This is a genomic window from Amycolatopsis sp. QT-25 (genome assembly GCF_029369745.1).
Classification (GTDB): domain Bacteria; phylum Actinomycetota; class Actinomycetes; order Mycobacteriales; family Pseudonocardiaceae; genus Amycolatopsis.
Genome location: NZ_CP120210.1, coordinates 1 through 230686 on the forward strand (window position 1 = coordinate 1; position 230686 = coordinate 230686).

Annotated in this window: 211 protein-coding genes, 4 tRNA genes and 3 pseudogenes (1 of these 218 cut by a window edge); 143 read left to right on the forward strand and 75 right to left on the reverse strand. The window is 68.4% G+C overall.

The features are described 5' to 3' along the window. The first annotated feature begins 100 nt into the window (after positions 1–100). The 14 genes from dnaA to P3102_RS00070 all read left to right on the forward strand — a co-directional run bounded on the left by dnaA (position 101) and on the right by P3102_RS00070 (position 15043). The gene (gene dnaA, locus P3102_RS00005; protein ID WP_276365482.1) at positions 101–1744 is read left to right on the forward strand and encodes a chromosomal replication initiator protein DnaA; all 1644 of its coding nucleotides are present in this window, start codon (positions 101–103) and stop codon (positions 1742–1744) included. Positions 1745–2876: 1132 nt separating this feature from the next. Beyond that, positions 2877–4010 carry a DNA polymerase III subunit beta gene (gene dnaN / locus P3102_RS00010; RefSeq protein ID WP_007032237.1) on the forward strand — a complete coding sequence of 378 codons (1134 nt, stop codon included), beginning with the start codon at positions 2877–2879 and terminating at the stop codon, positions 4008–4010. A 37-nt stretch (positions 4011–4047) separates the two neighbouring features. Continuing rightward, the gene (gene gnd / locus P3102_RS00015; RefSeq protein ID WP_276365484.1) at positions 4048–4938 is read left to right on the forward strand and encodes a phosphogluconate dehydrogenase (NAD(+)-dependent, decarboxylating); all 891 of its coding nucleotides are present in this window, start codon (positions 4048–4050) and stop codon (positions 4936–4938) included. 5 nt (positions 4939–4943) lie between these two features. Next, positions 4944–6098 carry a DNA replication/repair protein RecF gene (gene recF, locus P3102_RS00020; protein WP_276365485.1) on the forward strand — a complete coding sequence of 385 codons (1155 nt, stop codon included), beginning with the start codon at positions 4944–4946 and terminating at the stop codon, positions 6096–6098. 221 nt (positions 6099–6319) lie between these two features. Then, a complete protein-coding gene (locus P3102_RS00025) occupies positions 6320–6865 on the forward strand; it encodes a DciA family protein (RefSeq protein WP_276365487.1) in 546 nt (181 codons plus the stop codon). A 205-nt stretch (positions 6866–7070) separates the two neighbouring features. After that, positions 7071–9038, forward strand: a complete 1968-nt coding sequence (gyrB, locus tag P3102_RS00030) for a DNA topoisomerase (ATP-hydrolyzing) subunit B (protein ID WP_276365489.1) — start codon at positions 7071–7073, stop codon at positions 9036–9038. Between the two features lie 49 nt (positions 9039–9087). Continuing rightward, on the forward strand, positions 9088–11613 hold the full coding sequence (gyrA, locus tag P3102_RS00035; RefSeq protein WP_276365490.1) for a DNA gyrase subunit A: 2526 nt from the start codon (positions 9088–9090) through the stop codon (positions 11611–11613). Positions 11614–11649: 36 nt separating this feature from the next. Further along, positions 11650–12336 carry a DUF3566 domain-containing protein gene (locus tag P3102_RS00040; protein ID WP_276365492.1) on the forward strand — a complete coding sequence of 229 codons (687 nt, stop codon included), beginning with the start codon at positions 11650–11652 and terminating at the stop codon, positions 12334–12336. 47 nt (positions 12337–12383) lie between these two features. Further along, a tRNA-Ile gene (locus P3102_RS00045) sits at positions 12384–12457 on the forward strand. A gap of 152 nt (positions 12458–12609) precedes the next feature. Continuing rightward, a complete protein-coding gene (locus tag P3102_RS00050; RefSeq protein ID WP_276365493.1) occupies positions 12610–12798 on the forward strand; it encodes a DLW-39 family protein in 189 nt (62 codons plus the stop codon). Between the two features lie 37 nt (positions 12799–12835). Then, positions 12836–12908 (forward strand) — tRNA-Ala (locus P3102_RS00055). Positions 12909–13078: 170 nt separating this feature from the next. Next, entirely contained in the window at positions 13079–13450 is a 372-nt protein-coding gene (locus P3102_RS00060; RefSeq protein WP_276365495.1) for a hypothetical protein, read from the forward strand. A gap of 4 nt (positions 13451–13454) precedes the next feature. Continuing rightward, positions 13455–14483 (forward strand): hypothetical protein, encoded by a 1029-nt coding sequence (locus P3102_RS00065; protein WP_276365496.1) that lies wholly within the window; start codon positions 13455–13457, stop codon positions 14481–14483. 50 nt (positions 14484–14533) lie between these two features. Beyond that, positions 14534–15043, forward strand: coding sequence for a YbaB/EbfC family nucleoid-associated protein (locus P3102_RS00070; RefSeq protein ID WP_276365498.1), 510 nt, complete (start codon positions 14534–14536; stop codon positions 15041–15043). Positions 15044–15114: 71 nt separating this feature from the next. Here P3102_RS00070 and P3102_RS00075 read toward each other — a convergent pair whose 3' ends face one another. The 6 genes from P3102_RS00075 to P3102_RS00100 form a co-directional block, all read right to left on the reverse strand. Next, complete coding sequence (locus P3102_RS00075; RefSeq protein ID WP_276365499.1) at positions 15115–17337, reverse strand: MBL fold metallo-hydrolase; 2223 nt, start codon at positions 17335–17337, stop codon at positions 15115–15117. Next, a complete protein-coding gene (locus P3102_RS00080) occupies positions 17334–23624 on the reverse strand; it encodes a hypothetical protein (RefSeq protein WP_276365501.1) in 6291 nt (2096 codons plus the stop codon). The genes P3102_RS00075 and P3102_RS00080 overlap by 4 nt, the downstream gene beginning before the upstream one ends. 452 nt (positions 23625–24076) lie before the next feature. Beyond that, positions 24077–24928: an ADP-ribosylglycohydrolase family protein gene (locus P3102_RS00085; RefSeq protein WP_276365503.1), complete on the reverse strand. Its 852-nt coding sequence runs from the start codon at positions 24926–24928 to the stop codon at positions 24077–24079. Between the two features lie 297 nt (positions 24929–25225). Continuing rightward, on the reverse strand, positions 25226–26551 hold the full coding sequence (locus P3102_RS00090; RefSeq protein ID WP_276365504.1) for a M14 family metallopeptidase: 1326 nt from the start codon (positions 26549–26551) through the stop codon (positions 25226–25228). 93 nt (positions 26552–26644) lie between these two features. Next, on the reverse strand, positions 26645–27286 hold the full coding sequence (locus P3102_RS00095) for a pyridoxal 5'-phosphate synthase (RefSeq protein ID WP_276365506.1): 642 nt from the start codon (positions 27284–27286) through the stop codon (positions 26645–26647). After that, positions 27286–28017, reverse strand: coding sequence for a hypothetical protein (locus tag P3102_RS00100; protein ID WP_346660211.1), 732 nt, complete (start codon positions 28015–28017; stop codon positions 27286–27288). Before P3102_RS00100 ends, P3102_RS00095 begins: the two co-directional genes overlap by 1 nt. 100 nt (positions 28018–28117) lie before the next feature. Between P3102_RS00100 and P3102_RS00105 the strand changes: the two genes are divergently transcribed. Both P3102_RS00105 and P3102_RS00110 read left to right on the forward strand, forming a co-directional pair. Then, on the forward strand, positions 28118–28642 hold the full coding sequence (locus P3102_RS00105) for a DUF2020 domain-containing protein (RefSeq protein ID WP_276365509.1): 525 nt from the start codon (positions 28118–28120) through the stop codon (positions 28640–28642). 168 nt (positions 28643–28810) lie between these two features. Beyond that, a complete protein-coding gene (locus P3102_RS00110) occupies positions 28811–29263 on the forward strand; it encodes a hypothetical protein (RefSeq protein ID WP_276365510.1) in 453 nt (150 codons plus the stop codon). Between the two features lie 333 nt (positions 29264–29596). Here the strand turns inward: P3102_RS00110 and P3102_RS00115 are convergent, their stop codons facing one another. Continuing rightward, positions 29597–30370: a hypothetical protein gene (locus tag P3102_RS00115; RefSeq protein ID WP_276365512.1), complete on the reverse strand. Its 774-nt coding sequence runs from the start codon at positions 30368–30370 to the stop codon at positions 29597–29599. A gap of 89 nt (positions 30371–30459) precedes the next feature. On the opposite strand from P3102_RS00115, the gene P3102_RS00120 reads away from it, so the two are divergent. Genes P3102_RS00120 through P3102_RS00130 form a run of 3 tightly spaced genes read left to right on the forward strand, consistent with a single transcriptional unit; the run spans position 30460 to position 32240 of the window. Further along, complete coding sequence (locus tag P3102_RS00120) at positions 30460–31020, forward strand: peptidylprolyl isomerase (protein ID WP_276365513.1); 561 nt, start codon at positions 30460–30462, stop codon at positions 31018–31020. A 43-nt stretch (positions 31021–31063) separates the two neighbouring features. Then, positions 31064–32026: a rhomboid family intramembrane serine protease gene (locus P3102_RS00125; RefSeq protein WP_276365515.1), complete on the forward strand. Its 963-nt coding sequence runs from the start codon at positions 31064–31066 to the stop codon at positions 32024–32026. 52 nt (positions 32027–32078) lie between these two features. Then, on the forward strand, positions 32079–32240 hold the full coding sequence (locus tag P3102_RS00130; RefSeq protein ID WP_276365516.1) for a hypothetical protein: 162 nt from the start codon (positions 32079–32081) through the stop codon (positions 32238–32240). A 30-nt stretch (positions 32241–32270) separates the two neighbouring features. Here the strand turns inward: P3102_RS00130 and P3102_RS00135 are convergent, their stop codons facing one another. Next, positions 32271–32648 (reverse strand): PH domain-containing protein, encoded by a 378-nt coding sequence (locus P3102_RS00135; RefSeq protein ID WP_276365518.1) that lies wholly within the window; start codon positions 32646–32648, stop codon positions 32271–32273. A gap of 118 nt (positions 32649–32766) precedes the next feature. Beyond that, positions 32767–33033, reverse strand: a complete 267-nt coding sequence (gene crgA, locus P3102_RS00140) for a cell division protein CrgA (RefSeq protein WP_101613637.1) — start codon at positions 33031–33033, stop codon at positions 32767–32769. Between the two features lie 403 nt (positions 33034–33436). Here crgA and P3102_RS00145 point away from each other — a divergent pair, with 403 nt between their 5' ends. Genes P3102_RS00145 through P3102_RS00155 form a run of 3 tightly spaced genes read left to right on the forward strand, consistent with a single transcriptional unit; the run spans position 33437 to position 35498 of the window. After that, positions 33437–34363 (forward strand): class E sortase, encoded by a 927-nt coding sequence (locus P3102_RS00145; protein WP_276365519.1) that lies wholly within the window; start codon positions 33437–33439, stop codon positions 34361–34363. Continuing rightward, positions 34363–34518 (forward strand): hypothetical protein, encoded by a 156-nt coding sequence (locus tag P3102_RS00150; protein WP_005161850.1) that lies wholly within the window; start codon positions 34363–34365, stop codon positions 34516–34518. Before P3102_RS00145 ends, P3102_RS00150 begins: the two co-directional genes overlap by 1 nt. Beyond that, a complete protein-coding gene (locus P3102_RS00155; protein WP_276365523.1) occupies positions 34491–35498 on the forward strand; it encodes an LLM class flavin-dependent oxidoreductase in 1008 nt (335 codons plus the stop codon). Before P3102_RS00150 ends, P3102_RS00155 begins: the two co-directional genes overlap by 28 nt. Here the strand turns inward: P3102_RS00155 and P3102_RS00160 are convergent. Together P3102_RS00160 and P3102_RS00165 are read right to left on the reverse strand one after the other, a co-directional pair. Further along, the gene (locus tag P3102_RS00160; RefSeq protein WP_063276715.1) at positions 35495–35887 is read right to left on the reverse strand and encodes an SCO5389 family protein; all 393 of its coding nucleotides are present in this window, start codon (positions 35885–35887) and stop codon (positions 35495–35497) included. The two genes, P3102_RS00155 and P3102_RS00160, sit on opposite strands and share 4 nt — an antisense overlap. A 341-nt stretch (positions 35888–36228) precedes the next feature. Further along, positions 36229–37548, reverse strand: coding sequence for an FAD-dependent oxidoreductase (locus tag P3102_RS00165; protein ID WP_276371553.1), 1320 nt, complete (start codon positions 37546–37548; stop codon positions 36229–36231). A 111-nt stretch (positions 37549–37659) separates the two neighbouring features. Between P3102_RS00165 and P3102_RS00170 the strand changes: the two genes are divergently transcribed. Genes P3102_RS00170 through P3102_RS00180 form a run of 3 tightly spaced genes read left to right on the forward strand, consistent with a single transcriptional unit; the run spans position 37660 to position 39745 of the window. Continuing rightward, positions 37660–38304: an aminodeoxychorismate/anthranilate synthase component II gene (locus P3102_RS00170; protein WP_276365526.1), complete on the forward strand. Its 645-nt coding sequence runs from the start codon at positions 37660–37662 to the stop codon at positions 38302–38304. Continuing rightward, the gene (locus tag P3102_RS00175; RefSeq protein ID WP_276365527.1) at positions 38301–39113 is read left to right on the forward strand and encodes an ABC transporter ATP-binding protein; all 813 of its coding nucleotides are present in this window, start codon (positions 38301–38303) and stop codon (positions 39111–39113) included. Before P3102_RS00170 ends, P3102_RS00175 begins: the two co-directional genes overlap by 4 nt. After that, positions 39101–39745: a hypothetical protein gene (locus P3102_RS00180; protein WP_276365529.1), complete on the forward strand. Its 645-nt coding sequence runs from the start codon at positions 39101–39103 to the stop codon at positions 39743–39745. Before P3102_RS00175 ends, P3102_RS00180 begins: the two co-directional genes overlap by 13 nt. 232 nt (positions 39746–39977) lie before the next feature. Here P3102_RS00180 and pknB read toward each other — a convergent pair whose 3' ends face one another. From pknB to P3102_RS00215, 7 genes are all read right to left on the reverse strand, one after another. Continuing rightward, positions 39978–41951 carry a Stk1 family PASTA domain-containing Ser/Thr kinase gene (pknB, locus tag P3102_RS00185; protein WP_276371555.1) on the reverse strand — a complete coding sequence of 658 codons (1974 nt, stop codon included), beginning with the start codon at positions 41949–41951 and terminating at the stop codon, positions 39978–39980. Next, positions 41948–43255 (reverse strand): protein kinase, encoded by a 1308-nt coding sequence (locus tag P3102_RS00190; protein WP_276365530.1) that lies wholly within the window; start codon positions 43253–43255, stop codon positions 41948–41950. Before P3102_RS00190 ends, pknB begins: the two co-directional genes overlap by 4 nt. Positions 43256–43258: 3 nt before the next feature. Further along, positions 43259–44722, reverse strand: coding sequence for a penicillin-binding protein 2 (locus P3102_RS00195; RefSeq protein WP_276365532.1), 1464 nt, complete (start codon positions 44720–44722; stop codon positions 43259–43261). Then, complete coding sequence (locus P3102_RS00200; RefSeq protein ID WP_276365533.1) at positions 44719–46197, reverse strand: FtsW/RodA/SpoVE family cell cycle protein; 1479 nt, start codon at positions 46195–46197, stop codon at positions 44719–44721. The genes P3102_RS00195 and P3102_RS00200 overlap by 4 nt, the downstream gene beginning before the upstream one ends. After that, positions 46197–47591 carry a PP2C family serine/threonine-protein phosphatase gene (locus P3102_RS00205; RefSeq protein ID WP_276365535.1) on the reverse strand — a complete coding sequence of 465 codons (1395 nt, stop codon included), beginning with the start codon at positions 47589–47591 and terminating at the stop codon, positions 46197–46199. Before P3102_RS00205 ends, P3102_RS00200 begins: the two co-directional genes overlap by 1 nt. Next, positions 47588–48055: an FHA domain-containing protein gene (locus P3102_RS00210; RefSeq protein ID WP_276365536.1), complete on the reverse strand. Its 468-nt coding sequence runs from the start codon at positions 48053–48055 to the stop codon at positions 47588–47590. Before P3102_RS00210 ends, P3102_RS00205 begins: the two co-directional genes overlap by 4 nt. Positions 48056–48216: 161 nt before the next feature. Next, positions 48217–49473 (reverse strand): DUF3662 and FHA domain-containing protein, encoded by a 1257-nt coding sequence (locus tag P3102_RS00215; protein ID WP_276365538.1) that lies wholly within the window; start codon positions 49471–49473, stop codon positions 48217–48219. 129 nt (positions 49474–49602) lie between these two features. Between P3102_RS00215 and P3102_RS00220 the strand changes: the two genes are divergently transcribed. The 3 genes from P3102_RS00220 (at position 49603) to P3102_RS00230 (ending at position 51546) form a co-directional block, all read left to right on the forward strand. Further along, positions 49603–49685: transfer RNA gene (locus tag P3102_RS00220), tRNA-Leu, on the forward strand. Between the two features lie 224 nt (positions 49686–49909). Continuing rightward, positions 49910–50455: a hypothetical protein gene (locus P3102_RS00225; RefSeq protein ID WP_276365540.1), complete on the forward strand. Its 546-nt coding sequence runs from the start codon at positions 49910–49912 to the stop codon at positions 50453–50455. 47 nt (positions 50456–50502) lie between these two features. Further along, a complete protein-coding gene (locus P3102_RS00230) occupies positions 50503–51546 on the forward strand; it encodes an XRE family transcriptional regulator (protein ID WP_276365542.1) in 1044 nt (347 codons plus the stop codon). Positions 51547–51611: 65 nt separating this feature from the next. Here the strand turns inward: P3102_RS00230 and P3102_RS00235 are convergent, their stop codons facing one another. Continuing rightward, on the reverse strand, positions 51612–51986 hold the full coding sequence (locus tag P3102_RS00235) for an FKBP-type peptidyl-prolyl cis-trans isomerase (RefSeq protein ID WP_276365543.1): 375 nt from the start codon (positions 51984–51986) through the stop codon (positions 51612–51614). Positions 51987–52129: 143 nt separating this feature from the next. Here P3102_RS00235 and P3102_RS00240 point away from each other — a divergent pair, with 143 nt between their 5' ends. From P3102_RS00240 to P3102_RS00260, 5 genes are all read left to right on the forward strand, one after another. Next, positions 52130–55363, forward strand: coding sequence for a penicillin acylase family protein (locus P3102_RS00240; protein WP_276365545.1), 3234 nt, complete (start codon positions 52130–52132; stop codon positions 55361–55363). Between the two features lie 24 nt (positions 55364–55387). Continuing rightward, on the forward strand, positions 55388–56428 hold the full coding sequence (locus P3102_RS00245; protein WP_276365546.1) for a PLP-dependent transferase: 1041 nt from the start codon (positions 55388–55390) through the stop codon (positions 56426–56428). Positions 56429–56446: 18 nt separating this feature from the next. Next, positions 56447–56779, forward strand: coding sequence for a hypothetical protein (locus P3102_RS00250; RefSeq protein WP_276365548.1), 333 nt, complete (start codon positions 56447–56449; stop codon positions 56777–56779). Positions 56780–57196: 417 nt separating this feature from the next. Continuing rightward, entirely contained in the window at positions 57197–57886 is a 690-nt protein-coding gene (locus tag P3102_RS00255) for a hypothetical protein (RefSeq protein ID WP_276365550.1), read from the forward strand. A gap of 3 nt (positions 57887–57889) precedes the next feature. Then, positions 57890–58492, forward strand: coding sequence for a class F sortase (locus P3102_RS00260; RefSeq protein ID WP_276365551.1), 603 nt, complete (start codon positions 57890–57892; stop codon positions 58490–58492). Between the two features lie 73 nt (positions 58493–58565). On the opposite strand, the gene P3102_RS00265 is transcribed toward P3102_RS00260, so the two are convergent. Beyond that, positions 58566–59621, reverse strand: a complete 1056-nt coding sequence (locus tag P3102_RS00265; RefSeq protein WP_276365553.1) for a patatin-like phospholipase family protein — start codon at positions 59619–59621, stop codon at positions 58566–58568. Between the two features lie 20 nt (positions 59622–59641). Next, on the reverse strand, positions 59642–60385 hold the full coding sequence (locus P3102_RS00270) for a FadR/GntR family transcriptional regulator (protein ID WP_276365555.1): 744 nt from the start codon (positions 60383–60385) through the stop codon (positions 59642–59644). Between the two features lie 60 nt (positions 60386–60445). Here P3102_RS00270 and P3102_RS00275 point away from each other — a divergent pair, with 60 nt between their 5' ends. From P3102_RS00275 to P3102_RS00310, 8 genes and pseudogenes are all read left to right on the forward strand, one after another. Further along, positions 60446–61945 carry an ABC transporter substrate-binding protein gene (locus tag P3102_RS00275; RefSeq protein WP_276365556.1) on the forward strand — a complete coding sequence of 500 codons (1500 nt, stop codon included), beginning with the start codon at positions 60446–60448 and terminating at the stop codon, positions 61943–61945. Then, a complete protein-coding gene (locus P3102_RS00280) occupies positions 61942–62886 on the forward strand; it encodes an ABC transporter permease (protein ID WP_276365558.1) in 945 nt (314 codons plus the stop codon). The genes P3102_RS00275 and P3102_RS00280 overlap by 4 nt, the downstream gene beginning before the upstream one ends. Beyond that, complete coding sequence (locus P3102_RS00285; protein WP_276365559.1) at positions 62886–63698, forward strand: ABC transporter permease; 813 nt, start codon at positions 62886–62888, stop codon at positions 63696–63698. The genes P3102_RS00280 and P3102_RS00285 overlap by 1 nt, the downstream gene beginning before the upstream one ends. Positions 63699–63712: 14 nt before the next feature. Beyond that, positions 63713–64450: an ABC transporter ATP-binding protein gene (locus tag P3102_RS00290; RefSeq protein WP_276371556.1), complete on the forward strand. Its 738-nt coding sequence runs from the start codon at positions 63713–63715 to the stop codon at positions 64448–64450. Then, positions 64447–65217: an ATP-binding cassette domain-containing protein gene (locus P3102_RS00295; protein WP_276365561.1), complete on the forward strand. Its 771-nt coding sequence runs from the start codon at positions 64447–64449 to the stop codon at positions 65215–65217. The genes P3102_RS00290 and P3102_RS00295 overlap by 4 nt, the downstream gene beginning before the upstream one ends. Then, positions 65210–66631, forward strand: a complete 1422-nt coding sequence (locus tag P3102_RS00300) for an aldehyde dehydrogenase family protein (protein WP_276365562.1) — start codon at positions 65210–65212, stop codon at positions 66629–66631. The genes P3102_RS00295 and P3102_RS00300 overlap by 8 nt, the downstream gene beginning before the upstream one ends. Then, positions 66628–67383, forward strand: a pseudogene (locus P3102_RS00305) (SDR family oxidoreductase); the annotation flags it as partial. The gene P3102_RS00300 and the pseudogene P3102_RS00305, both read left to right, overlap by 4 nt. 15 nt (positions 67384–67398) lie before the next feature. Next, the gene (locus P3102_RS00310; RefSeq protein ID WP_276371558.1) at positions 67399–68778 is read left to right on the forward strand and encodes an amidase; all 1380 of its coding nucleotides are present in this window, start codon (positions 67399–67401) and stop codon (positions 68776–68778) included. A gap of 78 nt (positions 68779–68856) precedes the next feature. Here the strand turns inward: P3102_RS00310 and P3102_RS00315 are convergent, their stop codons facing one another. The 4 genes from P3102_RS00315 to P3102_RS00330 all read right to left on the reverse strand — a co-directional run bounded on the left by P3102_RS00315 (position 68857) and on the right by P3102_RS00330 (position 72623). After that, complete coding sequence (locus P3102_RS00315; protein ID WP_276365564.1) at positions 68857–69528, reverse strand: DUF4276 family protein; 672 nt, start codon at positions 69526–69528, stop codon at positions 68857–68859. Continuing rightward, complete coding sequence (locus tag P3102_RS00320) at positions 69525–70640, reverse strand: AAA family ATPase (protein ID WP_276365565.1); 1116 nt, start codon at positions 70638–70640, stop codon at positions 69525–69527. Before P3102_RS00320 ends, P3102_RS00315 begins: the two co-directional genes overlap by 4 nt. A gap of 61 nt (positions 70641–70701) precedes the next feature. Next, positions 70702–71556, reverse strand: coding sequence for a CoA ester lyase (locus tag P3102_RS00325; RefSeq protein WP_276365567.1), 855 nt, complete (start codon positions 71554–71556; stop codon positions 70702–70704). Beyond that, positions 71553–72623, reverse strand: a complete 1071-nt coding sequence (locus P3102_RS00330; protein WP_276365568.1) for a CoA ester lyase — start codon at positions 72621–72623, stop codon at positions 71553–71555. The genes P3102_RS00325 and P3102_RS00330 overlap by 4 nt, the downstream gene beginning before the upstream one ends. A gap of 118 nt (positions 72624–72741) precedes the next feature. Here P3102_RS00330 and P3102_RS00335 point away from each other — a divergent pair, with 118 nt between their 5' ends. The 5 genes from P3102_RS00335 to P3102_RS00355 all read left to right on the forward strand — a co-directional run bounded on the left by P3102_RS00335 (position 72742) and on the right by P3102_RS00355 (position 79928). Then, a complete protein-coding gene (locus P3102_RS00335; protein ID WP_276365570.1) occupies positions 72742–74985 on the forward strand; it encodes a protein kinase in 2244 nt (747 codons plus the stop codon). Then, positions 74976–77258, forward strand: coding sequence for a serine/threonine-protein kinase (locus P3102_RS00340; RefSeq protein WP_276365572.1), 2283 nt, complete (start codon positions 74976–74978; stop codon positions 77256–77258). The genes P3102_RS00335 and P3102_RS00340 overlap by 10 nt, the downstream gene beginning before the upstream one ends. A gap of 351 nt (positions 77259–77609) precedes the next feature. Beyond that, complete coding sequence (locus P3102_RS00345) at positions 77610–78260, forward strand: hypothetical protein (RefSeq protein ID WP_276365573.1); 651 nt, start codon at positions 77610–77612, stop codon at positions 78258–78260. 19 nt (positions 78261–78279) lie between these two features. Continuing rightward, on the forward strand, positions 78280–78930 hold the full coding sequence (locus P3102_RS00350; protein ID WP_276365575.1) for an NAD(P)H-binding protein: 651 nt from the start codon (positions 78280–78282) through the stop codon (positions 78928–78930). Positions 78931–78980: 50 nt separating this feature from the next. Then, positions 78981–79928 carry a ribose-phosphate diphosphokinase gene (locus P3102_RS00355; RefSeq protein WP_125781671.1) on the forward strand — a complete coding sequence of 316 codons (948 nt, stop codon included), beginning with the start codon at positions 78981–78983 and terminating at the stop codon, positions 79926–79928. On the opposite strand, the gene P3102_RS00360 is transcribed toward P3102_RS00355, so the two are convergent. After that, positions 79925–81229, reverse strand: coding sequence for a D-arabinono-1,4-lactone oxidase (locus tag P3102_RS00360; RefSeq protein ID WP_276365577.1), 1305 nt, complete (start codon positions 81227–81229; stop codon positions 79925–79927). The genes P3102_RS00355 and P3102_RS00360 overlap by 4 nt on opposite strands. Positions 81230–81319: 90 nt before the next feature. On the opposite strand from P3102_RS00360, the gene P3102_RS00365 reads away from it, so the two are divergent. Next, entirely contained in the window at positions 81320–82504 is a 1185-nt protein-coding gene (locus P3102_RS00365) for an amino acid deaminase/aldolase (protein ID WP_276365579.1), read from the forward strand. Between the two features lie 136 nt (positions 82505–82640). Then, positions 82641–83921: pseudogene (locus P3102_RS00370) on the forward strand (IS256 family transposase). 868 nt (positions 83922–84789) lie between these two features. Here P3102_RS00370 and P3102_RS00375 read toward each other — a convergent pair. Beyond that, positions 84790–85434 carry a TetR family transcriptional regulator gene (locus P3102_RS00375; protein WP_276365581.1) on the reverse strand — a complete coding sequence of 215 codons (645 nt, stop codon included), beginning with the start codon at positions 85432–85434 and terminating at the stop codon, positions 84790–84792. 126 nt (positions 85435–85560) lie between these two features. Here P3102_RS00375 and P3102_RS00380 point away from each other — a divergent pair, with 126 nt between their 5' ends. Both P3102_RS00380 and P3102_RS00385 read left to right on the forward strand, forming a co-directional pair. Next, positions 85561–86898: a GH1 family beta-glucosidase gene (locus P3102_RS00380; RefSeq protein ID WP_276365582.1), complete on the forward strand. Its 1338-nt coding sequence runs from the start codon at positions 85561–85563 to the stop codon at positions 86896–86898. Then, positions 86891–88147 (forward strand): MFS transporter, encoded by a 1257-nt coding sequence (locus P3102_RS00385; RefSeq protein ID WP_276365584.1) that lies wholly within the window; start codon positions 86891–86893, stop codon positions 88145–88147. Before P3102_RS00380 ends, P3102_RS00385 begins: the two co-directional genes overlap by 8 nt. 354 nt (positions 88148–88501) lie before the next feature. Here P3102_RS00385 and P3102_RS00390 read toward each other — a convergent pair whose 3' ends face one another. Continuing rightward, positions 88502–88924: a hypothetical protein gene (locus P3102_RS00390; protein WP_276365586.1), complete on the reverse strand. Its 423-nt coding sequence runs from the start codon at positions 88922–88924 to the stop codon at positions 88502–88504. Positions 88925–88937: 13 nt separating this feature from the next. After that, positions 88938–89312 (reverse strand): hypothetical protein, encoded by a 375-nt coding sequence (locus tag P3102_RS00395; protein WP_276365587.1) that lies wholly within the window; start codon positions 89310–89312, stop codon positions 88938–88940. A 421-nt stretch (positions 89313–89733) separates the two neighbouring features. Between P3102_RS00395 and P3102_RS00400 the strand changes: the two genes are divergently transcribed. Continuing rightward, the gene (locus tag P3102_RS00400; protein ID WP_276371559.1) at positions 89734–91041 is read left to right on the forward strand and encodes a helix-turn-helix transcriptional regulator; all 1308 of its coding nucleotides are present in this window, start codon (positions 89734–89736) and stop codon (positions 91039–91041) included. Between the two features lie 34 nt (positions 91042–91075). After that, entirely contained in the window at positions 91076–91939 is an 864-nt protein-coding gene (locus P3102_RS00405; RefSeq protein WP_276371561.1) for an aminoglycoside phosphotransferase family protein, read from the forward strand. A 298-nt stretch (positions 91940–92237) separates the two neighbouring features. Here the strand turns inward: P3102_RS00405 and P3102_RS00410 are convergent, their stop codons facing one another. The 4 genes from P3102_RS00410 to P3102_RS00425 form a co-directional block, all read right to left on the reverse strand. Next, entirely contained in the window at positions 92238–93269 is a 1032-nt protein-coding gene (locus tag P3102_RS00410; RefSeq protein WP_276365589.1) for a CopD family protein, read from the reverse strand. Then, the gene (locus tag P3102_RS00415; RefSeq protein ID WP_276365590.1) at positions 93266–93829 is read right to left on the reverse strand and encodes a copper resistance CopC family protein; all 564 of its coding nucleotides are present in this window, start codon (positions 93827–93829) and stop codon (positions 93266–93268) included. Before P3102_RS00415 ends, P3102_RS00410 begins: the two co-directional genes overlap by 4 nt. Beyond that, the gene (locus P3102_RS00420; RefSeq protein WP_276365592.1) at positions 93830–94588 is read right to left on the reverse strand and encodes a YcnI family protein; all 759 of its coding nucleotides are present in this window, start codon (positions 94586–94588) and stop codon (positions 93830–93832) included. Positions 94589–94658: 70 nt separating this feature from the next. After that, entirely contained in the window at positions 94659–95147 is a 489-nt protein-coding gene (locus P3102_RS00425) for a hypothetical protein (RefSeq protein WP_276371562.1), read from the reverse strand. Between the two features lie 301 nt (positions 95148–95448). Between P3102_RS00425 and P3102_RS00430 the strand changes: the two genes are divergently transcribed. The 4 genes from P3102_RS00430 to P3102_RS00445 are packed head-to-tail and all read left to right on the forward strand — an operon-like array spanning position 95449 to position 99001. Then, complete coding sequence (locus tag P3102_RS00430) at positions 95449–96096, forward strand: ABC transporter permease (RefSeq protein ID WP_037308875.1); 648 nt, start codon at positions 95449–95451, stop codon at positions 96094–96096. Further along, on the forward strand, positions 96089–97267 hold the full coding sequence (locus P3102_RS00435) for an ABC transporter ATP-binding protein (protein WP_276365594.1): 1179 nt from the start codon (positions 96089–96091) through the stop codon (positions 97265–97267). The genes P3102_RS00430 and P3102_RS00435 overlap by 8 nt, the downstream gene beginning before the upstream one ends. Then, positions 97264–98040, forward strand: a complete 777-nt coding sequence (locus P3102_RS00440; RefSeq protein ID WP_276365595.1) for an ABC transporter permease — start codon at positions 97264–97266, stop codon at positions 98038–98040. Before P3102_RS00435 ends, P3102_RS00440 begins: the two co-directional genes overlap by 4 nt. Before the next feature lies 1 nt (position 98041). Beyond that, positions 98042–99001, forward strand: coding sequence for a glycine betaine ABC transporter substrate-binding protein (locus P3102_RS00445; protein ID WP_276365597.1), 960 nt, complete (start codon positions 98042–98044; stop codon positions 98999–99001). Between the two features lie 290 nt (positions 99002–99291). On the opposite strand, the gene P3102_RS00450 is transcribed toward P3102_RS00445, so the two are convergent. Further along, positions 99292–99756: a DUF6474 family protein gene (locus tag P3102_RS00450; RefSeq protein ID WP_276365599.1), complete on the reverse strand. Its 465-nt coding sequence runs from the start codon at positions 99754–99756 to the stop codon at positions 99292–99294. 81 nt (positions 99757–99837) lie between these two features. Between P3102_RS00450 and P3102_RS00455 the strand changes: the two genes are divergently transcribed. The 3 genes from P3102_RS00455 to P3102_RS00465 all read left to right on the forward strand — a co-directional run bounded on the left by P3102_RS00455 (position 99838) and on the right by P3102_RS00465 (position 102976). After that, on the forward strand, positions 99838–101493 hold the full coding sequence (locus P3102_RS00455) for a TM0106 family RecB-like putative nuclease (protein ID WP_276365601.1): 1656 nt from the start codon (positions 99838–99840) through the stop codon (positions 101491–101493). Between the two features lie 81 nt (positions 101494–101574). Beyond that, entirely contained in the window at positions 101575–102183 is a 609-nt protein-coding gene (locus tag P3102_RS00460; protein WP_276365602.1) for a PadR family transcriptional regulator, read from the forward strand. A 118-nt stretch (positions 102184–102301) separates the two neighbouring features. Next, entirely contained in the window at positions 102302–102976 is a 675-nt protein-coding gene (locus tag P3102_RS00465; RefSeq protein WP_276365604.1) for a class I SAM-dependent methyltransferase, read from the forward strand. A gap of 69 nt (positions 102977–103045) precedes the next feature. Here the strand turns inward: P3102_RS00465 and P3102_RS00470 are convergent, their stop codons facing one another. Continuing rightward, complete coding sequence (locus P3102_RS00470) at positions 103046–103804, reverse strand: SDR family NAD(P)-dependent oxidoreductase (protein ID WP_276365605.1); 759 nt, start codon at positions 103802–103804, stop codon at positions 103046–103048. 160 nt (positions 103805–103964) lie between these two features. Here P3102_RS00470 and P3102_RS00475 point away from each other — a divergent pair, with 160 nt between their 5' ends. Together P3102_RS00475 and P3102_RS00480 are read left to right on the forward strand one after the other, a co-directional pair. Beyond that, positions 103965–105275 carry a UDP-glucose/GDP-mannose dehydrogenase family protein gene (locus P3102_RS00475; RefSeq protein ID WP_276365607.1) on the forward strand — a complete coding sequence of 437 codons (1311 nt, stop codon included), beginning with the start codon at positions 103965–103967 and terminating at the stop codon, positions 105273–105275. A gap of 139 nt (positions 105276–105414) precedes the next feature. Continuing rightward, positions 105415–106200, forward strand: a complete 786-nt coding sequence (locus P3102_RS00480) for a transposase family protein (RefSeq protein WP_276364141.1) — start codon at positions 105415–105417, stop codon at positions 106198–106200. Positions 106201–106262: 62 nt separating this feature from the next. Here P3102_RS00480 and P3102_RS00485 read toward each other — a convergent pair whose 3' ends face one another. After that, positions 106263–106841: a TetR/AcrR family transcriptional regulator gene (locus P3102_RS00485; protein WP_276365608.1), complete on the reverse strand. Its 579-nt coding sequence runs from the start codon at positions 106839–106841 to the stop codon at positions 106263–106265. Positions 106842–106955: 114 nt separating this feature from the next. On the opposite strand from P3102_RS00485, the gene P3102_RS00490 reads away from it, so the two are divergent. Both P3102_RS00490 and P3102_RS00495 read left to right on the forward strand, forming a co-directional pair. Beyond that, positions 106956–108149: an FAD-dependent monooxygenase gene (locus P3102_RS00490; RefSeq protein WP_276365610.1), complete on the forward strand. Its 1194-nt coding sequence runs from the start codon at positions 106956–106958 to the stop codon at positions 108147–108149. Positions 108150–108371: 222 nt separating this feature from the next. Continuing rightward, positions 108372–110135: a gamma-glutamyltransferase gene (locus P3102_RS00495; RefSeq protein ID WP_276365611.1), complete on the forward strand. Its 1764-nt coding sequence runs from the start codon at positions 108372–108374 to the stop codon at positions 110133–110135. 7 nt (positions 110136–110142) lie between these two features. Here P3102_RS00495 and P3102_RS00500 read toward each other — a convergent pair whose 3' ends face one another. After that, a complete protein-coding gene (locus tag P3102_RS00500; RefSeq protein ID WP_276365613.1) occupies positions 110143–111573 on the reverse strand; it encodes an MFS transporter in 1431 nt (476 codons plus the stop codon). A 108-nt stretch (positions 111574–111681) separates the two neighbouring features. Here P3102_RS00500 and P3102_RS00505 point away from each other — a divergent pair, with 108 nt between their 5' ends. The 6 genes from P3102_RS00505 (at position 111682) to P3102_RS00530 (ending at position 116788) form a co-directional block, all read left to right on the forward strand. Further along, positions 111682–112515: a helix-turn-helix transcriptional regulator gene (locus P3102_RS00505; RefSeq protein ID WP_276365614.1), complete on the forward strand. Its 834-nt coding sequence runs from the start codon at positions 111682–111684 to the stop codon at positions 112513–112515. A gap of 63 nt (positions 112516–112578) precedes the next feature. Next, a complete protein-coding gene (locus P3102_RS00510; RefSeq protein ID WP_276365615.1) occupies positions 112579–113427 on the forward strand; it encodes a hypothetical protein in 849 nt (282 codons plus the stop codon). Between the two features lie 58 nt (positions 113428–113485). Beyond that, a complete protein-coding gene (locus tag P3102_RS00515; RefSeq protein WP_276365617.1) occupies positions 113486–114628 on the forward strand; it encodes a sensor histidine kinase in 1143 nt (380 codons plus the stop codon). 19 nt (positions 114629–114647) lie between these two features. Then, positions 114648–115316, forward strand: coding sequence for a response regulator transcription factor (locus P3102_RS00520; RefSeq protein WP_276365618.1), 669 nt, complete (start codon positions 114648–114650; stop codon positions 115314–115316). A 576-nt stretch (positions 115317–115892) separates the two neighbouring features. After that, entirely contained in the window at positions 115893–116063 is a 171-nt protein-coding gene (locus tag P3102_RS00525; RefSeq protein ID WP_276365620.1) for a hypothetical protein, read from the forward strand. Beyond that, complete coding sequence (locus tag P3102_RS00530) at positions 116063–116788, forward strand: Crp/Fnr family transcriptional regulator (protein WP_276365622.1); 726 nt, start codon at positions 116063–116065, stop codon at positions 116786–116788. The genes P3102_RS00525 and P3102_RS00530 overlap by 1 nt, the downstream gene beginning before the upstream one ends. A gap of 10 nt (positions 116789–116798) precedes the next feature. On the opposite strand, the gene P3102_RS00535 is transcribed toward P3102_RS00530, so the two are convergent. From P3102_RS00535 to P3102_RS00565, 7 genes are all read right to left on the reverse strand, one after another. Beyond that, a complete protein-coding gene (locus tag P3102_RS00535; RefSeq protein WP_276365623.1) occupies positions 116799–116969 on the reverse strand; it encodes a hypothetical protein in 171 nt (56 codons plus the stop codon). Between the two features lie 100 nt (positions 116970–117069). Beyond that, on the reverse strand, positions 117070–118839 hold the full coding sequence (locus P3102_RS00540) for a glycosyltransferase (protein ID WP_276365625.1): 1770 nt from the start codon (positions 118837–118839) through the stop codon (positions 117070–117072). Beyond that, the gene (locus P3102_RS00545) at positions 118836–119375 is read right to left on the reverse strand and encodes a hypothetical protein (protein WP_276365626.1); all 540 of its coding nucleotides are present in this window, start codon (positions 119373–119375) and stop codon (positions 118836–118838) included. The genes P3102_RS00540 and P3102_RS00545 overlap by 4 nt, the downstream gene beginning before the upstream one ends. Beyond that, on the reverse strand, positions 119368–121269 hold the full coding sequence (locus P3102_RS00550) for a glycosyltransferase family 4 protein (protein WP_276365628.1): 1902 nt from the start codon (positions 121267–121269) through the stop codon (positions 119368–119370). The genes P3102_RS00545 and P3102_RS00550 overlap by 8 nt, the downstream gene beginning before the upstream one ends. Then, the gene (locus P3102_RS00555) at positions 121266–122609 is read right to left on the reverse strand and encodes a methyltransferase (protein ID WP_276365629.1); all 1344 of its coding nucleotides are present in this window, start codon (positions 122607–122609) and stop codon (positions 121266–121268) included. The genes P3102_RS00550 and P3102_RS00555 overlap by 4 nt, the downstream gene beginning before the upstream one ends. Before the next feature lie 2 nt (positions 122610–122611). Continuing rightward, positions 122612–123949, reverse strand: coding sequence for a flagellar basal body-associated protein FliL (locus P3102_RS00560; protein ID WP_276365631.1), 1338 nt, complete (start codon positions 123947–123949; stop codon positions 122612–122614). 142 nt (positions 123950–124091) lie between these two features. Continuing rightward, positions 124092–125231 carry a hypothetical protein gene (locus P3102_RS00565; RefSeq protein ID WP_276365633.1) on the reverse strand — a complete coding sequence of 380 codons (1140 nt, stop codon included), beginning with the start codon at positions 125229–125231 and terminating at the stop codon, positions 124092–124094. Between the two features lie 142 nt (positions 125232–125373). Between P3102_RS00565 and P3102_RS00570 the strand changes: the two genes are divergently transcribed. The 7 genes from P3102_RS00570 (at position 125374) to P3102_RS00600 (ending at position 130291) form a co-directional block, all read left to right on the forward strand. Beyond that, positions 125374–125523, forward strand: a complete 150-nt coding sequence (locus P3102_RS00570; protein ID WP_276365634.1) for a type II toxin-antitoxin system RelE/ParE family toxin — start codon at positions 125374–125376, stop codon at positions 125521–125523. Next, entirely contained in the window at positions 125523–125768 is a 246-nt protein-coding gene (locus tag P3102_RS00575) for a helix-turn-helix transcriptional regulator (RefSeq protein WP_276365636.1), read from the forward strand. Before P3102_RS00570 ends, P3102_RS00575 begins: the two co-directional genes overlap by 1 nt. A 60-nt stretch (positions 125769–125828) precedes the next feature. Next, a complete protein-coding gene (locus tag P3102_RS00580; protein WP_276365637.1) occupies positions 125829–126344 on the forward strand; it encodes a hypothetical protein in 516 nt (171 codons plus the stop codon). A 75-nt stretch (positions 126345–126419) separates the two neighbouring features. Next, positions 126420–127028 (forward strand): hypothetical protein, encoded by a 609-nt coding sequence (locus P3102_RS00585; protein ID WP_276365638.1) that lies wholly within the window; start codon positions 126420–126422, stop codon positions 127026–127028. 187 nt (positions 127029–127215) lie between these two features. After that, on the forward strand, positions 127216–127755 hold the full coding sequence (locus tag P3102_RS00590) for a DUF2716 domain-containing protein (RefSeq protein ID WP_276365640.1): 540 nt from the start codon (positions 127216–127218) through the stop codon (positions 127753–127755). Between the two features lie 38 nt (positions 127756–127793). Beyond that, positions 127794–128195: an immunity 7 family protein gene (locus tag P3102_RS00595; RefSeq protein ID WP_276365641.1), complete on the forward strand. Its 402-nt coding sequence runs from the start codon at positions 127794–127796 to the stop codon at positions 128193–128195. A gap of 386 nt (positions 128196–128581) precedes the next feature. Next, positions 128582–130291: a glycosyltransferase family 39 protein gene (locus P3102_RS00600; RefSeq protein WP_276365643.1), complete on the forward strand. Its 1710-nt coding sequence runs from the start codon at positions 128582–128584 to the stop codon at positions 130289–130291. Positions 130292–130569: 278 nt separating this feature from the next. Here P3102_RS00600 and P3102_RS00605 read toward each other — a convergent pair. Next, a tRNA-Gly gene (locus P3102_RS00605) sits at positions 130570–130642 on the reverse strand. Positions 130643–130839: 197 nt separating this feature from the next. On the opposite strand from P3102_RS00605, the gene P3102_RS00610 reads away from it, so the two are divergent. The 3 genes from P3102_RS00610 to P3102_RS00620 all read left to right on the forward strand — a co-directional run bounded on the left by P3102_RS00610 (position 130840) and on the right by P3102_RS00620 (position 133877). Continuing rightward, on the forward strand, positions 130840–132435 hold the full coding sequence (locus P3102_RS00610; protein ID WP_276365644.1) for a sigma-70 family RNA polymerase sigma factor: 1596 nt from the start codon (positions 130840–130842) through the stop codon (positions 132433–132435). A 105-nt stretch (positions 132436–132540) separates the two neighbouring features. Next, complete coding sequence (locus P3102_RS00615; RefSeq protein WP_034309559.1) at positions 132541–132981, forward strand: hypothetical protein; 441 nt, start codon at positions 132541–132543, stop codon at positions 132979–132981. 32 nt (positions 132982–133013) lie between these two features. Further along, complete coding sequence (locus P3102_RS00620) at positions 133014–133877, forward strand: DNA-formamidopyrimidine glycosylase family protein (protein WP_276365646.1); 864 nt, start codon at positions 133014–133016, stop codon at positions 133875–133877. On the opposite strand, the gene P3102_RS00625 is transcribed toward P3102_RS00620, so the two are convergent. Beyond that, complete coding sequence (locus P3102_RS00625) at positions 133878–134993, reverse strand: serine hydrolase domain-containing protein (RefSeq protein WP_276365647.1); 1116 nt, start codon at positions 134991–134993, stop codon at positions 133878–133880. A 169-nt stretch (positions 134994–135162) separates the two neighbouring features. On the opposite strand from P3102_RS00625, the gene P3102_RS00630 reads away from it, so the two are divergent. The 11 genes from P3102_RS00630 to P3102_RS00680 all read left to right on the forward strand — a co-directional run bounded on the left by P3102_RS00630 (position 135163) and on the right by P3102_RS00680 (position 145383). Continuing rightward, positions 135163–136458, forward strand: a complete 1296-nt coding sequence (locus P3102_RS00630; protein ID WP_276365649.1) for a histidine kinase — start codon at positions 135163–135165, stop codon at positions 136456–136458. 19 nt (positions 136459–136477) lie between these two features. Continuing rightward, complete coding sequence (locus P3102_RS00635; protein WP_276365650.1) at positions 136478–137323, forward strand: S49 family peptidase; 846 nt, start codon at positions 136478–136480, stop codon at positions 137321–137323. Between the two features lie 285 nt (positions 137324–137608). Further along, entirely contained in the window at positions 137609–137740 is a 132-nt protein-coding gene (locus P3102_RS00640) for a hypothetical protein (protein ID WP_276365652.1), read from the forward strand. A 145-nt stretch (positions 137741–137885) separates the two neighbouring features. After that, entirely contained in the window at positions 137886–138722 is an 837-nt protein-coding gene (locus P3102_RS00645; protein ID WP_276371564.1) for a LytTR family DNA-binding domain-containing protein, read from the forward strand. Next, a complete protein-coding gene (locus P3102_RS00650; protein WP_276365653.1) occupies positions 138719–139237 on the forward strand; it encodes a hypothetical protein in 519 nt (172 codons plus the stop codon). Before P3102_RS00645 ends, P3102_RS00650 begins: the two co-directional genes overlap by 4 nt. 104 nt (positions 139238–139341) lie before the next feature. Continuing rightward, positions 139342–141132, forward strand: a complete 1791-nt coding sequence (locus P3102_RS00655) for a cation acetate symporter (protein WP_276365655.1) — start codon at positions 139342–139344, stop codon at positions 141130–141132. 112 nt (positions 141133–141244) lie between these two features. Then, the gene (locus tag P3102_RS00660; RefSeq protein ID WP_276365656.1) at positions 141245–141616 is read left to right on the forward strand and encodes a DUF485 domain-containing protein; all 372 of its coding nucleotides are present in this window, start codon (positions 141245–141247) and stop codon (positions 141614–141616) included. Next, a complete protein-coding gene (locus P3102_RS00665; protein ID WP_276365658.1) occupies positions 141613–143244 on the forward strand; it encodes a cation acetate symporter in 1632 nt (543 codons plus the stop codon). The genes P3102_RS00660 and P3102_RS00665 overlap by 4 nt, the downstream gene beginning before the upstream one ends. Positions 143245–143291: 47 nt before the next feature. Continuing rightward, a complete protein-coding gene (locus P3102_RS00670; protein WP_276365659.1) occupies positions 143292–143642 on the forward strand; it encodes a rhodanese-like domain-containing protein in 351 nt (116 codons plus the stop codon). A 35-nt stretch (positions 143643–143677) separates the two neighbouring features. Continuing rightward, on the forward strand, positions 143678–144604 hold the full coding sequence (locus P3102_RS00675; RefSeq protein ID WP_276371565.1) for a DUF4328 domain-containing protein: 927 nt from the start codon (positions 143678–143680) through the stop codon (positions 144602–144604). 470 nt (positions 144605–145074) lie between these two features. Further along, positions 145075–145383, forward strand: a complete 309-nt coding sequence (locus P3102_RS00680; RefSeq protein WP_276365660.1) for an antibiotic biosynthesis monooxygenase family protein — start codon at positions 145075–145077, stop codon at positions 145381–145383. Here P3102_RS00680 and P3102_RS00685 read toward each other — a convergent pair. Both P3102_RS00685 and P3102_RS00690 read right to left on the reverse strand, forming a co-directional pair. Further along, positions 145380–146549, reverse strand: a complete 1170-nt coding sequence (locus tag P3102_RS00685; protein WP_276365662.1) for a cytochrome P450 — start codon at positions 146547–146549, stop codon at positions 145380–145382. The two genes, P3102_RS00680 and P3102_RS00685, sit on opposite strands and share 4 nt — an antisense overlap. Before the next feature lie 72 nt (positions 146550–146621). After that, entirely contained in the window at positions 146622–146915 is a 294-nt protein-coding gene (locus P3102_RS00690) for a hypothetical protein (RefSeq protein WP_276365663.1), read from the reverse strand. 215 nt (positions 146916–147130) lie between these two features. Here P3102_RS00690 and P3102_RS00695 point away from each other — a divergent pair, with 215 nt between their 5' ends. From P3102_RS00695 to P3102_RS00710, 4 genes are all read left to right on the forward strand, one after another. Next, positions 147131–148015, forward strand: a complete 885-nt coding sequence (locus P3102_RS00695) for a DUF5926 family protein (protein ID WP_276365665.1) — start codon at positions 147131–147133, stop codon at positions 148013–148015. Positions 148016–148103: 88 nt separating this feature from the next. Then, the gene (locus tag P3102_RS00700; protein ID WP_276365666.1) at positions 148104–148457 is read left to right on the forward strand and encodes a DUF952 domain-containing protein; all 354 of its coding nucleotides are present in this window, start codon (positions 148104–148106) and stop codon (positions 148455–148457) included. A 205-nt stretch (positions 148458–148662) separates the two neighbouring features. After that, positions 148663–149175 (forward strand): SigE family RNA polymerase sigma factor, encoded by a 513-nt coding sequence (locus P3102_RS00705; protein ID WP_276371567.1) that lies wholly within the window; start codon positions 148663–148665, stop codon positions 149173–149175. Beyond that, entirely contained in the window at positions 149172–150017 is an 846-nt protein-coding gene (locus P3102_RS00710; protein WP_276365668.1) for a hypothetical protein, read from the forward strand. The genes P3102_RS00705 and P3102_RS00710 overlap by 4 nt, the downstream gene beginning before the upstream one ends. 80 nt (positions 150018–150097) lie before the next feature. Here P3102_RS00710 and P3102_RS00715 read toward each other — a convergent pair whose 3' ends face one another. From P3102_RS00715 to P3102_RS00725, 3 genes are all read right to left on the reverse strand, one after another. After that, entirely contained in the window at positions 150098–150649 is a 552-nt protein-coding gene (locus P3102_RS00715) for a ferritin (protein ID WP_276365669.1), read from the reverse strand. A gap of 156 nt (positions 150650–150805) precedes the next feature. After that, the gene (locus tag P3102_RS00720; protein WP_276365671.1) at positions 150806–152017 is read right to left on the reverse strand and encodes an arginine deiminase; all 1212 of its coding nucleotides are present in this window, start codon (positions 152015–152017) and stop codon (positions 150806–150808) included. 13 nt (positions 152018–152030) lie between these two features. Next, entirely contained in the window at positions 152031–152831 is an 801-nt protein-coding gene (locus P3102_RS00725; RefSeq protein ID WP_276365672.1) for a CPBP family intramembrane glutamic endopeptidase, read from the reverse strand. Between the two features lie 135 nt (positions 152832–152966). Between P3102_RS00725 and P3102_RS00730 the strand changes: the two genes are divergently transcribed. Next, positions 152967–153428: a PPOX class F420-dependent oxidoreductase gene (locus tag P3102_RS00730; protein ID WP_276365674.1), complete on the forward strand. Its 462-nt coding sequence runs from the start codon at positions 152967–152969 to the stop codon at positions 153426–153428. Here the strand turns inward: P3102_RS00730 and P3102_RS00735 are convergent. Then, on the reverse strand, positions 153425–154216 hold the full coding sequence (locus P3102_RS00735; RefSeq protein WP_276365675.1) for a DUF2470 domain-containing protein: 792 nt from the start codon (positions 154214–154216) through the stop codon (positions 153425–153427). The genes P3102_RS00730 and P3102_RS00735 overlap by 4 nt on opposite strands. Positions 154217–154309: 93 nt before the next feature. Here P3102_RS00735 and P3102_RS00740 point away from each other — a divergent pair, with 93 nt between their 5' ends. Then, positions 154310–155317, forward strand: coding sequence for a hypothetical protein (locus tag P3102_RS00740; RefSeq protein ID WP_276365677.1), 1008 nt, complete (start codon positions 154310–154312; stop codon positions 155315–155317). Positions 155318–155393: 76 nt separating this feature from the next. Continuing rightward, positions 155394–156425: a hypothetical protein gene (locus tag P3102_RS00745; protein ID WP_276365678.1), complete on the forward strand. Its 1032-nt coding sequence runs from the start codon at positions 155394–155396 to the stop codon at positions 156423–156425. 269 nt (positions 156426–156694) lie between these two features. Here P3102_RS00745 and P3102_RS00750 read toward each other — a convergent pair whose 3' ends face one another. Next, a complete protein-coding gene (locus tag P3102_RS00750) occupies positions 156695–157870 on the reverse strand; it encodes a homogentisate 1,2-dioxygenase domain-containing protein (RefSeq protein WP_276365680.1) in 1176 nt (391 codons plus the stop codon). 85 nt (positions 157871–157955) lie between these two features. Between P3102_RS00750 and P3102_RS00755 the strand changes: the two genes are divergently transcribed. Further along, on the forward strand, positions 157956–158810 hold the full coding sequence (locus P3102_RS00755) for a hypothetical protein (RefSeq protein ID WP_276371568.1): 855 nt from the start codon (positions 157956–157958) through the stop codon (positions 158808–158810). 178 nt (positions 158811–158988) lie between these two features. Next, positions 158989–159630, forward strand: a complete 642-nt coding sequence (locus P3102_RS00760; protein WP_276365681.1) for a helix-turn-helix domain-containing protein — start codon at positions 158989–158991, stop codon at positions 159628–159630. Between the two features lie 4 nt (positions 159631–159634). On the opposite strand, the gene P3102_RS00765 is transcribed toward P3102_RS00760, so the two are convergent. Together P3102_RS00765 and P3102_RS00770 are read right to left on the reverse strand one after the other, a co-directional pair. Beyond that, the gene (locus P3102_RS00765; RefSeq protein ID WP_276365683.1) at positions 159635–160306 is read right to left on the reverse strand and encodes a DUF998 domain-containing protein; all 672 of its coding nucleotides are present in this window, start codon (positions 160304–160306) and stop codon (positions 159635–159637) included. An 88-nt stretch (positions 160307–160394) separates the two neighbouring features. Next, positions 160395–160982: a TMEM165/GDT1 family protein gene (locus tag P3102_RS00770; RefSeq protein ID WP_276371570.1), complete on the reverse strand. Its 588-nt coding sequence runs from the start codon at positions 160980–160982 to the stop codon at positions 160395–160397. A 187-nt stretch (positions 160983–161169) separates the two neighbouring features. Here P3102_RS00770 and P3102_RS00775 point away from each other — a divergent pair, with 187 nt between their 5' ends. From P3102_RS00775 to P3102_RS00805, 7 genes are all read left to right on the forward strand, one after another. Continuing rightward, a complete protein-coding gene (locus tag P3102_RS00775; RefSeq protein WP_276365684.1) occupies positions 161170–162123 on the forward strand; it encodes a S41 family peptidase in 954 nt (317 codons plus the stop codon). 81 nt (positions 162124–162204) lie between these two features. Continuing rightward, a complete protein-coding gene (locus tag P3102_RS00780; protein WP_276365686.1) occupies positions 162205–163716 on the forward strand; it encodes a cytochrome ubiquinol oxidase subunit I in 1512 nt (503 codons plus the stop codon). A gap of 315 nt (positions 163717–164031) precedes the next feature. Then, positions 164032–165039: a cytochrome d ubiquinol oxidase subunit II gene (cydB, locus tag P3102_RS00785; RefSeq protein WP_276365688.1), complete on the forward strand. Its 1008-nt coding sequence runs from the start codon at positions 164032–164034 to the stop codon at positions 165037–165039. After that, on the forward strand, positions 165036–168287 hold the full coding sequence (cydD, locus tag P3102_RS00790; RefSeq protein WP_276365690.1) for a thiol reductant ABC exporter subunit CydD: 3252 nt from the start codon (positions 165036–165038) through the stop codon (positions 168285–168287). The genes cydB and cydD overlap by 4 nt, the downstream gene beginning before the upstream one ends. Positions 168288–168301: 14 nt before the next feature. Then, positions 168302–169447 (forward strand): GAF domain-containing protein, encoded by a 1146-nt coding sequence (locus tag P3102_RS00795; protein WP_276365691.1) that lies wholly within the window; start codon positions 168302–168304, stop codon positions 169445–169447. Between the two features lie 58 nt (positions 169448–169505). Continuing rightward, positions 169506–170117: a histidine phosphatase family protein gene (locus P3102_RS00800; protein WP_276365693.1), complete on the forward strand. Its 612-nt coding sequence runs from the start codon at positions 169506–169508 to the stop codon at positions 170115–170117. A 33-nt stretch (positions 170118–170150) separates the two neighbouring features. Further along, positions 170151–172292 carry an ATP-binding protein gene (locus P3102_RS00805; protein WP_276365694.1) on the forward strand — a complete coding sequence of 714 codons (2142 nt, stop codon included), beginning with the start codon at positions 170151–170153 and terminating at the stop codon, positions 172290–172292. On the opposite strand, the gene P3102_RS00810 is transcribed toward P3102_RS00805, so the two are convergent. The 4 genes from P3102_RS00810 to P3102_RS00825 form a co-directional block, all read right to left on the reverse strand. Then, positions 172279–173811, reverse strand: a complete 1533-nt coding sequence (locus P3102_RS00810; protein ID WP_276365696.1) for a hypothetical protein — start codon at positions 173809–173811, stop codon at positions 172279–172281. The two genes, P3102_RS00805 and P3102_RS00810, sit on opposite strands and share 14 nt — an antisense overlap. A gap of 70 nt (positions 173812–173881) precedes the next feature. Continuing rightward, positions 173882–174508: a response regulator transcription factor gene (locus tag P3102_RS00815; RefSeq protein WP_016330621.1), complete on the reverse strand. Its 627-nt coding sequence runs from the start codon at positions 174506–174508 to the stop codon at positions 173882–173884. 9 nt (positions 174509–174517) lie between these two features. Further along, positions 174518–175000, reverse strand: coding sequence for a hypothetical protein (locus tag P3102_RS00820; RefSeq protein ID WP_276365701.1), 483 nt, complete (start codon positions 174998–175000; stop codon positions 174518–174520). A 16-nt stretch (positions 175001–175016) separates the two neighbouring features. After that, on the reverse strand, positions 175017–175334 hold the full coding sequence (locus P3102_RS00825; protein ID WP_276365703.1) for a nucleotide pyrophosphohydrolase: 318 nt from the start codon (positions 175332–175334) through the stop codon (positions 175017–175019). Between the two features lie 5 nt (positions 175335–175339). Between P3102_RS00825 and P3102_RS00830 the strand changes: the two genes are divergently transcribed. The 3 genes from P3102_RS00830 to P3102_RS00840 all read left to right on the forward strand — a co-directional run bounded on the left by P3102_RS00830 (position 175340) and on the right by P3102_RS00840 (position 179066). Next, positions 175340–175576, forward strand: a complete 237-nt coding sequence (locus tag P3102_RS00830) for a hypothetical protein (RefSeq protein ID WP_276365704.1) — start codon at positions 175340–175342, stop codon at positions 175574–175576. Positions 175577–176008: 432 nt separating this feature from the next. Then, positions 176009–177322 (forward strand): hypothetical protein, encoded by a 1314-nt coding sequence (locus P3102_RS00835; RefSeq protein WP_276365706.1) that lies wholly within the window; start codon positions 176009–176011, stop codon positions 177320–177322. A 187-nt stretch (positions 177323–177509) separates the two neighbouring features. Then, positions 177510–179066 carry a DUF1841 family protein gene (locus tag P3102_RS00840; RefSeq protein WP_276365707.1) on the forward strand — a complete coding sequence of 519 codons (1557 nt, stop codon included), beginning with the start codon at positions 177510–177512 and terminating at the stop codon, positions 179064–179066. A 215-nt stretch (positions 179067–179281) separates the two neighbouring features. On the opposite strand, the gene P3102_RS00845 is transcribed toward P3102_RS00840, so the two are convergent. The 3 genes and pseudogenes from P3102_RS00845 to P3102_RS00855 all read right to left on the reverse strand — a co-directional run bounded on the left by P3102_RS00845 (position 179282) and on the right by P3102_RS00855 (position 181826). Next, positions 179282–179452 carry a hypothetical protein gene (locus P3102_RS00845; RefSeq protein ID WP_276365709.1) on the reverse strand — a complete coding sequence of 57 codons (171 nt, stop codon included), beginning with the start codon at positions 179450–179452 and terminating at the stop codon, positions 179282–179284. A 641-nt stretch (positions 179453–180093) separates the two neighbouring features. Then, the gene (gene coaA, locus P3102_RS00850) at positions 180094–181026 is read right to left on the reverse strand and encodes a type I pantothenate kinase (RefSeq protein ID WP_276365712.1); all 933 of its coding nucleotides are present in this window, start codon (positions 181024–181026) and stop codon (positions 180094–180096) included. A 156-nt stretch (positions 181027–181182) separates the two neighbouring features. Beyond that, positions 181183–181826, reverse strand: a pseudogene (locus tag P3102_RS00855) (macro domain-containing protein). A gap of 97 nt (positions 181827–181923) precedes the next feature. Here P3102_RS00855 and pheA point away from each other — a divergent pair. The 3 genes from pheA (at position 181924) to P3102_RS00870 (ending at position 184285) form a co-directional block, all read left to right on the forward strand. Next, on the forward strand, positions 181924–182832 hold the full coding sequence (gene pheA, locus P3102_RS00860; RefSeq protein WP_276365713.1) for a prephenate dehydratase: 909 nt from the start codon (positions 181924–181926) through the stop codon (positions 182830–182832). Continuing rightward, positions 182829–183449 carry a histidine phosphatase family protein gene (locus P3102_RS00865; protein ID WP_276365715.1) on the forward strand — a complete coding sequence of 207 codons (621 nt, stop codon included), beginning with the start codon at positions 182829–182831 and terminating at the stop codon, positions 183447–183449. Before pheA ends, P3102_RS00865 begins: the two co-directional genes overlap by 4 nt. Positions 183450–183640: 191 nt before the next feature. Continuing rightward, a complete protein-coding gene (locus P3102_RS00870) occupies positions 183641–184285 on the forward strand; it encodes a DUF4232 domain-containing protein (protein WP_276365716.1) in 645 nt (214 codons plus the stop codon). Positions 184286–184312: 27 nt separating this feature from the next. On the opposite strand, the gene P3102_RS00875 is transcribed toward P3102_RS00870, so the two are convergent. The 4 genes from P3102_RS00875 to P3102_RS00890 all read right to left on the reverse strand — a co-directional run bounded on the left by P3102_RS00875 (position 184313) and on the right by P3102_RS00890 (position 187660). Then, on the reverse strand, positions 184313–184750 hold the full coding sequence (locus P3102_RS00875) for a hypothetical protein (RefSeq protein WP_276365718.1): 438 nt from the start codon (positions 184748–184750) through the stop codon (positions 184313–184315). A 60-nt stretch (positions 184751–184810) separates the two neighbouring features. Further along, complete coding sequence (locus tag P3102_RS00880) at positions 184811–186070, reverse strand: MFS transporter (RefSeq protein WP_276365719.1); 1260 nt, start codon at positions 186068–186070, stop codon at positions 184811–184813. 230 nt (positions 186071–186300) lie between these two features. Beyond that, a complete protein-coding gene (locus P3102_RS00885) occupies positions 186301–186651 on the reverse strand; it encodes a metallopeptidase family protein (RefSeq protein ID WP_034309691.1) in 351 nt (116 codons plus the stop codon). 4 nt (positions 186652–186655) lie between these two features. Further along, the gene (locus tag P3102_RS00890; RefSeq protein ID WP_276365721.1) at positions 186656–187660 is read right to left on the reverse strand and encodes a septum formation family protein; all 1005 of its coding nucleotides are present in this window, start codon (positions 187658–187660) and stop codon (positions 186656–186658) included. 94 nt (positions 187661–187754) lie between these two features. Between P3102_RS00890 and P3102_RS00895 the strand changes: the two genes are divergently transcribed. From P3102_RS00895 to P3102_RS00910, 4 genes are all read left to right on the forward strand, one after another. Further along, on the forward strand, positions 187755–188363 hold the full coding sequence (locus P3102_RS00895; protein ID WP_276365723.1) for a hypothetical protein: 609 nt from the start codon (positions 187755–187757) through the stop codon (positions 188361–188363). Next, the gene (locus tag P3102_RS00900) at positions 188364–189530 is read left to right on the forward strand and encodes a glutathionylspermidine synthase family protein (protein ID WP_276365724.1); all 1167 of its coding nucleotides are present in this window, start codon (positions 188364–188366) and stop codon (positions 189528–189530) included. It begins immediately after the preceding gene. A gap of 48 nt (positions 189531–189578) precedes the next feature. Beyond that, the gene (locus P3102_RS00905; RefSeq protein ID WP_034309700.1) at positions 189579–190031 is read left to right on the forward strand and encodes a DUF350 domain-containing protein; all 453 of its coding nucleotides are present in this window, start codon (positions 189579–189581) and stop codon (positions 190029–190031) included. A gap of 70 nt (positions 190032–190101) precedes the next feature. Beyond that, a complete protein-coding gene (locus P3102_RS00910) occupies positions 190102–191007 on the forward strand; it encodes a haloalkane dehalogenase (protein ID WP_276365726.1) in 906 nt (301 codons plus the stop codon). 9 nt (positions 191008–191016) lie between these two features. On the opposite strand, the gene P3102_RS00915 is transcribed toward P3102_RS00910, so the two are convergent. Next, the gene (locus P3102_RS00915) at positions 191017–192300 is read right to left on the reverse strand and encodes an aspartate aminotransferase family protein (protein WP_276365728.1); all 1284 of its coding nucleotides are present in this window, start codon (positions 192298–192300) and stop codon (positions 191017–191019) included. A gap of 133 nt (positions 192301–192433) precedes the next feature. Between P3102_RS00915 and serS the strand changes: the two genes are divergently transcribed. Both serS and P3102_RS00925 read left to right on the forward strand, forming a co-directional pair. Beyond that, positions 192434–193702, forward strand: coding sequence for a serine--tRNA ligase (gene serS, locus P3102_RS00920; protein ID WP_276365729.1), 1269 nt, complete (start codon positions 192434–192436; stop codon positions 193700–193702). Between the two features lie 26 nt (positions 193703–193728). Beyond that, positions 193729–194742 (forward strand): DUF3558 family protein, encoded by a 1014-nt coding sequence (locus P3102_RS00925; protein WP_276365731.1) that lies wholly within the window; start codon positions 193729–193731, stop codon positions 194740–194742. Between the two features lie 75 nt (positions 194743–194817). Here the strand turns inward: P3102_RS00925 and lhgO are convergent, their stop codons facing one another. Beyond that, positions 194818–196026: an L-2-hydroxyglutarate oxidase gene (gene lhgO / locus P3102_RS00930; protein ID WP_346660154.1), complete on the reverse strand. Its 1209-nt coding sequence runs from the start codon at positions 196024–196026 to the stop codon at positions 194818–194820. A gap of 56 nt (positions 196027–196082) precedes the next feature. Here lhgO and P3102_RS00935 point away from each other — a divergent pair, with 56 nt between their 5' ends. Both P3102_RS00935 and P3102_RS00940 read left to right on the forward strand, forming a co-directional pair. Then, a complete protein-coding gene (locus tag P3102_RS00935; protein WP_276365734.1) occupies positions 196083–196679 on the forward strand; it encodes a TetR/AcrR family transcriptional regulator in 597 nt (198 codons plus the stop codon). Next, on the forward strand, positions 196676–197179 hold the full coding sequence (locus tag P3102_RS00940) for a nuclear transport factor 2 family protein (RefSeq protein WP_276365735.1): 504 nt from the start codon (positions 196676–196678) through the stop codon (positions 197177–197179). The genes P3102_RS00935 and P3102_RS00940 overlap by 4 nt, the downstream gene beginning before the upstream one ends. Positions 197180–197307: 128 nt before the next feature. Here P3102_RS00940 and P3102_RS00945 read toward each other — a convergent pair whose 3' ends face one another. Together P3102_RS00945 and P3102_RS00950 are read right to left on the reverse strand one after the other, a co-directional pair. Then, the gene (locus P3102_RS00945) at positions 197308–198843 is read right to left on the reverse strand and encodes an MFS transporter (protein ID WP_276365737.1); all 1536 of its coding nucleotides are present in this window, start codon (positions 198841–198843) and stop codon (positions 197308–197310) included. An 8-nt stretch (positions 198844–198851) separates the two neighbouring features. Beyond that, positions 198852–199943 (reverse strand): C45 family peptidase, encoded by a 1092-nt coding sequence (locus P3102_RS00950; protein ID WP_276365739.1) that lies wholly within the window; start codon positions 199941–199943, stop codon positions 198852–198854. 173 nt (positions 199944–200116) lie between these two features. Between P3102_RS00950 and P3102_RS00955 the strand changes: the two genes are divergently transcribed. After that, positions 200117–200350, forward strand: a complete 234-nt coding sequence (locus P3102_RS00955; RefSeq protein WP_276365741.1) for a hypothetical protein — start codon at positions 200117–200119, stop codon at positions 200348–200350. Beyond that, the gene (locus P3102_RS00960) at positions 200347–201036 is read left to right on the forward strand and encodes a hypothetical protein (protein ID WP_276365742.1); all 690 of its coding nucleotides are present in this window, start codon (positions 200347–200349) and stop codon (positions 201034–201036) included. Before P3102_RS00955 ends, P3102_RS00960 begins: the two co-directional genes overlap by 4 nt. Here P3102_RS00960 and P3102_RS00965 read toward each other — a convergent pair. Further along, positions 201006–204146 (reverse strand): BTAD domain-containing putative transcriptional regulator, encoded by a 3141-nt coding sequence (locus P3102_RS00965; protein WP_276365744.1) that lies wholly within the window; start codon positions 204144–204146, stop codon positions 201006–201008. The genes P3102_RS00960 and P3102_RS00965 overlap by 31 nt on opposite strands. A 131-nt stretch (positions 204147–204277) precedes the next feature. On the opposite strand from P3102_RS00965, the gene P3102_RS00970 reads away from it, so the two are divergent. The 9 genes from P3102_RS00970 (at position 204278) to P3102_RS01010 (ending at position 213311) form a co-directional block, all read left to right on the forward strand. Then, positions 204278–205408: a DegT/DnrJ/EryC1/StrS family aminotransferase gene (locus P3102_RS00970; RefSeq protein ID WP_276365746.1), complete on the forward strand. Its 1131-nt coding sequence runs from the start codon at positions 204278–204280 to the stop codon at positions 205406–205408. 7 nt (positions 205409–205415) lie between these two features. Further along, on the forward strand, positions 205416–206348 hold the full coding sequence (locus P3102_RS00975; RefSeq protein WP_276365748.1) for an NAD-dependent epimerase/dehydratase family protein: 933 nt from the start codon (positions 205416–205418) through the stop codon (positions 206346–206348). Between the two features lie 26 nt (positions 206349–206374). Beyond that, entirely contained in the window at positions 206375–207571 is a 1197-nt protein-coding gene (locus P3102_RS00980; protein ID WP_276365749.1) for a glycosyltransferase family 4 protein, read from the forward strand. Continuing rightward, a complete protein-coding gene (locus P3102_RS00985; protein WP_276365751.1) occupies positions 207558–208184 on the forward strand; it encodes an acyltransferase in 627 nt (208 codons plus the stop codon). The genes P3102_RS00980 and P3102_RS00985 overlap by 14 nt, the downstream gene beginning before the upstream one ends. Positions 208185–208785: 601 nt before the next feature. Further along, entirely contained in the window at positions 208786–209361 is a 576-nt protein-coding gene (locus P3102_RS00990; protein WP_276365753.1) for a Uma2 family endonuclease, read from the forward strand. 106 nt (positions 209362–209467) lie between these two features. Further along, on the forward strand, positions 209468–211186 hold the full coding sequence (locus P3102_RS00995; RefSeq protein WP_276365754.1) for a hypothetical protein: 1719 nt from the start codon (positions 209468–209470) through the stop codon (positions 211184–211186). Between the two features lie 207 nt (positions 211187–211393). Then, the gene (locus tag P3102_RS01000; RefSeq protein WP_276365756.1) at positions 211394–211969 is read left to right on the forward strand and encodes a copper resistance CopC family protein; all 576 of its coding nucleotides are present in this window, start codon (positions 211394–211396) and stop codon (positions 211967–211969) included. Between the two features lie 71 nt (positions 211970–212040). Beyond that, positions 212041–212550 carry a SigE family RNA polymerase sigma factor gene (locus P3102_RS01005; protein WP_276365757.1) on the forward strand — a complete coding sequence of 170 codons (510 nt, stop codon included), beginning with the start codon at positions 212041–212043 and terminating at the stop codon, positions 212548–212550. Further along, positions 212547–213311, forward strand: a complete 765-nt coding sequence (locus tag P3102_RS01010; RefSeq protein WP_276365759.1) for a hypothetical protein — start codon at positions 212547–212549, stop codon at positions 213309–213311. The genes P3102_RS01005 and P3102_RS01010 overlap by 4 nt, the downstream gene beginning before the upstream one ends. Before the next feature lie 72 nt (positions 213312–213383). On the opposite strand, the gene P3102_RS01015 is transcribed toward P3102_RS01010, so the two are convergent. Further along, the gene (locus P3102_RS01015) at positions 213384–214343 is read right to left on the reverse strand and encodes a Gfo/Idh/MocA family oxidoreductase (RefSeq protein WP_276365760.1); all 960 of its coding nucleotides are present in this window, start codon (positions 214341–214343) and stop codon (positions 213384–213386) included. Then, positions 214340–215446 carry a DegT/DnrJ/EryC1/StrS family aminotransferase gene (locus P3102_RS01020; protein WP_276365762.1) on the reverse strand — a complete coding sequence of 369 codons (1107 nt, stop codon included), beginning with the start codon at positions 215444–215446 and terminating at the stop codon, positions 214340–214342. The genes P3102_RS01015 and P3102_RS01020 overlap by 4 nt, the downstream gene beginning before the upstream one ends. Positions 215447–215603: 157 nt before the next feature. On the opposite strand from P3102_RS01020, the gene P3102_RS01025 reads away from it, so the two are divergent. The 10 genes from P3102_RS01025 (at position 215604) to P3102_RS01070 (ending at position 226196) form a co-directional block, all read left to right on the forward strand. Continuing rightward, on the forward strand, positions 215604–216329 hold the full coding sequence (locus tag P3102_RS01025; protein ID WP_276365763.1) for a UDP-N-acetylglucosamine acyltransferase: 726 nt from the start codon (positions 215604–215606) through the stop codon (positions 216327–216329). Between the two features lie 56 nt (positions 216330–216385). After that, complete coding sequence (locus P3102_RS01030; RefSeq protein WP_276365765.1) at positions 216386–216628, forward strand: acyl carrier protein; 243 nt, start codon at positions 216386–216388, stop codon at positions 216626–216628. After that, positions 216628–217353: a glucose 1-dehydrogenase gene (locus P3102_RS01035; protein ID WP_276365766.1), complete on the forward strand. Its 726-nt coding sequence runs from the start codon at positions 216628–216630 to the stop codon at positions 217351–217353. Before P3102_RS01030 ends, P3102_RS01035 begins: the two co-directional genes overlap by 1 nt. Then, positions 217353–218759 carry an AMP-binding protein gene (locus P3102_RS01040; protein ID WP_276365768.1) on the forward strand — a complete coding sequence of 469 codons (1407 nt, stop codon included), beginning with the start codon at positions 217353–217355 and terminating at the stop codon, positions 218757–218759. Before P3102_RS01035 ends, P3102_RS01040 begins: the two co-directional genes overlap by 1 nt. After that, entirely contained in the window at positions 218756–219808 is a 1053-nt protein-coding gene (locus tag P3102_RS01045; RefSeq protein ID WP_276365770.1) for an acyl-protein synthetase, read from the forward strand. The genes P3102_RS01040 and P3102_RS01045 overlap by 4 nt, the downstream gene beginning before the upstream one ends. Then, on the forward strand, positions 219805–221046 hold the full coding sequence (locus P3102_RS01050; protein WP_276365771.1) for an acyl-CoA reductase: 1242 nt from the start codon (positions 219805–219807) through the stop codon (positions 221044–221046). Before P3102_RS01045 ends, P3102_RS01050 begins: the two co-directional genes overlap by 4 nt. A 35-nt stretch (positions 221047–221081) precedes the next feature. Next, positions 221082–222053 (forward strand): lysylphosphatidylglycerol synthase transmembrane domain-containing protein, encoded by a 972-nt coding sequence (locus P3102_RS01055; RefSeq protein ID WP_276365773.1) that lies wholly within the window; start codon positions 221082–221084, stop codon positions 222051–222053. 293 nt (positions 222054–222346) lie between these two features. After that, positions 222347–223951 carry a hypothetical protein gene (locus tag P3102_RS01060; RefSeq protein WP_276365775.1) on the forward strand — a complete coding sequence of 535 codons (1605 nt, stop codon included), beginning with the start codon at positions 222347–222349 and terminating at the stop codon, positions 223949–223951. A 53-nt stretch (positions 223952–224004) separates the two neighbouring features. Further along, on the forward strand, positions 224005–225408 hold the full coding sequence (locus P3102_RS01065) for a hypothetical protein (RefSeq protein WP_276371572.1): 1404 nt from the start codon (positions 224005–224007) through the stop codon (positions 225406–225408). 53 nt (positions 225409–225461) lie between these two features. After that, a complete protein-coding gene (locus P3102_RS01070; protein WP_276365776.1) occupies positions 225462–226196 on the forward strand; it encodes a lysophospholipid acyltransferase family protein in 735 nt (244 codons plus the stop codon). A gap of 157 nt (positions 226197–226353) precedes the next feature. On the opposite strand, the gene P3102_RS01075 is transcribed toward P3102_RS01070, so the two are convergent. Then, complete coding sequence (locus tag P3102_RS01075) at positions 226354–227154, reverse strand: HAD family hydrolase (RefSeq protein WP_276371574.1); 801 nt, start codon at positions 227152–227154, stop codon at positions 226354–226356. Between the two features lie 136 nt (positions 227155–227290). Here P3102_RS01075 and P3102_RS01080 point away from each other — a divergent pair, with 136 nt between their 5' ends. Then, positions 227291–228184 carry an LLM class flavin-dependent oxidoreductase gene (locus tag P3102_RS01080; RefSeq protein ID WP_276365778.1) on the forward strand — a complete coding sequence of 298 codons (894 nt, stop codon included), beginning with the start codon at positions 227291–227293 and terminating at the stop codon, positions 228182–228184. A 220-nt stretch (positions 228185–228404) separates the two neighbouring features. Here the strand turns inward: P3102_RS01080 and P3102_RS01085 are convergent, their stop codons facing one another. Continuing rightward, a complete protein-coding gene (locus P3102_RS01085) occupies positions 228405–230414 on the reverse strand; it encodes a DUF6541 family protein (RefSeq protein ID WP_276365780.1) in 2010 nt (669 codons plus the stop codon). 81 nt (positions 230415–230495) lie between these two features. On the opposite strand from P3102_RS01085, the gene glf reads away from it, so the two are divergent. Continuing rightward, positions 230496–230686: the 5' portion of a UDP-galactopyranose mutase gene (gene glf / locus P3102_RS01090; protein WP_276365781.1), read on the forward strand. The gene runs 1036 nt beyond the window's last position; the window shows 191 of its 1227 coding nt (coding positions 1–191); its start codon is at positions 230496–230498; its stop codon lies off the right edge, out of view.

Here is a 230686-nt window from a genome sequence, read left to right on the forward strand (position 1 = left end):
TGCGCATGTGCCGATCGGGCCATGATGACGCTCGACCCGGCGTTTCGGGCCGCTGAGTGATCTCGCCGCACGCACCGATGAGGGGAGGGGAGTCAGGCAGGTGTCCGATCACCAGCACAATCTTGGCGTCATCTGGGGACAGGTCGTGCGTGAACTGTCGGATGGCACCCTCTCCCCGCAGCAGGGCGCCTGGATGCGGGTGACCCGGCCGATCGGCCTGCTCGACGGCACCGCACTGCTCGCCGCCCCCAGCGATTTCGCCAAAGAGGCCATCGAACGCGCCCTTCGCGGAGCGATCACCGAAGCTCTCTCGCGTCGGCTCGGTCGCGCGGTCTCCCTCGCGGTCAAGGTGGACAGCACCGAGCCCTCGATGCCTCCACCGCCGCCCTCGCCTGGCCCCCGCTATGAAGCGACGTCACCCGACCGGGTGGAAAACGGTGCCGGACCGGTGCCGGGTCCACCTCCGCTGCCCGTCAGTGACGGCATGCTGTCTCCGACCAGGCCCCGGCCCGAACCGCCGAAACCGAGGCCGCCGAGGCAGCCGCGCCAGCAGCCGGTGGACAACAGCCTGAACGACGGCGACGACAGCGATGAAGAAGTCGACGAAGAGGGCGAGGCCCTCGCCGCCGTGACCGAGATCTGGCCGACGTTCTCCGGCCAGCCGATCGCGGGCCAGCCCTACACCGCGCCGGCGCAGCCGCAGACGTCGAAGACGAAGCTCAACGAGAAGTACACGTTCGACACGTTCGTCATCGGAGCGTCGAACCGCTTCGCGCACGCGGCCGCGGTCGCGGTCGCCGAAGCACCGGCACGCGCGTACAACCCGCTGTTCATCTGGGGAGAGTCCGGACTCGGGAAGACCCACCTGCTGCACGCCGTCGGGCACTACGCGCAGCGGCTGTTCCCCGGCATGCGCGTGCGGTACGTGTCGACCGAAGAGTTCACCAACGACTTCATCAACTCGCTGCGTGACGACCGCAAGGTCGCGTTCCAGCGCCGCTACCGCGACGTGGACATCCTGCTCGTCGACGACATCCAGTTCCTGGAAGGCAAAGAAGGTACGCAGGAGGAGTTCTTCCACACCTTCAACACCCTCCACAACACGAACAAGCAGATCGTCGTCTCCTCCGACCGCCCGCCGAAGCGCCTCGAAACGCTGGAAGACCGGCTGCGCACGCGGTTCGAGTGGGGCCTCATCACCGACATCCAGCCGCCCGAGCTCGAGACCCGGATCGCGATCCTTCGCAAGAAGGCCGCGCAGGACCGGCTCGCGGTCCCCAACGAGGTCCTGGAGTTCATCGCGTCGCGCGTCGAAGCGAACATCCGTGAACTCGAAGGCGCGCTCATCCGCGTCACCGCCTTCGCGTCGCTGAACCAGCAGCCTGTCGACGTCGCGCTCGCCGAGATCGTGCTCCGCGACCTCATCCCGGATTCGCACGCTCCGGAGATCACCGCGCCCACCATCATGGGCGTCACGTCCGAGTTCTTCGACGTGACCCTCGACGACCTCTGCGGTCCCGGCAAGACGAAGGCCCTCGCGACCGCACGCCAGATCGCGATGTACCTCTGCCGCGAACTGACCGACATGTCCCTGCCGAAGATCGGGCAGACCTTCGGCGGCCGCGACCACACGACCGTCATGCACGCGGACAAGAAGATCCGCAAGGAAATGGCCGAACGACGGCGCATCTACGACCAGGTCCAGGAACTGACGTCGAGGATCAAGCAACGCGCCAGGCAGTAGTTTTTTATCTTGCGCTGACTGTGTTCTCTGTCGAGCGCTGACGTAAACGTGCCGAAGGGGCGTCGTTCCGCTTCCACCTGAAGGTGGGCGGGAAGGCGCCCCTTCAGCACGTTTACGTGGACCTTCGGCCCGAGAGAGAGCGCTCGACGGGTGAAGTCTCCGTCTGGCGCGGGGCGCCCTTGGGGAGACCCGGGAGTCACTAGGCCGGCGTCACCGATGTCTTGTCTGCTCGATTCTTTGGTGCGCAACGGTTTTCGGGCCTTTCGCGCGGTCGGGACGGGGGCCGTTCCGTGTCCAAAGTGGTCTGGAGGGGGTGTAGGGACGCGAAGGGCGGGTACTTGAGGAGAAGAGGCGAAGGACGCGAAAGAAGCGAAGCGGGTGTACGCGAGCTTCGCGATTTCCCTTGTGTACAACAGGAATCCACAGGCTGTGGGTATCTTGTGCACAACTCCGCCGGACGTCGGACCAGCGGTGATCGAATTTCCGTCCACATCGCACTCACAGGAAATCCACAGCATTTCCACACCGTGATCCACAAGCTGTCCCCAGGTTGCCCACATCTTGTGCACAAGGGTGAACGGTGCTGCTCGGATCACTCTGCCGAGCGATTCCGGTCACGAACCACGTCCACAAGCCTGGGTACAAACCGGCCCACAACTGTGGATGACTGTGGGGACAACTGTGGATGACTGTGGACAGTTCGTGCGCCGCTCGAAACCATCCACCGACGGCCCGAGCTGTCCACAGTCCGTACACACCCGGCGTCCACAGCCTCAGAGGCATCCGGACCTGCGCGAACGAGGCTTGTCCACACAATCCACAACCCCTATTACTACTGCTGTCTTTTCTTCTTCTCTAGAAGAGAACAAAACAAAAACAGGCGAAGGACGAATCTGGGGACAGCCGTCGAGTCATGTCGTCTTGTCGACAAAAGCAAGGGGAGGCCGAGGTGACGCGGACCCCGGGGACGGCCTAACGTGGGTCACTGCACCTGGTCTGCGTGTCGACGTGCGTTCGCGTCCTCGCTCGGACCGAACACACCTGCGAGGCACCTGGCCATCGCGCTCTCCGGCCGAGGTGACCCGTTGAGCTTTCGAGCCGTCAGGGGCTCGGCTGTCGAAAGGAAGCGCGCATGAAGATCCGCGTCGAGCGTGACGGGCTGGCCGACGCCGTCGCGTGGGTGGCGAGAAGCCTCCCGTCGCGGCCTCCGGTCCCGGTGCTGGGCGGTGTCCTGCTCGATGCGGGATCCGACGGGACGAGTGACGCACTCACCGTCTCCGGATTCGACTACGAGGTCTCCGCCACGGTCGGCGTCCCGGCCACCATCGCCGACGGCGGCCGCCTGCTGGTCTCCGGCCGTCTGCTGGCCGACATCACCAAGTCGCTGCCCGCGCAGCCGGTCGAGATCTCCGTCGACGGCGCCCGCGCGACCATCACCTGCGGCTCCGCGCGCTTCTCCCTGCCGACCATGCCGGTCGAGGACTACCCGCAGCTCCCGTCCCAGCCCGCCTTCGCCGGCGAACTCACCGGCGACGCCTTCGGCCAGGCCGTCACCCAGGTCGTCGTCGCGGCGGGCAAGGACGACACCCTCCCGATGCTGACCGGGATGCGGCTGGAGATCTCGGGCTCCTCGCTGACCCTGGTCGCCACCGACCGCTTCCGTCTCGCGATGCGCGAGTTCACCTGGGAACCCGCCGAGGGCCTGTCCGACGCCGCCGTGCTCGTCCCGGCGCGCACGCTCGCCGAAGCCGCGAAGACGCTCGGCGCCAGCGGCGCCAAGATCCGGCTCGCCCTCGCCAGCGGTGAAGGTCTCCTCGGTCTCTCCGGCTCGGGGCGCTACACCACCACCCGCCTCCTCGACGCGGAGTTCCCGCCGTACCGGCAGCTGCTGCCGGCTCAGCACTCATCGCGCGCGGTCATCGAGGTCTCGGCGCTCGCCGAGTCGATCAAGCGTGTTTCGCTGGTCGCCGAACGTGGCACCCAGGTGCGGCTGGAGTTCAACGACGGTTCGCTGCGGCTCTCCGCCGGCGGTGACGACGAGGGTTCGGCCGAAGAAGAGCTTCAAGTCGACTACGAGGGTGAGCCGGTGACCATCGCGTTCAACCCGGGTTACCTCGTCGACGGGCTCGGCGCGCTGAACGCGAACCGGGCGGAACTGACGTTCACCACCCCGAACCGGCCGGCGCTGATCAAGCCTGCCGACGAGGAGGGCAACGTCGTCCCCGGCTATCTGTACCTCCTGATGCCGGTTCGCCTCCCGGGCTGACCGGCCGCCACTTCTGTTCGTACCAAAGGGGATCTTCATGGCTCAGCTGGGACTCATCGGCCTCGGCAAAATGGGGTTCAACATGCGTGAGCGGCTGCGCGCGGCCGGTCACGAGGTGGTCGGCTACGACCGCAACCCCGACGTCACCGACTCCACGTCACTCGAGGACATGGTGTCCAAACTGGACGGTCCCCGGATCGTCTGGATCATGGTGCCCGCCGGTGAACCCACCCGGCAGACCGTCGCGGAACTCGGCAACCTGCTGTCCGAGGGCGACCTCGTGATCGACGGCGGCAACTCGAAGTACACCGACGACCGGATCAACGCGGACCTGCTCGCCGCGAAGAAGATCGGTTACCTCGACTGCGGGGTTTCCGGTGGTGTGTGGGGCAAGGACAACGGCTACGGCCTGATGGTCGGCGGCGCGGCTTCGGACGTCGAGAAGGCCATGCCGATCTTCGACGCGCTTCGTCCCGAGGGCCCGCGTGACGAAGGCTTCTCGCACGCCGGCGCCGTCGGCTCCGGTCATTACGCGAAGATGATCCACAACGGCATCGAGTACGGCATGATGCAGGCCTTCGCCGAAGGCTTCGAGCTGCTCGAAGCCGCGAAGGTCGTCGAGAACGTGCCCGCGGTGATCAAGGGCTGGCAGCGGGGGACCGTCGTCCGCTCTTGGCTGCTCGACCTACTCGTCCGCGCGCTCGACGAGGACCCGGAGCTGGACGACCTCGAGGGCTACGTCGAGGATTCCGGCGAAGGCCGGTGGACCCTGGAAGAGGCGATCAACAACGCGGTCCCGGCGCCGGTCATTTCCGCCGCGCTGTTCGCGCGGTTCGCCTCGCGCCAGGAGGACTCCGCCGCCATGCGGGCCGTCGCCGCGCTGCGCAACCAGTTCGGCGGGCACTCCGTGAAGAAGGTCGGCGGCTAGGCGGGTTGTACCTCAGACATCTGCAGGTCACCGACTTCCGGTCCTGGCCACAAGCCGATCTCGCGCTCGAACCCGGCCCGACCGTCCTCGTCGGACAGAACGGCCGCGGCAAGACGAACCTCCTCGAGGCGATCGGCTACGTCGCGACCCTGGGCTCGCATCGCGTCGCGACCGACGCGCCGTTGGTGCGGCACGGGTGCGAACGCGCGCTGATCAGGGTCGCGGTGGTCAACGAGGATCGCGAACTGACGGTCGAGCTGGAGATCACGCCCGGCAAGGCGAACCGAGCGCGGGTCAACCGCGGCGCGGTCGGCAAGCCCCGTGACGTGCTCGGGATCCTGCGCACGGTGCTCTTCTCCCCGGAGGACCTGGCACTCGTGCGCGGGGATCCCGGGGAGCGCCGCCGGTTCATGGACGAACTCCTCGTGCTGCGCGCGCCGCGGTACGCCGGGGTCCGCGCCGACTACGAGAAGGTGCTCAAGCAGCGGAACGCCCTGCTCAAGACGGCGGGCAAGCGTCGGACGGGACGTGAAGACCCGTACGCGTTGTCGACGCTCGACGTCTGGGACGACCACCTGGCGGAGGCGGGGGCCGCGTTGCTGGGCGCCCGGCTCAACCTGATCGCGGATCTCGCGCCGTACGCGGCCGCCGCGTACATGGGGGTCGCGCCCGACTCGAGACCGGCGAAGATCGCGTACAAATCGAGCCTGGGCGAAGCGATGCCAGCGGGCTACGGCGTTCCGGACGGTGCTCGCGCCGACGAGGCAGTCCTCAAGGATGTGCTGGTCGAGGCGCTGAAACGGTCGCGGAACCTGGAGCTGGAGCGCGGGGTGAGCATGGTCGGCCCGCATCGCGACGAGCTCGACCTCGTCCTCGGTGAAGCGCCGGCGAAGGGCTACGCGAGCCACGGGGAGTCCTGGTCGTTCGCCCTCGCCTTGCGTCTGGGAAGCTACGAGCTCCTGCGTGGCGAGGCCGGGGAACCGGTGCTTCTCCTGGATGATGTGTTCGCCGAGCTGGACCGGCGTCGCCGGGCCCGGCTGGCGGAGGTGGCGGCGGGCGCCGAACAGGTGCTGGTGACCGCCGCCGTGGACGAGGACGTGCCCGCCGAACTGGCCGGACATCGGTTCCTCGTGGCGGATGGTGAGATCAACCGAGGGTGATCGGTGTGAAGCGGATACCCCGGGTGATCGGCGCCCCAGCAGTTGCCCACCGATCTGGGGACAAACCTGTGGACAGTGTGGATAACACCAGGAACGCGTCATCGCCCCGCGTGACCAAGGGGCCGGAAAAGCGGCTTGACACCCTCCGCTCGGGTGGTAACCCGAGTGAGGGAGCCTTGTTCGACACGCAGAGTGAGCGGCAACCGGTATCGAACGGCGCAATGGATACCGAAAGCAAGGAACTGGCTACGGGTCGTGATCTCGCTCGTGCCGCGCTAGACGCCGCGAAGGCCAAAGCGAAGGCCCGCGGCGTTGAACCAGGCGTGCGCCGCGGCCGTGTCACCGGCGGGGGAGCCGGGTCGAACGGGCAGAGCTCACGACGTCGTCGCTGGTCAGGGCCGGGTGCCGACGCCCGCGATCCGCAACCGCTCGGCAGGCTCGCCTCCCGGATCGCGGTCGACCGCGGCTGGAACACGCGGCTGGCCAACGGTCAGGTCTTCGGTAGCTGGGCACGGCTCGTGGGTGAAGAGGTCGCCGAACACGCCCAGCCGGTCGCCTTGAAGGACGGCGAGTTGACCGTCCGCGCGAGTTCGACGGCGTGGGCGACTCAGCTGCGCCTCCTGCAGGGGCAGCTGCTGGCGAAGATCGCGAAAGGCGTCGGGCACGGCGTGGTGAAGAAGATGCGGATCCAGGGGCCGACGGCGCCGAGCTGGCGCAAAGGGCCGCGGCACGTCCCGGGACGCGGTCCGCGTGACACGTACGGCTGATCCGAGTTGCGCTTCGCCGCGACTGTGTCACCAGCGCGCCGAGAAGGCGCTTAGGGCGCTTCGCGAACGTCAAGACTCTTCTTTGAGCGAATTAGCGCGCCTGTGAGCAAATCAGGGGTGTCCTTGCCGCATGTCAGCGGGCGTGGCCAAGTACACTGGAGCTGAGCGAGTGTCCGCTCGGGCGAGACGAGGAGAATCAACACCTGTGACCGAGAACAAGAGCGAATACAACGCGTCGTCGATCACGGTGCTCGAAGGCCTCGAAGCCGTCCGCAAGCGCCCCGGTATGTACATCGGTTCCACCGGTGAACGCGGCCTCCACCACCTCGTTCAAGAGGTGGTCGACAACTCCGTCGACGAGGCGATGGCAGGCCACGCCACCAAGGTCGAGGTCACGCTGCTTGCCGACGGCGGGGTGCGGGTCGTCGACGACGGCCGCGGTATCCCGGTCGAGGAACACCCGGTCCACAAGAAGTCCACTCTAGAGATCGTGCATACCGTGCTCCACGCGGGCGGCAAGTTCGACAGCGATTCCTACGCGGTCTCCGGTGGTCTGCACGGCGTCGGTGTCTCCGTGGTGAACGCGCTCTCCACGGCACTGGACGTGGAGGTCTGCCGCGACGGCAGGATCTGGCGTCAGCACTATGAACGTTCCAAGCCCGGTGAGCTGATCGAGGTTGGTGCCACAGGCCGAACAGGCACCAGTACCATTTTTTGGGCCGACGAGGACATCTTCGAGACCACGACGTACAACTTCGAGACGATTTCCCGGCGTCTCCAGGAGATGGCCTTCCTCAACAAGGGCCTGACCCTCTCGCTGCGCGACGAGCGCGTCGCCGACGAAGAGGCCGAAGAGGACGCGTCCGGCCAAGCGGCACGGGTCAAGGAAAAGACCTACTGCTACCCCGGCGGGCTCGAAGACTTCGTCAAGCACATCAACGGCAGCAAGGACCCGATCCACACCAGCGTGATCTCCTTCGAGGGCAAGGGCACCGGCCTCGAAGTCGAGGTCGCCATGCAGTGGAACAACGGCTTCACGCCGTCGGTGTACACCTTCGCCAACACGATCAACACGCACGAGGGCGGCACGCACGAAGAGGGCTTCCGCGCCGCGCTCACCCGCGTCGTAAACGCGTACGCGCGCGAGAAGAAGCTGCTCAAGGAGAAGGACGCCAACCTGACCGGTGACGACGTGCGCGAGGGGCTCGCCGCGATCGTCTCGATCAAGCTGTCCGAGCCGCAGTTCGAGGGCCAGACCAAGACCAAGCTGGGCAACAGCGAGGCCAAGACGTTCGTGCAGCAGACGTCGAACGAATGGCTGGCCGACTGGTTCGAGCGCAACCCCACCGAGGCGAAGACGATCATCAACAAGTCGATCTCCTCGTCGCAGGCGCGGATGGCCGCCCGCAAGGCGCGCGACCTGGTCCGCCGCAAGGGCGCGCTGGAGATCGGCGGGCTGCCCGGCAAGCTCAAGGACTGCCGGTCGACCAATCCGTCGGAATGCGAGCTCTACATCGTCGAGGGTGACTCGGCCGGTGGTTCGGCCAAGGAAGGCCGCGACTCGATGTACCAGGCGATCCTGCCGATCCGGGGCAAGATCATCAACGTCGAGAAGGCCCGTATCGACCGTGTCCTCAAGAACACCGAGGTCCAGTCGCTGATCACCGCGCTCGGCACCGGTATCCACGAAGAGTTCGACATCGAGAAGCTGCGCTACCACAAGGTCGTGCTGATGGCCGACGCCGACGTCGACGGCCAGCACATCACCACGCTGCTGCTCACCCTGCTCTTCCGGTTCATGACCCCGCTGATCGAACACGGCCACGTGTTCCTCTCGCGGCCGCCGTTGTACAAGATCAAGTGGCCGCGGGCCGAGCCGGAGTACGCCTACTCCGACCGGGAACGCGACGCCGTCATCCAGGCCGGTGTCGAGGCGGGCAAGCGCCTCCCCAAGGACGACGCGATCCAGCGCTACAAGGGTCTCGGCGAGATGAACGCCGAAGAGCTGTGGGAGACCACGATGGACCCGGCGAACCGGCTGCTCGGCCAGGTCACCCTGGACGACGCCGCGCAGGCCGACGACCTGTTCTCCGTCCTGATGGGCGAAGACGTCGAAGCGCGCCGTTCCTTCATCACGCGTAACGCCAAGGACGTGCGCTTCCTCGACGTCTAGGCGTCCCCGTTCTTTGTCCCCTTAGGACTGCTCTCACGAGAAGGACCTCATGACGGAAACCTTGCCGCCCGCTCCGGACCACGACCGGATCGAACCGGTCGACATCCAGCAGGAGATGCAGCGCTCCTACATCGACTACGCGATGAGCGTCATCGTGTCGCGGGCGCTGCCGGACGTGCGGGACGGCCTCAAGCCGGTGCACCGCCGCGTGCTGTACTCGATGTTCGACTCCGGCTTCCGCCCGGACCGGCAGCACAACAAGTGCTCCCGCGTGGTCGGCGACGTGCTCGGCAATTACCACCCGCACAACGACACCGCCGTCTACGACGCACTGGTGCGGCTGGCGCAGCCGTGGGCGCTGCGGTATCCGTTGATCGACGGCCAGGGCAACTTCGGTTCGCCTGGCAACGACCCGGCGGCCGCCATGCGGTACACGGAATGCCGCCTGTCGCATATCGCCATGCACATGCTGCAGGACATCGACGAAGACACCGTCGATTTCTCCGACAACTACGACGGCCGTACCCAGGAGCCGGACGTCCTGCCATCGCGGTTCCCGAACCTGCTGGTCAACGGCGGCTCCGGGATCGCGGTCGGAATGGCGACCAACATCCCGCCGCACAACCTGCGCGAGGTGGCCGACGGCGTCAAATGGGCGCTGGAGAACTTCGAGGCCGACGACGACGAGCTGCTCGCCGCGCTGCTGGTCCGGATCAAGGGCCCCGACTTCCCGACCAAGGCGATGATCCTCGGCAACTCCGGCATCGAGGACGCGTACCGCACCGGCCGCGGCTCCGTGCGCATGCGCGCGGTCGTCGAGGTGGAAGAGGACGCCAAGGGCCGCACGATCCTGGTCGTGTCCGAGCTGCCGTACCAGGTCAACCCGGACAACCTGGTCGAGAACATCGCGAACCTGGTCCGAGACGGCAAGCTCACCGGCATCTCCGACATCGCCGACGAGTCCAACAGCCGCAGCGGGATGCGGATCGTCGTCACGGTCAAACGTGACGCGGTCGCCAAGGTCGTGCTGAACAACCTGTACAAGCACACCCAGTTGCAGCAGAACTTCGGGGTCAACATGCTGGCCCTGGTCGACGGCGTGCCGCGCACGCTGCGCCTCGACCAGATGATCCGGCACTACGTGAAGCACCAGATCGAGGTCATCGTCCGCCGGACCCGCTTCCGGCTGCGCAAGGCCGAAGAGCGCGCCCACATCCTGCGCGGTCTGGTCAAGGCGCTGGACATGCTCGACGAGGTCATCGCCCTGATCCGGCGCTCGCCTTCGGCCGAAGAGGCCCGGCCCGCGCTGATGAGGCTGCTCGACGTCGACGAGATCCAGGCGGCCGCGATCCTCGACATGCAGCTCCGCCGCCTCGCGGCACTGGAGCGGCAGCGGATCGTCGACACCCTGGCCGAGATCGAACTCGAGATCGCCGACCTCAAGGACATCCTCGAGAAGCCCGAGCGGCAGCGCTCGATCATCGCCGAGGAACTGCAGGAGATCGTCGACAAGTACGGCGACGACCGGCGCACCAAGATCATCCCGTTCGACGGCGAGGTCTCGGTCGAAGACCTCATCGCGGTCGAGGACGTCGTCGTCACCATCACCCGCACGGGTTACGCAAAGCGGACGAAAACCGATCTGTACCGCTCGCAGAAACGCGGCGGCAAGGGCGTCCAGGGCGCGACCCTCAAACAGGACGACATCGTCCAGCACTTCTTCGTCTGCTCGACGCACGACTGGATCCTGTTCTTCACGAACAAGGGCCGCGTCTACCGCGCCAAGGCCTACGACCTGCCCGAGGCCAACCGCAACGCGCGCGGCCAGCACGTCGCGAACCTGCTCGCGTTCCAGCCGGACGAGAAGATCGCCCAGGTCATCGAGATCCCGAACTACGAGGTCGCCCCGTACCTGGTGCTCGCGACCCGTCGCGGTCTGGTGAAGAAGACCAAGCTCACCGACTTCGACTCCAACCGCGCCGGCGGCCTCATCGCCGTCAACCTGCGCGAAGGGGACGAGCTGGTCGGCGCGGTCCTCGCGGCCGCCGAGGACGACCTGCTCCTCGTGTCCGCGGAAGGCCAGTCGATCCGCTTCCACGCCACCGACGAAGCCCTGCGCCCGATGGGCCGTGCGACGTCCGGTGTGCTGGGCATGCGGTTCAACGACGGTGACGAACTGCTCGGCCTCAACGTCGTCCAGCCGGACAGGTTCCTCCTCGTCGCCACCGCGGGCGGCTACGCCAAGCGCACCCCGACCGAGGACTATCCGGTGCAGGGCCGCGGTGGCAAGGGTGTGCTCACCATTCAGTACGACCAGAAACGTGGCAGGCTGGTGGGCGCGGTCATCGTCGACGCCGAAGACGAGCTCTACGCGATCACCTCCAGCGGCGGGGTGATCCGGACTTCGGCCGGGCAGGTGCGCAAGGCAGGCAGGCAGACGAAGGGGGTGCGGCTGATGAATCTCGGCGAAGGAACCACTCTTCTCGCGGTCGCACGCAACGCGGACGAGCCCTCAGACGTCGCCACTGCAGGTAGTGCTGAAGGAGAAGAAACCCCGGCGTCGGAGCAGGAATAGACGACGCCCCACGTACTGGGTAAGGACTGACACCTCGTGACACCATCCGAGAAGCCCGAAGCAGGCGGCGCGCCGGCGGGATCGTCGAGCCCGCCCTGGCAGCGCGACAGCGGCGCCGGGGAACCCGAAGGCTCCAGTGAGCAGACGGTCTCGGTGTCTTCGGTCGCCACCGAAGACGTGGCCCACTCGGACCCGAACCGGGACGCGCCCACCGTGACCGATTACCACGGGGTAAGCGGCACCGCCGCGAAGAAGCTCTTCGGCGACAGCGGAGAGGGCGACCCCGCCCCCTCCGTCATCCCGTCGGCCTCCCGCGGCCGCGCCACGCCCACCGCGCTCCGCCGTCCCGGCCGCGGACCGCGTCGCGCCAGCCTGCAGATCAAACGCTTCGACCCTTGGTCGGTGCTGAAACTGTCCCTCGTCCTCGGTGTCGCGCTGTTCTTCGTGTGGCTCGTCGCCGTCGGCGTCCTGTACACCGTGCTCGACGGCATGGGTGTCTGGGACAAACTCAACGGAACCTATTCGTCGCTCGTCGGCGGCGAAGGGGCCGACGCGCCGGCCGACCCGTTGATCAGCGCCGGCCGCGTCTTCGGGATCGCGGCCATCCTGGGCGCCATCAACATCGTGCTGATCTCGGCGCTGGCCACCGTCAGCGCCTTCATCTACAACGTCTCCGCCGACCTCGCCGGAGGCCTGGAAGTGACCCTTTCCGAACGAGAGTGACCCGGTTGCAGGACGCCGAAAGGCGTCCTGTAATCTTCTTCTCGTTCGGGCCCATAGCTCAGGCGGTTAGAGCGCTTCGCTGATAACGAAGAGGTCCCAGGTTCAAGTCCTGGTGGGCCCACTCCGAAAGCCGGTTCGCGAGCATCGCGAGTCGGCTTTTCTGGCGAGGGCCTTCGCCGCGTCTTCGCGGCAGGGTCTTTGGTTCCACGTGGAACGTGGTGCAGTAGCATCGGTGGGGAAGCGGAGCAACTCGGCGGAAAGAGGGGGCTTCTGATGAAGAAGCTGTTGGCACTCGCGACCATCGCGGGCGGCGTGCTGTTCGTGATCAAGCGCAACAAGGCAGCCAAGGCCGAGGCAGACCTCTGGCGTGAGGCCACCGCGCCGACCGAGCGTCCGCTGGGCGCCGCTTCCACGAACGGAAGCACCCCGGCCAAGGCGGCGGACGCGTCCCGCAACAACTGATTTCGGCGCGGGTGGTTGTCATGATCACCCGCGGTCCGGGGCTGTAGCTCAATTGGTAGAGCACTGCCTTTGCAAGGCAGGGGTCAGGGGTTCGATTCCCCTCAGCTCCACACTTTCCGGAAGAGTCCTGTTCGCCGACAAGGCGAACAGGACTCTTTTCGTTGTCCAGAGACTTCGCCCAGCGGCGGTGACGTTCGTCACCGTATGCGGATGACAAAGGTCGGCTCCCAGCCAAGTCAACGCTGCTTACATGGGATGAAATTCGGACAGCGAGGTGAACATGGTCAGTTTCGAAACCGACCTCGACGATCTCAGGTCGTCGAGCAAGGAACTGCAGAAGGCCGCCGACATCGTCAGTACCGCCCATACCGGGGTGAGAGGGCAGGACGTGCCCGTTTCCGACCCCGCCACGGGTGGCCTTCTGCCCGGTTTGTTCGCGCCGGACACCGTGTTCGGGAAGTCCCTGGGCATGCGTGAGGTTTCGGCGGCGTACGAGGAACACCGCCAGGCCGTGGAGAAGATGCTCGCGCGGCTGCACGGCAGCACGCAAGACGCCGCACGGGCACTGGCGAAGGTCGCCGAACTGTACGAATCCGTCGACGAGGACAACAAGCAGCGAATGAACCGCGCGGCGTACGGGGAACAGGGGTAGCGGCGTGGACGGGTACTTCACCGCACTGGACGCGGAGACCACCGCCGGAGGTGGCGACAAGAACACCGAGCTTCTCGAGGGAATCACCCACGACCTCAGAGCGGGCGCCGAAAAGGCCTACATCGCGTTGGACCTCCTCTTCATGGACTGGCTCATCGGCAGCGACGTGGATCTCAGTGGCGGGCGAAAGGAACAGGTCCGTGACTTCTTCCTCGAGTTCTCCGAGGCGGAGCTCGTCGGCGAGAACAGCCTGCAGACCATGATCGAGGCCTACGAGAGTTTCTGGAACGCCTTCCAGGACACGAAAGCGCCGCTCGACCGGTCCCTGGTCCTGCTTCTCAAGTGGCGCGGCGAAGGCGCCGAGAGTTACATCCAGGGTCTCGTGAACACCTATTCCCGCGTGGGCACCAAACTCACCGTGCTGGAAGCGGACATCGTGGCCGCGCGGGACGCCATCGCGACCGCGCGGGCCGACTTGAGCGCTCTCGCCTCGTCCTTCCTGACCGCCGCGGAAAAGTACCGGGAAGACCAGGAACGTCAGGACGAATCCGCCCTGATGAAGGCGGTGGCGGCGGGGTTCGCCGGCGCTGTCGCCGCCTTGCTCGTGGCGGCCGTGCCGCCCGTCGGCGCCACTTTGACCGCGGCGACCTTCTTCACCACCGCGAACGGGGTCCAGGTCGCCGGTGCCGCGGCTGGTGCCGGGCTCTCCACGCTGGTCTCCGAGAACGCCTCGATCATCGGGGACAGTCCCGAAACCATTTACAACAGCTTCCACGACGGCGTGGTCAACATCAGGGAAGGCATGTTCCGCGCCACGGAGTCGCTGATCTCGAAGATCAACGTCGAGATCAACAACCTGCCGATCGTTCCCGACCCGCCGGACGTCAGCCCTGGCGCGAGCTTCGACCCCGGCAACTTCGAAACCGAGAACACCGACAAGGGAACGGAAAAGCGGGTCCGGGACCAGAACGTCGACATCTCGAACGACGGCAGGATCCAGGAACCGCCGCGGGAACTGGCACCACTCGAATAACGGATGGTGGGGTCTCCCGGCTCAGGGGCCCCACCGCTCAAGGAGCAAACGTGGCCGACAAACCGGCGCCCAGGAAACCGGCCGACGACCGGCAAGCGATGCTCGAGTCCTTGGCCACCTTGTCGGTGGACGCGTCCTCACCGGACGGCGCCGTCTCCGTTTCGGTCAACACCGACGGCGTGATGACCCGGCTCAGAGTGAGCGAAGCCGTGTCGCGGATGTCGCCCGCCGAAATCGCGGACGCCGTCATGCGGACCTATCAGGAAGCGCAGCAAGGATCCGCGAAGCGCAGTGCGAAGCTGATGGCGCCGATCGGCAACGCCGGGTACATCACGGACAGGCTCCGGTGGCGGCTCGGCTTCACCCCGGCGTTCCAGCAGACCGAGGAAACCGGCACGCCGGATTCCCCGGTCTCGCGCCGGACCTCGGCGGTCATCGAGAACGTGGTGCTCAAAAATCGTTCGGAAGAACCGGCCGGGCCCGCCAAGGACGAGCCCGAACCGGCGGAATCCGACGACCAGTACTACGAGCAAGGTCTGCGGTACCGGCCTTCCTGGTAGTACTGCCACCACCGGCTTGAGGCTGTGACCAGTAGCGGTAACTCATCGACCGTGAGCCTTCGGGCTCCGATTCACGAGTTGGTGAGCTGCCAGCGCATGGTGGGCGCGACGGAGAATCCTCGACGTGTCAGGTTGTCCGCGAAGTCCCTTTGCTTGGACGCGATCCCGTGGACCAGCATCACGTCACGGGCGCCGACCTCGGTGACGATCGACGACAGGCCGCGCCGGTCGGCGTGTGCCGACAGCCCGAACTTCGCGACCCGTGCGTTGACCTTGAGCTCTTCGCGGTCGAGCACGAACGTGGCCTGCCTGCTGGCATCGGCTAGCTCGAGCAGCTCGAACCCGGGGGAGTCCTCATCCTGATAGCCGGCGATCAACAGGGCGGCGTCCGAGTCCGGCAGAATCGAGCGTGCCCAGGTGACCGCAGGGCCCGCAGTCAACATCCCGGACGTAGTCACGATGACTCCGCGCCGGAACGTGCGCAAGAGCTGCTGTCGTTCCCATGGCCGCACCGCCGATACCTGCTCACCATAGATCTTCAGCGGTCGCGCTGTCCCGGCGGTCTGCTCCTCATAGATTCTCGCGATGTCCTTGGCCATCCCGTCGATGAGAACCGGCACGTCCGGCAGCCGATTACGCAGAGTCAGTGCGACCTCCTGCGCGCGCCCGAGCGCGAACGCCGGTACGAGGACCCGCCCGCCGGTCGCCGCCGAGTCGCCGACTGTCTCCGCCACCATCCGTACGAACTTCTCGACCTCGGCGTCCCGGTTCGAGCGTTGGTGCCCGCAGTACGTCGACTCGATGACCAGTAGGTCCGATCCGCGGGCCGCGTCCGGCACGACCAGACCGGGCACGCTCGCCTGCTCCAGGTCGGACACGTCCCCGGTGACCGTGATCCGATTCGGACCGGCCGACACGACCACACCGGCCGCACCGAGAATGTGCCCGGCAGGGAACAGCATGATCGTGACTCCAGCCGCGATCTCAATGGTCCGGCCGCACTGAACCTCACGGATACGACGCTGTGCGTCATGAACCTGTGCTTGCCCGTACGGCGGCTCCGTCAATGGTTCGTCGCTCTCGACATGATCACCACGGGCCCGGTCGAACACGCGAACCGAGTCATTCCACATCGTCGGCAGGATCGCCGCGGTCTCCGGAGTGCAGATCACCGGCATGTTCGGGTACTTGTGGGTCAGCGCCGGTACGTACCCGGCGTGATCGTTGTGGGCGTGCGTGATCACGATCGCGTCGATCGGCCCTTTCAAGGCCACATCGATGTGTTCTGGCCCGGCCCGGTCGACGGGCTTCTTGGGACGCATACCGGCATCGACGAGGATCCTGACATCGCCGACGCTGACCAACATGCAAGAGCCTCCGATGTCGGTGCCGCCGCCCAAGGGCGTCAGCGCGATCTCGCGCGGTTCGCCGACCCAGACGTGCTCGATCGGTGCGGGCGGCGCGAGCAGCGCATCGAGGGCCGAGAGCAGCGAGTCCGGTGCCACATCGACCTGAGCGAGTACGGCGGCAACCCGCGGGGCGACCAAGCCCGCTGGTGCCTGGGAATCGGCTGCGGCTTCACGTTCGCGCGGATCGACATCGACGTCGTTGACCACAGAAGTCTCGGCCGGTGCCGGAAGGATCGCAGCCTTCAACAGGGCCGCCGCGGCAGGCACGTCCTTGGCCAGCCCTGCAACATGGGCTCGCTCGGCAGCCAGTTCGGCTCGCAAAGCCTCGATGACGGCCAGCGACTCATCCCGATCGTCTTCGGCAGCTTCAAGATCGCGACGTAACCGATCAGCTTCCGTGCGGGCGTAGTCTCGTTGTGCCTTCGCCCGGTCACGAGCCGCACGCGTCTCGGCCAGGCGTCGGTCGAACCGTTCCCGCAGCCGCTGCGTGGCGATCGGATCTCCCGGTATCCGTCCACGCCCGCTGCTGGTTGCGGACTGCCCGTTTTCGACTGCCGGCTTCGTGACGGCCTTGGCACGGCCCCGGGGTGTCCGCAACGCACGAGGATCCCGTAGAGCTTGTGCCGCGTCGGCGCTCTCGGCCGAGTTCTCGCCAAGCAGGGCCAACAAGCGCGGATGCGTGTCAGCCAACTTGTCGCGATAGTTCAGCGCGAGCTCGGCCCGCAGAGAGGGCACTCTCGCGATGAGGTCCAGCAACTCGGATCGGTTGACACGCGCGAATTCACGAAAGTCGATTTGCCGATCGAGGTATGCAGACGATTTCAGGGCAGCCTGGGCCGCGTCGAGGACCAGCGCATCGAGCAGCTGCACCGCAGCTTGGCTCATCCGTTCACCCGCCTGGTGGCGTTGACCATGACCCGCTCGAGCCGGAACTGCCCGTCATCAGGCGATCCGACTACGACACCCAGGACACGCAGCACCTCGACAACATCTGCCATGTCGGAGTACCCGGCGGTGGCCAGCGCGGTCGGGGTGAGCGCAGCCGAGGCGTCCTCACCGCTTTCACCGTGAAGTGTGAGGTAGTCCGCGAGCGTGTCGAGGTCGGACGGCTCGTCCGCGTTCCACACCAGGAAGTCCCATGCCTGGCTCAGCGTGGCACTGCTGCGGACTCCGGCGGCCTCGACGAGCTCACGGGAGCGCTCGACGTCCTCCAATTGGAGTTTGACCTTACTCAACGGGTCGGACGCCCAGCTCGAACCGTGCTCGGTCAAGTTCTCGGCGATTTTGTTCAGCACGATCGGCCAGCCACCTGTCTCGGCGAGCAAATCGTCGCGAGCGGCGTTGTCCTGAAACGGCAAAGTCGTCTCGGTCATCCACAGTCGCAGGTCGGTCCGGTCGTAGCGGTGCAACTCGGTAAGCCCGGAGGACATGTCCGTCTCTCGAGCCAGCACCGGCCACGTGGGCGCTTGAGCGGGACCGGACACCAGCACGATTCCGAGAGTGCCGCCAGAGTGGGTGGCAATCAGCTCTCGCGCCTGTGTCCACGTCGCATACGCGACCTCCGGCGTGGCCGTCTTGAGATCCACGATCACGATCACGTGTCGACCCGCGGCCTTGAAGGTCACCTGCTTGCACACTTTGGCCAGTGTGGCCGGAGTGGCGTCCCGCATGGCACTTTTCCTGTACCCCGACACCGCATGCTCGTTCTCGTCTTGCAGAGCCCTCAGACACCGTTCGATGGTCAGGGCGTGTGAGCCGATGACCTGACGGACTTGATTGCGGGCGGTGAGCAGATCCGCGATCTGCTGCGACGTCAACGGCCCGCGGGTCGGGCCTTCGCCGAACACCGGCCGCATCAGGCTGCCGTCGAAACTCTCCGGCAGTTCGATCGACTCCGCCTGGTCGAGGACTGCCTCGACCTCTTCCTTGGCCCCGAGCAAGTCGAGCACGTTCGGGGTGCGCAGCCGGTACCCGCGATTCGTGTACGACAGCACACCGAGGTCGACGCACTCATCGAGCAGGGCCCGGAACTCACCGGTGCGGACATCTTCGGCTGAGAAGCCGGCCGGCCACCACGTTTCGCACTCGGCTCGCAACTCACTCGGCGTCATTGTCGCCTCGATGCCACGAGCGTGGGCGTGGAGCGCGACGCTGTAGGCGATGATCTTGTATCGAGGGTCGAGCTCGAGAGTCCAATCGAACCGCTTGCGGAACGACGTTCGAAGCCCCGAATCGGCCCACACGCGTTCGATGTCATCGGCGTGCAAGGTTTGCGGCGGTGCTTCGTCGGGCATCGCCGCGGCTTGCAGATTGCGCAGCAACTGCGCGGCGAACAGCTGGATGAGGGCCGGCTGATTGTTCGCCAACGCAAGAACTCGCGCAGCGTGATCGTGTTCGGCGAAGACGTACCCGAGCGCGTGCAGGGGACGGGTCAGCAGGTCGTACGCGGCCTGTGGAGCGAGAGGACCGACGCAGACGGGTTCCCCGAAATGTGCCAGCGGGTGATTCGCGAGACGGTCGAACCGGGCTGTCTGGTGCAGTCCGGCGAACACCACCTTCACCGCGCGTTCCGTCCGCTCCATCAGCTCCTTGAAATGGGTGACGTGGGTGAACATCCCATTGACCGCCTCGGCGTCACCGTCGAGGAACTTGTCGGACTCATCCAAGAGAAGAAGCAGTTGCCGGCCGGGGCGGTCCGAAATCCACTTCGTGACGTGCCGGGTCAGCGCCCCGGCGACGTCGCCCGCTGGAATGTCCTGGGGCACGATGTCCCGTGCGGCGAGCAACTGCCACAAGGTCGTCCACACCGCGTCGACCGGTACTGCGCGGCCGATCTTGAAGATCGATTCGTAAATCGCGTGCCGGTTGTGCTTGTCGTCGAACTTGCGAGCCGCTTCCAGCAGGAGCGCCGACTTGCCGAGCTGCCGGCCGCCATACACGATGCACGGCCCCATCATGTCGATGATCTTGGCGCGTTCGTCACTGCGGCCGTAGAACATCTCCTGTCGGATACTGGCGCCGGGCACGTCCGGGGTGAACGGTGAGGACGCCGTGAACGGCATCAGCGTCGACATGGTGATCTCACGGCTGGGTTCCGGCTGGCACGACAGGTAGGCGAACGCGGCGTCGTCGAGCACGATTGTGGCGGGCAGTCGCCGATCATTGCGGAACAGGCGCGCCAGTTCACGGCGTGCTCCGGAATCGAGCGTTCCGAAATACAACACGACGATGGAACTGTCGTTCGGCTCCTCGCGCAGCATCTCCACGAGCTCGCGTGGTGTCGGCCCGCGCCAGATGCCCAACAGCCGCAGCGAATCGCCTGACGGGCTCATGCCCGAACCGAACGCCGGCACCAGTGCTTTGCCGGACGTGGCCCGGACACCGTGCAGGTCGAGCCACAAGCCGCGGCCACCGGAATGCCCACGCCGCGTGGGCGGAGTTGTCGCTTTGTCGAACGCGAAACCGGTTTGCTCGAGAATCGACTTGACGTTGCTGATCCGGGAGTTGAACGACCGCCCGTTCGCCAGCAGCGTCCATTGCTCGATCCGGGACCCGGCCGTCGTTCCGCGGCCGACATTTTCGAGCTCGATGTCAGCGGCGGCCAGCGTGTCGGCAAGCGCGCCGGCAGGGATGTCACTGGTCGGCGTTCCCGCCTCAAGCGCGCTCCGCAGCTGGGTGAGCATCGGATGGACACCAGCGCCGATTCGAGAGCTGGCAGCGGCGAACGCGTCCGGGAACGCCTGGTAGAAAAGGGACAGGTGGTCAATGTCTTCACGCGGTCCAGGCAACTGGCCGCCGGAGCGAATCGTGACCTCGTACTCAGCCGCCGTGGTCAGGTCGCCACTGTCGATACACCGCTGAATCCGTTCGAGAGCACCGTCCGGTATTCCGTCGATGTCGAGCGTGGTCCGGGCGGCGGTGATCGTCGCCTTCACGGCCTCGGTTCGTTCCGCCTCGATCGCGCCGAGATCGTCGAGCATGAGGTCGAAGTCGTTGCGGGTGCCTCGGTGCCGAGGCTGATATGCACCTGCCCGGGTTGTGAGGTCGGTCCACTCATCGATGCTCAAACGCCCGAACAGCCGATCGGAGTCGATACGAGTCATGAGTTCGGCGGCTTGGCTGTCGACCTGAGCGATCGAGTCGTCGATGGCCTCATCGCGAGCCGCCGACAGCTGCTGGGCCAGCTGCGCATTCCGCGGACGTAAGGTCTCGATGAGCAGCTGGGTGCCTACCTGGTCGTGTCTGTTGGCGCGCACATCGAACGCCGCGGTCCAACCGCTGTCCCCAGTGCGGAGTGCATCGAATGCGGTGACGATGTCCGCCACCTTGACCGCGCGGCGTGGTGCGAGCGCCGGGGTGAGATCGACATCCGGCGCCAGCGTCAGCAGGCCACCGAGGGCCCGTTCGGACGGGATCTCCTGCCCAGCGGCCAACGCGGTACCCATGAGCAGGTCGAGCGCATTGTTCAACAGCACCAGGCCCGCGTCGGTCGCGGCGTCGCGTTCCTCGTCCCCGCTGTCACGCAGCTGCTCGAGTTCGGCCAGTGCCTGTTCGCGAACCGTGGCGACTTTCGTCCGCAGGTCCGCGATCGGGTCGGTCATCCATGTTCCGTCGCTGGACGGCGAGAGGTTCTCCGTGGCAGTGACCCAGCCGGCGAGCAATTCGGTGACGTCACCGGTCCATTCGAGCAACTTGGTCCGTGCACGGGCTTCGATCCGCTTAGCGGTCCGCTTACTGCCACGGGTGCGCAAGGTGGTCTTGTCCAGAACCTGTTCGAGACTGCGGGGCGTGCGCAGCTCCGCCACCCGGGTCCGGATGAACGTGAGGTCGGTCGGCGACAGCGAGCCTGACGCGACAATGCTCAGCGGTTCGCCAAGGTAGCCGTCCTCCGCCATCCAGGTCTGCCACAGATCGGTCGCCGGGCCGTACCTGATCGTTCGATTCGGCGCGTTCTTCAGTTTGGTCGCCGCTTCCTGGGCGAGCGCATCGTGCTCGGAAGCGGCTTCGGCGGCTTCGACCACCGCGTTGGCGTTGCGAGGAGTCAGGTACACCCCTGCGTAGATGGCGTTCTGCAAGAATTCGGTCAGCTCACCGACGGCGCTGCCGGACCGCACGATGCTCGTGGTCGCATCACGCAGCGGATCGGACGCACCCGCGATGGGAGACAGCAAACCGGCGCGCACCGAAGCGCCGTATACGAGCATCTGCATCCCGAGATGATCTTTGAGGTCGCCCGGTTCGAGGTCGGCGATGGTGGCCGCGAACGCGGTGGCATTGGACCCGATTGAGGTTTTCATCGCGTCGGACAGCGCAGCGAGCCGGTGCGCGGCTTGTATCGAGGGGCCGGATTTCTCCGCGACTTTGAGCCAGTATGCCAGTGAAAGCTCACCGGAACGCAGGAGTTTGCCGTAGAGCGCGACCGAGCCGAGCTCATCTGGAGTGTCCAGGCCGGTCGATGCGACAACCGGGACCGGGACGGCTCGGGCCTGCTGTGTGTGGTGCACCGGGCGCTGCACCGGGACGGTGAAGTTCAACTGAGCGAGAACATCCTCAAGCCCCGGCTCGGGCTCCTGGGTTACAAACTGCTCTTCGGCGGGCTCGTCCATCGCGACGCTTTGAGCTTCGGGGTTCACCTCGGCGTCGGCGAGGGGCTGTGCCGTGCCGACATGGGCCGTGGCGACGGCACCATCTGCGGACTTGGCCAGGTGGTCCTCGGCCTCCTGGAGATCGAGGGGGGCAGGCAAAACTCCGGCAGAACCTGACACCGCCGTGTCGCTGACCATCAGTGCACCAGGGGACCCGATGAACATGAGCAGCGGAATCGCCGCCGGCACTCTGGTGCTCACCGTCCTGCTGAGGTCTATTGCTCGGTGGGGGTCCTCGCCGGCGAGTTCGATCAGCTCAAGCAGCGCCAGGAGAGCAGCGACCGTCTCCGCGTCGGTGTCGCCGGTTATGCCGTCGGCAAGGGCCCGTACCTGCGCGATGTCATCAGCGAGACCTTCCGGCCCGGTCAGTGTCGTCAGGCGCCGCACCTGCTGGATTCGGTCGACCGCCGCATCCATTTCGGCAGCGGCATCTTGCGCACGCCACACTGCTGCAGTCGCCGCGTCCAGGCTGGTGATCGGATCACCGTCGTCGACAGCCGCCGCGGCAGCCAGCAGACCAGACAACCTCACGGAATATCCGGCGACACGGGCGATGTCGATCGTATCGGCGGGGACGCCATCCGCGACCGCGCGAACCAGAGCAGGCAGAACACCGGAGGCGATGGCCTGCCGCTCCTGCTCTATTTGCTCTGCCTGAGTGATGAGCTCCGCCAACGCGGGCGGTTCGTTCCCGGCACGAAGTTCGCGGGTCACATCAGCTGCCAGGCGCTCGGCCAGTCCGGTCACTGTGGCTTCGAACGTGTTTGGCGTAGCAACCCCGAGAATGGCGGTGTGCTCCGGAGTGGCCGGCTCGTCGGCGGCGAAGTCGAGCGGATCCTGGTCGTCCAAGGTCGCGGCGAGTTCGACAAGAGTGTCCAGCGGCTTCGGCGCTTCCGGCAACAACGGATGCCTTTCGCGAACCGTTTGCCATACCTGTCGGGCCGCGTCGGTTTGTGCCTCGCCCCAGAACGTGGGCGGATCGGCGAGCAACCACGCTAGGGCGGCCATCGCTCCGGCGTGCCCGGTCACGACCATGGATGACCAAGCGGTAGCCCGCACTGCTTGTGTCGACCCGAAGTCCTCGATGTCAAGCAGGTGTTCGTGCAGCTCGGTCCCGTATAGCGCTTCGAGAGTGTGCGCGAGTTCGTCAGAATCGGCGCAGAGGATCGCGGCCAGCTGGTCCTCGGTCAGGCTGCTGGTTGTCGTCACCGCAAGGATCGGCCCGTGGAAGCAGTCGTGGAGGATCTGTGCCGCGAACTCCTCCTCAGCGCGAGCGAGTGCGGACCGGACGGCCCGAGCGACGGCGGCCAGTGGCGCTCCCGCGCGGAGCTTGAGCTTCCGACGGAGGTGATTCGCCTCGCGAGGAGTGAGCTTCGGGATTTCGTTGAGGAGGTCGGCTTGGGTGACCGAGCTGGCAGCCGTTTTCGCGATCCGGGCTCGTCGTAGGGTTTGACGCTCCTCTTCGGTGAGCCCGACACCGCCTCCGGCAAAGTGCTCGTCGGTGCCGGAATTGGTGTTATCAATCAAGATGGTCCGCCTTCGATGCTATGGCAGTGGAGACCTGTCAAGTCAGGTCGCAAGCTGTGTTGATCGACAGTTCAACCGGTAGTCGTGGCCCGACCCTTGGACGTTTCAGATTTCAAAGAATTCGAAGAATTAGGTTGGCGGTTGTTCTGCCGACGGCCGTAGCCGGGACCCCCGGGTGTCCACCTGATCAACAATCTGAGCCACCTTGAACTGGTAACTGCTGTAGACGCACTGATTCGCGCGTCGATGCGAGGCAGCCAGGTTAGTACGGCCTTCGCTCTTGGCGCGTGCTATAGACAAAATCGACGTGATCGCGAGTCTCATCGCGTCGATCGGCACTCTTCTGCTCGATGACGCCGCGCCAGGTCGAGATCAACCGATCGAAATGGTCGACGGTCTCACAAACCGGGCCGGCAAGGAATTCATATGATCATCCCGCCGACCCGCCTACGTCAGATGTGCAGCAGCCGTTCGTCGAGCTTCACCAGATAGTCGCGGCCGTACTCGCCGTTCTCCAGATCGCGCCACAACACCGGCGGCAGATCCCGCGCCACTTCGGGCGAACGTGACGCGGCGGCCAGCGCGATGGTCGCGACGGTGTCGACGTCGCCGGTGAACGCGACCGAGCGCTGGAGCATTTCGCTCAGGCTCCGGCTTTCCGTGAGCACGGTCAGCGCGGCTCGGACGCTCATCCAGCCCTGCGGTCCGACCTTGCCCGACCACGGTCGCGCCCAGCCGCCGTGGCCGACGTCGGCGGGCAGGACGTTCTCGATCCACCGCGCGACCTCCGCCGGCGGGCCCAGCCCATGGTGGCAGTAGTGCACCGCCAGTGCGGCGGCCTGCGCCGCGGCGATCCCGGCCGGGGTGTCGTGCGTGATCCTGGCCTGTAGTTTCGCGTGGTAGAGGACGTCGTCGACGGTCGGCAGGACCCCGATCGGCCCGGCGCGCATGGCCGCCCCGCTCTTGTCGCTCTGCGGCTTCAGCCGTCGCAGCAGCTCCTCGCCGTCCCGGACCTCGCTGAGCAGTTGATGGAAGCGCGGCGCGTAACCGTCGTGCGGATCGCGGTGATAGGCGTGCACGAAGTGCTCGGCCAGCAGCGACGGTGTCCATCGCCGTCCGGAGACGAGCAGTTCCGCGATCGCGATCGTCATCTGCGTGTCGTCGGTGTAGCGACCCGCCGGGACCCCGGGCTGGCCGGGATGCGGCACGTAACCGGCCAGCGTGTTGTGCTCGGCGACGAAACTCGGGTACGCGTGCTCGAAGGAACCTCCGTACGCGTCGCCAATGGCCAGTTCGACCAGCATCCGTACTCCTTCGGGGCGCGATCGTGCCGGGCCGCGGGGTGTCGCCCGATACCCATACCGTGGAGTCATGGCGACCGACAAGCTGCGCGCGTGGTGGGCACATCGGCAAGGTCTCGACGGGTCGCTGCGCGGGGCGTCGGCGGCTGAGGTGCTGGAGCGGACCGGCTGGATGCGCTCGGTCGGCGGTTCGGCGCCTTATCTGGGGCTGTTCGTCAGGGCCCGCCTCGATCGCGAGACGGTCGACGCGGGCGTCGCGCGGCTCACCATCCACGAACTGCCGTCGGCGCGCGGTTGCACCTACGTCCTGCCGTCGGCGGATTTCGAACTCGGGCTGGCCGTCGGCGCCGGGGCGCCCGCCTCGGTGATCAGGATGTCGACGGCCTTGTCGTTGCGGGCCGTCTGCTCCGGTATCACCGAAGCGGGTGGGTAGAAGCCGTCGATGCCGCCGTCCTTCGGGTACATCTCGAAGGTGTAGCTGAGGATCTTGTGCTTGCCCCACGCCCAGTCGTTGACGTCGCCGTCGGTGACGTACAGATCGCTGGACTGCTCCGGCGTGTAACCGTTGGTGGCGGCCATCTTCTTGCCGACGTCGGCGAAGCGTTTCGCTTCTTCCGCGCTCAGGCCCGTGTCGGTCTCGGCCTGGGTGTAGCCGTACGGCCAGAGCACCAGTTCCGAGAAGGTGTGGAAGTCGATGTGCGTCTTGATCTGCTGCGCGCCACCGACCACACGGGAGTCCACGAACTCCGCGACGGCCTTGGTCTCGGGCTCGGAGAACGCCGACGGACCGTGGTAGTCCGCGGCGGACGGGTCGTCGCTCGACCCGCCGCAGCAGCTCCACTTGTAGTCCCAGTTGCGGTTCGGGTCGGTGCCGATCGCGCCGCTGCCCGGCACGGGTTTGCGCGTTTTGCGCCAGCCTTGGTACTCGCCGCCGGCGATGTCGTATTCGGAACCGTCCGGGTTGACGTTCGGGAGCACGAAGATTTCGTGCTCGTCGACCAGCTTCTTGAGGGCAGGGTCGGACGCGTAGCCGCTGGTGAACCGCTGCACGATCCGCAAGCACATCTCGGTGGTGAGGTGTTCGCGCGCGTGCTGGTTGCAGGTGAACAGCACCTCGGGCTCGGTTTCGTCCGTGCCCGCGTTGTCGCTGATCTTCAGCAGGTTCAGCTCGCGGCCTTCGTAGGACTTGCCGACGCTGGACAGCGTCGCGATGTCTCCGTGATCCTTCGCGGCTTTTCGCAGCTCCGCGGTCGTTTCGGCGTAGGTGTGATACGCCTCGTCACCCGGCGGGAAGTCACCCGCGACCGCCGCGGTGCCTGCCCGATCACTCCGTTGTTTCAGCATGCTGTCGAAGTCGCCGAGCGGCTTGAGGCCGAATCCGTTCGCGCGCAGGCTCGCGGCCTGAGCGGGCGTGGCGACGACGGTCAGCGCGCCACCGCGCGAGCCCGCGACGTCGACACCGGCGCGGGCCACCTCGGTGCGCTTCTCGGCGGTGGACGCACCCTCCACCGAGTACAGCCCTCTCGCCGGGTCACCGGTCCGGGCGTTCGCGACGGGCGTCGTGACGGCCAGCAGGGCGAGCCCTGTGGCGGCCAAGGCGCCCCCGATGCGACGGCGTGTGGACATTTCGCCTCCGAACGAGCTGGGCCGAGGTGGCGTTCACCGTCACCGAAGTGGATCATTCACGACAACCCGACGGTTGTCGTCCCCACTCACCGTTCACGGCCAGAGGCGGTCTTTGCGCCAGGTGCTGTGCTCGCGCCGGTAGCGCAGCCGCCGGTGCCGCCGGTCGTGGCTCGCCTGCCAGAACTCCACTTCGGACGGCGTCACCAGATACCGAGTCCAGGTTTCCGGTGCCACGCCGGGGTTCTCTTCGACCCACCGCTCCGCTTCCGCGGCCGCGCGGTCGAGATCGGCCGGATCCTCGAGCACCTGGGACTGCCTGCCGACGAACGCCTCCACCCGGGACGCCGGCGGCCGGGCGGTGAAATCGGCCGCGGACACCTCGGGCTCGGCGAGCGAGACCGGACCGCGCAGGCGGACCTGACGGCCTCGTCCCGGCCAGAAGAAGGTCAGCGCGGCGAACGGATTCTTCGCCAGCTGAACACCTTTCGGGCTTTCGGAGCTCGTCGCGACCGCCCAGGTGTCCTCGTCGACGTCCTTGAGGATCACGACCCGCGCGTCCGGTACCCCGTCGGCGTCCACTGTGGACAGAGTGACGGCGTGCGGCGCCAGGACGTGCTCACCCGCTTCGTCGAGCCATGCCAGGAAGAGCTCGCGCGGAGTCGACGGTGTGGCCTCGGTGTCGAACTCCGGAAGTTGCTCGGGAAACGACGGCCAGCCGCGCAACGTGCGGTTCATCAGTACCCCGGCGGACGCTGCGGCGGATAGCCGGGCCCGGGCGGCGGATAGTGCGGCGGATGCTGACCCGGCGGCGGGCCCTGCGCGGGCGGCGGGCCGACCGGGTACGGCGGTGGCTGCTGGGGCTGCCAGCCGGGCGGCGGCTGCTGACCGGGCGGCGGCTGCTGACCGGACGGCGGCATCGGCGGGCCCGGCGGCATCGGCGGTTGCCGGCCCTGCGACTGCGCCCACTGCACCTGCTGATAGACCTCGCCGGGCTGCGGGAAACAGAACGTCAGCTTCGCGTTCACCGAACCCTGGACCGCCGCGCCCCACAGCTTCCCGCCGACGAACGCGTACATCTGCGCCGCCGAGACATCGACGGCCACCATGCGCGTCTCGCCGCCGAACTGGTTTCCGGACTTCGCCGACGCGGCCTGCGCGGCGTCCGGGTACACGCGGTCACCGATCAGACCGGCGATCACCACCGAAGCGGCCGTCCAGCCGACAGTGCCCATCACGTTCGCGCGCGCGTGTTGCGTCGCCAGCCCGGTGAAGTCGTACAACGCGGGCGCGGTGACCTCCGGGATCGCCGCGGCGACCACGCAGTAGTTCATCGTGGACATCATCACGGATTCGGTGAACAGGCCCACGACGGCCGCGCTCGGACCGATCTGGACGGTGTTCAGCCTGCCCCCGCTGCGCTGGATACGCTCTGCCACCGCACCCAGGTACTGCTCCTTGGTGAGCACCGATGCCTCCCGAAGATTCCTCACGCAGCGCCATCGTCGCACGAACAGGGCGGATGGTCGCACCGGCGCGGCGATCCGATCTGCTTCACTGGGCGCCACTATGCGACGTCTTCTGATCTTGCCGCTCGCCGTGCCGCTGCTGGCGGCCTGCGGGCCGACGGAACAGCCGCCGTCCGCGGCGAGTTCGCCCGCGCCGTCGACCACCGCGGCGCCCAGCATCCCGCCCGCCCCGGAGCCCACCGGCAAAGGCCCGTGCCCGTACCTGAGCACCGACTTCGTTTCGGACGCCAACGGGCAGAAGGTCTCCAAGGTCAAAACCTCGGCCGACCAGCCGCATCCGACTTGTTTCTTCTACGCGCTCAGCGGGAAACTGCAGCTCACCGTGCGCGTGTACGTCGGAGAACCCGCGGTGGCCAAGGCGCTGGTGGATCAGGCGGCGCCGATCGACACCTCCAATCCGGCCGACGAACCGGCGGGCTGGAAGGGCGGCTACCAGCCGACCGGAGAAGGCGCCGTCTACGCCGTTTCGAAGGCCGGGAACGCGGTAGTCGTAACCACCAATCAGAAGCAGAGCATCAAGGCACGTACGGTGGCGAAGGAGGCTATCGGTGAGCTGAAGCTCTAGGTAGTGGTATCCACACGTCAGAGTGAAGTTGATCTTGTACTACCCTGTGCCGCACGCGCGACGGTTCGCGGGACCAGCGCAACGCCGGGATCCGGCGGAGGCCGCCTTGCGGTGTGGCTCGGCGGCACAAAAGATCATTTCTCCCCATAGGACAAAAGGACAGGTTTCGTGGCTGACACCCTCAAGGAAATCTTGCTCGACTCCAGCCGTCGCCCGGCTGTCGTGAGCGACTTCGAAAACCTCGTCGACGCCGAGGTCTCGGACAAGGGCGGCGTTTCGGGTGCCGTCGTGAAGACCGGCTTCGCCGCCGTCAAGAAGATCAAGCCGGGCATCATCCCCGCCGCCGTCGACACCCTGCTCGACGACTTCACCGGTGCCCTCGAGCCCTTCTACAGCGACTACAAGGCCAAGGGCGGCAACGACTTCGGTGCCTACCTGGTCAGCCGCAGCGACGAGGCCTCCGACGCGCTCCTGTCGGTCACCGACTCGCGCGCCGAGAAGAGCAGCCGCGACAGCATCAAGAAGGTCTACTCGAAGCTGCGCCCGAACGGCAAGAAGAACGTCGAGGAGGCCCTTCCCCGCCTCGGCCAGCTGATCGACAAGCACGCTGCGCTTGCCTGATCGCGCGCTGCGCGATTGAATCGCGCGCTGACGTGAACGCGCCGAAGGGGCGTCGACCCGCTTCCCACTCACGTGGGCGGGGAGGCGCCCCTTCATCGCGTCACGTGGCCTTCGGCCCGAAAGAGGGCGCGCGACCGGTGAAGTCTCGCCATCGCGCCGGCGCACTGAGGCGAGACGAGTCCGCCGGTGCTGTCGTTGGGTGCGTTGATCGTCGGCACCAAGACGACCCTTGGGTGCGCGTTGATCTTCGGTGCGAGGACGTGAGAGGGCCGTCCAGTGACCTGGGGTCGCTGGACGGCCCTTTCGTGACAAGCAGAAGACGTGTGTGAAGCGTCAGTTCTTCTTGTCGGCGGAGCTGGTGCTCGGAGCCTGGTGCCCGTTCTTCGGGACGCCGGGCTTCGGAGCGCCGGGGTTCACCGGAGCCGGTCCGGAAGCGGCGGGCTTCGCGGGAGTGGCCTGTGCCGGCTTCGGAGCAGCCGTGGCCGGAGTGGCCGGAGTGGCCGGAGTGGCCGCGGCCGGAGTTGCCGGCTTCGCGGGAGTGGCCGAAGTGGCCGGCTTCGCGGGAGGAGCAGGCGGAGCCTTCGGCGGCGCGGGAGCGACCGGCGGCTCCTGCTTGGAACGCAGGGCGTAGGCGGCACCGGCACCGACGACCGCGATACCGATCACCCACGGCCAGCGGCGACGCTTGCGCGTCCCCTTGGCTGCGGACTTCGCCTCGACGAGCGCGGCCCTGAAGTCCTTCTTCGCCGCCTTGAAGTCCTTCTTGCCCCGACGCTTGGACTCGCCGGCGGACTTCGCGGCCAGGATGGCGGCCTTGCGCGCCTTGCGGCCCGGCTTCCGCATCTCGGAAATCCTGGCCAGCGCCTCCTTACGAGCCGCCTTCGAGCTGCGCTTGAGCTCCTTACGGGTCAGTTCCGTCTTCTTCGCGAGCTTCTTGCGCGCGCGACGGCTGGTCTTGGCGATCTCACCGGCGCTCTCCGAGAGCTTCTGCTCGGCTACCTCGACGGCGTGGGCGGTGGCTTCCTTACCCGCCTCGACGGCACGTTTGCGCAGGCCGAGCGCGCCGGCCTTCGCCGACTCGCTCACCGAATCTGCGGCCCGGGTCATGGCTCTCACCTCTTCAATCGTTTTGATTCCGCTTCGTTGCTTGTAACCTATCGTGCCCCTTCTCCCCGGATCCTGCCGCAGATGGCACGATGAAGCTCGTGACTGAAAGCAAGGGACCCCTCAGTGGTGGCGCGTTGAAAGCCACTCTGCACACCAACCAGGGTGACATCAACCTGAACCTGTTCCCCGACCACGCGCCGAAAACGGTCGCGAACTTCGTCGGGCTCGCCGAGGGCAGCAAGGAGTACACCCAGCCCAACGCGCAGGGTGCGAACTCGGGCCCGTTCTACGACGGGTCGATCTTCCACCGCGTCATCGACGGCTTCATGCTCCAGGGCGGCGACCCGACCGGCACCGGCCGCGGCGGCCCCGGCTACAAGTTCGGTGACGAGTTCCACCCGGAACTCCAGTTCTCCAAGCCGTATCTGCTGGCCATGGCCAACGCCGGACCCGGCACCAACGGTTCGCAGTTCTTCATCACCGTCGCGCCGACGACGCACCTCAACTTCAAGCACACCATCTTCGGCGAGGTCGCGGACCAGGCCTCCCGCGAGGTCGTCGACGCGATCGGCCGCACGGCGACCGGTCCCGCCGACCGTCCGCTCCAGGACATCGTCATCGAGAGGGTCAGCGTCAGCCGCGAGGGCTGATCGTAGAGCCGGTTACGGGGGATTTCGGTAGGTTGGTGGCATCGTGAGCCAACCACCGAATCCCCAGTACCAGCAGGCCGCCATGCCCGGCTGCTGGTGGCACCCGAACCGGCCGACCGGGCTGAGCTGTTCGCGCTGCGAGCGTCCGGCCTGCCCGGACTGCCTGCGCGAAGCGGCCGTGGGCTTCCACTGCACCGACTGCGTCCAGGCGGGCCGCCAGCAGGATCGCGTCCAGCAGAAGCAGTACCGCGACGCCGGTTACGGCGCGACCACCATCGCCGGCGCCCGGCCGCCTCGGACGGCCGTCGTGACGCCGGTCCTCCTGGCGATCAACGTCGTCGTCTTCTTCGTCACCGTCGCACTGGCCGGCAGCCTTTCGAGCAACAACATCTCGGAGTTCTTCCAGCTCGGCAATCTGGACAACGTGCCGACCCTCGCGGGCAACGAATGGTGGCGGATCTTCACCTCGGGGTTCCTGCACTTCGGCCTGCTGCACATCGCGAGCAACGCCTTCTCGCTGTGGTTCGTGGGCCGTCCGCTGGAGGTCGCGCTCGGTCGCGTCCCGTTCGCGGTGCTCTATCTCGTGTCGATGCTCGGCGGCTCGGCGGCGTGCCTGGTGTTCTCGGACCTCGGCGCCTACCCGGTGGTCGGTGCCTCCGGTGCCATCTTCGGGCTCATCGGCGCGTACACGGTCATCGTCATCAAACTCAGGCTGAACCCGACCTGGTTGCTGATCATCCTCGGCCTGAACGTCTTCATCACCTTCCAGGTACCGAACATCTCGATCCTCGCGCACGCGGGTGGGTTCGTAGCCGGCCTTTTGGTGACCTTCGCGCTGCTCTACGCGCCGGAGAAAGACCGGCTCAAGTGGCAGATCGGCGGGATCGCGATCGTCGTCGTCGCGATCGTCGGGCTCATCGTCTGGAAGGACACTCAGACGATCTCCGCCGCGTTCTGCGATATCACGTCGATCCAGGGTCAGCGGGTCTACGGCTGCTACCGGTAAGTCGATCATCGACATCGACTGCGTTCGACGGGAGTTCACCGCCGGTCCGGCCGTGGCGGGAGACCAGCGGGCGTGTCGGCACGGCGAAGCGAAGTTCAGCGGCTCGCTGCGGACCTGCGTGGTCGAGATCGACCCGATCTGCTCGCCGGCCTCGCCGTACGAAATCTGCGGGGAGTACGCGCCACCCGCGGCGGGACCGGCCGTTCCGGGCTGATCACACGGCCCTGACGGCAACCGTCCTTTGCTACGACAACGCCTGACCCTTGAAGGCGGTGAGGACGTCCAGGACGTCCCTGGGGTCCTCGCCGAGGTCGATCCGGCCGAACACCAGCAAGTGGTCGCCGGATTCGACCTCGAGGGTCACACTGTCCCGGCCGAGTCGTCGCGTCGTGCGCAGCCGGAACCGGGCTTCGGTCCAGGAATAGCGGTGCGCGCCACCGACGGTCCTGGCGAGGATTCCGCCGGGCCCGGCCGCCAGCCGGGGACGGAGCAGGGTGCCGTGCAGGGCGAGCGCTCCCGTGGAGAGCATCGCGACCCCGGTCAGGATCGTGCCGCCGACGTCGCCGCCGATGGCCAGCCACAGCACACCTGCCAGCAACGCCAGGGTGATCCCCCACGCCACTACCACAACGTTCCGCTGCGGCGCCCACGAGGTGGGGTAGTTATCCACAGGGGTTATCCACACTGGGGATGAGTCACACCGGTGTGATCAGGCGTCGAGCCGCCGTCCGGGGTGAGGCTCACCGCCACCGCATCGTCATGAGCAAACCGGCGATCATCAGCACGAAACCGATGGCGAAGTTCGTGTTGCCCAGATCCGCCATGAAGGGGATCTTGTCGCCCGCGATGTAGTTGACGACCAGCCACATCAGGCCGACCAGCATGAGGCCGAACATCACGATCTTGTAGAACAGGTTCGACGGGCCCGCCGCCTTGACCTTCACCGGCGTGCGGCGATCGGTCGGCGGGGTGTACGCCGTCTTCTTGCGGACCTTGGACTTCGGCATCGTGTTCCTCGCGTACTGTTCGGCTTCCCTGGTGGCGATGACCCGCTTTCGGGTGCGCAACCAGCGCCACGTGCACACGTTAACGTAAACGAGCGCCGCTGGGCACCGTCCGGGACCGGTCGATTTCCCGCACTGTGACAATGGTGTCACACACGGTTCGACATGGTGACGGTTCGACACTGTGCTGGTTCGACACTGCGGCTTGGTTCGAGACTGAGGAGCTTGCGTGGCTGAGCGGGAAGAGCCGGGCGGGGACCGACGGCGGTACCCCGAACGACCCCCTGGCGGAGGCCGTCCGGCCCCCCGGCCCAGGCCGGACGCCGCACTGTCGCCGCGTCGCGCCCCTGGAGAGGCGCCCACGCCGCGCCGGAGGCCGCCGGAAGGACCGCCACCACGGCGCCCGATGGCCGGGCCGCCACCGCGTCGCCGTCCCGCGCCGCCGCCGGGGTCGACCGAGGAGACCGTCGTCTTCGAACCGGTCGGCGGAGGCACCACGACCGAGGAACGCCCGCCGCCGCGCGAGCTGGGCAAGGGCGGCGCCGCCATCCGGACCGTGGGCGAACTGCTCATCACCGCCGGCCTGGTGGTGCTGCTGTTCATGGTCTACGAGGTCTACGTGACCGACCTCTTCTCCGCGGGCAAGCAGTCCGAGGCGAGTTCGGAACTCGACGGCGACTGGTCGAAGGACCGGCAGCTGCACCCCGACCTGGTCGACGGGAAGGCGTTCGCCAGGATCCACATCCCGGTGTTCGGCGCCGACTTCAACTTCACCATCCAGGAAGGCACCACCGAGGCCGCGCTCGAAGTGGGCCCCGGCCACTACAAGGGCACGGCGCTGCCGGGCGAGCCGGGCAACTTCGCCATCGCCGGCCACCGCGTCGGCAAGGGCGCGCCGTTCAACGATCTGGACAACCTCGCTTCGTGCGATCAGATCATCATCGAGACGCAGACGGACTTCTACATCTACAAGGTGCTGCCCTACAAGGACGAGGTCGAGGGCTGGGCCGCGGGCAAGGGCGCCGACCCGAAGTGCAGGAACGTCGGGACGCTGCGTGATCCGAACGCCGTGGACGGCGGCGCCTACGGCGAGACCAACGGCCGCCGCATCGTGTTCCCCACCAAGGGCGAGACGGTGAACCCGGTGCCGTACAAGGACCCGGAGATCCTGCCGAAGGCCGAGCAGGTCTCGCTGCTCACGCTGACGACGTGTCACCCGAAGTTCTCGGCGAAGGAACGGCTCATCATCCACGCGGTGCTGGCTCAGCAGGTGCCGAAGAACCAGGTCGGCTCCTACGCCGAACTCCTGCCCAAGATCTCGGAGGCGCGCTGATGTACGGCTGGATCTGGCGCAAGCTGCCGGGCCCCTTCGCGGTGAAGCTCGCGACGGCGGTCGTGCTGGCGCTCGGGATCGTGGCGCTGCTGATGTTCGTCGTCTTCCCGTGGCTGGAGCCACGGCTTTGGTTCAACGAAGTGAGTGTCCAGTAGCCGCGCGATTCGGCGTCTTCCTCGTTTCCGGACGGTTTCCCGGGCAGGAGGACGCCGATGTCCTGCGCCGGTCGGTCGACGCCGCCGTCGCCGCCGAGCGGGCCGGGTTCGACGACGTGTGGTTCGCGGAGCACCACTTCATGCCGTACGGCGTCTGTCCGTCCGCGATCACCCTCGCCGCGCACGTACTGGGCCGCACCGAGCGGATCGTGGTCGGTACCGCGGTGAGCGTGCTGTCGGTCGCGCATCCGGTGGCGCTCGCCGAACAGTGGTCGCTGCTCGACGCGGTTTCCGGTGGACGGCTGCGGATCGGCGTCGGCCGGGGCGGGCCCTGGCAGGACCTCGAGGTCTTCGGCACCGGAGCTCCCCGATATGAAACGGGATTCGAAGAGAGCCTCGACCTGGTGCTCGCGGCGATGACGGCGGAGACGGTTTCGGCAGGCGGCGACCACTTCCGGTTCCGTGAGGTGCCGATGGTGCCGCGACCGGAACGCGCTCCGCGCCTGGTCGTGGCCTGCGGGGACGCCGGCTCGCGTGCGGTCCGGCTCGCCGCCGATCGCGGGCTGCCGATGTTGCTCGGCCTGCACACCGACGACGACGGCAAGATCGAAACCCTCGCCGCGTACGGCGATTCCGCCGCCGAACATGTCTCGACGGTGCTGTGCCAGGTCGGGGACGACGCGGTGGACGTCGTGCGGTCCGCGCTGCCGGGCTCCCTGAAGGAGGGGTTCGCCGGGCACGTGTATCTCGACGGCAGGCGGGGGCTGGACAAGGATCCGGTGTCCTACACCGACAAGCTGTGCGAGATGCACCCGATCGGCGGCGTGGAGTACTGCGTCGACAGGCTGGGAACGAGCATCCGGCGTACCGGGGTCTCCCACGTGATCATGATGGTGGAAGCGTCCGGTACGCCGGAGGGAACGCTCGAGAACATCGCGCGGATCGGGAAAGAGGTCCTGCCCGCGCTGCGGAACTGCTAGCAGTCGCGGAGTTCCGGGCTCTGGTTCAGCAGCTGCCCGCGCACCGAGACGAACGCGCGGTAGCGGTCACTGTCCACTTGGGACGGTTTGAACGCGGCGACCCGGTGGCAGTTCTGGAACGCCAGCTTGACGCCGAAGTGCCGTTCCAGCCCGCCGCGGATGGAGTCCGAGGCCAGCGCCCGCAGCAGCTGACCGCGTTCGGCCTCGCTCGGCGGCGGTGTCTCGTTGTCGGCGAACCCGTCGGCCGCGCCCTCGGCCTCCGCGATGACACCGGTGATCACGGTCCAGGCGTACGGCAGGGATTCCCGGACACAGGCGACGAATTCGGCGTCGGAGACCTCCCCGCGCTCGGCCTTCTCCAGCAGCGCGGGCGATACATCCAGAGACATCGGACCTCCGAGAGAGACGCGGTGAACGTGGGCCGTCTTCCTGACTACTCACCCGCGGGCCAAGCCACAAGAGAAAACGATCATCATCACCACTTTGGCGGAAGCGGTCGTCACTTCCAGTGGAAGAGCTTCGTCGCCACGACACAACTGCCCGCCGCGAAAGCCGCCGGAACGGCGAGCTGCAGCGGCGGTGGACCGGTGCAGGTTCAGGCGTCGTCGAGGGCTTTGACGCCCGGTGGACACACCGCGAACATCGCGGTCTTGGCCTATCTGGGTTCCTGACCTCTTGTGCCGTGAAGGCCTCCCTCCCTGCCTAGGAAGGAGGCCTTCACGGCACAGGTTCAGTCCCTGGAGATCCGAGTCATCTCTTCGCGCTCCACGACCTTCACGCGTTCCCGGCCGTGCGGGACGCCGAGGGACTTCTCGTGGGCGTCGAGTTTGCCCCAGCCTTCCCAGGTGGTGAAGGGAATGCCGCGTTCGGTCAGGAAACCGAGGATCGCGTCGGGGTCGTCGACGGCCGGGGCCGTCAGCTTCTCGGCGTCGGCCAGCAGGCTCGCGATCGTTTCGGCCGCGTCGCCCTTGGTGTGCCCGATGAGGCCGACCGGGCCGCGTTTGATCCAGCCGGTCACGTAGACGCCCGGCACCTGGTCCTCGTCGATGTCCAGCACCCGGCCCGCCTGGTTCGGCACGGTCCCGGTGGTGTGGTCGAACGGGATCTCCGGCAGATGCGACGAGAGGTAACCCACCGCGCGATAGACGGCCTGGACGTCCCAGTCGTGGAACTCGCCGGTGCCGCGCACGGTGCCGTCACCGGTCAGTTCGGTGCGCTCGGTCCGCAGCCCGACCACGCGACCGTCCTCGCCGAGGACCTCCGTCGGTGAGTGCAGGAAGTGCAGGTGCAGCCGCTTCGGCCGGTCGCCCTGGTCGCGGATCGCCCACTCCTGCAGCGTCTTCACGACCATGTCGATCTGCTTCGACGCCCGCAGCGCGGCGATGCTGCCCTCGTCGAACTCGATGTCCTCGGGGTGGACGATGACCTCGACGTTCGGCGAGTGGTCCAGCTCGCGCAGCTCCAGCGGCGTGAACTTCGCCTGTGCCGGACCGCGGCGGCCGAACACGTGCACGTCGGTGACCGGGCTGGCCTTCAGCCCCTGGTAGACGTTGTCCGGGATGTCGGTGCTGAGCAGCTCGTCCGCGGTCTTCGCGAGGATCCGCGCCACGTCGAGCGCCACGTTCCCGACACCGAGGACGGCGACCGACGTCGCGGTCAGCGGCCAGGTGCGCGGCACGTCCGGATGCCCGTCGTACCAGGAGACGAAGTCCGCGGCGCCGTAGCTGCCGTCGAGGTCGATCCCGGGGATGTCCAGCGCGCGGTCGGCCATGGCGCCGGTGGAGAAGATCACCGCGTCGTAGAACTGGCGCAGGTCGTCGAGCTTCAGGTCGGTCCCGTAGTCGACGTTGCCCAGCAGGCGGATGTTCGGCTTGTCGAGGACCTTGTGCAGGGCGGTGACGATGCCCTTGATCCGGGGATGGTCGGGTGCGACGCCGTACCGGATCAGCCCGAACGGCGCCGGCATGCGCTCGAACAGGTCGATCGTCACGTCGGCGTCGGACTTGTCGAGGATGTCGGCGGCGTAGATACCGGCCGGACCGGCACCCACGATGGCTACACGAAGAGAACGGCTCACTCCTACCACGGTAAGTTAGGCAGCCCTAACAATCATTGTGATCTGGCGTACGGTCCATCTGGTGGGAGCCGGTAAGCTGGCTTCATGCGCGTGCTCGTCGTCGACAACTACGACAGTTTTGTCTACAACCTGGTCCAGTACCTGGCCCAGCTCGGCGCCGACTGCACCGTCTGGCGCAACGACGTGGTGGACGTCGACAAGCTCGGCGAGTTCGACGCGGTGCTCGTCTCTCCTGGCCCGGGCACCCCCGAACGGGCAGGTCAGAGCATGGACGTCATCCGCGAATGCGCCGAGCGGCGCATCCCGATGCTCGGCGTCTGCCTCGGCCACCAGGCCCTTGGTGTGGTCTTCGGCGCCACCGTCGATCGCGCCCCGGAACTACTGCACGGCAAGACCAGTCAGGTCCACCATTCGGGCGAAGGGGTGTTGGCCGGACTCCCTGCGGAATTCACCGCCACGCGGTACCACTCGCTGACCGTTTTGCCCGAAACCATCGACGACGCCGTGTTCGAGATCACAGGCCGCACGGAGTCCGGTGTCGTGATGGGCATGCGGCACCGCGAGCTGCCGCTCGAAGGCGTCCAGTTCCACCCCGAGTCCGTCCTCACCCAGGGCGGGCATCGGATGCTGGCGAACTGGATGGCGTCCGCCGGCCACCCGGTCCCCGAAGTCACGGTCGACGAACTCGAACAGGCGACCCGTGCGCTCCAGAAGGCCGCTGCTGCGTGACCTCGCTGATCCGGCTCGAACGAGTCGGGAAGCGCTACGGCCGCGGTGAACCCGTGCTCGTCGACGTCGATCTCGACGTTCCGGCGGGCCGCGTCGTCGGAGTTCTCGGCTCGAACGGTTCGGGAAAGTCGACGCTGCTCAGGATCCTCGCGGCCCTTTCCCGGCAGACCTCGGGTGCCGTCGTGGGCAGCCCGCGCGTCGGCTACCTGCCCGACCGGTTCCCGGCGGGCCAGCGGATGAGCGCCAGGGCGTACCTGCGGCACATGGCCCGCATCGACGGACTTGCCGACTTGTCGGTGATCGACCCGCTGCTGGACCGGATGGCGCTGGTCGGCGGACCGGACGCGCCGTTGCGGACCCTGTCGAAGGGCAACGCCCAGAAGGTCGGCCTCGCCCAGGCCGTCCTGGCCGAGCCGGAATTGCTGATCCTCGACGAGCCCTGGTCCGGCCTCGACGTCGAAGCCCATGCGGTGCTCGGCGAAATCGTCGCCGAGACCAAGGCGCGGGGCGCGAGCGTGGTCTTCACCGACCACCGCGCGGCCGTCGTGCACGCTCACGCCGACGACGTCCACCGGATGGACGACGGCCTGCTGACCCGCGTGGAAAGGGGAACGAAAGCCGCCAGCGCGACGAGGATCGTCCTGCACGGACCCGGTGGCGACTGGTCCGCGGAACCCGGCGTCAGCCAGGCCGAGACCGAGGGCGAGAAGGTCGTCCTGACGGTCGAAGCGGGACACACGGACGCCGTCCTGCTGCACGCGCTCAACCGCGGCTTCTCGGTACAGGAGGTGGCGCCGTGCTCGCGATGACCCGCTACTACCTCGCGCTGCTCGGCCATTCCCAGCGCTATCTTCCCGCGATCCTCGCCTACCTGGCGGTCAACACGGTGCTCTACACGGATCCGAAGTCGCCGCTGCTGCCGCAGTACGGGATCAGCGCGGGTTCGCTCCTGGTGGTCTCGTGCTGGCTGACCATCGCGATGCTCGACGTCGAAGACCCGGTCCAGCGGCTCGTCACCTTCAGCCACGCACGACGCTGGCGATCGGTCCTCGCCGGAGCGACGCTGGCCGTCCTCGGTTGCGCCGCCGTGCTGATCGTCGTGACGCTGGCGTGGTCGGGCCTCCGGTCCGGCGGTTTCCCGATCGGCACTCTCGCCCTCGGCGCCGCGGCGCACGCGTTGTGCGCGCTGTTCGGGATCGCGATCGGCCTGCCCTGTTCGCGGCTGCTGGTGCCGCGCGTCGGCTGGTCCGTGCTGGCGGCGGTCTTCGCGCTCGCGGCCGTGCTCCTGGTCAAGTGGCTGCCGCTGGCCAACCCGCTGCTGCGTGCCCTGACCTCGCAACTGCCACTGGCCGTCCCGTTCATGGTGGCGGCGGTGGCGGCGATCGCCACCTTGCTGCTGAGCGCGACGGCCGTCGGATATCTGCTGCGCCGCAACGCCTGACACCCGAACGGTTCGCGGCCCGGTATGCCAGGCTCGTGACCCTCACCAGGCGTGCCGTTGCGCGTGAGGACGAAGCTGTCGCCTTCTTCGACGGCACGCATGATGTTCGGTGTGTCGTCGCACAGCTCGCGTTGAGTGATCTGCCGGACCATGCTCGAGAAGTAGCGACCCGGTTTCGTGATAGGAAAAGGCCCCGCACGGAAACCGTGCGGGGCCGTTCAGCTCACTGCGGCTAGCCGTTACCCGGCAGACCCGGGAGGCCACTGCGTGAACTCGACGTCGGCGTCTCGTCGTTTTCGACGACGAACAGCGTGATCGGCGCGTTCTTCGCGATCTTCGCACCGGCCTGCGGATTGGTCTTGCTGACCTTGCCCGCGAGGTCCCGATCACCGTTCTTGTCGGCCTGCGAGTCCAACTGGCCGTTCCAGCCCAGCTGCTGCAACTGCCGCTTCGCCTGCTCCTCGGTCATGCCCTTCAGGTTCGGCATGTCGAAGGTCTCCTGGCTGCCGTTCGACACGGACAGCTTGACCACACTGCCGACGGCGAGCTTGCCGCCGTTCGGGGTCTGGTCGATCACCGTGCCCTTGGGCTGTTCGGAGTCCACGTTGGTGACCGACGGGGTGAACCCGGCCGCCTTCAACCCGGCTTCGGCCTCGGTCTGCGTCTTGCCCTTGTAGTTCGGGACCGTCTTCAGTTCCTTGGACTTGCCGACCGTGATGTCGACCTTCGAGCTCTGGTCGACCTCGGCCTGCGAAGCCGGGTTCTGCGAGATGACCTTGCCGACCTGGTTCGTGTCTTCGGTCTCTTCCTCGTTGGTCGTACCGAGCTTCAGACCGGCTTCGGTCAGCGCCGTCGTGGCCTCGGCCACGCTCTTGCCCTTGAGGTCCGGAGTCTTGACCTTGCCCGGCTTCGCGCCGACGGTCAGCGTGATCTTGTCCGAGGTGGGCGTCACCTGGCCCTCGGCCGGGCTGATCGCGATGACCTTGTCGATCTGGTTCTCGTCGCAGGAGAGCTGGCCGTTCACGGCCTCGCCGGTGCAGACGATCTTCTTGGTTGGCTCGAACGAGTTGAACCCCACGCTGCGGAGCGTGTCCTTCGCCGAGGCCTCGGATTGGCTCACCACCTTGGGGATCGCCTTGCTCTCCGTGTCGGAGCCGTTGAACGCGTTGGACAGCCACATGATCAGCAGCACCACCGCCGCCAGCGAGACCACGAGACCGGCGATGAGCCAGGCACGGCGCTTCTTCTTCGCGGCCGGGTCTTCCTCTTCGTCCTCGTACTGGTCGTAGCGCTGCGGCGCCCGGCGGTCGGAGTCCATGACCTGGGTGCGCTCGTCCTCCGACATCACCATCGGCGCGGACGGCCGCTGGCCGGACAGCGTGCGGACCAGATCCGAACGCATCTCCGCCGACGACTGGTAGCGGTTCGCCGGACCCTTCGCGAGCGCCTTGAGCACGACGGCGTCGAGCTCGGGCGCCACGGCCGGGTTCACCGACGACGGCGGGTTCGGGTCTTCCCGGACGTGCTGGTACGCCACCGCCACGGGGGAATCGCCGGTGAAGGGCGGCTCGCCCGTGATGAGTTCGTACAGCACACAGCCGGCGGCGTAGACGTCGGAACGCGCGTCGACGGACTCACCGCGCGCCTGCTCCGGCGAGAGGTACTGCGCCGTGCCGATCACCGCGGCGGTCTGCGTCATCGCGGACTGCCCGTCGTGCATGGCGCGCGCGATGCCGAAGTCCATCACCTTGACGGCGCCGTTCTTCGTGATCATCACGTTCGCCGGTTTTACGTCGCGGTGCACGATGCCGTGCCGGTGCGAGAAGTCCAACGCCGCGCAGACGTCGGCCATGACCTCCATCGCCCGCTTCTGCGACATCGGGCCTTCGGTCTTCACGATGTCCCGCAGAGTCCGTCCTTCGACGTACTCCATGACGATGTAGGGCAGTGGGCCGAACTCGGTGTTCGTCTCGCCGGTGTCGTAGACGGCGACGATCGCCGGGTGGTTCAGTGCCGCCGCGTTCTGTGCCTCGCGACGGAAACGTTCTTGGAACTGGGGATCCCGCGCCAGGTCGGCACGCAGGATCTTGATCGCCACCTCCCGGCCCAGGCGCACGTCGTGGCCGTGGTGGACCTCGGACATGCCTCCGTAGCCGAGCGTTTCGCCCAGCTCGTAGCGGTTGCTGAGCAGTCTTGGTGTGCTCATCTCTGCGTGCCGTTCCATTCCGTCCAAGGTTTGCTGCTCATCATTCCTGGATTCGCCTGTCCGGCCGGCTCCTCGGTGCCGCCCTCCATCGGCACCGCCGGGTACGCGGATGTCGGCGAAGGACCTTCAGACTTCTTACCCGGAGCCGGTGCTTGTTCACTCGTGTCCACGCCGCCCGACTGCGGTCCGTTGCCCGAACCGACCAGTCTCACGATGAGGAAGGCTCCTGCCACCAGTACTGCGATCAGGATCACCGCGAGCAGCACCCACCAACCCCACTGCGTCCGTCTGCCGGGCAGGCGGCGGACCGCCATCGGCGGCGGGCCGGTGACCGGGTGCATCGCGGGAGGCGACGCCGGTCCGACCGCCGCCAGCGGATTCGGCGGCGAATGCGGGCCGGGCGGAACCTGCTGCGGCAGCACCGGCTGGCCTGCCGAGTAGGCCACGTTGACCAGCCCCGACGGCGTCGGCAGCGGAAGCCCGGCGCGGACGGCGGCCACCGCGGCCGCGAACTCGCCGCCGCTGTTGTACCGCTGCCTCGGATCCTTGATCAGGGTCGCCTCGATGACCGCGCGGGCGCCCAGGGGAACGTCCGGCGGCAGCGGCGGCGGGAGGTCGCGGATGTGCATCATCGCGACGGTCACCGCGTTCTCCGAAAGGAACGGCCGGTGCCCGGTGAGGCATTCGTAACCGCAGACGGCCAGCGAGTAGACGTCGCTCGCCGGTTCGGCGTTGTGCCCGAGCGCCTGCTCGGGGGCGATGTAGTGCGCGGTGCCCATGACCATGCCGGATCTGGTCACCGGTGCGGCGTCGGCGGCCTTCGCGACCCCGAAGTCGGTGATCTTCACCTGCCCGGCCGGGGTGACCATGATGTTGCCCGGTTTCACGTCACGGTGCACAAGACCCGTTTCGTGCGCGGCCTGCAGCGCGTTACCGGCCTGTTCGAGGATGTCCAAAGTGCGCTCGGCGTTCAGGCGCCCTTCGCGGGTGATGATCGCGGCCAGCGGATCGCCTTCGACCATCTCCATCACCAGATACGCGATCGACAGCTCGTCCGCGACCGTCTCGCCGTAGTCGTGCACGGCGGCGATCCCGGGGTGGTTCAGCGACGCCGTCATCCGCGCCTCGGTCCGGAACCGGTGCAGGAACTCCGCGTCGCCGGACAGCTCCGCCTTGAGGATCTTGACCGCGACCGTCCGGTCCAGCCGCGTGTCACTGGCCTGCCAGACCTCGCCCATCCCGCCGACGGCGATCCGGTTCGTCAGCTTGTACCTGTCGGCCAGCAGCTGACCCGAGGACAGCATCCGTCATCCACCCCCGAGCATGGCGTTGACGGCGGCGCGGCCGATCTCCGCGGCCACGGTGCCACCGGTCGCCTCGAGCCCTCGGTTACCCCCGGACTCGACGATCACCGAGACGGCGATCTTCGGATCCATCGCCGGCGCGAACCCGGTGTACCAGGCGTGCGGCGGGGTGCTCTTCGGGTCGTTGCCGTGCTCGGCGGTGCCGGTCTTGGAGGCGATCTGGATGTCGCCGCGTTTGCCGGCGCCCTTCGTGTTCTCTTCCGACGCCAGCATCATGTCGCGCAGGAGCGCGGCGTTCGTACTGGACAACGCGGCGTCACCGGTCAGTTCGGCCGGGGTGTAGTCCTCGATGGTCGACAGGTTCGGCGCCAGCAGCGACTGCACGAGCTGCGGCTTCATCGCCATCCCGTTGTTCGCGATGGTCGCCGAGAGCAGGCAGTCCTGCAGGGGCGTCAGCCGCACGTCGCGCTGGCCGATGGCGCTCTGGAACAGGGCCGCCTTCGATTCGAGCGGGCCGAGGGACGAGCCGGCGACCCGCATCGGCACGGCCAGGTCCTCGCCGACGCCGAAGTTCTTCGCCGTCGCGTTCAGCTTGTCCTTGCCGAGCTCGCCCGCGAGTTCGGCGAAGGGCACGTTGCAGGAGTACCGCAGCGCTTCCTTCAACGTGCTGCCCTTGCAGGGCGCGCCACCGTAGTTCTCCAGCGTCGTCTGCGTGCCCGGCAGCTTGACGTTGGGCGCGGTGCTGACCGGCATGTCCGCGGTCTTGCCGTTTTCGAGCGCGGCCGCGGTCACCAGCAGCTTGGCAGTCGAACCCGGCGGGTACGTCTCCGAGATCGCGCGGTTGAGCATCGGCTTCTTCGGATCGTCGCGCCACTGCGACCAGGCCGCGACCTGCTCCTTGGTGGTGTGCGAGGCCAGCTTGTTCGGGTCGAACGACGGCGTCGACACCATGGCGAGGATGCGCCCGGTCTTAGGCTCCATCGCGACCACCGAGCCGGTGTAGCCCTTCTGCGTCATCAGGTCGTACGCGGCCTTCTGCACGGCCGGGTTGATCGTCAGCCGCACGTTCCCGCCGCGCGGGTCGCGGCCGGTGACCATGTCCGAAAGGCGCCGCACGAACAGCCGCGGGTCGGACCCGTTGAGGACGTCGTCCTCGGACCGCTCCAGGCCGCCCGAGCCGTAGTTGATCGAGTAGTAGCCGGTGACCGGCGCGTACATCGGGCCGTCGGCGTAGGTCCGGATGAACTTGTACTTGTCGTTCGACGGGTCGACCTTCGCGAGCGCGGCGCCGTCGGGCGTCACGATCAGCCCTCGCTGGCGGGAGTACTCGTCGTAGAGCACGCGTACGTTGCGCGAGTCCGTGCGGTAGTCGTCGGCCTTGACCACCTGGATGTAGGTGGCGTTGGCCATCAGGAGCACCACCATGACCAGCATGGCGAGACCGACCTTGCGGAGCGGGGTGTTCACGAGGGGCTCCCCTCACCGGTCGCGGGCGGCCGCTGGACCATCACCGTGTGCGCTTCGGCGAGCGGCGCCTGCGGCTGCTGCGGCTTCGGCCGCACGGCGGGTTTGCGGGCGGCGTCGGAGATGCGGAGCAGGAGGGCCACCAGGATGTAGTTCGCGAGCAGTGAAGAACCACCGCGGGAGAGGAAAGGGGCGGTGATCCCGGTGTTCGGGATCAGGTTCGTGACGCCGCCGACGACGACGAAGATCTGCATCACCAGGGCGAACGACAGACCGCCGCCGAGAAGTTTGCCGAAGGTGTCGCGCACGGCGAGGGCGCTGCGCATCCCGCGCATCGCCAGGATCAGGTACAGCATCAGCATCGCGGCGAGACCGATCAGCCCGAGTTCCTCGCCGATCGCGGTGGTGATGAAGTCCGTCTTGGCCTCGGGGACCATGTCCGGCCGTCCGGCGCCGAGGCCGGTGCCGCCGACCCCGCCGGTCCCCAGCCCGAACAGCCCCTGCGCGACCTGGTAACCGCCGCCGGGGTCGTCGTAGGTGGCCAGCGGGTCGATCCAGTTCCGGACGCGCTGCTGGACGTGGGTGAACAGGTTGTAGGCGATGATCGCGCCGGCGGCGAAGAAGCCGACGCCCAGCACGACCCAGATGACCCGTTCGGTGGCGACGTACAGCATCACCAGCGTGACGCCGAAGAACAGCAGCGACGTCCCGAGGTCCTTCTCGAACACCAGCACGCCGAGGCAGGCGGCGGCCGCGATGAGGATCGGGCCGAGGTCACGGGCACGCGGCAGCTCGACGCCGACGATCCGCTTGCCCGCGACCATGAACAGGTCGCGTTTCGTCACCAGGAACGAGGCGAAGAAGATCATCAGCAGGATCTTCGCGAACTCGCCGGGCTGGATCGAGAAGAACGGCAGCTTGATCCAGACCTTCGCGCCGTTGACCTCGGACAGGCTCGACGGCAGCACCGCGGGCAGCGCGAGCGCCACGATGCCGACCAGACCGCAGATGTAGCCGTAACGGGTCAGCGTGCGGTGATCGCTGATCACGACCAGCACCACCACGAACAGCACCAGCGAGATCGCCGTGAACAGCACCTGCTTGGTGACGTCCGGCGTGTACTCCTTGCCCTGCTGGACCGCGCGTTCCGCGAGCGCCAGGTCGATCCGGTGGATCATCACCAGGCCGAGCCCGTTCAGCAACGCGACACACGGCAGGATCACCGGGTCCGCGTACGGCGCCCAGCGGCGGACCGCCAGATGCGCCGCCGTCAGCACCCCGAGATACGACAGGCCCAGCCAGATGATCGAGCTGGTGAGCTCCTGCTCCTGGTTCGCCTCCACCAGCACGAGGGCGACGGTGACGATGAACGTCGCGAACGCCAGGAGGACGAGCTCGGTCCCGCGCCGCTTTGGCAGCTCGCGCGGAGGGTTCGTGGCGAACTGGGCCGAAGCCGGATCGGCGAGCGGCGTGCTCATCAGTTACCGCCCCCTGGTGCTGCCGTGGTCGGCGTCGAGCAGTCCCTCCCCGCTGGCTGGTTCGCCGAACTCGGCGAGGCGGGGGTAGAAGGGGCTGCCGCCGACGACGACACCGGAGGCGACGACGGCGTGGTGGGCGGCGTGGAAGTCGAGCTGGTCTGCTTGCAGTCGGCCAGCTGCTTGTGCGGCCGCAGGAAGTCGTCGATGTACTTGCGGGCGTCGTCGAGGTTGTCCTTCTTGACGCCGTTCTTCACCGCGATGCGCGCGTCCTCCTGCAGGGCGGGCACCAGCAGCTTGTCGGTGCACAGCCCGCCCGGCGGGCACGAGCCCTGCTCGTAGGCGTGCAGGTCGATGCCGAGGATGCTGCCCGGGACGCCGCGGAAGATCACGACCTCCTCACCGGGTCCCTCGCCGACGTAGTACTGGCTCAGCACGAAATACCGCGTGGCGATCGCCGCCGCGGCCAGCACGATCAGGACGACCACTGCTCCCGCCAGCCAGCGAAATCGCCTCCGGCGCTTGACCTTCGGGTCCTCCTGCTGGGGCTGGACCTCCGGCCGCGGTTGCGGCGCGGGCTGGGTCAGCGCGCGGGCGCGGGCGGCGGGGGAGTCGCCCTGATGGAATTCGTCACTGCCGTCACCGGCGGCGCCGCCCACGATGGGCGCGTCCTCACCGAAGTCGACGTCGACGACGTCGGCGATGATCACCGTGACGTTGTCCGTGCCGCCGCCCTTGAGTGCCAGCTCGATCATCCGGTCCGCGCAGGCCTGCGGATCCGGGATCTGGATCGCCTCGGACAGCGTCTCGTCGCTGACCATGCCGGACAGACCGTCCGAGCAGATCAGATAACGGTCACCGGCGCGGGCCTCGCGCACGGTCAGGCTCGGCTCGACCTCGTGGCCGGTGAGCGCCTTCAGCAGCAGCGACCGCTGCGGGTGCACCGCGGCCTCTTCCGGCGTGATCCGGCCCTGTTCGAGAAGTTCGTTGACGAAACTGTCGTCGCGGGTGATCTGCGAGAACTGTCCGCCGCGCATCAGATACGCCCGCGAGTCGCCGACGTGCACGACACCCATCCGCGAACCGGCGAACAGCACGGCGGTCAGGGTCGTGCCCATCCCGTCGAGGTCCGGGTCCTGCTGGACGAGCTCGGCGATGGCGGCGTTGCCGTTCTGGACGGCCTCACGCAGCTGAGCGAGAAGGTCGTCGCTGGGATCGTCGTCGTCGAGGGGCGCGAGGGAGGCGATGACGACCTTGCTGGCCACCTCACCCGCGGCGTGCCCACCCATGCCGTCGGCGAGGGCGAGCAGGCGGGGACCGGCGTACACGGAGTCCTGGTTGCTGGAACGCACCAGGCCCCGGTCGCTGCGAGCCGCGTAGCGGAGGACGAGAGTCATGGGCGAAGCTCGATCACCGTTTTGCCGATCCGGATGGGGACTCCGAGCGGGACCCGGAGGGGTGCCGTGACCTTAGCCCGGTCAAGGTACGTCCCGTTCGTCGAGCCCAGATCTTCCACGTACCAATCCTCCCCGCGCAGGGCGATCCGGGCGTGCCGGGTCGACGCGTAGTCGTCGTCCAGCACCAGGGTCGAGTCGTCGGCACGGCCGATCAGGATCGGCCTGCCGTCCAAAGCGATCCTGGTGCCTGCCAGCGCACCGTGGGTCACGAGCAGCTGCTGCGGCGACTTCCCGCCGCGCGGCTTCTTGGGTTCCTTCTTCTTGCGGCCGAACGTCGGGACGGCGACACGCAGGCCGGAGGCCGCGTACAGATCCGAACGGACGACACGCAACGCGGCGAACACGAAGAGCCAGAGCAGCACGAGAAAGCCCACCCTGGTGAGTTGAACGACCAGCTCTGGCACTTGTTGTGTCCGCTCCCGTTTCTCCTGTACGCCGCGGAGAGCCCGTGCCGTCCGGGATGGTCGGCTCCGGACAGTGCTGCCCTCCGCGTACGACCCGAGGTGCCGATCCACCACAGGTCCGCCCACCGCAATTCTGCGACACCCCCTCCGGAGGCCGCCGGTCAGCCCTGCGTACGGAACACGAGAGACGAGTGGCCCACGCGGATCACGTCGCCGTCGGCCAGCTGCCAGGTCTGCACCGGGGTGCCGTTGACGGTCGTGCCGTTGGTCGAACCGATGTCCGCGAGTGTCGCGCTCTGGCCGTCCCAGGTGATCTCCAGGTGACGACGCGAGACACCGGTGTCCGGGAGCCGGAAATCGGCGTCCTGGCCACGGCCCACGACGTTTCCGCCCTGCTTCAGGGAATACGAGCGGTTCGATCCGTCGTCCAGCTGGAGGCTTGCCGCGAGCTGACGGCCGGCCGCGGGCTGGCCGCCGTAGCCGCCACCCTGCGCGTACGGATCCGCCGCGGGCTGGCCGTACTGCTGCTGGCCGCCGCCGTACTGGTCGTAGCCGGCCTGCTGCTGGCCGCCGTACTGGTCGTACCCGGGCTGCGCGGCGCCGCCGCCGTAACCCTGGTCGTACCCGGGCTGCTGCTGGCCGCCGTACTGGTCGTAACCCGGCTGCTGCGCGGCGCCGCCGCCATAGCCCTGGTCGTAACCCGGCTGCTGCTGGCCGCCGTACTGGTCGTAGCCAGGCTGCTGAGCGCCGCCATAGCCCTGGTCGTAGCCGCCGGGCTGCTGCTGGCCGCCGTATTGGTCGTATCCGGGCTGCTGAGCGCCGCCGCCGTAACCCTGGTCGTAGCCGCCCTGCTGCTGGCCGCCATAACCCTGGTCGTACCCGGGCTGCTGCTGGCCAGCCTGCTGTCCGTAGCCGTACTGGCCCTGCTGGCCGTACGGGTCACCCTGGTCGTATTGGCCGTAGCCGGGGGGCTGGCTCATTGCTGGGTCTCCTGCGTTGCTGGGTCGTGCCGACCGTGACGAACCTTCGGCGCCGTGGGGCTTGACGTCGGGATCGACGGACGAACGGGTCTTGAACTGTCCAGTATGCAGCGCCTCGTTGCGCTCGAGCGAAACTACGACGTCACCATAGGTGTCCCATCCGTGCTCGGCGAGGTGTTCCTTGACCGCCTCCGCCAACACCGAAGTGACCCGACGCTCGTCTCCGGCCATGCGTTCGTGATCAGCCTGCCCCAACGACACGATGTAGTGGTTGGGGGCGAGCTGTCGACCACCGGCCAGCTCACGAACGTTCTCCTCGCTCTCGCGCTCAAGCGCCACCGCCACTTCCTGCGTGACGACATTGCCACCGAACATGCGCGCGAAGGTATTGCCCACGAGGTTCTCGAGCCGCCTATCAAAGCGTTCGACGCGGCCCACCGGGCATCCTCCTCACACGTGTGCTTCCCCGTCGATCCTATCCGGGTACGGCCAGTCGGACACGGCCCCCGGTGAAACCCGTGAAATCAGCCTGCTACGCTTTGCGAGCTGTCAGAGAACGAAGCACTCGGGCGAGTGGCGGAATGGCAGACGCGCACGGTTCAGGTCCGTGTGTCCGAAAGGACGTGAGGGTTCAACTCCCTCCTCGCCCACTCTTGTTCGAGGCCCCCTTCGCACCGCGACGGGGGCCTCTTTCGTCAGGTCTTCGCTCGTCAGTACTCGGGGGGCCGAGCCCCCCGGACCTCCACGGTGCGTGATGGTGCGGTGGGCGGCCTAGGGCCTGGCGGCCCTGGCCCGAGTGAGTCGGGTCCGGGGGTGTCGTTCAGTCGTTTGTGCAGGTAGTCGCGTGTGCGCAGCCGGTATGTTTTCTTACCCGATGGTCGAGGACGTGCTGGACGACCTTGGCGACAAGGTCGTCGGTGCGCTGGTCGACGCCACGAATGCCACAAGGGTCGACTTGGCCGACTATCGCGATGCCTTCCCCGGCTGGGTCGCGGACAGCAGGGAACGCGGGCTTTCGAACTGGATTCACGACCGTCTGTGGGCGCACCTGCGCCGACAGCTCACCGACGTCGATTCGGTCGGGCTGCTGGATCAAGGAGTCACTCGCGAAGTCAAGGTCGGTCTTCGGTACCGCGCTCGTGTGAAGCGCCACACGGGCCGAGACCGGGTCAGGTCGTACGCCACGAAATCGGCCCTGGCCTTCTGGGCGCAATCCGACGCTCTGGAAGGATTGGAAGAGGTTCGCCTGGGCTTCGGTTATCGCTGGAATCCCGAAGAGCGTGTGATCGGCAGCACGATCGTGTCCCTGCGCGATGGGTTGGACGAAGATGCGATCTGGGCTGTCGAGGTGGATGCTGGGGCATCCGGAGCCGCCGGTACGTCGATCACCTGGACTCCCGTCGATCCGTCGCTGCCGTAGATCGACTTGTACGAGGCCCTGGCCCGAGACGAGGAGGACGAAGCGACGTGAGCGGAATCGGCGATGTGCTTGAAACACTTCGCCGCGCCCGCGGACTGACGCAAACGGATCTGTGTGCCGAGGCCGAGATCACGCAGGCAGCGCTGTCCCGGTACGAGAACGATCAACGGATGCCTGAAGACGACGTGCTGGACAGGCTCGCGCGGTCATTGGGGGTATCGAAACGCTTTTCGACCCGGGACCATGCCGTCCGGGGTGCGCTCGCCGTGAACGCGCACATGAGGCGTCAGCGAACGACCAAGGCTTCCGCGTGGCGGAAGCTCGAAGCGCGATTGAACGCATACCGGCTGCATGTCTCCGTGTTGTTCGAGGACGTGTCGATGAGGGCGGAGCAGTTCGTACCCACGTTCGATCCCATCGACACGACGCCGGTACAGGCCGCTCTGATGGTGCGTGCCCAATGGAGGCTGCCCGTCGGGCCGGTCCGGCATCTGGTCCGGTGGCTCGAGGCGGCCGGCTGCGTGATCCTGGAAGAAGACTTCGGCACCTCCCGTATCGACGGGCTGTCCCAGTGGATCGGCGATCACCCCGTGCTGCTGGTCAACTCGGCCGCTCCGGTCGATCGCAAACGGCTGACCTTGGCGCACGAACTCGGTCATCTCGTGCTCCACAACGGGATCGCGACCGAAGATCCCGAACGAGAAGCCAACGAGTTCGCGGCTGAGTTCTTGATGCCCGCGCACGTGATCAAGCCTGATTTTCGCCCCGTAACGCTCGGGCACTTACGTGACCTGAAGCGTGTCTGGGGGGTTTCGATGCAAGCGCTGTTCGAGCGCGCTCACTCCCTCAAGCAGGTTTCGGCGACAGATCGAACGAGCTTCTACAAGTCGATGAACGCTCGCGGATGGAAGACGACGGAACCGGACGGTGATCTCTTGGCGCCCGAGCTTCCGCGACTGATCACCGCGATCGGCGATACGTTGCGAGCCAAAGGACTCTCTGACGGAGAGATCGCCGAGTTGGCCGGCTTCTCGGAAGACTCCGCGGACAACCCGTTCGCGCGGCCAGTGCGACGATTGCAGGCCGTGTGAGTCCGGTCAGTGCGCTGTGGGCCCCGGCGAACTGAGTCCACCAGGGCCCACAGTCGGACAGCGGGTCAGTTCACGCCGACCAGGTCGACGACGAAGATCAGGGTCTCGTTCGGCTTGATGACGCCGCCGGCTCCGCGTTCGCCGTAGGCCAGGTGCGGCGGGATGGTCAGCTTGCGACGGCCACCGACCTTCATCCCGGCGACACCCTGGTCCCAGCCGGGGATGACCTGACCGGCGCCGAGGCCGAAGCGAAGCGGCTCGCCGCGGTCCCACGACGCGTCGAACTGTTCGCCGGTCGAGTGCGAGACGCCGACGTAGTGCACCGTGACGTTGTCGCCGGCCTTGGCCTCCTGGCCGTCGCCGACGGAGATGTCGGTCGTCTGCAGCTCGGAGGGTGCGGGCCCCTCGGGGCGGTCGATCTGAGGCTTCTGCGAAGACATGCCCCCAACCTACATACGCAGGTCCGGGGTTCGCAGGACGGGAGTGTTCCGCCGAACGGGGAGAAGAACGCGAATACTCTTCACAAATTTGGCTACCCGTAGGTAGTGTGCGCCACGTCACTCTCCGACGACGGAGGTCTTTCATGCGACGAGGCAGACGGGTCTGGACGACGCTGGCGGGGCTGACGCTGGTGGCGGGTATCGTACCGGCACCGCAGGCGAACGCGGCGGAACCACAAAACTCCGTGGTCGCGGCGGCACTCGACGACTATTGCGGCGGTCAGTGTGCCGACATCCTGCCGCCGGGCACCAAGGGGAACGCGACGCTCGCCGAGATCCTGGCCCACAAGGCACTCGGCACCCGCCCCGCGCATTCGGCCGATCAGCTCGGCAAATACGCCTCGCTCGCCGACGGCTACCGGACGCTGACCACGGACAAGATCAACCAGTTCTTCAACGACGCCTCCTTCGGCGTCCGGTCCGGTCAGGTCGAGAGCACGATCAAACCGCGTCCGGACGTGACGATCACCCGCGACAAGGCGACCGGCGTTCCCCGCGTCGTCGGCACCACGCGGCCGGGCACGATGTACGGCGCCGGGTACGCCGCCGCGCAGGATCGCCTGTGGCTGATGGACATCATGCGCCGGGTCGGCCGCGGTCAGCTGACTTCGTTCGCCGGTGGTGCCCAGGGCAACCGCGAACTCGAGCAGAGTTTCTTCTCGTCGGCGCCGTACACCGAACAGGAACTGCAGAAGCAGATCGACGACGTCGCGGCCAGTGGCCCGCGTGGCGCCCAAGGCAAGGCCGACGCCGAGGCGTACGTCCAAGGCGTCAACAAGTACATCGCCGACGCGCACGGCGGCCGCTACTTCCCCGGCGAGTACGTGCTCACCGGGCACGTCGACGCGATCACGAACGCGGGGACCATCGAGCCGTTCAAGCTGACCGACCTCGTCGTCCTGGCCGCCGTCGTCGGTGCGCAATTCGGCGCGGGCGGTGGTGGCGAGGTGCAGAACGCCATCGCGAAGCTGGCGATGCAGGAAAAGTACGGCCTCGAACAGGGCGACAAGGTCTGGAAGAGCCTCCGGTCCGAGGACGACCCCGAGACCGTCAAGACTCTCCACAATGGACAGACTTTCGACTACGGCAAGGCGCCGTCGAACCCGCAGGGCGCCGCGATGCCGGACAAGGGTTCGGTCACCGGGCAGCAGCTGGTCTTCGACCCGACCGGGTCCGCCGGGACGGCGACACCCGCCAAGGTGGACGTTCCGGCGCCCGAGGAGCAGAAGGCCGTCCGCGGCATCTTCGACGACGGCGTCCTGCCCGGCAACATGCTGTCGGAGAAGCACGGCATGTCCAACGCGCTGGTGGTCTCCGGTGCCAAGACCGCGAGCGGGCACCCGGTCGCCGTCTTCGGCCCGCAGGCCGGCTACTTCGCGCCGCAATTGCTGATGCTGCAAGAACTCCAAGGCCCGGGCATCAGCGCACGCGGCGCCTCGTTCGCGGGTGTCAGCATGTACGTGCTGCTAGGCCGCGGGAAGGACTACTCGTGGAGCGCGACCTCGGCCGCACAGGACATCACCGACACCTACGCCGTCGAACTGTGCGAGCAGAACGGTTCCGCGCCGACGAAGAACTCGAACTTCTACCGCTTCCGCGGCCAGTGCCTGCCGTTCGAGATCGTCGAACGCAAGAACGCCTGGAAGCCCACCATCGCCGACGGGACCGCCGCGGGTTCGTACACGCTGCGCAGCTTCCGCACCGAGTACGGGCCGGTGACGAGCCGGGCACTGGTCGGCGGCAAACCGGTCGCGTACGCGTCGCTGCGGTCGACGTTCCAGCACGAGATCGACACCATCATCGGTTTCCAGAAGTTCAACGACCCGGACGCGATCAAGTCCGCGCAGGACTTCCAGGCCGCGGCGGCCGACGTCAACCAGACCTACAACTGGTTCTACGCCGACTCCCGTGACGTCGCGTACTTCAATTCCGGCTCGAACCCGGTCCGCAATCCGACCGTCGACCCGGCGATGCCGGTGAAGGGTGACGCCGGATTCGACTGGCAGGGCTGGAATCCCGACGGAAACCTCGCGAACTACACACCGTCGTCGCAGCATCCGCAGTCGATCAACCAGGACTACTACATCAGCTGGAACAACGCGCAGGCGAACGGCTACGCGGCCAGCGGCGCGGACAAGAGTTCCGTGCACCGCGGCGACCTGATCGACGCGCGGGTCAAGAAGCTGATCTCCAGCGGCACCAAGGTGACGCGCGTGAATCTCACGCAGGCCATGGAAGAAGCGGCGCTGGCCGACCTTCGCGCCGAGAAGGTGCTGCCGGAACTGTTCAAGGTGATCGACAAGGCACCGGTGACCGGCCCGGCCGCGGACGCGGTGGCGAAGCTGAAGACCTGGCTCGCGGCGGGCGGCCTGCGTTCGGAGACCGCGCCCGGCAGCAAGGCATACGCGAACGCCGACGCGATCCGCATCATGGACGCCTGGTGGCCGCTGCTGGTGAATGCCCAGTTCAAACCCGGTATGGGCGACGCCGCCTACGCCGCGATGGTCGGCGTGCTGAAGATCAACGAGTCGCCCTCCGGCTGGCAGAACGAGGTGCCCGGCAAGCACGTCGGCCAGGGGCACGCCGGTTCGTCGTACCAGTCCGGCTGGTGGGGCTACGTGCACAAGGACATCCGCTCGGTCCTCGGGCGGAACGTCGCCGGTCCGCTCGCCGCGAAGTACTGCGGTGGCGGCGACGTCGACACGTGCCGTCAGGTGCTGCTCGACTCGCTGACCCAGGCGGCCGTGCAGCCGGCCAACACCGTGTACCCCGGTGACGGCGACTGCGCCGCGGGCGACCAGTGGTGCGCCGACACGATCATCCACCGCGCGCTCGGCGGCATCACGCAGGACAAGATGAGCACGCAGAACCGGCCGACGTTCCAGCAGGTCGTGGAGTTCCCGGCGAAACGCGGTGACGACATCACCAACCTCGCCGCCGGCCGCTCGGTGAGCGCGACCAGCCATGAAACGGGCTGGTACGACTCGCCGCCGTCCCACGCCATCGACGTCGACCTCTCGACGCGCTGGGCGAGCGGCTGGAGCGACCACCAGTCGATCACCGTCGACCTCGGGGCGGTGCAGCGCGTTTCCCGGGTCGTCCTGCACTGGGAATCCGCGTACGGCAAGGCGTACCAGGTGCAGACTTCGTCGGATGGGACGAACTGGCGCGACGTGGCGTCCATAGTGGACGGAAACGGTGGGCGGGACAACATCGCCTTCGAAACCGTGGACGCCCGTCACGTCCGGATGGCCGGTGTCCAGCGCGGCACGAAGTACGGCTACTCCCTCTACGAGTTCGAGGTGTACGCGCATTAGCGAGGGACGGTTTACGGTGGCGGGGTGGACACGAACGACTGGTCACCCCGCACCCTCGCCGTCGCCGCCGGACGACCGGAGGGCCCCGGCGAACCGCTGAACGTGCCGATCGTCGCGGCGAGCACCTTCGACGCCGGTGCCGACCGCGCGTATTCGCGGGAGAACGGCACCCCGACCTGGGAGGCCCTCGAAGCCGCGATCGGCGCGCTCGAAGGCGGGCACGCCACCGCGTTCGCCTCGGGGATCGCGACGCTCAGCGCCGTCACCGACACCCTGCCGGTCAGCGCGAAGGTCTGCGTCCCGACGTTCTCCTACGCGGGATCACGTGGCCTGCTCGCCCACGCGCAGCGCACCGGCCGCCTGGTGGTGACCGAGATCGCGCCGGACGACACGGCCGCCTGGGTCGAGGCCGCGGACGCAGACCTGCTCTGGCTCGAATCGCCGACCAACCCGACGCTCGACGTCATCGACATCGAGACGATCGCCGCCGCCGCGAACGGCCTGGTCGCCGTGGACAACACGTTCGCCACCCCGCTCGGGCAGCGGCCGCTGGACCTCGGCGCCGACATCGTCGTGCACAGCGCGACGAAACTCATCGGCGGCCACAGCGATCTCCTGCTCGGCCTGACCATCGCGGCCGACGAAGGCGTCGCGAAGGACCTGCGCGACGCGCGCACCAGGATGGGCGCGACGCCGGGAGCGCTCGAAGCGTGGCTGGCCCTGCGCGGGCTGCGCACCCTGCCGGTCCGCCTGGCCGAGCAGACGCGCACGGCCGCGCTCCTGGCGGCGCGGCTGGTCGACCACCCCGCGATCACCCGGGTGCGGTATCCCGGCACCGGCACGATGATCGCGTTCGAACTCCCCGACGCGGAGACCGCGGACAAGGTCATCGGGTCGCTGCGGCTGATCCGCGCGGCCACCAGCCTCGGCGGGGTGGAGAGCCTGGTCGAGCGCCGGGCCTGGCTGGCGGGTGACGCCCACGTGCCCGCCGGGCTCGTCCGGTTCAGCGTCGGGCTCGAAGATCCGGAAGATCTGTGGACGGATCTGGCCTCGGCACTGGGCTAGCGCCTTAACCTTGACCGCGTGGAGGAGACGAAACCGCCAAGGCGGCTCGGTCAGTTGTTGTGGGGCCTGTTCTGGCTACTGGTGCTCGGCTTCCTCGCGATCGTCGCGGCGGGGTTGCTGGCCGAGTTCGCGGCGTCGTCCTGTCCGAGCGAGGGCACCTGGGCCTGTGACGCCGAAAACCGGACCTTCGCCACCTTCCTGCCCGCGATCGGGTTCGGCCTCGGGCTCCTGATCGCGGTCGTGGGCGGCGGCCGGGCGCTGCGGAACCGGACGTCGCCGAAGCCTTGGCTGTTCTTCGCGGGCCTCCTCGGCGCGGCCTCCCTCGCCGTGGCCCTGTTCCTGGTGTTCTGATCGTGACCTTCGGGTTGCCGGGCGCCGACCTTCGCTTCCGACCGGTCAGTTCTTCACCAGTGAATGCTCCGAACGTGTGAACTCGTCGGTAACCTCGTCACTGTATGAGGTGGCTTCGCCCAGGAGAAACGGCATTTTCGTGGCGTGGGCAGCCCAGGAGAAAATATTTCCGCGACTCAGCCGATCCGGCCCTGCGGGTGTTAACATTCCCCCGTCGCAGCGAGGCTTTCCCGTTACCGATCGGCTTTCGGGCCCTTGTATCGGGCGAGGACATTCCCGTGTTACCGGTTTGCCCAGTGGCTCTTGTCACGGTCTATTCGCTACGGCTCACCAGCGCTCTTCCGGCAGTATCACGCTGTCACCCGAACGTGGGATTCCTTTCGGGTGGCCACGGGGTGGGGGTCACCCTGTGTTGCGATGCTTTTCCACTGGGAGATCACTTTGAAGAAGACGTTGGGTCGCCTCGCGGGCGCGGTGCTGGCCGGCGGTGTCATCTCGCTGGCCGTGACGCCGGTCGCGATGGCGCAGACCGAAACGACCACCACGCCTCCCGCGTCGTCGAGCGAGACGCCCACCGCGCCGCCTTCGCCTTCGTGGTCGGGTGGCAAGGTGACGACGACTTCGCCGGAGTCGAGCGCCCCGGCCTCGTCGTCCTCGCAGGAGCCGACGCCGACCAGCACCGGCAAGCCGACTTCCGGCAAGCCGTCGCCGACCTCCACGTCGGAGAAGCCGACCACGCCGCCGGAGGAGCCCTACGTCGACAACGTCGGTGCGGGCTACATCGGCGAGAACGGGGTCGGCGCGCTGGTCATCGCCTGCCAGTCGGGCGAGCCGTCGAACGTTTCGGCGCCGGACTTCGACACCGTGGCCAGCAACCAGGCCGAGGACGACGGTCGTTACTGGGTCTACATCGTGAAGGTGAAGAAGTCCTTCAAGGGCAACTCCAGCACCTTCACCTGGACCTGTGCCGGCAAGCCGGGCAAGGGCGACATCGAGTTCGAGGCGCCCATCGGCGGCGGCGCGGCCACTCCGGGCAAGCCGGAGAAGCAGGTCAAGTACGCCCCCAAGGGCGGCATCGAGACCGGTTTCGGCGCCACCGCGGCCTGATCGATGTCGACGAAGTTCCTGAGGCGGGGTGGCCGCGCGGTCGCGGCCACCCTGATCCTTTCCCTCGCACTGACCGGTTGCGGTTCCGACGACCCGGCGCCCGCGGCACAGCAGGCCCCGGCGGAATCGACCGTCCCGGTCACGAAGCCGTTCAGCGGCATCAGGCCGACGAACGTGAAGATCCCCAAGATCGGCGCGGAGTCGAACCTGATCGCCGTCGCGGTCGACAAGGACGGCAAGATGGCCGTCCCTTCGGCGAAGAAGCCGATGCAGGCCGCCTGGTACCAGCTTTCGCCGGTGCCCGGTGACGTCGGCCCGGCGATCCTGCTCGGCCACGTCGACGGCAACAAGCAGCCGGGCATCTTCTTCAAGCTGAAGGACGTCAACCCGGGTGACGAGATCCTCGTCGACCGCAGCGACGGCAAGAGCCTGAAGTTCGTGGTCGAGAAGAAGGACCAGGTCCCCAAGGACCAGTTCCCCGAGGACGCGGTCTACGGCAACACGGACAAGCCGCAGCTGCGGCTGATCACCTGTGGCGGTGTCTTCGACAAGGAAGAGCACAGCTACAAGGACAACGTGATCGTCTACGCGAACCTGGTCGCCTGACGACCGCTATGAAAGGCCCCTTCATCGCAAAATTTGCGATGAAGGGGCCTTTCATCGCATCTGGCGGGCGTGCTCAGCCCAGCCCGGCGGCCGGGAACGGGAATCCGGCGGGAGCGGCCGCTTCAGTGTCGACCCATTTCCGCATCCCGGCGTCACAGGCCGCGTAACCCCAGTTGATCAACCGCTCCTGCAGCACTTTCGGCAGCTTGGTCAGACGCGTCGGCGTCTCCGCCAGCTTGTGCGTGAGATTCACCGGTGCGTTGAGCGAATCCTCGAGCTCGAAGTTCTCGAGGTCGACGTATGTCCCCCAGTAGGCGCCGCGGAAATCCTTCTCCACATAGGACTTGAGCAGGGCGCCGCGCCGCAGCTCGCGCACCTGGTTGTCGATCACGTCGAGGACGCGCAGGAGCTGCCGTCCCCAATCCCGGTTGACCCGCCGCATGACCTTCATCCGCTTGCCCGCGTCACTGACCAGCACCGTCGCGTGCCCTTCGACCGGGTCCAGGCCGAGGTTGTCGTACACGCCGGCGTCGCTCAGCACGATCTTGCGGTTGCGGTCGGCCGAATGCGGGTCCTGGATCACGACGGGCGAAAGCATCGGCGGGAACGCCGAAGACGCGGCCACCGCGGTCGCGAGCGGGATGTTCCCGTGCGGCCCGTTCTGCCGGAAGAACCACCACAGGGCACCGTCCTGGAGGTTCGTCGCGGTGAAGACGAACTGCGGGCCGCCGGGGTCGATGTCTTTCAGGCAGCAGTCGCCGAACAGGTGTTTCGCGTACACCCGTGCGAGCTCCTCACCGGCGCTCCGCCAGGGGATCGCCATGGCCAGCAAGGTGACCGGGATGTCGAGCCGGGTGCGCGCGAGGTTCCGCACCGGCGCGACGACCTCGTCGTAGAAGTTGTTCGCGGCACCGTGCTCGAACTCCAGGTCCGGCCAAGCGTGCGCGAGCACACCCGCGGCGATCGAGCCGCCCGAAACGCTGGAAACCGTCGAGAGCTTCGACAGCCAGCCGAGTTCGTTGAGCCGCCACAGGGCCCCGGTGTGGAACAGCATCGCGCGGTAGCCGCCGCCGGACAGCGCGAGGCCCACACCCCGGCGGGTTGTCGAAGGCTTTTCGGTATCCCCCACCTGAGCGAGTGTAGAGGCGATCAAGCGAGCAATGGCCGCAAGAGGCGGCGTTGCTCCTCGGGGACATACTCGGCGTAGTTGTCGTAGAGCGCCTGCTTCGCCAGCCTTGACGCACGTTCGCCGTCCGAGTCCCGGATCGCCCCCAGTACCTCTTCGTGATGCGTCAGCCAGTTGCGCATCAAGGCCGTCCGGTCGTCGGCGTGCTCCAGCTTGTCCTCGATGAGTTCCAGCACGACACCGCGGACGACCTCGCCGCTGATCACCAGCAGCGGATTCCCGGTCGCGCGGGCGATGGCCTCGTGGAACGCGACGTCCGCGTGGGAGAACTCCGCGAAACCCTCCGTGACGCCCACGCGCATCGCCTCGAGCGCCGTGTCCAATTCGGCGAGATGGTCCTCGGTCCTGAACTGCGCGGCGAGCAGATGTGCGGAACCGTCGAGGACCATGCGGAACTGCAACAGCTCGGAAAGGCCGAGGTGGTCGGCGCGCGCGAGCCGGTGCATCGACCGGTGCAACGCGCCGGGCGAGGCGGCCAGGACTTCGGGGCCGCGTGGATCGCCGGGCCGCGAGCGGATCATTTCCGCCGCCTGCAGCACACGCAGTGCCTCACGTACGGTCGAGCGGCCGACGTCGAACTGCACCATCAGCTCGCGTTCGCTCGGCAGCCGGTCGCCGGGTTTCATCCGGCCGCTGAACACGGCTTCCTCGATTTGGGCGACGACACGCTGGTACGCGTGGACAGGGGCGACCGGCTCGAACTCCATCTTGACCCTGCCGTCTCGTCTGGTTTACTGGTCAGACCAGTCTACCGGTCAGGGGGCAGCATGAAAGCCCTGAGGAAATCCACCGTGGCGACAGCGTTGTCAGCGCTGCTGGTGACGTCCGGCTGCTCCGCGGGGTCGAGTGCCACTGTCGCTCGAGGCCCCGGCACGCTCGCCATCGGCTACACCGCCGAACCCGCGAACTTCGACTTCACCCGCACCGACGGCGCCGCCATCCCGCAGGCCTTGCTCTACAACGTCTACGAGGGTCTGGTGAAGCTCGACGCGGACGCGAAGATCGTGCCGCTGCTGGCCGAGTCGTGGACGGTCTCGGAAGACCGCAAGACCTATGACTTCAAGCTCCGGAAAAACGCGAAGTTCAGCAACGGCGCGCCGTTCACCGCCGAAGACGTCAAGTTCTCGCTGATGCGGGTGAAGACCGACTGGACCGTCTCGATCAAGTCCACCATGGACGTCGTCGATCGGGTCGACGTCGTCGCGCCCGACCACGCGCGGGTGGTGCTCACGAAACCCGGCAACGGCTGGCTGTTCAGCCTCACCAGCAGGCTTGGCGCGATGTTCAGCGCGGGCGGTGTCGCGGATCTGGCGAACCGGCCGATCGGCACCGGGCCGTACACGGTGTCCTCGCGCAGGCGCGGCGATTCCATCGTGCTCAAGGAGAATCCCGCGTACTGGGGCCGGAAACCGGCGTACTCCACGGTGGTCCTCAAGTACGTCAAGGATCCGACGGCGCTCAACAACGCCCTGCTCAGCAACGGCATCGACGTCATCTCCGCGATCACCGTGCCGGATTCGATCCCGCAGTTCCAGAGCGACGACCGGTTCACCGTCGTCGAAGGCACGACGAACAGCGAGGTCACGCTCGCGTTCAACAACGCGCGCCCGCCGCTGAACGACGTCCGGGTGCGACGAGCGCTGTCGTACGCGATCGATCGGAAGGCCTTGCTGGACACGGCTTGGGCCGGCCGCGGCACGCTCATCGGCAGTATGGTTCCGCCGACGGACCCCTGGTACGAGGACCTTTCGAACGCGTACCCGTTCGATCCCGCGAAAGCGAAAGCGCTGCTCGTCGAAGCGGGCCAGCCGAATCCCTCCTTGCGGTTGAGGATTCCCAACCTGCCGTACGCCGTCTCGGCCGCGCAGGTGGTGGCGTCGCAACTGGCGGACGTCGGGGTCACGGTGACGATCGAGCCGCTGGACTTCCCGGCGGTGTGGCTCAAGCAGGTCTTCACCGACCGCGACTACGACCTGTCGATCATCCAGCACGTCGAGGCACGCGACATCGTCACGTTCGGCAGGCCGAAGTACTACTGGGGTTACGACAGCGAGCCCGTCCAGCGGAACCTGGCGAAGGCCGACACCGGAACTCCTCAGGAGCAGGTGGAAGCGATGCGCCAGGTCGCTCGGCGGCTGTCCGAAGACGCCGCCGCGGACTGGCTCTTCCTGTTCCCCAACGTGATCGTGGCGAAGAACAAGGTGACCGGGTTCGTCCGCAACCAGGTCAGCGAGTCCTTCGATCTCACGGGGTTGGCGCCGCGATGACGGTCAAGGTGCTCCGCCGCCTGGGAATCCTCGTGGCCAGTGTGCTGGTCGCGTCCATCGTGGTGTTCCTGTTCATGGCCGTGCTGCCGGGTGATCCGGCGCAGGTCGCGCTCGGCGTCAACGCGACACCGGAACTGGTCGCGAAGACCCGCGCCGAATTCGGCGTCGACCGGCCGTTGGCGACGCAGTACTTCGACTGGATCGGCGGTGTCCTGCGAGGCGACTTCGGCCGCTCGTACGTCACGCGCGAGGAGATCGGGCCCGCGCTGACCGACCGCCTCGGCGTGACGTTGTGGCTGGTCGGGGCCGGGATGCTGGTGGCGTTGCTGATCGCCGTCCCGGCCGGGACCTTCGCCGCGGTGCGGCATCGGAAGGCCGATGGCACCGCCGTTTCCGGGTTGTCGCAGATCGGTGTCGCGATCCCCGCGTTCCTCGCCGGCATCATCCTGGTGCAGATCTTCGCGGTGCAGTTGCGCTGGCTGCCCTCCGGCGGCTGGACACCGCCCGTGCAGGATCCGGGTGAATTCCTCCGCGGTCTCGTTCTGCCTGCCTTGTCGCTCGGACTCGTGCAGGGCGCGGTGCTCACGCGCTACGTCCGGTCCGCGGTGCTCGACACGCTGGGCCAGGACTATCTGCGCACGGCGCGGTCCAAGGGTCTGCGGCCGTTCCAGGCGCTGTTCCGTCACGGGCTGCGCAACGCCGCCGTGCCGGTGGTGACGGTGCTCGGCCTGCAACTGTCGACCCTGCTGATCGGCGCCGTCGTCGTCGAGCGCGTCTTCGTCCTGCCGGGTCTCGGCAGCATGCTGCTCGACTCGGTGGCGTCGCGGGATCTGCTGTCCGTGCAGGGGATCGTGCTGGTCCTGGTGGTCGGCGTGCTGTTGGTGAACTTCGTGGTCGACGTCCTCTACACGGTGCTCGACCCGAGATTGCGGGGTTCCTGATGCGTAGCCGCACTCTCGTCATCGGTGGCGTCCTGGTCGCGTTGATCGTCGTCGCCGCGCTGCTTTCGTTCGTGTGGACGCCGTTCGACCCGGTGAAGGTGGACGCGGCCGGTCGGCTGCACGACTTCGGCGGCGCCAATCCGCTGGGCACGGACGGCTTCGGCCGGGACGTGCTCAGCCAGCTCATGGTCGGCGCGCGGACGACACTGTACGTCGGCGTGGTCGCGGTCGGCATCGCCGCGCTGATCGGGACACCGCTGGGCATCCTCGCCGGGATGTCGTCGCGCCGGCTCGGCGAGTTCGTCATGCGGGCCAACGATCTCGTGCTCGCGTTCCCCGCGCTGCTGCTGGCGATCATGTTCGGCGCGGTATTCGGGGCGGACACCCTGACCGCGATGGTGGCGATCGGCATCGCGACCATCCCGTCGTTCGCGCGGATCGCGCGTTCGGGCACCTTGCAGGTGATGAGCAGCGAGTTCGTGCTGGCCGCGCGGTCGGCCGGGCGCTCCCGGCCGAACATCGCGGCACGGCACGTGCTGCCGAACATCTCCGGGTTGCTGATCGTGCAGGCGTCGGTGTCGTTCGCGATCGCCGTGCTCGCGGAAGCGGCGTTGTCGTTCCTCGGGTTCGGCACACGGCCGCCGACGCCGTCGTGGGGCCGGATGCTGCAGGAATCGCAGATGTTCCTGACCCTGCACCCACGGCTCGCGCTCGTGCCCGGCGTCGCGATCGCTCTCGCCGTCCTCGGCTTCAACCTGCTCGGCGACGGCCTCCGCGATCGTCTCGATCCCCGATTGGCGGTGCGGCCATGACGGCCATGACGGCCATGACACTGGAAGTCCACGACCTCGGCATCGACGGCCTGGTCCGCGGCGTCTCGTTCGGCATCGCGCGCGGTGAACGGGTCGGGCTGATCGGCGAGTCGGGTTCCGGCAAGTCGTTGACCGCCCTGTCGATCATGGGGTTGCTACCCGAAGAGCTCGCCGCTTCCGGGTCGGTGCAACTCGACGGCCGGGAACTGCTCGGCGCGTCGGAGAAGGAGTTGTCGCGGCTGCGCGGCAACGAGATGTCGATGGTGTTCCAGGAACCGATGACCGCGCTGAACCCCGCCATGCGGGTCGGCGCGCAAGTGGCCGAAGCGCTGCGGATCCACCGAAACGTCGGGAAGCATTCCGAGGCCCTGCTGGCTTCCGTGGGGCTGCCCGGTGTCGGGCGTGCCTATCCCCACCAGTTGTCCGGTGGGCAGCGGCAACGTGTCGTGCTCGCGATGGCGCTGGCCAACGATCCGAAGCTGCTGATCTGCGACGAGCCGACGACGGCACTCGACGTCACCGTGCAGGCGCGGATCCTGGACCTGATCCTCGACGGCGTCCGGAAGCGGGAGAGCGCGCTGCTGTTCATCACGCACGACCTCGCCGTGGTGGCGTCGGTGTGCGAGCGGGTGCTGGTGATGCTGGACGGCGAGATCGTCGAAGCAGGCACCACTCGCGACGTGCTGACCGCGCCCCAGCACGACTACACGAAGAAACTGCTGGCCGCTTCGGATCTGGGGGCGAGCCGATGATGCTCGAAGTACGCGACCTCGAACGCCGGTATACGCGGCGCGACGTGCACGCCCTGCGCGGAGTTTCGTTCGACGTCGAGGCCGGTCAGCGGTTCGGCATCGTCGGGGAGTCGGGGTCGGGAAAGTCCACTTTGGTCAGACTGCTGGCCGCACTCGACAAGCCTACGGCGGGCAGCGTGTCGTTCCAGGGTGAACGCGTCGACACCCTGCCCGAACGCGAACTCGGCTTCCTGCGGTCGAAACTGCAGATCGTCTTCCAGGATCCGATGGGTTCGCTCGATCCGCGGATGCGGGTGCGCGACATCGTCTCCGAACCGTTGGGGCGCCGGAACCCCGCGCGGGTCGCGGAGCTGCTGAAGGCGGTCGGCCTGTCCGAAGACGCCGCCGCTCGCTATCCGCACCAGTTCTCCGGCGGGCAACGGCAACGCATCTCGATCGCGCGGGCGCTCGCGCCGAATCCGAGCGTCCTCATCGCGGACGAACCGGTGAGCGCGCTCGACGTCTCGGTGCGCAAGCAGATCCTCGATCTGCTCGCGTCGCTGGTCGAGTTGTACTCGTTGACGCTGATCTTCGTCTCGCACGACCTCGGCGTGGTGCGGCACGTCTGCGATCGGGTCGCGGTGATGCGGCGCGGCGAGATCGTCGAGATCGGCGACGTCGACCAGGTCTACGAAGCGCCGGAGCACGAGTACACCAGGGAACTGCTGGCGGCCGCGCCGAATCTGCGGGCCGAACTGGCGCGGCTGCGGGGAGGGGAAGATGGCTGAACATCCAGGGGGACTGCCGATCGGTGCCGGCTGGGTGTCCACTGTGGACGTCGCGCCGGTGGTCTTCCCGTACGACGGGAGTGAGATCGGCCGGGCGCCGGTCGGTACACCGGAGCTGGCCACCCGGGCGATCGACGAGGCCGTCGCCGTCTCCAAGCAGGTCGCGGCCCTGCCGTCGCGTACCCGGCGCTCGCTTTTGAACGACGTCGCCGCCGCCTTGGCAGCCCGGCGCTCCGCATTCGAACAGCTGCTGGTGCTCGAAACCGGCAAGCCACTGGTCGACTGCCGGGTCGAGGTCGCGCGCACGATCGTCACCTGGCAGGCCGCCGCCGAGGAGGTCTCGCGGCTGCACGGCGAGACCGTGCCGCTCGATCTGCTGCCGTCCGGTGACGGGCTGGTCGGATTCTGGAAACGCAAGCCGATCGGTGTCGTGGTCGGCATCGCCGGTTTCAACTATCCGCTGCTGCTGGCGTCGCACAAGATCGCGCCCGCCATCGCCGCGGGCTGCCCGGTGGTGGTGAAACCCGCGCCGCGAACACCGCTGGCGACCTTGTGGCTCGTGCACCTGGTGCGCTCGCTGACCGACCTGCCCCCGATGGTCCAGCTGGTCACCGGTGACGCGGCCGTCGGCTCGGCGCTGGTCACCGACCGGCGGGTCGGCGCGGTGTCGTTCACCGGATCCGCGCTGGTCGGCCACCGGATCGCCCGCGACGCCGCCCCCACGAAGACCTTGCTGGAGCTGGGTTCCAACGCCGCCCTGGTGGTCGCCGAGGACGCCGACCTCGACGCGGCCGTGGACGCCGTGCTGCGCGGCGGGTTCTACGCCTCCGGCCAGGCATGTATCTCGGTGCAACGCGTCCTGGTCGTCGAAGCCGTCGCCGAGGAGTTCACCGAACGCGTGCTCGCACGGCTCGGCGAGGTCGTCGCCGGTGACCCCCGAGACGAGAGGACGCGGGTCTCGGCGCTGATCGACCCAGGTTCGACCAGTCGCGTTCTGGAGTGGGTCGACAAAGCGACCGCGGCCGGTGCGCGGCTGGTCGGGGGCGGTGTCGACGGCACGGTGATCCGGCCTGCCGTGCTGCTCGACGTGCCCGACGGCCTCGAATGCTGGGACGAGGAAATCTTCGGTCCCGTGGTCTGCGTCCGCACCGTGTCCTCTGTGGACGAAGCGTTCGACGCGGTCAACGCGTCGCGCTACGGGCTGCACGCCTCGGTGTTCAGCACGTCCTTGAAGACGGCGTTCCGCGCGCTCGACGAGCTCGAAGTCGGGGGCGTGGTGGTCAACGAAGTGCCCGGTTTCCGGTCCGACACCATGCCGTACGGCGGGGTGAAGGACTCCGGCATCGGGCGGGAAGGACCGCGGTTCGCGGTCGAAGAACTGACCGTGACGAGGATGGCGGTGCTGCGCCCGTGAGCTACGAGAACCTGTTCCGGCTCGACGGGAAGCGAGCCGTCGTCCTCGGCGGGGGCAGCGGCATCGGCCGCGAAGCCGCCAAGGCATTGGCCGCGCACGGTGCCGAGGTGATCGTCGCGGACCGCGATGCCGCCGCCGCCGAGGCAACCGGCGTGGGAAAGGCGTACGAGATCGACCTGCTCTCGGCCGGTGCCGCCGCGCGGGCGGCGGCGGAACTCGGCGAGATCGACGTCGTCGTGCTGACCGCCGCGACCAACGTGCGCAAACGGCTGCTGGAGTACTCGCGCGAGGAGTTCGACCGGGTGATCGCGCTCAACCTCGGCGCCACCTTCGAGGTCGTCCGCGCGTTCGGTGCCAGGATGGTCGAACGCGGACGGGGGAGCATCATCGGGTTCTCCTCGATCCGCGGTACCACCGTCGAGCCGGGCCAGGGGCCGTACGCGGCGACGAAAGCCGGGCTGGTGCAGTTGTTCCGCACGGCGGCGGCGGAGTTCGGCCCGGCTGGGGTGCGGGTCAACGCGATCGCGCCCGGTGTCGTCGAGACTCCGCTGACAGCGCAGATCAAAGCGAATCCGGCCTGGTACGACGCGTACGCGACCAAAGGCGCGCTCGGCCGATGGGCGCGGCCGGAGGAACTCGCGGGCGCCGTCGTCTACCTGGCCTCGGACGCGTCGTCGTTCGTGACCGGGTCCGTGCTGGCGGTGGACGGCGGCTGGACCGCGGTCGACGGCCGCTTCGAACCGCCCGCGACGTCAGGAGCCCTGTCCGTGCCGGAGTTGCCTGAGCTGACCGCCGTCGAACTCGTCGCGCGATACCGCGCCGGGACGCTGTCGCCGGTCGAAGTCACCGAAGCGGTCCTCGCCCGCGTCGAGGCGCGCGAACCCGAGCTGCACGCGCTTTACGCGTACGACCCGAGCGGGGCGCGCGAAGACGCGAAGGCGTCCGAAAGCCGCTGGCACGCCGGGGAACCACTCGGCCCGATCGACGGCGTTCCCTTGACGCTCAAGGAGAACATCGCGACCCGAGGCACCCCGGTCCCGCTCGGCACGGCCGCCACCTCGCTGACGCCCGCGCCGGACGACGCCCCGGCGGCCGCCAGGGTGCGCGAATCCGGCGGGGTCCTGCTGGGCAAGACGACCATGCCGGACTACGGGATGCTGACGTCCGGGCTGTCGAGTTTCCACCCCGCGTCGCGGAATCCGTGGGACACCACGCGCACGCCCGGCGGCTCCAGCGCCGGCGCCGGTTCGGCGGCCGCCGCGGGCTACGGCCCGCTGCACGTCGGCACCGACATCGGCGGCTCGATCCGGCTGCCCGCCGGCTGGTGTGGCCTGGTCGGGCTGAAACCGAGTTTCGGCCGGGTGCCGGTCGATCCGCCGTTCCTCGGCCGCGTCGCCGGGCCGATGACGCGGACCGTGGCCGACACCGCGCTGCTGATGAGCGTTCTGTCCGGTGTGGACGGTCGCGATCATCTCTCGCTGCCGCCGTCGTCACTCGGCTGGACTGCTTTGTCCGGCGAGGTCAAGGGCCTGCGGATCGGGCTTCACCTTGATCCGGGCGTCGGACTGCCCGTGCTGCCGGAGACGATCGCCGCCGTCATCGAAGCCGCGCGACTGTTCGAGCGCGCGGGTGCCGTGGTGGAGCCGGTCGCGCCGTTCCTGCGCCGCGAAATGCTCGACGGCCTCGACACCTTCTGGCGCGTCCGCGCCTGGTCGGACCTGTCGGCCCTACCCGAAGATCGTCGCGCGAAGGTCCTGCCGTACATCGCCGACTGGGCCGCCGCCGGCGCCGACGTCAGCGGCGTCGACGCCTACCGCGGCTTCGCGCAGATCGACGCCATCGCCGTCGCCACCCTGCGCGCGACCGAACGCTTCGACGTCGTCCTGTCACCGACCTGCCCGGTCTCGGCCCCACCCGCCGACTGGCCCTCGCCGACCAACGACCCGCGCCGCCCGTTCGAGCACATCGCGTTCACCGTGCCGTACAACATGTCCGGCCAGCCCGCGGTCTCGCTCAACTGCGGCTACACCAGCGAAGACCAGCCCATCGGCCTCCAGATCAGCGGCCGCCGCTTCGCCGACCTCGACGTCCTTCGCGCCGCTGCCGTCTACGAAACCCTTCGCCCCACTCCACGCCCCTGGCCCTGACCCGCACCCTGACCCGCGCTTCGGCACCTGATTGCGATCCTTGCGCACGCAAGGATCGCAATCAGGTGCCGAATCGCGTCAAACCCGGGAGCCGAGCTGCGTCAGCCACGCGGCGAAGTGCGGGCATTGGGCCGTCAGCTCTTCGATGCCCAGGTCCGCTATGGCCAAGGGACCGTCGTTGGTCTTCGAGTAGCTGGCACAGTAGCGAGCGAGTCGTTTCGAGGGCGCGGTGTTCGGCCCGTCGTTCACGAGTTCGGGGCCGCCCGCGTCCCGCACATCTTTCAAGAGCAGCGTGGTGAGGTCACTGCCCGAGAACAACCACCCCAGTTGCTCTGCGGCCGCGAACGCCCAGGTTTCCAGCTCATGCAGGATGAGATGCGGGACAAAGCGTGGGTCGGAAATGGCCGTAGTCAGCGACCTTTCGACGTGCTGAACTCGGTCATACGGACCGCAGGGTGGTTGATCGTTCATGCCGGGACTGTCTGCGGGAAATCCGTAGAAATCGAACAACGTCGTGAGCGTGTGGATATCACTGCTTCGCAGTAGCAGCATGATCTCGTTTTTCAACTTCGACCAACTGCTGACACCACCACGACTGGCCGGGCCCGTGGCAGGTCTCTTGGTCGTCACGATGGACTTCGTGACCATCCAGCCCTGGTTCTGGAGGTATGGTTCCAGAACGTTGTTGACGACTATCTCTTCAGTCTGTCCTTCGACGAGGATGTGGAGCCGTCGATACCCGGTTGTCATGCGTTCCCGGTTTCCTCCCGGGCAGGGCGCCCGCCCAGCAGGTTTTTCTCCCATAGTTCGCCGAGCGAGTACTCTTTGAGCCAGTCTTCCAGCGCGGAAAGATCGGGACGCGTGAAGTCGGAAGAACCTGCTTTGCGCTCGACCACGATGAGGTCGCCGACCTCGAATTGGTTCATCAGCGTAACCGACTGAGTCGCTATCAGTACCTGGCTGCGTTGAGAAGCTTGCCGGAGCAGGCCGGCGAGTTGCACGATCGCAAACGGATGAAGGCCGAGTTCTGGTTCGTCCAGTACGACCAGGCGGGGGAGTTCGGGTTGCAACAAAAGTGTCGCGAGACAGACGAAACGAAGTGTGCCATCCGACATCTGATTGGCGGAAAAGACGGCATCGGAATCTTGTTGCCGCCAACGGAGAAGAATCCGGTCGTGACTATCCGGCTCCAATGCGAAATCCCGGAAGAACGGCGCCACAAGCCTGATCGCGCCCAGAATTCGACGGTAGGCCGACTGCTCGGCGGGTACGTCGCTGTTCTGCAGACGGAATAGGTACGCCGCCAGGTTTCCGGCGTCGTTTCGCAGACTCAGGTCGTCCACGGTGGAGACGAGGCGCTTGACCGGCGCGTCGGCACTGGTGTCGTGGAAATGAAAGACTTTACAGCCTTTCAGGAGACTGGTGACATGTGACGCGATGCGGCCCGGACGTCGTTTCGCCTCCGCTGGCAGATGCGTCTCGCGATGCCCTTGCCCGAGCACCTCGTTGTATGGCCGCTCGTATCCTTCTGCGTGAAAGTACATGACTTCTGATTTGAAGATCAGTTCATCGTTCACTGCGGGGGAAAGAGTGGCCGCGTACGAGTTGGATTCTCCCTCGAGTTCGAGGTGGATCTGAGAGGCTTCGGTGTTGAGCAGAGCGAGTGCTCCGCCATTGAGACCCACGAACAGGCCTAGTTCGCCTTCGACGATCCGGCCGAGTAGTTCGAGGGCGTGAACGAAGTTACTCTTGCCCGCGCCATTGGCGCCTACGAGGATATTGAGCTGCCCGAGTTCCACGGTCGCCGAACGGATCGAGGTGAAACCCTCGACCCGGATCTTCTTCAGCGACTGATCGGTCATGCCTCCACTCTACGGTCGGCCACCGACAGTCGCGCTACTCGGTTGGCCAACCTGGTCGGCCCTAGCCGTTGATCGCCTCCGCCAGCGCCAGGATCCGCCGCGCGTTGTCCACGTGCAGGTTCTCGATCATCCGCCCGTCCACGGTCACGACGCCCTGCCCGGCCGCCTTGGCTTCCTCGAACGCCGCGATGATCTTGCGCGACCGAGCGATCTCCTCTTCGGACGGCGCGAAGACGCGATTGCACGGCTCCAGCTGCGCCGGGTGGATCAGCGTCTTGCCGTCGAAGCCGAACTGCCGCCCCTGCAGGCATTCCGCCTCGAAGCCTTCGAGGTCCTTCACGTCGTTGTAGACGCCGTCGAGAATCACCTTGCCGGTCGCCCGCGCGGCCAGCAGCGCGAGTGACAGCCCGCCGAGCAGCGGCGCGCGACCGGGGACGAACTCGGCGTGCAGTTCCTTCGCCAGGTCGTTGGTACCCATGACCAGCACGGTCAGCCGCTCGGACGCGGCGGCGATCTCCTCGGCGTGCAGCATCGCGACCGGGGTTTCGACCATCGCCCAGATCTTCGTGTGCTCGGGTGCGCCGCCGAGTTCGAGCGCGCGCTCGATGTTGTGCACTTCGGCGGCGGAGTTCACCTTCGGCACCACGATCGCGTCCGGGCCCGCCTGCGCGGCGGCGCGAAGGTCGGCGTCGTGCCATTCGGTGTCGAGGCCGTTGACGCGGATGGTCACCTCGCGCGAGCCGTACTCCTTCGACGAAGCGGCGACGCAAACTCGTTCACGTGCGGCTTCCTTCGCGTCGGGCGCGACGGCGTCTTCGAGGTCGAGGATGAGGCCGTCCGCGTCCAGCGTCTTGGCCTTTTCGAGCGCTCTTTCGTTCGCGCCGGGCATGTAGAGGACGGAACGTCGGGGGTTCATGCGGAAGTCTCCTTGGTCGCTGCGTCGTAGGCGGCGGCGAGTTCGGGGTCGTCGGCGGCGAGGGCATCGGCGAGTTCGGCGACCACCCGGCACTGCTTCACCGAGGCGTCGTCCTGCATTTTCCCGTCGATCATCACCGCACCGGTGCCGTCGCCCATCGCGGCGATCACGCGCCGTGCCCACGCGACGTCCTCGGGCGAGGGCGAGAACACCTTCTTGGCGATGTCGATCTGCACCGGGTGCAGGCTCCAGGCGCCCACGCAACCGAGCAGGAACGCGTTGCGGAACTGGTCCTCACAGGCGACGACGTCACGGATGTCGCCGAACGGACCGTAGTACGGAAGGATCCCGTTCGCCGCGCAGGCGTCGACCATCCGCGCGACGGTGTAATGCCAGAGATCCTGCTGGTACGTCGTGCGTCCCTCGTTCAGGTCGTCGCCGGTCGGGTCCGTGCGCACCAGGTAACCGGGGTGCCCGCCACCCACCCGGGTGGTCTTCATCCGGCGGCTCGCGGCGAGGTCGGCCGGGCCGAGCGAGATGCCCTGCATTCGGGGGCTCGCGCCGGCGATGGCCTCGACGTTCGCGACGCCGCCGGCGGTCTCCAGGATCGCGTGCACCAGCAGCGGTTTCGTGAGCCCGGCCCGCGCTTCGAGCTGCGCGAGCAGCCTGTCGACGTAGTGGATGTCCTGCGCGCCTTCGACCTTCGGCACCATGATCACGTCGAGCTTGTCGCCGATCTCGGTGACCAGCGTGATCAGGTCGTCGAGCACCCACGGCGAGTCGAGGCTGTTGACCCGGGTCCACAGCTGCGTCTTTCCAAAATCGGTCGACTTCGCGATGGAGACGAGCCCGTTCCGCGCCGCCTCCTTACGGTCGGCACGCACGGCGTCCTCGAGGTTCCCGAGCAGGACGTCGACCTTCTCGGCGAGGTCCGGGACCTTGGCGGCCATCTTCTCGTTGCTCGGGTCGAAGAAGTGGATCATCCGCGAAGGAGGCACGGGGATCTGGCGGAGCGGTTCCGGCGCCCCCACGGCGAGCGGGGCGAAGAAATCCTTCGGCGAACGCATCGTTCCTCCATCGCAACGGGCTAAGTGACCGACGAGTAACCCTAAACCCGGAAGGTGGGGAACCGCTGCGGCGCAGCTCACCTCCAAGGGGACACGATCGGGAATCGCGGAGGGATCTGTGGACGACTGGACCTTGCCGGGTTTCACCGAGCTGGGGTCGCTGGGTGAAGGCGGATTCGGGCGGGTCGTGCTCGCTCGCCATGATGAATCCGCCCAGGTCGTGGCCATCAAATACCTGTACACGCGGTTCGTGGCAGACCCACGGCGGCTGACCGAGTTCCGCCATGAGGCGGAGATCCTGAGCCGCGTCTCGGGGCCCCACATCGCCCGTCTGCACCAGTTCGTGGAGACCCCGCAAGGGGCCGCCATCATCATGGAAGCCGTTCACGGAATTTCCCTGAAAGAGCTCCTCGGCCGCCAGGAGAAGCTCGAACCCGAAGCCGCGCTGGCCATCCTCAAGGGTTCGCTGCTCGGCCTCGCCGGCGCGCACGCCGCAGGCACCGTCCACCGCGACTACAAACCGGCGAACGTCCTGGTCACCCCCGAGGGGCAGAGCAAACTCGTCGACTTCGGCATCGCCGTGCTCGCCGGGGAGACCGGGGTCGCCGCGGGCACGCCCGCGTACATGGCGCCCGAGCAGTGGTCCGGGGGGATCGCCACGCCCGCGACCGACGTCTACGCCGCCACCTGTGTGTTCTTCCAGTGCGTCGCCGGACACCGGCCGTATCAGGCCGAACAGACCGAAGTGCTGCGCACACTGCACGAGTACGCCCCGATCCCGTTCGGCGAGGTCCCCGAACCGGTCCGCGACCTGATCGCGCGCGGCATGGCGAAGGACGCGGCCCGGCGGCCGTCGGGCGCGGCCGAGTTCGTCACCGAACTGGAGTCGTCCGCCAGGAAGGCGTACGGCGAAGACTGGGAGCGCAACGGCTGGCATCGGCTCGCCAAGGGGGCCGGTGTCCTGGTCGCCCTGTCCCCGCTGGCCCTGCTCGGCGCCGGGACCGCCGCCGCGCCGGTCGTCGCGGGCGGCGCGGCGGGCGGGGTCGCGGTGACCACCGGCGGCGGGATCGCGCTCGGGCTCAAGGTGACCGCCGCGGTCGCCGCCGTCACCGCGGCCGCCGTCGGCACGGTCGTGGTGGTCAACGCCGACGGTGACGACGCGCCGCCCCGGACGACGACCGTCGCCGCGATGCAGGTCGACCTCCTCACCCGCACCGAGAAGTTCGACGGCTTCGACTACCACGGCAAGTACGTCCGGATCAGCGGATTGACGGACAAGGCCGCCGAGGAGCGGGTCAACAAGGCGCTGATGGCGCCGATCGACGGCTGGCTCGAGAACTTCTGGCCGGACAGCTACCAGCCGCAGCGGGAGCCCGACGGCGGCATCCCGCACATGACGACCGAGGCCGAAGTGCTGCGCCAAGACGGCAAGCTGCTTTCGGTGGTCTACAGACGCTCGATCGACTCCATCCAGTTCGGCAACCACGGCGGGTTCAGCATCCGCCCGATCGTCATCGATCTGACGAAGGGCGAGCAGATCTCCACCGCGCATCTCTTCGACAACGTCGACGGCACCACCGCGCGGATGCGGACGCTCGAAGACCGCCTTCTCGACTCCGCGAAGCCGGGCGAGTGCCTCACCGGCGCGCGGAGCTCGCCCGAACACCTCCCGGCGACGGCGATGTCGGCGCGGTACACCTTCGACTACGACTCCATCGTGCAAGCGGCGCCCACCGCCGACGGGATGCGGTTCTACGTCTACGGTTCCGCGCTCGGCTATCCGCGCGCCTGTGATCCGACCGAGGTCGCCATCGCCTACCCGCGCCTGCTCGACCTGCTGAGCCCCACGGTGCTCGACCTGCTGGGTCTCACCGGCGGCGGCACGCAGGGCGCACGGACCAAAGAGGACGACGTCGGCGCCTTCACCATCACCACGCCGGAGAACTGGTGGCTGCTCTCCAGCGCGCCGATCGAGCGTTACCTGGTGACCGCCGACCAGTGCTCGAACAGCGGCAGGCAGCCGTTCCACTGCGCGGGCGTCGTCTTCAGCGACAACTCGCGGGTCGATGCGGCCACTCCGGCGTATGAACCGGGCAAGCCGTACAACCGGTCCCCTGGCCCGCGGCCGTGTCATTCCCTCGGGGCACCCGGCGAGACGCAGGGGTCACCCGTGTTGCAGGCGAAGGAGCTTCGCCCGGTCGGAACGAAGAAAGCCGCGTACGAGGAGTGGCGGCTCACGTGCACTGGCGGCGGTACTGTCACTCAGCGGGTCTGGTTCCTGCCGAAAACGCAGCTCGTGATCGTCGACGAGTGGAACACTCCAGGTCTCGACAAGATTCTGGAAGAGGCCCGATGGCAGTGAGCGATCAAGACGTGACCGACGCGTGGAGACTGCCCGGCTTCACCGAGCTGGAGCGGCTGGGCACGGGCACCTTCGGCCGCGTGGTGCTCGCGCGCCAGGACGACACCGGCCACGTCGTCGCGATCAAGTACCTCTTCTCCCGCTTCGCCGCCGAACCCGCTTATCTCGACGCGTTCCGTCAGGAGGCATTGGCGCTGCACCGCGTCGCGAGTCCGCATGTGGTGAAACTGTACGAGTTCTTCGAGACGCCCCAAGGCGCGGCGATCGTGATGGAGGCGATCAACGGGGTCTCGCTGCGCGCGGTGCTTCAGGCCGAAGGCGCTCTCGAACCCGAAGCCGCTCTCGCGGTGTTGAAAGGCTCGCTGCTCGGGCTGGCCGCGGCACACTCCGCGAACGTCGTCCACCGGGACTACAAACCGGCCAACGTCCTCGTCGCCGACACCGGCGAAAGCAAACTGGTCGACTTCGGCACCGCCGTCCTGGCGGGTGCACGGGGCCCGTCCGTCGGCACACCCGCGTACATGGCGCCCGAGCAGTGGTCTGGCGGCCAAGCCACGCCCGCGACCGACGTCTACGCCGCCACCTGTGTGTTCTTCCAGTGTGTCGCCGGGCACCGGCCGTATGAGGCCGAACAGACCGAAGTCCTTCGCACGCTGCACGAACACGCGCCCATCCCGTTCGGTGAAGTACCCGAGCCCGTGCATGGGCTCGTCGCGCTGGGGATGGCGAAGGACCCGGCGAAACGGCCGGTCGACGCGCTCAGGTTCGTCGGCGAATTGGAACGGGTCGCCCGCGCCGGGTACGGCGACGAATGGGAGCGCAAGGGCTGGTCACGGCTGGCGAAGGCGGCCGGTGTGCTCGCCGCGGCGACGCCGTTGGTCCTGCTCGGTGCCGGTACCGCGGCCGCGCCCGGGGTCGCCGCCGCCGGAACGGGCGCGGTCGCCGCGTCGACCGGCGGGATCGCGGCCGGACTGAAGATCGCCGTCGGGGTCGCCGCGGCGGCGGCCGCCGTGGTCGGCTCGGTCGTCGTGTTCTCCGACGCGAGCACGCCGTCGCCGTCGCCGCCGACCACTCAACAGGCGGTCGCGCTCAAGGTCGCCATGAAGAGCCGGACCGGAACCGTGCCCGGCACGAACCTCGCGTACAGCGGGGACCACCCCGAGGTGACCGGGTCGCCCGACCAAGCCTGGCTGAAGCGCGTCAACGACGCCCTGACCGCGCCGATCGACGAGTGGAACCGCAAAACCGGCCCGGGTGCCGCCAGGCTGGAGCCGGAACGCGGCCCGTACAAGCTCCTCACGAAGGCCGAAGTGCGTTCGCAGAACGAGCGGTACCTCTCGGTGCGCTACACGCACGACCTCGAAAACAAACCGCACTCGACCTGGGGAAACGGTCGCAACGCGGTGACGATCGACCTCAAGGAGGGCAGGGCACTCACCCCCGCCGAGCTGTTCGCGCCCGGAAAGTTCACCGACGACGGACTGCGGACCCTCGCCGCACTGCTGTGGCCCGACAAGGAACAGTGCGGTGCCCTCAGCAGCACCTTCCCGTACCGGCCCCTCGAGACGACCGACCTCACCGACGACCGGAAGGTGTGGCTCGCGTTCGCGCCGGCGGCCGTCGAGATCACCGTCGACCTCAACAGGCTCGGCTTCGCCACCGCGTGCGGTGTCCAGGACTACACGCTGCCCTACGACAAGCTGGCCGATCTCCTGAACCCGGATCTCGTCGCGGGCATGACCGGCGGAAAACCGCCGAAGGCGACGTCGGCAGCGCCGCCCGCGCGAGGACTCACCGACCTCCCGGTCGGCGCGCTGACCCTGCACCTGCCCGACGGCTGGACCGCCGTCTCGCAGGGGCTGGAGAAAGTGATCGTCGCTCCGGGCTGCCCGGACCCCAAGAAGTACTTCAACTGTGCCTACGTCCTCCTCACGGACAACAGCCGGGAGTCCGCCGAACAGCCGCCGTACCGGCCGGGCGGTTTCTACCGGCGCAGCGCGGGCGGCCGGGCCTGCAACGCCGCCGGGCGCAAGGACCTCCGCCAGGAGGGTGACGCCGTGCGGTCGGTTTCCACCACCGCACCGGTGGGCGGGGAGACGGCGGCCTACGAGGAGTGGGCGATCCAGTGTGTTCCTCGTGGACAGACGGGTGGCAGCGGTGAGGCGCAGGTGACCCAGCGGATCTGGTTCCTTGCGGACAGGCAGATCGTGGTGATGGACGAGTGGCGGACACCGGGCGTCGAAGAACTCCTCCGTACCGCGACGATCTCCTGACCGACCTGCGGAAGTCCACAGTGGAACGAGGATTCGTTGGGCCGAACGGCCCAACCACCTGCCCTCCTCTGCCGCGCCGGTGTTCGGTGCCGGTCACTTCGTACCGGTGACCGTTCGGAGACGCCGGGTAACACCACTTACCTCGCGCTCACTCGGTTGGCGGCACGGTCGGACTGAAGTCCGATGACCGCCTACCGACCGGTCACCGATGACAAGGCGCCGCCGATCGCAGCCACTCCCGTTGTCCGGCGCCGCCGCCTTCCTGCCCTGTTAGACAGTTCATGTGCCGCTTCCCTCGAAGTGACACGGGATGAAGAGCCCTTGGGAAACCAGGTTCGAAGGAGGCGGAACGTGGCGGCTACACCGAACATGGAGAGCTCGACGGTCGCCGGTGGCGCGAAGCGCAGCCGGTCACTGCCGAGCCGGGTGGTGCCGCCGATCGAACTGCCCGCGAGTGTCGAGGAGCTTTCGCGCAAGGCGGCGGCCCTGCTCGGCTGGAACGGCATCGTCTTGCCGGAGACCACCGTGCTCGGCCGCAAGATCTGCGTGGTCGCCCGGCTCCGCACCGACGTGCACGCGGAGCGCATCGCGATGGGCATGGGTCCCGTCGTCGATCGCGCCACCGTCGACACCTGGACTTGGCCAGAGCTGGCCGCGACCGCACCCGCGCCGGCCGCCGAGATCATCGGCGTCCTCGCGGTCGCCCGGCACTGGCGCACCGCGATGGCCTCCGCGGTCCCGTTCGCCCGGTACGGCGAGGCCGCGATGGTTCTCCCATCGCCAGCCGTACTGACGGAAGACTACGTCGGCAACTGCCTGCCGCGGGCCCGCGCCTACGGGCTCGGCATCGTCTCCGCCGACCCCAACGCGGTGACCGACCTCGACCTCGATGGGCACGAGGAGCGCATGATCCTGGACGAGGACCCGGTGTCGCGCCTGGTCAACGAGATCGTCTACGACCAGCTGCTGCGTGGCACCGAGCTCCCTGCCGAAGTGGACTGAACGCGCTACGGTCGGGTCCATGCGAGTAGTGATTGCGGGTGGACACGGACAGATCGCGCTGAAGCTGGAGAAACTCCTCGCCGAGCGCGGTGATCAGGCGGTGGGGATCGTGCGCAATCCCGACCACGTCGCGGACCTCGAGGCGATCGGCGCCGAAGCCGTCGTCCTCGACCTGGAAAAGTCCGATGTGGACGCCGTCGCCAAGGTGCTCGACGGCGCCGACGCCGCCGTCTTCGCCGCCGGGGCGGGCCCCGGCAGCGGCACCGCTCGCAAGGACACTGTGGACAGAGCCGCCGCGGAACTCTTCGCGGCGGCCTCCGAGCGCGCGGGCGTGCGACGCCACCTCCAGGTCGGCTCCATGGGCGCCGACAAGTGGGAGACGGCCGACGTACCGGACGATTTCCGGCTCTATCTCAAGGCCAAGAAAGCGGCCGAAGACGATCTGCGGGCCCGCGATCTCGACTGGACGATCCTCCGGCCGGGACAGCTCACCGACGACGAGGGCACCGGCAAGGTCTTGATCGCCGAATCCACCGGACGCGGACCGATTCCCCGGCAGGATGTCGCCGCGATCCTCGTCGCGTTGCTCGACGAGCCGTCGACGGCGGGACGCGTCCTCGAGGCGATCTCGGGTGATACTGCTATCTCTCAGGCCTTTTCCGCTTCGTGAAACCATAGTGTGGGGACGTAATCCGTCTTTTGACTGAACGGAGTAGGTCCTTGCGCGAGGACATCGCGGTCTTCAGTGGCAGCGCACATCCCGAGCTCGCCGAAGAGATCTGCGCTCATCTCGGTATCCCGCTGCATCCGGTGAAGGTGCAGCGGTTCGCCAACGACTGCCTCGAAGTGCAGCTCGAAGCGAACTGCCGCGAGCGCGACGTCTTCCTGATCCAGCCACTGGTGCGGCCGGTGCAGGAACATCTCGTCGAACTGCTGCTGATGCTGGACGCCGCGCGGGGCGCGTCGGCGAAACGGATCACCGTCGTCATGCCGCACTATTCGTACGCCCGATCGGACAAGAAGGACGCGCCGCGGATCTCGATCGGCGGCCGTCTCGTCGCCGACCTGATGGCGACCGCCGGTGCCGATCGCGTCCTCGCGATGACCCTGCATTCGCCGCAGGTGCACGGCTTCTTCAGTGTGCCGGTCGATCACCTGCACGCGTTGCAGGAGCTGGCCAAGCACTTCCGCCAGTACGACCTGTCCGCGACCACCGTGGTCTCACCGGATCTCGGCAACGCCAAGGAGGCCGCGCATTTCGCCCGGTTGCTCGGCGTTCAGGTCGCCGCCGGCGCGAAGCAGCGTTTCGCCGACGACAGGGTGGAGATCAGCTCGGTGATCGGCGAGGTCACCGGCCGCGACGTGATCGTCCTCGACGACGAGATCGCCAAGGGCAGCACGGTGATCGAACTGCTCGGCAAACTCCGGGAGCTGAAGCCGCGCTCGATCCGCGTCGCCTGCACGCACGGCCTTTTCTCCAGCGGCGCGCTAGAGCGGATCGGCAGCCAGCCCGACGTGCTGGAGGTCGTCTGCACGAACACGGTGCCGATCCCGCCGGAGGAGCAGAGTCCGAAGCTGCGGGTCCTGTCGATCGCACCCGCGCTGGCGGAAGCGATGCGGAGGATCCACAACGGCGAGTCGGTCAGCGCGTTGTTCGAAACGACCTAAGCGGTTCCGAGGACTCGGTCGAGGTAGGTGTTCCTGAAAACCCCGGCCGGGTCCACCTCCTTGCGGATCCGCAAGAAGTCGTCGAACCGCGGGTACCGCGAGCGGAGGGTCGCGGCGTCGAGGTCGTGCATCTTTCCCCAGTGCGGCCTGCCGCCGACCTCGCCGACGATCGACGCGAAGCCGGCGAAGTACTCGCGGTAGGGCATGCCGACGAACTGGTGGATCGCGAGGTAGGCGGAGTCGCGGCCGTTCGCGGTCGAGAGCCAGATGTCGTCCGCGGCGGCGACGCGCACCTCCACGGGGAACGCGACCGGATTCTCCAGCTTCGGGACGAACGCGCGGAGTTCGGCGAAGACGTCGTGGAGTGCTTCGCGGGGGATCGCGAACTCCGACTCGACAAACCGTACGCCGCGATGGGTCACGAAGACGCGATGTGACGTGTCGCTGTACTCGCGGGCGGAGAGGATGTTCGAGGCGAATTGGCCGAGCGGCTGGACGAGCCTCGGCACCGCGCGGCCGAGACGGCACAGCCCGCCGAACGCGACGTTCTCCGTGACCTCGTAGTCGATGAATTCCTTCACCTTGGTCAGCGGACGGCGTTCGCTACCCGCCGGAAGCCGGTTGTTCCGCTTGACCAGGGCGTTCTTGCCGTAAGGAAACCAGTAGAACTCGAAGTGGTCGTTTTCGTCGGCGAACTGGTCGAAGCCTTCGAGGACCTGTTCGAGTGGCTCCGGCCGCTCCTGGGCGGAGAGCAGGAAGGACGGCTCACACTGCAGCGTGACCGTGCTGATGACGCCGAGCGCGCCGAGGCCGACCCTCGCGGCGGCGAAGAGATCAGGGCGCTCGTCCGCCGAGCAGGTGACCACGGTGCCGTCGGCGAGCACGAGTTCGAGCGCGGCGAGCTGGGTGGCGATCCCGCCGAGCCGGGCGCCGGTGCCGTGGGTGCCGGTGGAGATCGCGCCCGCGATGGTCTGCGCGTCGATGTCGCCGAGGTTGCTCATCGCCAGGCCCAGCGCGTCGAGTTCCGCGTTGAGCTGTTTGAGCGTGGTGCCCGAACGAACCGTGACCAGGCCCTGCGCGACGTCGGCCGACGCGATTCCGGTCCAGCCGGTCAGGTTCATGGCGTCCGAATCCGCCGCGGCGATCGCCGTGAAGGAGTGGCCGCTGCCCAGCGGGCGCAGGCGCCGTCCGTCCGCGGCGGACCGGCCGATCGCCGCGGCGATCGCGTCCGTGTCGCGCGGCCGGTGCACACGCAGCGGTGACGCCGTCGCGGTGCCGGCCCAGTTGCTCCACCGTGTCATGCGCCCACCTAACCCGTGGTTCCTATGAGTGCCGAAACAGTAAGTGAATCGTATTCGCGTTTCAAGCCCTTCTGTCGTACCTTAGTTCGGGTGACCAGTGCGACGGTGTACGACTTGGCGACGAAGGACCTGGATCCTCCGTTCGCGGTTGTCGACTTGGATGCGTTCGACGCGAACGGCGCCGACCTGGTGCGGCGGGGAGGTGGCAAACCGATCCGCGTGGTCAGCAAATCCGTGCGTTGCCGGTACCTGCTCGAACGGGTCCTCGCGCGGCCCGGGTTCGAAGGCCTCATGTGCTATTCGCTCGCCGAAGCCGTCTGGCACGTCGAGCAGGGGACGTCCGAGGACATCGTCGTCGCGTACCCGACCGCCGACCACGGCGCGCTCCGGCGGCTGGCGGCGAACGACCGGGCGCGGGCGGCGATTTCGATCATGGTCGATTCGCCCGAGCAGCTCGATCTGGTCGATGCCGCGCTGGGGCAAGGGCATCCCGAGATCCGCGTTTGCCTGGAGCTCGACGCTTCGTGGCGACCGCTGCCCGGAGTGCACGTCGGCACGCGGCGCTCACCGGTGTTCAAACCGGCCCACGCCGCGGATCTGGCGCGGACCATTTTGTCCCGCAAGGGTTTCCGGCTCGTCGGGATGATGGCGTACGAAGGACAGATCGCCGGGCTCGGGGACGCGGCAGGCAATGGCGTCAAGAACTCGCTCATCGGCTGGATGCAGCGGAAGTCCATGGTGGAAATCGCGCACCGCCGCGCGGCCGCGGTCCGTGCCGTCCGGGCCTTGGCGGATCTGGAGTTCGTCAACGGCGGCGGCAGCGGCAGCGTGGAATCGACCGGCGCCGAAGCGGCCGTCACCGAAATCGCGGCGGGCTCGGGGCTGATCGGCCCGACACTCTTCGACGGCTACACGCACTTCTCGCCGCGCCCGGCCGCGATGTTCGCGCTCCCTGTCGTCCGCCGTCCCGCGCCCAAGGTCGCCACGCTCTTCTCCGGCGGCTACATCGCTTCAGGCCCGGCGGAGTCCTCGCGGCTCCCGACGCCGTACCTGCCGGAAGGCCTCTCGCTGCTCGGATTCGAAGGCGCCGGCGAAGTCCAAACCCCCGTCTCCGGCGAAGCAGCCCGACACCTGCGGCTCGGCGACCGCGTCTGGCTGCGCCACGCGAAAGCAGGCGAACTCGCCGAACGCTTCACGCACTACCACGTCGTCGTCGGCGACCGCGTCGACCGCACCGTCCCCACCTACCGAGGCGAAGCCCAAAACTTCGGCTGACCCCGCGACCCACCCCCCACCCATCCCTGGGGGGCGTGCCCCCGCACCGGGACTGTTCCAGGATCGGTGTTTCCGGCCCGACACGCCGGGCTGAGGTCCGACGGGATGGGCACTGTGAGTGATGACATCGGACCTTGTGAGTCCACGCAGGAGTGAGTCCAAGCCGGCGCGGGAGCTGTCGCCGGAGCAGGCCGCCGCGGCGGCGATGGTGGCCGAGGCGAAGGCGCGGGGGCTGGCGTTGACCGGCCCGGATGGCCTGCTGAAGCTGTTCACCAAGAATGTGCTGGAAACCGCATTGAACGAGGAGATGACCGAGCATCTCGGGCATGAGAAGAACCGAGCCGAGCCGGGCCGTGAGTCGACGAATGTCCGGAACGGTACTCGGCCGAAAACGGTGGTGTCGGATGCTGCGGGCGAGGTCGGCATCAACGTGCCACGGGATCGGGAGAGCACGTTCGAGCCGCAGATCGTGAAGAAGCGGCAACGCCGTCTTACCGAGGTGGATGAGATCGTGTTGTCGTTGTATGCGAAGGGAATGACGACCGGGGAGATCTCGGCACATTTTGCCGAGATCTACGGATCCTCGATCAGCAAGGAAACGGTCTCGCGGATCACTGACAAGGTCGTCGCCGAAATGAACGACTGGGCTAGCCGCCCGCTCGATCCGGTGTACGTGGCCGTGTTCATCGACGCGATCCACGTCAAGATCCGCGACGGGCAGGTCGCCAACCGGCCTGTCTACGCCGCTATCGGCGTCACCGTGGATGGCCGCAAGGACGTCCTGGGCCTGTGGATGGGCATCGGCGGCGAGGGCGCGAAGTTCTGGATGAGCGTGCTGATCGATCTGAAGAACCGCGGCGTCCGGGACGTGTTCTTCCTCGTTTGCGACGGCCTCAAAGGCCTGCCCGACGTCGTGGCGAACGTCTGGCCGCAGACCATTGTGCAGACCTGCATCGTCCACTTGATCCGCAACACCTTCCGGCTCGTGTCCCGCCGGGACTGGGACGCGGTGAAACGCGACATCAAACCCATCTACACCGCACCCAGCCCGGATGCCGCAATAGCCGCGCTCGACGAATTCGAAGAGAAATGGGGCACAAAGCATTCAGCGGTGATTCGCCTGTGGCGTAACGCCTGGGACGAGTTCGTGCCGTTCCTCGACTACGACGTCGAGATCAGGCGCATGATCTGCTCCACCAACGCGATCGAATCGTTGAATGCCCGCTACCGGCGGGCGATTCGCGCGCGAGGACACTTCCCGACCGAGCAAGCCGCGATGAAATGCCTGTACCTTGTGACCCGCAGCCTGGACCCGACCGGGGCAGGCCGCACCCGATAGACGATGCGCTGGAAGCCCGTGCTGAACGCCTTCGCCATCACATTCGGTGACCGCTGGCCGGGAGCCGAAACCTACTGATCAACAACGCCGGAAACACCGATCACGAGATAGACCCCCCGCACCAGCGTATCGGGAGGGGGTGTCGGGGGGTGGGGATTCGCGGGGTGAGGGGCGAGGTTGTCCACAACTGTGGGTGGGTGTGGACAACTCATGTGGACAAGTCACCGAGGCCAGGTCAGAGTGGGTTTGTGCGTAATTGCTGGGACTCGTGTGACTGGTGGGGTACGGGATCCGGGCGTGGGGGGACACGAATGGAGCAGGGGAGACGTAGGGCCTCCTTGGGACATTGTGGGTCTCGAAAGGAGGGACCGGGAGTCCATAGTGGACGGACGTGGGTCGAAGGGCGCTTTCGATGCATCGGGTGAGGGAAAGGGTCTTCATTGGCAAGCTGCGGAGTGAGTGGCGTTCGGATCGCATTGTGCCGTGAAGGCCACCTTGAGGGACCTGGAGTCCCTCAAAGTTCCCCTCACTTGCCTCAGGCAGCAACTCGAGCACCAGTAGCACCACCAGTCACGCCAGGGGCGCGTGAAGAAGCCCTTCTCTCGGCTCAGCCGAGGAAACTCGGCTTTCGTGCCTTCTCAGGTACATGATGGCCCCCTTCCTGTACCTAGGCGCAAGGAAGGGGGCCTTCATGTACTGCGCGACCGCGCCGAGTCGAGCCAGCGCGCCATGTGCCGAGCCAGCGCGCCGTGTACTGAGCGACCGCGCCGTGTGCCAAGCGAGTGCCAAGTAACGAGCGACCGCGCCGTGTGCCAAGCGAGTGCCAAGTAACGAGCGACCGCGCCGTGTGCCAAGCGAGTGCCAAGTAACGAGCGACCGCGCCGTGTGCCAAGCGAGCGCCAAGTAACGAGCGAGCGCGCCACGTACGGAGCGAACGAAAGACCCCTCAGGCCTCCCCGAACTTACTCGCCAAGTACCCCTTCACGACCGACTTCGCCTCCGCCACGATCCGCTCGTCCCCTCGCGGGTCACGGCGGAAGGCCAGCTTCAGCAAAGCGTCGGCGGTCTCGTTCGCGATCGTCAGCGCGAACCGGATGTCGTCCGGCGACGACTGGATCCGTGCGGAAAGCACGTCGGTGAGCGCGTCGACGATGACGGCGTTGTTGTCGCGGGTCTCGTCCAGGAGCTGCCGGTCGACGACGTCACCGAAGTGGACCTTCGAGAAGCCGGGGACCTCGCGGTGCATGGCGAGGTAGATGTCGAGGATCGAGTCCACGATGTCCCACCAGTGTTCGGGCGCGAGTTCGTTCAGCGTCTCCGACACCGAGGCGACGAACCGTTCGAGGTTCCGCTGCGTCAGCGCCTGCACCACGGCCCGCTTGTCGGGGAAGAACTGATACAGCGAACCGACGGCCACTTCGGCGCGCTTCGCGATCAGCGTGGTCGTCAGTGCGTCGTAACCGAGTTCGTCGATCAGCTGGGCGCTGGCGTCGAGCATCTGCTCCACCCGCTTGGCGCTGCGCTGCTGGACGGGCTGCCGCCGGAGCGGAGTGGTCTCCGCTTGCGGTTTCGCGGCATGGATGTCGGACACTCGGGCTCCTCCTTCGCTGATCTGCGACTTTATCGTGCCGACAGGGTTCCCCCCGGTCGAGTGAAGGCATAGTATATGAGAACTTTTCATGTTCGGCCGAGTCTGAAGAGGAAAGGTGTTCCGCCGGTGGAAAATCCGACCTTCCCGTCCGAATTCCTGTGGGGTGTTTCGACGTCTGCCTTCCAGATCGAGGGGGCGACCGGGGAAGGCGGCCGAGGACAGTCCATTTGGGACACCTTCACCGAAACGGAAGGGAAGATCGCGCGGGCTGAGCACGCCAAGGTAGCGGCCGATCACTTCCACCGCTACTCCGAGGACATCGCGCTGATGGGCGAACTCGGCGTCGGCGCGTACCGCATGTCCTTCGCCTGGCCCAGGATCCAGCCCGATGGTGAAGGCGAGCCCAACACCGAAGGCCTTGCCTTCTATGACGAACTCATCGACGAGGTCTGCGCCGCCGGCATCGCGCCGACAGGGACACTCTTCCATTGGGATCTCCCGCAGGCGCTCGAGGACAAGGGTGGCTGGCTCTCCCGTGATACCGCCGAACGCTTCGGGGAGTACGCCGCCATCCTGGGCGAGCGGTTCTCCGATCGGGTGAAAATGTGGATCCCGCTCAACGAGCCCATGGTCATGTCGATCTTCGGCTACGCGATCGGCGAGTACGCGCCCGGCAAGACCCTCCTGCTCGACGCGCTGCCCACCGCGCATTACCAGAATCTCGCGCACGGTCTCGCCGTCCAGGCGCTCCGTGCCACCGGCGCCCGCAGTGTCGGCACGGCCAACAATCATTCGCCGATCTGGCCCGCCTCCGATTCACCGGCGGACAAGGCCGCGGGCGAATGGATCGACGCTCTCATCAATCGCACCTACGCGGATCCGGTGCTGCTGGGCCGCTATCCCGAACAAATCCTCGAACATCTCCCCGCGGGTTTCGCCGACGATCTGCCCACCATCGCGCAGCCGCTCGACTTCTACGGCGTGAACTACTACGAGCCGCAGGGCGTCGCCGCACCCGGCGAAGGCAACCCCCTGCTTTTCGGGACACTGCCCTTCGAGCTTCGCTCGATCGAGGGATATCCCATGACCACCAACGATTCGCCGATCGTCCCGCACGGCCTGCGCGAACTGCTCGTCGGCTTCCACGAGCGCTACCGCGAGCACCTCCCACCCGTCTACATCACCGAGAACGGGTGCAGTTTCGACGACGTCGTCTCCGAAGACGGGCACGTGCACGACCAGGAGCGCATCGATTTCCTCCACAGCCACCTGGTCGCGGTGCGCGAGGCGATGGACGCCGGCGTCGACATCCGCGGGTACTTCGTCTGGTCGCTGATGGACAACTTCGAATGGTCGAAGGGGTATCGGCCGCGGTTCGGCCTGGTGCACATCGACTACGAGACGCTGAAGCGGACACCGAAGGATTCCTTCGGCTGGTACCGCGAACTGATCCGCCATGAGTGAGGTCAGGGAGCTGCCCGAGGCGCTCGCGGAGCCGGTGGCCAGGGTCCGTGCGGGCTGGATGAGCCTGCTGTTCTTCGCGAACATCGCGCTCTGGCTCGGCGTCTACGCGCCCATCCAGGTCCTCTTGCCGAAACAGGCCGAACTGCTGGACGCGGCGAACAAGGAAGCGGTGTTCAGCCTGGTCACCGGCATCGGCGCGGTCGTCGCGCTGATCGCCAACCCGGCCATCGGCCTGCTCTCGGACCGCACCTGCTCCGCTCGCGGCCGCCGTCATCCGTGGACGACGGCCGGTGCGGTGGTCGCCGCGGCCGGACTGCTCGTCCTCGCGTTCGCGCCGGACGTCGCGGTCATGGTGCTCGGCTGGTGCCTGGTCCAGGCGGGACTGAACGGAATGCTCGCGATGCTGGTCTCGGCCATCGCGGACCGGGTGCCCGTGCCGCAGCGCGCGCAGGTCGGCGGGCTGGTCGGCATCGCCCAGATGCTCGGGACCGTGCTCGGCGCGGTGGTGGTCGTGGTGATGCTCGACCTCGCCGGTGTCCCGCTGGGTTACGCCGTGTGCGCGGCCGTCGTGCTGGCAGGCGCGGCGGCCTTCGTCCTGCGCACGCCGGACGCGCGGCTGCCGGTCGCGTACCGGCCGTCCGCCAGGGCCAAGGACGTACTGGCGAACTTGTGGATCTCTCCTCGCGGGCATCCCGACTTCGCGTGGGCGTGGGCCTGCCACTTCATGATCAACCTCGGCAACGCCTTCGGGACGCTGTACCTCTTGTTCTTCTTGAAAGACGCGGTGCACTACGAAGATCCGGACACCGGACTGCTGATCATGATGGGGCTCTACGGTGCCGCTCTCGTCGTGGGCGCCCTCGTCGCCGGGCACTTCTCCGACAAGTCGGGACGGCGCAAGCCCTACGTCTTCGCCGCGTCCGCGGTGATGGCCGTGGCCGCGCTGCTGCTGGTGGTCTGGCAGAACTGGACGGCCGCGCTCGCGGCTTCCCCGTTGCTGGGCGTCGGTTTCGGCGCCTACATGGCCGTCGCGCTGGCGATGCTCACGCAGGTGCTGCCCGCCGCACAGGACCGGGCGAAGGATCTCGGCGTCATCAACATCGCGAACTCGCTGCCGCAGGTGGTGGCGCCCACGCTGACCGCGCCGATTTTGGCTTACCTGGGCGGATATCCGAGCCTCTTCGCGGCTTCGGCGCTGTCCACCGTCATCGCCGCGGTGTTCGTCACGCGGGTGAGGGGTGTCGGCTAGAACGGTGGAGACCGCGGACCGGTGCCGGTCGGGGGAGGGGAGTGCAACGGCACCGGCCCGCGGGGTTCGGGGTGGCAACGGGGATCCGAACGAATCTCGCGTTGCTTTTGTGATCAACAACTTAGCGACCGATTACTGCGTCCGCTAGGTGTTCTGCCGATAATTTTCGATTAATCGCGGTGGGGACCGGAGTGATCACCGAGAGCGGCTCGTCGCGTTCGGGGGGTACGCGCGAGCCGCCGCCGGCGAAGGCGAGATCGTGGCGTGGTCGCCGAGGGGGCGCTCGGACCGCCGTCACTCGCCGGCTCATGTCAGGCTGTGTTTCCCGAGCCGGAGTCAAGGTGCGGCATCTTCTCAGGCGTGCACGCCGCCGATGGCGGGACGACGTGGGTTGACCAGCGCGTGCCTGCCGGTGGTTTCGGCCGCACTCACCCTGGTCTGCCCGGGGACGCGGCGGCGGGCTTCGCGCCGGTGGTCCTGGGCGGCCACGGTGTGCTGAGGGGCGAGGCCGCCGGCGACCAAGTGTTCGTGCGCGACCTGCCATACCGAGCAGGGGGCCTTGCACCGGTGCCAGCGGGTCGAGCAGGTGGGGCAGTCCCCGCGCTCGTCGGGTTCGTGCGCCTGGAGCATCGCGCGCCAGCCTTCGGTCAGGCGGGGGAGCTCCGAGCGGGCGACCGAGACGAGCGACTGCGCGTCGGCCCGGGTCGCGAGATCGGAGAGCATGTCGAGGCGTTCCCAGACCGCGTTGCGGAGGACTTGCCCTAGGACCTGATCCACGGAGAACTCACCGTCACCTTTCCGCCATCTTGGCGGCTTCGTTGAGCGCTGCCCTGAGCTGGCCGAGCTGGCCGGACGTCATGCGCGCGGTCTCTCCCGGCGGCGAGACGAGAACCACCTGGTTGTCTTCGACGAACACGGTGACGGCGCGTTCGCGGCTGATGAGATCGCCGCACTGCACTCGCCAGACCAGTTGTCCGCCTTCATAACGGCGCACACTCGCGGTACGGGGGTCGACCGGGGCGGAAGGGGAGACCGGCCGGTTGACGCCGGGGGCGACCGCGACCTGCTGCTGACCGGCGGGGCCGGCCGTACGCAGGTGGCGCGTGGCCATACCGGGCCGTCCCGCGGTGATGGAGCCTGTTGCGATCGAGTCCACGAACTCCACTGGCTCTTCTCCGCTCTCTCGTTCCACGTCGTCTTCGTTCCGCGTGTCCGCACCATCGAGGGGTTCGGGACTTGGTAGCTCTCCGTGATCGCCGCCAGTGGCTGGTCGGTCACGGAGATCTGACAACTACAGTGAGGTGAAACCGAGTGCGATAGAAGGTCGAACCGCTGTCATAGCGGTGACCGGACGAGGTTTCACGGTAAGCGGTCGACCGACTTCTGCCGGGCCGATCACCACGGGCATTCCGGTGTTTCGCACGGTTGAATAGGTGTGCTTACGCTGTTTCTCGACCCCAACGGAACTGTGAGGGGGCGCAATGGACGCCAGTATCGGCGGCGGCGCTGTCGCCGGCTCGGACGCAGTGGGCGCTTCGGGCAGGCAGAGCCACCCCGTGCCGCCGGATGCCTGGGAGCAGGCGGAGATGCGAGCCGCTCTGGCCACACGGGAGATCTCCTCCGTGTACCGGCTGTTGCGCAAGCACGGTGTTTCGCAGCGTCAGATCGCCGCGATGACCGGCCAGTCGCAGTCCGAGGTGTCCGAGATCCTCAAGGGTCGCCAGGTGATGGCGTACGACGTGCTCACCCGCATCGCTGACGGCCTTGGTGTCCCCAGGGGATACATGGGTCTCGCCTACGACGAGGCGACAGCGATCAAGGTGGTCGGCACTGCCGACGGCCAGCAGGCGGAGGAGGACGAGTCCGTGAAGCGACGGAGGTTCCTCGCGCACGCCGCCCAGGTCACGATGGGCGCGGCGGTGTTCGGCCCGGAATCGGGCACGTGGTCGGCAGGACCGGCGAAGACGCCCGCCCCCGGCCGGATCGGCATGACCGACGTCCGCCAGGTGGAAGCCGCGACCAGGGCTCTCCGTTCCCTCGACTACCAGTACGGCGGCGGTTTTTGCCGCGACGCCGTCGTCGCCCAGCTGTCCTGGGGACAGCAGATGCTCGAATCCACCGGCACCGAGCCGGTGAAGAACCGGTTGTACGTCGCGCTCGCCGACCTGCACAGCCTGGCGGGCTGGACCTCTTTCGACACCGGCCTCATGGATTCCGCGCGCGGGCACTTCGCGAACGCGCTGGACCTGGCCAAACAGGGCGACAGTCACCCGCTGGTGGCCAACGTGCTGTACCGGATGGGCCGGGTCTACCTGCACAACGACGCCCCCAACGACGCGTTGAAACTGTTCCAGCTCGGCCAGATCGCGGCCCAGGAATCGGGCTCCGAGCTGGCGGTCGCCGTGCTCTGCGCCAACGAGGCGTGGGCCTACGCGATGATGGGCAACGAGGAGCAGGCCACGAAGCTGCTCGGCCGGAGCAAGGACGAGTTCGCCCGCGCCGATCTGGCCGACGCCGAGTCCTGGGTCAAGTTCTTCACCGAGACCGACGTCTACGCCATGATCGGCACCGTGCACACCGTGCTCGCCGAGAAGAACGCCGAGCACACCAAGTACGCGATCCCGGCGCTCACCAAGGCCGTCGAGACCTACACCGACGACATGGCCCGCAGCAAGACGTTCATGCTCAGCGCCTTGGCCACGAACCACCTGCTCGAAGGCGATCTCGACCACGGTGCGAAGGTGGGCTCGAAGGCCATCGACTGCGCCGAGGGCATCAAGTCGGAGCGGGTGAAGGACCGGATGCGACCCCTGCAGGTCGAGGCGGAACGCCGCCGGAACAACGCCGACGCCCGTGACCTCGCCGACCGCCTCAACTCGTTCTACGCCGCCTGAGCCGACCGGCCAGGGCGGCCGGTTCACGCCCGCCATCCTGCGCGACGCCCTCGAGCGGACGTGCGATCTGCTGGGCGTGGACCCCGAAGGCGCCCGGCTGCTGAGGTTCACCAACAACGCCGTCTACGAGCTGGCGAGCGCGCCGTTCGTCGTCCGGATCGTCGGCTCCACCCGGCTGCGCCACCGCGTCGGCACGGTCGTCCGGGTCGCCCGGCACTTCGAACGGCACGACGTCCCCGCCATCCGCCTGGTTTCCGGCCTCGACCAGCCGTTGCCGATCGGCGAGCAGCTCGTGACGGTCTGGTGGAAGGTGACGGCGAGCGGCCGGAAGCCGAAGCCGGCCGACCTCGCCGCCCTGCTGCGCCGCGTCCACGATCTCGAGCCGCCCGAAGGCCTCGCCGAATGGGCTCCGTTCGCCGCGGTCCGCGCCCGGGTCTCGGATGCCGAGGAGCTGAGCGAAGGCGATCGGCGGTTTCTCCTGGAACGCTGCGCCGAGGTCGAAGGTGCCCTCGCGACGCTCGACTTCCCCCTGCCCCGTGGCCTCGTCCACGGGGACGCGCACACCGGGAACGTGATCCACGGGCCGGCCGGTCCGGTGCTGTGCGATTTCGATTCGTCCTGTGTCGGGCCGCCGGAATGGGATCTGACGCCGCTCGCCGTCGGCCGCGAACGGTTCGGTGATCCACCCGCCCGCTATCGCGTGTTCGCGCGGCGGTACGGATTCGACGTGACCACGTGGTCCGGGTTTCCGGTACTGCGCGCCATCCGTGAACTGAAGCTCACGACGAGTGTTCTCCCGATTCTCCGCAGCCACCCCAGCGTGCGGGATGAGCTGCGGAAACGGTTGGACGATCTCCGGAACGGACGCACCGGCGCGCGCTGGAACCGCTATCGGTGACGCACCCGGAAAAGGGATCTGCACGTGCATTCGCCGACAGCGAATGACCGTTCGTCGCTTGCCCGAATTCCCCGGTCATTCGGTGACGAATTCGCTCGGACCGATCGCTTCTCCCCGCCCAATGCTCCCCCGAATGTGCAACTTGCAACTACGCTGTGTCATTCAGCGCGGCGCGTTCACCAGGTCGCTGTGATCCGATGGGTGTTTCCAGGGTCACAATCGTTCCGGACGCGTACGCAGAGCATCCGCCTCCGAGGCGGGAAGGTCCCGGAGAGAACGGGGAAACCGGGCAACCGGCTCAGGTCGTCGGTACGACCGGGGCTCGGGTGAGGACGACGGCGAAGCCGAACGCGAGTCCCATCACGGTCAGTTCCAGCGTCGCCCACGCGGCCAGCGCCGTGCGGTTGTGCCGGACGATCTGCGGCATCAGCTTCCAGCGCGTGTAGGCGCCGAGGCCGGCGATCACGCCGGTGCACAACAGTTTCAGCAGCACCAGTTGCCCGTACGGCGTGGTGAAGACGCCTTCCCAGAAGCCGAGCGACGGGTTGAGCGAGATCTCGATCAGCCCGTTGAACAGCCCGGTCGCCGCGCCGAGGAGCAGGCACAGGGTCGCCAGTTTGGAGAACCGCGGCAGCGCGTGCGCCAGCAGCGTCCGGTTCCCGACGAGCAGCACCGTCATCGCGCCGAGCCCGCCGGTCCAGGCGACGGCGCTCATCACGTGCAGTTCCATCGAGATCATCGTGTAGTCGTGGTAGTTCCAGTTCGACGCGTGCCCGGTGACCGGCAGCGGCAGCAGCGCGAAGAGTCCCAGCCCGACGCGGACCTCCGCGGGCACCTTCTCGCCGTGTTTCAGCGCGAGGACGCCGAGTCCCGCGTGCAGCAGGGCCAGCACCGCGACGATCAGCAGCGCCTTCCCGGCACCGACGTCGGCGATGTAGCTCCCGACGTCCGACATCGACAGCGTGCTGGAGCCCGGCCGGTACTCGGCGGTCTGCAGGATCAGCGCGACGAGCGCGGTGGTCGCCCAGACCAGCGCGGCCGCGACGCTCGCGGGCCGCGCGATCCGCATGATCGGCTCGGAGAGCTTCGGCCGGTCGTAGCCGACCAGTACCGAAAGCAGTGCCAGCCCGATCGTGGTGACGGCCGAGATGTCCAGCAGCACCCGCACGATCGGGATGGAGACCGAGACCACCTCGCTGACCTGCGCGACCCCGGGCACCGGGGCCGTCGCCGTCAGCGCGACGCCGATCAGGGCACCGACGATGCCCGCCGCCACCACACAGAACAAGACGGCGACGCGGGTACGCGAGGTGGTCTCGGCCTGTGTCATGAGCCGCTCTTCTCCTTGTCACCCGCGCCGGTGCGCAGTGCGACGGTCAGTCCGACGGCGAGCAGCACGACGGCGCCCGCGATCCACACCCAGATCGGCACCCCGGACGAGTTCTCGCCGTCGGTGGCGGGAGTCGTCTCGGCCTGGCCCCCGTTGCTGCGGGCGGCGTCGGCGCTCGCCGGGGTCCCGGTGCCCGCGGCGGTGAGGGTGAACGGCACCTCACCGGTCACGGAGTGCCCGTCCGCGGACAGGATCCGGTAACCGATCTTGTACTCCCCCGCCGGGCCGAGTGGCCGCAGCGGCACGGTCACGACACTGTCGCGGACCTCGACCTGGCCTTCGGCCCACTGGCCGCCGCCCGGTCCGATGACCGCGATCTGGTTGACGTTCGCGTTCTGGACGTACTGGTCGAACGTGAGCGTGATCTTCGCGGGCCCGGCGGCGAGCGAAGCACCCTTCGCCGGGTCCGAGGAGATCAGGACGTTGTGCGCCAGCGCCGGGGTGGCGGTGGCGAGCCACGCCACCCCGGTGATCGCCAGCGCGACGATCGCTTTACGCATTTACTCGGTTCCCTCGGTGTTGCCGCTCTTGGTGGCGGTGGCGCGGCGGGCGCGCAGGGTGGCGCCGGCGCCGACGCCGAGGCCGAGCGCGCCGACGACGAGTCCGGCGCCGCCGAGCCAGCGGGCGGTGTTGTCGGAAGCGTGGGATTCCTCGGCGGCCTTCGCGTCGGAGCCGTGGCCACCGCCGTGCCCGTCACCGCTCTTCTCGGCGAGCTTCACGGTCGGCGCGGGGTGTTCCGGCTCCTCACCCGAGGCCGGGGTCGGCTGGTCCCAGTTGACGACCTTGCCGTTCTCGTACGTCTGCGTCGCCGGGAACTCCAGCGCGTCGACGGTGGTCGGGAACTGGCCCGCGCTGATCTGGAACTCCTGGAATTCGGACGAGCCGGCGGCGATCTTGGTGCCGGGCTCGGCGGTCCACGAGACCTTGGTGACGGCTTCGGTGATCTGCGTACCGGACGCGCTCGTCACCGGGCTGGGCAGCTTGGACTTGACGACCTCGGCCTTCCAGCCGGGGATCGGCTTGGTGCGCACGGAGCTGAGCGCGTACTCGGGTTTGAGGGTGACCTCGACCTTGACGGTGCCGGCGTCCTTCTCCTCGTTGGGGACCCGGAAGAAGATGGATCCGTAGCCGCCCTTTTGGGGCTGCGGGCCGTAGACGTTGGCGGTGACGTGGGCCGAGGCGACCCCTGCCGAGAGCAGACCGGCGGCACCGATGGCGGCGGCCAGGAAACCGGCTCGCTTGAAGACGTGCTTGGACACGAAGAACTCCTGAAGGTGTTTCGAGACGGCGGGTTCACCGGACCTCGCCGATTACGGGGGATGAGTGGGTTCAGGAGAACAGCGGCGGGCCGCGCCTGCCGTGGACCCGGCGGAGGTCCACGCCGACGAGATGACCGGGGCCGGCCGGCCGGGCGAGCACCGGGGACGCCACGGCGGCGGGCACCGGGAGTGCGTTGAGGATGAACGGGACCAGCGCGCGCAGGCAAGCGAGGACACCGAGCAGCAGTCCGTCGGCCTTGGCCAGCAGCAGAGCGGTCACCAGCGTGGCGACGACGTGCGCGACGGTCATCGCGAACCCACCCGAAAGGGGGGCGGGTTCGCCGTGCGGTTCGTGGCTGCTCAGCGAACCGAGCACGAGGTGCATGACGACCTGGCCGGCGCCGAGATCGACGATGGTGGCCAGCGGTCCGCGCGCCTTCGCGGCGAGCGCGGCGGCGTTCCAGCCGATCAGCACGGTGAGCAACAACGTCATCGCGGTGTCGGGGAGGTCGCCGTCCCCGATCAAGTGGGCGGTCACGGCCAGCGCCGCGGAACTCACGCCGAGCAAACCACCACGCACGGCGCGTAACGCGCTTCGGTGACGGCTGCCTTTACCCACAGGTGGAGAGTATTCGACGTACTGCCGCGTGGTCGATCTCCTCCCGGTGCCTCAGCAAGGGGAAGGACATCCCAGCCCTGCGCGCGCGTTTGCCCATTTAGGCCGAATGGGGAAGGTTTACGGGGTAAGAGGCGGTAAACCGGGATTTGACCGCACGGCTTCTGGGTAGTCAGGCTCCCGATACAGCTACTCCGAATGGGTGAGGAGGCTCACCCAGAGGCGGCGGGAGAACCAGCACGCGATGAACCTCTTCGAGTACATCTCGGATCGGTGGGACAGACTCGCCCTCCAGGGGCTCCTCCATGTCAGCGCGGTCGTGCAGTGCACGATCATCGCCGCCGTGCTCGGGGTGGTGATCGGCGTCGCCGTCTACCGCAGTCCGATCGGGTCGGCCGTGGCCACGGCGCTGGCGAGCACGATCCTCACCGTCCCTTCCTTCGCCCTCCTCGGGCTGCTCATCCCCGTGTTCGGTCTCGGCGTGAACACCACCGTCATCGCACTCGTGCTCTACGCGCTGCTGCCGATCGTGCGGAACACGATCGTCGGACTGGGCGGCGTCGACCCGGCGGTCAGCGACGCGGCGCGCGGTATCGGCATGAGCCGGTTCGGCGTGCTGACCAGGGTGGAACTGCGGCTCGCCTGGCCGGCCATCCTCACCGGGATGCGGGTCGCGACGCAGATGCTCATGGGCATCGCGGTCATCGCGGCCTACGCGAAAGGCCCGGGCCTCGGCTCGGAGGTCTTTTCCGGCCTCACCAACGCGGGGAGCACGAACTCCCTCAACCAGGCACTGACCGGGACGCTCGGTGTGGTCGTCCTCGCACTGGTCCTCGACGCCGTCTACGTCCTGATCAACCGTTTGACCGTCTCTAGGGGTGTCCGTGGCTGAGTCTCCTGAAACCGTATCCGGCGTCGAAATCGAGCTGGAGCACGTCACGAAGCGCTACCCCGGCACCCGCGAGCCCGCGGTCGACGACTTCTCGATGGTGGTGCCCGCCGGCAAGATCGTGGTCTTCGTCGGCCCGTCCGGCTGCGGCAAGACCACGACCATGCGGATGATCAACCGGCTGATCGAGCCGACGTCGGGCCGGATCACCATCGGCGGTGACGACGCGCTGAAACTCGACGTCGACACTCTTCGCCGTCGCATCGGCTACGCGATCCAACAGGCCGGACTCTTCCCGCACTTCACCGTCGCGCAGAACATCGCGGTGGTGCCGGGGCTGCTCGGCTGGGACAAGAAGAAGGTCGACGACCGGGTCGAGGAGATGATGGACCTGGTCGGGCTCGACCCGGCCGATTTCCGCGACCGGTTCCCGCGGCAGCTGTCCGGCGGGCAGCAGCAGCGCGTCGGCGTCGCGCGGGCGCTCGCGGCCGACCCGCCGGTGCTGCTGATGGACGAACCGTTCGGCGCGGTCGACCCGATCACCCGCGGCAACCTGCAGGACGAGCTGCTGCGGCTCCAGACCGAACTGAAGAAGACGATCGTCTTCGTCACCCACGACTTCGACGAGGCCGTGAAGCTCGGCGACAAGATCGCGGTCCTCGGTGACCAGTCGAGGATCCTCCAGTACGACACCCCGGACGCGATCCTCGCGAACCCGGCCGACGACACCGTCGCCGGTTTCGTCGGTGCCGGTGCCTCGCTGAAGCAGCTGACGCTGCTGCGGGTCCGCGACGTCGAGCTGAAGCAGGACGCGCTGACGGCGACGGTGAGCGAATCACCGTCGGAGGTCCGCGAGAAGCTGACCCGGCAGCGCAAGCATTTCGTGCTGGTGCTCGACCAGCGCCGCCGCCCCGTGCGGTGGGTGCACGTCCGCGAGCTGACCACGGCGACGTCGCTGGCCACAGCGGGCAAACCGCTGCGTGACTCGGTCAGCCTCCAGTCGACGCTGCAGGACGCGCTCGAAGCCATGCTCGCCGAGGGCGGCAGCGTCCCGGTGACCGGCGCCCGCGGCGAGTACGCCGGGACGATCGAACTCGACACCGTCATCGCGACGATCCAGCAGTTGCGCGAGGAGCACTCCGACGACAGTCCGGCGGAAGGGGTGACCGCATGACGGCCGTCGATACCGGGTTCTCCACCGAGTCCTCGTCGAGAAGCGCCGAACGGGTCCGGCTGTTCGCCCAGCCCGCCGTGGTGCTGGTGATCGTCGCCGGCGTGCTGATCTGGGTGTTCGCCGGCGATCTCACCGCGACGGAGAAGGAGACCCTCAACGCCGGCGGGTTGTTGACCGCGCTGCGCGACCACCTGGCGATGACCGTCGTGGTCACCGCGATCGTGGTCGCCGTGGCGGTGCCGCTCGGCGTGCTCGTGACGCGGCCCTGGGCGAAATGGGCGGCGCCGGTCTTCCTGGCCGTCGCGAACATCGGACAGGCCGCGCCCGCGCTCGGCGTGCTGGTGCTGTGGTTCATCGTCACCGGCGCCACCGGCGGGCTGTGGGTCGCGGCGCTGCCGCTGGCGTTCTACTCGCTGCTCCCGGTGCTGCGGAACACGATGGTCGGCCTGCGGCAGATCGACCCCGCCCTGATCGACGCCGGCCGCGGCATCGGCATGTCGGCCACCGGCGTGCTGTGGCGGGTCGAGTTCCCGCTGGCGATCCCGCTGATCCTGGCCGGTCTGCGGACCTCGCTGGTGCTGGCCGTCGGCACGGCGACCTTCGGCATGTTCGTGAACGCCGGTGGTTTCGGCCTGCTCATCGACACCGGCTACAAGCTCAACCTGACGAAGGTGCTGATCACCGGCTCGGTGCTCGCCGTCGCGCTGGCGCTGCTGGTGGACTGGCTCGGCGCGGTGGCGGAACAGTTCTTCGGACCGAAGGGACTGCGCTGACATGCGACTCAAGGCGATCCTCGGCGCGGTCCTGTTGTGCAGCACGCTTTCCGCGTGCGGACTCGAAGTCAACACCGCGCTGCCGTACAAGATCGAACCCGGTTCGATCAAGCCCATCGATTCGCTCAAGGGCGTCGAGGTGACGGTGGGGTCGAAGGACTTCACCGAGAACATCATCCTGGGCTACATGGCCGAGATGGCGCTTTCCGCGGCGGGCGCGGACGTCATCGACCTGACCGACATCAAGGGCTCGAACTCGTCGCGGCAGGCGTTGCTCGCCGGCCAGGTCGACGTCGCGTGGGAGTACACCGGCACCGGCTGGATCAACTACCAGGGCAACGAACTTCCCGTCCCTGGCGGGGAACAGGCGCAGTACGAAGCCACGAAGGCGGCCGACGAGGCGAAGTTCGGCGTCTCCTGGCTGAACTATTCGCCGCTGAACGACCAGTACGGCTTCGCGGTCACCGAGGCATACGGGGCGGCGAACAACCTGAAGACGACGTCGGACCTCGCGGCGTTCCTCAAGCAGAAACCCGACCAGAACGTCTTCTGCCTGGAGACCGAATTCACCAGCCGCCAGGACGGTTTCCCCGCCGCCGTGCGGGCGTACGGCTTCCAGAACCCGGTGATCAAGAACTTCGGCATCGGCACGATCTACTCGGCCGTCGCGAGCGGCACCTGCCCGATCGGCGAGATCTTCACCACCGACGGCCGGATCGCCGGACTGGACCTGCGTGTCCTCGAAGACGACAAGAAGGCGTTCCCGCAGTACAACGCCGTGGCGACGCTGCGGACCGAATTCCTGGAGAAGTACCCGGAAATCCGCGGGCCGCTGGAAGCCGTCAGCGCGGCCATCGACAACGAGCAGATGGTCGAACTGTGCAAACAGGTCGACGTCGACGGCCGTGACCAGGGCGAAGTCGCCTACGAATGGATGAAGAAGAAGGGCTTTATCGGTTAAATCCGTCGAGCGCTGACGAAAAGCGCGCCGAAGGGGCGCCGGGCCGCTTGTAACTCACGTTGGGAGCGGAGGGCGCCCCTTCATCGCGTTTTCGTGGCCTTCGGCCCGAAAGAGGGCGCTCGACGGATGAAGTCTCCGTCGGGCGCGGGGCGCCCTTGGGGAGACCTCTCGGCTCAGTCCGCCGCCGTCTCTGCTCGCTCCGCGCCTCCTCGCGTGCAATGAAAGCGTCCTTCATAGCAAAATTTGCCATGAAGGACGCTTTCATTGCACTTGGGGCTCCGAAGCGGCGCTCAGAGGCCCAGACGGTGAAGGAGCTTCCCCTCCAGCTGGTCCAGCTCTCCGGCCACGGCACGGTGCGCCGCCTTCCGCCGCGCGGCCGGCATCCGCTCCGAAGCGCGAACAGTCGCCGAAAGCTGCTCCAGTGTCCCCTGAGTGTCCTTCGCGAAGGCCGCGTCGGCGTCTGTCGCCTTCGCGGACCTCTTCAGCTCCGCGAGCCCCTGCGTCAGCCCCGCGATCCGCGCGTGCAGCGCGGCACCGCGCCCGCTGTACTCGCCGAGCTGGTCGACGGCGACGCCGAGCTTCTTCGCTTGATAGCGGTCGTACAGCTCCCGTGCGGCTCCTGCCGCCCGAACGGCGTACGGCGCGATCACCGGCAGTACGGCCGGACCGAGCACTTTGGCCACCGCGACGGCGTTTTTCGCCTTCTTCGGGGTGAACCTGCCGTCGCCCTCGATGGCTTTGGCCTTGCGCGCCATGGCACCTCCCACGCTGTGTCACTGACGAACTTACTGGTCCCCGAAGTGGCGGGCATGTCGGCTTGCCGGTCGCCTTCTAGAGTGTTGTCTGTGAGTAACGAGGTGCTACTGGACGCGGGAGCGGTGAGCCGCTGCCGGCGTCGCGTGCACCTCGAACACGATCCGGCGATGCGCGAGGTCCCGCTCGTCCCGCCCGACCCCGCCGCGCAGCAGCGGATCGCCGACGCGTCGGCGCATCGCGAGGCGATCGTGCGGCGGCTCATGGACGCGACAGGGCCCGACGCGAACTGGGTGAAGATCCCTCGCGACCTTCCGGCCACCGAGCGCGTGCAGCTCACTGAAGAGGCCTTCGCCACCGAAGCCCGCTACATCTGGGGAGCGTTGCTTCCCGTGGATCGCGCCGGTCACCGGCGGGGCGGCTCCGAACTCCTCGTCCACACCGGCGCCGGTTACGTGCCGGTGCTGGTCGTGCGGCACCGCATCACCGATCGCGGCGCGGGCGCGCCGACCACGGCGATGACCGACCTCGATCCGGCGCACCGGTTGCCCGATCCGGCGCGCAAGGTCCGCTCGCAGCCGCGGGACCAGATGCGGCTCGCGCACCTCTATCGCATGCTCGAAGCGCTCGGGAAGCACGAGGGACACCGCGCGATCGGCGGCGTCATCGGGCTCGACGCGGACGTCGTCGTCTGGCACGACCTGTCCGCGGCCACGTGGCCGGGTGGCCGGAGCGCGCTGACGGAATATCAGAGCCGCTTCGCCGACAGACTCGCCATCGCGAGCGCGGCCGCCGAAGGCCAGGAGCCGCTCGCCGAACCGTCGCGCGTCCTCGAATGCCGGCGCTGCCCCTGGTGGCCGACCTGCGAGGTCGTGCTCACCGAAACCCGCGACGTCAGCCTCGTCGTCCGCGGGGAGGACGCGATGGAACTCCGCCGCGCCGGGGTGTTCACCGTGGACAAACTGGCCGCGCTCGATCCGGCCGACGAGCCTCCGCCGATGAACTGGACCGGCGGCACCTTCGCCGACGCGATCATCCTCGCGCGCGCCTGGCTCGCCGACCTCACGATGGTGCGCAAGGTCGACCGCATCGAAGTCTCGCGCGGCGACGTCGAGGTCGACGTCGACATGGAGAGCTTCGGTGATTCCGGCGCGTACCTGTGGGGTTCGCTGCTGACCGGCGCCGACATCGGGATGGAGCAGGGCTACCGGGCCTTCGCGACGTGGGAGCCGTTGCCCACGGCGGACGAGGCCCGGTCGTTCGCGGAGTTCTGGGCGTGGTTCACCGAAGTCCGCGAGCGCACGCTCGCCGCGGGGCTGACGTTCCGCGCCTATTGCTACAACGCGCTCGCCGAGAACCGCTGGCTCTTCGGTTCCGCCGACCGGTTCGGCGCATATCCCGGTGTGCCCAAGAAGGCCGAGATAGCGTCCTTTGTGGACTCCGGGGAGTGGATCGACCTCTTCCGCAGCGTCACCGACCAGTTCCTGTGCTCGCAGGGCAAGGGCCTCAAGGTGATCGCGCCGGTGGCCGGATTCGCGTGGCGCGATCCGGAAGCGGGTGGCGAGGCGTCGATGAGGTGGTATCGCGACGCCGTCGGCATGGACGGCGGAATCCCGGACGCCGTCCAGCGGGAGCGTCTGCTGCGCTACAACGAGGACGACGTCCTGGCGACGCACGCGCTGCGGAACTGGATGACCGACCACGCGCAGACGTCCGTGCCGTACATGAACGACCTCTGATCTTCCGTTGACCCGGCGGCTTGCGATCACTCGCGCCGTTGTGGATACTCGCGGACGAGTACTCGTCAACGAGGAGGCGGTGTGAAGCGGCGGAAAGTCGGCAATCTGCTCGCGTTGGCGATCCTGTCGACGCTGAACGAACGCCCGATGCATCCGTACGAAATGGCCTCGACCCTGAAGAGCCGAGGCAAGGACCGCGACATGGGGATCAAATGGGGCTCGTTCTACACGGTCGTCGGCAACCTGCGGAAACACGGCTTCATCGAGGCCGTCGAGAGCGGTCGCGAGGGCGCCCGCCCCGAACGCACGGTGTACCGGATCACCGACGCCGGCCATGACGAACTGCTCGACTGGCTGCGCGAACTGCTCGGCGAACTCGCGCCGGAGGAGCCGAAGTTCGTCGCCGGGTTGTCGGTGCTGGGGTGGCTCGGCCCGGACGAGGTCGTCGCCCTCTTCCGCACCCGGCTGGCGGCGCTGGACGAAGACATCGCCTCGACTCGGGCCGAACTGGCGCGGCTCGTCGCGGAGATCCCGCGGCTGGTGCTGCTCGAACTCGAATACCACCTGGCGATCCGGGTGGCGGAAGCCGAATGGGTCCGCTCGATCCTCGGCGAACTGACTTCCGGTTCCATGCCCGGTCTCGCCGAATGGCGGGCCCTGTTGGCCGAAAGGGGGAGCACCGGCAGTTGAAAGGACCCCGGCGAGGTGTTGCAGCACCCCGCCGGGGCGACGATCCCGCAACCGGAACCCGGCCACGAGACGGCACTTCGAGAATAGCCGGGCTCCGGGAAACCACCCTGGAGTGACCATGACGAACATCAAGGACAGGAAGCGGTTCAAGCTCATCCCGGAGATGGGCGGCGCGCTGGCACGGAACTACGCCCGGCAGCGCGGCACCGAACCGCAGATCGAACTGTGGCGGCAGCAGGCCCGCGAACTCACGGCCGACCTGACAGAAGGCGCGAAAATCCTCGAGGTCGCCTTCGGCCCCGGCTACTTCGCCGTCGAACTGGCGCGGCTCGGATTCTCCGTCACCGGCCTGGACGTCGCGCCGGCCTTCGTCGGAATCGCGAGTGACTACGCGCGAACCCAAGGCGTCGACGTCGAATTCCGGGAGGGCGACGTCGCGGCGATGCCGTTCGACGACGAGTCGTTCGACTTCGTCGTCTGTCAGGCCGCGTTCAAGAACTTCGTATGGCCGGTGAAGTCGCTCGACGAGATGTACCGCGTGCTGCGCCCGGGTGGCACGGCGGTGGTGCAGGACATGAACCGGGACGCGACCGATGGCGACATCGTGCGTGAGGTCGCGGGCATGAGACTCGGCAAGCTGGCCGCTTTGACGATCCGTCAGACGCTCGGACGGCTACGGCGGCGTGCTTACACGCCTGTCGATTTCAGTGGGCTGGTCGCGGAAACCGCGTTCCGGACCGGCGAGGTCACCACCGCCGGGATCGGCCTGGACGTCCGCCTCACCCGTCCCTGAAGTGCCATGAAAGGTCCCTTCCTGGCAAATTTCGCAAGGAAGGGACCTTTCATGGCACGCGGGAGATGCTCAGCGAGGGGCCATGCGCAGCGAGCCGTCCATCCGGATGACCTCGCCGTTCAGGTAGTCGTGGTCGATCAGCGACAGCGCGAGCTGCGCGTACTCGTCCGGCCGTGCGAGCCGCTTCGGGAACGGCACGCCTTCGGCCAGGGAAGCGCGGAACTCCTCGCTCACCGTCGCCAGCATCGGGGTGTCGACGATGCCCGGCGCGATGGTCAGCACCCGGATCCCGTGCGACGCGAGGTCGCGCGCGGCCGGCAGGGTCATCCCGACGATGCCGCCCTTGGACGACGAGTACGCCACCTGCCCGATCTGACCGTCGAAGGCGGCGACCGACGCGGTGTTGATGATGACGCCGCGCGCGTTGTCGGCCAGCGGCTCGGTCTTGGCGATGGCCTCGGCGGCCAGTGTCAGCACGTTGAAGGAGCCGATCAGGTTGATCTGGACGACCTTCGCGTACAGGGCGAGGTCGTGCGGGCCCTTTTTCGAAAGGATCCGCGCGGACGGCCCGATCCCGGCGCAGTTCACCACGGTCCGCAGCGGCACCCCGGACTCGGCGGCGGTCGTGACGGCGGTCCGTACCTGCTCCGGGTCGGTCACGTCGGCCTCGACGTAGGTGATGCCCTCGACCTGCTCGGCGTTGGCGATCGCCCCGGCGAGGTCCAGCGCGAAGACCCGCGCGCCCCTCGCGGCGAGTGCCTTCGCGGTCGCGCCGCCGAGCCCGGACGCGCCACCCGTGACCAGCGCCGCGGTATCGGTGATCTGCATGTTCTCCCTTTCGTCGACAACCGGGTCCAGGTTAACGCTCGTTCGCATATCGGGGGCGCGTGTGTTGGCTCACGTCGATGCGAAGCATGTCGTGAGGAGTATTCGGACCCGAAGCGTTCCGTTCGCTTACAGGTCAACTCCGGCTGTCACCTTCAGCAGCATGAGCACTGCTCGGATCGTGGTGGTGGGGACCGGTTACGTCGGATTGACCACGGGAGCCTGCCTGGCAGGCCTGGGGCATCGAGTCACTTGCGTCGATGTCGACCGGGCCAAGGTCGCAAGGCTCTCCGCCGGACGGGTGGACATCCTGGAGCCGGGATTGTCCGAGCTGGTGTCGAGGGGGCTGACCAGCGGAAGACTCGAGTTCGTGGTCGGCGCGCGCGACGCCGTTCGCGACGCGGAGGCCGTTTTCCTTTGCGTGCCGACGCCGATGGGCGCGGGCGGTTCGGCGGATCTGCGGGCCGTCGAGGCCGTGACCACCGAGATCGGCGACGTCATCCCTTCGGGTTGTGCGCTGATCACCAAATCGACCGTCCCGGTGGGAACGTCGAAGCGTATCCAGGCGATGCTCGGCCGCACGGACGTGCCGGTCGTGTCGAACCCGGAATTCCTGCGTGAGGGCACCGCGGTGGAGGACTTCCTCGGCCCCGACCGGATCGTCGTCGGTTCGGACGACGTCGCGGCCGCCCGCTGGGTCGGCGATCTCTACGCCGACCTCGCCGCGCCGGTCGTCGTCGCCGACGCGGCCAGCGCGGAACTGGTGAAGTACGCGGCGAACTGCTTCCTCGCGATGAAACTGTCCTATGTGAACTCGATCGCCGAACTGTGCGAACGCCTCGGCGCGGACATCGACCTGGTCACCGAAGGCATGGGCCACGACCGGCGCATCGGCCGATCCTTCCTCAAACCCGGCCCCGGCTGGGGCGGCTCGTGCCTGCCGAAGGACACCAGCGCGCTGGTCCGGGTCGCCGAGTCGGTGCAGTACGACTTCACCCTGCTCACCTCGGCGATCGAGGAGAACATCGCACAGCGGGACCGGATCGTCGCGAAGATCGCGGGCGCCGTCGGCGGCACACTGGCCGGTTCGCGGATCGGGATCCTCGGACTGGCGTTCAAGGCCGGGACGAACGACCTGCGCGACTCGCCCGCCCTCGCGGTCGCTTCCGTACTGGGCGCGCTCGGCGCGGAACTGACCGCCTACGACCCCGCGGTCGGCGGCCACATCGACGGTATGACCGTGGTCGACGATCCGTACCAGGTCGCGAAGGCGGCCGACGCCGTCGTCGTGCTGACGGAATGGGACGAGTTCAAACGGCTCGACTGGACCTACGTGGCCGAGCAGATGGACGGTGACTCGGTCGTCGACACACGCAATCTCCTGGACCCACAACGGATCCTGGACGCCGGGTTGTCGTGGCAGGGCGTCGGGCGGCCGAGGGCGGCGCTGCGGCGGAAGGTCGCCGTCTCCTGACCCACCTGCCTCCCGCGGGTGCAATGAGCCTTTTCCAACTTGGTTTGGGTTGGTGGGGTGTGTTGGTGGGCTGGGTATGGCGAAGCTCCTGGTAGATGCGTGGAACGACCAAGAACCATGCACTGCCAGGAGCTTCGCTGTGTTGTCTTACCCCTCGGCGATCACGTTGTCCAGCCAGACACTGGCCGGGTTGACCCGGATCATCCAGCAACACCGGCGCGCGATCAGGTCGCGCTGGCGCCGGCTGTCCTGCCAGCGCCAGGCCCTGCTCGTGCTGGCCCACTTGCGTAACGGCGACACCTACGCCCGCCTGGCCGCCGGATTCCGTATCGGCGTGGCCACTGTGTGCCGCTATCTGCGCGAAACCATCGACCTGCTCGCCCAGCGCGCCCCGTCCCTGACCGCCGCGTTGTGGCAGCTCGCCTGGAGCCACAACAACTACGCCATCCTCGACGGCACCGTCATCCGCACCGACCGCATCGCCGCGAACAAGCCCTACTACTCCGGCAAACACCGCCACCACGGCATCAACCTGCAAGCCCTCACCGACCCCTACGGCCGGCTGCTGTGGATCTCCGACGGACTACCCGGCGCGACCAACGACACCACCGCCGCCCGCCACCACCGCATCTGCGACCTGGCCGACCAGTCCGGGATCCGGCTGCTGGCCGACAGCGGCTACGACAACGTCGCCTACGGGGTGATCACTCCGTACAAGAACCACCGAACCGCCCACCAGCCCAAACGCCCACTCGGACCTGCCTACACACAGGCCAACACAACACTGGCGGCCGTACGCGGCCGAGGCGAACGCGGGTTCGCCACCCTCAAAAACTGGCGAGTACTCACCCGCGTCCGCACCAGCACCCACCGCGTCACCGCACTAGCCAAAGCCATCCTCACCCTCGAACACAGCCTCAGCTAACCAAGATGGAAAAGGCTCAATGAAAGGTCCTTTCCTTGCAAAATTCGCAAGGAAAGGACCTTTCATTGCACCAGGGAGACAAGTTTCATCAGTCCGTCCACGACCTCCTCGGCCGTCGGGCCGTTCGCCGGGTCGAGCATGTGCTGCAGCATCACGCCCGCGTTCAGCGCCGTGGCCACCGTGCCGATCCGCCGTTCGTCCGCCTCGGTGAGGGTGTCCTCGTCGATCCCGAGAAGGTTCGCCGCCATCCCGCGGCGGCCCTCGCGCTGCGCGGCGGCGAGTTGTTCTCGCAGCTCAGGATGATGCTCCGACTGGACGAACGCCTCGATCGAGGCGATCCACAGCTGCCGGTTGCGCCCGTAGGAGTCGATCATCGCGCGCCAGGACGCCGCGTACTGCTCGGACGGCGAGGCATCGGGGTCGACAGCGCTCCGCATTTCGGCCTGGATCTCTTTGCCCCAGTCGTCCATCGCCTGGGAGAACGCCGTCAGCAGCAGGGCTTCGCGCGATCCGAAGTGGTAGCCGATCGCCGCGTGGCTGACCCCGGCGGCCGTAGCGATGTCCCGCACCGTGCTCCGCGACCAGCCCTTTTCCTTCAGGCACTGGATGGCGCCCGCCATCAGGTCCTCACGATTACCCATGCCCACAGCCTAGTCCATGTGGTTTATCCAATTGGTTCAACCAAGTGGATTGACCAAGCGTGCAAATGTGCCGTACGGTCGGTCTCACCACACTGGAACTTCCCAGGAGCAGCCATGACGACCACCGTTCTGATCTCCGGCGCCGGCATCGCGGGCCCGGCTCTCGCCTTCTGGCTTCACAAGCGCGGTTTCGCGCCGACCGTGGTCGAGCGCGCCCCGGCCCTGCGCGAGGGGGGCAGCGCGGTCGATTTCCGCGGTGAGCAGATGGCCTTGCTCGAACGCATGGGAATCCTCGAGGACGTCCGCGCGAGGGAGACCGCGATGGGCGCGCAGGTCATCGTCGACACGCGAGGCAAGAAGGTCGCCCAGATGCCGTCGGTGTTCTTCAGCGGCGAAGTCGAAATCGAGCGCGGAGACCTGACGCGCATCCTCTACGACCACACGAAAGACCACGTCGAGTACGTCTTCGGCGACTACATCACCGGCCTGGACGAGCGGTCGGACGGTGTCGAGGTCAGTTTCGCGCACGGTGAAGCACGCGGATTCGACCTGGTCGTCGGTGCGGACGGCCTGCACTCCGGAGTGCGGCGGCTGGCCTTCGGTGAGGAGGAGCGGTTCCGCACCGACCTCGGTCTGCACACCGCGGGCTTCACCGCGCCCAACCACCTCGGCCTCGACCACCTCGGCCGGCTCTGCAGCGTCCCCGGCCGGACGGTGATGGTCGCCAGCGGTCGCGACCGGTCGGCGCTCAACGTCAGTTTCGTCTTCGCGTCCGGGCCGCTGGAAGTCGGCCGCCGCGATGTCGAAGCGCAGAAGAAAGCCCTCGCCGAGCGCTACGCCGACTTCGGCTGGGAAGTTCCGGCACTGCTGGAAAGTCTGGGTGGCGCCGACGCGTTGTACTTCGATTCGGTCAGCCAGATCCACCTCGACAGGTGGTCACAAGGCCGGGTCGTGCTGCTCGGCGACGCCGCCTGGTGCGCCGGCCCCGGCGGTTCGGGCACCGGGCTCGCGATGATGGGCGCGTACGTCCTGGCGGGTGAACTCGCCGCCGCTCACGGTGACCACGAAGTCGCTTTCGCGCGCTACGAAGAGAAGATGCGTGGTCCGATCAAGGTGTCACAGAAGCAGGCGGCCGGGATCGGCACGTTCCTCGCGCCGCAGACCCGGTTCATGGTCGGCTACCGGAACTTCCTGTACCGGGTGCTGGGGTCGAAACCGATGACGAGGGTGTTCACGTGGCTGACTTCGCGCGCGGCCAACGCGGCGACACTGGAAGACTATGACGCTCCGGTCGCCGCGCGGGGCTAGTTTCGATGGGTGAGGGACCAAAGGAGTTCCGAAAGGCCTGATACGAAGCAGCTCGACGAACGCGGGTCAGGTCACCCGGTTCGTACCCGGCGGGGTGGCCCGGGAATTTCGAAACCGGCGAGATCGCTTACGACCATCGAACCGTCGCGGTGTTGCCGGCCGTTCTGCGCTCTTCACCTTTCGGGACTGAAAAAGTAGTTAGCAAAGCGTAGTATCAGCCGGGTGTTCACGACCAGGCCGGAACTGGCCGGCACCCACGGCATGGTGGCATCGACGCACTGGCTGGCTTCGGCCACCGGCATGGCGGTGCTGGAAAACGGCGGCAACGCCTTCGACGCGGCGGTGGCGGCCGGGTTCGTCCTGCAGGTCGCCGAGCCGCATCTGTGCGGCCCGGCGGGTCAGGTCCCCGGCATCTTCGTCACCGCGGCCGATCGAACGCCGCGCGTCCTCGCAGGTCAGGGAGTGTCACCCGCGGCGGCGACACCCGAGTACTTCGCGGAACTCGGGCTCGACCTGATCCCCGGCAGCGGTCTGCTCCCCGCGACCGTGCCGGGGGCGTGGGACGGCTGGCTACTGCTCCTGCGGGATCACGGCACGAAGTCGTTGCGCGAGGTCCTCGGCTACGCGATCTCCTATGCGCGTAACGGGGTCCCGCTGGTCAGCCGGGTCGGCGACACGATCCGCGCGGTCCAGGACCTCTTCACCGAGCACTGGCCGACGTCGGCGGCGCTCTGGCTGCCGCACGGCGAACCCGCCGAGGGGCTGCATCGCAATCCGGCGCTCGCGGACACCTGGGAGCGGCTGATCGCCGAGGCCGAGTCGGTCAGTGGTCGGGAAGCGCAGATCGACGCCGGTCGTCGGGCGTGGTCGCGGGGTTTCGTCGCCGAGGCCATCGATTCGTTCAGCCGCAAGGCGTTTCGCGACGATTCCGGCCGCGATCACGCCGGTCTGCTCACCGGCGAGGACATCGCGGGCTGGGAAGCGACCTACGAGGACGCGTTGCAGGTCGACTTCGGTGACTGGGGCCTGGTGAAGATGGGCGCCTGGACGCAAGGTCCGGCGTTGCTGCAGCAGGCACGGCTGCTGGACGGCCTGCGCGACGAATTGTCCTATGTGGACGGGATTCCGACGGAACGCACCGTGCACTTGGCCGTCGAAGCGACGAAGCTGGCGTTCGCCGACCGCGAGGCTTGGTACGGGGACTCTCCCGACGTGCCGATCGAGTTGCTGATCTCCCGCGAATACGCGGAAACCCGCCGGGCGTTGATCACCGAAGAAGCGTCCGCCGAACTCCGGCCCGGTGGTCCCTCGCCGCGGCTGCCCGCGCTTCTCGAGAAGCTGCGCGGACTGGAATCCGGCTCCGGCGCGACGGGGGAGCCGACGGTCGGGCCGCTGGGCGAGACCCGAGGCGACACCGTGCACATCGACGTCGTCGACGCGGCCGGGAACATGATCTCGGTGACGCCGTCGGGCGGCTGGCTGCAATCGAGCCCGACGATCCCGGAGCTCGGTTTCTGCCTCGACTCTCGCGGACAGATGTTCTGGCTGGAACAAGGCCTGCCGAACTCGCTGGCGCCGCGGAAACGGCCGCGGATCACGCTTTCGCCGTCGATGGGCCTGCGCGATGGCGAGCCGGTGCTGGCGTTCGGGACCCCCGGTGGTGATCAGCAGGACCAGTGGCAGCTGTGTTTCTGGCTGGCGCACACGCTCGGCGGGCTGAACCTGCAGGAGTCGATCGACTCGCCCGCGTGGCATACGACCGCGTTCCCGAGTTCGTTCCACCCGCGCTCGTGGACGCCGCGGAAGCTCGTGGTCGAATCCCGGCTCGGTCGGTCGACAATAGACGCACTGGCCGCGCGCGGGCACTCCGTCGTCGATGCCGGCCCTTGGGCGCTCGGGCGGCTTTCGGCCGTTTCGCGTTCCGGCGGCCTCTTGCGTGCCGCCGCGAACGCACGCGGAATGCAGGGCTACGCCGCCGGCCGCTGAGGCCCTCTCAGCTCCGCGGATCCGGCAACCGCCGCGCCACCGTGATCACGCCGACCGTCAGCACCGCCTGGATCCCGATGACCAGCACGAACGCGCCTTTCATCCCGAGTGGTCCCGCCCCGGTGGTGGCGAACAACGTCCCCAGCGTCGCCACTCCCAGTGCCATCGCGGCCTGCTGCGAGGTCGTCAGCATCCCGCTGCCGACCCCGGCGATCTCCGGCGGCACCTTCGACAACACGATCCGGAACACCGTCGTCATCGCCAGCCCCTGACCGAGACCGCACAGCAGCATCCCCGGGACGAAATCGAGCACCCCCAGCTCCGGCCACCCCAGCAGCACGGTGCCGATCAGCACCAGCAGACCGAGCAACTGCACCGACAGCCCGACGGTCACCACTCGCTGCCCGAACCGCGTCACCAGGCGGCTGCTGACCAGGCACATCGCGAAGAACGCGAGGGAAAGCGGCGCCGTCACCAGGCCGGAACTCAGCGGACCGAGGTGCAGGCCGTCCTGCAGCGTCACCGCGAACACGAACATGAACGCGCTGAACCCGACGAAGAACGGCACCCCGACCAGCAACCCTTGGCGCACACTCGGCATCCGTATCACCGACGGCGGCAGCAGCGGAACACCCCCTGCCCGTTCCATCCGCCGTTCGACGTGGACGAACGCGGCCGCCGCGAACGGGAACACCACGAGCAGCGCGACCGTCCACAGTGGCCAGCCCAGCACGGGCCCTTCCGCCAGTGGGAGCAGCAAGGACACCAGCGCGATCGCCAGGAAGACCGTGCCGGGACGGTCGACGCCGAGCGGATTCCGCGAGCGGCTCTCCGGGACCAGCCGCCGGGCGAGCACCAGGCCGGCGATCCCGACGGGCACGTTGACCAGGAAGATCGGCCGCCAGCCCGTGCCCCACAGATCGGCGGCCACCAGCACCCCGCCGAGGAACTGGCCGAGCACCATCGAAAGCCCCGCCGTCGCGCCGTAGAGACCGAGCGCCTTGGACCGGCGCTCGCCGGTCGTCGTCGCCTGGATGATCGACAGCACCTGTGGCAGCATCAGCGCGGCCGCCGCCCCCTGCGTGGCCCGCGCCAGCACGAGCGTCAAGGCCGTCGGCGCGATCCCGCAGAGCAGAGAGGTGACGGTGAACGCGGCCAGCCCGAGCAGGAACAGCTTGCGGCGGCCGAAGGCGTCACCGAGCCTGCCGCCGACGACGAGCAAGACCGCGTAGGCGATCCCGTAGGCCGCGACCACCAGCTCCAGGGTGGCCGACGAGGTGCGGAGATCCGACCCGATCGCGGGCAAGGCGATGTTGACGATGAAGAAGTCGACGAGGGGAAGTGCCGCCCCCAGCAGCACGGTGACCAGGCCCGCCGAAGTCAGGGCCGGTCCGGCGGCGACGCGGGCAGGCGGCACCGGAACTCGCGTGGAAGTCATGAGGACCACGATCAGCCGATCACGAACCTGGTACCAGGAGTGTGGTTATCCTGGTACCACTACTACCTGGTAACCGGCTCCGAGCTTTGCGAACCTGATGAGGTGACCATGACCGTCGATTCGCGCGTGGCCGAGGTGCGGCGGCACGAACTGGCCGCCTTCCTGCGCAGCCGCCGCGAGCGCATCACCCCGGACCAGGTCGGCCTGCCGATCGGCGGCAGGCGCCGCACCCCTGGACTGCGCCGCGAGGAGGTCGCGCAGCTGGCCGGGGTCGGCGTCACCTGGTACACGTGGCTCGAACAAGGACGCGACATCAACGCCTCCGACCAGGTGCTGGACGCGATCTCCCGCACGCTGCGGCTCGACCCGTACGAGCACAAGCACCTGTTCACCCTCGCCGGCGCGCCCGAGCCGCCGCTGGAAAAGGACTGCAAGCTGCTCAGCCAGAACATCCACCGGATGATGGGCAAACTGGAGCCGTTCCCGGTCTGCGTGCGCAACGCGCGGTGCGACATCCTCGCCTACAACCGGGCCTACGACTGGCTGATGGGCGGCATCGACGCGATCCCGTTCGAGGACCGCAACACCCTCGTCCAATGCCTGACCAACCCCGACTGGCGCCGCAGGCTCCCGGATTGGGAGCTCAACCTGCCCCGCGTGGTCGCCGGGTTCCGCGCGGCGATGGCCGGACACCTCGCCGAACCGGCATGGAAGAACCTGGTCAAGCGGCTGCGACAGGAATCGGAGGTGTTCGAGCGGATGTGGAAGGAGCACGACGTCTCCACCGAGCGGATCGTCCTCAAGCGGTACCTGCATCCGGACGTCGGCCTGCTGCGGTTCGAGTTCTCGTATCTGTACCTCGGTCGGCGTTCCGAGATCTCGCTGGCGACGCTCACCCCGGCCGACGAGGAAACCGCGGCGAAACTGCCCAGCTCCTTCTGAAGAGGGAGGCGGACCAGGCTCGCGAGGGAGTCTTTCCGCGGCGGGAACGCCGACGCTGAGAGCATGACCGCAGCCGTCTCCGCCGCCAAGATCTCCAGTTCTCGCTTGATCGTCTGTTACGCCGCGATCCTCGGCACCCTGCCGTACTTGACGCTCAAGGCGTCCTGGGTCACCGGCGGCAGCCTCGGCCTGCGCGACCCGTCCTTTGCGGACTCCGAGCTGATGCTCTTCGCGAACCTGCTCACCGCCGGAATGGACGTCGTCGCGGTGCTCCTCGCGCTGGCGTTCACCTACTCCTGGGGGCGCCGGATCCCCGCGCCGCTCGTGCTCTTCCCGATCTGGATCGGCACCGGGCTGCTCGCCCCGATCGTGCTGAACCTCCCGGTGATCGTCGCCGACCTGACGAAACCGCAACCGGCCGACCTGCCATTGGAGAACTGGGTCTGGGCCGTGGTCTACGGCGGGTTCGCCTGGCAGGGCATCCTGCTGCTGACCGCGTTCGTGCTCTACGCGCGTGACCGCTGGTGGTTCGTCGTCACCGGCACCGCGCGGCCGGGCACGATCGGCGTGGCGGGCACGCTCGGCGGCACCGCCGCACTCGTTTCCGCGATCGGCCACTCGATCTGGGCGTTCGGCTCCGGTGGCATGTCGGCTCGTGGCCAGGACGTGGTGATCGCGGTGCTCGGCGTCCTCGCCGTGATCGCGCTGGCGACCGTGACACGAGGACGGTTCTGGCCGCGGCTGGTGCTGGTGTGGACCGGCGCCGGGGCGATGGCGGGCTCGGGAGCGTGGGGGCTGTTCAGCGCGTTCACCATGGGGTCCGCCGATCGCGTGCCGGTGCTGGCCGTGCAGGTGCTCGGCGGGGTGCTGCTGATGACGTCGGTCCTGCGGCGGCTACCGCACCCGGCGTAGCCGGGAAGCCGCTTTCCGACGGACGCGATCCGATCCCACCACGGGTAGCTTGCGTCCTGTGCTGCTGAAAGACCGGTATCCGTGGAGCCTCTGGGCGGGCCGCGTGCTGCGTATGGTGCTGCCGCTGGGCTTCGTCCTCGGTGCCACGAGCGGTGCTTCGCGCTGGCAACCGGACCTGCCGCCGCTGACCACGTCCGGTGTGCTGTGGCTGGTCGCCACCGCGGTGCCGCTGCTGATCGTGCACCGCTTCCCGATGGCGGTCTTCCTGCTCACCTCCGCCCTGACGCTCGGCTACTACGCGTCGGACGATCCCGGCGGGCCGGTGATCGTGCTGCCGACGATCGCGTTGTTCGTGCTCACGAAGATCCGCGGGCCGATCGTCGCCGGGAGCACCGGCGGGTCGCTGCTCCTGGCCGCCGGGGTCGTGTTGTTCGTCCGGCACGGGTTCGACGGCTTCGATCTGCGAACCGGGCTGGGCCTGGTCTGGGTGATCGCGGTCGTCGGCATCGGGGCGGCGGTGCGCAACGGGGTGGCCGCCGCGCGGGCCCGCCGCGAGCAGGCCGACGAGCACCGGCACCGGATGGTCGAACAGGAGCGGCTCACCATCGCCCGCGAGGTGCACGACGTCGTCGCCCACAGCCTCGCGATGATCAACGTCCAGGCAGGGGTCGCCGCGCACGTCGCCGACAGGCGCCCTGAGCAGGCGAAAGAGGCATTGCTGAACATCAAGGAAGCGAGCGCTTCGGCGCTGAAGGACCTTCGGGCGACACTGGCCGTGCTGCGGTCGGGCGAGGACAAGGCCCCCGCGCCGAGTCTTTCCCAGGCCGAAGAGCTTTTCGAGCACGCGCGGGCCGCCGGGCTCGAGGTCCGTGTCGACGGCGAACCGGGTGAGCTGCCCGCACCCGTCGACGGCGCCGCGTACCGGATCCTCCAGGAATCGCTGACCAACGTGGTCCGCCACGCGAACCAGGCCCGCGGTGTCGACGTCGGATTCGAGCGGCGAAGCGGTGCGCTGACGTTGCTCGTCCGCGACGATGGCCGTGGCGCCGTCGAACCCGCACCCGGCCACGGGCTGCGTGGGATGTCCGAACGGGCGGCCGCGCTGGGCGGCGCGCTCACGACGTCCGTGGTGGACGGCGGGTTCCAAGTGCGCGTGGACTTACCCATACCAGGAGAGAATCGCGGCATCCAGGAAGACTGATGAGAACAGTGGGGCAACGATGACGATCCGGGTGGTCCTGGCCGACGACCAGGTGCTGGTGCGCGCCGGTTTCCGGGTGTTGCTGGAGACCGAAGACGGATTCGAGGTCTGTGCCGAGGCGGGCGACGGTGAGCAGGCCGTCGCGGCCGCCGTCGAGCACCGGCCGGACATCGTCGTGATGGACGTCCGGATGCCCGGCGTCGACGGCCTCGAAGCGACGCGGCGGATCACCGCGAATCCGGAGCTGGCCGGGGTGAAGGTCCTGGTCCTCACCACTTTCGACGTCGACGAATACGTCTACGAGGCGTTGCGCGCCGGCGCGAGCGGGTTCCTGCTGAAGGACACCGATCCGGTGGAGCTGCTGCGGGCGCTGAAGGTGGTCGCCGCGGGTGAGGCGCTGCTCGCGCCGACCGTGACCCGGCGGCTGATCGCGGAGTTCGTCGACCGGCCGGAGAATCGCCGCATCGACGTGAGCGCCGTCCGCGAGATCACCGACCGCGAACGTGAGGTGCTCGGCCTGGTCGCCGGCGGCCTGTCGAACGACGAGATCGCCGCGCAGCTGGTGATTTCGACGGCCACCGCGCGGACGCACGTCAGCCGCATCATGACCAAGATCGGCGCCCGCGACCGGGCGCAGCTGGTGGTGCTGGCCTATGAATCCGGCCTGGTCAGCCCCCGCCGAGGGTAGGAGATTCCCCCAAAAAGCTGAGATTGCCGAAACTCGTCCCAGATCACGGGTCGTGATCGAGTGACCTGGATCGTTGACCCTCCGTTAAATCACCACTGATTCGATCCCGCGGTAAGCAGAGCTGACCGGGTTGTGCATCTGCACGTGCATCGTCACGTTCGGTGGACCTTCGGCTCGACCAGGGAAAATGTCAGGCTCGTCGAAGAGGTCGCCGATCACCATGCGCGGACTCGCACCGATATGCCCGTACGGCTAATCCGGATTTCCCGGTGTTTTCACCGCTGATTCACGAAAACTGGCGGTGTGTTCGGGCACGGATCGTGACTTTCTTGTTCGGCGAGCGTCGAAACAATTGTCACTTTCCGTCATGAAAAGTCCGCATAGGGACGCCCTGGACGAGTGCCGCGAGCAGCAGGTTGCTTTCTCGCAATGCCGCTGAGCAGTACTCTTCGGAAGAACGGCCGCAGGGCACGTCACCTACAGGACGTGATTCTCACCCGGCCGGGCAGGGGCTTGATCGCTTTCACTTCTCACTGGGAGTCACTATTGACGACAAATACTCCTGATCCCCTTCTGGTGATCACCGCGGGCGTCGTCGTTCTCGCGTATATCGTTTTCGCCGCGATCCTCACCCGGCTCTTGCTCGCCGGAAAGGTCGCTCAGCCGGCGAAAATCATCGGGGCGGTCGCGGCTCTCGTCGCCGGGCTCCCGGCCATCCTGTACGCGTTCGCGGCGGTGATCGGCTGATGGGCGCGGACTTCCTGACGGCGGCCACCGAACGCCAGCGACAGCGGCTGCTCGAACTCGGCAGACACGTGGACCACGGAGCGGGTGCCACCCTGCTCAACCAGGGGGAACCGTCGCCGCCGGTGCTGATTTTGCGCTCCGGTTTCGTGAAAGCGCTGCGTACGGCCCAGGGCGACACGGTGCCGACGATCGTGGACCTGCTCGGCGCTGGTGACGTCCTCGGCGTCGAAGCCTGTTTGGCCGGTCGCTCGAGTCATCTCGCGTTCGTCGCCACGAAGCCGGTTCGCGTGCTGGAGATCCCGCAGGACGCCTTTCACGGCTTTCTCGGCGAGGACAAGCGGGCGATGGCGTGGATCGCCGCCGACTCGGCCCTCCGGCTGCGGCGGCGGGACATCGCGCTGGGTTTCGCGACGGCCAAGGTGCGGAGCAGGCTCACCGCGTTCTTGGCGCGGTTGCAGGCGCTTTACGGAATTCCGCGCGCGGAAGAGGTCGTCATCGACGTGGGGCTGAATCACGCGGACATCGCGTCCGCGATCGGCGCTTCCCCCGCCTCGGTGAACGCCGAAATAACGAAACTGAAGAAGGAGGGCTACCTGACCACGGGATACAAGACGATCCACGTGAAGAAGCGCTTGCGAGAGGACGGCCCGCCGCTTTCCCCGCCGCCCGCCCGGCCGAGGCGAATTCCGCAGATGCGGCTGGGCAGACGGGTGGCGCTGGGATGACCCGACGAGGTCAGCCGCGTTTCAGCTGAAGCGCGAGCCGGATGACGAACCCGACGGCCAGCACGGCGACCAGGGCGATTTCCCAGTCCATGGCGGCTCCTCCTCGTCCGGTGTCCGAGCGCTCCGATGCTCTGCTCTTAAGGCGCATGAGCGGGGGAGGCCGTTCACCGACACGGCCCAACTCACACCTTCGGACTAACGCCCCGCCCTCGCCAGTGCAATGAAAGGTCCTTTCCTTGCAAAATTCGCAAGGAAAGGACCTTTCATTGCACGCGAAGAAGCTACAGAGCGCTGCCGACCGCGGCCCACACCCGATGCGGGTCGAGGTCCATCGGCCGCGAGTCCGGATCCGGCCGCAGCCGCCGCAGCAGCACCTGCTGCACCAGCGTCGTCGGCCGGGCCGCCGCGGCCACCCGCCGCCAGAACAGGTGATCCTCCAGGCCCTCGAACAGCACCTCGGTGTTCCACCCGCCGAATTCGTCGATCAGCGATCGCCGCACCAGGTAGCCGCTGCCCAGATACGGCAGCGTCCGCAGGCGCCGTTCCTCCGGCGGCAGCGCGCCGACCAGGCCGTCGACCGGGTCCGCGACCGGGCAGTGCACGATCTCCGCCCCTTCCGAAGCGGCCAGCAGGCGCTCCAGCAGGAATCCCGAAGCACGCATCCCGCCGTCGAGCACCAGCAGCCACGACGCCGTCGAACGCTCCAGCAGCGAGTTCCGGGTGAGTCCGCGGCCGAGCGGGGTGTCGTGCAGCAGGACGTCGTACGGGCGCGGACGCGGCCACGGGTGCACGCCGTCCTCGCCGACGAGCACCTTCCGCGGCACCACACTGCCGGTGAGCAGGTCGTTCGCGAGTTCGTCCGGGTCGGCTTCACCGGTCCGGCGCACGATCAGCACGTCGACGTCGGCGGTGCCCGCCGGCGAAACCGCCGCGAGCTCCCACCGTCGTGTGGCGACCCGTCGCGCCCCTGCCGCGCGCTGCGCGATCCGCGCCGACAACGCCGTCCCGCGTGCCGAAGCCGGGCCGGCGGCGGACCGGTCGCCCGCGAACCGCGCGTCGAACGACGGGGTGTCGATCGCCAGGGGGTTCTCCGGGTTCCGCAGGCTCGTCGCCAGCGCACGAGCCGGGGCGATGTCCGCGGCCGGCGCCGAACCCAGCGAAGCCGCCAGGTCGATCAGCCGCCGCGCGGACGCCGTCATGTCGAGCGACTTCACGAAACCGTAGGCGGCCGAACGCAGGTGCCGTTCCCGTTCCGGCTCGTCGGCGAGCGCGGCGGCGACCGAGCCCAGCGCCTCCGGCCGCGCGAGGACCAGGTGCTCACCGGGGACCAGCGGTTCGACGTCGACGGAGGTCTCGCTGACCACCACACAGCCGTTGGTCATCGCTTCGAGCGTGCGCACCCATTCCAGGGTCTGCTTCTGCTCGCGATGCAGGTTCAGCAGGAACCGCGACCGTGCGAGGTGCTCGAATTTCGCCTTGCCCGGCAGGAAGTCGACGCGGGCGGCGGTCATCGGCTCGTGCGGCGGGGTCAGCAGCCGCGTCCGCAGCGCGGCGAGGTCCCGCGCGTACGAGCCGAGCAGTACCGAACGCCGCCGCTCGGCCGTGCCGAGGTAGGTGACGTCGAGGTCGCGCGGGCTGTCGAGGTCTCCGCCCCACAGGTCCCACAGCGGGCTGTAGCCGAGCTGGAAATGCTCGACGGCGAGCCCGCGCCGCCGCAGTTCGGCGGTCGAATCGGTGTTGATGTCGACGGCGCCGCCCAGGATCGACAGCAGTTCGGCGTTGCGCTCGAAGGTCGCCGTCCCGGGATGCTCCACGCAGAACCCGATGGTGCGCCGGCACTGCGCGGCGGACGGGAAGTCGGCGTCCGGGACGGTCACGAAGTACTCGTGGGGGACGACGACGTACACCGTGTCGTTCCCGGCCTGGGGATACTTGCCGATCGCGGTCCTCGCCTTGCCGCCCGCGGTGCGCACGGCGTCGGCGACCACCTCCAGCAGTTCCTCCATGAAGGCGGAACCGCCCTCGGCGGAGACGAAGCAGAGTTCGGTCACGGCCGGTCCATCTTCTTCCGCACGACCCGCAGCGGCGCGGTGACCCGCCAGCTGACGGTGCGACGCGTGGCGTCGAGTTCCCTGGCCATCTCGGCGGCGAGGCGTTCGGCGTTGAGCAGACGCTGCCGGTCGGCCGACGGCTCGCCACCGGGCAGGACGTCCGCGTCGACGACGCCCGCCGACACCACGAGTTCGGCGTCGAGCAGGGCGAGCCGCAGCTTGTCCCGCTCCTCGCGGCAGGTCTTCAGCTCCGCGCGCAGCGAGTCACGCTGCTGGCGGGCGAGCAGGACCTCGGCCTCCAGCGCCTGCGACCGCGCCTTCGTGACATCGAGCTCCTGTTGCTGGGTGGCCAGCTTCTGGTTCACCTCGGCGGACTCGCCCTCGTCCGGCGCGGCGGAGGTGGCCGCACGCAGCTCGTGCTCGGTTTCGGCCAGCTTCGCCTTCAGCCGGTCCTGCTCGGCGGTGAAGACCTGCCGCTCGGCCCGGAGCCGGGTCAGCTCGGCCTGGACACGGCCGGGAATGTCGGTGTCAGACATGAACGCCCCCACTCAGTTCGGTCAGGATTTCGGAGTACTCGCGCGCGTAGCCTGCCGGGTCGAGCCACGGCAGCAGCTTCTCGTGCGCGGCCTTCGCCATCTCACGGCGGCGCGTGGCCGAAGTGCCGAGCGCGCGCAGCAGCGCCGCGGTCAGCGCGTCGACGTCGTTGGTCTCGAACAACCAGCCCGTTTCACCGTCGACGATCATTTCCCGCGCGCCGAACACGTCGGTCGCCGCGACCGGGACACCACAGCAGACGGCTTCGAGGATCGACCGCGGCAGGGACTCGATGTCGGAGCTGTTCACGAAGATGTCCGCGGCCTGGAGCCAGCGCAGCGGATCCGGCTGGATCGGCACGAGGCCGACCGACTTCTCCAGTCCGGCGCGCTCGACCGATTCCTCCATCGCCAGTCCGTACGGCGACGGGTGCAGGCCGACGATCGACAGCTTCGCCTCCGGATGGACCCGGTGGATCCGCTCCATCGCCGAGATCAGCGGCGCCTGTCCCTTGCGGGATTCCGCGATACCGATGTTGACCAGCACGATGTCGTCGGGCGTGTAGCCGAGCATGGTGCGCGCTTGACGCCGCGTCTCCGACCGCGTCCGGCCACCGAACTTGTGCATCGGCGTGCCGTAGCGGACCGTCCGGCACCGCTCCGGTTTGCTGTACGGAAGGAACATCTCACGCGTCGCGTCCGCGACGAACAGCAGCCTGTCGACCTCGGCGAGGGTGCTTTCCCAGCGCCGCCACACCGCGGCGGGCGGCTTCACCGGGCCCCAGTTCTGGTAGGCGAACGCGGGCAGCGAGAAGCTCTCGTGGATGACCCACGCCGTCGGCATCCCGGCGCGTTTCGCCGCGTCCGCGCCGACGAAACCGCCGAGAGTGTTGACGAGCGCGACGCCCGCTCCGGAGCACTTCGCGAAGCGCGCCAGCTCGGCGACGTGACCTTCGTAGGCGGGCACCGTCTGGTTCCGGTAGTGCGTCGTGACGTGCACGGGGATGCCGAGTTCGTGGCAGTCCGCACGCAGCGGGCCGTCGGTTTCACTGACCAGGCTGACCTGCCAGCCGTGATCGGTCACCATCCGGCTCAGCAGTTCCTGCAGCCACAACTGCCCGCCGCCGACGCCGAGGCTGTGGGTGAACACCAGCACGTGCTTCGGGTCGGTCGGGATGTTCACCCGCGCCATCGCGCGGGCGGTGTCCCCGGCCAGCTCGTCGGCGAGTTCGGCGTCGTCCACGTCCGCGACGGGATTGCGAAGCGTGAAAGTGCGCTTCGCCGACACGACCTCGCCGACGCCTTCGGTGCGGTACCGGACGCGAAGCGACAGCGTCCGCTCTTCGCCGTACGGGAGATCGACAGGCACCCAGGCCTCGAAGCCGCTCACCGCGGCGTCGTCGAAGCCGGGGAATTCCTTCGGAACGTCCTTGCGCGGCAGGCGGGTGCGCGCGCTGACCGTGCCGCCGCCCTCGACCATGACCTCGATCAGGCTCGGCGCGCGGCCTTGCAGCAACGCCCAACCCGTCACGTAGACGACGTGCCCTTCGGTGACCTTGCCCTGCTTCGGTGCTTCGAGTTCGCCCAGCCACAACGGTTCTTCACCCGGCAGCGTTCCGACGTGGACGGTCGCCTGGTTCAGCACGCGCTCGTCCGGGCCGGTGACGACGATGTCCTGGGTGCCCGCGGGAACCCAGGACCCCGGGACCGCGCGCCAGCCGAAGGTGCCTTCGGGTGCGCCCGGGCACGGCTCGGGGAACAGATTCGCCTCGACGTCCGCGATGGTCACGGACATCTCACCGATCCGGCTGATCCCGGTCGTCCAGCCCCGGAGCTCGAACAGGTGCCCGACCGGCCGGTCCGGGGTCAGGACGCCGGCGGTGTGCAGGCTCGTCATCGCTTCGCTACCTCGTCTTCGTTCGCCGCCACACCGGCGCCGACCTTCGGTGAACGGTACTCGTGGACGGTTCTCGCCAGGCGCGATCGCCAGATTTCGGCGATCGCCACCCGCACCTCGTCCGTGCCGTGCACGGTGCCGCACGAGCCGGTCGTCGAAAAGGCGACCTCACGCGCCATCGCACTGTCCACAAAGGAGGGATGGAGTCCGATCAGCACGCCGAGCCAGCCCGCCAGGTCTCGCGTCGACCCGCCCTCCGCCGCCCCGGACCAGCCCGCGCCGGCGAGTTCGTCGGCCAGCACGAGCACCCCGCGTTCGATCACCTCGGACACGCCGGCGTCCTCGTTCCGCCACTCGAGATCGATCGGCCGCAGCGTCTCGCCGTCGACAAGCACGTTGCGCGGCACCAGATCCCACAGTGCCTCGACCCCGCGCGCGGCCTCCGCGCGGACGAGATCCCGCCATCCGGCGAGCAGCTCCGCGACCCGTTCCGGCTCGTCGAGCAGGACTTCGACCATCGTCGGGGCGTCGTACACCTGGTCCGCGCACGGTCCGACCGAGATCCCGGCCACCGGCGGCGACGGGACCAGCGGTGTGCGGCGGACCTCGGCGCCCTCCCCGGAGCGCACGACGTCGGCGCGCGTGCAGGCGAACGCGGCGCGTTCGGCGGTGTTGAAGTAGGTCGCGAGCCGATACGGGGGCCAGAGCGCGGCGGCACCGGGACCGCAGAGCAGGGCGAGTCCGTGGGCGGGACCACCGGCGATCGCCGCCGCCAGCCGGGGCAGCTCGGTGTCGATCTGCGTGCCGCGCACCGCGCGGGCGACTTCGTGACCGGGGGAACAGAGCAGCTCACGCTGGACTTCGAGGCCCGCCGCCGCCAGCGTCTTGACGACACCGCGCGAAGCCGTGAGCACCACGACGGCGCCCGTCGGCGACAGCCGTTCGCGAACCGAGTCCAGCAGGCTTCGCGTGGCATACGGCTGCTGGACGACGACGAGGTCGTAGCCGTCCGCGGGCGGCCGGTCGTGCACCGTCACGGTGCCGAGGTCACGGGTGCGGAACCGCACCGCGGCGGCGCGGACCGGGTCGGCCTCGACGGCGTGCACCGTCTGCGAGACCTCGCCCAGATAGCGTGTCAGCCCACCGAAACCGGCGCCGACCTCCAGCACCCGCGCCGCCTTCGGCACCACGAGCGCCCGGAGGACGTTCGCGGCGCCGTGGTCGAGCGGAACACGCTCGGCGGCGTCCCGGCCGGCGAAGTGCAGCTCGTCGGAGAGCGAACCGGTGTCCTCGGCCAGGGAAAGCAGGGTCGTGAGCAGCCGTGCCGTCTCGGCGGTCATGCTCAGCTGGTGACGGCGTAGTTTTCCAGCGTCTTCTTCACCGCACGCTGGTACGTGCCGCTCAACGCCTTCTCGCCCTCTTCCCCGCCGAGCGGGTTCTGCAGGATGTCGACGCGGACGATGTTGTTGCCGCTGATCCAGGTGCCGCGGTAGGTGCCCTTGTCGCCGTCGATCTTCTTCTGGAAGTTCAGCTTCGGTGGCATCCCTGGCAGCGGCTCGGTGATCTGCACGAACCCGTTGGTCGTCTGGTACTGGCGCAGCTGCTTGACCAGGTCACCGGCGGCACCGGGGCTGGTCAGCGGAATGACCGTGATCGAGATCTTCGCCGGCTGCGGCCCGGTCTCGTCCGGCTGCTTCTGCGAGCCCCGGTACGCGACCTGCTTGACCCCGGCGGCGATCACCAGATCCGCTTCGCCCTTCTCCAAGCCGGTGATCTCGGCGAGCTGGGCCACGGGGACGGCGCCGCTCTTCGAGTCCTCTTCGCCGGACTGCTCCGGGATCTTCTCGAACAGCAGCTCTTCGGGTGTCTTCGGCTTGGACGAAGACGGCGGGGCGGGCTGCGGCTGGGACGACTGCGGCGCGGCCGTCGGATCCGGCGGGGTGTCACCGCCACCGGAAAAGGCGAAGTAGCCGCCGACACTCAGACCGGCGAGCACCAGGACGGCCACGATCGCGATGATGGCGATCTTGCCGCCTTTGCCCTTGGGCTTGTCTTCGAACAGCTCCGGGCCCTGCTTGACCCACTCCGTGCTGCCGACCGGCGAGATCGGCGGGAAGTCCGAGCCACCCCACGGCGGGCTGGCGTCGCTGTCGGTCCAGCCCTGCTGCTGCGGCTGTTGCTGCTGGTAACCGTGTTGCTGTTGCTGCTGCGGGAAACCGCCCGCGGGAGACGCATGACCCTGCTGGGGGAAACCACCGGCCGGGGACGCATGACCCTGCTGCGGGAAACCGCCCGGCGGCGACGCCACCGGCGGCACGACCTGGGTGCGGTTCGGATCGGCCTGCTGTTGCTGCTGCCAGTTCGGGACGACCTGGGTGCGTTCGCCCTCGCCGCCGTTCTGCTGCGGCGGCTGCTGCACCGGCGCGATGATCTGCGTCGAGTCGGCGCTGGACTGGCCGGTCGGCTGCGGCACCTGCTGCTGGGGCGGAGCGGGCGGCTGCTGCTGGAACGGCTGCTGCGGCTGCTGGCCGGGCTGCTGGACCTGCTGCTGCGCGGGGTCGCCGTACGCGACCGCCGAGGACAGCACCTGGTCACGGCGGAGCCGGTAATCGTCGGCGGAGAGCCGTCCAGATGCGAGTTCTTCGTCCAGATTGCGCAGCTCTTCCTGCCAGGACACCACCGGCCCCCTTATCCGATTCCGCCGGGAGGAACGCTCCCGGCCGTCGCGATACCACCACTGCGGTGACCTCGCACATTCTGCACTGCCCGGACTGGCCGCGCCCCCGCGGGTCGAATCGTGATCTCCCCGCGACCCGTGCTTCTCAGCCCGCCGGGAGAACGGTGTCCAACGAGGTCAGCGTCTGCTCCAGCCGGGTGTCGAGCGCCTGCGGGTCGCCACCGAGCGGCTGCGAGACCCACGCCGTCACGGCCATCGTGCCGGAGACGTAACCGGTGCCGCTGAGCTGACCGTTCTGGTTCGCGCCGACGAGGGCGAGACGATCGCCGACGCGCTGCTCGCGCAGGCCCGCGTCGATCGAGTTCTCCCGGAAGTACTTCACGATCGCGGCCGCGTCCTTCGCGTCGTTCGCCGGGATCACCAGGACGAGGTAACTGTTCGTCCCCTCGTTCGAACCCTTGTACGTGACGGAAGCGACGTCCTTCGAAGCGAGGTAGTCGCCCGCGGCCTTCGAGTAGAGGCTGAGCTCGACACCCTTCGCGACCGACATCGTCGAGTTGTCCTTCGACGGTGTCCCCGGCAGCGCGGGAAGCTGGTCCTCCAACGGTGTCTGGGCACTGTCGGGCCTGCCCGACGGCGTGAGGCCGGTCGGCGGCTGGGCGACGCTCGGCTGTTCGGCGACGTTCGAGGGCGGCGACGAGCCCAGCCACAGCGTGCCGCCGATGATCAGCGCCAGCACCACCAGCACACCGGCACCGATGAACAGCCAGGTCGGCTTGCGTGCACCGACCACCGCGTAGTCCTCGGCCGGCGCTCGACGCGACGGACCGGCTTCGGGCGCCAGCGGCGGAAGCGGCCGGTTCAGCTCGCGGGTCGACGGCGGGTTCCCGGCGGGCGGCGGGCTGGCTCGCAGGTAGACCGTCGGATTGATGTCGGCGGGCGAGGGGGCGGTGGTCTTGTGGTCCGCGATCCGCGGAATGGCCGCCTTCTTCTCCGGCTGCTCGACGGGCGTGTGCACCGGCTGGGTCTGCCGATAGGGCTGGTGTTGCTGATCCGGCTGGCGCTGCTGGACGGCGACGGCGGGCGACTCGACCGGCCGCGCGGCGGGATTGGTGCTGTGCCACGTCCCGCCCGGCCGCCGCAGCGGCGAGGGGACCGGGGACGGCATCGTCCCGCCGGAGGCCTCCGCCAGGAGTTCGTCCCGCTTACGGCGGTGTTCGGCGTGCCCGATACGACCCGCGGCCAGCTCGACGTCCAGCTGTCGAAGCTCGTCTTGCCAGCTCATTTAGCCCCCTGCCGCCGGGTGTGGGCAGCCAGTGTTGCATGCACCCTTATGGGTGGTTGATGTGGTCTTTCCTCATTCTTACGTCCCCGCACGACCTGGTCCAGCACCGATCTTGCCGCTTCGGACGGCGGGTTGCTCGAATGTGGCGGCGCACTTCGCGACAGTGGCCTTCTACGTGGATCTGCTCGCGGAGCAAGGCCCGCTGTCGGGTGAGCCGTACACGCGACAGCTCGACGGCAAGCTGCGGGAGCTGCGGTTCCAACCGGACGGGGACGCCGTGCGGATCACCTAGTGGATCGCGTCCGGCAAGCGTCCGCAAAGCTGGCTTACGACCTGGGCAGGACCGTGCGTGAAATGCCCGAAGCACGTGGCTGGTCCCCAACGAGGCTCGCCGCCGAGGCAGGTATGACGCAGTCCGCCGTCGCGCGGTTCGAGGCAGGAGGAACGGTTCCGACCATTCCGGTATCGGAACGGCTGGCGCATGTTCTCGAAGCCGATCCAGACGTTCGCATCACTGCGCGTCTTTCCACGGTGTGATGCTCTTTCGGCTGCTCAGGCGCGGACGGCCGGTTCCGCCGGTACGGTGGCCGACGTGGGATGTGCCGGGTGACGGAAATCGACGCGTGTCGCGGCGCGCTGCGCGAGCTGGCCATCGGCAGGCTCGCCGGACGTGACGTCCGCACGTCCCACCTGGTCGAGGCGGGGCTGGACGCGATCGTCGCCGGACTCGACACCCCGTCCCTCGCCTTGCTCGCCGGGCTGGAGTCCTCCACCGAAGCCGCCGTCGACAAGGTGTTCGGCCAGGTCGTCGACGAACTGGGCCTCGAACTGCCCGCCGATCCGACGGCCGCCCGCTGGTCGTTGATCCACGGCTGGCTCACCGCGATGGTCGACGGCCGCCTCTCGCCCGCGGCCGGCGGCGCGCTGGTCAGCGAGGTCGGCGAGTTGCTCGGATCGCCGCCGTCGCTGCGCGGGATCACCCGCTGGTCGGCGATGCTCGACAACTGGATTCCCACCGATCTCACCCCGAGGGACGTCTGCGAAGTGCCGATCCTCGAGGAATCGGCCGAGCTGCTCGAAGGTCCTTGGCCGCCTTCCCCGCGTCACCCGTAAAGCCCCGGTTTCTGTCGTACATGTGTTCTAAAATGGGCTTTGTACAGCAGGAACAGCGGCGAAAGGCAGACACGGATGGCCTACATCACCCTGCCCACGTTCGTGGGGTACAGCACGAGCTCGGGTCCTTCGCGTTCCTCGTTCGTCCGGCGTTGGCGTCGTCAATACGAGGACCCGGCTCGGGGCGGGTTCAACTTCTACCTCCGCGCCGCGAACGCGATCCGTGCCGGGCGGATCTCCGGGCGGGATCGCGAGGTACTGCGGGCGCTGGTCGAGAACGCGGACGAGCGCACGCGGCCGCACTACACCGAGATCGCCAACGGCTGGCTGCGTTACCTCGGGCGGCGTGACCTGCGGCCTGCCGAGGTCGGCCGGTCACGATGGCGGCTCGGGTCGCTCGAAGTGGGGATCAATCCGCATCTCGGCCTGCGCAAGGGCGACGGCCCCGTCCACGTGACCTGGCTCTACTTCAAGGAGGAGCCGTTGAGCCGGGACGCGGCGCAGATGGTGCTGTGGCTGCTCGAGCAGACCATGGACGAGCTGCGCCCCGGCGGGCGGCCGCTCGTGGTCGACGTCCGGCGTTCGAAGGAGTTCGCGTTGTCGCCGCGTGATCGCGACAAGGTGCGGCCGTGGGTACGGAGTGAGGCGTCGGCCTTCATGAGCCTTTGGGAGGCGGCCGCGTGAACGAACGACGGCGGGCCTGCCTTCCGTGGGGCCCGCCGTTCACGCGCTGTCATTCTCATGGTTCCGGCGGCGGCGCAAGGCATCTGATCAGGTGACAGATCCGCGGAGTCTGCCTACGGACTGGACAACTTGAGCCCTGAACACGAAGCTTTCCCAGTCTTAATCGGCCGAACCACCGAGGGCGCTCGTGAACAACGCTTGGGAAGCCATCTCCAGGGTCGCGGATGAGCCCGCTTGGTACTGGGTCTACGACAAGCTCGCGTTCTGGCCGAGCACCTACGCGCACGCCTGGCCCGGTTTCCGTGAACCCGCCCCGTCCGTCGCGTGGGACCTCGCGCCCAGGGGGCTCGACCGCTCGTCACCCGAGTTCCGGCTGGGCCCGTACGCCGTCGAGCAGAACGACGTCGCCCGTGTCGCCCTCTCGGCGCTGAAGGAATGCGTCGCCGAGGACGAATGGGTGTGGGTGCTGCACTGGCAGCACCAGTCGTACCGCTTCTACCCGCATCGGCACGCCGCGCTCGACCCGTGGCCGGTCCCGGTGTTCCCGCGCACCGACTACCACCTCTTCCTGGCGAACGACTTCCGCTTCGGCACGCTCGGGCACCCGTGGGAGCGGACGCTGTGCGTCTACGGCGAGAACCTCGTGCCCGCCTTCGAAAAGCACGGCGAACGCGTCTTCGGCACCGTGCTCCGGCGCGACGGGGCACCGGCCGCGATGGCGGGCTGACCACCGTCCGACGGGCGGACCTGCCTAAACTCAGGCAGGTGTTCGAATACCACGGGTGGGTGACCATCCAAGCGAGCCCTTCCGGTGATGACGACGCGGCGCTGCTCGAGCGCATCGTCGAGCGGGTGCACCGCGCCGTCCGCGACTTCGGCGACGCCGATCTGCTCGACCTGCGCTGGGCAGCCGGGGTGCCGGTGCTGCATCTGGGCGGGATGGACAAGCACGGCACGGCCATCGCGCCCGAGCTGGTGGACCTGTTCACCCGCGTCGGCGACCTCGCCCCCGGCTCCTACGGCCTCCTGCACGTCTGGGACGACCAGGATCCCGAGCACGACAACGAATTCAGGGTGTACCGGATGGCCCGCGGCCTGGTCACCGAACGCGGCGACGAGCACCTGTCCCCGGTCGCGCCGACCGTGCTGGACGACTACGAGATCTGAGCCGTCCGCCCGCGTTTCGCGGATGATCGAATCCTGTTGTCCGGCTGCTTCTTCGTGGCCCATGACCCCTGACGTAGAACACCCGCCCGGTTCCTCGTGACGGTGGCTGGATCGCCGCTGACCCGCCCCTGAACTCTGGGCCGAACGGCGGGCCGTCTCCGAAGACCGCGAGCGGCCGATGCCGTCGACGGACTGCGAAATTTCGTCGCCGGGAGCCCGACCGCGCCGCCGACGACCTGCCCGTGCCATCCGTGCTGAGGACCCGTGCCCCCTGTGCCGACGTCGACCTGGCATCGCGAACGTTCGAGCGCCCGCGCTCCAGCAGGTCAAGTGGCGCGGCTACATTCTCGACCATGGTCTTGACCAGGGGGATTCGCCGCGTCCGAGTGAACACATGGGTACTGCTCGGCGTGGCGGTCGCTTGGCTGCTCGTCAACTTCCGGTGGATCGTTCTGTATCGCGATGGCCAGGTGTTCGACATCGACGAGGCCGGCTATTTCGGCATGGCGTTGAACAACCACGGCGCGGCACTCCGGGACGGCGTCACCGGCTGGATCGAGGCCGTCGAGTCGCCGGGTATCCAAGCTCCACTGCTGCCCGCGTTGACTTCGTTGCACTTCTTCGCGACCGGGACGGGCACGGTGGCCGCGTTCCTCGTCCCGCTGGTGGCGGGGGTGGCGTTGATCCTGCTCACGCACGCCGTGGCCGACAGGGTGGCAGGCCGCCCGTTCGCCTGGATCGCCACGGTGCTGATCGCCACCGCTCCGGGTGTGCTCTTCGAGGCCCGCGCCTACCATTTCGCGCTGCCCGCGGCGGTCATGACGACGGCGGCCGTCTACTGCCTGATCCGTTCCGAAGGGCTGTCGAAACCGCGGTTCGTCGTGCTCTTCGGGATCTTCGTCGGGCTGATGCCGTTGTCGAGGACGATGGCCATCGCGTTCGTACCCGCGTTGGTGCTGGCCGCGTTGATTCAGGCGGTGGTACCGCATGATCGGAAGAGGCGGCTGAAACATCTCGTCCTCGCGGCGCTCGTGGCCGCCGGCGTCGCGGCGATCTGGCTGGTGCCCAACGGTGCCCGGGTCTTCGGGTACCTGTTCGGTTTCGGCTACGGGAAGCAATCGGTGGAGTTCGGTCAGGAAGCGGGGGTGTTCAACCCCGCGGCCTGGGTCGCGCGGCTCCGGCTGCTGATCTTCGACCACGGGCTGCCGCACACGCTGCTGCTGGGTGCCGGGCTCGTCGCCGCGATCGTCGTGGCCGTCGTCAAGATCCGGACCGGTCCGGCGAAGGACGTCCTCGGCTCGATGGTGGCATCGGCGCTGTTCCCGTCGGCGCTGCTCGTCGCGGAAGGCGGACTGGCGGTGCTGACGTCGAAGAACGCGGGGACCGCCTTCTTCCTCCCGTTGGTCCCGTCCATGGCGATCCTGGCGCTTTGGGGGTGGTATCGGGTGCACCGTTCGCTTCGGCGGGTTCTGCCGTTCGTGGTGGCGGCGGCCGGGCTGCTGGCGCTGGTGCCGATGGTGGATCTGCGGCTGCCCACCGCTCGGCCCTGGGAAGTGGATCTGCCGGTGCTGGGCACGTCCAAGATCACCGACGGGCGCGGTGCTCCGCAGCTCTACGCCGACCCGGACGGCAATGTCGCCGAGCCGGTGAGTGTGGAGACTGTGCGGGAGTGGCGGGCCGCTTCGGAATGGGCCGCCGATCAGGTGAAGCAACACGACGCGGTGGGCGGGGCGACGGCGTTCGGGTTCCGTGACCGGCTCTTCAACACCAACACCGTGCAACTGGAGATGTTGCGGAAGCTCGGCTACGGGGTGGCGTTGCCGCAGGTCAATCCGACGGAGAACGGGAACACCGAACCGGACTACCGCAGCTGGCTGACGTCCTACCAGAACAGCAACGGCGGGGACGCGAGCAAGACGTGCCTGCTGTTCACGGCGACGGGAACGGTCAACGAATTCGAGCCGAAGGTGGATCCGCCGTCCATGGTGTCCGCCGCGGCGGCCTCGGGGTTCACCCCGGTCGCGACCCGGCCCTTACCGAACGGTCGGCTGGTGACCTTGTGGCAACGCCCGCAGCCCACCTGCATGCCCTCTTGAGCAGGAGGGCGCACCGGTTTTCGCCGGTGCGCCCTCGCCCATATATGCACAAACTCGAATTACTACGGTCGTGTGACTCTGCTCACCGAACCTGTAGCACTTAGTAACCGCTGGGCCGACCGGCAAGAAGCGAAGAAACGCCGGATGAGCCAAGCATCAGTGACCCCTTGCGAGGGCGAGAGGTGAGCACCGTGGGGGCTCCGGGGACTCGGCCTCCGGAAAGGATGGCGAACATGTCCTGGTCCAGGCATTTCCTGGACACGCCATGTCCACCTGCGAGCGGATGACGGGATTCGAACCCGCGACCCTCACCTTGGCAAGGTGATGCGCTACCAGCTGCGCTACATCCGCATGTACCTCGCTGCTTCGACACTCGTTTGAAGCAGTGGACCCACCATACACCGACCGTCCGTAGCGGTTTCGACCCACCCCTACAGGTGCTTCGGTGTCACTCCTGACGTACAAGGGGTGACGACGGCTGCATACCTCCGTATGGTGTCCCCATTCGACCGAATGGTGAGTCCTTCGGGGAGGAGGTGCCTGGCCGGATGACCGAGCAGGGCACGGTGCCGCTTCAGGCGGCCTCGGAATCCGACGAGCAGGCATTGCTCCAGCGTCTCCGTAACGGCGAGGACGCCGCCTTCGGGGAGCTGTTCGAACGTCATGCCGCCGCGGTACGGCGGCTGGCCCGCAGTCTGGCCTCCGATCGGTCGGAGGCGGAGGACATCACCGCCGAGACCTTCTTCCGGGTGCTTCAGGCGTTGCGCCGGGGCGCCGGACCGCGGGACTACGTGCGGGCCTACCTGCTGACGGTGGCCCGCCGGGTCTCGTGGGAGTGGCACGGCGCGCGTCGTGACGTGCCGGTGAGCGACGACGAGCTGAGTTTCCGGGCCGGGGCGGGGGCGGACACCAACGCCCGCACGGCCGAACATTCGCTGATCACGACCGCTTTCACGAGTTTGCCCGAGCGGTGGCGTTCGGTGCTGTGGCAGACCGAGGTAGAAGGCGAGCAGCCGGCGATGGTCGCGCCGCATTTCGGGTTGAGCGCGAACGCGACGGCGGCGCTGGCCAGGCGGGCGCGGCAGGGGTTGCGGGCCGCGTACCTGCAGGCGCATCTGTCGGTGAGCCGCGGGCCGGACTCGTGCCGGTCAGTCGTCGAGAAGCTGGGCGGATTCACCGCGGGCAGCGTCACCGGGGCCGAGGCCCGCCGGATCAAGACCCACCTGATCGGATGCCAGTCCTGCCGGGCGACGCACGACGAGCTACGTGACGTCTGTTCGTCGTTGCGGGCGCACGCCGGGGTGGTGGCGCTGCTGGTGCCGGCCACGGCCGGGGCCCACGCGAGCGGGGCGTTGTCCGGGCTCGCCGCGTCGGTCAAGGGGATTCTGCTCGGGTCGAAGGTGAAGGTCGGTCTGGCGGTGGCGTCGACGGCCGCCGCGGGCGCGGTCGGGATCGTGGCCGGGCCGGCGGTGTTCGGCACGGACGTGACGCACACCTTGGGCCTGTCCGGCGGCGGCCTGCCCGAGCTGGCGCTGCTGCCCGCGCAGGTCGCCCCGCCCGTACAGGGTGAGCCGGTGGAAATTCCGCCGCAGCGGATCGCCGAGACCCGGCTGCACGGCAAGGGCGTCCAGCCGGTCAAGGCCGCGTTGGACCCGAACGGCCGGAACGTCGAGCTCGGAGTGGCCGACCTGCCGGGTCTGCCCGGCGTGGGCACGTCGCGGAAGGAGTTCGGCGGCGGTCACGCCGAGATCGTGCGGCCTCCGGCCGAGCAGACTCCGTCGCAGGAGGAGACCGGGCCGCGGAACGAGGTCCCGGAGACCGGTTCGAACCAGACCACTTCGAAGCGGGACGACGTCCCGCCGGGTGAATCGCTCAAACCGCCCGAGGAGTCGCTGAGCCCGACCACGACGACACCGCGGGACTTGACCGAGCCGCCGGACCCGGACGCCCCCGAGCCGAACGCGCCGGCGCCGGACGTGCCCGAGCCGAACGCACCGGAGTCGACCGACCCGGAGGAGTCCTCTTCGCCGACGACCGGCACCCCCGGAAGTGCGGTCGAGACGCCGTCGGAGGACGAGCCGAACCCGGTGAAGCCGACTTCCCAGTATCCGGAACCCGGCGTCGACCACCCGACCTGCCCATAACGCCCGAGCGGGGATATCGCCGTCGAACTCTCGCGGATCCGGCCGCCGTCACGGTACGGTGGAGCTCGCTCACGACGAGCGAGCGGCCGCGCGGGAGGCGACTGAATGAACCGGCTGGTGCACGGCGAGGACGGCCGTGACTGGGTGGTCCGAGCCCAGATGGAATGGCGTGCTCCCGCGACAGCGGACGACTTCGAGCACGATGTGGCCGGCAGCTACGGCCCGGGTATCGCGATGGTCGCCGTGACGGCGCTGCTCGCGATCGTGCTCATCATGTGGACACCCGCCGACGTGCGGATCCCGTCCTGGGTTCCGCTGGCGCTCTTGCTGGTCGCGTTGTTCTTCCCGTTGCGGTGGATCCTGCGCCGCCCGTGGACCGTGGTCGCCGAGACCGAGGGCGATCTGGCGGGTGACCGGCCGTCCGAGCGCTGGGTGGGCACCATCCGCGGCATGTTCACCGTGCGCGGGGAGGTTTCGAAGATCAGCAAGACGATCCAGAAACACTCGCTCCCGGATTTCGACGGCCCGCTGCACCCGGTGGAGTAGTCGCGGCGGCCTGAACGCGCGAGACTGGGGCCATGCCCGAGTTACCCGAGGTCGAAGCGCTCGCTGACCACCTGCGTGCACACGCGGTGGGCAAGACGGTCTTCCGCGTCGACGTGTCGTCCCTCAGTGTGCTGAAGACGGCGACACCGCCGTGGACGGAGTTGCACGGCCGGGAGGTCACCGGGGCAGGCCGCTTCGGCAAGCATCTGGACCTCGTCGCCGGGGAGCTCCATCTGGTCGTCCACCTGGCGAGGGCGGGCTGGCTGCGCTGGTCCGACGCGTTGTCGCCGGCGCCGCTCAAACCCGGCAAGGGGCCGATCTCGCTGCGTGTCCACCTCGACACGGCCGCCGGGCCGGGTTTCGATCTCACCGAGGCCGGCACGAAAAAAGGGCTGGCCGTCTGGATCGTGCGCGACCCGGAGAAGGAGATCGCCAGTATCGCGCGGCTGGGGCCGGACGCGCTTTCGCTGGACCGCACGGGGCTCGAGAAGTTGTTCGCCGGGCGCACCGAACGACTGAAGACGGCGCTGACCGATCAGTCGCTGATCGCCGGGATCGGCAACGCCTACTCCGACGAGATCATGCACATGGCGAGGCTTTCGCCCTACGCCACGACCGGGAAGTTGTCCGAAGGGGCGCTCGACGGGCTCTCGGAGGCGATCCGCGAAGTGCTGACCAGCGCGGTGACGCGGTCGGTCGGCCAGTCCGCGGCCCGGCTCAAGGGGGAGAAGCGGTCCGGGCTGCGGGTGCACGCGCGGACCGGGCTGCCGTGTCCGGTGTGCGGTGACACGATCCGCGAAATCTCCTTCGCGGACAAGTCGTTCCAGTACTGCCCGACCTGCCAGACCGGCGGGAAGCCCCTCGCCGACCGGCGGATGTCGCGCCTGCTCAAGTAGTCAGCAAAGGGCGGCCTTGACCGCGAGCAGCGGCGGCTTCGGCACGCGCTTCCCGCCGTGCGACTCGGCGGCCAGGTCGTACACGTTCAACGCCAGCACGATCTGCTTCGAGCCGTCCGCGGTGCTCATCGAGACGCTGTGGAATCCCGGTCCGGCACCGGTGTTGCCCCAGACCGTCTTCGTCCCCTCGGCACACGGCAGTTCGAGTGTCTCGACGCCGGCGCCGTACGAGCCGAACTCGCCGTACGGCACGAGCCGCTTGAGCTCGGCCTGTTGCGCGGCTTCCAGAAGCCGTCCTGCCAGCAACGCGCGATGGAACGTCGCGAGGTCGTCGACGGTCGAGACCATCGCGCCCGCGGTCCAGTCGTACGACGGGCTGAACACGGTCATGTCCTTGCCGCTCATGTCGTACCCGTGCAGATGCGGACCGCGCAGAAATGGTGACCACAGCGGGAAGTACGTCTGTCCGAGGCCGAGCGGATCGAGGATCCGCCGCTGGATCTCCTTACGGACGTCTTGGCGGGTGATCTTCTCGATCACCTTGCCCAGCAACAGGTATCCGGTGTTCGAGTACTGCACGTCCGTGCCCGGCGCGAACGAGGGCCGATCGACGAGCGAGCGCCGGATCACCTCCGACGGCGTGATGAGGTGCGCCCGGTTCCCGTGGACGAGGTACGGGTCGAAGAAGTGCGGATCGAGCGGATCGTGCACGCCGCTGGTGTGGTTCAGCAGCATGCGCAACGTGATCTTTTCGGGCTCGTAGCCCGGTCCGCGTACGACACCGGGCATTCGTCGCTCCACCGGATCGTCGAGCGAAAGCACGCCTTCGCCCGCCAGCTGCAGCACTACCGTGGCGACGAACGACTTGGTGTTGCTGGCGATCCGGAACCGGTGGTGCGGCCCCGCGACTTCGCGGGTGACCGGGTTCGCGTACCCGGCGCCGAAGCGCGAGACCGCCTCACCGTTCCGGACCCGGACGACCGCCCCCGGGAATCCCCCTTCGCCGACCAGGTCGCCGACGGCCGCGCGCACCGGATCCCCGGCCGCGGCCGCCGTCCCGCTCGCCAGCAGGACCCCCGCCAGCATCCCCGCCGCGACCTTCCCCGATCCGCGCATGGTGTTCCTCCCCCGGAAGCGATTGCCTGCGGGAAGTCTTTCCCGTGCGACGGGGAGTGACCATGGGGACGGCGCCCGGGTCTTGGGTAGGGTCGGCCCCACCCTCGGTTGTCACAACTCAACGGAAAGTGGGGAGCAGGCCTTGCACCCGGTTGGTCGAGCGCAGAGCATGGACGCCGTGTCCGGGCTCCAGATCGCGCAGATCATCCCTTGGGGAGTGGCGCTGCTGCTCGGGATCCTCGTCGTCGTCCTGCTGATCAAGCTGCGGCGTCCCGCGAGCATCGTGGAGAACGCCGTCCTGCAGGCCGTCCACCGGATGTCGAAGGCGACACCGGATCTCCGCGAGGGCCTCGACGAGCAGGTCGCCGACAAGATCACCAGCCAGCTGCTGGAGATGCTCGACTGCGTCGCCGTCGGCATCACCGACAGCGAAGGCACGCTGCTGTCCTGGGACGGCGAGGCGAACGATCACTACGTCGACCTCGTCGACGCCATCGGCAACGCGATCCGCAAGCACCGCCGCGAGGTCGTCGCGCACGACAAGATGCCGTGCAATCACCGCGGCACCTGCCGGATGCGGACCGCGGTGATCGTGCCGCTGATCGTCGAGGGCGAAACCGAGGCCGCGCTGCTGGTCGTCGGGCGCACCCGCGGGCGGCTGGTGCAGATGGCCGACGCGGTCGCGCAGTTCGTCTGCACCCAGTTCGAGCTGGCCCGCCTGGACGAATCGAAGAACCAGCTCCAGCAGGCGGAGATCAAGGCGCTGCGCGCGCAGATCTCGCCGCACTTCGTCTACAACGCGCTCAACACCATCTCGTCGCTGATCCGGACGGACCCGGAGGAAGCGCGAGAGCTGCTTCAGGACTTCGCGGACTTCACGCGCTACTCGTTCCGGACGTCGGGCATGTTCACCTCGCTCGCCGAGGAACTGCGGAACATCGACCGGTACCTGACCATCGAGAACGCCCGTTTCGGCGGACGGCTCGAAGTGCGGATGAAGATCGCGCCCGAGGTGCTCTCGGTGGTCGTGCCGTTCCTGATCATCCAGCCGCTGGTGGAGAACGCCGTCAAACACGGCCTCGCGTCGAAGCCGTCCGGCGGTTGCGTCACGGTGATCGCCGAGGACTACGGCGCCGAGGCGCTGATCAGTGTCGAGGACGACGGCATCGGCATGGAGCCCGCCAAACTCGCGGACCTGCGCAGCCAGCACCGCACGGGCGCGCACGTCGGGCTCGGCAACATCAACCAGCGGATGCAGCAGGTGTTCGGCCGCGACTACGCGCTCATGGTCGAGACGGCGCCCGGCGCCGGCATGAAGGTGACCCTGCGCGTGCCGAAGTTCATGCCCGGTGTGCGGCCGAACCTGCCGGACTTCTCCGTCGACAGCGCCGCCGTCCCGCCCCAGGGCGGCCCGAACGAGTCCAGCGGGGTGAGCGGTTCGCGCAGCGGCGTGCTGCCGTCGTGAACGTCGGTAACCTGGAAGGATGAGCGTTGCGGACAAGCTGACCTCCCGTCTCCCGATGATCGGCGATCGGGGTGAACGCAAGGACATCGTCGCCGTGGTGAAGCTGCACGGGGTGATCACGCCGACCCCGTCGCCGCTGGCCAGGGGTGCGATCAACCTCGCCACCATCGAATCGGCGCTGACGCGTGCGTTCGGGCACGAGCGGTTGAAGGCCGTCGCGCTGCAGATCAACTCGCCGGGTGGCGCGCCGACGCAGTCGGGCCTGGTCGCCGAGCGGATCCGTCAGCTCGCCGACGAGAAGAACGTGCCGGTGCTGGCCTTCGCCGAGGACGTCGCCGCGTCCGGTGGGTACTGGCTGGCCTGCGCGGCCGACGAGATCTACGCGCACCGGACGTCGATGGTCGGTTCCATCGGCGTGATCAGCGGCGGCTTCGGCTTCACCGGTCTGCTGGAACGGTTCGGCATCGAGCGGCGGCTGCACACCGCGGGCGCGAACAAGGCCCGGCTCGACCCGTTCAGCCCGGAGAAGCCGGAAGACGTCGAGTGGCTGAAGAAGATGCACGGCCAGCTCCACGAACTGTTCGTCGACTGGGTCACCGAACGTCGTGGCGACCGGCTGGCCGGCTCCGAAGACCTGTTCACCGGTGATGTCTGGTTGGGTGCCCGCGCGGTCGAGCTCGGTCTCGTCGACGGCGTCGGCAGCCTCCGCCAGGTGCTCACCGAGCGGTACCCGGACGCCGAGATCGCGATCGCCGAACCGAAGAAGCCGCTGCTGGCGCGGTTGGGCATCGGCGCCCCGGCAGCGGCGAGCGCACTGCTGGACGCCGTCCAGTCCAAGGCCGCCTGGAGCCGCTTCGGTCTCTGACCTCGTGCAGTGACCTCGGGCAGTGACCTCGGGCAATGAAGGGGCCTTTCATCGCAAAATTTGCGATGAAAGGCCCCTTCATTGCGGCTGCGGACCGGAGCGGTTCACCCGAACAGTGGTAGGCGTAAGTGGTTCAGACCAGGTCTCATAACGGACATACCGCTTTGTTGCGAACGGCAACAAATCCTCGACAGTGGTGACGAGGAGGCCCGATGTCCGTTTCTTCTCCCCGCCGGAGCCGATCGAGCCGCGGGAAGATCGCGCTCGCCGTCCGGCTGGACCACCGTGTTCACCCGTGACTTCACCGGCGCCGCGGGTTCGCTGCCGACGTCGAGCGCGAACCGGGTCATCGACGCCGACCACGGCCACCCCGGCGCCGATTTCGTGAGCGCCGACCGGTTCACCTTCACTCCGTGAAGGGATAGGTGTGACACGGCGAGGCGGTTCGTATCACCGAAAAAGATGACGGCACCGGCCACCCCGGGCGCGGGGGTGGCCGGTGCCGTCCTTTTCGTTCGACTTTCGGGCAGCGGGCTGGACAAGGAACCCGGCAATGGGCAGGATGCGTCTCACTGTGAGTGCTCACGATGACACCCGGAAGCTCATTGTCCTGGCGGTGGACGATGAGCCCAAAGGGCTAGACGAACTCGTCCACTGTCTCCGGAACAGCCCGCACGTCGCCCTGGTCTATCCGGCGATCGACGCTTCGGAGGCGCTGCGCCTGCTGTCCGCGGACGATCCGAGGCTGGCCGACCGCAAGACGCGGGGCCTGCCGATCGTGGACGCGGTGTTCGCCGACATCGACATGCCAGGGCTGTCCGGGATGGAGATGTCCCGCGTGTTCGCCGCGCTGCGCCCGTCGCCCGCGCTGGTGTTCGTGACAGGGCACGCAGAAGAGGCGGTCAACGCCTTCGACCTCGGTGCGCTCGACTACGTGCTCAAGCCGTACCAGCAGGATCGGCTCGACCGCGCGATCACCCGCGTGATGGACAAACTGGCCGCCAACGCCGCGCCGAAGTTCGGCCAGGAAGGCGGGCCGGGGCAGGTCAAGAACGACGACGAGGTCATCCCCGTCGAGCTCGCGGGCACCACGAAGCTGATCCCGCGGTCCTCGGTCCGCTGGGTCGAGGCGCAGGGCGATTACGCCCGGTTGTTCACCAACGACGGCAGCCACCTGGTCCGCATTCCACTCGCGCAGCTCGAGGAACGCTGGGAGAAGGCGGGGTTCGTCCGGATCCACCGGTCGTTCCTGGTCTCGCTGCCGCTGATCACCGAACTGCGCATGGGCCAGGGCGGCTACCAGGTCGTGATCGGTAACGAGGAGAAGGTGCTGCCGGTGAGCCGCCGCCACACGCGCGCGCTCAAGGACAGGCTGGTCGGCGCCAACCGGTCGACGTGACCGACGACTTCTACCGCCGCGTCAACGGCGTTCGCGAGCCGGACCCGACGCTGGGCAAGAGCAGGAAACCGGCGGTGCCCGAGGGCGCCGCCGTCGAGCCGGTGCCGGGTGCGCCGTCCGGTCCGAAGCACGAGCAGGCCAAACCCGAACACCACGCGAAACCCAAGCGGCAGCGGGTGATCCTCGCCGATCCGCGGCAGGCCACCAGCACCCTGCGGGCCAGGGTCGAACTCGAAGAACAGACCAGCTGGGGCAAGCTGCTGGTCCGGGATCTGGTGAAGATCCAGTTGCGGACGGCTTCCTGGCTGGCGTTGCTGGTGATGGTCACGCTGTGTTCACTTCCGGTGCTGTTCTACTTGATCCCGTCGTTCGGGCGGGTGGTCGTCGTGGGCATTCCGTTGGCCTGGCTGATTCTCGGGGTGGCGCCGTTCCCGTTCCTGTTCGGTATCGGCCTCTGGTACAACCGGCTCGCCGAACGGCATGAACGCGACTTCGTCGACATGATCGAGAACTGACCGCCGAGGACCGAGAACTGAGAGCTGATGATGGTGGACCGAGGTGAAGGCGACTCAGGCATGCGGTTTCGAAGCGCGCCGGCGCTGAGAGACCGCGCGATCAAATGACACTGCCCTTGGCCGGCATCGTGCTGGTGGCGGTCCTGACCTTCTACCTGGGGCATCGTTCCTCGAGGTCGGCCGTCAGCACGCACGATTTCCTCGTCGCGCGGCGCACCGTGCGGTCCCGCCGCAACGCCGCCGCGATCTCCGGCGAGTACCTGTCCGCCGCGTCGTTCATGGGTGTCGCCGGCATCGTGCTCAAGGACGGCGCCGACGCGCTGTGGTTCCCGATCGGGTTCACCGCGGGCTATCTCGCGCTGATGCTGTTCGTCGCCGCGCCGTTGCGGCGGTCCGGCGCCTACACGCTGCCGGACTTCGTCGAGATGCGGCTGGGTTCGACGATGCTGCGCCGGGTCTCGACGGCCTTCGTGGTGTTCATCGGAATCCTTTACATGGTCCCGCAGTTGCAGGGCGCCGGGCTGACGCTGGCGACGATCCTGCCGGTGCCCGCGTGGGCGGGTGCGATCCTCGTGACCTGTGTGGTCGGCTTCAACGTGATCGCGGGCGGGATGCGCGCCATCACCGTCGTCCAGGCCTTCCAGTACTGGCTGAAACTGTTCGCCATCGCGGTGCCGACGTTCATCCTGTGCATCGTGTTCCTCGGCGCCGGCGCGCCGGGCAGCGCACGTCCGCTGGGGCAGCCCGCCCCGCCGACCTTCCTCGAGAACACCACGGTCTCGGTGCAGGCCGACGTCACGCTGAAGGTCACCTCGGTGACCGTGCTCGAGGCGTACGGGGAGGTGGAAGGCGCGCGCGCCAACGGTTTCGCGGTGTGGACGCCGGAGGCCGGGCACAAGGTCGCGAAGGACACGACGCTGAAGTTCACCGCGGGCACGCCGGTCCCGGTGGTCAGTGACGCGCCCGCGTCCAACGGAGACTGGCTCCGCCCGGGTTCGGGCGGTCTCACCGATCTGCTGCAGGTCTATTCGCTGATCCTCGCGACCTTCCTCGGCACCATGGGCCTGCCGCACGTCCTGGTCCGCTTCTACACCAACCCCGACGGGAAGGCCGCGCGTCGCACCACGGTGCACGTCCTGCTGCTGCTCGGGCTGTTCTACCTGTTCCCGACGCTGCTGGGCGCGCTGTCCCGGATGTACGTCCCGGAACTGCTGGTGACCGGGAAGACCGACGCCGCCGTCCTGCTGTTGCCGTCCGCGGTCCTCCCCGGCCTCGGGGGGCAGATCCTCGGCGCGGTGACCGCGGCAGGCGCGTTCGCGGCGTTCCTGTCCAGTTCGTCCGGGTTGCTGGTGAGTGTGGCCGGGGTCGTGTCCACCGACGTCCTGCCCGGCCGCGTCCGCGATTTCCGCGTGGCGACGGCGATCGTGGCGTTCATCCCGTTCGTGCTGGCGGTGCTGCTGCCGTCGGAGGACCTGTCGCTTTCGGTCGGGATGTCGTTCGCGCTGGCCGCGTCGACGTTCAGTCCGCTGCTGCTGCTCGGCGTCTGGTGGCGGAAACTCAGCTGGCCCGGCGCGCTGGCCGGCATGCTCGTCGGCGGCGGGCTGGTGCTGACCGCGCTGGTGGTCAACATCGTCAGCAAGTACACCGGCGGCTGGGCGCCGTGGTTCTCGAACCAGCCCGCGCTGATCACCGTGCCCGCGGCGTTCCTGACCACCTATGTGGTGAGCCGCGCGACCGGCTACGGGCGGCCGGACGACGTCCACGGCGTGATGCTGCGGCTGCACGCGCCCGATCCGCTCGGCTTCATGCGCGATCGCGCGGTCGCCCGGTTCGGCCAAGCCGGGGAGGACACAGCGAAGACACAGAAGACCGGTAAAGGCCGTCACCGGAAGTAACTTCACTCTTTCGAGTCGCACACCTCTACGCAGAGTCGTACCGTTCACTCAAATGGATTGCCCCTCTCGGGCCCCAAGAGGGGCATGATCTTCCGTGAGCACGAAATCGCGAATGGTTGCGGCAGGTGGGAGGTCCGACGTGAACGAGACCGATCAAGGCCTCGGGTCCGATCCGGAATCCGACTGGGAAAAGCTGCGGGCGAGCCCGGAATTCACCGAGCTGCGACGGCGGCTCCGGGTATTCGTTTTCCCGGTCTCGGCCCTGTTCCTTCTCTGGTATCTGCTCTACGTGCTGCTCGCCGACTACGCGACCGGGTTCATGAGCACCAAGCTGTTCGGCAACATCACCGTGGGCCTGGTCTTCGGTCTGCTGCAGTTCGTGTCCACCTTCGTGATCACCGGCCTCTACGTCCGTTACGCGAACCGCAGACTCGATCCGCTCGCCGACGAGATCCGGCATGAGGCCGAAGGGACCGAACGGTGAATACGCTGGCAGCGGGCGTACAGGGGAGCAATCCGGCGCTCAACATCACCATTTTCGCGATCTTCGTCGCGATCACGCTCGTGATCGTTTTCCGGGCGAGCAGGAATACGAAGACCGCGTCCGACTACTACGCCGCGGGGCGCGCGTTCACCGGGCCGCAGAACGGGATCGCGATTTCGGGCGATTACCTTTCCGCGGCGTCGTTCCTGGGTATCGCCGGGGCGATCGCCATCAACGGCTACGACGGTTTCCTCTACTCGATCGGGTTCCTCGTCGCGTGGCTGGTGGCGTTGCTGCTGGTCGCGGAACTGCTGCGCAACACCGGCAAGTTCACCATGGGCGACGTGCTGGCGTTCCGGATGAAGCAGCGCCCGGTCCGTGCCGCGGCCGCGGTCTCCACACTCGCCGTCTCGTTCTTCTACCTGCTCGCGCAGATGGCGGGGGCGGGCGGCCTGGTGAACCTGCTGCTCGGCATCGAGGGGAACCTCGGCCAGGACCTGGTGATCGCCGTCGTCGGCGTGATCATGATCCTGTACGTGCTGATCGGCGGGATGAAGGGCACCACCTGGGTCCAGATCATCAAGGCCGTCCTGCTCATCGCGGGCACGTTCGCGATGACGTTGTGGGTGCTCGGGAAGTACGGCTTCAACCTGTCCAGCCTGTTCCAGGCCGCCGTCGACAAGGGCGGCCGGACCGGGGAAGCGTTGCTCGGGCCGGGCAAGCAGTACGGGAAGACCGGCACGACGAAGCTCGACTTCCTGTCGCTGGGCATCGCGCTCGTCCTCGGCACCGCGGGCCTGCCGCACGTGCTCATGCGCTTCTACACGGTGCCGACGGCGAAGGACGCGCGCCGTTCGGTGGTCTGGGCGATCGCGCTGATCGGTGTCTTCTACCTGTTCACGCTGGTGCTCGGCTACGGCGCGGGCGCGCTCGTCGGCCCGGACGTGATCGCGAAAGCGCCGGGCACGACCAACTCGGCGGCCCCGCTGCTGGCCCTCGAACTGGGCGGCCCGGTGCTGCTCGGGTTCATCGCGGCGGTGGCGTTCGCGACGATCCTCGCGGTGGTCGCGGGGCTGACGATCACGGCGTCGGCGTCGTTCGCGCACGACGTCTACGCCAACGTGCTCAAGAAGGGCAAGACCGCCCCGGACAGCGAAGTCCGCGTCGCGCGCATCACCGCACTGGTGATCGGGGCGGTCGCGATCGTCGGCGGGATCCTCGCGAAGAACCAGAACGTGGCGTTCCTGGTGGCGCTCGCGTTCGCGGTGGCGGCGTCGGCGAACCTGCCGACGATCCTGTACTCGCTGTTCTGGAAGCGGTTCAACACGCAAGGAGCGTTGTGGAGCATCTACGGCGGGCTGAGCGTGTGCGTCATCCTCATCGTCTTCTCGCCCGCGGTGTCGGGTAAGCCCGTCGACGCGAAGACCGGGAAGAGCGCTTCGATGATCCAGGGCGTCGACTTCCACTGGTTCCCGCTGGACAATCCGGGTCTCGTCTCGATCCCGATCGCGTTCTTCCTCGGCTGGCTCGGCACGGTGCTGTCCAAGGAGCACAACCAGAAGAAGTACGCCGAGATGGAGGTCCGCTCGCTCACCGGCATCGGGGCCGAAAAGGCCGTCCGGCACTGAGTGCCTCTTCACGCGCGCGCAACGGGACGGGATGCGAGGATGGCGACGTGGTGAGCCCTGCTGACATCCCGACCGTCGCCGTCCGTGACCTGCCGAAGGACGGCGTCGCGCTGCTCGACGTCCGCGAAGACGACGAGTGGGCCGCCGGACACGCCCTGGGCGCCAAGCACATCCCGATGGGTGAATTGCCCGCGCGGGTCGGCGAACTCGACGAACTGCCCGACGACCAGCCGGTCTACGTGATCTGCCGCAGCGGCGGCCGGTCCGCCCGCGCCGCCGCGTGGCTCAACGCGAGCGGCTGGGACGCGGTGAACGTCGCCGGGGGGATGGGGTCCTGGAAGCAGGAGGGACGCCCGATGGTCGGCGAGCATCCCGGCGTCGAACCCGAAGTGCTGTAACCGTGCAGCCAGGCCACTATCCGCCGAGAACACCGGTGCCGCCGGTGCGTCCGGCGCCGATGCGGCAGCCGGCGCGTCATCGCGTCCGCTGGGTCGCTTCGCCGCCACCCGGCGCCTGGCCGCGTCGGCGCGAACCCGTGGCCGAGCACTACTCCGGCCCGCCGTCGTACCCGGTCCCGCCGCGATGGGGCTTCCCGAACCTGGTCTGGCGCCGTCCGACCGCGGTTCCCGGGACGGCCTCCGGTGAGGTCACCGCGGGGGAGCGGCTGCGGGTCATCACGCGCAGCCTCCTGCCGGTGCTGTGGACTTTCGCCGCCCTCGCCGTCGCCGCTTCGGCGTCGGAGATCTGGCGCTACGTGCTGCTCGTGCAGAGCCGCGACTCCGCGTTGTCGACGTCCGTCGTCTCGGTCTCCGACAGTTTCGTGATCACCACCGGCCTGCTCACGACGATCCTTTCGCTGCTGCCGTCGGGGCTCACCGTGTGGTGGTTGCTCGTGGCGAGACACGCCGCCGCGGACGCCTCCGGCGAGGTGCCGCCGAGGCCGCAGTGGCAGGTGCTGGTGTTCACGCTGGTGCCGGTGGTGAACTTGATCATGGTGCTGCCGATCGTCGCCGAACTCGAACACGCCGTCCTGCGCCGGACGCGGGAAACACGGCCGAAGCCGTCGAGGCTCGTGGTGAGCTGGTGGGGCGTCTGGATGCTCAACTGGGTGCTGCTCGGGCTCGTCGTCGTCTGGCGGTTCCGTGACGGTGTCCAGGCGCTGGCCGACGGGGTCGTGCTGGTCGCGCTGACCGATCTGGCCGCGGCCGGGCTGGCGGTGGTGACGGCGCTGCTCGTGAAGCGCATGTCGGGCCTGCTCGCGCCTGTGGTGGAGAAGCGGCTTCGGCTGCTTCGCGTGCTGAAGGTGGAGGGGGCTCCGGACCCGGACCGGCGTGCACGCCCGGCTTCTTCGATGCGCTGACGCAACTTTTCCCCTGAACGTTGAATGCGGATCCACGCACCCCGCTGGAAGCGGATCGTTCGATAACATGGAGGTATGAGCAGCGAGCAGCAGGAGTGTGACCTGCCCGCCGGGAAGACCGGCCGGGCGAGGTCTGCTGCGCGCGGTCTTTTCCTGGACTGAAGACAAGGCACCCCGGTCATGGCATCCGTAAGCCCGAGCCCGTCGTGGACGAGCCGTATACGCTGCCGCCCTTCGTGGGAATGTTCGATCTTCCCGCTGATGCGTCCGAGCGCGTGAAGGCCGTGGTGCGCGGCCAAGATGTCGCCTGAGTTCACGACAGCAACGAACGAAGGCCGATGGCGCGTCCGATCGTGGTAGACGCCGGCCCGCTCATGGCCATGGTCAGCCGAAAAGACGATCACCATCAGGCGGTGGTGAGCCAGGTCACTCTTGACCTCCAGTTCGCTGGAGGTTCCAGACTGGCGAGCATGAGCGACGGCGGCGTCACCTTCATCAATGTCTTCGAGATCCCCGCGGACCAGGTGGACGAGTTCGTCGAAACGTGGCGCGAGCGCGCGAAGCTGATGCGTGACGCGCCCGGCTTCCGTGACGCCAAGCTCCACCGGGCGCTGCTGCCGGATTCGCGTTTCCAGCTCGTCAACGTCACGCACTACGACAGCAAGGAAGCCTGGGAAGCGGCAGGCAAGAACCAGGTGTTCAAGGCGTCGACCGAACGCGCCGCGGAGGTCGCGACCCCCAACGCCGCGCTCTACGACGTGGTCGTCGAGTACCCCTAGCCCGTGGTGACCGGTAGCGAGCGCAATCCCCGGATGACGAATTCGGGCCGCCGCTCCGGGGCCTCGGCGAGTTTCAAGCCCGGCAGTTTCGCCGTCAGGGCGGCCAGCGCGGCCACGATCTCCACCCGCGCGAGCGGGGCGCCGACGCAGTAGTGGATACCCATGCCGAAGCCGAGGTGCGCGTTCGGGGTGCGGCCGATGTCGAGCGTGTCGGGCCGAGTGAACACCTTCGGATCCCGTGCGGCGGCGCCGAGGAGCGCACCGATCTTCTCCCCTTCGGCCACCCGGAAACCGGCGATCTCGACGTCGGCGGTCGCCGTCCGCTCGAAGAGCTGGAGCGGTGCGTCGAAGCGGATGAGCTCCTCGACGCACGGGTCCAGCAGCTTCGGCGAGGCCACCAGCCGCTCCCACTGGTCGCGGTGGGTCAGCAGCGCGTCGACGCCGTTCCCGATCACGTTCACCGTCGCCTCGTGCCCGGCTATCAGCAGCAGGACCGCGGTCGCGACCAGTTCGTCCTCGGTGAGTTCACCGCGCAGGAGATCGCTGACGATGTCGTCACCGGGGGAGGTCGCGCGCTGCTTCGCGACGTCACGCAGGTAGTCGACGAACTCCGCGGCCGCGGCTTCGGCGGCGTCGCGCTTCTCCTCGGCGAGACCGTACTCGTACATCTTCACGATGTGGTTCGACCAGGTGACCATGCGCGGTCCGTCCTCGACCGGGACGCCCAGGAGTTCCGCGATGACCGCGACCGGCAGCGGCTGCGCGAGACGCGCCAGCAGGTCGGCCGAGCCGGTCTCGGCGATTTCGGCGGCCAGCCCGTCGACCATGCCGTCCGCCAGTTCGGTGACCATCGGCCGCAGCCGCTGGACGTGGCCGCGCCCGAACGCCCCCGCGATCACCCGCCGCAGCCGTGTGTGGGCGGGCGGCTCGTTTTCCAGCAGCGAGTTGCGGTGCAGCAGGTTGAACGACGCGAACCGCTCCACCGGCAGCGCGTCCTGCCAGAGCCGGCCGAGCGCGCGGTGCCGCAGGACGGCGGCCGACGCCGCGTGCGACACCGCTACGGCGATGCCGAGGCCCTCGTGCCGGTGGACTTCGCCGCGCTCGCGGAGGCCGGCGAAGGACGGGTACGGATTCGCGAGGAAGGCCGGGTCGGCGACGTCGAACACTCGCCGACTGTAACTCTGCCGATCCGGGACGGCGCCGCGCCGGGAGCCCACCCCGACGCGGTCACAGAGCTGTCAGTACAGCCAGTAGCCCGGGTAGCCGTGGTGATGATGGAAATGATGAGAGTGGTGGTGATGGCCGAAACAGAGCAGCAGGCAACGTGCCTGGTCGCTCTTCTCGGCCTGCGGCGCGGCCGAAGCCATGCCCACCGAGGGGCCAGCCACCAACAGGCCGAGCGCCACGGGCAAAGCGGCCAGCGCGGCCCGGCGCTTGGAGTTCTTCATCTGTGCTCCCTTTCTCGTGGTCGGCGCGATCAGCGCCATGATCGAGTATTCGCCCAGGTACGGGGAAAAGGGCAGGCTGATCACCCGCGATTAGATCGTCCGGATGGTGGCGACCTTCCGTGGTCACGTTTCCGTGATACCCGAACGGCCGCTGAAACCGGCCGATGGGGGCCGATCGCGCGGAGTCGGGTGTCATCCGCGAAAGGTCTTGTCACCGGCCCCGCCGGAAGGGCGGGGGCCTTACGAGCCTCCAGCCCGTCCCGCGATAGCGTTCCGAACCGAGCTTTGAGGAGGCTGACGTGGGCAAGGGTTCGCGCAAGAAGAGTCCCAAGACGACCTCGGACCGCAAGACGAAGGTGCGCGACGTCTTCGTCGGCCAGCCCTTCGAGGGGCTCGCGGCGGAGACCGAGCTGATCGCGCTGCGCGAGTTCGTCCCGTCGGCGACGGCGACGCTCACGCTGGCGGGCTCCGGCGAGAAGGTCACCCTCGGCACGGTGCTGCCGATGGCCGCGGCCGCGTTCGTCCGGTCCGACGGCGAGCGTTACGTCGGGATGCAGGTGCAGACCCGGTCTTCGGACATCAGCCGGGACCTCGGCCGGGCGCTGCAGTGGGTACTGGAGGCCAAGGAGGGGGACGTGCTGGCCGTGCCGGACACCACGACGCCGCCCACCGCCGACGAGAAGGCCCGTCTCCAGGACCTGCTCGACGCGAACGCCGAACTCGACGTCACGCTCTACGACGACTTCGCCTGGTGGCTCCCCGAGGACGCCGACGCGAGTGGAGACGTCGCGTTGTCGCTCGAGCGCGCGAACGCCGCGATCATGCCGACCGAACGCCTCGGCGCGGGCGCGTACTGGGTGCTCGCCGGTGAGAAGGCGCACCTGCGCTGGGTTCGCCCCGAGCCGGAAAACCTGCTGCTGCAAGCGCTTGCGCGGCTGTCGGCGGCCGGAGAACTCGGTCTCGGCGAGGGCTCGCGTTACGCCGGTTCGTTCCGTGCGCACGGGCTGCTCGTCCCGGTGTGGGATCTCGACACCGAGGCCCACGCCCGCGAGTGGGCCGACGCGAAGGACCAGCTCGGCGTCCGGCTCGAGGCCGCGCTGAAGTCCCTCGACGCCGAGCCGCTCAACGCCGCCGAGCGCCGCTCGCGCGATGGCCTGATCGGCCGTCAGCTCACCATCCGCTGACCCCACCCCGTCGCACTTCGGCACCTGGTTGCGGTGGTTGCGAGCGCAACCACCGCAACCAGGTGCCGAAGTGCGCGAGGATGGTCGCGTGATCCTCCATATTTGCACGAGGGACGAGTGGGCGGCGGTGCCCGAAGGCGGCGTCTACACCGCCGCGTCGCTCGATTCCGACGGCTTCATCCACTGCTCGGACCCCGGAACGGCGCATATCCCGGCCAACGCCGTGTTCCCCGGCCGCACCGATCTGGTGCTGCTGGAGATCGACCCGGCGCTCGTCGGCGCGCCCGTCGTCTGGGAGGACGGCGACCCGCCGCATCCGGCCGGTATCCGGTTCCCGCACGTCCACGGCCCGATACCGCGTAACGCCGTGGTGGCCGTACACGAATTCCCTGTTCAGGGGGATGGTTCGTTCAGAATTCCCGAGTCCCTGTCGAGACGCTGAAGCAAGCGGCTCCTCGGGGGAACGGACGTCTCTCGAAGTGGTTCGCGGCAGAAGACAACCTGTGGGGGCGGTCATGCGTTTCGGGAGAGGTGAGCCAGGCGAACCTGGCCGGGTGACGCCGGGAGGAGGCGATACGGTGACCGCAGCCGCGACGGTCATGCCGTCGACGGACGTCCAGTGGTCCGGCGAGAGCCGGGAGAGCGACGTGCCGGGTGAGCTCATCGACTTCGGCGACTTCGTGCGGGCCGGTCTGCCGGGTCTGCTGAGGTACGGGCACGCCCTCACCGGAAATCCCCACGACGCCGCCGACCTGGTCCAGACCGTGCTGGAGAAGATCGGTTCCCGCTGGTCGTACGTCCAGCACAAGACCGGCGATCCGATGGCCTACATCCGCCGTTCGATGGCCAACGCGCACATCAGCCGCTGGCGCCGGACCAAACGGGAGAACCTGGTCGCCGACCTGCCGGAGACCCAGCCGTACAGTCCGGCGGACCCGTTCGAACACGAGCCGCTGTGGCAGGCGTTACGCGCGTTGCCGCCAAGGCAACGCGCGGTGATGGTCCTGCGTTACTACGAAGGGCTGTCCGAGGCGGAGATCGCGGATTCGCTCGGGGTCAGCCAGGGCACCGTCAAGAGTCAGGCGAGCAAGGCGATCGCTTCGTTGCGCACGAAGCTCGCCCTGATCGAGCCCGAGGACGAAGGGAGGGAAGCGGGATGAACATGTCCGAAGAGGACGTGCGGCAGAAGCTGCGTGACCTGTTCTCGGATGAGCGGCTGGGCGTGGGCTCCACGCTGAATCCCGAGACGATCGTCGCGGGCGCCCGCCGTCGCCGCCGACGTCGCCAGCTGATGCAGACGACGAGCGGGATGGCCGCCGCGGTGGTCATCCTGGGCGGCGGGCTCGCGATCTTCACGATCCACGACAAGGACAACGGCGCGGCCTTCCCCAGCGGTGACCAGCTCACCTTGGGGGCGGCGGCCTCGTCGAGCTCGGGGCGGCCAGGGCAGCCGAGCCCGGAGCCGCCGGCGTCCTCGGCGGCGGCACCATCGAGCCAGGCTTCCACGCCTCCGCCCTCGACGGCCCCCGACGGGCCTGTCCAGCCGCCGAAGAGCACTGCCGCCACCAAGCCGCCCGCGCAGGGCAAAGTGACCTCCGGCGCGCTGTTGACCGCCGTCGGCTTCGGCAAGCTCCGGCTCGGGATGAGCGAGTCCGAGGCGGAGGCCATCGCCGGTCCGCTGCGGGCCAAAGAGGTCCGGGGCGCCTGCACCTACGGCTACGCGGAGGGAGCGGCCGTTCAGGGTCCGACGTCGGTGTCGCTGACCGAGGGCGACGGGATCACCGTCATCAACCCGGCGGGCACGGTGCACACCCCGGAGGGCATCGGCGTCGGTTCGACCGAGGCGGACATCCTCGCCGCCTATCCCGGCAGCACCAAGGACGGCAGCGCCTACGTGGCACCGGCCAGCGCGGTGAGCGCGTACCGGATCTTCGTGTCCGACGACGGGGCGGCCGTCAGCATCCTGCTGACCAGCCTCAACCAGGAGTGCCAGTTCAGCTGAGGCATCCCCGGAACGGGAAAACCCGGGCTTCTCCACGGGGGAGAGCCCGGGTTTCCCGGTGGTGGGAGAGCGTCAGTGCGTCAGAGCGCGCCGCCGGCGACCGGGGGCATACCCGAGTCGGCGCCGCCGTCGCCGATGGACTCGCGGTACAGGTGATTCTCCACCTCGAACAGGTTGCCGTTCGCGCGCTTGACGATGTTGAGCAGCGTGGACATCTGGGCGATCTCTTCGACCTGCTCCTTGAGGAACCACTGCGTGAACTGCTCGCCGATGAAGTCCTCTTCGGCGCGGGCGGCCTTGGTCAGCTGCTGGATGTCGGTCGCGACGTCCTTCTCCTGCTGCAGCGCGAGCTCGATGAGCTCGGCGACGTCGGAGAAGGTGTTGCGCACGTCGCCGGTGCCGGGGATCTCCACGTGGTGGTCGGTGTCCAGCATGTACTGGACCAGCGCCATCGCGTGGTTCCGCTCCTCGACGGACTGCTTGTAGAAGTGCTTCGCGAGTTGCGGCAGGTCCTCGGCGTCGAACCAGACCGCCAGCGCGATGTACTGCTGGGAGGCGTTGAACTCGTTGTGGATCTGCGCCTGCAGCAGTTCGTAGAACTTCGAGCGCGGTTGCTTTTTGAGGAGGGCCATGCGTACGAAGATACGTCATCACCTATTCGATTTCCACTTTTGCCTGGTGATGTGCCTCCTATTAGGTTACCATTACCGATAATAGGTTCACCTCAATGAAGTAAGCCTTCCCTCATCGACCGAAATCGATGAGGGAAGGCTTACTTCATTTCCGTTTCAGATGCTTTCGCGTCGGATCGGGCACGACATGCAGCGCGGGCCGCCGCGACCGGAGCCCAGCTCGGAGCCGGTGATCGCCAGTACCTCGATACCGGCCTCCGCCAGGCGCGCGTTGGTTTCCACATTACGTTCATAGCCGACGACCACGCCGGGGGCGAGGGCGAGGGTGTTGTTCCCGTCGTCCCATTGCTCGCGTTCCGCGGTGACCGGATCGAGCCCGGTGTCGATGACGCGGAGGCGTTCGATTCCCATTGCTTCGGCGGCCGCTGTGAGGAATGGCGCCGGGCCTTCCACCTTCACGGAACCGTCGTCGGTGGGCCGCATGGTGAACGCGGTCAGCGAATCACGGGAAAGCGGATACATGACGACGGCGTCGGCCGCGACCATCGTGCAGACGGTGTCCAAATGCATCGTCGCGCGGGTCTGCTGGATCGGGACGGCGAGCACGGTGTGCGCGATCCCGTCGGCGAACACCGACCGCGCCAGCGACTCCGCGCCCGCCGCCGTCGTCCGCTCACCGACGCCGATGGCCAGGACGCCGGGCGAGAGCAGCATGACGTCGCCGCCTTCGATCGGCGCCGAATGCGCGCCGTACGCGCGGGACGCGTGACGGAACCACGGGTGGTAGGCGTAGATCAGGTCCAGCACCGCCGTCTCGCGGACGCGGGCGGGCATGGTGAGCGAGGAGACCGCGACCCGGTCGCCGATCCAGGCCGACGAGTCACGGGTGAACAGCAGGTTCGGCAGCGGATCGACGGCGAAGTCGTGCGGATGGTTCATCAGCCGGACCAGTGAGGCGCCTTCGGCGGCGGGCAGTTCTTCGAAGGTCATCCCCGCCATCAGGGCCTCGGCCAGCACCGCCGGGGAGACGCTCGACAGATGGGAACGGAGCGAATCGGCCAGATCGGGCCCGAGCCGCCGCTCGTCGACCGCCGCGTGCACGCCGGCCGCGTGGGCACGGGGGTCGGCGAGAGCCGTGCGCAGCGCGTCGGCCAGCAGCAACACCTCGACACCGCGGCCGCGCAGTACCTCGGCGAACGCGTCGTGCTCCTCTTGCGCGCGGTCCACCCAGGGGATGGAATCGAACAGGAGCTGGTCGTTGTTGCGAGGCGTGAGCCTTTTGAGCTCGTTGCCGGGCCTGTGCAGGAGCACCGCACGCAGGGGGCCGACTTCGCTGTCAACTCGGGGTGGAGTCGTCTCGTCAATCACTGGTCCACCCTAACTAGGGCAACCAGGAAACTCGCCCCTTGAGCAGCGCGTATCCGACGAAGGAGACGAAATCCAGCGCGGTGTGCGCGGCGATCAGCGGCCACAGCCGGTTCGTCTTCTGCCACAGCCTGCCGAACACCAGGCCCATCACGACGTTGCCGACGAAACCGCCGAAGCCCTGATACAGGTGATATGACCCGCGAAGCACCGAAGACGCGACCAGCGAGGTGTTCTCGCGCCAGCCGAGTTGTCGCAGCCTGGTCAGCAAGTACGCGACGACGAGGACCTCTTCGGCGAACGCGTTCCCGAACGCCGACAACGTCAGCGTGATCGGACGCCACCACGTCTCGCCCAAAGTGGACGGTTGCACCGACAGGCTGAACCCGAGGCCGTAGGAGAGGAAGTACAGCCCCAGTCCCGGAATCCCGATCACCGCGGCGAGCAGCAGCCCGTGGACGACGTCGCGGCCGGGACGCTGCCGGTCGAGTCCGATCTCCGCGAGCTTCATCCCGCCCCGCCACACCAGGTACAGCCCGAGCGCGCCCCAGCCGATCAGCTGCCCGGCGCTCAACAGCTGCTTGAGCAGGTCGACCAGGCTCAGCGTCGCCTGGGGGACGTTCAGCTGGGCCTGCTGTTGTGCCAGCGGCATCGGTTTCAGCAGCGAGTCCACCAGGGACAGCAGGCTGCGCAACCCGGACAGGCCGAGGGTGATGCCGAAGACGACGACCAGTTCGAGGACGATCGCGCGGCGGCGCGCCGGATCCTCCACGAATTCCGGCAGCGCCGGGCGTTCGGGACGCAGCCAGCTTCGCATTGCCGCACGCTACCTTGGCGTCGAAGGAGGCTTTCGCCGCATCCCACGTGGTGAAAGGAGCTTTCACCACGTCACCGGCGGGCATGGCTCCCTTCAGCCCCTGCCGGGTGATCGGTCACGAGCTACCGTCGAGTCATGCCCAGGAGCATCGCGACCAACGAGACCGTCGACCGCGCCGCGCTCGTCGATTTCCTGTCCACCCGGCACCGCGCCATCCTGATGACCACCAAGGCCGACGGCGGTCCGCAGCTTTCCCCGGTGACCTGCGGTGTCGACGCCGAAGGCCGTCTGGTCATCTCCACGTACCCGAAGCGCGCGAAGGTCGTCAACATCCGGCGAGAGCCGAAGGTGTCCGCCTGCGTCCTCTCCGACGAGTGGAACGACCGGTGGGTCCAGCTGAACGGCACCGCCGAAGTGCTCGACCTGCCCGACTCGGTCGAGCCGCTCGTCGACTACTACCGCGCGATCTCCGGCGAGCATCCCGACTGGGACGAATACCGTGAAGCGATGGTCGAGCAGGGCAAGAGCATCATCCGCGTCACCGTCGAATCGTGGGGGCCGATCGCCAAGGGCGGTTTCCCGGCGGAACTCGCCTAACCCCGCGGAAAGTACGGGCAGCCGACGAGGCGGCGGATCTCGCCGCTCAGCTGCTGCGGCCCTTCGACCGGCCGCGAGAACGCGAGCCGGACGTCGTGGTCGCCGGAGTCGGCCTCGACCCGCAGCCGCAGCCCGTAGCGGTCCAGCCCGAGCGGCCGGATCCACCCGCCGCGCAGTTCGGCGGGCACGTGTTTGGCGAGCTGCCGGACGACGTCGGCGTGGTCGGTCTCCAGATGGCGCAGCCACGCGGTCTCGTAGTCGTGGAACGGATCCGGCGGCGCGGCGCTGAACATGTGCGGCCGGAGCGAATGCGTGCCCTCGGCGTCGGCGAGCACCAGCGACGCCGGGGTCAACCGCAGCAGCGTCAGACCGTGCCCGACGTCCAGCAGCCGCTCGTCCGGCCGGGTCTCGGCGATGGAGACCGCGCGGGCCCGCGCCGAGACCTCCGAGAGCGGACGGAGCCAGCCCGTGATCCACAGCAGGCCGCGGATGGGTTCCCGCAGGTCGACCGGCGCCTGATCGGTCAGTTCGACCATCACCGCAAGTTCGCCGCGCTGGGCTTCGTGCGCGCGTTTCACCAGGGGGTGCTCGTCCGGCAACAGGATGCTGACGCTGCCGCTGGAGTGCACGTGGTGCAGCTCGGGGATCACGCGGCCGCAGGGTCCTGGCTGGTCACGCTGTTCGGCGGTCGACATCAGCGTCGCCGGGCCGTTGCGGGTGGCGATCGTCTTCGCGCGTTCCGCGGGATTCGGCGCCGGAGGGCGGCGAATGGACGTCGGTGTGGTCACGGCTCACCTCCTAGTTAGGCGAGCCTAACCTGATCTGGCTGCGGAGTGGAAGTAGCCTGGCTCACGTCTCACCCACGCCGATACGTTGACCAGGTGGAAGACCACAGAATCCGGGTGCTCGAACCACCCGAGGGGATTCCGGCGAAGAACATGCCGGTCTTGACCCCCCTTCTCGACCGCAACACCGTGACCATCGGGACGACCGCCGTCGCGACCGGACTGCTCGTGGTGCTGGGTGTCGTGATCGCGGTCTCCGGGGGTTACGGGATCGCCGTGCCCTCGGCCCTCCTTGCTTTCATGACACCGGTTTCGCTCATCTTCGGCTACTCAGCCGTTGCCGGATCGTCGTCGATGCGGAAGCTCACCGGCAGGCCGTTCCGCCTGGTGAACGGGCTGGACGGCGCCCTCGTCGCCGGTTCGCGCGTCAACGTTCCCCTGGACGGGCGGTGGCTCGTCGTGTGGTTCCCCGCTCCGCTGCGCACGCAACTGGCGGCCCAGCGACGGCTCTGGGTGCTCGGGCGGTTCGTCGTGCTGCCCGGGGTCGTCGTCCCGCGTCGCGGCGTGTTCCGCGACAGACCGGTGAAGGGCTCGGTCCCGTTCATCGCGGAGCCGGTGTCGCCGGGCCGGATGCTCGCGACGCAGCGGCGGCTGCTTTCGGCGTACTACTTCCTCGGCGTGGTGATTCTGCTCGCCGCGAGCGCGTTCGGATTCTGGACGTCGGCGGACTTTCCGCAGCGGGACAGCATCGTGGTCGGGGCCACACGAATGCTCGGCTACGGCTGCGCGGCAGGCGCCGCCGGGTATGCGATCGTCGCCCTGGTGCTGCTCAGGAAGCTGCCCGAGCCGCGGTGGACCGAACTCGCCGTCGTGTCCGGGCCGGCGTCGGTCAACTTCTTCGGCATGGTCACGGTGAAGGGCCGGACGGTCCTGCCCGACGGCCGCGAGGTCACCGTCCAGGCGGGTGGATCGGATCCGTCGCTGGCCGCGAACATCGCCGCGACCGGACGGCTGTGGGTGATCGGCGTGCCGTCGGCGGGGAAGACGGCGAAGGCCGGCGTGCCGGGACACGCGGTCTTCGGGCCGGTCAGGTTCGGCCGGTAACGGACCCCGTTCCCGCGCGATCTACCGACGGGAACCTGGGGGAAGAATGCACGATTCAGGAGTTTCACGCGTCCGCGTGCTCGAACCACTTCGCGATCAGCCGGCGGTCGCGATGCCGGTTCTCGGGTCCGTGCTGGGAGCCATGCGCGGGGCCCGTGCCCTGTGGATCGTCGTGCCCTTGGCCGCGCCGGGGGTGCCCGCCGCCTATCTGAGCGGACGTCTCGGTGTCGCCCCGATGGTGGTGTTCCTGGTGCTCACGACGCCGGTGGTGGGCTGGGGGCTGTGGCGCTCGATCCCCTGGAAGGCCTTCTCCGAACTGGCGCGCAAGGCACCGTTCCGCGAAGTGTCCTTGCCGCCGGAAGGTCTCTTCGCCGATGGGTCGAAGGTCTACTTCCGGCTTCCCGACGCGGATTTCGCCTGGGCCGAGGCCCGGCTGCCGAAAGCCGCCCGGCTCCAGCTCCAGGCACAGCGGCGGGGGTGGCTCCTCGGACCCGACGAGAAGGGACGCCGGTTCCTGCAGTTGCCAGGAGTCCTCTGGCCGCGTCGGATGAAGGTGGTGCCGGACCTGCCCGGCGGCGCGGTGCGGCAGGACGAGGTCGAGCAGCGCGTCGTCCCGCCCGAACAGGACGTGGTCCTGATCGCGCACCGGCAACGGATCGTCCGTGGGATCCGTGTCGTGTTCGCGGCCGCGGTGCTCGTCTTCGTGCTTCTCGCGACGGTCCAGGTTTTCGCGGTCGTCGAAGACGTGTCCAGAATCGGCTCGGGGGTGGCCATCCTGACGATCTATTCGGTGGTGTTCCTGGTCTGGGGGACCGAGGCGGTCAGGGGAATGCTGAAACCGCAGCCGCGCGGGAAATGGACCGAGCTGGTCGCCGTTCCCCACCGGCCACCCCAGATCGGCGCCTCGGGCCTGGCGACCCTGGCCTGCCGGGTCCAGTGGCCCAACGGCTGGTGGAGTGACGTCTTCCTGTCCAAAGTGGACCCAGCGCTGGCCGCGAACATCTTCGCCACACGACAGATCTGGATCCTCGGCGAACCGTTCCGCGGTGCCACCACGTTCGCCGGCGTCCCCGGCCACGCCGTCCTGGGTCGCGTCCGGTTCACCTGAGCGAGCGCCGCGTCGCCGGTGGCGGCCGAGAGTTCGGCCGCCCTGGCGACCAGGCCGTCGCTGCCCGGAATCCACGACCATGAAGACCTCCAGCGGTGGGGACACCGATGATCCGGAGGTTTCCCTTGTCCGGCTTGGTGTTGCCGAACCGTTGCCGCCGTGGCGGTACCTGCCCCGCCACGTTTCGGCGCAATTGGTCACCTACTTGCGTGATGACCTGCCGGCGCGCGTCTTCGAATGCCGCAAGTAGGTGACCAATTGCGTGGACGTCACGCGCCGGGGCCGCGTCCGGACCAGGTCCACGCGTAGCCGGGGTCCTCCGACGCGTCGGCCGCTTCGCCGAGGTCCAGCGGCGCGAAGGTGTCCACCATGACCGCGGTCTCGTCGAAGAACTGGGCGCCGATCGACGCTTCCGCCGCACCGGGCTGCGGCCCGTGCGTGAAGCCGGACGGGTGCAGCGAAAGCGAGCCGATCTCGATCCCGGAACCCTTGCGCGCTTCGTAGTTCCCGCGGACGTAGAACATCAGCTCGTCGGAGTCGACGTTCGCGTGGTTGTACGGCACCGGGATCGACTCGGGGTGGTAGTCGACCTTGCGCGGGCAGAACGAGCAGACCACGAAGTTCGGGCCCTCGAACGTCTGATGCACGGGCGGTGGCTGGTGCACGCGGCCGGTGATCGGCTCGAAGTCGTCGATGTTGAACACCCACGGGTACAGGCAGCCGTCCCAGCCGACGACGTCGAACGGGTGGGTCGCGTAGGTGTAGCGGGTCAGCCCGGCGCGGTGCCGCACGAGGACCTCGACGTCGGTGCCGTCGACGACCAGCGGCTCGGCCGGGCCGCGGATGTCGCGTTCGCAGTACGGCGAGTGCTCCAGGAACTGGCCCTTCGCCGACAGGTACCGCTTCGGCGGGCCGATGTGGCCGCGCGCCTCGATGGTGAGCAGCTTGACCCCGCCGTCATCGTGCGGGAGCACCCGATAGGTGCACGACGTCGGGATGACGAGGTAGTCGCCGTCTCCGACCTCCAGCGAGCCGTAGATCGTCTCCACGGTCGCGCTGCCGCCCTGGACGTAGAAGAGCTCGTCGCCGGCAGCGTTGCGGTACAGCGGCGAAGGGCGCGTCGCGTGCACGAAGCCGATGGTGACGTCGGCGTTGCCGAACAGCCGTCGCCGGTCGGTGACCGCGTCGGCGTCGCCGAACTTGAGGTCGTGGGTCTTGAAGGCACGGGGCTTGAGCGGGTGGTTCGGGGTGATCGGGCCGCGTTCGTCCTCGATCGCGACGGCGTCGACGATCGCGGTGGGCAGCCCGCGGTGGTAGAGCAGCGCCGAGTCCGCCGAGAAGCCCTCGACCCCCATCAGTTCCTCGGCGTACAGGCCCCCGTCGGGCTTGCGAAACGTGGTGTGGCGCTTGTGCGGGATCTCGCCTACCTGCCGGTAGTAAGGCATCGGAATCTCCCCGGAACGTGTCCGTTGTGCGAACGATTTTGTCCTGATGTCGTACGCTACTAGCGTGTCAGTCGTGTCAAGCGCTGTGGAACTCACGCCACCCGGCCCCCGAGGAATTCCTCCCCTGTTCGCGCGGCTCGTCGACGACTCGGCGTTGTTCCCGCCCGGCGAGGCGTCCATGCCCGAAGCGCTGCGTGCGTACTTCGCGTCGAGGGCCGGTGAGCACTCCGGCGTCCTCGGTGTGTTCCTGTGCCAGGCGTCGAGGCTGCCCGAGCTCATCACCGAACTCATCAAGATCAAACCCAAGGAACCGCTGCCGCTGTCGCTGATCATCGACACCGGTCTCGGCGGGGTCCCGAAGGCGATTTCCATCGTCGAATCGCGTAGCGAGATCCTCGCACTGCGCATGGTGGAGATGCCGGCGCCGTCGGACGTCGACGAGGTCTGGCTGGAGCGTGTCTCCGAGTTCGTGCCCGAGGACGTCATCCGCGTGGTCGAACCGCGTCGCGGCGTCGGCTGGCTGGACGGGGTGCGGAAGGTGATCGAGCACGGCAGCTGGCCGAAGATCCGCTGCGGCGGCAAGGCGGGCGAGAACTTCCCCAGCGTCGACGAGGTCGCCGACTTCCTCGCGGTGGTCAGCGGCTCGAGCGGGGCGTCGTTCAAGGCGACGAACAGCCTGCACCGCGCCGTCCGGCACACCGAGGAGTCGAGCGGCTTCACCCACCACGGGTTCCTGAACCTGATCGTCGCCTCCGCGCGGTGCCTCTCGGGCGGCGACGTGCGGGCCGCCCTCGAATCGACCGACGGCGCCGCGTTGGCCGCCGAGGCCAAGGGCATGTCGGAGCCCGCCGCGAAGGCCGTTCGCGGGCTCTTCGCCTCGTACGCGGCGGCGTCGTTCGACGAGCCCGTCGCCGACCTCGGAGAACTCGGACTGCTGTGAATATCGCCGTGTGGTCCATCGCGCGGCCGCGATCGCGCTGCCAAGGCGCTCGTGGCCGTCGAGGGTCGTCGGTTCTTGAAGGGCGCCCCGTCATCGCGACAGCGGGGCCTTCGGCCGAAAGGCGCGACTTCGAGGGATCAAGGGACCTTTGGTCGCGTGAGCATCTGTTGAGGCTGCTGTGACCCGCGAAGGGTCGCTGACCCTGGACAGAGGGCTCGCGCTGTTGCAGGCGGTGGCGGACGCGGGCGGCGAGGCGGCGACGATCTCCGAACTCGCCGTCGCCATCGGCGCGAGCCGGGCCGCCGTCTACCGGCTGCTCGTCCCGCTGTCCGAACGCGGTCTGGTGTGGCGCGACGGCAACAAGGTGCGGCTGGGTGTCGGCCTGCTCCGGCTCGCCGGGCAGGTCCTCCCACAACTGCGCGAAGCGGCCAGGCCGGTCCTGCGCGACCTGGCGGAGAAGGTCGGCGCGACGGCGCACTTGTCGGTCGCGCAAGGGGATCAGGCACAGGCCGTCGCGGTCGTCGAACCGTCGTGGACGAGCTTCCACGTCGCCTACCGCGTCGGCACCCGGCATCCGCTGGCCGCCGGCGCCGCGGGCAAGGCGATCACGTTGCGCCCCGGCGGCGGCGAAGGCTGGGTCACCTCGTCCGGTGAACTGGAGGCGGGTGCTTCCGGGGTCGCCGCGCCCGTGCGGGGGGTGCCGGGCCTCAAGGCCAGCCTCGGCGTCGTGTCGCTGGAGCCGCTGGAGGCCTCCGTGGTGGGCCCGGCGGTCGTCTCGGCCGCCGTCCGGCTGGCCGAGGTACTGAAACAGCCCGAGTAGCGCGTCAGCGGTGGCTGAGCAGCGGGCGCACCATGGTCGCCAGCAGGGTGAGGTCGACCGCGAACAGCAGCCGCTCGAACAGGCCGAGCGTCACTTCCTGCTGCGACGGCCCGGTGAGCATCGTCCAGACGAAGCCGCCGAGCACGATCACCACCGCCGCGAAGCTGGCCACCGAAAGCCGCCGGATCGTCGTGCGGCGCGGCTCCCACGGGCAGCGCGCCCGGCCGGGGCGGGTGAGCAGCCACGCGGCGGCGGGAAGCGCGAGGAAGGCCGCCAGGGCGGCGTAGTTGTGGACCTGCCCGGCCAGCGAACGGGCCTGTCCCTCCGGGTCGACGGGAACGAGCGCGAGGACCAGCAGCCCGGCGCACCACACGCCGAGCAGGACGAGAACGGACTCGTAGCCGCCGCGGTGCGCCTTCGCGATGCCGCCGAGCAGGGCGAGCGAACCGAACCCCAGCGCCAGGCACATCGCGCCGAACAACGGGGCCGCCGTCGAACCGGGCGAGAGGTAGCCGTAGACGTACTCCGACAGTGTCTGCCAGATCGGGCTGACCTGACCGGACAACCGCAGATGCAGGTCGATCGAGATGGCGACGGCGACGGCCATGCCGAAGACCGCGAGCCTGCCGTGCACGGGGGAGACGGCACGGGTCGCGAAGGTTTTCGGCGAGGTCACGACCGGTTTCTCCAGGCACGTCGGGGCGGGTGTTCACCTGTTCGTTCCCGGAAGGTTACCCGCCGAACCTGTGAAAACCCCGTGCGCCTCAGAACACCAGCTGGGTGAGCGCGAACAGCGAGAACCCGGCGAAGACGAAACCGGCCACACGCTGGATGAGCTTGGGACGGATCCGGCTGCGGACCTTCGCGCCGATGAAGACGGCGAGCCCGGCGACGGCGACCAACGCCACGAAGGAGCCGAGCGCGACAGCGAACGGATTGCCGAAGCGGGCCGTGAGACTGGCCGTCGCGAGCTGGGAGGCGTCACCCCATTCGGCGGCGAACAGCACGCCGAACGACGTCAGCGCGGAGCGGAAGAAGGTCGCGGGGCTCGGCCCGGAACGCGACGCGTCCTCTCCGCCGTCTTTGCCCGGCTTGAACCCTTCACGGAGGAGCATGAACGCGCCGATACCGAACATCGCGGCGACGATCGCGGTCACCAGTGTCTCCGGCAGCAAAGTGAGCACACTGCCGAAGGTGGCGGCGATCGCGCATTGCACGGCGAATGCGGCGGTGACCCCGGCGAATACCGGCCAGGCACGGAAACGAGTGGTGAGAACCAGGGTGGCGACGAGGGTCTTGTCCGGCAGTTCCACGGCCAGCACCAGGCCGAACGCGCTGATCAGCGCCAGCATCGAGCTAGACATGATGGTTCCTCACCCCTTCCGCCGTAACGATAAAGGGAGAATTCGGAGAAAGACAAGCTGATGGCTTTTCCGAATCGCACGGCATGTGCGGGCGAATTGTCTTTCGTGGCGGGGCGGAAATGGGGTTTCGGCAAACCGAATTCTTTTTTCAGGCTTGGCTGGTAGCGTCCGGATCATGGATGAGGGAGCACGGATCGAAGGCGTGTGCAGGCGGCTGAAGGAGCATTATGTGTTCCCCGACGTCGCCGAGAAGCTGGCGGTGCTGTTGCGGTCGAAGTTGGTCAAGGGCGCGTACGCGGGGCTCGACGACCAGGCGTTCGCCGTCGCGGTCACCCAGGACCTGCAGTCGGTCAACGGGGACAAACATCTGCGGCTACGGCATCACGTCGATCCGTTGCCCGAAGTGAACGGGGAGTCGTCCGATCCCGAGCAGTTCCGGCGCGAAGCGGAACTGGACGGGCACGGCATCGCGTCGGCGCGACGACTGGCCGGGAACGTCGGGTATCTGGAGACCAAGCTGTTCTACGGGCCGGACATCGCCGGTGAGGCGCTGGCCGCCGCGATGACCTTGCTCGCGACCACCGACGCGCTGATCATCGACGTCCGGGAGAACCGGGGCGGGGCTCCGACGGCGGTCGCGCTGCTGATCAGTTACCTGGTCGACGAGCCGACCCACTTCAACAGCATCTATCTGCGCGACGGTGACGTGACCAACCAGTTCTGGACGCTGCCGTACGTACCGGGGCGGAAGTTCGGCGTGGACAAGCCGGTGTGGGTGCTGACCGGACCGACGACGTTCTCCGGTGCCGAGGACCTGAGTTATTCGTTGCAGCAACTGGGGCGGGCGAAGACGGTCGGCGCGGTCACCGGCGGTGGGGCCAACCCGCGACGACAGTACAAAGTGGACACCCGGCTGGATGTCACCGTCCCGGGTGGACGGGCCGTGAACCCGGTCACGGGGACCAACTGGGAAGGCGTCGGCGTCCAGCCTGACATCGCCGTCGATGTCGAGGCCGCTTTCGACACGGCGTATGCGCTGGCGCTGGCCCATGTGCTGACGCTGGGGGAGACGGGTGTGCGGCGGCAGGTCGCCGATGAGGCGCGACTCACGCTCGCGGGCCTCGGCTGACCTGGGCGAGGGACCTACGTCCCGGCGAGATCGGGACCACTTGAACTGGTGGGCCCACCCCCGGGGGAGCAGGCTCGAGGTGTGGAGGTTCTCGATCTCGCTCGGTGGCAGTTCGGCATAACCACCGTCTATCACTTCCTGATGGTCCCGCTGACCATCGGGCTTTCGGTCCTGGTCGCCGGGATGCAGACGGCGTGGGTCCGGACCGGTGACCGGCGCTACCTGAAGATGACCAAGTTCTGGGGGAAACTCCTGCTGGTCAACTTCGCGATGGGCGTGGTCACCGGCATCGTGCAGGAGTTCCAGTTCGGGATGAACTGGAGTGCGTACTCGCGGTTCGTCGGCGACGTCTTCGGCGCGCCGCTGGCGATGGAAGGGCTCGTCGCGTTCTTCGTCGAGTCGACCTTCCTCGGGCTGTGGATCTTCGGCTGGGACAAGCTGCCGAAGAAGGTCCACCTGGCGTGCGCGTGGGCGTATTCGCTGGCGACCGTGGCGTCCGCCTACTTCATCCTGGCGGCGAACTCGTGGATGCAGCATCCGGTCGGGGTCGAATTCGTCGACGGGAAGCCGACGATGAACTCGATCTGGGCGGTGCTGACGAACAACACCGCGCTGGCCGCGATCCCGCACACGCTGGCGGGGGCCTTCTCGGTGGCGGCCGCGTTCCTGGTCGGTGTGGCGGGCTGGCAGCTGTGGCGCACACGTTCGGAGGACGACGAGCACCGCTCGGTGTGGCGTTCGTCGTTGCGTCTCGGCGGCTGGACCGGCGTGGTGGCGTTCGCGGTGCTCGCGATCACCGGCGACGTGCAGGGCAAGCTGATGTTCGAGCAGCAGCCGATGAAGATGGCGTCGGCGGAAGCGTTGTGCCATACGGAGAAACCGGCGAGTTTCTCGATCATCGCGATCGGTGACGTGAGCGGTGCCAACTGCGAGGACGTCAAGACGTTCAACGTGCCCGCCCTGCTCTCGTTCCTGGCGCACAACGACTTCTCGACCGAGGTCAAGGGTGTGGAGAACCTGGTCACCGAGTATCAGGCGAAGTACGGCACGAACTACCCGGACGACCCGCAGCTCGGTTCGCTCGCGGGCAAGCCGATCGACTACGTGCCCAACCTGCCGGTGACCTACTGGGGCTTCCGCGTGATGATCGGATTCGGCGCGATGTCGGCCGGGATCGGCTTGCTCGCGCTGTGGCTGACCCGGCGCGGGCGGATCCCCGGGCAGCGGTGGTTCCCGTGGCTAGTGCTCGGCGGCATCGCGACCCCGTTCATCGGCAACAGCGCCGGCTGGATCTTCACGGAGATGGGTCGTCAGCCGTTCGTGGTGGTGCCGAACCCGACCGGTGTCGACGGCGTGTGGATGTTCACCGCGCAAGCGGTCTCGAAGTTGTCCACAGGCGAGGTGTGGACGTCGCTGATCGCGCTGACGACCGTCTACGCGGTGCTCGGCCTCGTCGAAGTCTTCCTGATGCGCAAGTACGTCCGCGGCGGCGTCGACGCCGTCATGCCACCGCGAAAACCGGCCTCGACCAGCAAGAACGGCGACCCCGAAGGCGGTGACAACGATGACGACGCGTTGGCTTTCGCCTACTGATCTCCGCTTGAGCTCACCTACCCAGCCCCCCACCCTTCCCGGGGGACGGCCCCGCACCCAGCGTATCGGGGGTGTCGCTCGGGTGGGTTACCCACAGCCGATCTGTGGACAACTCGCCCGGTTGTGGATAACTCAGGGCGACCGGAGGGCGGTTGGTGTGCCGCGCGGGGCGGGGGGTGTCGCGGCGGGACAAGCGGTAGGACAAGCGGCGGGGCGGGCTGAAGGGGGCCTTCACCGCGTCGCACGCGGCGAAAGCGTCCTTCGACCCACGAAAGCCATGAAAGTCACGAAAGCCGGCAAAGGCAGGAGTGCCCGATGACCCTCGAAACGATCTGGTTCTGCGTCATCGCTCTGTTCTGGCTCGGCTACCTCTTCCTCGAAGGCTTCGACTTCGGCGTCGGCATGCTCATGCCGGTCCTCGCGAAGGACGACACCGAGCGCCGCGTCATGGTCAACACGATCGGCCCGGTCTGGGACGGCAACGAAGTGTGGCTGATCGTCGCCGCCGGCGCGATGTTCGCCGCGTTCCCCGGCTGGTACGCGTCGCTGTTCTCGGCCGCGTATCTCCCGCTCCTGCTGGTCCTGCTCGCGCTCATCGGCCGCGGCGTGGCCTTCGACTACCGCGGCAAGGTCGATTCCGATCGCTGGCGCCGCAACTGGGACCGCGTCATCGGGATCGGCTCGTGGATCCCGCCGTTCGGCGTCGGTCTGCTCCTCGCGACCACCGTCCTCGGCCTGCCGCTCGACGCCGACGGCGACCGGGTCGGCGGCGCGTTCGCCGCCGTCCGCCTGGAAACGCTGCTCGGCGCGGTCGCGGTCGTCGGGTTCTCGCTGGTCCACGGCGCCGCCTTCCTCGCGCTCAAGACCGAAGGCGGCCTCCGCCGCCGGGCGCGGAACCTGGCCACCCGCCTGCTCCCGGTCGCGCTGCTGCCGTTGCTCGCGTTCCTCGTTCTCGTGCAACTGCGCTCGGGTGATTTGGGGACGCTGCTCCTCATCGGTGTCGCCGTTCTCGCCGCGGTCCTCGCGTGGTTCAAGATCCACAGCGGCCGTGAAGGGCAGGCGTTCGCCGCGCTCGGCGGGGTCATCGCGGCTTCCGCCGCCGCGATCTTCCTGGCGCTGTACCCGAACGTCCTTCCGTCCACGGTGGACTCGGCGAACACGTTGACGATCGCGGGCGAGGCGTCGAGCCCGTACACGTTGACCGTGATGACCTGGGCCGCGGTGTTCGGCGCGCCCGCCGTCCTGATCTACCAGAGCTGGACGTACTGGGTGTTCCGCAAGCGCATCGGCACCCGGCACATCCCACCGGTGCACCTGCCATGACCGAACTTCCCGGCCGCGGCACCCTTTCCGCCAAGGAGTCCACAAGGGACCCAGCGCGACCGGGGAAGGGTCCGCTCGGCGCGCTGGCTCCGCTTTCGAGTGCGGCGCGCCGGGCGTTGATCCTCAGTGGAATCCTTTCCTTCGTCAACGCGATCTTGCTGGTGGGCCAGGCTTTCCTGCTGGCCGACGTGCTCTCCGCGGTCGTCCGCGGAACACCGGGGGACCGCACCGCCCAGCTGGCCGTACTGCTCGCGCTCGTCGCGGGCCGTGCGTCGGCCGGCTGGGCGGTGCGGATCGTTTCCGTTCGCGCGGCCGCCCGCGCGAAGGAGGAGTTGCGCGCGAAGGCGCTCGAGCACGCCTTGAAACTCGGCCCGGAGTGGATCGCGCGCCGCGGTCACGGCGAGCTGACGTCGTTGACCACCAAGGGGCTCGACGCGCTCGACGCCTACTTCACCCAGTACCTCCCGGCGCTGGTCACCGCCGCGATCGTGCCGCTCGCCGCCGGTGCCGCGATCCTGTTCGCCGACTGGCCGTCGGCCGTGCTCGTCGTGCTCACCGTGCCGTTGGTGCCACTGTTCGCGATCCTGATCGGCAAGCACACCGCCGAGCGGGTCGCCGAAGCCGCGGACGCCGAGCAACGGCTTTCGGGGCAGCTGCTGGAACTCGTCCGCGCGCTGCCGATCCTCAGCGCGTTCCGCCGCGCCGAAGCGCAGGCCGAGACGGTGCGGAAGATTTCCGAACGCCATCGCCGCACGACGCTCGAAACGTTGAAAGTCGCGTTCGCGTCCGCGTTCGCGCTGGAATTGATCGCGACGCTTTCGGTCGCGCTGGTCGCGGTCGTCATCGGTGTCCGGCTGGTCTCCGGCGAACTGCCGCTCGCCATCGGGCTCGGCGTGCTGATCCTCGTGCCGGAGTGTTACCAGCCGCTGCGCGCGGTCGGCGCCGCGTTCCACGCCAGCGAAGACGGCGTCGAGGCCGTGCGCCGGGTCGCGGACGTGCTCGCGGAGCCTTTGCCGCCCCACGGTTCCGAGACACCCGCCCAGCGCGAAATCGACGTCCGTGGACTGCGCGTCGCCAGGCGGGGAGGATTCGCGCCCGACGGGGAGACGTTCAGCGTCCGGCCCGGGGAGATCACCTGGTTGCGCGCGCCCAGCGGTGGCGGCAAATCGACGACGCTCGCCACGCTGCTCGGTTTCGTGCAGGCGCACGACGGCACGATCACCGTCGGCGGTACCGACCTCGCCGACGCCGATCCGGAGCGGTGGCGCGAAAGCGTCGCCTGGGTGCCGCAGTCGCCGGTGTTCGGCGGAGGCACGGTCCGCGAGGAGGTCGGCGCCGACGACCTGCTCAGCGAACTCGGCCTCTCAGGACTCGCGGAACGGCCGGTTTCGAAGCTGTCGCAGGGACAACAGCAGCGTGTCGCGGTGGCGCGTGCCCTGGTGCGGGTCCGGTCGGGCGCGTGGCTGCTCCTGCTCGACGAACCCACCGCCCATCTCGACGAGGTCAACGCCGGACTGGTCATGACCGCGGTCCGCAAGGCCGTCGACGACGGGGCCGCAGCGATCATCGCCGCCCACGAGCGCGGCGCTGCTGTCGACATGTCGATCATGACGACGGCCGAAGCCGGAATCGTCGAGGACCTCCGGCAAGTCCAGCCGCTGCCCTGGCGCGAGCTGCTGCACCCCCGGTTCTTCGGCGGCGCGCTGCTCGGTGCCGCCGCCTTGCTGGCCGGGGTCGCGCTGACCGCACTTTCGGGTTGGTTGATCGCCAAGGCTTCGCAACAGCCGCCGATCCTCACTCTGACGGTGCTGATCGTCGGCGTGCGGACGTTCGGCCTCGGCCGGGCGGGGCTGCGTTACCTCGAACGGCTGGTCACGCACGACGCCGCGTTCCGGATCGCCGGGAGCCTGCGCGTCCGGCTGTGGAAGTCGCTGGTGCGGCTCGGGCCGGCACGCGCGCTTCGGGCCGGGGAGGAACAGCGGCGGCTGGTCGGGGACACCGACACCGTGCGCGACCTGCTCCCGCGGGTGATCACGCCGTTGGTCGTGGTCGCGCTGGTGGCCATCGGTGCCGTCGCGGTCCAGACCGCCGTGCTGCCGGCAGCCGGCCTCGCGCTGGCCGTGGCCGTGCTGGTCAGCGCGGTCGCGCCGCTGCTCGCGCTGTGGACGGAACGTCGCGCGACCAGTGCGCTGGCCGCCGGACGGCGTTCGGTGTCGGCACAGGTGCTGAGCCTGTTCGAGGCCGCCGCCGAACTGATCGCCTACGGGGTCGACAAAGAGCGACGTCGTCGAATCGCCGCCACCGACGCCGCACTGACCGCCGAAGCGCGGCGGCAGGCTTTCGGTGCCGGCGCGGCCGATGCCCTGATCATCCTGGCGACGGGGGCCGCCACCGTCGTGAGCACCGGGTTCGTCGTGAGTGCCGTCGCCGCCGGTGCGCTCGACCCGGTTTTCGCGCCTGTGGTCGCCCTGGTGCCGCTCGCGCTGGCGGAGGTCTTCTCCCTTCTTCCGCCCGCGGCGCAGCACTGGGACACCCTGCGCCAGGCCCGTCTGCGCCTCGCCGCGTGCAATGAAAGCGTCCTTCATCGCAAAATTGGCAATGAAGGGACCTTTCATAGCACCGGCGGGGTGCGGATCCGGAACGCCGACCTCGGCTGGCCCGGCACCGAGCGCCCGGTCCTCACCGGAGTCGACCTCGACATCGCGCCCGGAACGCACGTCGCCGTCATCGGCCCGAGCGGTGCCGGGAAGTCGACGCTCGTCGCGGCCCTGCTCGGCTTCCTCGACCCGAGCAAGGGCGAGGTCGCCGCACCCGAGAACGTCGCCTGGGCACCGCAGGAACCGATGCTCGTCTCGACCACGGTCGCTGAGAACCTGCGCCTCGCGCGGCCGGCGGCTTCCGAGGCCGAGCTGCGGAAAGCGTTGTATCAGGCCGTTCTCGAGGACGTCGAGCTCACCACGATGCTCGACAGCGCGGGCGCCGGATTGTCCGGCGGGCAGGCACAACGGGTCGCGCTGGCGCGTGCCGTCCTCGGCGCCGCGCGAGCCGATCTCGTCCTGCTCGACGAGCCCACCGCCCATCTCGACGAACCGACCGCACGCACCGTGCGTGAACGGCTCGGCGAGGCGTTCGCCGGGAAGACCGTCGTCCACGTCACGCACAACGCCGCCGAAGCCGTCGACGCGGACGTGATCCTGGAAGTGCGGGAGGGCCGGGTCACAGCGCGGACACGGGCCGGAGCGGGCTAATGTCGAGAGCGCTCATGGATCCCACGCTTGCCGCGCGCGCACTGTCCGCCGCCACCGAGATCACCGGCACCGCCCTGTCCGGCGAAGACCCGGGCGACGTGCTGGAGACCGTGGTCGCCCGCGCCGTCGAACTGGCCGAGGCCGACCTCGGTCTCGTCATGGTGCGCGCGGACGACGGCCAGGTGGTCGCCGAGGCCGCGCACGGGGACACCACCCACGGCCTTCGAGGGCTGGCCTTTTCCGCCGATTCCGCCGCGGGCCAGGTCGCCAGGGGCGGGAAACCGGTGGTCAGCGAGGACTTCACCGTCGATCCCCGCACGGCGCCGTTCGTCCCGCCGGAGCTCCGGGGATTCGGGCCGTTCGCGGCGTCGGCGTTCGGCGCGGGCGGGCGCGTCCTCGGCGCGCTCACCGTGTACCGCCGTCACGGTGGGGAACCGTTCTCCGCCAGCACGGTCGAGGTCCTGACGGCCTTCGCGGCGCAGGCGGGCGTGGTGCTCGCGCTGGCCGAGGGTGCCAACGCGCGGCACCGCGTGACGCTGTACCAAGAGCGCGAACGCATCGCGCGCGAGCTGCACGACGTCATCGTGCAGCGCCTCTACGGCGCCGGGATGCAGCTCGACCGCGTCCGCAAGAACATGCGGAAGCGGTTCGCGCAGGCCGACGGCGCGCGGCTGTCCGAGGCGATCGACCAGCTCGATCAGACCATCGAAGAGATCCGCGGCACCGTGCGCGCTCTGCGCAGCCCGGAACCCGCGAACGAGACGGTCACCGCCACCGACCTCGCCGAATCCGCGCGGGGTGAGGTGCGCGTCGCGGGCGAGCTGCTCGGCTACCCGCCGACCCTCGAACTCTCGGGGGAACTGGCCGACATCCCCGCCGAGCAGGCGGACCACATCCGCGCCGCCCTGCGCGAAGCACTGTCCAATGTGGTCAGGCACTCCGGGGCGAGCGAAACCCGCGTGACACTGAGCCGTGACGCGGAAGGCGTCAAACTTCGCGTGCGGGACAACGGATCCGGCGTGCCGCAAGGGGTCGCCAAGCGCGGGCTCCGCCATCTCGCCGAACGCGCGACGACGTCGGGTGGGCGCTTTTCGATCAATTCTTCGCCGAGTCTGGGGACTTTGGTCGCTTTCGACGTTCCGCTCGACCAAATCGGGTGAAATCAACGGTCTTTGCCGCTCCTCGGAGTGCCCGACCCGCCGCGCCTACATTCGAGGCATGCGCACCGTTCACGTAGTCACCCATCCGGAGGCCACCCATCACGTCGATCGCCTCGTGGGCGGATGGTTCGACTCCGAGCTCACCCCCGCGGGCGAACGCGCGGCCGCCGCCGTCGCCGAATCGCTGCGGGCGAGGGTGCCGGAAGAGGTGGAGCTCTACTCCTCGGATCTGCGCCGCACCGCGCGGACGGCCGAGGTGATCGGCGAACGGCTCGGCGTGACCCCGGTCCTGGACCGGCGGCTGCGCGAGAAGTCGTACGGGGAAGCCGGTGGCAGGCCGCAGGAGTGGCTGGAGAGCCGGTTCGTCCCGCCGCCCGCCGTCGGCGATCGGCTGGGACACGACGAAGGCATCCCCGGCGCCGAGACGAAAGGCGCCATGGCAGCGAGGGTGTACGCGGCCGTGGAGTCGATTCTGGAGAGCCGCTGCGAGCATCAGATCGTCGTCACGCACGGTGGCGCGCTCACCTTCGTGATCGCCGCTTGGATCCGGATGCCGCTCGAGTCGGCCGGGTATGTCGATTTCCGTGGTTCACCCGGCAGCGTCACGGTGCTTCGCGAAGACGACTACTTCCACAACCGGCAGGTCGTGACGCTCGCCGGTGGTTGGTAGCCTCGGCACCAGCCGTGACGAGGGGAACACGTCGTGTGGGAAGTCATTGCCGGTGAGGTCGCGAAGACCTTGGCGGCCGGCGCGGCCGGTGGCCTGAAGGATCTGGTCGTGAAACGGCTCGCCCGGCGCCGGGCGGCGCAAGACGTCGAGTCGCTGCTCGCGGACACCGACCGCGCCGAGACCGCGGTCCGGGAACTGCTCGAATCCGATCCCGCCTTCGCGGAGCGGCTTCAGGGGATTCTCGCGCAAGGCGCGGCCGGTGAGCGTGACGTGCCCGGAGCGCCCGCGCATTTCGTCGACAGGGACGTCGAACGGCGAAGTGCCGCGGCGTCGGGCGTCCACCTGATCACCGGACCTCGCGGGGCGGGCAAGAGCGCGCTGGTCTGCAAGCTCGCGGAAGATCTGCGTGACCGCTATCCGGACGGTCAGCTGTATGTCGATCTGGAAAAGTACCGCGACGGCGGCGTGGTCCGCCGGTCCGAGGTCGCGGCCCGGATCCTGCGCGGCCTCGGGGTCGAGGCGAATCTGGTGTCCACCGGCACGGCCGACCTGTGGGCGCAGTATCGCTCGGTGACCGCGCGGCGACGGTTCCTCCTGGCCCTCGACAACGCCGAGGTGGCTTCGGACCTGCGTGAGCTGGTGCCCCCTTCGCCGTCGAGCCTGGTGCTGGTGACCGCGATCCGCCCTGGCGACGATCTGCTGGCCGAGTACCCGAGGCCGCCGATCGAGATCGGCGGCCTCGAACGCGATTTCGCGCTCGAACTTCTCGGCAGGTTCTCCGCTCCGGCCGCGATCGAAGCCGAACGTGCCGCCGCCATCGAACTGGCGGGGCTGTGCGATCACATGCCGTTCGCCCTCGTGCTGGCGGGAATCCGGGTCGGCAAGCGGTTGCGGCGCGGGCCGGGCGCGGTCGCGTCGGTGCTGGCCGGGTTCCGGGAGACCGGGGCACTGGGCGGGGTCGACGTCATCGCGATGGCGTTCGAGCAGTCGTTCGCCGAACTGTCGCCCGACGCGGCCGAACTCTGCCGGCTGCTGGCGTCCCATCCCGGCCCCGACTTCACGACGGCCTCGGCGACGGCCGTGTTCGGGAAACCGGCGGGCGACGCGCTGGACGAACTCGCGGACGCGGGATTCCTCGCTCCCACGGGAACACCCCGGCAGCAACTGTTCCACTTGATCCGTGAGGGGGCGCTGCGCCGCGGCACGAAGGACGTCGCGGTCACCAGGGCCCTGGAGTTCTACCGCGACCAGGCCGTCGCCGCCGATCACCACACCAGTCCGGACCGCTTGCGCTGCTACGCGCCGATTTCGGTGCCCGCCCCGGATTTCGAGGGCAAGCATCCGCTCGACTGGGTCGACGACGCCCGGGAGACCTACGGAGCGCTGGCGTATCAGGCGTTCGAGCGGAAACGGGATGTCGAGCTCGGGCAGATCTGCGGCGCGCTCGAAGTGCTCATGCTCAACCGCGGGCATCACCGGCTCTTCGCCCACATCAACCACTGGGGCCTGCTCGCGGCGAAACGGCTCGGCGAGCCGGCTCTCACCACGAGAATCCTCAGCCAGCAGGGCCGTACTTTCTTCCTGCTGCACGACTTCGACCGCGCCCAGCCACTGCTGGAGGAAGCTCTCGAAACGGTCCGGACGCTGGACGACCCGGCACTGGAATCGTCCGTGCAGGAGTTCTGCGGCCGGTTCCACGAAGAGAAGGGCCTCCTGCCCGCCGCCGCGGAATTCCTTCGGCGAGCCGTGACGCTGGACCGGGCGATGGCCGACGCGGGACGCCGGTCGCTCGGTATCCACAGCCGCATGCTGGCGAACGTGCTGTTGAAAGCCGGGGCGTACGAGCAGGTCTGCCCGTTGCTCGACGAAGCCGCGCGGCAGTTCCCCCGGACGGATTCGCGGAACCTCGGCCGGGTGTCCATGGTGCGTGCCAAGTACCTGCGGGCGGTCGGCCGTCACGAAGACGCCGAACGCGAACTGCTCGAGGCATGGCGGCTGACGTCCGGTGCAACGCAGTACACGGCTGAGTTCGAGGAGGAGTTCGGCAGGCTCTGCGCCGCCCGTGGTGACCACGCACGGGCGCATACGCATTTCCAACGCGCTTGGCAGACGTACTTCGACGCGGGGCATCCACGCGAGGCGGAGTTCCGCGCGGTACTGGCTAACGCCGGGTGACGTCGACCGGCTGTCCGTCGATCTCGAAAGTTTCCGCGCGGTCGGTGAGCACGGCGAGCTTCGTGTAGAGATGGCTCGCCAGCAGGGTCGGATCGATTTCCGCGGCCAGCCGGAAATCGCCGTCGCCCCGGACGCGGGCGAGACAGCCGCCGGACGTCGGAGCGGCGGCCAGGCGGGTGAGCGGCCAGCGCGCGAGAAGCTCGTCGAAGCGGGCTGGGTGCTCCACGAACACGATGTCCGCGCCGTCCAGTTCGCGAAGGGTCGCTTGATCCGCGTGCGCGAGAACGTGCCGGTGGCTCAGACCTTCCGGTCGTGTCGACGCGGGGAAGCGGACGAGTTTCCCGGTTTCGTCGATCCCGGCGACGAGGGCGGCCACGGGACGGCTCACCGGCGCCGGATCCGGCACCGGCGGAAACTCGGGCGGAGGCTCGGGCCTCTTCAGCTCCAGGAGGTCGTAGAGCACGTCGCCCAGCCGAGGACCACTGGCGGCGTCCTCGACGGCCTGGTCGACGATCGGCCGGTAGCGGCCCGGCACGTGGCCCTCGATGGCCGCGTCGATCTGGCCGCGCAGCGCGGTATCCGTCAGTTCGGCCGCGGTCCGGGTCAGGAGGGCCAGTGGTGAGTCGTCCACCGTGGTGGTGGCGCCGGACGCGGTGAGGAGCACCGGTTTGTCGGCCGCGGCGGCGTACAGCGCGGCGGACCCCTGGTCGGAGAGCACGCAATCCGCGGCCAGCAGGGCCGCCTGCCAGCCGTGCTCCGGGGGAACGAGCGTGACCCCGCCGCTGAGCTCCGGATGCAGCCACGACTCCAGCTGCCACGGACTGTGTGCCGCCCACACGCCGGGATGCAGGGTGAGGACGATCTGGTAGTCGTCCAACGGCAATTCGCCGAGCAGGGCGCGAAGCAGCCGCGGATGCCGCGCGTACAGCGAATTCGTGCCCCAGGTCGACGCGATCGCGACGAGCTTCCGGCTCCCGGTGCCGAGTGCGGCCCGGTACGCCGCCACGCGGTGCGTGCTCGCCATCATCCGGTCGTGACAGGGGTCGCCGACGACGACCGCCCTGTCCAGCGCCTCGGGGCAAGCCGACTTCAGCTGCTCCCGTTGCACCGAATGCGAAAGCGCGATGGCCGCCGGGACCACCCGGTCGTGGAGCATGAGCCGATCCGGGTCCATCCCCGACGTGACCCGTCCTCCGGGGTAGTACTTCTGATAACCGATGCCGTGCGGCACCAGCAGGATCGGCCCGTTCAGTTCGTGCAGGGCGTCGTTCTCGCTCGCCGCGAGGATGAGGTCGAAGGTGTTCTTCGCGGCCTGTTCCCAAGGGATGACGGCGACTCGCAGGTCACGCAGCGCCTCGCGGACACCGGCCGAGAGAATCCCCGGCCGGGCCTCGTCGAAGGTGAAGGTCGTCTGGATACGGAGGTCGGGACGCGTCAGCGTCAGGATGTCCTGGAGCCGGTTCAGCGTCGTCAACGTCCGGACGACCACGAGGAGCTGTCGTTCCGGCGTGGTGGTCAACCAAGAGCGGAATTCCGGGTCGATCGGGACCTTCGCCCAAAACGTCGGGGGGGGGTGCCTTTTTCGCGCACTACCTGTCCCGGCGCGCGATCCACGCCGCGGCCTGCGTGCGGCGCTGCATGCCCAGCTTCGCGAGGACGGACGTCACATAGTTCTTCACCGTCTTCTCGGCGAGGAACAGGCGTTCCGCGATCTCGCGGTTCGACATGCCCTGCCCGATCAGGTCCAGCACCTCGCGCTCGCGTTCGGTGAGGGAACCGAGTTCGTCCTCGGGCGGATGCCGCAGTTTGTCGAGCACCCGCGCCGTCGACAGCGGGTCGAGCAGCGAACGGCCCGCCGCGACCTCGCGGACCGCGTTGACCACGTCCTGGCCGCGGACCTGTTTCAGCAGGTACCCGGCGGCACCCGCCATGATCGCGCCGACCATGGCCTCCTCGTCGTCGAACGCGGTCAGCATCAGGCACTGCGGCGGGTTCGGCTTCGAGCGCAGTTCCCGGCAGAGCGCGATGCCGTCGCCGTCACCGAGCCGTACGTCGACCACCGCGACGTCCGGCTCGACGTGCATCGCCACGGCGAGGGCCTCGTCGACCCCGCTCGCTTCGGCGACGACCTCGATGTCGGGCTCGTCGGTGAGGAGGTCACGCAGACCGCGCCGCACCACCTCGTGGTCGTCGATGAGCAGCACCTGGATCGGCATACCCCCACGTTACTTCGCGGCGGCCCGGTAAACCGCCCTGGCCACCTGCGAGTACAACCCCTTCGGGTGATCGCGGAACAGCGGTTCGGTGCCGAACAGCACCGCCCGTCCGCCGAGCCCCGAAGTCCCGGACACGACGGCGGCCTGTCCCGCCGCCTGCAGCGGCCCGCCCGTCCCGTCGTCGCGTGTCCGCCAATGCCCCGCGACCAGCGGATTCCCGTCCGCGTAGCGCTGCTCGACACGGACCGAGGGGCCGAGGTCGGTGAACCAGAACGGCCCGTAGACGAACGAGTCCGGCAGCGCGCGGCCACCACCGGGCCGGCCCCGTCGACGACCGAGACGACGCCGTTCCCGTCTTCCCGGCCCGCCACCGGACGCGCTTGCCGAAGTCCCACGCCGGTGTTGAACCGGGCGCCCGTCGCGCCGCGGGTGACCACGCCACCGCCGGCGAGGAAAGCGCGTAAAGCGTCCTTCGCGGCTGGTACGCCTCACAAGCTCCGAAAGACGGCTAATCGGGCGCGGGAAAGCGGATTTCGTTCCGGTCGATCTTGGCGTTGGCCGCCTCGATCAGGTCCACCCCGAGGCTGTTCGCCAACTGGAGGAGATACAGCGTGACGTCGGCGATCTCGTCGACGACGTGGTGTGCCAGTTCCGGGTCGGAGCGCCACCGCGCGGACTCCTCCGGGGTGAGCCACTGGAACAGCGAGGTCAGCTCACCGACCTCGCCGGAAAGGGCCATGACCAGGTTCTTCGGCGTGTGGAAAGGTTCCCAGGACCGTGCCGCGGCGAAGTCGCGGAGGCGTTGGTGGAGGTCGTCGAGTGTCACGTGCCGTGCCTACCAGATCGCCGCCGGGCGCGAACGGCCGTACGGCGGACGAGAGTCGACGTATTTGCAGGCGCCGGGCACCCCGTTCCGCCACCTACGCCGTGTACGTCGAGCGCATCGACACCTCGCTTTCCGCCCTGCGCGAGGTCGCGCGGACCGCCCCCAACGCCGAAGGGAGGCGCGATTACACCGCGGCTGTCGGTGCCTACCGGCCCAGGCTCGACGCGATCGCCGAAAGCTGACGGATAGTAGCCGCCGGACTTACCGCGATCTCGTCGGAAGCAAGGATTGGGGCGGATCCAGCGCGGTCGAAACCGCGTCGAGCACGGCCACGCCGCCGCCCGTCGGCCAGGACGTCTGGCGCGTCTCGGCCGGCGTCGTCGGCCGGGCCCTCGGCGACCTCGCCGCGCGGCGGATCGGGCTTTCGGCGCAGCTCGCGGTCGACGGCGGACGGCCGCGTGCTAGGTGGCACCTTCGCCGCCGCCTCGGCGATCTCGCTGCTCGCGGGGGGTGGTGATGGTGATCGTCAGGCAGCTCTCGGTCCCGTTCATCCGCTGCCCTTCGCGGCTCGAAACGCCGCTGCCGGCCTGGTCACCCCTGGTGAGTGATTACGCCGAAAAGAGCACGCTGTTGGCCCACACGAGTCGGCGAACCGGTCGGGCAGACTTGTCCGGGTGAGTTCCCCGACGGATCTGCGCCCCTACCTGCGTACCTTGGCCGCGGAAACGCTGGCGGAGCTGCTTCATGCCCAGGCCGAGCGTGACCCTGCGTTACGGCAGGCCCTGGAGAACCGCTTCGCCACCCAGGGGAGTGATCTCGCCGAGGCACACCGTCTCCTCGACACCGCGGTGATGGCGGGCAACGTCGAGTACGCCGCGAAGGTGGGCTCCGTCCTCGACACGCTGCAGCGGCTTCTCGACGCCGGCAGCCGGGCTGATCTCGCCCCGCTCGCCCGCCGGACCGTGGACGACATCAGCGAGATGCTGGAGCAGATCGACGACACTTCGGGCGAAATCGCGGACAGGCTGGACAGGGCCGTCGAGCTGTACGCCCGGGCTTGCGTCGCGCGTCCGCCGGATCCGGAAAGCCTGGCTGCCTGGATCCTCGAAGTCGAGTTCGACGGGCCCGGTTGGCCGGCCATCGAGCTGGCGGACTTCGCTTCCGCCTTGGGAGACAGGGGACTCGCGCGGATTCGGTCCACTGTGGACAGGGTACTGGCCGAGCATTCGTCCGGCGTGAAACGCGAGACGGCCGAACGGTTGCGCGAGGAGCTGGCGGAGGTGTCCGGCGACGTCGACGCGCTCGTCGCGATCCTCGCCGCCAAGCCGCCGCGAGTCGACGTCAGTCTCAAGATCGTGCGCGTGCTGCGCGCGGCGGGGCGGCACAGCGAGGCCATCGCGCACGCGGCGCGGGCGCTCACGCACGACAAGAAGGAGGAGACGCCTCCGCTGGAAGCGGAGCCGGTTCCTCTGTCGCGCAACAATTTCGACGAGAACCCCGGTGCCGCGACCTATCTTGCCCTGCGCGAGGAGTCACGGGAAACGGGGCGTTGGGTCTCGCAACGGAAGACCGCGCTGGCCCGGTTGCGCGAGCTCGCCGCCGAAAGCACGGAGGCCGCCGACGAACTCGTCCGCGCGCTTCTGGGTGAGGATCGCGCCGACGAGGCCTGGCGGGCGGCGGTGCGGTTCGGGGCTTCGTTGCCGGTCCGCGTAGAACTCGCGGATTCACGTTCGGTCGCCCATCCCGCCGAAACCATTCCCATTTATCGGGACCATGTCGAAGAATTGATCACCCGGAAAGATCCGCACTCCTATCGCGAGGCGGCCCGGCAACTGCGCAAACTGCGCACGGCGCACAAGAAGGCCGGTACGGCCGAGGAATTCGGCACCTACCTGAGCGACCTGGTGGAAACACACAAACGCAAGACTCGGCTGATCGCCGAGGTCAAGGCGGCGAGGATCGCGATCCCGAAACCGGTCAAGGCGTAACCGCGCCCGCCGCCCTTCGTTGTTCGGAGTGAACCGAGGAAACCCGGCGAAGCAGGTCGAGCCACCCTGGCGGGCCGTTACCGTCGCGGTGGTCCGGAACCGGTGCCCGCCCGCGTCCGGGACGCCGTGTTTCGCGCCCAGGACCACCGCGACGAGCTCGGCGGGACCCGCGTGAAAACATGTCGCCATGAGTCCGGTCAGCCGTGCCCGCAAGAAGACAGCCCAGCCCTCCACCCCGAGTGTGACGGGCCTCTTCAAGGACGTCCTCCGCGATTTCTCGACCCTGGGCGCCGAACCGGAGGTGCTCGACGTCGAACTGCTGACCTCCGAGGTGCTCGGCCAGTGGTGGGAGATCGAGGTCGAGGAGGGCGAACAGCCGCTCGGCATGGAGCTCATCGCCTTCGCCGAGCGGAAGATCACGCCCGCCGCGGCCGCGTTGCTCGCCGGGCTGCGAGTCTTCGCCGAGACCGAGGAAGAGCGCGAGGCGGCCGCCGCGGCGCTGAACACCGTGCTGTCGCGCGGGATCCCGGAGCCGGAATGGGCGGGCGACCTGGCCGCGGTGACCGTCGGGGACTGCTGGCGGACCGGTGACGTCTTCGGTGACGAGTCCTCCCTTCTCTGCGTCTTCTCGCGCGGCGGTGTGGAGCACGGGCTGCTCGCGCTGGTCGACTTCACCGAGGGCGGCCGGATCCGCGACGTCGTCGTGGTCGACAAGCCGCAGGAGGTCTTGGCCGAAATGCGGCAGCAGGCCGCCGACGACCCGGAGCTGGTCACGTTGGAGCGGGTGTTGCCCGAGCGTGCCCACCAGCTGCTCGCGGACGGGCTGGCCGCGACGGACGTCGTCGAAGAGCCGGACGTCAGCGAAGACTACGCGCGGTTCCACGCGCTCGCGCTGGCCTGGATCCGGGCGCTTCCCGCTCCCGAACCGTCGCCGGAGATCACCGAATGGCCCGAGCAGGTCCGCGAAGAGGTCGTGGCCGACTTCATCGGATCCGGGCTCGTGGACGACACCGAAGCGACGCGGTTCTACGCGCGTCTGCTCGTCGATCACGGCTGTGCGACCGAGCCGGGCAGCCCGCTGCGGGTGGGGCCCGAGAAGCTCGCCCGGTTCCTCGAGTCGCTGCTGGACGGCGAGGTGGAGATCGACGAGGCGTACGAGGACGCGCTGGAGCCCGCCGTGCTCGGGTGGGTCAACTGGGCCTCCGACCGCGCCGGGCTCCCCGAGGCCGCGCGGGTGGCGCTGCTCGAAGGCGCGACCGAGTTCCTGGAGGAGTTCGCCCAAGACGACGACTCCACCCTCGACGTCTACTTCGACGGCTCCGAGGGCATCGAAGACCCGGCGGAACTCGCGGAAGCCCTCGCCCGCCGGATGTTCGCCGTCCCGACCGTCTACGCGGAGATCGGCGACGAGGAACTGGAACTCGAGCCCGTGGACCCGGAGCAGCGTCGCCTGCTGGTGATCGGTGAGCACCCCGAGTACCACGAGGCGCTGGCCGAGGAGACCTTCGACGGCGAGCCGAGGATGCGCCTGGCGCTCAAGACCACGATCGTCGACCAGCTCTGGGCCGACGAGCCCGCCGAGGTCTGGCAGGCCGTGCGCCGGTTGAGCGAGACCGGGCGGGAACGCGACGAAATCTTCGACAGGCTCATCGACGCGCTGGCCGCCCAGCTGACCGAAACCGGTGAGCACGAGATGGACTACGACGTCGACGACTACCGGAAGGCGCTCGGCGAACTCGCCTGACCCGCCGTTTCCCCGGGCACGACCGCGCGTTGACCGTGGGAAGATCGAAAGAGGAATCAGCAAGCTCAGGCATCGAGGAGATCAGGACAGGGAGCGCGCGGACGCGCTGGCCGAGTGGCCGGCCGGGCTCGGTGCGCAGGTGCACCACCCGTTCGACTGAGCCGTCTTCCGCCCTGACGTTCAGCCTGTCTTCGGCCGTGTTCGACCCGGATGTTTCAGCCCAGTGGTGCGGCCGAGGTGCCGTTGCTCTCGGTGACGTGCGGCTTCTTCCGGCGACGGTCCCCGCGCGCGTCGTCGAAGTCGACGACGAAGGCGCCGGCGGCCATGGCCACCAGGAGTGCGAGTCCGAGAATCGAGCCGACCCAGGTCAGGACGGTAGCTAACATCGTGAGCCTCCTCCCTGCTCAAGGTCCTTTTCGAGACCTCGTGAACCCCTGACACAAGGGTCGCCTCGGGGGGCTGTAGCCGGTATCGGCCAACCGGTTACACGTACTGAGCGTGGCTCGGCCGATCGGCCGAGGAGCGCCGCCCCCCGGTGGCGGTGCGCGACCGGCCCGCACGACCGCCTCGCTCGTGGTGCGAAGGCTGGTCCTTGTGAGGGAACGCCTGGGATTCGGTCGCGTGAGCGGCTTCCGGCTTCGTGATCTTGGCTGTCGCCGTGAATGCTTGCCGTGGGTAGAGAATTCGGCGCTGTGCGGTCACGCAGGGTCCCGTTCGACACTCAGGCGGAAGGGACCCCAGTCACGTGAGTGCGCTGCCCGATCACGTGCGTGCGGCGCCCGATCACGCGAGTGCGCCCTCCCATCACGTGAGTGAGCTGCCCGATCACGCGAGTCCGGCGCCCGATCACGCCAGTCACGTCCTCGCCGTGGCGGTGAGCACGGCAAAGTCACGCTCACCACCGAAGAGGGTCACCGTGCCCCCACCTACTCCCCGGACAACACCCCGGAAACCGCAGAAGCCCGAACCACTCGCCGTCGTCGAACCCCTAGCGAGGCCTTGCGCCGGGCTTTCCACCCACGACCGCTCAGAGCTTGCGCAGCCGGACCCGGTTGATCGCGTGGTCGGCGTCCTTGCGGAGGACGAGGGTCGCCCTGGGCCGGGTCGGCTTGATGTTCTCCATCAGATTCGGCTCGTTGATCGTGCGCCACAGGTGGCGCGCCTCGGCACGGGCCTCGTCGTCCGGGAGGCCGGCGAAGTGGTGGAAGTGTGACGCCGGGTCCGCGAAAGCGGTGTGCCGCAGCTTGAGGAAGCGCTCGATGTACCAGCGTTCGATGTCGGTCGTGGGCGCGTCCACGTAGATCGAGAAGTCGAACAGATCGGAGACGGTGAGCCGGGGGCCGGGCTGGAGGACGTTCAGTCCTTCGAGGATCAGGATGTCGGGCCGCTGAACGACCTGTTCCTCGTCGGGAAGGATGTCGTAGGCGAGGTGCGAGTACACCGGAGCGCTGACCCGTTCCGCGCCGGACTTCACCTCGGTGACGAAGCGCAGCAGCGCCCGGCGGTCGTAGCTTTCCGGGAAACCCTTGCGGTGCATGAGCCCGCGCCGGACCAGTTCCGCCCGCGGGTGGAGGAACCCGTCGGTGGTGACCAGGTCGACCCTGGGGTGGTCCGGCCAGCGGGCGAGCAGGGTGCGCAGGATGCGCGCGGTGGTCGATTTGCCGACGGCGACGCTGCCGGCGATGCCGATGACGTACGGCACCTTGGTGCCCCGGCTGTCTTCACCGAGAAAGGTGGTGGTGGCTTCGTACAACCGTTGCCGGGCGGCGACCTGGAGATTGATCAGCCGGGAGAGCGGCAGGTAGACCTCGGCGACCTCGGCCAGGTCGACCTGTTCGCCGAGACCACGCAGCCGCAGCAGTTCCGCGGCGGTCAGCGGCAGCGGAGTCGACCGGCGCAACTCGCGCCACTGCTCACGGTGCAACTCGACGTAGGGACTGAGCTCACGGACTCGCGGCATCGCACACTCCTCGCCCGTCGCCAGCGCTGGCGCCGTACAAAACCGTGTTGACGAGTTCTCGGCGGTGAACGTGCCGCGAACCGGATGAAGCCGCTTCAACGGTAGGGCTTACGGCTCGTGAACGCGCTGCGATGTGATGTAGCCCGCTTCGGGGCGTTACCGTCCGTGACGAGAGCGGCCGGGGGTGAAGACCTCGTTCCACGCCGCGGCGACCTGCCGGGCGCAGGAGGCGGGCGCGATCCCGCCGACGCCGGTACCGAGTCCGGGCATCGCGATCGTGTGCACGAGATCACGGACCCGGCCCTGGTCGAGCCTGCCGTCACGCCATTGCCGGAACACCGCCCTGGCGGCCAGGTACGGGTGCACGGTGTCGCGCGGGAGGTGTTCACCGGGTTCCCGCATCGTCGGCGCGCTGATCAGCCAGGCGGGCTCCGCCTCGCCGGTGGGCACGATCACCGCTTCACCGATCGGGAGCTCGCCGCCGTGGTAGGCGAGGACGGCGCTGCGCACGTTCTGCTCGACCTCGGGATAGGCGCGGGCGTAGACCGCGTCGATACCGCCACGCATATCCAGCCGTAGGAGTTCGCGGGGCTGACGACGGCTTGCGCGACGACGTCGAGCACCGACCCGCGGTGCACGTGGATCCGGCCGTCCACGGTGTCCGCGACGGTGGTCCAGGCTTGCGCGAGCAGGTCATCGACGGCGCACAGCACCAGCTCGGGAGTGGGACGGTCCGGCAGGGGGGCGAACGAGGAGCCGACGTCGTCATGGCCGGTGTGCGTGCCCGGTTCGGCGGTCACGCCTCAAGCATGGCAAAAAACGGCACCCGGCGTAACCGGTACGCGTACCGGCTGTCCGAGTGAAAGTCGCCACCCGTGTCGTGCGTAATCTGGCGGGGTGTCACGGATCGCGTACTTCGGCCCCCAGGGAACCTTCACCGAACAGGCCGCGCGCCGGCTCGCCGCCGGTGAGGAGCTGATCCCCGCGGAGACCATCCCGGCGGCACTCGCCGCGGTGCGCTCGGGGGCGGCCGACGCGGCCTGCGTCCCGATCGAGAACTCCGTGGAGGGCGCGGTCACGGCCACGCTCGACAGCTTGAGCGAGGCCGCGCCGCTCGTCGCGGTGGCGGAGGTGCTGCTGCCGGTCCATTTCAGCGTGCTGACCCGGCCGGGGACGACCGAGATCCGCACCGTGGCGAGCCATCCGCACGCGCTCGCGCAGGTCCGGCACTGGGTCGAAGCGAACTTCCCCGGCGCGCATCCGGTCGCGACGTCGTCCACCGCCGCGGCCGCGGTCGCGGTCGACGCCGGCGAGTTCGACGCCGCCGTCACCGCCCCGGTCGCCGTCGAGCACTATCCACTGGAGGTGCTGGCCACCGAGGTCGCCGACGTCCGCGACGCCAAGACCCGGTTCCTGCTGGTCCGCGCGCCCGGCCTGCTGCCGGAACCGACCGGGGCCGACCGCACGTCGATCGTCGCCGCCGCGACGAACCGGACGGGCGCCCTGGCGGAACTGCTCACCGAACTGGCGGTCCGCGGCATCAACCTGACCAAGCTGGACGCCCGGCCGACCAGGAACAACTTCGGCGAGTACCGCTTCTTCATCGACTTCGAGGGGCACGTGGCCGAGCCCCGGATCGGCGACGCGCTGGCCGCGTTGCGCCGCCGGTGCAGCAACGTGCGGTTCCTCGGCTCCCACCCGCGCGCGGACAACGGCACGACCGAGATCGAGCCCGGTGCCGCCAACGACGACTTCACCGACGCGATCGACTGGGTCGAGTCGGTACGGAAGGGAGCACAGGCGTGAAACTTCTCCTTGTCCGCCACGGCCAGACCGAGGGCAACGTGCGAGGAGCGCTCGACACCGCGTTGCCCGGTCCGCCGCTCACCGAGCTGGGCCGCGAGCAGGCACGGGACCTGGTGAAGCGGTTGGCCGGTGAGCCCATCGTCGCGGTCTACGCCTCGCAGGCCGTCCGCGCCCAGCAGACCGCCGCGCCGCTGGCCGCCGAACTCGGCTTCGAGGTCCAGGTGCTCGACGGGGTGCACGAGGTCGCCGCGGGTGACCTCGAAGGCAAGACGGACAAGGACTCGATCACGACCTACATGAGCGTCGTGCGCCGGTGGACCCTCGGCGAACTCGACCCGCCGATCCCCGGCGGCGAGACCGGCGCGCAGGTTCGCGTCCGGATGCTCGACGCGGTCGCCCGGCTGCGTGCCAAGCACGAGCAGGCCGATCCCGACGGCACGGTGGTGCTGGTGAGCCACGGTGGGGCGATCCGGCTGGGTGGTGAATGGCTCGCCGGGAACGTGACCGCCGAAGTCGCCAATCAGGGGCTCATCCCGAACACCGGTGTCGTCGAACTCGTCGCGAACCCCACCGATTGGACCTGCCTCACCTGGGCCGACGTCCCCGTCGACGGCTGACCGCGAACGTTTGCCTCCGCTCCCGGCCGGGAACACACCCCACAAGATCTATTGACACCTTGTGGGGAATTAACCGGATGGGCGCAACCCGCACCGCGGACAACACGTCTACTGGACGGTGGGTCAACCGACAGTGTCCGACAGTGTCCGACTGTGTCTGGCTGTGTGTAGCTACAGGGAGGCGAAGGACCATGGTTCGTTCGAAGATGATCTCCATCGGCGGTCTCGTCGCGGGTACCACCGGACTCCTGCTGCTCAGCGCGTGCGGTGCCGAGACGACACCTGTCGCGCAGAACACGTCCGCGTCACCGTCCATTTCGGCGCCGGACACCTCGGCCGCGCCCAGTGCGAGCTCTTCGAGCCCGGCGCCGGCTTCGCAGCCGGTCCAGCAGCCCGCGCAGGAGCCGAGGAGCGACGGGCTCTGCAAGGCAGGAGACGTCAAACTGTCCGTCAAGGACGGTGACGCCGCCGCGGGCACGGTGTACCGGCGGCTCGTCATCACCAACGTGAGCGGGCATCCGTGCACCATTCAGGGCTTTCCCGGTATCTCCTACGTGACCGGCGCGGACGGTCACCAGGTCGGTGAAGCCGCCTTCCGCGACGGTGACAAGGGTGCGCCGGTCCGGCTCGGCAACGGCGAGAGCGCGGCCGCGGACGTCGGCTTCGTGAACGTCCGCAACTACGACGAGGCGGTCTGCAAGCCGACCGAGACCCGAGGGCTGCGGGTGTACCTGCCGCAGGAAACGGCGTCGAACTTCGTGCCGGTGCAGGGTCTCGGCTGCGCGGGGCAGATCCCCGGCAACCAGCTGACCGTCAGGACCGTCCACAAGAGTTAGGCCGTGTCCCGCCGGTCGTGTCCGCGGTCAGAGCTGGGTGCAGAGCTGTTCGGCCTGCGTCAGGTGCCGCTGTCCGGCGATCTGGTTGAAGTGCAGGCTGAACACCATCCGGCTGACGCCGTCGATGTGGTCGGCCAGCGGCCGGTAGGCGGCGTCGGCGGCCGCCGCCGCGGCGGACAGTTCCCGTGCGGCCGTCATCCGGTGCAGGACTTCGGGGGCCAACACGGCGACGGTCCGCTCGCCGGGCGCGGAGCCGGTGGTGTCCGGGATCGTGCCGACCCTGGTCAGTGCCCGGCACGCGTCCTGCGCGTCTTCGAGGGCTCCCGCCTCGACGCCCGAGAGCGCCCACAGCATGCCGATCACGCCGCCGCCGATCACGAAACCGGCGACCGCGGTGAGCACTTGCGGGCGTCTGGAAGGTTGTTCCGTCCCCACGCCGGCCTCCGGCACCAGTGTCTGCCGCATCGCGGACCTCCCGTCACCAGTGGCGGTGATGGGTCATTTCAGCACCAACGTCCGTTGTTTTCACCGGTCTTGGTGGAGAACCCGCACCTCCGTGGCCGATTCGTCATCGAAGGCTCCCCGGCGTAACGAGACGAACGCGAAACCGGCCACACCGAACAGCAGAAGCCCCGACGTGAGGAATGTCCGGGCAGGCGAACCGAGGGCGTGGGTGAGGACGCCACCGAGCAGAGCGCCGACCGGGATCGCCCCCCAGACGACGGTGCGCCACACCCCGAGGACCCGGCCGAGCAGTTCGCCGGGGACGAGCGTGTGCCGTGCCGTCCCGAGCACGATGTTCACCGCGACGACGGCCGCCGCGAACAGGCCGAACAGTGCCGCTCCCGCCACCGGCGAAGCCGTCAGGCCCATGCCGGTGAACGCCGTGCCGCAGAAGACCGTGCCCCCGAGGAGCACCGCGCGACGGCTGGTCACCTTCACCAGCCGCGGGGCGATGGCGGCGCCGAGCAGGCCGCCGATGCCGCCGACGAACGCGAAGAGCCCGAAGGCCGCCTCGCTGAGACGCAGGTACTCGATCGCGTACAGCACCAGTTGGGCTTGCGCGAGTTCGCTGACCAGGCTGATCAACCCGGCGATGACGACCAGGCGCAGGACCAGCCGGTTGCCCTTCAGCCAGCGGAAACCCTCCGCCAGTTCGGCGCGAAGGTCGGTGCCGGCGCCTTCCGCGGCCTTCGGGCGGTAGCTTCCGGCGAGGCCGATCAGCACGACCGCCGCGATCGCGAAACCCACCGAGTTGAGCAAGAACGGGAACGTCGCGAAGAGCGCGAAGGTGGCGCTGCCGACCGGCCCGCCAAGGAAGGTCTGGCCGACGATCTCGCAGGCCTGGAGCTTGCTGTTCGCGCTGTCGAGGGATTCCTTGCCGACGACCGCCGGGATGAGCACGTTCGCGGCGCTGTCGGCGACCACCTCCGCGAAGCCGATGAGCAGCGCGGCGGCGTAGACCGCCCAGATCGTCACCCCGCCCACCGCGACCAGGACGGCCGTCCCGCCGACGACCACCGCGCGGGCGCTGTTCGCGAGGATCATCGCGCGCCGCCGGTCGATCCGGTCGAGGAGCGCGCCGGCCGGCAACGCGAACAGCAGCCAGGGGAGGAACTGGGTCGCCGAGAGACCGGCGATGAGCAGCGGGTCGCGGGTCAGGGTGACCGCGAGCAGCGGGAAGGCGACCTTGCCGATCCCATCGCCGAGGTTCGACGCCGCGCTGGAGGCGAGCAGCCAGCGCAACCGACGGTCACCCCTCCTGCGCGCCGCCGATTCGGCCATGCACCGCCTCCCCAGGCATTCGCCGGCGCCGGCCGACGACAACGTGTCGAAAAGTTTAGCGGGGCTGTCGCCCAAAGTGTCGGCGTTGTTACACCGAGTTAAGAATCCGGAGATCTCTTGGTGCCCGACGCACAAAAATCACCGACCATGCCTCCTTCGACACGGAATCCGCCGCCGGCGGAGCCTCCGCCGGCGGAGCAAGGGACCTTTGCTATCGCTCGTCCACCGGCTCAGCCCCAGCCGAGTTCGTGCAGCCGTGCGTCGTCGATGCCGAAATGGTGGCCGACCTCGTGGATCACCGTGATCAGCACCTCCTCGACGACGTCCTCCTCGGTGTCGCACATCTCCAGTAGCGGGCGCCGGTAGATCGAGATCCGGTCCGGCAGCACCCCGCCGTACTCGTGGGTCCGCTCCGTCAGGGCGACGCCGTGGTAGAGCCCTAGGATCGTGGGCGACTCCTCGTTGAACTCCTCCACGAGTACCACGACATTGTCCATCGCGTCCGCGAATTCGGGGGGAAGTTCGTCCAGTGCCTCCGAAACCAGCTCTTCGAAGCGTTGCTGGGTCATCTCGACGGGCACGGGTTCAGCCTCCGGTCTTCGGGGCGGCAGAGGACGCCGGCGGGCTCGTCTGGCCGCTCTCCGGCGGCGGGGCGTCGCCCTTGCCGACCTTCACGCTCCCGGTGACCGGCGCGAGCCCCTTGTTGTCCGGCAGGACGGCCGCGACCTTGCAGTTCACCAGCGTCGACCCGGCGTCCCAGCTCTCCTGCTCGCGGACGTCCCAGCTGAGGATGAGCTTCTTCGCCGCCAGGTCCGCGTTGCCGGTGTACTCCTGCGAGGCCGTCGAGCATGCGGTGTCCAGCCAGGTGTTCTGCTGCTCCTGCGACGGGTAGCCGTCCTTGAACTTCGTCTTGAGGTCGATCGTCGCGATCATCTCGTACGAATGCGGCTTGGCGCAGTCGATGGGGTCGCCGAAACTGTTGTTGAGCAGCGCGAGGCACGTGCCCGGCTCCCACACCGCGGACTGGTCCTGCTCCTTCGCCGGGCCCTTGGTCGGCTGGAGCTTGCCGCTCTGACCGGCCCATTGCAGACCGCAGCGCAACTGACGGTCACCGTCCGCCCACTGTGCGGGCGTCGGGCGGAGCAGGTTCATGCTCAGCTTGCCGTACGGATCCAGGTTGCGACCGAGATACGGCTTGACGTCGATGGTGCAACGGGAGTGGGAGATCTCCTGCCACTGCTCCAGATTCGGGCTCGGTACCCCCGGTGGGTACTGTACGCCGATGTCGACGATGCTGGTGACCTCGAACAGGTGCGCGTCCCCGCACGGGACGCGCCGCGCGTCGGTGGCGTCCGGATTGTTCCAGGTCAGGCAGGTGCCAGGGGGAGATTGGAACGCTTCGGCCGCGGCGGGGGACAGTTTGGGGGGGCCGCCGCCCGCACCGCCTTCCGGGCCCACATTCCACGAGAACGCCACACTCAGCGAAAGCGCGATGATCGCGCCCGCGAACACACCGGCCATGACGAGCCGGGTGCGCAGGCTGCTCAGCGCGTTTCGCGGGTCACGGAACCGCTCGGCCTGTTGAGACATCCACTCCATGATGCCCGCGCCGCACGTAAGGTGCGCATACCGGGTGGTTAGTGTTGGACACGGGTTCGGGCCGGCGGGCGATTACGGAGCTTCGATGACGCAGGATGACAACCAGGGGGCACAGGCGCCCCAGGAGCCGCCGAAGCGCGGCTCGATGCGCTTCCAGGACGACAGCACGCAGACGCGGCAGCCTTCGCTTGCCGAGCAACGGGCACGGCAGCAGGCGCTGGCGGAGCAGGAACGCCAGGAGGAGCTTGAAGCCGAAGCCGCTCGCGCCGCCGAGAAGAAGTCTTCGACCAAGAAGAAGATCCTGATCGGAACCGGGGTGACGGTCGGTCTGGTCGGTCTGGTCGCGACGTTCTACACGGTCGCGAAGCCGGACGAGGTCACGGCGGTCTGCGCCGCCAAGGACACGGAGATCGTCCAGGACGACCGGAACTGCGACGAGAACTACGTCCGGTCGCAGGGCGGTTACGTCAGCGGTGGGTTCTTCTTCCTCCCGATCGGCGGTTTCGGTGGGCCGATGCAGAGCTACCGCTACAACTACGGCGGGACCGGGCAGATCGGGCAGCGCGTCTCCGGCGGCTCGTACACCGCGCCGTCGGGCGCGAACGTCAGCACCAAATCGGGCAAGTCCGTCCAGCGCGGCGGGTTCGGCATCAGCGGCAAGAGCGGCAGCAGCGGCAAGAGCGGGGGCTCGTAGGTGTACCGGGATTCCCAGCCGCCCCGGCGGGACTGGCAGAACATCGTCGAGGAACAGGGCCTGGTCTTCGGCACCCCCGCCCGCGACGGCTCCGGCAAGTCCCGGCCGTACTGGGACGAGTCGGTCCACTACGTCTTCGACATGGACGAGATCCTGTCCGTCGAGGCGGACGTGGAATTGCTCCACTCGATGTGCCTCGAAGCCGTCGACAACGTGATCACCACCGAGCAGTACCACCGCTTCGGCATCCCCGAGTGGGTCTGGCCGCATATCGCGGAGTCGTGGAAGCGGCAGGATCCGCACGTCTACGGCCGTTTCGACCTGCGCTACGACGGCAAGAGCCCGGCGAAGCTGCTCGAGTACAACGCCGACACCCCGACCTCGCTGCTCGAGGCCGCGGTACTGCAGTGGCACTGGAAGACCACGGTCTTCCCCGAGAGCGACCAATGGAACTCGATCCACGAAAAGCTGGTCGAGCGCTGGGCCGAACTCGCCGACAAGCTGCCCTCGAACGAATTGCACTTCACCTGGTCGTCCGCCGATCCTTCCGGTGAGGACCACGTGACGACGGCGTATCTGCAGGAGACCGCGGCCGAAGCCGGGCTCGACACCGTCGGCCTGTCGATCGAGGAGATCGGCTGGGACCCGGTGCTCAAGCGGTTCGTCGACCTCGAAGAAGCGCAGATGGCGACCGTGGTGAAGCTCTACCCGTGGGAATGGGTGGTCGACGAGGAGTTCGGCCGCTTCGCCGTCGAGACCATGCCGCGCACGCTGTGGGTCGAGCCGCTGTGGAAGATGATCCTCTCCAACAAGACGCTGCTCGCGATCCTGTGGGAGAACTACCCCGGGCACCCGAACCTGCTGCCCGCCTTCGCCGACGACCCCGGCCTGCTGACCGAGTACGTCCGCAAGCCGAAACTCGGCCGCGAGGGCGCGAACGTGCAGATCGTCGCCACCGGTTACGAGACGCAGACCGACGGCGTCTACGGCGCGGAAGGGTTCGTCTACCAGGCGTTCGACCCGCTCCCGGAGTTCCAGGGTTACCGGCCCGCGCTCGGTGCGTGGATCGTCGGGGACCAGGCCGCCGGCCTCGGCATCCGCGAGACGGCAGGACTCGTCACGGACGACGGTGCGGCGTTCGTCCCGCATCGCATCGTCGAGTCGTGATAGAAGCAAGCGCACAAACCTGACATTCCTGACTTCTGGAGAACCCCTGTGACCACCACCCTTGCGCTGTCCGACACGTTCGGCTCCGACCTCGTGCGAGGGATCGGCGCGATCCTGCTGTACGGCGTCGTCGGTCTGCTGCTGATGTTCGCCGGGTTCTGGGCGATCGACTGGACCACGCCCGGCAAGCTGTCCCAGCTGGTCAGCCGGGGCCTGCCGAACGCGGTCATCGTCACCGCGTCGGGCCTGCTGTCGATGGCGTTCATCGTCGTCGTGGCGATCGCGAACTCCGCCAGCGACCTGACCGAGGGCCTCATCACCTCGCTGGTCTACGGCCTGCTCGGCATCGTGGTGCAGGTGCTGGCCGTCCGGCTGCTGGAGTGGGCGACCCGCATCGACGTCCGCTCGACCATCGAGAGCGACAAGTTCGCCCCGGTCAGCGTCGTGGTCGCCGCCGCGCACCTCGCCCTCGGCCTCGTCGTGGCCGTCGGCATTTCGTGACCGTTTGAAGGATCACAGCTTGACCACTTGAAAACGGCATCGGCGCACGATTCCCACTAGCGTGGGAATCGTGCGCCTTTTGAGGACACCGGACGACCGGTTCTCGGACCTGCCCGACTTCGACTTCGAACCGCGCTACGCGGACCTCGTCGACCTTCACGGCGGCGTGATCAGAGTGGGTTACGTGGAGGCCGGACCGGCGGACGGGCCGCCCGTCCTCCTGCTGCACGGCGAGCCGACCTGGTCCTACCTCTACCGCAAGGTCATCCCGGTGCTCGCCGCCGCCGGACTGCGCGCCATCGCGCCCGACCTGATCGGCTTCGGCCGGTCCGACAAACCCGGCGACATGGTCGACCACACCTATCAGCGGCACGTCGAATGGATGCGCGCGTTCGCCTTCGACGTGCTCGACCTGACCGACGTCACCCTGGTCGGCCAGGACTGGGGCGGCCTGATCGGCCTGCGCCTGGTCGCCGAGAACCCCGACCGGTTCGCCGGGGTCGTCGCCGCCAACACCGGCCTCCCCACCGGCGACACGGACATGCCGGAGCTCTGGCACAAGTTCCGCGACACCGTCGAAAACGCCCAGATCCTCGACGTCGGGCGGCTCGTCCAGTCGGGTTGCCAGGCCAAGCTGCCGGACGAGGTCCGCGCCGCCTACGACGCGCCCTTCCCGAACGAGATGTACAAGGCCGCGCCGCGGGCGATGCCGTCGCTGGTGCCGATCACCCCGGACGATCCGGCTTCGGCGGCCAACCGCGCCGCGCTGAAGGTGCTCGCCGAACTGAACAAGCCGTTCCTGGTGTCGTTCTCCGACGGCGACCCGATCACCGCTCCGTGGGGTCTCGAACTGCGCGGCTCGATGCGCGGCGCACGGGAGCTCGAGCATCCGACGATCACCGGCGCCGGTCACTTCCTCCAGGAGGACGCCGGTGGACGGCTGGGCGAGGTCATCGCCCGCTTCGCCCGCTCCTGAACGCACTTGTCAGGAGATGGCGGCCAGGGCGTCGGTGACGATGCCGAGGCCTTCGGCGGCCTCCTCGGCGGTGAGCGTCATCGGCGGCGCGATCCGCAGCACGTTGCCGTGCAGCCCGCCCTTGCCGATCAGCAGCCCCCGCGCCTTGGTCTCCTCCATCATCCGCGCCGCGGCCCCCGGGTTCGGCTCCATACCGCCCGGCTCGACCAGTTCGACGCCGATCATCAGTCCCTTGCCGCGGACGTCCCCGATCAGCGGGTTCCCCGCCGCGCGCAGGCCGCCGAGCAGTTCGTTGCCGCGCGCGAGGGCGTTGGCCTGGAGGTCGCCCTCGGCGATGTGGTCGAGGACCGCGGCCGCGCCCGCCATCGCGACCGGGTTGCCGCCGAAGGTCGAGATCGAGTTCGCGGTCAGGCAGTCGACGAGATCGCCGCGCGCCACGAGACCGCCGATCGCGAGCCCGTTGCCGAGGCCCTTGGCGAAGGTCATCGCGTCGGGGACGACGTCGTGCGCCTGGATCCCCCAGTAGTGTTCCCCGGTCCGGCCCCAGCCGGTCTGGACCTCGTCGGAGATGAAGAGGATCCCGTACTGGTCGAGGACTTCCTTCATCGCCTTGAACAGGCCGTCCGGCGGCGAGCTGAACCCGCCGACGCCCTGGATCGGCTCGGCGATCATGCAGGCGACGTCACCCGAAGTGCCCGTCTCCAGGACGTCGACCAGGTCCGCGACGCACGCGTCGATGTACTCGGTGTCCGAAAGCGCCCGGAACGGGCTGCGGTACCGATAGCCGCCGTGCACGTAACTCACCTTCACCGGGCTGAGCGACGACGCCGACCAGCCGCGGTTGCCGGTGATGCCGACCGTCGCGAACGACCGGCCGTGGTACGAGTTCCGCATCGCCAGCACCTGGTTGCTGCGCCGGTACTGGGTGGCGAGCATCAGCGCGGTGTCGTTGGCTTCGGTCCCGGAATTCGTGAAGAACACCTTCGCCTCGGGGATGCCGGAGAGCTTCGCGATGCGCTCGGCCAGCTCGACCTGGGAGCGGATCAGGTACAGCGTCGAGGTGTGCAGGATCCCGGTGTCGAGTTGCTTGCGCACGGCGTCGCTGATCGCCGAGACGTCGTAGCCCATCGAGTTCGTCAGGATGCCCGCGAAGAAGTCGAGGTAGCTGCGCCCGGTCGAGTCGATGACCCGGCGGTCCTGCGCGTGCACGATCTCGATCGGCTCGTCGTAGTAGAGCGCCAGCCACGACGGCAGTACCGCCTTGTGCCGCGCCAGCAGGTCCGCATCGGTCATCGGGTTTCTCCGTCCGCAGCAGGGAGATCTCAGTATGGGGACGGCCCGAAACGGGCGGCAACGATCAGACTGTCGGGTTATCCGCGCGGACCCGCACATGTTGTGCGGCTCGCACGGACTACTCTCAGCACTCGTGATTGACCCCAGGACTCTGCGCGATGACCCGGACGTCGTGCGCGCTTCACAGCGCGCCCGTGGCGAGGACGAAGGAGCGGTCGACAAGCTGCTCTCCCTCGACTCCCGCCGCCGCTCGTCCATCGCCGCCGCCGACAAGCTGCGCGCCGAGCAGAAGTCGCTGGGCAAGCTCATCCCCAAGGCGCAGGGCGACGAGCGGGCCGAGCTGCTCGCCAAGGCGAAAGACCTCGCCGCCCAGGTCAAGACGGCCGAGGTCGAGCAGACCGCGGCTTCGGAGGAGTTCGAGCAGCTGCACCGCCTGGTGCCGAACCTGGTCCACCCCGACGCGCCCGAAGGCGGCGAGGACGACTACGTCGTGCTCAAGCACGTCGGTGAGCCGAAGAAGTTCGACTTCGCGCCGAAGGACCACCTCGAACTCTGCGAGGGCCTCGGCGCACTCGACATGGAGCGCGGCGCGAAGGTCTCGGGCTCGCGGTTCTACTTCCTCACCGGCATCGGTGCCCAGTTGCAGCTCGGCCTGCTGAACATGGCGATCGCGCAGGCCACCGCGAACGGTTTCACCCCGATGATCACGCCGACCCTGGTGCGGCCGGAGATCATGGCGGGCACCGGGTTCCTCGGCGCGCACTCGTCGGAGGTCTACCGGCTGCGCGACGACGACCTGTACCTCGTCGGCACCTCCGAGGTCCCGCTCGCCGGCTACCACGCCGACGAGATCCTCGACCTGGCGAAGGGACCGAAGCGCTACGCGGGCTGGTCGTCCTGCTATCGCCGCGAGGCCGGTTCGTACGGCAAGGACACCCGCGGCATCATCCGTGTCCACCAGTTCGACAAGGTCGAGATGTTCGTCTACACGCGTCCCGAGGACGCCGAAGCCGAGCACGCGCGCCTGCTGGACTGGGAAGAGCAGATGCTCGCCAAGATCGAGGTCCCGTACCGGGTGATCGACACCGCCACCGGCGACCTCGGCACGTCCGCGTACCGGAAGTTCGACTGCGAGGCGTGGGTGCCGTCGCAGGACACCTACCGCGAGCTGACCTCGACGTCGAACTGCACGACGTTCCAGGCCCGCCGTCTCGGCATCCGCTACCGCGACGACGACGGCCGCCCGCAGACCGTCGCCACGCTGAACGGCACGCTCGCCACCACCCGGTGGATCGTCGCGATCCTGGAGAACCACCAGCTCGAAGACGGTTCGGTCCGGGTGCCGGAGGCACTTCGCCCCTTCCTCGGCGGAACCGAGGTGCTCACGCCGGCATCGAAGTAGGGTCCGCGCCGAGGAAGAGGGGACGCATGCGCTTTCGGAATTCGCTCGCGATCGGGCCGGCGGTGCTGGCGATGCTGACGGTCGGCGGCTGCACGTCGACGATCGGCGGTACGGCCTCGCCGGTGCCCGGTCAGGGGCCGGTGGTCACGAAGGCCGAGCCGTGTGAACTGCTGACGCAGGAACACGCGACAGCGCTGGGCGTCACCTACCCCGGAGAAGAACGCGCGGCCAAGCCCGAACAGAAGGTCCCCGCCGTCTGCCGGTTCCGGAAACTGGAGGACGTGCGCAAGGCGTCGAACCTCGAGGTGTCGTTGAGCAAGGACCTGTCCTTGAACGACTACATGAGCGGCGCGCAGCCCGGGGAGAAGTTCGGGCTCGGCGGGTTCACCTGGACGCGGTACGCCACCATCCTCGGCCCGACCTACTGCTCGCTGAGCACGGAGCTCACCCCGGACTCCTTCGTGGAGATCGCCAGCGAGAGCCCCGACCACACCGAGGGCAACGCGTGCGAACTGGCCAAGGCGGCGGCCCCGGCCGTGGCGTCGAAGCTGCCGGGTGGTCAGCAGGACCCGCAGATCACCGCGCCACCCGGGCAGAAGCCCGCCGAGCCGGGCGGGCCGCTCGTGACCACCGATCCGTGCGCCATGCTCAAGCCCGAGCAGACCGCGCAGTTGCGGCTCGGCCCCACCGGCGAACCGTTGAAGTCCACGTCCGATCCGAACGTGGTCGGCTGCGAGTGGGCCGACACCGACGGCGACAAGGGCGAGAAGCCGTTCGACCTCTGGTTCTACCCGGCGAAGCCGATGGACGAAGTCCCGACGCTGATCACGCAGGGCGAACCGCAGGACTTCGACTCGGGCGACCGCAAGTGGAAGCTCTACACCGAGTCGGGCGGCAAGTTGTGCGCCGCGGGGCTGTCGATCACCGCCACCTCGACGGTCGCGATCATCGCGGGCAACCTCGACGATCCCGCGAAGGCGTGCGAAGTGATCAAGGCGGCTGTTCCGCTGCTGAACGGGAATCTGCCGCCCTCGTCCTAGCGCACGCGAGTTGCGCCTCCGATCACGCGAGTCGCGTCTCCGATCACGCGTGATCGCTTTCCGGCCATGCGAAGGCTAGTCCGTCACCTCGTCGGCGATGTACTTCGCGATCTCCAGCGCGCTGGTCGCCGCCGGTGAGGGCGCGTTGAGGACGTGCACCTGGTTCCGCGCGGTCTCGATCAGGAAGTCGTCGACGAGCGCGCCGTCCGGGCGCAGCGCCTGCGCGCGGACACCGGAGCCGTGCCGCACGATGTCGTCCTCGGTGACGGCGGGCACGAGCCGCGCGAGGCTTTCGGCGAAGCGGCGCTTCGAGAACGACCGGCGGACCTCGTCGAGGCCGGTCGGGTACGCGTACTTGCGCGCGAGCCGCCAGACGCCGGGGAAGCGGGCGACCTCGGCGAGGTCCTTCGCGGAGAAGTCGCGCCAGGTGTAGCCCTCGCGGCGCAGCGCGAGCACGGCGTTGGGGCCGGCGTGCACACTGCCGTCGAGCATGCGGGTCAGATGCACGCCGAGGAACGGCAGCGACGCGTCCGGGACCGGGTAGATCAGCCCGCGCACCAGCCGGCGGCGTTCGGGTTTCAGTTCGTAGTACTCGCCGCGGAACGGCACGATCCGCGCGCTCGGGGTGAGCCCGGCGAGCCGCGCGACGCGGTCCGCGTGCAGGCCCGCGCAGTTGACGAGGGCGTCGGCGTGGAGCACGTCGTCGCCGGTCGCCACCTCGACACCACCGGTGCGGCCAGGGCGGATCCCCAACGCGGGCGTGCCGAGACGCAGGTCGGCGTCGGATTCGTCGAGCAGCCGCACGAGCGCGGCGCAGACGCCCGCGAAGTCGATGATGCCGGTGGATTCCACGCGCAGCGCGGCGACGCACGAGACCTCGGGTTCGTACTCGCGGGCCTCGCTCGGGGTGATCAGCTTGGCCGGGACACCGTTGGCCTCGGCCCGTTCGGCGAGCACCTTCAGCGCCGGCAGCTCCGCCTCCGAGGTGGCGACGACCAGTTTGCCGCACACTTCGACCGGCACCCCGTACTGCCGCGCGAAGTCCACAATGGACCGATTGCCCGCGGTGGACATCCTGGCCTTGAAGGAACCCGGCTTGTAGTAGAGCCCCGCGTGCACGACGTTCGAGTTGTGCCCGGTCTGGTGGGCCGCCCAGTGGTCCTCCTTTTCGACCACCGTGACGTCCAGCCCGCGTTTGGTCAGCTCCCAGGCGGTGGCGAGCCCGACGATCCCGCCCCCGATCACTACGACAGTACGCACGATCGACCAGGTTACCCGGAGCACTACCTGACACCCGTCAGGTTGACTGATAGCGTACCTGACCGATGTCAGGTAAACGGTTGAGCAAGGACGAACGCCGGGAGCGGATCCTGGCCGCGGCGGCGCGGGTGTTCGCGGCGTCCGGGTACGACCTGGCCGGGATGCGTGAGGTCGCGACGGCCGCCGGGATCAGCACCCCCGTGCTCTACGACCATTTCCCGGCCAAGGCGGCGCTGTACGCCGGGCTTCTGGAGTCCGAAGTGGACAGTCTGCTGGCCGGCTGGGCCGAGTTGCCGTCCGCGGGCACCGCCGAGGAGCTGTTGCGCGGCCGGGTGGCGGCGATCTTCGCCTGGATGGAGACGAACGAACGCGGCTGGCGGATGATCTTCGCCGAGACGCCGTCCGACGAGGGTGTCGCCGAGGTGCACCGGCGCGGGCAGGCCAGGGCCACCGAGCGGCTGACCGAGGTGTTCGCGCGCGTGCCCGGCCTGGCGCTGACCGCGGACCTGCCGCGCGACCGCGCGAACGAAGCGCTCGCCGAAGCGGCGAAGAGCGCGCTGAACGCCATCGCCACCTGGTGGTGGAGCAACCGGGACATCCCGCGGGAGCAGGTCGTCGCGCTCACGACGGATCTGTTGTGGCGCGGACTGGGGAACCTGATCCAGGAGGACGTATGAGCACCGAGACCACCGAGCGGTACCGCCGGGCCCTCGAGACCAGGGACGTCGAACTCGCGCTGAACGCCTTCGCACCGGACGCCGTGGTGCGTTCGCCGCTGACCGACCGGGTCCGGTTCACCGGCCACGCGGAGCTCAGGCCGCTGCTGGAAGTCGCGTACACGCATCTGCGCGACGTCCGGTTCCACACCGACACCGGTGACGGGCGGACGCGGGTCGTCGTCTACACCGCGCGCATCGGCGGTGAGGAGATCGAAGAGGCGGCGGTACTGAAACTCGGCGAAGACGGGCTCATCGCCGAAGTGACGTTGTTCGTGCGGCCCCTGCCCGGCCTCGTCGCGCTGATGGACGCCTTCGGTCCGGACATCGCGCGCCGCAACGGCCGCACCTTCGCGGCCCGGCTCCTGGCGGTGGCCGCGAAACCCCTGCTGGCCACGGTGCGGTCCGGTGACCGCCGTGCCGTCCCGCTCGCCGGACCGAGGGGCCTTCACGTCCGCTGATCGAGCACGGGAACCGGAACGCCTTCTCGACGATGGAGGAATGGGGACCCTCAACGTCCCGATTCCTCCATCGTCGTGAGCGGTCCCCCTCATGACCGCCCGTGCCCTTCAAGTCTGTGAAGGTCGCTTCAGCCCACCGAAACCGGTGTAGCAAGCGAAGTTTCTTCCGGGTCTTCGAGAACCTTCGGCACTCCGCGCAGACTGAACAACGCGCTGACCGCCAGCAACGCCATCAGCCCCGCCGAGCACAGCATGGTCACCTGCAACCCGTCGACGAACGCCGACTTCGCACTGGCCAACACCAGCGCTCCTTGCTCGGGCGGCAGCTGTGCCGCGGCCTGGACGGCCCCGCCGAGGGTGTCCGAGATCGCTTCGGGCGGCACGCCCGCCGGGATGACGAGTTCGCTCCGGTACAGCGCGCCGAGCACACTGCCGAGGACGGCGATCCCCAGCGCCCCGCCGAGTTCGGTCGCCGTCTCGGAGATCGCCGACGCCGCGCCCGCCCTGGCCTTCGGCACGACCCCGAGCACCGTGTCCGTCGCGACGGTGAGGATCAGCGCCAGCCCCACCCCGAAGACGATCATCGCCGCGAGCAGGTCCGTGTAGACGATCGTCACGCCGATGCTCGAGTACAACGCGAAGCCGACCGCCGACAGGGCACAGCCGAGCGCGATCGTGGCGGCACGACCGAAGGCCTTGATGGCCGGCGGCGCGAGCACCCCGCCGAGGATGGCGCCGCCCATCCCCGGCAGCCCGGCGAGCCCGGACTCCAGTGGCGACCAGCCCGCCACCAGTTGCAGGTACTGCGCGAACATCAGCGACACCGCGAGCTGCGCGAACATCGCCAGGATCGTGGTGCCGACGGTCGCCGAGAACGCCCGCTGCGCGAACAGCCGCAGGTCCATCAGCGGTTCGGCCAGCCGCGGCTGCCGCAGGACGAACGCGAGCAGGCAGCCCGGCCCGAGCACGGCCGCGACCACGACGTCCCAGTGTCCCCAGCCCTGGTAGGCGACTTCTTTGATGGTATAGACGATCCCGACCATGCCGACGACGGAGAGCAGCACGCTGGGCACGTCGATCCGCTGGGACACCGGATTCTTCGATTCGGGCAGGATCAGCGCGCCGGCGAGCACCATGACCACCACCACCGGCACGTTGACCAAGAACACCGAACCCCACCAGAAACGCTCGAGCAGCGCCCCGCCGACGAGCGGCCCCATGCCGAAACCGAGGATCGTCAGCCCGCTCGAAACGCCGATCACGGCCGCGCGTTCCTTGCCGGTGAACACGTTCCGCACGATCGACAACGTCGACGGCATCAGGGTCGCGGCGGCGATCCCGAGCAGCGCGCGGGCGGCGATCAGGAGTTCCGCGGTCGGCGCGTACGCCGTGAGCACCGAAGCGGCACCGAACAGCGACGCCCCGATGAGCAGCAGCTTCTTCCGGCCGACGCGGTCGCCGATGTTGCCCATCGTGATCAGCAGTCCGGCGAGCGCGAAGCCGTACGCGTCCGCGATCCACAGCAGTTCCGTGGTCGACGGGTGCAGCTGCTCCGAAAGCGACGGCAGCACCAGGTGCAGCACGGTCAGGTCGATCGCGATCAGCAGCTGCGCCAGCACGCAGACCACGACGGTGCCGATCTTGCGGCCCTTCCCGATGGTCACCGCGCCGTTCACCTCGACACGCCGAAGGTGAGTTCCGGCGAGTGCCGCGCGGTGCCGTTGTCGCCGTCACCGAGGTAGAACCGGGTGCTCATCGTGCGGGCCGCCGGGTCGAGGACGCTGCGCCACAACGTCCGCCACGGCGCGCCGGGCTCGACCGCGAAGGACACCGCGTCGAGCGCGTCGCGCGGCCCGGCGCCGGCTTCCTTGGTGAGGGTGCGGAGCCGTTCGTAGGTGCGCATGGTCTCCGGGTTGTCCTCGGGCAGCGCGTCGAGGTCCGGATGGCGGTGCAGCAGGTGATTCGTGACGCACAGCGGCCCTTCGGCGACCTCGACGAAGTACTCGACGTCGTGCTCCCCGCGTTCGTGGACGAAGCCGCGGCCGGAGGCGTCGGCGACGATGTAGTGGCAGGGCGCGCCGTGCGTGTACTGCTTGGCGAGCATCAGCGCTTCTTTGGCTTCGTCGACGGTTTCACAGGTGTCCAGCAGATACCGGCACACCTGCAGCACCGAGAGGCCCGCCTGAGGGTCGTGCTCCAGCGGAGTGGCCGTTTCGACGTCGGCCATCAGCAGCGCGACGACGAGCCCCGCCTCGTTGACCCCTTCCGTTGCGCCGTCCAATGTGGACATGGAAAGGGAGGTCGAGGCGATGCCGTCGTCGGGGATCGTCGTCAGCACGTAAGGCCGTGACGCCACGGGCACCGTCCCGTCGTCGACGGGTTCCTCACCCGCCAGCACCGCGCCGAGCTGGGTCCAGCTCAGGGTGAAGAAGTCGTAGTTCCGGCCGAGCGTGCTCCCCGTCCACAGCGCCGAGCAGCCCGACCCGGCGGGCAGGGCGCTCGCGTTGTCGAACGAGACCGCCGCGTCGGCGGGAAGCCCGTAGGCCTCGGCGAACCCGGCCGTGCGTTCCGCGTACTGCGGCCAGTTCCGCGCGAACCAGGTGTACCGCGCCTTGGCCACGATCGGATCGATCGGTGGTGGCGACCAGTCGGAGCGTGCCTTCGCTTCGGCGCCGAGCGCATGGCCGATTTCGGCCTGCGTGCCGCGCGACGTCAGCTGCCGCACGGCGAGGAAGTCTTCGGGTGATCCCGCTGAGTAGGTCATGGGCGGAGGGTCTCCGCGACCGCTGACCGTCCGCGTACCGAACGCTGTCAGTGCTTGGCGGTGCTTGGCGGTGCTTGGCTGTGCCTGGCGGTGCCTGGCTGTGCCTGTCATCGGAATGTCATGTGCCCCCCGCGAAAGTGCTCTCACCAAGGCAACGACAAGCGAGGGAAACCATGATCGGCAACAAGGTGTACATCATCGCCGGTGGCGCCATCAGCGTCCTGTTCGTCGCGCTCGCGATGATCGAGTTCTCCACCGGCTACCCGGACGACGGCCTGCAGGACCTCCTCTACGCCGCGGTGAGCGCCGGCGCCGGCACGCTGCTGTACGTCCTCGACCGCCGTCAGCGCGACCGTCGTGCCCACGCCGCGGCGGCCGGCGACGCAACACGGCGTGACGCCCGATGAGGCACATCGACGGCGGCTTCCTCGCCGCGCCGGACCAAGCCTCGCCCGACCGCCGGGACGTGCGCAAGGACAAACCGGCACTGATGCTGACCGTCGTAGGCGCCTTCGTCGCGCTGGTCGCCGGTTACCACGTCCTCGTGGACTTCTCCCCGGCTTCACTGGTGATGACGGTGTTCGCGCTCGCCGCCGCGATCGGTGGCGGCGTGCTCACCCGACACCTGACGCGTGCCGTGCGGTTCCGGGTGCACGAACCGAACGCGGGCCTGGTCGGCGCCGCGAAGCTGAGCGGAATGGTCGTGGCCGTCCTCGGGTTCATCGCCCTGGTCGGTTCGTTGGACGGGCCCGGCGTGCTGCGGATCATCGCGATCGCCATCGGCTGCGCGGCCATCGCCTCCGTGAAATCGCTGCACGACCGGCAATGGGTGCTCTTCGATCTGGACGCGGTCGGTGTCCGCGTCGAGCGGACCGTCGTGCCCTGGCGGGACGTCATCCGGCTCACCATCGACCCGGTCGGCCCCGGGATGACCCGGCTCGGCGCGGTCCCGGTGAACGCGGCGCCGCTGTACGTCGCCATCCAGGACACCGAACTCGACCAGCGTCTCCTCGCCGACGCCGTCGGCCGCTTCGCGCCGCAGGGGACCTTGCTGACCCGCGCTCAGGACTCGCTGGGCGATCCGGCCAGGTGAGCGGCGCCGCGCAGGCCCAGCCCTCGGCGGTAGGCCCGGTCGAAGTCGTCGCCCAGCCGCTCCCGCACGGTCGTCCGGAGCAGGGCGGCGTCCGGATCGACCGCGAACGGGGTACCCCGGATGGTGACCGCGGCGCCGATCAGGACCGCCGCCCGCTCGGCGTCGCCGCGCAGCAGCGCGACCCCGGCGAGGCCTTCGACGGCGAGGGCCACCGTGGTGCTGTCGTGCCAGCGGTCCGCCGACACGAGCGCCAGCCGGTGCAGTTCTTCGGCGCCGTCGGCGTCGCCCTCCGCGGCCAGCACCCAGCCGAGCGAAATCCTCGCGCCGGCACGGACCCCTTCGGCCGCGAACGAACCACCGGAACACTCCGCGAGCCCGAGTTCGCTCAGCGCGCGGGCCCCGGCCAGATCGCCCTCGTGCCGGGCGAGGAACGCCAGCCCGATGTAGCCGGCCGCCCGGCTTTCCGGCATCCCGGCGCGGCGCGCGATCTCGATGGCGAGTTCGAAATCCGCCCGCGCTCCCGCCGCGTCGCCGTGGAGCAGCTTGCTCCCGCCGCGACGGCACAGCAGGTCCGCGTTGTCGTCGGACGCGCCGAGTTCCCGGATCAACCGCAGGGCCTCGTTCATCGTTTCGAGCGCTTCGGCTTGCCGGTTCGTCCAGATCAAAATCTGTGACAGATGGTCGAGGGCCATCGAAAGGCCCCAGCGTTCCCCGATCCGGCGGAACTCCTCCGCCCCTTCGCGCAAGAACTGTTCGGCCGTTTCGAGGTCACCTTGCATCATCGCGCGGAGGCCGTAACCGGTCGGCGCGAGAGCGAGACTCCAGGCATCGCTGTGCGCCAGCAGCGCCTGGCCGCGTTTCATCAGCGCGTCGTCGTCATCGGGCGGGCCGCTCACGACGCCCATCAGCAGCAGGAGCGCCGGGTTCCGGGGCGGTTCGACGATTGTCAGCATGAGGTCGTTCACCAGCGGCAGATGCCTGTCGAGTGCTTCGTGACCCCGCAGTCCCGCGGCGGCGGTGAGCACGCAGAGCTGGTACTCCTCTTCGAGACCGTCCGGCGGCCGCTGTCCGAGCTGTTCGACCACTTCCAGGCTCAGCGTCGACCCTTCGAACCGGCGGCCGCGCATCCACCAGTACGTCACCAGCGAAGCCGAAAGCCGGAGCGCGATCCGCACGTCGGACTCGGCGGACCAGCGCAACGCGGCCAGGAGGTCGTCGTAGGCGGCGTCGAGCCGATCGAGCCAGACCAGCTGCTCGCCGGTGCGCACGAGCGGATCCGCCCGCTCGGCGAGGGCCAGGAAGTGCTCGGCGTGCGCGCGCCGAAGCTGCTCGGTTTCGCCGGCTTCGGCGAGTTTCCCGGCGAAGAAGGCCCGGATGGTTTCGAGCAGGCGATACCGGTCCCCGGTGCGCTCCACCAGCGATCTGTCCACAAGGGACGGAAGGAGCTCCGCGGTGTCCGGAACGGCGCAGACCGCTTCGGCGTCGGCGAGGGTCGTGCCGCCCGCGAACACGGTCAGCCGCCTGCCCAGCAGGCGTTCGTCCTCCGTCAGGAGATCCCAGCTCCATTCGACGACGGCGCGCAGGGTGCGATGGCGGCTCTCGGCGGCCCGGCTGCCCCGCGAGAGCAACCCGAACCGGTCGTCCAGCCGAGAGGCGAGCTCGCCGACGGTCAGTGTCCGCACGCGCGCGGCGGCGAGTTCGATGGCCAGTGGCAACCCGTCGAGCGCGGCACAGATCCGCTGGACGTCGCCGGCGGTGGTGTCGTCGACGGCGAAGCCCGGATCGCCCGCTCGCGCGCGGTCGGCGAACAGCCGGACCGCGGCGAACTCCAGCGACCGGGCGGGTGGCGTACCCGGCGGTGGCACGGCGAGCCGCGGCACGGGGGAGACGACCTCGCCGGTGATGCCCAGCGGCTCGCGGCTGGTGGCGAGCACCCGCAGCGCGGGGGCCGCGCCGAGCAGCCGGGCGGCCAGTTTCGCGGCGGCCTCGATCACATGCTCGCAGTTGTCGAGCACCAGCAGGACCGCCCGCTCGGCGAGCGCGTCGATCAGCCGCTCGAGCGGCGCGTTCTCCACCGGGGCGGTGACCGTCCCGAGCGGGACCGTGCGCAGGCCGAGCGCGGTCAGCACGGCGTGCGCCACGTCGGCGCCTTCGGTGTAGGGCGCCAGCTCGACGAAGACCACCGGCAGGTCCGTCGCGGCCGCGGTTTCGATGGCCAGCCGGGTCTTGCCCGTCCCACCGGGACCGATCAGCGTCACCAGCCGCGAGCGGTCCAGCCTGCCGAGCACGTGCCGGAGGTCGCCTTCACGGCCGATGAAGCTGGTCAGCTGGGCGGGGAGCGGTGTGGTCTTGGCGGGCGGTGTCCTGGTCTTCGGCGGCTCACCGCGCACCACGGCCAGATGTGCGGCGGCGAGATCCGGCCCTGGATCGGCGCCGAGTTCGTCGGCGAGGACCCGGCGGGCGTCCTCGAACGCGGTGAGCGCGTCGGCCTGCCGTCCCGCGGCGTGCAGCGCGCGGATCAGCAGCGCCCGCGATCGTTCCCGCAGGGGTTGGGTATCGACGACCTCACGAAGCTCGGCGAGGACGTCTTCGTGCCTTCCCAACTCGAGTTCGGCCTCGACGCGGTCTTCGAGCGCCGACGTCTTCAGCTCGTTCAGCCTGGTGACCTGCGGATCGCGGAACGGCGCGTCGGTGATGTCCGCGAACGCCGGGCCGCGCCAGAGACGGAGGGCGTCGTGAAGCAGTTCGGCCGCCTTCGTGGCGTCTCCCGCCGCGAGAGTGCGGCGCCCTTCGACGGCGAGGCGCTCGAACCGGTGCACGTCGACGTCGTCGGGGTTTACGGCCAGCCGGTAACCCGCCGGGCTGAACTCGACGGGTGCGAGCTCCTTCAGCGCACCGCGCAGCCGCGAGACCTGTGATTGCAGCGCGTTCGCCACACCTTCGGGTGGCTTCTCGCCGTAAAGCCCGTCGATGAGCCGCTCTGCCGGAACCACCCGGCCGGCTTCCAGCGCGAGCAACGCGAACAACGTCCGGACCCTGGGCCCGCCGACCGGCACGGCGGTGCCGTCCTCGCGGCGCACCTCCGTCGCCCCCAGAACGCCGAATCGCATAAAGGCACCTTAACGGGGCCCGAGCGTTGACCTGGGCGGATCCAGCCCGCCCGAACCACGCCGATCGGCGTCTATACACTTCGCCGGGTCCCCACGCAACGGGAGAGGGCTGCGGAAGCGGGTGAAAAGGTATGTCTGAGCACGAACCGGTGGTCCTTGGTCAGCCGACCGTCGGCGACGAAGAGCTCGCCGCGGTGGCGGAAGTGTTCCGATCCGGCTGGCTTGCCGGTGCCGGGCCCGCTTGCCGCCGTTTCGAAGAACGCTTCGCGAAGACCGTCGGCACCGCACACGCCCTGACCACCAGCAACTGTGGCTCGGCACTTTTCCTCGGGCTGCGTGTGCTCGGCGTGAAGCCGGGCGACGAGGTGATCGTCGGCGACTACACCTTCCCCGCCACCGGTCACGCCGTGCTCCAGGCGGGCGCGACGCCGGTGTTCGCGGACATCCGTCCCGACGTGTGGAGCGCCGACCCGGCGTCGATCGAAAGCTCGATCACCCCCCGCACGGTCGGCATCCTCGCCGTCGACGTCGCCGGGCAGCCCGGTGACTTCGACGAATACCGCGCGATCGCCGACAAGCACGGCCTGTGGCTCTTCGAGGACGCCGCCTGCGCCGCGGGCGCGACCTACAAGACCCGTCCGGCGGGCAGCCTCGCCGATCTGGCCGCGTTCTCCTTCCACGGCCGCAAGGGCATCACCGCGGGCGAGGGCGGCGCGCTGGTCTCGGACCGCGAAGACCTCATCGCGCACGCGCGCAAGCTGCACACTTACGGCATCGAGCCCGCCATCACCCGCGAGGGTTCCGGCGCGCTGCCGATCCCGGAGTTCCACGAGCTGGGCTACAACTTCCGGCTCTCGGACGTGCAGGCCGCCATCATGAACGTCCAGCTCGACCGTCTCCCGGACCTGCTCTCGGCCCGCCGTTCGGTGGCCAAGCGCTACCACGAGGCGTTCGAGAACCTGCCCGGTCTCGACGTCCCGGTGGAACTGCCGGACCGCGAGCACCCGTGGCAGGCCTACCTTCTCACCGTGGCCCCGGAGATCGACCGCGACGCGCTCGCGCTGCGGATCCGCGAGCAGGGCGTGCAGTGCAACTTCGGCACCTACGCCTCGCATCTCCAGCCCATCTACGGCAAGCAGCAGACCTTGCCGGTATCGGCGGACCTCTTCGCCCGTCATCTCGCCATCCCGATGCACGCCAACCTCACCGATGGCCAGGTCGACCGGGTCATCGAGACCGTCAGCGCCGCACTGCCGAGCTAGGAGAGAAATGCCCGACAAGAAGGTCCTCTTCACCGGGGGCGGCGGTTTCATCGCCGCGCACGTCATCCCGATGCTGATCGAAGGCGGCTACACCGTCCGCGTCTTCGACAACATGACGCGCGGCGATCGCGCCCGGATCAACGAGTTCGTCGCCACCGGCAAGGTCGAACTGGTCGAAAAGGACGTGCGCTACGGCGGCGCGGTGCGCGAGGCCATGCGCGGCTGCACGCACGTGATCCACTTCGCCACGGTGTCGATCAACAAGTCGGTCGCGGACCCGCACGAGTCCATCGACATCAACATGGTCGGCAACCACAACGTCTTCGCCGCCGCGGCGGACGAGGGTGTCGAGCGGCTCGTGTTCGCGTCGACCGCGTCCGTCTACGGCGACCCGAAGCGGCTGCCGATGCACGAGGACGACGAGCTCAAGCCGCTCACGCCGTACTGCATCTCGAAGCGCGCGGGTGAGGACATGCTCGGCTTCTACGAGCGCACCAAGGGCCTGTCCTGGAACGCGCTGCGGTTCTTCAACGTGTACGGCCCCGGCCAGAAGATCGAGGCGTACTACACGTCGGTGATCAACCACTTCATCCAGCGCCTGCGCGCCGGCCAGCCGCCGATCATCGACGGCCGCGGTGACCAGTCGATGGACTTCGTGCACGTCACGGACCTGGCCCGCGCCGTCGTCGCGGCGCTCGAGTCCGAGCAGGCCAATGTGCCGATCAACATCGGCACCGGGATCGACACCTCCATCGCGACGCTGGCGAAGATCCTCATCGAGGCCGTGGGTGTCGACGTCGAGCCGCTGTTCAACGAGCGGGACGTGCTGGTTTCGCGGCGTGCCGCCGACATCACGCGTGCCCGCGACATCCTCGGCTGGGAGCCGAAGATCTCCGTGGAAGAGGGCATGTACGAACTGGTGAAGGCCTCGGAGGGATGACCGCCGGGCCAGGGGAGAGCCGCCCCATGCGCATCGCTGTCGTCAACAACTTCTTCCCGCCGAGGGTGGGCGGAAGCGCGCACATGGCGGCGTCCCTGGCCGAGCAGTACGCGGCGCGCGGACACGAGGTGCTCGCGATCACCGCGGCCTACGCCGACGCCCCGGCCGACGAGACGAAGGACGGCTACCGCGTCGTCCGCCTGTCCGCGGTGAAGATGCCGCAGCTGGGCCTGTCGATCGACTTCGACATGAGCTTCGCCTCGCTGCGGCCGGGGAACTGGCGGCGGCTGTGGAAGCTGCTGGACGAGTTCGAGCCGGACGCGGTCCACCTGCACGGGCAGTTCTTCGACCTGTCGTGGCTGGCCGGGCTGTACGCGCGGCGGCACAGGCTGCCGATGCTGCTGACCATCCACACCTTGCTGATCAGCGACAACAAGCTGTACGGCGGTGTGTTCCGGTTACTGGACACCGTGCTGGTGAACCCGATCCTGCGCTACCTCAAGCCGCGGTACGTCATCCTCGACAAGCTCGGGGTCGACTACTGCGTCGAGCGCTACGGCACCAGTGACGCGAACTCGGACTACTTCCCGATCGCCGTCGACACCGGGAACTTCGAGAAGCCGTTGACCCTCGATGTCCGGGCGGAACACGGGCTCGGCGACGGCCCGGTGATCGTCTCGCTCGGGCACGTGATCCCGCTGCGCAACCGGCTCCCGCTCGTCGAAGCCCTGCCGTCCATTTTGGACAAGCACCCCGACGTGAAGGTGGTCGTGGTCGGGCGCGTCTACCACGACGTCTTCCTGAAGCGGGCGGAAGAACTCGGCGTCGCGGAGGCCATCGTCGTCACCGGCGTCGTGCCGAAGGCGGACGTCCCCGCGTACTTCGCCGCCGCCGACATCGTCACGCACGACCTCAACGGCGGCTGCGGCACCGCGTCGCTGGAGGCGATGCTCTCGGGCACCGCGACCATCGCGTCGGTCACCGAGGACAACTACCCCGGCATCGAACTGCGCAACGGCGAGAACATCCTGCTGGTGCGGCCGGACGACAGCGAGGCGGTGGCGGAAACCGTCATCGCACTGCTCGACGACCCCGAGAAGCGGGCTCTGGTGGCACAGCGGGAAAGCGCGATGGTGCGAGCCAACTTCGGCCTCGACGTCGTCGCCGAAGAACACCTGCGTACCTTCGAGAAACTGGTGACCGAGGCCGATGTTCTTCGATGACGAGCGCAGCAACCGGCTGCGCCCGCAGATCCTGACCGAACTCGTCTCGCAGTACATGAACGACGCCGAGCGCGCTCGCTTCTACGGACTGCCGGAGACGACCAGGGTCCGCGAACGGGTCAAGATCATCAGCCCGGAAAACCTGAAGATCGGCGAACACTGCTGGATCGGCGAAGGCGCCGCGCTCGACGCGAGCGGCGGGCTGGAGATCGGCGAACACACCAGCATCGGCCTGAACACGCTGATCTTCACGCATTCCAGCTGGCTCGCGAACATGACGTTGCAGAACCACTCCGGCAGCGACCTCATCGAACGCAAACCCGTGAAAATCGGCAAAGGCTGCTTCATCGGCGGTCTCGTGGTGATCATGGCCGGCGTCACGATCGGCGATTTCGCCACCGTGCAGCCGAACTCCGTGGTCGCCAAGGACGTCCCGCCGCGCACCCTGGTGGCGGGCAACCCCGCGCGCGTCTTCCAGCGCTACGACGACGAGTACATCCAGTCCGAAGTGGAGCGGGTGCGCGGCGAAAACGCGCGACGGCGCGCGCTGGCCGAGGAACGCGGCGACACCCCTGGTTCCTGGGGTGCTCCGGCGGGCGACTTCACGGAGTAGCTCGGTCCGCCCTTGGCGACCCGCCGCGAGTCGTCCGCCCCATCACGCGTGTCGTCCATCGGATCACCTGTGCCGTCCATCCAGTCACGCGAGACCGCCATTCGCGCACCGGCGCGCAGATATTCGAGGGGTAAGGCAAAGGTGTCGTGTGCGAGCGCGGCGCCGGTGACCGGTCCCGATATCCGACCGCGTCTCTCACCGGGCGGATTTCGGAACATCGGCTGACCCGAATCCACACACCCCTCATCCGACGGCACCTTTGCCTTCCCCTTGAACAACCATGAGCCGGTCGGCTCTGACGACCCACACTCTCGGCCGGGGACGGGCAAGCCGCCGTGATATCGGCCGGACGGGCGGCGCGGGCTCGCTGCTACAGGCGGTGACCAACAGGAGCGTGCCTGCGATCATGAGCCCCCCGGTTCTTTTACTGCCCAGAAGGTAGCCGAACTGGGAAAACGCCGGAATCACGATGGGGCAACCAAAGGCGCGACGTGCTCCCCCGCAACTGCTCACCGTAATGGAATACTACTTTCCGTGGTGATACGTTGTCCGGGAAACCGTGGGAAGATGGTCTGGTGAGCACCGGCGAAGGAGGAGTTCGATGAGTGTCGTGCAGTGGCCTCACCGCCTTTTGACGCTCGACGACTGGGCCGCGTTGCCGGAAGACCCGGAACACCGGGTCGAAGTCGTCGAAGGGGTCCTCGTCGTGTCGCCGCGTCCGTTGCTGGTCCATCAGTGGGCCGTCACGCGTCTGGGCTTCTTGCTCCATGACCAGCTGCCCGCCGGCTTCAGTGCCTGGAGTGAGGCCGAGATGATCATCGGTGCCGTCCCGCTCACCGTCCGGGTGCCCGATGTGGTGGTCGCGAGAACAAATATCTTGGAAAGCAGTCCGGCTCGTGTTCCTGGGGACGCGGCACGATTGGTCATAGAGGTGCTGTCCGAGGGCACCGTCCGCACCGACCGGGTCACCAAGTTCTCCGAATACGCCGAAGTCGGCATCGAGCACTACTGGATCGTCGACCTCGAAGACCCGGCGAGCATGACCACCTACCGCCTGATCGACGGTGAGTACGAGAACTTCGGCGAGCACACCGGCAAGGTGAGCCTCGACTTCGACGGCATCCCGCTCACGCTTGACCTCGACGCGCTGACCACTCGCCACGCCCAGCGTCCCTGACCGCTCGCGTCGTATCGCCGATGAACCGGCGATGAACCGCCTTCCGGCAGTGTCTCGTCCGTATGGGTCATGGCCGGAACCCCGGCCACATGGACGAGGTGGTCAGATGACGAGCGGATTCAGCACTGTCCCGCGCGTCCTCGGTCAAGTGACGACCGGGGCCGCGTTCGCGCTTTTCTTCGGCCTGGCGGGAGCGGCGACCGCGCACGCGAAACAACCTGGTGACGGCGGTACCGACTGCCGGGCCAGTTCGAAGGGCTGCGGTGGTGGCTCGGGCAAGGGGCACGACAAGACACTCGGCCTCGCGCCGCTGAAAAGCCAGCGTATTCCTGATTTCAGCACTCCTTCGAATCCGGAAAAGAAGCCGGAAAATAAGACAGAGAAAAAGACGGAGAAAAAGACGGAGAAAAAGCCGGAGAAAAAGCCGGAGAAAAAGCCGGAGAAAAAGCCGGAGAAAAAGCCGGAGAAAAAGCCGGAGGGAACCAAGTCGAAGAAGTCCGAACCGGCAAGGAAGAAGCCGGAAAAGTCGCGGTCCGATCGGCCCGAGGAACGTCGTGAGGCGGACAAGGACGACGACCGCGGCAAAGGTGACCGCAAGGACCACGGTAAGGACGACAGAGGCGAGGACAAGGGCAAGGATCGCGGCAAGGACGAGGACCGCGGTAAGGACGACAAGGACGAGGGTAAGGACAAGGATCGCGGCAGGGATAAGAACCGGGGTAAGGACGACAGGGACGAGGACAAGGGCAAGGACCGCGGCAAGGACGAGGACCGCGGTAAGGACGAGGACCGCGGTAAGGACGACAAGGACGAGGACAAAGGCAAGGACCGCGACAAGGACAAAGGCAAGGATCGCGGCAGGGACAACACCGACAACACCGACGGCAAGCACGACAAGCACGAAGACCGCGGCGACGAAGGCGACGACAAGAAACCCGAAAAGAAAAAAGACAAGAAGTCCGACGACAACGGGAACGACAAGTCCCGGCCGTCGCGGGAGGGCAAGCGAAATACCAAGTCGGTGAGCACTCCGGAAAAGATCCAAACCAAAGTGACGCCGGTGAGCGCGACGTCGGTGCCGGCGGGTGGCGGTCTGTTCGACGATGAGGAAACCCCGCCGTTCCGCGTGAATCCTTTCTGCCAGACCAGGAGCTGTGACATCGCGACGTGGGAGCTGATCAAAAGGTCACCCGGGGCGATCGAGGAAGGGCCGGGTCTGGAGGGCAAGTCCATCGAACCAGACGGGAAGGGCGGTTTCGGTGGGTACGAAGGGGGCGCCTACCTGGAGCGCTACAAGTTCGTCGGCCCGAACGGGGGTGATCTCGGTTCACTCAAGTTCGGGGCGGACGGCAAGGTCGAGGGTGGACTGTCCCTCAAGGACGGCCTCATGTTCGGTGCGGAAGGGTTCCTCGGCATCCGTCCGAGCGGTCCGGAACTCGATGGCCGAGTCGGCCCGCTCCAGGTGTCCGGGGCCCCCGAGGCGCCCTTGGGTCTCAACGCCAACGTGGAGGCCGGGATCACCAGGGAGGACGGGCTGAAGGTGGGTGCCGGGATCAACGCGGCACAGAAGGTGCAGGCTCCCGAATTCGAGGCGGATCTGGGGCTGTTCGCGGTCAAGGTCCAACCGGAGGGGTGGATCGGGCCCGGAGCCGAGGTCGAGCTGGGCATGGAGAAGGACGCGGACGGCAGGTTCCACATCAGGCCCAAGATCGCCGCCTCGCCCTTCGTCGGTGGCGGGCTGAACTTCGACTTCTCGGTTCCGTCGCCGACTCCCGCTGAGGCGTACGACATCGCGAGTCAGAAAGCGACCCTCGGCGGGCGATGACCGCCGCGGGCGCGCACCGCCGTCGTTGTCGAGGGGGCAGCGACGGCGGTCCTGTCGTGAGCCCGCGGACGGCGATGTACCGCTGATGAATCGTGGCCTGTGCTGCACGCCGCACGGGTCCGGCGACCACGCGATCCGGGGAACCACCGCATCCTCGAGTCCGGCTACTAGGCTCGACGGGGAGTTCCCCGGTGAGAAGGGTGTCAGATGAGGTTCAAGCGGTTCGGCGTGTCCCTGCTGGTCGCCGGGTTGGCCCTGCTGGGCACCGCCTCCCCGGCGCTGGCCCATGCGGAGCTTAAGAGCAGTGACCCCGCGAGGGGTGCTTCGCTGGCGACGCCGCCGACGCAGGTCAAGCTGACCTTCTCGGGTCCGGTCACCCTCGCCGACCAGAACCCGATCGAGATCACCGGCCCCGAGAACGCGTCGTGGACGGTCGGCCGCGCGGAGGTCGCCGGATCGGTCGTCACGGCGCCGGTCCAGGCCGTCGGCCCCGCGGGCGAATACACGCTCCGCTACAAGGTGACCTTCGAAGACACGCACGCCGCGAGCGGTTCGGTGAAGTTCACCCTCAGCGCGCCAGTGGCAAACCAGAGTGCCCCCGCTCAGGCCTCGTCGAGCAGCCAAGCCCCGGCTCAGGGGAGCAGCAGCGCGGCCCCGGCACCGCAGGCCGGCGAGACCACTCCCGAAGACCTGGTGCCGGCCTGGGTGTGGATCGTCCTCGCGGTGGCCGTGGTCGTGGCGGGGATCGTCGTCGCGCTCCGGTTCGTTCGCCGGAAGGGCTGAGCCGTCACGGAACGGCAGCGGTCGAGGCAACCTTTCCGGTGGCCAACCGTCGAACGGAGATGAGGACCAGGGTGGCTCGCGGCGATGACGAGTTCGTCGAGTTCGTGCGGAACTCGGCGACCCGTCTTCAGCATGCGGCCTTCCTGCTCACCAGCGACCGCCATCAGGCGGAGGACGCCGCCCAGACGGCGCTCGCCAAGACGTACGCGGCCTGGTCGCGGGTGCGCCGCAAGGACGCCTACGCGTACGCGCGGCAGGTCCTCGTCAATCACGTCATCGACGGCTGGCGGCGCCCGATCCGCGAGAACGCCACGGAGGACCTCCCCGAGCAGCCGAGCGGTCTGGACGTCGCCGGTGCCGTCGTCCAGCGGAAATGGCTGCTTGACGCGTTGCGTACGCTCACAGACCGGGAGAGAGCCGTCGTGGTGCTCAGGCACTTCTTCGACTTGAAGGAATCCGACGTGGCCGGCGAACTGGGTGTCTCGGTCGGCACCGTGAAGAGCACCAATTCCCGCGCCCTGACCAAGCTGCGGATCACCGCGGAGGACGGCTCGGAACTGATCGGCGGGCTGGGACGATGACCGACCTCGAGACACTGCGCTCGGCTCTGCGGGAACAGCCCGCCGACGGGTTCGCCGAGCCCGACCTCGGCGCGATCATGGCCAAGGGCAGGCGGATCCGTCGTCGCCGACGGCTCGCGACCGGCGCGGGCGGGGTCGCCGCCACCTTGGCGACGGTGCTGGTCCTCGTCGGCGCGGTCGCGCTCAAGGGCTCCTCGTCCGACCAGCAGCCGCTTCCACCCGCCGCGAGCGCGCCCGCGCCACCGCCATCGGCGTCGATACCGGCACCGGCACCGGCTTCGGTGAGCCCGGCCCCCCTCACCGGGGCCGCGTCGGATCGGCCTTTCGGTGAGGCGATCCCGCTCGGGGTCGAGGCAGGAGGTGGCCGTGAGCTGGTGCTCTGCGCCTTCGCGATCGACGAGCCGCAGACGCCGGACGTCAGGTTCGGCCTCCAGGTCGCGTACCGGAACCAGGCGGGCGAGTACGACGTGCTCCTGGCCAGCAACGAGTTCAAGGGTTCCGATCGCTCGTTCGGCTTCCACGCGGTGGACGGCGGAGACGTGATCCGGGGGACGTTCGTGCCCGTCTTCGGCTACTTCGCCGGTCCGGCGGCGCGGATCACCAGCACGGTCCGCGGGAAACCGGTCGAGGCCAAGGCGATCCCCTGGAGTGAGGATCCGTCGATCGTCATCTTCTGGTTCGACGGCACCCAGGTGGAGTCGGCGGGCGTGCTGACCCCTCTCGTCGCCTACGACGCGAGGGGCCTGCGTCTCACCGAATAACGCAATTCGGCACCTGGTTGCGTTCCTTGCCCGGGCAAGGAACGCAACCAGGTGCCGAATTGCGAGGAAAGGTCAGGCCGCGGCCTGCGTCAGCACCTGGTCGACGACGGCGTGCGAAGGCAGGATCAGGTCCCGCTCGGTACCGGCGTCGATCTTGCCTTCGAGCAGGTCGACGAACCGGTCCAGCTGGGTCGCCAGCGGCTCGCGCGCGGTGACCAGTTCCGGGATCTCGATGACGGTCTGCTGCCGGTAGCCGAGGCCGTCCTCGGTCACCGAGTCGTGCGAGACGTGCCGGTAGATGGTGACGTCGCGGCGGAGCAGGTCGATCTCGATCATCCGGTCCAGTTCGGACACCCAGAGCGAGCGGACCTTGCGCTGGCCGAGGCGAGACGCGGAAACCGTGGCGAGCCCGGATTCGAAGGACAGCACCGTCTCGATGGTGTCTTCGGCGCCTTCGACCGAGTTCGGGTGGAAGTAGCCGGCGCCGGAGGCGACCCGCTGCGGGGTCGCGCCGCCGAAGAACTGGATCGCCAGGTCGACGTCGTGCACCAGCAGGTCCCACGCGACACCGGTCCTGATGCGCGGCGCGTACGGGCCGTGGCGGCGGGCCATCAGGTGGATCGGCTCGTTGACCAGCGCCCGCGCGGTCAGCACGGCCGGGTTGTAGCGCTCCAGGAGCCCGCACATCAGCGGGACGTCCTTCTTCGCCGAAAGCCCGACGATCTCCTGGGAGAATTCGAGGCTGTTGCACACCGGCTTCTCGACCAGCATCGGCTTGCCCTGGCCCAGGATCTCCTGTGCCAGCTCGTAATGCGCCTCGGTGGCCGAAGCGAGCACGACGGCGTCCACATCGGACAGTGAACCGATTTCGGGCGTCCACTGGGTTTCGTAGCGTTCGGCGACCTTGCGACCGGCCTCTTCGCGCGGGTCGATCACGCGGACGAGGTCCACGCGCTCGTTCGCGGCGAGGACACGGGCGTGCAGCGAACCCATGTTCCCGGTGCCGATGAGGGCGATCTTGTGCGTGGTCATGCGCCGAGTACCTCGCGAACCGTTTCGATGATGGTGTCCAGGTCGGACTCGGAGAGGTGCGGGTGCACCGGCAGGGAAAGCGCCTGCGCGGCAACGGAAGCGGCCACTGGGAAGTCTTCGACCTTCGCGTCGGGGATCAGCGGGTCGTTCCGGTAGCAGTCGTAGTCGAAGACGATCTTCGGGTAATAGATCCCGTTGCCGATACCGCGCTCGGTGAGGGCGGCGGCGAGTTCGTCACGCGAGAGGAAGGCGTGCGGGCCGACCAGCACGGTGTACTGGTGCCACACGTGCTCGCGGCCCGGCAGGACCTGCGGGAGATCGAGACCCGGCGTACCGGCGAGGCCTTCGGTGAGGCGCTTCGCGTTGGCCTGGCGGGCGGCGGTGAGCTGATCCAGCTTCTCCAGCTGCGGGATGCCGACGGCGGCGTGCAGGTCCGTCATCCGGTAGTTGTGCCCGGCGACCTCGTACTGGTACCGGGCGCGCATGCCCTGGTTGCGCAGCACACGCAGCGCGTCGGCCAGCTCGTCGTCGTCCGTGGTGATCACGCCGCCCTCGGCGGTGGTGACGTTCTTGGTGGCGTACAAGGAGAAGCAGCCGATCCCGAAGGAGCCCGACGGCCTTCCCCGGAACGACGCGCCGACGGCCTGCGCGGAGTCCTCGATCACCTTGAGACCGCGCTCGGCGGCCAGTGGCGCGAGCTTGCCCATGTCCGCCGTCTGCCCGTAGAGGTGCACGGGCATCAGGACCTTGGTGCGGTCGGTGATCGCGGCGGCGACGGCGTCCGGGTCGATCGCGAAGTCGTCACGCCGGATGTCGGCGAAGCGGACGGTCGCGCCGGCTTCCAGGATCGCGTTGAGCGTCGCCACGAAGGTGAACGGCGAGGTGACGACCTCGTCGCCCGGCTGGAGGTCGAGCGCCTGAAGGGCGGCGACCAGCGCGGTGGTGCCGTTGTTGACGGCGATCGCGTGCTTCGTGCCGGAAACGCTCGCGAACGCGTCCTCGAAGCGCTTGACCATCGGTCCCTGTGCGATGGCGCCGGATCGCAGCACCTCGACGACGAGGTCCTCCGCGTCACGGACGTCGACCACGGTAATGGGGATCATCTGCAAGTCTCTCTCGACTGGGCGTTCTGGTGCGTCCGGTACAGTGAGCCGCCGGTTCTGCGCCCGGCCGCCCTCTCTGGCGCGGGCCACACGTTACCGGGACCGCCGAAGCGCCCAAGACCCCAGGCTGTCTCCAGCCACGACGAACGGAACTCACGTGGTGAACCGCATCCACCCGACAGCAGTCATCGGCGAGGGTGTCGAGCTCGGTGAAGACAACGTCATCGGACCGTTCACGGTCATCGTGGGCCCCACGCGGATCGGGGACGGCAACTGGATCGGCCCGCACGTGACCATCGGGACCCCTGGCGAGGACCGCGGCCGCGAGCACCCCGCCGCCTGGGAGGCCGCGCCGAACGGTGATCCCGAGCACGACGGCCACGGCGTCGTCATCGGCAGCCGCAACCGGATCCGCGAATACGTGAGCGTCCACCAGGGCACCTGGCGCACCACCGGCATCGGCGACGGCGGCTACTTCCTCCGCGGCTCCCACATCGCCCACGACTGCGTCGTCGAGGACGCCGTCACGGTCGCTTCGAACGTCATCACCGGTGGTCACTGCCACATCTGGTCCGGGGCGAACCTGGGCATGGGCGCGATCCTGCACCAGCGGGTCGTGGTCGGCCCCGGCGCGATGGTCGGGATGAGCTCCGCGGTCCGCAAGGAGGTGGGCGCGTTCACCATCGCCGTGGGCAACCCCGCGCGGGTGACCGGCGTCAACACCGTGGGCCTGTCCCGCCGCGGGCTGGACGAGGCCACCATCGAGGCACTGGGGCCGTGGCTGAAGGGTAAGGCGGGTCTCCCTGAGGACGGGCTGGCCGACCGCCTGCCCGGCGACCTCTCTACCTTGGTGAAGGCGTGGGACGCCCGTCCGCGCGAGTGAGTACGTGAGTGGGAGCTCGCAGAGGTCGCGCGTTCCGGAGAAAAAGGAGTATCAAGATGGCGGAAGTCGCCGGCAAGCTGCGCGAGGTCTTCGTCGAGGCGCTGGATCTAGATGTCGACAGTGTTGATGTTGAAAACCTGAAGTACCGCGACATCGAGGCGTGGGACTCGGTCGGTCACATGGCGCTGGTCGCGGCCATCGAGGACGAGTTCGAGGTGGAATTCGACACCGACCAGGTGATCGACATGTCCAGCTTCAAGGTCGCCGTCGACATGGTGACCGACCTCCGGAACAAGTGATGCTGGACGGCAAGACGGCCCTGGTCACCGGGGGTACCCGGGGCATCGGGCTGGCCACCGCGCGGGTGCTCGCCGAGGCGGGCGCCACCGTCGTCCTGACCGGCCGCGACGAGGCCAAGGCCAAGGAAGCGGCGGCCGCGGCGGGGGCCGCGAGCGGGCTCGCGCTGGACGTCACCGACGCCAAGGCCGTGTCGACGCTGGTCCGCGGGGTGGCCAAGGAGCACGGCAAGCTCGACATCGTGGTCGCCAACGCCGGGATCATGGAGGACGCGCTCCTCGGCATGATCCGCGAAGAACTGGTCGACGCCACACTGAGCACGAACGTCGCCGGCACGCTGCACACCGTCCAGGCCGCGGCCAGGGCGATGATGCGCAGGAAAACCGGCTCGATCGTGGTGCTGGCTTCGATCGTCGGCGAGTACGGAAGCGCCGGTCAGACGGTGTACGCGGCCTCGAAGGCGGCGGTGGCGAACATCGCGCGTTCGGCCGCGAAGGAGCTCGGCCGTTCCGGGATCCGGGTCAACGCGGTGGCGCCCGGCGTCATCGACACCGACCTGACCTCCGGCCTGACCGAGGACGCCAAGGCCGAGAACATCGGCAAGACCCCGCTCGGGCGGCTGGGCACGCCCGAAGACGTGGCGAACGCGATCCGGTTCCTGGTCGGTGAGGACGCCTCGTTCATCACCGGCCAGGTGCTGGGCATCGATGGAGGACTCGTTCTCTGATGACCCTGGTGGGTGTGGGTGCGCGACTGATCGACGTCACGAGCGGCAAGACGCTCGCGGGCGAGGAACTCGACACCGAGGTCACCCGCGTGGGTGCCGCGTTGTCGCTGCTGCCGCCGGGCGCGTTGTTCGCGCGGATGTCGGTGGACCTGCCCAGCGTGCTGACCTATCTCGGCGCGTTCGAGGCCGGCCGCGCGATCGCGCTGATCGACCCGGCGCTGGACGCCGACGTCCTGGCCGGGCTCATCGAGCGGTTCCGCCCGGCCGCCGTGCTGTCCGCGCCGGACGCGCCCGCACCCGAGGGTTACGGCGTCTCCGACGGGCTCGGGTCCGACTGGGTTCGCGAGTCGCCGGAGGGCGTCGAGCCGCATCCTCACCTGGCCGTCCTGTTGCCGACCAGCGGCTCCACCGGCAACCCGAAGCTCGTCCGGCTCTCACGCGGCGCGATGCTGGCGAACGCCGACGCGATCGCCGAGGTGCTCGGCATCGACCGCGACGAGGTCGCGCCGACGAGCCTCCCGCTGCACTACAGCTACGGCCTGTCCGTGCTGAACTCCCACCTCGTCCGCGGCGCGACCGTGGTCATCGAGCCTTCGGGGGTGCTCGGGCGCGGGTTCTGGGACGCGGTCGACGAGCACGAGGTCACCTCGCTCGCCGGGGTGCCGTACCACTACGAGATGTTGCGGCGCCTGAAGTTCGACCCGGCGAAGTACCCGACGCTGCGCACGCTGACCCAGGCGGGCGGCAAGCTCCGCGACGACCTCGTCGCCCAGTTCAACGACAAGATCCGCGCGGTCGGCGGGCGGATGTTCGTGATGTACGGGCAGACCGAGGCCGCGCCGCGGATGACCACCGTCCCGGCGGAGCGGCTCGCGGAGAAGCTCGGCTCGGCCGGGCCCGCGCTGCCCGGCGGCTCGTTCGCGATCCGGCGCGAGGACGGTTCCGAGACCACTCATCCGAAGATCGTCGGCGAGGTCGTCTACCGCGGGCCCAACGTGATGATGGGGTACGCCGAGGACGAGGCCGGGCTGGCCGCGGGCGACGAGTACGGCGGTGTACTGGCCACCGGCGACCTCGGATACCTCGACGAGGACGGGTTCCTCTACATCACCGGACGGCTCAAGCGGATCGGCAAGGTCTTCGGCAACCGGGTCAGCCTGGATGATCTCGAGCAGGCCGTGCGTTCCGCCTCGGTGGGGATCGACGTCGTGGCCGCCGTTCCGGCAGGGGACAAGGTCGTCCTGTTCGCCGAGGCGGCCGACAAGGAGATCTGCAAGGACGCCGCGAAGGCGCTGTCCGAGCGGCTGCACCTGCACACCAGCGGGTTCGACGTCCGACCCATCGACACCGTGCCGCTGCTCGCCAGCGGCAAGATCGACTACCGGTCGCTGGAGGCCCAGGTATGAGCGTCTTTACGTTGTCCCAGGCCGAGCGCGAGAAGCACCTGCTTCCGCAGCTGGCCGAGCTGACCGCGCACCACCGCGAGAACTCCGAAGGCTACGAACGCATCCTCTCGTCGCTCGGTATCGCTCGGGACGCGGAGTTCGCTTCCATCGCGGAGCTGCCGTGGCTGCCGGTGCGGATGTTCAAGACGCACGACCTCCGGTCCATCCCCGAGTCCGAGATCTTCAAGACGCTGACCTCGTCGGGCACCACCGGCGCGGGCTCCTCGCGGATATACCTGGACAAGGCCGCGGCCGGCGCGCAGACCAAGCAGCTCGGTGCCACTCTGCAGGAAGTCCTCGGCGGCGAGCGGCTGCCGATGCTGATGGTCGACACCGTCGGCATCATCAAGAACCGCCGCTCCTTCTCCGCGCGTGGTGCGGGTGTGCTGGGCATGGCCAACTTCGGCCGCAAACACACCTACGTGCTCGACGAGAACGACCGGCCGGACGTCGAGGCGGTCAAGACGTTCCTCGCGACGTATGGCGACGAGCCGTTCCTCATCTTCGGCTTCACCTTCATGGTGTGGCAGTACCTGTACGAGGTCGCGCGTGAGCACGGATTGGACCTGTCCAACGGGATCCTGATCCACTCCGGCGGCTGGAAGAAGCTGATCGACCGCGCGGTCGACAACGCCGAGTTCCGCCGCCGCTTCAAGGAGGACACCGGGCTGACCCGGATCCACAACTATTACGGGATGATCGAGCAGATCGGCACCGTGTTCCTCGAAGGTCCGTCCGGTAACTCGTTGTACTGCCCCGATTTCGCCGACGTCGTGATCCGGGATCCGGAGACCTGGGAAGAGCAGCCGGTCGGTGAGCCCGGCGTGATCGAGGTCGTCAGCACGCTGCCGCATTCGTATCCGGGGCACGTCCTGCTCACCGAGGATCTCGGTGTCTGCAACGGAATCGACGACGGTGACTGGCCGGGCAAGCACTTCTCGGTCATGGGCAGGCTGCCCAAGGCCGAGGCCCGCGGCTGCTCGGACACCTTCCAGGGAGCGGCGGCATGAGCTTGAACCAGCGTTTTCCGCTCGCGGAGGCGATCGAGGTCGACGAGCTCGTCGAAGAGCTGCGGGCCGAGCCCGTCGGCGGACGGCTGCGCGTGGGCGACCCGCGCGTCGTGGAATTCCTGACGAAGTTCGCGCGCAAACTCCTCGCGCCCGCGACCGCGCGCCGCTTCCCGGAACTGGCGTCACTCGGTTTCTTTCTGCGCAAGGGAGAGATCGCGAAGGCGCTCTCCACTTTGGAGACCTCCGGCGACGCGCTGCGCTTCCCGCGCGGGCTGGTCTTCCACGTCCCGCCCGCCAACGTCGACACGATCTTCGTGTACTCGTGGGCGCTTTCCGCGCTGGCGGGTAACCACAACGTCGTCCGCGTGTCGTCGCGGTCGGCAGGCGCCGCCGAAACGGTGCTGGAGGCACTGAACGCCGCACTGTCCGAAGTGGACGCCGACACCGCCGCCGCGATCACCGCGACCCAGCGCATGGTCACCTACGATCGCAGCGACGCGATCAGCGGCGCGCTGTCGGTCGCCGCGGACCTGCGGGTCATCTGGGGCGGCGACGCCTCGGTCGCGGCCTTGCGCAAGTACCCGCTGGCGCCGCACGCGCGCGACCTGACCTTCCCGGATCGGTCGTCGTTCGCGGTCGCGTCGGTGCGAGGCTGGCAGAACGCCTCCGAGGCCGAGCGGCGCGGCGCGGCCGAAGGCTTCTACAACGACTCGTACTGGTTCGACCAGGCCGCCTGTTCGTCGCCGCGCGCGGTGTTCTGGGTCGGTGACGAAGCAGGCGCCCGCGAAGCCGGACAGGAGTTCCGGAAGCTGCTGGCCGAAGTGCTGGCGACGAAACAGCATGTCACCGAGCCCGCCATGGCCGTGCAGAAGCGGGTGTCCGCCTACGGCGCGGCCGTCGACGGGCTCGTCGACGGCATCGAGTTCCAAGGCAACGGCATCGCGACCCTCGAACTGGCCGACCCCGCCGTCCTCCCGCGCGAATGGCTCGGCGCGGGCACTTTCGCCAACGCGCGGGTCGGCACGCTTTCCGACCTGGTCCCGATCGTGCTCCGCAAAGACCAAACCGTCGGCCAATTCGGTTTCCGCAAGGAAGAATTGACCGAATTCGTGACGGAATTGGCGGGCCGCGGCGTCGACCGTGTCGTTCCTTTCGGATCGGCCCTGACGTTCTCCGCCATTTGGGACGGCTACGATCTGCTGGCCGAGTTCAGCCGCTTGGTGACCGTGCAGGTCTGACCAGCGGCGACAGAGGTTTCCGCGGAGGAGGTTCAGTGACGACCGTCGAAACGCCCGAAGGGGAGTCTTCGGTTGCGGTAAAGCAGCCGAAATCCACCAGGGCGAAGATCCTCGACGTCGTCCGCTGGGTCGCGATCCTCCTGGTCGTCGGATTCGCCGCGAAGACCCTGGTCGGCAATTGGGGCGAATTCTGGCGCACGCTGTCCGAAGTCGCCTGGGAATCCTCCACGTTGAGCCTGCTCGCGCTCGTTGCCGCGATCCTGGTGTCGACCTACGGCTGGCAGGTCATGGTCGACGACCTCGGCAAGCCGATCGGCTACGCCCGCGGCGCGCAGATCTGCCTCGTCGGTTCCCTCGGCAAATACGTGCCGGGGTCGGTGTGGGCGTACCTGCTGCAGATGGAACTGGGCCGCAAGGCCGGGCTCGCCAGGGCGCGGATCTTCACCGGTTCGCTGATCCAGCTCGGCGTCGGCGTGGTGTCGGCCCTGGTCGTCTCGCTGCTCGCGGCTCCCGCGGTGTTCAGCAACAGCCCGCGGGCGCTGTGGCTGTTCGTGCTCATCCCGGTCGGCCTGGCGATGCTGCACCCGCGCGTGCTCACCTGGGGCACGTCGCTGGTGCTGCGGATCCTGCGCCGCCCGCCGCTGGACCACCGGCTCAGCTGGTCGGTCGTCGGGAAGGTCTTCGGCTCGTCGACGGCGGCGTGGGCGCTCCAGGGCGTGCACCTGTGGCTGCTGGCGAACTCCGTCGGCGCACCCGGCTTCGGTGGTTTCGTGCTGTGCGTCGGCGCGATGGCCGTCGCCATGACCGTCGGGACGTTCGCGTTCATCCTGCCCAGCGGGGTCGGCGTCCGCGAGGTCGCGCAGGTCGCCGTGCTCACCGCGTCGGGCCTCACCGTCGTCCAGGCGACGGCTTTCGCCATCGCTTCCCGGGTCATGTTCACCGTCGCCGACCTGATCACCGCCGGCGCCGCCGCCCTCTCCGCCCGCCTCGCCGACCGCCGCAATTAGTCACCTACTTGCGGTCTTTCCCCTCGCGTCGGTCGCCGTAACGCCCGCAAGTAGGTGACTGATTGCGGTGGGGCCGGTCGCCCGCCACACGGTCAGCCGCACCATCGCCGCTCGCACCCAGGGGCGTTCCACCTTGCCGGGCGAAACGGCGGAACGTTGGCTATTTCGTGCACACTTGCTGGACCGTTCGTGTCGATCACCGCGCCGAAGGAAACACATCGGCGCGGTGATCGATACTTGACCGTAGTCTTTTTCATCAGGGGAGTGGCTCGGCCCGGGAGGGTGGGGATCAGGTGGTGCTCGCGCTCGTCGTCGCCTGGTTCGTGGTCGCGGTCTTCGTCCTGGTGGCCTGGCCCAGGATCGGTGCCGACCGCCGGTGGCGTGCCGCCGCGCTGACGCTCATCCTCGGTTTCTCACTGCTGCACCAGCTGCTGTTCTCGACCATCGCGGAAGACGCGTACGTCACTTTCCGCTACGCCCAGAACATCGCCGACGGCAACGGCCCGGTGTTCAACACCGGCGAGCGGATCGAGGGTTACGCGAATTTCCTCTGGATGATCCTCATCGCGTTCCCGAAGGCCGCTTTCGGGGCCGACATCGAGACCTCCGCGATCGTGCTCGGCATCCTCTCCGCCCTCGGCGCCGTCCTGCTCGCGTGCGTGACGGTGAACCGGGTGGTCGCGCGGGCGGTCGGCGAGCCTCGGCCCGCTTACGGGGTGGCCGCGGCGGTGCTCGTCGCGGGCGCCGGGGGCCTTGCCGCGTACGGCGGATCCGGCACCGAGACGCCGTTGTTCGTCCTGCTCGTGTTCGGTGTCTTCGCCTCGCTCGCGGCCCGGCGCCCGGTGGTCGCGGGGGTGCTCGTCTCCTTCGCGATGATGACGCGCCCGGCCGGGTTCCTGCTCGCGGTGCTGGTCGGCGGCTGGCTGGTCGTCGCCGCCTTCCGCGGCCGGTACACCTGGTGGTCGCCGGTGGGCTGGCTGCTCGGCGGACTGGTCTTCGTGGTGCCGTGGATGGTGTGGCGCGTCACCTACTACGACCACGTCCTGCCGACCTCGGTCCTCATCCCCTTCGACGAACGAAGCCGGTGGGACCACGGCTGGCACTACCTGTCGGGTTTCTCGGTGGCCCACCAGGGGTTCCTGCTGCTCGGCCTGATCGCGGCGGTGGCGCTGCTCCTGCGCCGCACCGGACGGACTCCGCACGAGGCCGAGGCCAGGTCGCTGGCCTGGCTGATGCTCGTCACCGCCGTCGCGCTGACCGCTTTCGTGGTGTTCTTCGGCGGTGACGCCGGACCGGCCTGGCGACTGCTGGCGCCGATCCCGCCGCTGCTGTCGGTGGCGGCGGTGTCGGTCTACGGCGTGCTCACCGCCGCCGCGAAACCGAGTCCGCGCCCGCGGCTGCCGGTCCAGCGGCTGATGCCCGCCGCCGCGGTGGCGTTGTCCGGGCTCGCGGTGCTGGTCTCGATGTTCAGCCCGGAAATGCTCGCGCGCGTGCGTGCCTGGCACGACCACGGCGCGCAGATGGAGGAGATCGGCCGCTGGCTCGACGGTTATCTGCCACCCGGGTCGGTCGTGAGCACGTCCGCGCCCGGTGTGCTGTCGTACCACGCCGGGACGCAGCTGCAGATCGTCGGCGTCCGAGGCCAGACCGAGGAAGCGGGTGAGTCCGTCGTCTCCCGGCGGCATCCGACGATCGCCGTCATCACCGACAGCGGCTACGCGGCGAAGCAGTCTTGCGTGATCGACCCGGCGTACGCGCAGAGGTACCGCGTCGCGACCTTCGTGCGTGAAGGAACCTCGTCGTGGCTGGCCGTGTTCCTGCGGGCGGACGTCGAGCGTTCGGTCAGAGCGGCCCTCGACCGCTCGCCCGATTTCCGCCACGTACCGTGCCCTTCGTGAGCGTTGACGAACACGGCCCTCTCGCGTCGCCGGTCACGGCCGGAAGGCCGGCAGTGTCGGTACCTTCGCACCTGTTCGGCCTCTTTGTGTTCGCCGCCGCGCTCACCGTGCTGCTGGTTCGCTTCCTCGTGCCGCGGCCGGTCGGGATGTCCGACAACGGCGACGGTTTCCGCGTGCTGTGCGGCGCGGGGATCCCGTGGAAGGGCAAGCCGGAGGGGTTCGTCCGGCTTGCCTACACGGCCCCGGCAGGTGAATGCGACGCCACTTATCTCCTGACTCAGAGCTGGTTCGCGCGGATCGCCCGGTCGATCGGCGGTGTGCTCGGCCTCGAATCGACGCTCAGCCTGGTCGTTCTCGGCGTGCTCACCAGCGTCCTCGCCGCCGCGGCGGTCGCGTCGATCGTCGTCGGGCTGCCGTACTCGCGCCGCGTCCGCGGTTTCGCGGCCGTGGGCTTGCTGCTGGTCGTGGCGGACTCGGCGTTCTTCGGCTATTTCGCCTCCGTGCTCGGCGAAGGTGCCGCTTTCCTCGGTCTCCTGCTCGCCGTCGGCGGCTTGCTGGTGGCCGCGCGGCCCGGCTGGTGGCGTTACGCGGGACTGGCCGTACTGCTGTTCGGCGGCGTGGTCGCGGTCAACGCCAAGGTCCAGACGCTGATGATCCTGCCGTTGCTCGCGCTCGCCGTCCTGCTCGTCCGCCCGGCGGGTGTCCGTGGCGTGAAGCGCTGGCTTCCTGTGATGTTCGTCATCGGCGCGCTCGCCGGAGGCACGGCCTACGCGCAGCAGACCGTCGAACCGGCGAAGCTGCCCGACGGCTCTCTCGCCGCGAGGCCGGGCGACGATTCGCGTGAGATCAACATGTTCAACACGATCTTCCTGACCATTGTGGACGGTCGGCACGACACCGGGGCCGACCTCGCCGCGCTGGGGCTGCCCGCTTCGTTCGGCCAGTACGCGGGCAACGGCTGGTGGCATCCGAAGCCCGCGACGCTGGATCCCGAGTACCCGAAGTACCGCGAACAGATCAGCAGGCGCAACGTCGTCGAGTACTTCGCGACGCATCCCTTGCGCACCACGGAAATCCTGAACCGCGCGGCGGGCGACCTGCTCACCGCGCGACCGCCCTACCTCGGCAGCTTCGGCCGGTCTGCGGGTTTCGCCCCCGAAACACAGGAATATCGCGTCCCGATCGTTTCGACCGTGACGAAACTGCTGTCGCCGCTGGGTTTCTTCGCCTTGCTGCCGATCTGGGCCTTGCTCGCCTGGCGTGGCTGGAAGACGCGGCGCGAAGCGGTGGGCATCACGCTGGGTTTCGTGCTCGCGGTGGCCGTCGGGCAGTTCGCGCTGGCCGCGCTGGGTGACGGCCTGGAGAACGTCAAGCACCAGGTGATCGCGCTGTTCTGCACGGTGCTCGGTGTCGCACTGGCGCTGGTGACCTTCGCGCGACGAGAGCGTTCGGAGTGATGTGACCTACGCGACCGTAGGTTCGGCACCCTACGGTCGCGTAACCTGAACGAATGGCTGAGCTCGTTTACCCGCCCGTCATCATGGCGGCGAAGTTGATGTTCCGGGTGCTGGACAACCGCATCCGGGTGGAGGGGACCGAGCACATCCCGTCGACGGGCGGGGCGGTCATCGCCTGCAACCACGTGAGCTACCTCGACTTCATCTTCTGCGGGCTCGGCGCGCAGCCCGCGAAACGCCTGGTCAGGTTCATGGCGAAGAAGGAGATCTTCAGCAACCGCATCGCCGGACCGCTCATGCGCGGCATGCACCACATCTCCGTCGATCGCGGCGCCGGTCTCGCGTCGTACCGCGAAGCCGTCGAGCGGCTGAAGGCCGGCGAGGTCGTCGGCGTGTTTCCCGAGGCCACGATCAGCCGGTCGTTCACCGTGAAGGACATCAAGTCCGGTGCCGTCCGCATGGCCGCCGAAGCGGGTGTCCCCGTCGTGCCGATGGCGCTGTGGGGCACGCAGCGGCTGTGGACCAAGGGCCGCCCGAAGGACCTCACGAAGCGCCACGTCCCGATCTCGATCCTCGTCGGCGAGCCGATGCACCCGAAGGCCGACGAGGACGCCGAAATCCTCTCGAAGGACCTTCGCGTGCGGATGTCCGCGCTCGTGGACCGCGTCCAGGCCGGCTACCCGGCCGAGCCCGACTCCGACGACGAGCGCTGGTGGCTGCCCGCGCACCTCGGTGGCACCGCCCCGACCCCGGAAGAGGCCACGAAGCTCGACCGCGAAGGCCGCTAGACCGCTAGACCGCTAGACCGCCGTGTCGTCCGTCTGATCACGCGTGTCGTCCGCCTGATCCCGCGCACCCCGGCTCCCTCGGCCCGTGCCCTGCCCCTCAGCGGCGGGTTCGCGTGATCGGCTGGACGACACGGCGGGGGAATCCGTTCGGCTCGGCCTAGAACCAGCGTTCGAGTACCTGCGCGACGCCGTCCTCCGAGTTCGGGGCGGTCACCTCGTCGGCGGCGTCGAGGGCGTAGCGGTGCCCGTTGGCCATCGCGACGCCGTGCCCGGCCCAGCCGAGCATCTCGACGTCGTTCGGCATGTCCCCGAACGCGATCACCCGCTCGGCCGGGACGCCCAGCCGCTCGGCGACCTCGGCCAGGCCGGTCGCCTTCGTGATGCCGTGCGCGGCGACCTCGATCAGGCCGGTGTTGGTCGAGTAGGTGATGTCCACGGAGCCGTCGAGCACCTCGCGTGCCGCCCGCGCCATCTCGTCGGAGTTCATCCCGCGCCTGCTGATCAGCAGTTTGATCGCCGGGTGCCCGAGCACCTCGGCCCGCGGCGCCTCCGTGCCCTCGTGGTCGCCCCACGGGTTGTGGTAGTCCGGCTCGATCACGAAGTTGCGCATCTCCGGGTCGAGCGCGGATTCGCCGACCCGCTCCGCGGCGAACCGGCAGCCGGGGAGAGCGTGATCGAGAGCACTCACCGTGTCGTGCAGCAGCTGGGGTTCGAGCAGTCCGTGAATCGCCACGATCCGGTCCGTTCCGATCTCGTACAGCACCGCGCCGTTCGCGCACACCGCGTACCCGGTCAGGCCCAGCGGATCCGCGATCGGGGCGATCCAGCGCGGCGGACGGCCGCTGGCCAGCACGAACGGCACTCCGTCCTCGGCGACGCGCCGGACGACGTCGATCGTGCGTTCGGACAGGACCTCCATCGGACCGAGCAGGGTGCCGTCGACGTCGGAGGCGATCAAGAGGGGTTTGTCCACCGGCACATCATCCCCGAAGATCCGCTCATCGGGCGAAGTGTCGGCGGGCACCGCTACCTCCGGCCATGCCCCCGCCGCCGCCCTCGAAGGAGAAGCTTCGCTTCGCGGTACCTTCCGTGGTGTGCGCGTAGGCATCGTGATCCTTCCGGAAGATCGTTGGTGGGCGGCCGAGCCGAAATGGCGGGCCGCCGAGGAATACGGCTTCGACCACGCTTGGACGTACGACCACCTCGGCTGGCGGAACCTCGTCGACGGGCCGTGGTTCAGTGCGCTGCCGACGTTGACGGCGGCGGCGATGGTGACGTCGCGGATCGGGCTGGGCACTTTCGTGGCCTCACCGGTCGCGCGGCACCCCGTGCCGTTCACCCGCGAGCTGACCACGCTCGACGACATCTCCGACGGCCGCTTCATCCTCGGCGTGGGCGCCGGCGTGCCGAACACCCATTACGACGCGACCGTCCTCGACGGCCCCGAACTGTCGGTCAAGCAGCGCACGGACCGCTTCACCGAGTTCGTCGAAGCGCTCGACGGGCTGCTGATGACCGATGGTTTCGACTACGAGGGCGAGTACTACCGGGCCAAGGGCGCGCGGAACCTGCCCGGTTGCGTGCAGCGGCCGCGACTGCCGTTCCTGGTGGCCGCGAACGGCCCGCGCACGATGACGCTCGCCGCGCGGTTCGGCGCCGGCTGGGCCACCACCGGCGGCAAGGCGGACACCCAGGACGAGTGGTGGAAGGGCGTCGCGGAACTGGTGAAGACCTTCGACGAGCGGCTCGACGCCGTCGGCAGGGACAAGGCGGGCGTGCAGCGGTTCCTGAGCCTCGACGCGGCGCCGGTGTTCTCCCTCGCCAGCGTGGAGGCGTTCAGCGACGCCGCCGGCCGGGCCGGAGAACTCGGGTTCACCGACATCGTCACGCACTGGCCGCGGTCCGGCGACTACTACGTCGGCCGCGAGTCGACGCTCGAAGCGGTCGTCAGCGATGTACTCCCGGTACTCCAGGGAAGAAGCGCTTAGGCCGATCGGGTGACCTTGGTGGGCCGGGTAAACCAGTTCCGTCCCCTGGTCGTCTGACTGACGAATACAGCGAGTGGGTGTGGCCGAATCGGCTGCCCCTCATGGGTCACCCCGGGGGTGAATGGGGGACTGAGGCTCGCGTGGTCGCGGCAGGGGCAGTCCGCGACCACGCGAGCCTTGATCTCCGGCAACGGGTGGTCGCGTCACCGGCGGGCGGAGCTCAGCGGATCAGGGTGTAGATCGACGCGCCCGCGTTGCCGAAGTCCTTGCGCAGGAAGCCCAGCCCGTCCAGATCCCGCAACCCCGGCGCCGGCGACTCGCCGATCTTGATCGGCGTGCTCCCGATCAGCACGTGCTTGATGTGCAGCCGCTGCACCGCGGCCCGCACCTCGGGATCGGTGTCGTAGTCCCGGAAGTGCAGCGCCAGGTACTTCGCGTCCGGCGGCGGCACGCCAGGGTCGTAGTGGCCGGCGACCGGGTGGATGCCGGTGATCGCGTACAGCCAGGCCGTCCCGTCGAAGCGCTCGTTGAGCACCTTCTCGTCCGGTCCGATGTCCATCTTGGTCAGTTCGTTCATCGCGGCCAGTTCGTCGGCGCCGACCGGCGGCGTGACCTCGCCCTCGGGGCCGTTGTAGTACAGGAACGACACCGCGTGCGCGTTCGACTCGGTGTAGAAGCCCTTGGTCAGCACGGCCGACGCGGCGACGACGCAGACGGCGGTCGCCGGCCCGAGCCGGGCGGGCAGGGCGGGCCTGCTCTCGACCCAGGACCGGCCGCTCGCCCATTTCGCGAACCAGCGCTGCAGTTCCGCCATCCCGTGCCCGGCGAGCAGGCAGAGCGGGATCGCGGCGAGCGCCATCAGGCGGTAACGGTCGTTCCACCACGGCCGAGACAGCGAGATCACCCACGGTTCGGCGCCGAACGAGGCGACCAGCACGAACAGCACCGAGAAGCCCAGCGCGGCGAGCCCGATCCAGCGCATCCGCCCGAGCCGGAACAGGCTCAGGACGCCGATGACCAGCAACACCGTCAGCCACACCTGCGGAACGCTCAGCACCTGCCGGAAGGTCACCAGCAGCGCCAGCGACTTCAGCACCGGCAGTTCCGAGCCCCACGCTTGATAAGGGTAAGAACCCGAAGTGAATTTCAGGGCGCCGAGAATGTGCGGGGCCGCGAGCAGCGCGCTCCCCACCATCACCGGCACCATCTTGACGACGTCGCCGCCGATGACCCGCCGGCCACGGCGGCCTTCCGGCACGCCGTCGAGCCGTTTGTGCCGCAGCGCGCGGTACCAGCGCTGCACCACCAGCGGGAAGGCGAACAGCAGCGCGCCGAACAACGCCGACGAGTGCGCCGCGAGCAGGCCGACGGCGGTCAGCGCGAGCACGTAACCGGTGTCGAGGCCGGGTCGCGCGAGAAAGCGGGCCAGCGCCACCACGGCCAGCGGCGTCAACACGATTCCCAGCGCGAACGGCAGCAGCCCGCTGGACACCGATTCGTACGCGCCGGTGGTGGCCGCGGCGGCGACCAGCGCCGTGCAGCCCGCGAACACCGCGCGCCCGCCGAGCTGACGGATCAGCGCGACCATCGACAGCGCGAAGATCCCGGCGACCGGCATCGTGATGGCGTTCAGCGTGACCGGGATGGTCGTACCCGAAATCGAGTACACGAGCGAGCCGACCAGGTGATACGCGTTCGGGTAGAACGAGCCGTCCGGGTACCAGTTGATGGTGCCCATGCCGGTGAGTGAGCCGTCGCCGGTCTCGGCGATGTAGCGGATGCCGTTCGCGTGGAACACGGTGTCCCAGCGCTGGAACACCGCCGTCGTGCCACCGCGGGCCGACAGCACCACGAAGATCGAGATCCCGACGGCCAGCGTGACGCAGGCGGCCACGGCGTAGTGCGCGCGTGGATGCCACTTCGTCGGCGGCTCCTCGGCGCCGGGCTCGATCCAGCCGCGCGCCCGCCCCAGCTCGCGCAGGCCGAAGCCGATCCCGGCGAGCACGGCCGTGACGCCCGCCACGGTCAGCGGGTTGTACGACACACCGGCGAGTGCCAGCCACGGACCGGCCAGTCCGGTTACCGTGTAGGACAGCAGCGGGGCCAGGCCGGCCAGGGCCCAGCCACGCAGGCCCGCGGCCCGGCCGACGAGCCCCCCGGGGATCGCCAGAACGGCCAGGTAGGTCAGGGTCGCACCGAAGTACGACCAGAAGGTGTCCGGAGTAGGCACTGCTTCCCAAGTGTGTGTGTCGAAGGTGAAAACCGGTGCTCGCTGCAGGACGCGCTGGCGACGTGCGTACCCTCGACGCCCGTGAGCGCGCACACGAACCCCGACAAGATTACTGAAGCCGATTTCACCGGCTACGACCTCATCGTGGTCGGGTCCGGTTTCTTCGGGTTGACCGTCGCCGAACGGGCCGCGGCCGAGCTCGGCAAGAAGGTCCTCGTGCTGGAGCGGCGCCACCACCTCGGTGGCAACGCCTACTCCGAAGCCGAGCCCGA

Coding starts and splice junctions, on each gene's coding strand:
- dnaN (WP_007032237.1), top strand. CDS start 2,877: ATGAAGATCCGCGTCGAGCGTGACGGGCTGGCCGACGCCGTCGCGTGG.
- gnd (WP_276365484.1), top strand. CDS start 4,048: ATGGCTCAGCTGGGACTCATCGGCCTCGGCAAAATGGGGTTCAACATG.
- P3102_RS00025 (WP_276365487.1), top strand. CDS start 6,320: ATGGATACCGAAAGCAAGGAACTGGCTACGGGTCGTGATCTCGCTCGT.
- gyrA (WP_276365490.1), top strand. CDS start 9,088: ATGACGGAAACCTTGCCGCCCGCTCCGGACCACGACCGGATCGAACCG.
- P3102_RS00050 (WP_276365493.1), top strand. CDS start 12,610: ATGAAGAAGCTGTTGGCACTCGCGACCATCGCGGGCGGCGTGCTGTTC.
- P3102_RS00060 (WP_276365495.1), top strand. CDS start 13,079: ATGGTCAGTTTCGAAACCGACCTCGACGATCTCAGGTCGTCGAGCAAG.
- P3102_RS00075 (WP_276365499.1), bottom strand. CDS start 17,337: ATGAGCCAAGCTGCGGTGCAGCTGCTCGATGCGCTGGTCCTCGACGCG.
- P3102_RS00085 (WP_276365503.1), bottom strand. CDS start 24,928: ATGCTGGTCGAACTGGCCATTGGCGACGCGTACGGAGGTTCCTTCGAG.
- P3102_RS00090 (WP_276365504.1), bottom strand. CDS start 26,551: ATGTCCACACGCCGTCGCATCGGGGGCGCCTTGGCCGCCACAGGGCTC.
- P3102_RS00095 (WP_276365506.1), bottom strand. CDS start 27,286: ATGAACCGCACGTTGCGCGGCTGGCCGTCGTTTCCCGAGCAACTTCCG.
- P3102_RS00105 (WP_276365509.1), top strand. CDS start 28,118: ATGCGACGTCTTCTGATCTTGCCGCTCGCCGTGCCGCTGCTGGCGGCC.
- P3102_RS00115 (WP_276365512.1), bottom strand. CDS start 30,370: ATGACCCGGGCCGCAGATTCGGTGAGCGAGTCGGCGAAGGCCGGCGCG.
- P3102_RS00120 (WP_276365513.1), top strand. CDS start 30,460: ATGAAGCTCGTGACTGAAAGCAAGGGACCCCTCAGTGGTGGCGCGTTG.
- crgA (WP_101613637.1), bottom strand. CDS start 33,033: ATGCCGAAGTCCAAGGTCCGCAAGAAGACGGCGTACACCCCGCCGACC.
- P3102_RS00145 (WP_276365519.1), top strand. CDS start 33,437: ATGGCCGGGCCGCCACCGCGTCGCCGTCCCGCGCCGCCGCCGGGGTCG.
- P3102_RS00150 (WP_005161850.1), top strand. CDS start 34,363: ATGTACGGCTGGATCTGGCGCAAGCTGCCGGGCCCCTTCGCGGTGAAG.
- P3102_RS00160 (WP_063276715.1), bottom strand. CDS start 35,887: ATGTCTCTGGATGTATCGCCCGCGCTGCTGGAGAAGGCCGAGCGCGGG.
- P3102_RS00170 (WP_276365526.1), top strand. CDS start 37,660: ATGCGCGTGCTCGTCGTCGACAACTACGACAGTTTTGTCTACAACCTG.
- pknB (WP_276371555.1), bottom strand. CDS start 41,951: ATGAGCACACCAAGACTGCTCAGCAACCGCTACGAGCTGGGCGAAACG.
- P3102_RS00190 (WP_276365530.1), bottom strand. CDS start 43,255: ATGCTGTCCTCGGGTCAGCTGCTGGCCGACAGGTACAAGCTGACGAAC.
- P3102_RS00200 (WP_276365533.1), bottom strand. CDS start 46,197: ATGAGCACGCCGCTCGCCGATCCGGCTTCGGCCCAGTTCGCCACGAAC.
- P3102_RS00205 (WP_276365535.1), bottom strand. CDS start 47,591: ATGACTCTCGTCCTCCGCTACGCGGCTCGCAGCGACCGGGGCCTGGTG.
- P3102_RS00225 (WP_276365540.1), top strand. CDS start 49,910: ATGGTCGAGGACGTGCTGGACGACCTTGGCGACAAGGTCGTCGGTGCG.
- P3102_RS00235 (WP_276365543.1), bottom strand. CDS start 51,986: ATGTCTTCGCAGAAGCCTCAGATCGACCGCCCCGAGGGGCCCGCACCC.
- P3102_RS00240 (WP_276365545.1), top strand. CDS start 52,130: ATGCGACGAGGCAGACGGGTCTGGACGACGCTGGCGGGGCTGACGCTG.
- P3102_RS00255 (WP_276365550.1), top strand. CDS start 57,197: ATGCTTTTCCACTGGGAGATCACTTTGAAGAAGACGTTGGGTCGCCTC.
- P3102_RS00260 (WP_276365551.1), top strand. CDS start 57,890: ATGTCGACGAAGTTCCTGAGGCGGGGTGGCCGCGCGGTCGCGGCCACC.
- P3102_RS00270 (WP_276365555.1), bottom strand. CDS start 60,385: ATGGAGTTCGAGCCGGTCGCCCCTGTCCACGCGTACCAGCGTGTCGTC.
- P3102_RS00275 (WP_276365556.1), top strand. CDS start 60,446: ATGAAAGCCCTGAGGAAATCCACCGTGGCGACAGCGTTGTCAGCGCTG.
- P3102_RS00280 (WP_276365558.1), top strand. CDS start 61,942: ATGACGGTCAAGGTGCTCCGCCGCCTGGGAATCCTCGTGGCCAGTGTG.
- P3102_RS00285 (WP_276365559.1), top strand. CDS start 62,886: ATGCGTAGCCGCACTCTCGTCATCGGTGGCGTCCTGGTCGCGTTGATC.
- P3102_RS00290 (WP_276371556.1), top strand. CDS start 63,713: ATGACACTGGAAGTCCACGACCTCGGCATCGACGGCCTGGTCCGCGGC.
- P3102_RS00295 (WP_276365561.1), top strand. CDS start 64,447: ATGATGCTCGAAGTACGCGACCTCGAACGCCGGTATACGCGGCGCGAC.
- P3102_RS00300 (WP_276365562.1), top strand. CDS start 65,210: ATGGCTGAACATCCAGGGGGACTGCCGATCGGTGCCGGCTGGGTGTCC.
- P3102_RS00315 (WP_276365564.1), bottom strand. CDS start 69,528: ATGACAACCGGGTATCGACGGCTCCACATCCTCGTCGAAGGACAGACT.
- P3102_RS00320 (WP_276365565.1), bottom strand. CDS start 70,640: ATGACCGATCAGTCGCTGAAGAAGATCCGGGTCGAGGGTTTCACCTCG.
- P3102_RS00325 (WP_276365567.1), bottom strand. CDS start 71,556: ATGAACCCCCGACGTTCCGTCCTCTACATGCCCGGCGCGAACGAAAGA.
- P3102_RS00330 (WP_276365568.1), bottom strand. CDS start 72,623: ATGCGTTCGCCGAAGGATTTCTTCGCCCCGCTCGCCGTGGGGGCGCCG.
- P3102_RS00340 (WP_276365572.1), top strand. CDS start 74,976: ATGGCAGTGAGCGATCAAGACGTGACCGACGCGTGGAGACTGCCCGGC.
- P3102_RS00350 (WP_276365575.1), top strand. CDS start 78,280: ATGCGAGTAGTGATTGCGGGTGGACACGGACAGATCGCGCTGAAGCTG.
- P3102_RS00360 (WP_276365577.1), bottom strand. CDS start 81,229: ATGACACGGTGGAGCAACTGGGCCGGCACCGCGACGGCGTCACCGCTG.
- P3102_RS00385 (WP_276365584.1), top strand. CDS start 86,891: ATGAGTGAGGTCAGGGAGCTGCCCGAGGCGCTCGCGGAGCCGGTGGCC.
- P3102_RS00400 (WP_276371559.1), top strand. CDS start 89,734: ATGCGAGCCGCTCTGGCCACACGGGAGATCTCCTCCGTGTACCGGCTG.
- P3102_RS00410 (WP_276365589.1), bottom strand. CDS start 93,269: ATGACACAGGCCGAGACCACCTCGCGTACCCGCGTCGCCGTCTTGTTC.
- P3102_RS00415 (WP_276365590.1), bottom strand. CDS start 93,829: ATGCGTAAAGCGATCGTCGCGCTGGCGATCACCGGGGTGGCGTGGCTC.
- P3102_RS00430 (WP_037308875.1), top strand. CDS start 95,449: ATGAACCTCTTCGAGTACATCTCGGATCGGTGGGACAGACTCGCCCTC.
- P3102_RS00440 (WP_276365595.1), top strand. CDS start 97,264: ATGACGGCCGTCGATACCGGGTTCTCCACCGAGTCCTCGTCGAGAAGC.
- P3102_RS00445 (WP_276365597.1), top strand. CDS start 98,042: ATGCGACTCAAGGCGATCCTCGGCGCGGTCCTGTTGTGCAGCACGCTT.
- P3102_RS00450 (WP_276365599.1), bottom strand. CDS start 99,756: ATGGCGCGCAAGGCCAAAGCCATCGAGGGCGACGGCAGGTTCACCCCG.
- P3102_RS00465 (WP_276365604.1), top strand. CDS start 102,302: ATGACGAACATCAAGGACAGGAAGCGGTTCAAGCTCATCCCGGAGATG.
- P3102_RS00470 (WP_276365605.1), bottom strand. CDS start 103,804: ATGCAGATCACCGATACCGCGGCGCTGGTCACGGGTGGCGCGTCCGGG.
- P3102_RS00475 (WP_276365607.1), top strand. CDS start 103,965: ATGAGCACTGCTCGGATCGTGGTGGTGGGGACCGGTTACGTCGGATTG.
- P3102_RS00485 (WP_276365608.1), bottom strand. CDS start 106,841: ATGGGTAATCGTGAGGACCTGATGGCGGGCGCCATCCAGTGCCTGAAG.
- P3102_RS00490 (WP_276365610.1), top strand. CDS start 106,956: ATGACGACCACCGTTCTGATCTCCGGCGCCGGCATCGCGGGCCCGGCT.
- P3102_RS00500 (WP_276365613.1), bottom strand. CDS start 111,573: ATGACTTCCACGCGAGTTCCGGTGCCGCCTGCCCGCGTCGCCGCCGGA.
- P3102_RS00505 (WP_276365614.1), top strand. CDS start 111,682: ATGACCGTCGATTCGCGCGTGGCCGAGGTGCGGCGGCACGAACTGGCC.
- P3102_RS00510 (WP_276365615.1), top strand. CDS start 112,579: ATGACCGCAGCCGTCTCCGCCGCCAAGATCTCCAGTTCTCGCTTGATC.
- P3102_RS00520 (WP_276365618.1), top strand. CDS start 114,648: ATGACGATCCGGGTGGTCCTGGCCGACGACCAGGTGCTGGTGCGCGCC.
- P3102_RS00530 (WP_276365622.1), top strand. CDS start 116,063: ATGGGCGCGGACTTCCTGACGGCGGCCACCGAACGCCAGCGACAGCGG.
- P3102_RS00545 (WP_276365626.1), bottom strand. CDS start 119,375: ATGTCTGACACCGACATTCCCGGCCGTGTCCAGGCCGAGCTGACCCGG.
- P3102_RS00550 (WP_276365628.1), bottom strand. CDS start 121,269: ATGACGAGCCTGCACACCGCCGGCGTCCTGACCCCGGACCGGCCGGTC.
- P3102_RS00555 (WP_276365629.1), bottom strand. CDS start 122,609: ATGACCGCCGAGACGGCACGGCTGCTCACGACCCTGCTTTCCCTGGCC.
- P3102_RS00565 (WP_276365633.1), bottom strand. CDS start 125,231: ATGAGCTGGCAAGACGAGCTTCGACAGCTGGACGTCGAGCTGGCCGCG.
- P3102_RS00580 (WP_276365637.1), top strand. CDS start 125,829: ATGTGCCGGGTGACGGAAATCGACGCGTGTCGCGGCGCGCTGCGCGAG.
- P3102_RS00585 (WP_276365638.1), top strand. CDS start 126,420: ATGGCCTACATCACCCTGCCCACGTTCGTGGGGTACAGCACGAGCTCG.
- P3102_RS00610 (WP_276365644.1), top strand. CDS start 130,840: ATGACCGAGCAGGGCACGGTGCCGCTTCAGGCGGCCTCGGAATCCGAC.
- P3102_RS00615 (WP_034309559.1), top strand. CDS start 132,541: ATGAACCGGCTGGTGCACGGCGAGGACGGCCGTGACTGGGTGGTCCGA.
- P3102_RS00620 (WP_276365646.1), top strand. CDS start 133,014: ATGCCCGAGTTACCCGAGGTCGAAGCGCTCGCTGACCACCTGCGTGCA.
- P3102_RS00625 (WP_276365647.1), bottom strand. CDS start 134,993: ATGCGCGGATCGGGGAAGGTCGCGGCGGGGATGCTGGCGGGGGTCCTG.
- P3102_RS00630 (WP_276365649.1), top strand. CDS start 135,163: ATGGACGCCGTGTCCGGGCTCCAGATCGCGCAGATCATCCCTTGGGGA.
- P3102_RS00635 (WP_276365650.1), top strand. CDS start 136,478: ATGAGCGTTGCGGACAAGCTGACCTCCCGTCTCCCGATGATCGGCGAT.
- P3102_RS00645 (WP_276371564.1), top strand. CDS start 137,886: ATGCGTCTCACTGTGAGTGCTCACGATGACACCCGGAAGCTCATTGTC.
- P3102_RS00655 (WP_276365655.1), top strand. CDS start 139,342: ATGACACTGCCCTTGGCCGGCATCGTGCTGGTGGCGGTCCTGACCTTC.
- P3102_RS00660 (WP_276365656.1), top strand. CDS start 141,245: ATGGTTGCGGCAGGTGGGAGGTCCGACGTGAACGAGACCGATCAAGGC.
- P3102_RS00680 (WP_276365660.1), top strand. CDS start 145,075: ATGAGCGACGGCGGCGTCACCTTCATCAATGTCTTCGAGATCCCCGCG.
- P3102_RS00710 (WP_276365668.1), top strand. CDS start 149,172: ATGAACATGTCCGAAGAGGACGTGCGGCAGAAGCTGCGTGACCTGTTC.
- P3102_RS00715 (WP_276365669.1), bottom strand. CDS start 150,649: ATGGCCCTCCTCAAAAAGCAACCGCGCTCGAAGTTCTACGAACTGCTG.
- P3102_RS00725 (WP_276365672.1), bottom strand. CDS start 152,831: ATGCGAAGCTGGCTGCGTCCCGAACGCCCGGCGCTGCCGGAATTCGTG.
- P3102_RS00730 (WP_276365674.1), top strand. CDS start 152,967: ATGCCCAGGAGCATCGCGACCAACGAGACCGTCGACCGCGCCGCGCTC.
- P3102_RS00750 (WP_276365680.1), bottom strand. CDS start 157,870: ATGCCTTACTACCGGCAGGTAGGCGAGATCCCGCACAAGCGCCACACC.
- P3102_RS00770 (WP_276371570.1), bottom strand. CDS start 160,982: ATGCTGGCGCTGATCAGCGCGTTCGGCCTGGTGCTGGCCGTGGAACTG.
- P3102_RS00775 (WP_276365684.1), top strand. CDS start 161,170: ATGGATGAGGGAGCACGGATCGAAGGCGTGTGCAGGCGGCTGAAGGAG.
- cydB (WP_276365688.1), top strand. CDS start 164,032: ATGACCCTCGAAACGATCTGGTTCTGCGTCATCGCTCTGTTCTGGCTC.
- cydD (WP_276365690.1), top strand. CDS start 165,036: ATGACCGAACTTCCCGGCCGCGGCACCCTTTCCGCCAAGGAGTCCACA.
- P3102_RS00795 (WP_276365691.1), top strand. CDS start 168,302: ATGGATCCCACGCTTGCCGCGCGCGCACTGTCCGCCGCCACCGAGATC.
- P3102_RS00800 (WP_276365693.1), top strand. CDS start 169,506: ATGCGCACCGTTCACGTAGTCACCCATCCGGAGGCCACCCATCACGTC.
- P3102_RS00815 (WP_016330621.1), bottom strand. CDS start 174,508: ATGCCGATCCAGGTGCTGCTCATCGACGACCACGAGGTGGTGCGGCGC.
- P3102_RS00840 (WP_276365707.1), top strand. CDS start 177,510: ATGAGTCCGGTCAGCCGTGCCCGCAAGAAGACAGCCCAGCCCTCCACC.
- P3102_RS00845 (WP_276365709.1), bottom strand. CDS start 179,452: ATGTTAGCTACCGTCCTGACCTGGGTCGGCTCGATTCTCGGACTCGCA.
- coaA (WP_276365712.1), bottom strand. CDS start 181,026: ATGCCGCGAGTCCGTGAGCTCAGTCCCTACGTCGAGTTGCACCGTGAG.
- P3102_RS00870 (WP_276365716.1), top strand. CDS start 183,641: ATGGTTCGTTCGAAGATGATCTCCATCGGCGGTCTCGTCGCGGGTACC.
- P3102_RS00875 (WP_276365718.1), bottom strand. CDS start 184,750: ATGCGGCAGACACTGGTGCCGGAGGCCGGCGTGGGGACGGAACAACCT.
- P3102_RS00880 (WP_276365719.1), bottom strand. CDS start 186,070: ATGGCCGAATCGGCGGCGCGCAGGAGGGGTGACCGTCGGTTGCGCTGG.
- P3102_RS00890 (WP_276365721.1), bottom strand. CDS start 187,660: ATGTCTCAACAGGCCGAGCGGTTCCGTGACCCGCGAAACGCGCTGAGC.
- P3102_RS00895 (WP_276365723.1), top strand. CDS start 187,755: ATGACGCAGGATGACAACCAGGGGGCACAGGCGCCCCAGGAGCCGCCG.
- P3102_RS00915 (WP_276365728.1), bottom strand. CDS start 192,300: ATGACCGATGCGGACCTGCTGGCGCGGCACAAGGCGGTACTGCCGTCG.
- P3102_RS00925 (WP_276365731.1), top strand. CDS start 193,729: ATGCGCTTTCGGAATTCGCTCGCGATCGGGCCGGCGGTGCTGGCGATG.
- P3102_RS00940 (WP_276365735.1), top strand. CDS start 196,676: ATGAGCACCGAGACCACCGAGCGGTACCGCCGGGCCCTCGAGACCAGG.
- P3102_RS00950 (WP_276365739.1), bottom strand. CDS start 199,943: ATGACCTACTCAGCGGGATCACCCGAAGACTTCCTCGCCGTGCGGCAG.
- P3102_RS00955 (WP_276365741.1), top strand. CDS start 200,117: ATGATCGGCAACAAGGTGTACATCATCGCCGGTGGCGCCATCAGCGTC.
- P3102_RS00960 (WP_276365742.1), top strand. CDS start 200,347: ATGAGGCACATCGACGGCGGCTTCCTCGCCGCGCCGGACCAAGCCTCG.
- P3102_RS00965 (WP_276365744.1), bottom strand. CDS start 204,146: ATGCGATTCGGCGTTCTGGGGGCGACGGAGGTGCGCCGCGAGGACGGC.
- P3102_RS00970 (WP_276365746.1), top strand. CDS start 204,278: ATGTCTGAGCACGAACCGGTGGTCCTTGGTCAGCCGACCGTCGGCGAC.
- P3102_RS00975 (WP_276365748.1), top strand. CDS start 205,416: ATGCCCGACAAGAAGGTCCTCTTCACCGGGGGCGGCGGTTTCATCGCC.
- P3102_RS00980 (WP_276365749.1), top strand. CDS start 206,375: ATGCGCATCGCTGTCGTCAACAACTTCTTCCCGCCGAGGGTGGGCGGA.
- P3102_RS00985 (WP_276365751.1), top strand. CDS start 207,558: ATGTTCTTCGATGACGAGCGCAGCAACCGGCTGCGCCCGCAGATCCTG.
- P3102_RS00990 (WP_276365753.1), top strand. CDS start 208,786: ATGAGTGTCGTGCAGTGGCCTCACCGCCTTTTGACGCTCGACGACTGG.
- P3102_RS00995 (WP_276365754.1), top strand. CDS start 209,468: ATGACGAGCGGATTCAGCACTGTCCCGCGCGTCCTCGGTCAAGTGACG.
- P3102_RS01000 (WP_276365756.1), top strand. CDS start 211,394: ATGAGGTTCAAGCGGTTCGGCGTGTCCCTGCTGGTCGCCGGGTTGGCC.
- P3102_RS01010 (WP_276365759.1), top strand. CDS start 212,547: ATGACCGACCTCGAGACACTGCGCTCGGCTCTGCGGGAACAGCCCGCC.
- P3102_RS01015 (WP_276365760.1), bottom strand. CDS start 214,343: ATGACCACGCACAAGATCGCCCTCATCGGCACCGGGAACATGGGTTCG.
- P3102_RS01020 (WP_276365762.1), bottom strand. CDS start 215,446: ATGATCCCCATTACCGTGGTCGACGTCCGTGACGCGGAGGACCTCGTC.
- P3102_RS01030 (WP_276365765.1), top strand. CDS start 216,386: ATGGCGGAAGTCGCCGGCAAGCTGCGCGAGGTCTTCGTCGAGGCGCTG.
- P3102_RS01035 (WP_276365766.1), top strand. CDS start 216,628: ATGCTGGACGGCAAGACGGCCCTGGTCACCGGGGGTACCCGGGGCATC.
- P3102_RS01040 (WP_276365768.1), top strand. CDS start 217,353: ATGACCCTGGTGGGTGTGGGTGCGCGACTGATCGACGTCACGAGCGGC.
- P3102_RS01045 (WP_276365770.1), top strand. CDS start 218,756: ATGAGCGTCTTTACGTTGTCCCAGGCCGAGCGCGAGAAGCACCTGCTT.
- P3102_RS01050 (WP_276365771.1), top strand. CDS start 219,805: ATGAGCTTGAACCAGCGTTTTCCGCTCGCGGAGGCGATCGAGGTCGAC.
- P3102_RS01070 (WP_276365776.1), top strand. CDS start 225,462: ATGGCTGAGCTCGTTTACCCGCCCGTCATCATGGCGGCGAAGTTGATG.